General features: G+C 64.1%; 214 protein-coding genes, 5 tRNA genes, 1 other RNA gene and 3 pseudogenes (2 of these 223 cut by a window edge). 128 read left to right on the forward strand and 95 right to left on the reverse strand.

Annotated features, from left to right (window positions below):
- Together PGC08_RS03935 and PGC08_RS03940 are read left to right on the forward strand one after the other, a co-directional pair.
- Positions 1-337, forward strand: the final stretch of a protein-coding gene (locus PGC08_RS03935) for an APC family permease (protein ID WP_271709570.1). The gene continues 1,160 nt to the left of window position 1, outside the view; the window shows 337 of its 1,497 coding nt (coding positions 1,161-1,497); its start codon lies beyond the left edge, outside the window; its stop codon occupies positions 335-337.
- Between the two features lie 55 nt (positions 338-392).
- The gene (locus PGC08_RS03940; RefSeq protein WP_069599528.1) at positions 393-1,808 is read left to right on the forward strand and encodes an aldehyde dehydrogenase family protein; all 1,416 of its coding nucleotides are present in this window, start codon (positions 393-395) and stop codon (positions 1,806-1,808) included.
- A gap of 115 nt (positions 1,809-1,923) precedes the next feature.
- Here the strand turns inward: PGC08_RS03940 and PGC08_RS03945 are convergent, their stop codons facing one another.
- On the reverse strand, positions 1,924-2,820 hold the full coding sequence (locus PGC08_RS03945) for a LysR family transcriptional regulator (protein WP_125187763.1): 897 nt from the start codon (positions 2,818-2,820) through the stop codon (positions 1,924-1,926).
- A 125-nt stretch (positions 2,821-2,945) separates the two neighbouring features.
- Here PGC08_RS03945 and PGC08_RS03950 point away from each other — a divergent pair, with 125 nt between their 5' ends.
- From PGC08_RS03950 to PGC08_RS03980, 7 genes are all read left to right on the forward strand, one after another.
- Complete coding sequence (locus PGC08_RS03950; protein WP_271709571.1) at positions 2,946-4,658, forward strand: acyl-CoA dehydrogenase family protein; 1,713 nt, start codon at positions 2,946-2,948, stop codon at positions 4,656-4,658.
- 24 nt (positions 4,659-4,682) lie between these two features.
- Entirely contained in the window at positions 4,683-5,909 is a 1,227-nt protein-coding gene (locus tag PGC08_RS03955; RefSeq protein WP_271709572.1) for a CaiB/BaiF CoA transferase family protein, read from the forward strand.
- Position 5,910: 1 nt separating this feature from the next.
- Complete coding sequence (locus PGC08_RS03960; protein ID WP_271709573.1) at positions 5,911-7,107, forward strand: acyl-CoA dehydrogenase family protein; 1,197 nt, start codon at positions 5,911-5,913, stop codon at positions 7,105-7,107.
- 455 nt (positions 7,108-7,562) lie between these two features.
- Positions 7,563-8,594: a 2-keto-3-deoxygluconate permease gene (locus PGC08_RS03965; protein ID WP_009881585.1), complete on the forward strand. Its 1,032-nt coding sequence runs from the start codon at positions 7,563-7,565 to the stop codon at positions 8,592-8,594.
- The gene (locus tag PGC08_RS03970; protein ID WP_271709574.1) at positions 8,591-9,883 is read left to right on the forward strand and encodes a four-carbon acid sugar kinase family protein; all 1,293 of its coding nucleotides are present in this window, start codon (positions 8,591-8,593) and stop codon (positions 9,881-9,883) included. The genes PGC08_RS03965 and PGC08_RS03970 overlap by 4 nt, the downstream gene beginning before the upstream one ends.
- Positions 9,880-10,905, forward strand: a complete 1,026-nt coding sequence (pdxA, locus tag PGC08_RS03975; protein WP_271709575.1) for a 4-hydroxythreonine-4-phosphate dehydrogenase PdxA — start codon at positions 9,880-9,882, stop codon at positions 10,903-10,905. The genes PGC08_RS03970 and pdxA overlap by 4 nt, the downstream gene beginning before the upstream one ends.
- 43 nt (positions 10,906-10,948) lie before the next feature.
- Positions 10,949-11,839 carry a GntR family transcriptional regulator gene (locus PGC08_RS03980; RefSeq protein ID WP_271709576.1) on the forward strand — a complete coding sequence of 297 codons (891 nt, stop codon included), beginning with the start codon at positions 10,949-10,951 and terminating at the stop codon, positions 11,837-11,839.
- A gap of 34 nt (positions 11,840-11,873) precedes the next feature.
- On the opposite strand, the gene PGC08_RS03985 is transcribed toward PGC08_RS03980, so the two are convergent.
- Positions 11,874-12,755 (reverse strand): oxidoreductase, encoded by an 882-nt coding sequence (locus PGC08_RS03985; RefSeq protein WP_271709577.1) that lies wholly within the window; start codon positions 12,753-12,755, stop codon positions 11,874-11,876.
- Positions 12,756-12,817: 62 nt separating this feature from the next.
- Between PGC08_RS03985 and PGC08_RS03990 the strand changes: the two genes are divergently transcribed.
- The 3 genes from PGC08_RS03990 to PGC08_RS04000 are packed head-to-tail and all read left to right on the forward strand — an operon-like array spanning position 12,818 to position 16,283.
- On the forward strand, positions 12,818-13,258 hold the full coding sequence (locus PGC08_RS03990) for a hypothetical protein (RefSeq protein WP_271709578.1): 441 nt from the start codon (positions 12,818-12,820) through the stop codon (positions 13,256-13,258).
- Positions 13,255-14,484: an ABC transporter transmembrane domain-containing protein gene (locus PGC08_RS03995; RefSeq protein ID WP_271709579.1), complete on the forward strand. Its 1,230-nt coding sequence runs from the start codon at positions 13,255-13,257 to the stop codon at positions 14,482-14,484. The genes PGC08_RS03990 and PGC08_RS03995 overlap by 4 nt, the downstream gene beginning before the upstream one ends.
- Positions 14,481-16,283 (forward strand): ABC transporter ATP-binding protein, encoded by a 1,803-nt coding sequence (locus PGC08_RS04000; protein ID WP_193078381.1) that lies wholly within the window; start codon positions 14,481-14,483, stop codon positions 16,281-16,283. The genes PGC08_RS03995 and PGC08_RS04000 overlap by 4 nt, the downstream gene beginning before the upstream one ends.
- Before the next feature lie 25 nt (positions 16,284-16,308).
- Here PGC08_RS04000 and PGC08_RS04005 read toward each other — a convergent pair whose 3' ends face one another.
- Both PGC08_RS04005 and mgtE read right to left on the reverse strand, forming a co-directional pair.
- Positions 16,309-17,574, reverse strand: a complete 1,266-nt coding sequence (locus tag PGC08_RS04005; protein ID WP_271709580.1) for a C45 family autoproteolytic acyltransferase/hydolase — start codon at positions 17,572-17,574, stop codon at positions 16,309-16,311.
- Between the two features lie 91 nt (positions 17,575-17,665).
- Positions 17,666-19,033 (reverse strand): magnesium transporter, encoded by a 1,368-nt coding sequence (gene mgtE / locus PGC08_RS04010; RefSeq protein WP_271709581.1) that lies wholly within the window; start codon positions 19,031-19,033, stop codon positions 17,666-17,668.
- Between the two features lie 103 nt (positions 19,034-19,136).
- Between mgtE and PGC08_RS04015 the strand changes: the two genes are divergently transcribed.
- Entirely contained in the window at positions 19,137-19,619 is a 483-nt protein-coding gene (locus tag PGC08_RS04015) for a DUF1648 domain-containing protein (protein ID WP_125177960.1), read from the forward strand.
- A 9-nt stretch (positions 19,620-19,628) separates the two neighbouring features.
- Here PGC08_RS04015 and PGC08_RS04020 read toward each other — a convergent pair whose 3' ends face one another.
- Together PGC08_RS04020 and PGC08_RS04025 are read right to left on the reverse strand one after the other, a co-directional pair.
- Positions 19,629-20,000, reverse strand: a complete 372-nt coding sequence (locus PGC08_RS04020) for a universal stress protein (RefSeq protein WP_009881595.1) — start codon at positions 19,998-20,000, stop codon at positions 19,629-19,631.
- 9 nt (positions 20,001-20,009) lie between these two features.
- Positions 20,010-21,437, reverse strand: a complete 1,428-nt coding sequence (locus PGC08_RS04025) for a sugar porter family MFS transporter (protein WP_271709582.1) — start codon at positions 21,435-21,437, stop codon at positions 20,010-20,012.
- 73 nt (positions 21,438-21,510) lie between these two features.
- Between PGC08_RS04025 and PGC08_RS04030 the strand changes: the two genes are divergently transcribed.
- The gene (locus PGC08_RS04030; protein WP_069599542.1) at positions 21,511-22,221 is read left to right on the forward strand and encodes an ArsR/SmtB family transcription factor; all 711 of its coding nucleotides are present in this window, start codon (positions 21,511-21,513) and stop codon (positions 22,219-22,221) included.
- Entirely contained in the window at positions 22,218-23,027 is an 810-nt protein-coding gene (locus PGC08_RS04035; protein ID WP_271709583.1) for an isocitrate lyase/PEP mutase family protein, read from the forward strand. Before PGC08_RS04030 ends, PGC08_RS04035 begins: the two co-directional genes overlap by 4 nt.
- A gap of 19 nt (positions 23,028-23,046) precedes the next feature.
- Here PGC08_RS04035 and PGC08_RS04040 read toward each other — a convergent pair whose 3' ends face one another.
- The 3 genes from PGC08_RS04040 to PGC08_RS04050 all read right to left on the reverse strand — a co-directional run bounded on the left by PGC08_RS04040 (position 23,047) and on the right by PGC08_RS04050 (position 25,498).
- Entirely contained in the window at positions 23,047-23,430 is a 384-nt protein-coding gene (locus PGC08_RS04040; protein WP_193078385.1) for a hypothetical protein, read from the reverse strand.
- A 79-nt stretch (positions 23,431-23,509) separates the two neighbouring features.
- Positions 23,510-24,493, reverse strand: a complete 984-nt coding sequence (locus PGC08_RS04045; RefSeq protein ID WP_069599545.1) for a patatin-like phospholipase family protein — start codon at positions 24,491-24,493, stop codon at positions 23,510-23,512.
- 114 nt (positions 24,494-24,607) lie between these two features.
- Positions 24,608-25,498 carry an SDR family oxidoreductase gene (locus tag PGC08_RS04050; RefSeq protein ID WP_101583933.1) on the reverse strand — a complete coding sequence of 297 codons (891 nt, stop codon included), beginning with the start codon at positions 25,496-25,498 and terminating at the stop codon, positions 24,608-24,610.
- 195 nt (positions 25,499-25,693) lie between these two features.
- Between PGC08_RS04050 and PGC08_RS04055 the strand changes: the two genes are divergently transcribed.
- A complete protein-coding gene (locus PGC08_RS04055) occupies positions 25,694-26,554 on the forward strand; it encodes a CPBP family intramembrane glutamic endopeptidase (RefSeq protein WP_226823743.1) in 861 nt (286 codons plus the stop codon).
- A 71-nt stretch (positions 26,555-26,625) separates the two neighbouring features.
- Here PGC08_RS04055 and PGC08_RS04060 read toward each other — a convergent pair.
- The 3 genes from PGC08_RS04060 to PGC08_RS04070 all read right to left on the reverse strand — a co-directional run bounded on the left by PGC08_RS04060 (position 26,626) and on the right by PGC08_RS04070 (position 26,971).
- A tRNA-Phe gene (locus PGC08_RS04060) sits at positions 26,626-26,701 on the reverse strand.
- A 68-nt stretch (positions 26,702-26,769) separates the two neighbouring features.
- Positions 26,770-26,843 (reverse strand) — tRNA-Asp (locus PGC08_RS04065).
- A gap of 55 nt (positions 26,844-26,898) precedes the next feature.
- A tRNA-Glu gene (locus PGC08_RS04070) sits at positions 26,899-26,971 on the reverse strand.
- Between the two features lie 173 nt (positions 26,972-27,144).
- Between PGC08_RS04070 and PGC08_RS04075 the strand changes: the two genes are divergently transcribed.
- Both PGC08_RS04075 and ybaK read left to right on the forward strand, forming a co-directional pair.
- Complete coding sequence (locus PGC08_RS04075; RefSeq protein WP_009881606.1) at positions 27,145-27,492, forward strand: metallopeptidase family protein; 348 nt, start codon at positions 27,145-27,147, stop codon at positions 27,490-27,492.
- 256 nt (positions 27,493-27,748) lie between these two features.
- The gene (gene ybaK / locus PGC08_RS04080; protein WP_009881607.1) at positions 27,749-28,249 is read left to right on the forward strand and encodes a Cys-tRNA(Pro) deacylase; all 501 of its coding nucleotides are present in this window, start codon (positions 27,749-27,751) and stop codon (positions 28,247-28,249) included.
- Between the two features lie 32 nt (positions 28,250-28,281).
- On the opposite strand, the gene PGC08_RS04085 is transcribed toward ybaK, so the two are convergent.
- Positions 28,282-28,893, reverse strand: coding sequence for a YigZ family protein (locus PGC08_RS04085; RefSeq protein ID WP_271709584.1), 612 nt, complete (start codon positions 28,891-28,893; stop codon positions 28,282-28,284).
- 121 nt (positions 28,894-29,014) lie between these two features.
- Here PGC08_RS04085 and PGC08_RS04090 point away from each other — a divergent pair, with 121 nt between their 5' ends.
- Positions 29,015-30,376, forward strand: a complete 1,362-nt coding sequence (locus tag PGC08_RS04090) for an aspartate aminotransferase family protein (RefSeq protein ID WP_271709585.1) — start codon at positions 29,015-29,017, stop codon at positions 30,374-30,376.
- A gap of 3 nt (positions 30,377-30,379) precedes the next feature.
- On the opposite strand, the gene PGC08_RS04095 is transcribed toward PGC08_RS04090, so the two are convergent.
- Positions 30,380-32,011, reverse strand: a complete 1,632-nt coding sequence (locus PGC08_RS04095) for an amidohydrolase (protein ID WP_271709586.1) — start codon at positions 32,009-32,011, stop codon at positions 30,380-30,382.
- A 61-nt stretch (positions 32,012-32,072) separates the two neighbouring features.
- Entirely contained in the window at positions 32,073-33,824 is a 1,752-nt protein-coding gene (locus tag PGC08_RS04100; protein WP_271709587.1) for a thiamine pyrophosphate-dependent enzyme, read from the reverse strand.
- A gap of 110 nt (positions 33,825-33,934) precedes the next feature.
- Between PGC08_RS04100 and PGC08_RS04105 the strand changes: the two genes are divergently transcribed.
- Positions 33,935-36,805: an aminotransferase class I/II-fold pyridoxal phosphate-dependent enzyme gene (locus PGC08_RS04105; protein WP_271709588.1), complete on the forward strand. Its 2,871-nt coding sequence runs from the start codon at positions 33,935-33,937 to the stop codon at positions 36,803-36,805.
- 6 nt (positions 36,806-36,811) lie between these two features.
- Positions 36,812-37,828 carry a proline racemase family protein gene (locus PGC08_RS04110; protein ID WP_271709589.1) on the forward strand — a complete coding sequence of 339 codons (1,017 nt, stop codon included), beginning with the start codon at positions 36,812-36,814 and terminating at the stop codon, positions 37,826-37,828.
- A gap of 100 nt (positions 37,829-37,928) precedes the next feature.
- Here PGC08_RS04110 and PGC08_RS04115 read toward each other — a convergent pair whose 3' ends face one another.
- The 6 genes from PGC08_RS04115 to PGC08_RS04140 are packed head-to-tail and all read right to left on the reverse strand — an operon-like array spanning position 37,929 to position 43,746.
- The gene (locus PGC08_RS04115) at positions 37,929-39,155 is read right to left on the reverse strand and encodes an acetyl-CoA C-acetyltransferase (RefSeq protein ID WP_271709590.1); all 1,227 of its coding nucleotides are present in this window, start codon (positions 39,153-39,155) and stop codon (positions 37,929-37,931) included.
- A gap of 28 nt (positions 39,156-39,183) precedes the next feature.
- A complete protein-coding gene (locus PGC08_RS04120) occupies positions 39,184-39,576 on the reverse strand; it encodes an acyl-CoA dehydrogenase family protein (RefSeq protein WP_333937921.1) in 393 nt (130 codons plus the stop codon).
- Entirely contained in the window at positions 39,531-40,361 is an 831-nt protein-coding gene (locus PGC08_RS04125) for an acyl-CoA dehydrogenase family protein (RefSeq protein ID WP_271709591.1), read from the reverse strand. The genes PGC08_RS04120 and PGC08_RS04125 overlap by 46 nt, the downstream gene beginning before the upstream one ends.
- A 40-nt stretch (positions 40,362-40,401) precedes the next feature.
- Entirely contained in the window at positions 40,402-42,084 is a 1,683-nt protein-coding gene (locus tag PGC08_RS04130; RefSeq protein ID WP_193078391.1) for an AMP-binding protein, read from the reverse strand.
- Positions 42,081-42,971: an alpha/beta fold hydrolase gene (locus PGC08_RS04135; RefSeq protein WP_271709592.1), complete on the reverse strand. Its 891-nt coding sequence runs from the start codon at positions 42,969-42,971 to the stop codon at positions 42,081-42,083. The genes PGC08_RS04130 and PGC08_RS04135 overlap by 4 nt, the downstream gene beginning before the upstream one ends.
- A gap of 1 nt (position 42,972) precedes the next feature.
- The gene (locus tag PGC08_RS04140; protein ID WP_271709593.1) at positions 42,973-43,746 is read right to left on the reverse strand and encodes a hypothetical protein; all 774 of its coding nucleotides are present in this window, start codon (positions 43,744-43,746) and stop codon (positions 42,973-42,975) included.
- A gap of 41 nt (positions 43,747-43,787) precedes the next feature.
- On the opposite strand from PGC08_RS04140, the gene PGC08_RS04145 reads away from it, so the two are divergent.
- The gene (locus PGC08_RS04145) at positions 43,788-44,429 is read left to right on the forward strand and encodes a TetR family transcriptional regulator (RefSeq protein ID WP_271709594.1); all 642 of its coding nucleotides are present in this window, start codon (positions 43,788-43,790) and stop codon (positions 44,427-44,429) included.
- Between the two features lie 13 nt (positions 44,430-44,442).
- On the opposite strand, the gene PGC08_RS04150 is transcribed toward PGC08_RS04145, so the two are convergent.
- Positions 44,443-44,967, reverse strand: coding sequence for a nuclear transport factor 2 family protein (locus PGC08_RS04150; RefSeq protein ID WP_271709595.1), 525 nt, complete (start codon positions 44,965-44,967; stop codon positions 44,443-44,445).
- The gene (locus tag PGC08_RS04155) at positions 44,960-46,372 is read right to left on the reverse strand and encodes an MFS transporter (protein WP_271709596.1); all 1,413 of its coding nucleotides are present in this window, start codon (positions 46,370-46,372) and stop codon (positions 44,960-44,962) included. The genes PGC08_RS04150 and PGC08_RS04155 overlap by 8 nt, the downstream gene beginning before the upstream one ends.
- A gap of 126 nt (positions 46,373-46,498) precedes the next feature.
- On the opposite strand from PGC08_RS04155, the gene PGC08_RS04160 reads away from it, so the two are divergent.
- Positions 46,499-47,023: a MaoC/PaaZ C-terminal domain-containing protein gene (locus tag PGC08_RS04160; protein ID WP_193084117.1), complete on the forward strand. Its 525-nt coding sequence runs from the start codon at positions 46,499-46,501 to the stop codon at positions 47,021-47,023.
- A gap of 7 nt (positions 47,024-47,030) precedes the next feature.
- Here the strand turns inward: PGC08_RS04160 and PGC08_RS04165 are convergent, their stop codons facing one another.
- The 11 genes from PGC08_RS04165 to PGC08_RS04220 all read right to left on the reverse strand — a co-directional run bounded on the left by PGC08_RS04165 (position 47,031) and on the right by PGC08_RS04220 (position 58,752).
- The gene (locus tag PGC08_RS04165; RefSeq protein WP_226829589.1) at positions 47,031-47,798 is read right to left on the reverse strand and encodes an amino acid ABC transporter ATP-binding protein; all 768 of its coding nucleotides are present in this window, start codon (positions 47,796-47,798) and stop codon (positions 47,031-47,033) included.
- A complete protein-coding gene (locus PGC08_RS04170) occupies positions 47,798-48,592 on the reverse strand; it encodes an amino acid ABC transporter permease (RefSeq protein WP_193084151.1) in 795 nt (264 codons plus the stop codon). Before PGC08_RS04170 ends, PGC08_RS04165 begins: the two co-directional genes overlap by 1 nt.
- 207 nt (positions 48,593-48,799) lie before the next feature.
- Positions 48,800-49,603, reverse strand: coding sequence for a basic amino acid ABC transporter substrate-binding protein (locus tag PGC08_RS04175; RefSeq protein ID WP_271709597.1), 804 nt, complete (start codon positions 49,601-49,603; stop codon positions 48,800-48,802).
- Positions 49,604-49,799: 196 nt separating this feature from the next.
- Entirely contained in the window at positions 49,800-50,270 is a 471-nt protein-coding gene (locus PGC08_RS04180; RefSeq protein WP_096160330.1) for an FABP family protein, read from the reverse strand.
- Positions 50,271-50,364: 94 nt separating this feature from the next.
- Entirely contained in the window at positions 50,365-51,774 is a 1,410-nt protein-coding gene (locus PGC08_RS04185) for an MFS transporter (protein WP_164743221.1), read from the reverse strand.
- A gap of 244 nt (positions 51,775-52,018) precedes the next feature.
- Complete coding sequence (locus PGC08_RS04190; RefSeq protein ID WP_069599550.1) at positions 52,019-53,221, reverse strand: MFS transporter; 1,203 nt, start codon at positions 53,219-53,221, stop codon at positions 52,019-52,021.
- 170 nt (positions 53,222-53,391) lie between these two features.
- The gene (pcaDC, locus tag PGC08_RS19530) at positions 53,392-54,672 is read right to left on the reverse strand and encodes a bifunctional 3-oxoadipate enol-lactonase/4-carboxymuconolactone decarboxylase PcaDC (protein ID WP_442868153.1); all 1,281 of its coding nucleotides are present in this window, start codon (positions 54,670-54,672) and stop codon (positions 53,392-53,394) included.
- 6 nt (positions 54,673-54,678) lie between these two features.
- A complete protein-coding gene (locus tag PGC08_RS04205) occupies positions 54,679-56,082 on the reverse strand; it encodes a lyase family protein (protein ID WP_271709598.1) in 1,404 nt (467 codons plus the stop codon).
- Positions 56,083-56,136: 54 nt separating this feature from the next.
- Complete coding sequence (pcaG, locus tag PGC08_RS04210) at positions 56,137-56,709, reverse strand: protocatechuate 3,4-dioxygenase subunit alpha (RefSeq protein WP_009881622.1); 573 nt, start codon at positions 56,707-56,709, stop codon at positions 56,137-56,139.
- The gene (gene pcaH, locus PGC08_RS04215; protein ID WP_271709599.1) at positions 56,702-57,502 is read right to left on the reverse strand and encodes a protocatechuate 3,4-dioxygenase subunit beta; all 801 of its coding nucleotides are present in this window, start codon (positions 57,500-57,502) and stop codon (positions 56,702-56,704) included. The genes pcaG and pcaH overlap by 8 nt, the downstream gene beginning before the upstream one ends.
- Positions 57,503-57,567: 65 nt before the next feature.
- Positions 57,568-58,752: a 4-hydroxybenzoate 3-monooxygenase gene (locus PGC08_RS04220; protein ID WP_009881624.1), complete on the reverse strand. Its 1,185-nt coding sequence runs from the start codon at positions 58,750-58,752 to the stop codon at positions 57,568-57,570.
- 280 nt (positions 58,753-59,032) lie between these two features.
- On the opposite strand from PGC08_RS04220, the gene PGC08_RS04225 reads away from it, so the two are divergent.
- The 6 genes from PGC08_RS04225 (at position 59,033) to PGC08_RS04250 (ending at position 63,815) form a co-directional block, all read left to right on the forward strand.
- A complete protein-coding gene (locus PGC08_RS04225; protein WP_009881626.1) occupies positions 59,033-60,088 on the forward strand; it encodes a YeeE/YedE family protein in 1,056 nt (351 codons plus the stop codon).
- Positions 60,085-60,309, forward strand: coding sequence for a sulfurtransferase TusA family protein (locus tag PGC08_RS04230; RefSeq protein WP_009881627.1), 225 nt, complete (start codon positions 60,085-60,087; stop codon positions 60,307-60,309). Before PGC08_RS04225 ends, PGC08_RS04230 begins: the two co-directional genes overlap by 4 nt.
- Positions 60,310-60,560: 251 nt before the next feature.
- On the forward strand, positions 60,561-61,172 hold the full coding sequence (locus tag PGC08_RS04235; protein WP_009881628.1) for a SipW-dependent-type signal peptide-containing protein: 612 nt from the start codon (positions 60,561-60,563) through the stop codon (positions 61,170-61,172).
- Between the two features lie 35 nt (positions 61,173-61,207).
- Entirely contained in the window at positions 61,208-61,921 is a 714-nt protein-coding gene (locus PGC08_RS04240) for a SipW-dependent-type signal peptide-containing protein (protein WP_164514367.1), read from the forward strand.
- Positions 61,918-63,309, forward strand: a complete 1,392-nt coding sequence (locus tag PGC08_RS04245) for a signal peptidase I (protein WP_271709600.1) — start codon at positions 61,918-61,920, stop codon at positions 63,307-63,309. The genes PGC08_RS04240 and PGC08_RS04245 overlap by 4 nt, the downstream gene beginning before the upstream one ends.
- 71 nt (positions 63,310-63,380) lie before the next feature.
- Positions 63,381-63,815, forward strand: a complete 435-nt coding sequence (locus tag PGC08_RS04250; protein WP_131259973.1) for a SipW-dependent-type signal peptide-containing protein — start codon at positions 63,381-63,383, stop codon at positions 63,813-63,815.
- A gap of 48 nt (positions 63,816-63,863) precedes the next feature.
- On the opposite strand, the gene PGC08_RS04255 is transcribed toward PGC08_RS04250, so the two are convergent.
- A complete protein-coding gene (locus PGC08_RS04255) occupies positions 63,864-64,664 on the reverse strand; it encodes a class II glutamine amidotransferase (RefSeq protein ID WP_009883923.1) in 801 nt (266 codons plus the stop codon).
- Between the two features lie 101 nt (positions 64,665-64,765).
- On the opposite strand from PGC08_RS04255, the gene PGC08_RS04260 reads away from it, so the two are divergent.
- The 7 genes from PGC08_RS04260 to PGC08_RS04290 all read left to right on the forward strand — a co-directional run bounded on the left by PGC08_RS04260 (position 64,766) and on the right by PGC08_RS04290 (position 69,075).
- The gene (locus PGC08_RS04260) at positions 64,766-65,989 is read left to right on the forward strand and encodes a Fic family protein (RefSeq protein ID WP_096146533.1); all 1,224 of its coding nucleotides are present in this window, start codon (positions 64,766-64,768) and stop codon (positions 65,987-65,989) included.
- A gap of 13 nt (positions 65,990-66,002) precedes the next feature.
- Positions 66,003-66,536, forward strand: coding sequence for an O-acetyl-ADP-ribose deacetylase (locus PGC08_RS04265; protein WP_096168465.1), 534 nt, complete (start codon positions 66,003-66,005; stop codon positions 66,534-66,536).
- A gap of 22 nt (positions 66,537-66,558) precedes the next feature.
- Positions 66,559-66,897, forward strand: a complete 339-nt coding sequence (locus tag PGC08_RS04270; RefSeq protein ID WP_035279066.1) for a DUF1499 domain-containing protein — start codon at positions 66,559-66,561, stop codon at positions 66,895-66,897.
- A complete protein-coding gene (locus PGC08_RS04275; RefSeq protein ID WP_271709601.1) occupies positions 66,894-67,250 on the forward strand; it encodes a VOC family protein in 357 nt (118 codons plus the stop codon). Before PGC08_RS04270 ends, PGC08_RS04275 begins: the two co-directional genes overlap by 4 nt.
- Positions 67,251-67,261: 11 nt before the next feature.
- The gene (locus PGC08_RS04280; protein ID WP_096162232.1) at positions 67,262-67,804 is read left to right on the forward strand and encodes a thiamine pyrophosphate-binding protein; all 543 of its coding nucleotides are present in this window, start codon (positions 67,262-67,264) and stop codon (positions 67,802-67,804) included.
- A gap of 1 nt (position 67,805) precedes the next feature.
- On the forward strand, positions 67,806-68,396 hold the full coding sequence (locus PGC08_RS04285; RefSeq protein ID WP_069599558.1) for a thiamine pyrophosphate-dependent enzyme: 591 nt from the start codon (positions 67,806-67,808) through the stop codon (positions 68,394-68,396).
- A 100-nt stretch (positions 68,397-68,496) separates the two neighbouring features.
- Positions 68,497-69,075, forward strand: a complete 579-nt coding sequence (locus tag PGC08_RS04290) for a dihydrofolate reductase family protein (RefSeq protein ID WP_096160323.1) — start codon at positions 68,497-68,499, stop codon at positions 69,073-69,075.
- A 3-nt stretch (positions 69,076-69,078) separates the two neighbouring features.
- Here the strand turns inward: PGC08_RS04290 and PGC08_RS04295 are convergent, their stop codons facing one another.
- Entirely contained in the window at positions 69,079-69,819 is a 741-nt protein-coding gene (locus PGC08_RS04295) for a GTP pyrophosphokinase (RefSeq protein ID WP_069599560.1), read from the reverse strand.
- A 103-nt stretch (positions 69,820-69,922) separates the two neighbouring features.
- Between PGC08_RS04295 and PGC08_RS04300 the strand changes: the two genes are divergently transcribed.
- A complete protein-coding gene (locus PGC08_RS04300) occupies positions 69,923-70,186 on the forward strand; it encodes a DUF2277 domain-containing protein (RefSeq protein WP_096160322.1) in 264 nt (87 codons plus the stop codon).
- Complete coding sequence (locus tag PGC08_RS04305; RefSeq protein ID WP_069599562.1) at positions 70,183-70,569, forward strand: DUF1304 domain-containing protein; 387 nt, start codon at positions 70,183-70,185, stop codon at positions 70,567-70,569. Before PGC08_RS04300 ends, PGC08_RS04305 begins: the two co-directional genes overlap by 4 nt.
- 37 nt (positions 70,570-70,606) lie before the next feature.
- Here PGC08_RS04305 and PGC08_RS04310 read toward each other — a convergent pair whose 3' ends face one another.
- Complete coding sequence (locus tag PGC08_RS04310; protein ID WP_096162230.1) at positions 70,607-71,380, reverse strand: IclR family transcriptional regulator; 774 nt, start codon at positions 71,378-71,380, stop codon at positions 70,607-70,609.
- Positions 71,381-71,601: 221 nt separating this feature from the next.
- Between PGC08_RS04310 and PGC08_RS04315 the strand changes: the two genes are divergently transcribed.
- Genes PGC08_RS04315 through PGC08_RS04325 form a run of 3 tightly spaced genes read left to right on the forward strand, consistent with a single transcriptional unit; the run spans position 71,602 to position 75,521 of the window.
- Positions 71,602-73,065, forward strand: coding sequence for a benzaldehyde dehydrogenase (locus tag PGC08_RS04315; protein ID WP_096162229.1), 1,464 nt, complete (start codon positions 71,602-71,604; stop codon positions 73,063-73,065).
- 48 nt (positions 73,066-73,113) lie between these two features.
- Positions 73,114-74,352, forward strand: a complete 1,239-nt coding sequence (locus PGC08_RS04320; RefSeq protein WP_009883941.1) for an MFS transporter — start codon at positions 73,114-73,116, stop codon at positions 74,350-74,352.
- Entirely contained in the window at positions 74,349-75,521 is a 1,173-nt protein-coding gene (locus PGC08_RS04325) for a PrpF domain-containing protein (RefSeq protein ID WP_009883942.1), read from the forward strand. Before PGC08_RS04320 ends, PGC08_RS04325 begins: the two co-directional genes overlap by 4 nt.
- Before the next feature lie 92 nt (positions 75,522-75,613).
- Here the strand turns inward: PGC08_RS04325 and PGC08_RS04330 are convergent, their stop codons facing one another.
- A complete protein-coding gene (locus PGC08_RS04330; protein WP_271709602.1) occupies positions 75,614-78,511 on the reverse strand; it encodes an ExeM/NucH family extracellular endonuclease in 2,898 nt (965 codons plus the stop codon).
- Positions 78,512-78,710: 199 nt separating this feature from the next.
- Here PGC08_RS04330 and PGC08_RS04335 point away from each other — a divergent pair, with 199 nt between their 5' ends.
- Positions 78,711-79,892 (forward strand): FAD-binding domain, encoded by a 1,182-nt coding sequence (locus tag PGC08_RS04335; RefSeq protein ID WP_271709603.1) that lies wholly within the window; start codon positions 78,711-78,713, stop codon positions 79,890-79,892.
- 2 nt (positions 79,893-79,894) lie between these two features.
- On the opposite strand, the gene PGC08_RS04340 is transcribed toward PGC08_RS04335, so the two are convergent.
- A complete protein-coding gene (locus PGC08_RS04340; protein ID WP_271709604.1) occupies positions 79,895-83,476 on the reverse strand; it encodes a bifunctional proline dehydrogenase/L-glutamate gamma-semialdehyde dehydrogenase in 3,582 nt (1,193 codons plus the stop codon).
- Between the two features lie 38 nt (positions 83,477-83,514).
- Between PGC08_RS04340 and PGC08_RS04345 the strand changes: the two genes are divergently transcribed.
- The 5 genes from PGC08_RS04345 (at position 83,515) to PGC08_RS04365 (ending at position 89,212) form a co-directional block, all read left to right on the forward strand.
- Positions 83,515-85,095, forward strand: coding sequence for an FCD domain-containing protein (locus tag PGC08_RS04345; RefSeq protein ID WP_009883946.1), 1,581 nt, complete (start codon positions 83,515-83,517; stop codon positions 85,093-85,095).
- Between the two features lie 94 nt (positions 85,096-85,189).
- Complete coding sequence (udk, locus tag PGC08_RS04350; RefSeq protein WP_101583234.1) at positions 85,190-85,801, forward strand: uridine kinase; 612 nt, start codon at positions 85,190-85,192, stop codon at positions 85,799-85,801.
- A 53-nt stretch (positions 85,802-85,854) separates the two neighbouring features.
- Positions 85,855-87,582 carry an HNH endonuclease gene (locus tag PGC08_RS04355; RefSeq protein WP_271709605.1) on the forward strand — a complete coding sequence of 576 codons (1,728 nt, stop codon included), beginning with the start codon at positions 85,855-85,857 and terminating at the stop codon, positions 87,580-87,582.
- Between the two features lie 62 nt (positions 87,583-87,644).
- Positions 87,645-88,163 carry a hypothetical protein gene (locus PGC08_RS04360; protein ID WP_114384538.1) on the forward strand — a complete coding sequence of 173 codons (519 nt, stop codon included), beginning with the start codon at positions 87,645-87,647 and terminating at the stop codon, positions 88,161-88,163.
- A 101-nt stretch (positions 88,164-88,264) separates the two neighbouring features.
- A complete protein-coding gene (locus PGC08_RS04365) occupies positions 88,265-89,212 on the forward strand; it encodes a hypothetical protein (protein ID WP_101557036.1) in 948 nt (315 codons plus the stop codon).
- Positions 89,213-89,292: 80 nt separating this feature from the next.
- Here PGC08_RS04365 and PGC08_RS04370 read toward each other — a convergent pair whose 3' ends face one another.
- The gene (locus PGC08_RS04370; protein WP_271709606.1) at positions 89,293-91,194 is read right to left on the reverse strand and encodes an FAD-binding monooxygenase; all 1,902 of its coding nucleotides are present in this window, start codon (positions 91,192-91,194) and stop codon (positions 89,293-89,295) included.
- Positions 91,195-91,273: 79 nt separating this feature from the next.
- Positions 91,274-92,611, reverse strand: coding sequence for an MFS transporter (locus PGC08_RS04375; protein ID WP_240513760.1), 1,338 nt, complete (start codon positions 92,609-92,611; stop codon positions 91,274-91,276).
- 174 nt (positions 92,612-92,785) lie between these two features.
- On the opposite strand from PGC08_RS04375, the gene PGC08_RS04380 reads away from it, so the two are divergent.
- The 6 genes from PGC08_RS04380 to PGC08_RS04405 are packed head-to-tail and all read left to right on the forward strand — an operon-like array spanning position 92,786 to position 99,198.
- Positions 92,786-94,267, forward strand: coding sequence for a fumarylacetoacetate hydrolase family protein (locus tag PGC08_RS04380; protein ID WP_135446810.1), 1,482 nt, complete (start codon positions 92,786-92,788; stop codon positions 94,265-94,267).
- Positions 94,264-95,001: a GntR family transcriptional regulator gene (locus tag PGC08_RS04385; RefSeq protein WP_271709607.1), complete on the forward strand. Its 738-nt coding sequence runs from the start codon at positions 94,264-94,266 to the stop codon at positions 94,999-95,001. Before PGC08_RS04380 ends, PGC08_RS04385 begins: the two co-directional genes overlap by 4 nt.
- Entirely contained in the window at positions 94,998-96,503 is a 1,506-nt protein-coding gene (gene hpaE / locus PGC08_RS04390; protein WP_271709608.1) for a 5-carboxymethyl-2-hydroxymuconate semialdehyde dehydrogenase, read from the forward strand. The genes PGC08_RS04385 and hpaE overlap by 4 nt, the downstream gene beginning before the upstream one ends.
- A gap of 11 nt (positions 96,504-96,514) precedes the next feature.
- Positions 96,515-97,627, forward strand: a complete 1,113-nt coding sequence (hpaD, locus tag PGC08_RS04395; RefSeq protein WP_096158303.1) for a 3,4-dihydroxyphenylacetate 2,3-dioxygenase — start codon at positions 96,515-96,517, stop codon at positions 97,625-97,627.
- Between the two features lie 12 nt (positions 97,628-97,639).
- Positions 97,640-98,425 (forward strand): fumarylacetoacetate hydrolase family protein, encoded by a 786-nt coding sequence (locus tag PGC08_RS04400; RefSeq protein WP_009883957.1) that lies wholly within the window; start codon positions 97,640-97,642, stop codon positions 98,423-98,425.
- Complete coding sequence (locus PGC08_RS04405) at positions 98,410-99,198, forward strand: HpcH/HpaI aldolase family protein (protein ID WP_271709609.1); 789 nt, start codon at positions 98,410-98,412, stop codon at positions 99,196-99,198. The genes PGC08_RS04400 and PGC08_RS04405 overlap by 16 nt, the downstream gene beginning before the upstream one ends.
- A gap of 40 nt (positions 99,199-99,238) precedes the next feature.
- Here the strand turns inward: PGC08_RS04405 and PGC08_RS04410 are convergent, their stop codons facing one another.
- The gene (locus PGC08_RS04410) at positions 99,239-99,709 is read right to left on the reverse strand and encodes a DUF6194 family protein (RefSeq protein WP_271709610.1); all 471 of its coding nucleotides are present in this window, start codon (positions 99,707-99,709) and stop codon (positions 99,239-99,241) included.
- A 73-nt stretch (positions 99,710-99,782) separates the two neighbouring features.
- On the opposite strand from PGC08_RS04410, the gene PGC08_RS04415 reads away from it, so the two are divergent.
- Positions 99,783-100,505 (forward strand): TioE family transcriptional regulator, encoded by a 723-nt coding sequence (locus PGC08_RS04415; protein ID WP_271709611.1) that lies wholly within the window; start codon positions 99,783-99,785, stop codon positions 100,503-100,505.
- A gap of 23 nt (positions 100,506-100,528) precedes the next feature.
- On the opposite strand, the gene PGC08_RS04420 is transcribed toward PGC08_RS04415, so the two are convergent.
- Complete coding sequence (locus tag PGC08_RS04420) at positions 100,529-101,410, reverse strand: LPXTG cell wall anchor domain-containing protein (protein ID WP_271709612.1); 882 nt, start codon at positions 101,408-101,410, stop codon at positions 100,529-100,531.
- Positions 101,356-102,486, reverse strand: a complete 1,131-nt coding sequence (locus PGC08_RS04425; RefSeq protein WP_271709613.1) for an Ig-like domain-containing protein — start codon at positions 102,484-102,486, stop codon at positions 101,356-101,358. The genes PGC08_RS04420 and PGC08_RS04425 overlap by 55 nt, the downstream gene beginning before the upstream one ends.
- Before the next feature lie 876 nt (positions 102,487-103,362).
- On the opposite strand from PGC08_RS04425, the gene PGC08_RS04430 reads away from it, so the two are divergent.
- Positions 103,363-104,664 carry a PrsW family intramembrane metalloprotease gene (locus PGC08_RS04430; RefSeq protein ID WP_271709614.1) on the forward strand — a complete coding sequence of 434 codons (1,302 nt, stop codon included), beginning with the start codon at positions 103,363-103,365 and terminating at the stop codon, positions 104,662-104,664.
- Between the two features lie 5 nt (positions 104,665-104,669).
- Positions 104,670-105,860: a MarP family serine protease gene (locus tag PGC08_RS04435; protein ID WP_101557029.1), complete on the forward strand. Its 1,191-nt coding sequence runs from the start codon at positions 104,670-104,672 to the stop codon at positions 105,858-105,860.
- 22 nt (positions 105,861-105,882) lie between these two features.
- Here PGC08_RS04435 and PGC08_RS04440 read toward each other — a convergent pair whose 3' ends face one another.
- The 3 genes from PGC08_RS04440 to upp all read right to left on the reverse strand — a co-directional run bounded on the left by PGC08_RS04440 (position 105,883) and on the right by upp (position 108,623).
- Positions 105,883-106,824 (reverse strand): endonuclease/exonuclease/phosphatase family protein, encoded by a 942-nt coding sequence (locus PGC08_RS04440; protein WP_009883964.1) that lies wholly within the window; start codon positions 106,822-106,824, stop codon positions 105,883-105,885.
- A gap of 82 nt (positions 106,825-106,906) precedes the next feature.
- Positions 106,907-107,734 (reverse strand): winged helix-turn-helix transcriptional regulator, encoded by an 828-nt coding sequence (locus PGC08_RS04445; RefSeq protein WP_271709615.1) that lies wholly within the window; start codon positions 107,732-107,734, stop codon positions 106,907-106,909.
- Between the two features lie 250 nt (positions 107,735-107,984).
- Entirely contained in the window at positions 107,985-108,623 is a 639-nt protein-coding gene (upp, locus tag PGC08_RS04450; RefSeq protein WP_069599581.1) for a uracil phosphoribosyltransferase, read from the reverse strand.
- Positions 108,624-108,701: 78 nt separating this feature from the next.
- Here upp and PGC08_RS04455 point away from each other — a divergent pair, with 78 nt between their 5' ends.
- The 3 genes from PGC08_RS04455 to PGC08_RS04465 all read left to right on the forward strand — a co-directional run bounded on the left by PGC08_RS04455 (position 108,702) and on the right by PGC08_RS04465 (position 109,954).
- Positions 108,702-109,250 (forward strand): tRNA adenosine deaminase-associated protein, encoded by a 549-nt coding sequence (locus PGC08_RS04455; RefSeq protein WP_069599582.1) that lies wholly within the window; start codon positions 108,702-108,704, stop codon positions 109,248-109,250.
- A 74-nt stretch (positions 109,251-109,324) separates the two neighbouring features.
- Positions 109,325-109,771, forward strand: a complete 447-nt coding sequence (gene tadA, locus PGC08_RS04460) for a tRNA adenosine(34) deaminase TadA (protein WP_271709616.1) — start codon at positions 109,325-109,327, stop codon at positions 109,769-109,771.
- Positions 109,772-109,863: 92 nt separating this feature from the next.
- A tRNA-Ser gene (locus tag PGC08_RS04465) sits at positions 109,864-109,954 on the forward strand.
- Between the two features lie 58 nt (positions 109,955-110,012).
- Here PGC08_RS04465 and PGC08_RS04470 read toward each other — a convergent pair.
- The 4 genes from PGC08_RS04470 to PGC08_RS04485 form a co-directional block, all read right to left on the reverse strand.
- Positions 110,013-110,249: a lipoyl domain-containing protein gene (locus PGC08_RS04470; RefSeq protein WP_271709617.1), complete on the reverse strand. Its 237-nt coding sequence runs from the start codon at positions 110,247-110,249 to the stop codon at positions 110,013-110,015.
- Positions 110,246-111,274 carry an alpha-ketoacid dehydrogenase subunit beta gene (locus PGC08_RS04475; protein ID WP_271709618.1) on the reverse strand — a complete coding sequence of 343 codons (1,029 nt, stop codon included), beginning with the start codon at positions 111,272-111,274 and terminating at the stop codon, positions 110,246-110,248. The genes PGC08_RS04470 and PGC08_RS04475 overlap by 4 nt, the downstream gene beginning before the upstream one ends.
- Positions 111,275-111,326: 52 nt before the next feature.
- Positions 111,327-112,301, reverse strand: a complete 975-nt coding sequence (locus PGC08_RS04480) for a thiamine pyrophosphate-dependent dehydrogenase E1 component subunit alpha (protein WP_271709619.1) — start codon at positions 112,299-112,301, stop codon at positions 111,327-111,329.
- 68 nt (positions 112,302-112,369) lie between these two features.
- Positions 112,370-113,113 (reverse strand): IclR family transcriptional regulator, encoded by a 744-nt coding sequence (locus PGC08_RS04485; protein WP_271709620.1) that lies wholly within the window; start codon positions 113,111-113,113, stop codon positions 112,370-112,372.
- A 404-nt stretch (positions 113,114-113,517) separates the two neighbouring features.
- On the opposite strand from PGC08_RS04485, the pseudogene PGC08_RS04490 reads away from it, so the two are divergent.
- From PGC08_RS04490 to guaD, 5 genes and pseudogenes are all read left to right on the forward strand, one after another.
- A pseudogene (locus PGC08_RS04490) lies at positions 113,518-114,992 on the forward strand (NCS2 family permease).
- 229 nt (positions 114,993-115,221) lie between these two features.
- Positions 115,222-116,700 (forward strand): xanthine dehydrogenase small subunit, encoded by a 1,479-nt coding sequence (locus PGC08_RS04495; protein WP_271709621.1) that lies wholly within the window; start codon positions 115,222-115,224, stop codon positions 116,698-116,700.
- Positions 116,697-119,096: a xanthine dehydrogenase molybdopterin binding subunit gene (gene xdhB, locus PGC08_RS04500; protein WP_271709622.1), complete on the forward strand. Its 2,400-nt coding sequence runs from the start codon at positions 116,697-116,699 to the stop codon at positions 119,094-119,096. The genes PGC08_RS04495 and xdhB overlap by 4 nt, the downstream gene beginning before the upstream one ends.
- Entirely contained in the window at positions 119,093-119,881 is a 789-nt protein-coding gene (gene xdhC / locus PGC08_RS04505; RefSeq protein WP_164513944.1) for a xanthine dehydrogenase accessory protein XdhC, read from the forward strand. Before xdhB ends, xdhC begins: the two co-directional genes overlap by 4 nt.
- A 44-nt stretch (positions 119,882-119,925) precedes the next feature.
- Positions 119,926-121,212 (forward strand): guanine deaminase, encoded by a 1,287-nt coding sequence (gene guaD / locus PGC08_RS04510; protein WP_271709623.1) that lies wholly within the window; start codon positions 119,926-119,928, stop codon positions 121,210-121,212.
- Between the two features lie 3 nt (positions 121,213-121,215).
- On the opposite strand, the gene PGC08_RS04515 is transcribed toward guaD, so the two are convergent.
- The gene (locus tag PGC08_RS04515; protein WP_271709624.1) at positions 121,216-122,790 is read right to left on the reverse strand and encodes a nucleobase:cation symporter-2 family protein; all 1,575 of its coding nucleotides are present in this window, start codon (positions 122,788-122,790) and stop codon (positions 121,216-121,218) included.
- Positions 122,791-123,096: 306 nt separating this feature from the next.
- Between PGC08_RS04515 and PGC08_RS04520 the strand changes: the two genes are divergently transcribed.
- The 5 genes from PGC08_RS04520 (at position 123,097) to PGC08_RS04540 (ending at position 129,567) form a co-directional block, all read left to right on the forward strand.
- On the forward strand, positions 123,097-123,909 hold the full coding sequence (locus PGC08_RS04520; RefSeq protein WP_271709625.1) for a hydroxypyruvate isomerase family protein: 813 nt from the start codon (positions 123,097-123,099) through the stop codon (positions 123,907-123,909).
- A 44-nt stretch (positions 123,910-123,953) separates the two neighbouring features.
- A complete protein-coding gene (locus PGC08_RS04525) occupies positions 123,954-124,835 on the forward strand; it encodes a 2-hydroxy-3-oxopropionate reductase (RefSeq protein WP_096146568.1) in 882 nt (293 codons plus the stop codon).
- Between the two features lie 89 nt (positions 124,836-124,924).
- Positions 124,925-126,721: a glyoxylate carboligase gene (gene gcl / locus PGC08_RS04530; RefSeq protein WP_096146569.1), complete on the forward strand. Its 1,797-nt coding sequence runs from the start codon at positions 124,925-124,927 to the stop codon at positions 126,719-126,721.
- Positions 126,722-126,957: 236 nt separating this feature from the next.
- Positions 126,958-128,337, forward strand: a complete 1,380-nt coding sequence (allB, locus tag PGC08_RS04535) for an allantoinase AllB (RefSeq protein WP_009883245.1) — start codon at positions 126,958-126,960, stop codon at positions 128,335-128,337.
- 696 nt (positions 128,338-129,033) lie between these two features.
- Positions 129,034-129,567 (forward strand): DUF559 domain-containing protein, encoded by a 534-nt coding sequence (locus PGC08_RS04540; RefSeq protein ID WP_271709626.1) that lies wholly within the window; start codon positions 129,034-129,036, stop codon positions 129,565-129,567.
- Positions 129,568-129,649: 82 nt separating this feature from the next.
- Here the strand turns inward: PGC08_RS04540 and bcp are convergent, their stop codons facing one another.
- Both bcp and PGC08_RS04550 read right to left on the reverse strand, forming a co-directional pair.
- Positions 129,650-130,117, reverse strand: coding sequence for a thioredoxin-dependent thiol peroxidase (gene bcp / locus PGC08_RS04545; RefSeq protein WP_096168444.1), 468 nt, complete (start codon positions 130,115-130,117; stop codon positions 129,650-129,652).
- Positions 130,118-130,160: 43 nt separating this feature from the next.
- Positions 130,161-131,336 carry a glycerate kinase gene (locus PGC08_RS04550; protein WP_271710039.1) on the reverse strand — a complete coding sequence of 392 codons (1,176 nt, stop codon included), beginning with the start codon at positions 131,334-131,336 and terminating at the stop codon, positions 130,161-130,163.
- 264 nt (positions 131,337-131,600) lie between these two features.
- Here PGC08_RS04550 and uraD point away from each other — a divergent pair, with 264 nt between their 5' ends.
- The 4 genes from uraD (at position 131,601) to aceE (ending at position 136,307) form a co-directional block, all read left to right on the forward strand.
- Positions 131,601-132,095, forward strand: coding sequence for a 2-oxo-4-hydroxy-4-carboxy-5-ureidoimidazoline decarboxylase (uraD, locus tag PGC08_RS04555; RefSeq protein WP_009883240.1), 495 nt, complete (start codon positions 131,601-131,603; stop codon positions 132,093-132,095).
- Positions 132,092-132,415, forward strand: a complete 324-nt coding sequence (uraH, locus tag PGC08_RS04560; protein ID WP_009883239.1) for a hydroxyisourate hydrolase — start codon at positions 132,092-132,094, stop codon at positions 132,413-132,415. Before uraD ends, uraH begins: the two co-directional genes overlap by 4 nt.
- A 186-nt stretch (positions 132,416-132,601) precedes the next feature.
- Positions 132,602-133,486: a factor-independent urate hydroxylase gene (gene pucL, locus PGC08_RS04565; protein WP_009883238.1), complete on the forward strand. Its 885-nt coding sequence runs from the start codon at positions 132,602-132,604 to the stop codon at positions 133,484-133,486.
- 67 nt (positions 133,487-133,553) lie between these two features.
- The gene (gene aceE / locus PGC08_RS04570; RefSeq protein WP_096160291.1) at positions 133,554-136,307 is read left to right on the forward strand and encodes a pyruvate dehydrogenase (acetyl-transferring), homodimeric type; all 2,754 of its coding nucleotides are present in this window, start codon (positions 133,554-133,556) and stop codon (positions 136,305-136,307) included.
- 168 nt (positions 136,308-136,475) lie between these two features.
- Here aceE and PGC08_RS04575 read toward each other — a convergent pair whose 3' ends face one another.
- Complete coding sequence (locus PGC08_RS04575) at positions 136,476-137,261, reverse strand: IclR family transcriptional regulator (protein ID WP_009883236.1); 786 nt, start codon at positions 137,259-137,261, stop codon at positions 136,476-136,478.
- Between the two features lie 242 nt (positions 137,262-137,503).
- Between PGC08_RS04575 and PGC08_RS04580 the strand changes: the two genes are divergently transcribed.
- From PGC08_RS04580 to PGC08_RS04590, 3 genes are all read left to right on the forward strand, one after another.
- Complete coding sequence (locus tag PGC08_RS04580; protein WP_096146570.1) at positions 137,504-138,883, forward strand: NAD-dependent malic enzyme; 1,380 nt, start codon at positions 137,504-137,506, stop codon at positions 138,881-138,883.
- 105 nt (positions 138,884-138,988) lie between these two features.
- Positions 138,989-140,296, forward strand: a complete 1,308-nt coding sequence (locus PGC08_RS04585; RefSeq protein ID WP_009883234.1) for a DUF6986 family protein — start codon at positions 138,989-138,991, stop codon at positions 140,294-140,296.
- Between the two features lie 36 nt (positions 140,297-140,332).
- Positions 140,333-141,157 carry a bifunctional allantoicase/(S)-ureidoglycine aminohydrolase gene (locus PGC08_RS04590; RefSeq protein ID WP_009883233.1) on the forward strand — a complete coding sequence of 275 codons (825 nt, stop codon included), beginning with the start codon at positions 140,333-140,335 and terminating at the stop codon, positions 141,155-141,157.
- A 103-nt stretch (positions 141,158-141,260) separates the two neighbouring features.
- On the opposite strand, the gene mqo is transcribed toward PGC08_RS04590, so the two are convergent.
- Positions 141,261-142,736, reverse strand: coding sequence for a malate dehydrogenase (quinone) (mqo, locus tag PGC08_RS04595; RefSeq protein ID WP_009883232.1), 1,476 nt, complete (start codon positions 142,734-142,736; stop codon positions 141,261-141,263).
- Between the two features lie 216 nt (positions 142,737-142,952).
- On the opposite strand from mqo, the gene PGC08_RS04600 reads away from it, so the two are divergent.
- From PGC08_RS04600 to PGC08_RS04610, 3 genes are all read left to right on the forward strand, one after another.
- Positions 142,953-144,038: an aminotransferase class I/II-fold pyridoxal phosphate-dependent enzyme gene (locus tag PGC08_RS04600; protein WP_271709627.1), complete on the forward strand. Its 1,086-nt coding sequence runs from the start codon at positions 142,953-142,955 to the stop codon at positions 144,036-144,038.
- Entirely contained in the window at positions 144,035-145,438 is a 1,404-nt protein-coding gene (locus PGC08_RS04605) for an FAD-binding oxidoreductase (protein ID WP_069599595.1), read from the forward strand. Before PGC08_RS04600 ends, PGC08_RS04605 begins: the two co-directional genes overlap by 4 nt.
- A gap of 85 nt (positions 145,439-145,523) precedes the next feature.
- Complete coding sequence (locus PGC08_RS04610; protein WP_009883229.1) at positions 145,524-146,525, forward strand: isopenicillin N synthase family dioxygenase; 1,002 nt, start codon at positions 145,524-145,526, stop codon at positions 146,523-146,525.
- A gap of 5 nt (positions 146,526-146,530) precedes the next feature.
- On the opposite strand, the gene mmuM is transcribed toward PGC08_RS04610, so the two are convergent.
- Positions 146,531-147,457: a homocysteine S-methyltransferase gene (gene mmuM, locus PGC08_RS04615; protein ID WP_271709628.1), complete on the reverse strand. Its 927-nt coding sequence runs from the start codon at positions 147,455-147,457 to the stop codon at positions 146,531-146,533.
- Positions 147,458-147,478: 21 nt separating this feature from the next.
- On the opposite strand from mmuM, the gene tgt reads away from it, so the two are divergent.
- A complete protein-coding gene (gene tgt / locus PGC08_RS04620; protein WP_333937618.1) occupies positions 147,479-148,738 on the forward strand; it encodes a tRNA guanosine(34) transglycosylase Tgt in 1,260 nt (419 codons plus the stop codon).
- A gap of 6 nt (positions 148,739-148,744) precedes the next feature.
- Here tgt and PGC08_RS04625 read toward each other — a convergent pair whose 3' ends face one another.
- Both PGC08_RS04625 and PGC08_RS04630 read right to left on the reverse strand, forming a co-directional pair.
- Entirely contained in the window at positions 148,745-149,494 is a 750-nt protein-coding gene (locus tag PGC08_RS04625; RefSeq protein ID WP_009883226.1) for a queuosine precursor transporter, read from the reverse strand.
- Positions 149,469-152,054, reverse strand: a complete 2,586-nt coding sequence (locus tag PGC08_RS04630) for a M3 family metallopeptidase (protein WP_271709629.1) — start codon at positions 152,052-152,054, stop codon at positions 149,469-149,471. Before PGC08_RS04630 ends, PGC08_RS04625 begins: the two co-directional genes overlap by 26 nt.
- A gap of 107 nt (positions 152,055-152,161) precedes the next feature.
- On the opposite strand from PGC08_RS04630, the gene PGC08_RS04635 reads away from it, so the two are divergent.
- Positions 152,162-153,232 carry an AI-2E family transporter gene (locus tag PGC08_RS04635; RefSeq protein ID WP_096160287.1) on the forward strand — a complete coding sequence of 357 codons (1,071 nt, stop codon included), beginning with the start codon at positions 152,162-152,164 and terminating at the stop codon, positions 153,230-153,232.
- Between the two features lie 2 nt (positions 153,233-153,234).
- On the opposite strand, the gene PGC08_RS04640 is transcribed toward PGC08_RS04635, so the two are convergent.
- Positions 153,235-153,459: a hypothetical protein gene (locus PGC08_RS04640; RefSeq protein WP_009883223.1), complete on the reverse strand. Its 225-nt coding sequence runs from the start codon at positions 153,457-153,459 to the stop codon at positions 153,235-153,237.
- A 77-nt stretch (positions 153,460-153,536) separates the two neighbouring features.
- Here PGC08_RS04640 and PGC08_RS04645 point away from each other — a divergent pair, with 77 nt between their 5' ends.
- From PGC08_RS04645 to PGC08_RS04675, 7 genes are all read left to right on the forward strand, one after another.
- Positions 153,537-154,007, forward strand: coding sequence for a GNAT family N-acetyltransferase (locus PGC08_RS04645; RefSeq protein ID WP_271709630.1), 471 nt, complete (start codon positions 153,537-153,539; stop codon positions 154,005-154,007).
- Positions 154,008-154,127: 120 nt separating this feature from the next.
- On the forward strand, positions 154,128-154,886 hold the full coding sequence (gene aqpZ / locus PGC08_RS04650) for an aquaporin Z (RefSeq protein ID WP_271709631.1): 759 nt from the start codon (positions 154,128-154,130) through the stop codon (positions 154,884-154,886).
- Entirely contained in the window at positions 154,883-155,446 is a 564-nt protein-coding gene (locus tag PGC08_RS04655; RefSeq protein ID WP_271709632.1) for a GNAT family N-acetyltransferase, read from the forward strand. Before aqpZ ends, PGC08_RS04655 begins: the two co-directional genes overlap by 4 nt.
- 6 nt (positions 155,447-155,452) lie before the next feature.
- Positions 155,453-156,064, forward strand: coding sequence for a M23 family metallopeptidase (locus PGC08_RS04660; protein ID WP_271709633.1), 612 nt, complete (start codon positions 155,453-155,455; stop codon positions 156,062-156,064).
- Complete coding sequence (locus PGC08_RS04665; RefSeq protein WP_096160286.1) at positions 156,061-156,519, forward strand: SRPBCC family protein; 459 nt, start codon at positions 156,061-156,063, stop codon at positions 156,517-156,519. The genes PGC08_RS04660 and PGC08_RS04665 overlap by 4 nt, the downstream gene beginning before the upstream one ends.
- A 171-nt stretch (positions 156,520-156,690) precedes the next feature.
- Entirely contained in the window at positions 156,691-158,214 is a 1,524-nt protein-coding gene (exaC, locus tag PGC08_RS04670) for an acetaldehyde dehydrogenase ExaC (protein WP_271709634.1), read from the forward strand.
- A complete protein-coding gene (locus PGC08_RS04675) occupies positions 158,214-158,633 on the forward strand; it encodes a DUF779 domain-containing protein (RefSeq protein ID WP_009883215.1) in 420 nt (139 codons plus the stop codon). The genes exaC and PGC08_RS04675 overlap by 1 nt, the downstream gene beginning before the upstream one ends.
- 7 nt (positions 158,634-158,640) lie before the next feature.
- On the opposite strand, the gene PGC08_RS04680 is transcribed toward PGC08_RS04675, so the two are convergent.
- Positions 158,641-159,240 carry a helix-turn-helix domain-containing protein gene (locus PGC08_RS04680; RefSeq protein ID WP_092103472.1) on the reverse strand — a complete coding sequence of 200 codons (600 nt, stop codon included), beginning with the start codon at positions 159,238-159,240 and terminating at the stop codon, positions 158,641-158,643.
- 113 nt (positions 159,241-159,353) lie between these two features.
- Here PGC08_RS04680 and PGC08_RS04685 point away from each other — a divergent pair, with 113 nt between their 5' ends.
- Together PGC08_RS04685 and PGC08_RS04690 are read left to right on the forward strand one after the other, a co-directional pair.
- The gene (locus PGC08_RS04685; protein ID WP_096158330.1) at positions 159,354-160,319 is read left to right on the forward strand and encodes an NAD(P)/FAD-dependent oxidoreductase; all 966 of its coding nucleotides are present in this window, start codon (positions 159,354-159,356) and stop codon (positions 160,317-160,319) included.
- Positions 160,319-160,948, forward strand: a complete 630-nt coding sequence (locus tag PGC08_RS04690; protein WP_271709635.1) for an SAM-dependent methyltransferase — start codon at positions 160,319-160,321, stop codon at positions 160,946-160,948. Before PGC08_RS04685 ends, PGC08_RS04690 begins: the two co-directional genes overlap by 1 nt.
- 6 nt (positions 160,949-160,954) lie before the next feature.
- On the opposite strand, the gene PGC08_RS04695 is transcribed toward PGC08_RS04690, so the two are convergent.
- From PGC08_RS04695 to PGC08_RS19535, 7 genes are all read right to left on the reverse strand, one after another.
- Positions 160,955-162,298 carry an alkylhydroperoxidase domain protein gene (locus PGC08_RS04695; protein WP_271709636.1) on the reverse strand — a complete coding sequence of 448 codons (1,344 nt, stop codon included), beginning with the start codon at positions 162,296-162,298 and terminating at the stop codon, positions 160,955-160,957.
- 1 nt (position 162,299) lies between these two features.
- Positions 162,300-163,325 (reverse strand): putative FMN-dependent luciferase-like monooxygenase, encoded by a 1,026-nt coding sequence (locus PGC08_RS04700; protein ID WP_271709637.1) that lies wholly within the window; start codon positions 163,323-163,325, stop codon positions 162,300-162,302.
- A 10-nt stretch (positions 163,326-163,335) separates the two neighbouring features.
- Positions 163,336-165,018: a dipeptide ABC transporter ATP-binding protein gene (locus tag PGC08_RS04705; protein WP_009883209.1), complete on the reverse strand. Its 1,683-nt coding sequence runs from the start codon at positions 165,016-165,018 to the stop codon at positions 163,336-163,338.
- The gene (locus PGC08_RS04710; RefSeq protein ID WP_009883208.1) at positions 165,015-165,890 is read right to left on the reverse strand and encodes an ABC transporter permease; all 876 of its coding nucleotides are present in this window, start codon (positions 165,888-165,890) and stop codon (positions 165,015-165,017) included. Before PGC08_RS04710 ends, PGC08_RS04705 begins: the two co-directional genes overlap by 4 nt.
- Complete coding sequence (locus PGC08_RS04715) at positions 165,887-166,960, reverse strand: ABC transporter permease (protein ID WP_226825666.1); 1,074 nt, start codon at positions 166,958-166,960, stop codon at positions 165,887-165,889. Before PGC08_RS04715 ends, PGC08_RS04710 begins: the two co-directional genes overlap by 4 nt.
- Complete coding sequence (locus PGC08_RS04720) at positions 166,939-168,648, reverse strand: TIGR04028 family ABC transporter substrate-binding protein (protein ID WP_009883206.1); 1,710 nt, start codon at positions 168,646-168,648, stop codon at positions 166,939-166,941. Before PGC08_RS04720 ends, PGC08_RS04715 begins: the two co-directional genes overlap by 22 nt.
- Before the next feature lie 73 nt (positions 168,649-168,721).
- The gene (locus tag PGC08_RS19535; protein WP_350270659.1) at positions 168,722-168,826 is read right to left on the reverse strand and encodes a putative leader peptide; all 105 of its coding nucleotides are present in this window, start codon (positions 168,824-168,826) and stop codon (positions 168,722-168,724) included.
- Between the two features lie 34 nt (positions 168,827-168,860).
- On the opposite strand from PGC08_RS19535, the gene PGC08_RS04725 reads away from it, so the two are divergent.
- The 4 genes from PGC08_RS04725 (at position 168,861) to PGC08_RS04740 (ending at position 173,701) form a co-directional block, all read left to right on the forward strand.
- Positions 168,861-169,520: a VOC family protein gene (locus PGC08_RS04725; RefSeq protein WP_096146587.1), complete on the forward strand. Its 660-nt coding sequence runs from the start codon at positions 168,861-168,863 to the stop codon at positions 169,518-169,520.
- Complete coding sequence (locus PGC08_RS04730) at positions 169,508-170,176, forward strand: VOC family protein (protein ID WP_096158338.1); 669 nt, start codon at positions 169,508-169,510, stop codon at positions 170,174-170,176. Before PGC08_RS04725 ends, PGC08_RS04730 begins: the two co-directional genes overlap by 13 nt.
- A gap of 136 nt (positions 170,177-170,312) precedes the next feature.
- Positions 170,313-171,059, forward strand: coding sequence for a DUF3152 domain-containing protein (locus PGC08_RS04735; protein ID WP_271709638.1), 747 nt, complete (start codon positions 170,313-170,315; stop codon positions 171,057-171,059).
- Between the two features lie 89 nt (positions 171,060-171,148).
- A complete protein-coding gene (locus PGC08_RS04740; protein ID WP_271709639.1) occupies positions 171,149-173,701 on the forward strand; it encodes an ATP-dependent Clp protease ATP-binding subunit in 2,553 nt (850 codons plus the stop codon).
- A gap of 84 nt (positions 173,702-173,785) precedes the next feature.
- On the opposite strand, the gene PGC08_RS04745 is transcribed toward PGC08_RS04740, so the two are convergent.
- Positions 173,786-174,598 (reverse strand): YidC/Oxa1 family membrane protein insertase, encoded by an 813-nt coding sequence (locus tag PGC08_RS04745; RefSeq protein ID WP_009883201.1) that lies wholly within the window; start codon positions 174,596-174,598, stop codon positions 173,786-173,788.
- Between the two features lie 191 nt (positions 174,599-174,789).
- Positions 174,790-175,077 (reverse strand): hypothetical protein, encoded by a 288-nt coding sequence (locus PGC08_RS04750; RefSeq protein ID WP_226823736.1) that lies wholly within the window; start codon positions 175,075-175,077, stop codon positions 174,790-174,792.
- A gap of 182 nt (positions 175,078-175,259) precedes the next feature.
- Between PGC08_RS04750 and PGC08_RS04755 the strand changes: the two genes are divergently transcribed.
- From PGC08_RS04755 to PGC08_RS04775, 5 genes are all read left to right on the forward strand, one after another.
- The gene (locus tag PGC08_RS04755) at positions 175,260-175,919 is read left to right on the forward strand and encodes a ClpP family protease (RefSeq protein WP_009883199.1); all 660 of its coding nucleotides are present in this window, start codon (positions 175,260-175,262) and stop codon (positions 175,917-175,919) included.
- Entirely contained in the window at positions 175,916-176,497 is a 582-nt protein-coding gene (locus tag PGC08_RS04760) for a ClpP family protease (protein WP_069599611.1), read from the forward strand. The genes PGC08_RS04755 and PGC08_RS04760 overlap by 4 nt, the downstream gene beginning before the upstream one ends.
- A gap of 92 nt (positions 176,498-176,589) precedes the next feature.
- A complete protein-coding gene (locus PGC08_RS04765) occupies positions 176,590-177,990 on the forward strand; it encodes a sensor histidine kinase (protein WP_009883197.1) in 1,401 nt (466 codons plus the stop codon).
- Positions 177,987-178,661, forward strand: coding sequence for a response regulator transcription factor (locus PGC08_RS04770; RefSeq protein ID WP_009883196.1), 675 nt, complete (start codon positions 177,987-177,989; stop codon positions 178,659-178,661). The genes PGC08_RS04765 and PGC08_RS04770 overlap by 4 nt, the downstream gene beginning before the upstream one ends.
- A 118-nt stretch (positions 178,662-178,779) precedes the next feature.
- Positions 178,780-179,067, forward strand: a complete 288-nt coding sequence (locus tag PGC08_RS04775) for an SHOCT domain-containing protein (protein ID WP_271709640.1) — start codon at positions 178,780-178,782, stop codon at positions 179,065-179,067.
- An 18-nt stretch (positions 179,068-179,085) separates the two neighbouring features.
- Here PGC08_RS04775 and PGC08_RS04780 read toward each other — a convergent pair whose 3' ends face one another.
- A complete protein-coding gene (locus tag PGC08_RS04780) occupies positions 179,086-179,424 on the reverse strand; it encodes a helix-turn-helix domain-containing protein (RefSeq protein ID WP_009883194.1) in 339 nt (112 codons plus the stop codon).
- A gap of 193 nt (positions 179,425-179,617) precedes the next feature.
- Here PGC08_RS04780 and PGC08_RS04785 point away from each other — a divergent pair, with 193 nt between their 5' ends.
- Positions 179,618-180,646, forward strand: coding sequence for an iron-siderophore ABC transporter substrate-binding protein (locus PGC08_RS04785; RefSeq protein ID WP_271709641.1), 1,029 nt, complete (start codon positions 179,618-179,620; stop codon positions 180,644-180,646).
- On the opposite strand, the gene PGC08_RS04790 is transcribed toward PGC08_RS04785, so the two are convergent.
- A complete protein-coding gene (locus PGC08_RS04790; protein WP_271709642.1) occupies positions 180,636-182,099 on the reverse strand; it encodes a L,D-transpeptidase in 1,464 nt (487 codons plus the stop codon). The genes PGC08_RS04785 and PGC08_RS04790 overlap by 11 nt on opposite strands.
- A 181-nt stretch (positions 182,100-182,280) precedes the next feature.
- An RNA gene (gene ffs, locus PGC08_RS04795) (signal recognition particle sRNA small type) lies at positions 182,281-182,376 on the reverse strand.
- A 161-nt stretch (positions 182,377-182,537) separates the two neighbouring features.
- Between ffs and PGC08_RS04800 the strand changes: the two genes are divergently transcribed.
- Together PGC08_RS04800 and PGC08_RS04805 are read left to right on the forward strand one after the other, a co-directional pair.
- A tRNA-Ser gene (locus PGC08_RS04800) sits at positions 182,538-182,625 on the forward strand.
- Between the two features lie 391 nt (positions 182,626-183,016).
- A pseudogene (locus tag PGC08_RS04805) lies at positions 183,017-183,445 on the forward strand (LLM class flavin-dependent oxidoreductase); the annotation flags it as partial.
- A 19-nt stretch (positions 183,446-183,464) separates the two neighbouring features.
- Here PGC08_RS04805 and PGC08_RS04810 read toward each other — a convergent pair.
- From PGC08_RS04810 to PGC08_RS04820, 3 genes are all read right to left on the reverse strand, one after another.
- On the reverse strand, positions 183,465-185,039 hold the full coding sequence (locus tag PGC08_RS04810) for a SpoIID/LytB domain-containing protein (protein WP_271709643.1): 1,575 nt from the start codon (positions 185,037-185,039) through the stop codon (positions 183,465-183,467).
- Positions 185,040-185,163: 124 nt separating this feature from the next.
- Positions 185,164-185,697: a type 1 glutamine amidotransferase domain-containing protein gene (locus PGC08_RS04815; protein ID WP_009883189.1), complete on the reverse strand. Its 534-nt coding sequence runs from the start codon at positions 185,695-185,697 to the stop codon at positions 185,164-185,166.
- 238 nt (positions 185,698-185,935) lie between these two features.
- The gene (locus PGC08_RS04820; RefSeq protein ID WP_096146596.1) at positions 185,936-186,637 is read right to left on the reverse strand and encodes a hypothetical protein; all 702 of its coding nucleotides are present in this window, start codon (positions 186,635-186,637) and stop codon (positions 185,936-185,938) included.
- A 275-nt stretch (positions 186,638-186,912) separates the two neighbouring features.
- On the opposite strand from PGC08_RS04820, the gene PGC08_RS04825 reads away from it, so the two are divergent.
- The 3 genes from PGC08_RS04825 to PGC08_RS04835 are packed head-to-tail and all read left to right on the forward strand — an operon-like array spanning position 186,913 to position 189,210.
- Positions 186,913-187,320 carry a YciI family protein gene (locus PGC08_RS04825; RefSeq protein ID WP_009883187.1) on the forward strand — a complete coding sequence of 136 codons (408 nt, stop codon included), beginning with the start codon at positions 186,913-186,915 and terminating at the stop codon, positions 187,318-187,320.
- 24 nt (positions 187,321-187,344) lie between these two features.
- Positions 187,345-188,529 carry an RNA polymerase sigma factor gene (locus tag PGC08_RS04830; RefSeq protein WP_271709644.1) on the forward strand — a complete coding sequence of 395 codons (1,185 nt, stop codon included), beginning with the start codon at positions 187,345-187,347 and terminating at the stop codon, positions 188,527-188,529.
- Positions 188,530-188,538: 9 nt separating this feature from the next.
- Positions 188,539-189,210 (forward strand): DNA alkylation repair protein, encoded by a 672-nt coding sequence (locus PGC08_RS04835; RefSeq protein WP_009883185.1) that lies wholly within the window; start codon positions 188,539-188,541, stop codon positions 189,208-189,210.
- A gap of 28 nt (positions 189,211-189,238) precedes the next feature.
- On the opposite strand, the gene PGC08_RS04840 is transcribed toward PGC08_RS04835, so the two are convergent.
- The 9 genes from PGC08_RS04840 to PGC08_RS04880 all read right to left on the reverse strand — a co-directional run bounded on the left by PGC08_RS04840 (position 189,239) and on the right by PGC08_RS04880 (position 197,104).
- Entirely contained in the window at positions 189,239-190,042 is an 804-nt protein-coding gene (locus tag PGC08_RS04840; protein WP_009883184.1) for an ABC transporter ATP-binding protein, read from the reverse strand.
- The gene (locus PGC08_RS04845; protein ID WP_069599617.1) at positions 190,039-191,124 is read right to left on the reverse strand and encodes a FecCD family ABC transporter permease; all 1,086 of its coding nucleotides are present in this window, start codon (positions 191,122-191,124) and stop codon (positions 190,039-190,041) included. Before PGC08_RS04845 ends, PGC08_RS04840 begins: the two co-directional genes overlap by 4 nt.
- Complete coding sequence (locus tag PGC08_RS04850) at positions 191,121-192,161, reverse strand: FecCD family ABC transporter permease (RefSeq protein WP_009883182.1); 1,041 nt, start codon at positions 192,159-192,161, stop codon at positions 191,121-191,123. The genes PGC08_RS04845 and PGC08_RS04850 overlap by 4 nt, the downstream gene beginning before the upstream one ends.
- Before the next feature lie 18 nt (positions 192,162-192,179).
- Positions 192,180-193,187 carry an iron-siderophore ABC transporter substrate-binding protein gene (locus PGC08_RS04855; RefSeq protein ID WP_236850655.1) on the reverse strand — a complete coding sequence of 336 codons (1,008 nt, stop codon included), beginning with the start codon at positions 193,185-193,187 and terminating at the stop codon, positions 192,180-192,182.
- Between the two features lie 178 nt (positions 193,188-193,365).
- Entirely contained in the window at positions 193,366-194,184 is an 819-nt protein-coding gene (locus PGC08_RS04860) for a helix-turn-helix domain-containing protein (RefSeq protein WP_009883180.1), read from the reverse strand.
- Positions 194,185-194,251: 67 nt separating this feature from the next.
- Positions 194,252-195,679 (reverse strand): amidase, encoded by a 1,428-nt coding sequence (locus PGC08_RS04865; protein ID WP_009883179.1) that lies wholly within the window; start codon positions 195,677-195,679, stop codon positions 194,252-194,254.
- A gap of 52 nt (positions 195,680-195,731) precedes the next feature.
- Entirely contained in the window at positions 195,732-196,091 is a 360-nt protein-coding gene (locus tag PGC08_RS04870; protein WP_009883178.1) for a winged helix-turn-helix domain-containing protein, read from the reverse strand.
- A 19-nt stretch (positions 196,092-196,110) separates the two neighbouring features.
- Positions 196,111-196,530, reverse strand: a complete 420-nt coding sequence (locus PGC08_RS04875; RefSeq protein WP_271709645.1) for a hypothetical protein — start codon at positions 196,528-196,530, stop codon at positions 196,111-196,113.
- 121 nt (positions 196,531-196,651) lie between these two features.
- Positions 196,652-197,104: a flavodoxin family protein gene (locus tag PGC08_RS04880; RefSeq protein WP_009883176.1), complete on the reverse strand. Its 453-nt coding sequence runs from the start codon at positions 197,102-197,104 to the stop codon at positions 196,652-196,654.
- Positions 197,105-197,146: 42 nt separating this feature from the next.
- Here PGC08_RS04880 and PGC08_RS04885 point away from each other — a divergent pair, with 42 nt between their 5' ends.
- From PGC08_RS04885 to PGC08_RS04895, 3 genes are all read left to right on the forward strand, one after another.
- Entirely contained in the window at positions 197,147-198,076 is a 930-nt protein-coding gene (locus tag PGC08_RS04885; protein WP_271709646.1) for a Sir2 family NAD-dependent protein deacetylase, read from the forward strand.
- The gene (locus tag PGC08_RS04890; protein ID WP_009883174.1) at positions 198,073-198,675 is read left to right on the forward strand and encodes a TIGR03085 family metal-binding protein; all 603 of its coding nucleotides are present in this window, start codon (positions 198,073-198,075) and stop codon (positions 198,673-198,675) included. The genes PGC08_RS04885 and PGC08_RS04890 overlap by 4 nt, the downstream gene beginning before the upstream one ends.
- A 125-nt stretch (positions 198,676-198,800) precedes the next feature.
- Positions 198,801-199,229, forward strand: coding sequence for a DUF4190 domain-containing protein (locus tag PGC08_RS04895; protein WP_101638780.1), 429 nt, complete (start codon positions 198,801-198,803; stop codon positions 199,227-199,229).
- Here the strand turns inward: PGC08_RS04895 and PGC08_RS04900 are convergent.
- From PGC08_RS04900 to PGC08_RS04935, 8 genes are read right to left on the reverse strand one after another with little or no spacing between them, the layout of a single operon-like run.
- Positions 199,226-200,854: a polyamine aminopropyltransferase gene (locus tag PGC08_RS04900; RefSeq protein WP_009883172.1), complete on the reverse strand. Its 1,629-nt coding sequence runs from the start codon at positions 200,852-200,854 to the stop codon at positions 199,226-199,228. The genes PGC08_RS04895 and PGC08_RS04900 overlap by 4 nt on opposite strands.
- Positions 200,851-201,276, reverse strand: coding sequence for a DUF350 domain-containing protein (locus PGC08_RS04905; RefSeq protein ID WP_271709647.1), 426 nt, complete (start codon positions 201,274-201,276; stop codon positions 200,851-200,853). The genes PGC08_RS04900 and PGC08_RS04905 overlap by 4 nt, the downstream gene beginning before the upstream one ends.
- 48 nt (positions 201,277-201,324) lie before the next feature.
- Positions 201,325-201,666 carry a hypothetical protein gene (locus PGC08_RS04910; protein ID WP_009883168.1) on the reverse strand — a complete coding sequence of 114 codons (342 nt, stop codon included), beginning with the start codon at positions 201,664-201,666 and terminating at the stop codon, positions 201,325-201,327.
- Positions 201,663-202,241, reverse strand: a complete 579-nt coding sequence (locus tag PGC08_RS04915; RefSeq protein WP_081448553.1) for a DUF2617 family protein — start codon at positions 202,239-202,241, stop codon at positions 201,663-201,665. The genes PGC08_RS04910 and PGC08_RS04915 overlap by 4 nt, the downstream gene beginning before the upstream one ends.
- Complete coding sequence (locus PGC08_RS04920; protein ID WP_009883165.1) at positions 202,241-202,858, reverse strand: DUF4178 domain-containing protein; 618 nt, start codon at positions 202,856-202,858, stop codon at positions 202,241-202,243. Before PGC08_RS04920 ends, PGC08_RS04915 begins: the two co-directional genes overlap by 1 nt.
- 38 nt (positions 202,859-202,896) lie before the next feature.
- Complete coding sequence (locus tag PGC08_RS04925) at positions 202,897-203,946, reverse strand: GNAT family N-acetyltransferase (RefSeq protein WP_271709648.1); 1,050 nt, start codon at positions 203,944-203,946, stop codon at positions 202,897-202,899.
- Positions 203,947-203,977: 31 nt separating this feature from the next.
- Complete coding sequence (locus PGC08_RS04930; protein ID WP_131259948.1) at positions 203,978-204,169, reverse strand: hypothetical protein; 192 nt, start codon at positions 204,167-204,169, stop codon at positions 203,978-203,980.
- Positions 204,166-204,834 carry a DUF1707 SHOCT-like domain-containing protein gene (locus tag PGC08_RS04935; RefSeq protein WP_009883160.1) on the reverse strand — a complete coding sequence of 223 codons (669 nt, stop codon included), beginning with the start codon at positions 204,832-204,834 and terminating at the stop codon, positions 204,166-204,168. The genes PGC08_RS04930 and PGC08_RS04935 overlap by 4 nt, the downstream gene beginning before the upstream one ends.
- A gap of 116 nt (positions 204,835-204,950) precedes the next feature.
- Between PGC08_RS04935 and PGC08_RS04940 the strand changes: the two genes are divergently transcribed.
- The 17 genes and pseudogenes from PGC08_RS04940 to PGC08_RS05020 all read left to right on the forward strand — a co-directional run bounded on the left by PGC08_RS04940 (position 204,951) and on the right by PGC08_RS05020 (position 222,320).
- The gene (locus PGC08_RS04940; RefSeq protein ID WP_271709649.1) at positions 204,951-208,397 is read left to right on the forward strand and encodes a DNA polymerase III subunit gamma and tau; all 3,447 of its coding nucleotides are present in this window, start codon (positions 204,951-204,953) and stop codon (positions 208,395-208,397) included.
- Positions 208,394-208,999 (forward strand): recombination mediator RecR, encoded by a 606-nt coding sequence (gene recR / locus PGC08_RS04945; protein WP_009883158.1) that lies wholly within the window; start codon positions 208,394-208,396, stop codon positions 208,997-208,999. The genes PGC08_RS04940 and recR overlap by 4 nt, the downstream gene beginning before the upstream one ends.
- A 191-nt stretch (positions 209,000-209,190) precedes the next feature.
- On the forward strand, positions 209,191-209,877 hold the full coding sequence (locus tag PGC08_RS04950; RefSeq protein WP_271709650.1) for a DUF2975 domain-containing protein: 687 nt from the start codon (positions 209,191-209,193) through the stop codon (positions 209,875-209,877).
- Complete coding sequence (locus PGC08_RS04955; RefSeq protein ID WP_009883155.1) at positions 209,877-210,110, forward strand: helix-turn-helix domain-containing protein; 234 nt, start codon at positions 209,877-209,879, stop codon at positions 210,108-210,110. The genes PGC08_RS04950 and PGC08_RS04955 overlap by 1 nt, the downstream gene beginning before the upstream one ends.
- Before the next feature lie 292 nt (positions 210,111-210,402).
- The gene (locus PGC08_RS04960) at positions 210,403-211,731 is read left to right on the forward strand and encodes an aspartate kinase (protein ID WP_271709651.1); all 1,329 of its coding nucleotides are present in this window, start codon (positions 210,403-210,405) and stop codon (positions 211,729-211,731) included.
- Positions 211,728-212,780 (forward strand): aspartate-semialdehyde dehydrogenase, encoded by a 1,053-nt coding sequence (locus PGC08_RS04965; protein ID WP_009883331.1) that lies wholly within the window; start codon positions 211,728-211,730, stop codon positions 212,778-212,780. Before PGC08_RS04960 ends, PGC08_RS04965 begins: the two co-directional genes overlap by 4 nt.
- 194 nt (positions 212,781-212,974) lie before the next feature.
- Complete coding sequence (locus PGC08_RS04970) at positions 212,975-214,006, forward strand: metal ABC transporter solute-binding protein, Zn/Mn family (RefSeq protein WP_271709652.1); 1,032 nt, start codon at positions 212,975-212,977, stop codon at positions 214,004-214,006.
- A gap of 2 nt (positions 214,007-214,008) precedes the next feature.
- Positions 214,009-214,878, forward strand: a complete 870-nt coding sequence (locus PGC08_RS04975) for a metal ABC transporter ATP-binding protein (protein ID WP_271709653.1) — start codon at positions 214,009-214,011, stop codon at positions 214,876-214,878.
- Complete coding sequence (locus tag PGC08_RS04980; RefSeq protein WP_271709654.1) at positions 214,878-215,789, forward strand: metal ABC transporter permease; 912 nt, start codon at positions 214,878-214,880, stop codon at positions 215,787-215,789. Before PGC08_RS04975 ends, PGC08_RS04980 begins: the two co-directional genes overlap by 1 nt.
- Before the next feature lie 67 nt (positions 215,790-215,856).
- A complete protein-coding gene (locus tag PGC08_RS04985) occupies positions 215,857-216,825 on the forward strand; it encodes a metallophosphoesterase (protein ID WP_271709655.1) in 969 nt (322 codons plus the stop codon).
- A gap of 262 nt (positions 216,826-217,087) precedes the next feature.
- Positions 217,088-217,624: pseudogene (locus PGC08_RS04990) on the forward strand (transglycosylase domain-containing protein); the annotation flags it as partial.
- A 407-nt stretch (positions 217,625-218,031) separates the two neighbouring features.
- Positions 218,032-219,234, forward strand: coding sequence for a penicillin-binding transpeptidase domain-containing protein (locus tag PGC08_RS04995; protein ID WP_271709656.1), 1,203 nt, complete (start codon positions 218,032-218,034; stop codon positions 219,232-219,234).
- Between the two features lie 254 nt (positions 219,235-219,488).
- Positions 219,489-219,644 (forward strand): hypothetical protein, encoded by a 156-nt coding sequence (locus PGC08_RS05000; protein WP_096158366.1) that lies wholly within the window; start codon positions 219,489-219,491, stop codon positions 219,642-219,644.
- An 85-nt stretch (positions 219,645-219,729) separates the two neighbouring features.
- Positions 219,730-220,203, forward strand: coding sequence for a RidA family protein (locus PGC08_RS05005; RefSeq protein ID WP_096158367.1), 474 nt, complete (start codon positions 219,730-219,732; stop codon positions 220,201-220,203).
- Positions 220,193-221,170, forward strand: coding sequence for a hypothetical protein (locus PGC08_RS05010; protein ID WP_271709657.1), 978 nt, complete (start codon positions 220,193-220,195; stop codon positions 221,168-221,170). Before PGC08_RS05005 ends, PGC08_RS05010 begins: the two co-directional genes overlap by 11 nt.
- Positions 221,167-221,931, forward strand: a complete 765-nt coding sequence (locus PGC08_RS05015) for an MBL fold metallo-hydrolase (RefSeq protein ID WP_271709658.1) — start codon at positions 221,167-221,169, stop codon at positions 221,929-221,931. The genes PGC08_RS05010 and PGC08_RS05015 overlap by 4 nt, the downstream gene beginning before the upstream one ends.
- The gene (locus PGC08_RS05020) at positions 221,928-222,320 is read left to right on the forward strand and encodes a hypothetical protein (RefSeq protein WP_096158369.1); all 393 of its coding nucleotides are present in this window, start codon (positions 221,928-221,930) and stop codon (positions 222,318-222,320) included. Before PGC08_RS05015 ends, PGC08_RS05020 begins: the two co-directional genes overlap by 4 nt.
- Positions 222,321-222,465: 145 nt before the next feature.
- Here the strand turns inward: PGC08_RS05020 and PGC08_RS05025 are convergent, their stop codons facing one another.
- Entirely contained in the window at positions 222,466-223,143 is a 678-nt protein-coding gene (locus PGC08_RS05025) for a Crp/Fnr family transcriptional regulator (protein WP_069599638.1), read from the reverse strand.
- A gap of 245 nt (positions 223,144-223,388) precedes the next feature.
- Between PGC08_RS05025 and nth the strand changes: the two genes are divergently transcribed.
- The 3 genes from nth to PGC08_RS05040 are packed head-to-tail and all read left to right on the forward strand — an operon-like array spanning position 223,389 to position 226,429.
- Positions 223,389-224,129 (forward strand): endonuclease III, encoded by a 741-nt coding sequence (gene nth, locus PGC08_RS05030; protein ID WP_083248666.1) that lies wholly within the window; start codon positions 223,389-223,391, stop codon positions 224,127-224,129.
- Complete coding sequence (locus tag PGC08_RS05035; protein ID WP_271709659.1) at positions 224,126-224,902, forward strand: NUDIX hydrolase; 777 nt, start codon at positions 224,126-224,128, stop codon at positions 224,900-224,902. Before nth ends, PGC08_RS05035 begins: the two co-directional genes overlap by 4 nt.
- A 57-nt stretch (positions 224,903-224,959) precedes the next feature.
- Complete coding sequence (locus tag PGC08_RS05040) at positions 224,960-226,429, forward strand: HNH endonuclease (protein WP_271709660.1); 1,470 nt, start codon at positions 224,960-224,962, stop codon at positions 226,427-226,429.
- Positions 226,430-226,482: 53 nt separating this feature from the next.
- On the opposite strand, the gene PGC08_RS05045 is transcribed toward PGC08_RS05040, so the two are convergent.
- Positions 226,483-226,973 carry the 3' portion of an ABC transporter permease gene (locus PGC08_RS05045; protein WP_271709661.1) on the reverse strand. 364 nt of this gene lie beyond the right edge of the window, so the window shows 491 of its 855 coding nt (coding positions 365-855); its start codon lies off the right edge, out of view; its stop codon occupies positions 226,483-226,485.

A 226,973-nucleotide genomic window follows, 5' to 3' on the forward strand; every position in this document is an offset into this window, starting at 1 on the left:
CTGGCTGACGAATATGGGTGCCTTCGGGCTCGTGTTGCTCATGGCTCTGACTGCGCTGGCCGTCGTCGGATTCCTGCGCTCTCACTCACACGAATATTCGCTGTGGACCAGAGCAATCGCACCTGGTCTCTCAGCGATCGGACTGCTCATCCTCTTCATCTCCATCGTCGTGAACTTCAACGTCCTCATCGGACTTGAAGGTACCTCGGTGCTGTCCTGGCTGCTGCCCGCCATCGTGCTCGTGCCCGGCATCATCGGGACCATCTGGGCACTCGTCCTCCGGTCGAGTCGCCCACAGGTCTATGCAGGCATCGGCACAGGTGGAAGCCTGGGATGAGGCCCCGACTCAACCGACCCGCAATCACTCGATCCACCCTCGAAAAAGGAGAATCATGAGCACCGACCTCACCACCTTCGCCGGACTGCTGTCATCCGTCGATGATCCCAATGGCCGCGAACTGCTCGACCCCGCCACCGGCGAGGTTGTCGGTCGTACCCGTGAAGGCAGCCCCGCCGACATCGACACCGCTGTCGCTGCCGCCCGCAAGGTCCAGTCCGACTGGGCAGCGCGGACCTCTGCCGAACGCAGCGACCTGCTGAACAAGGCCGCCGACGCAATCGAAGCTTCCGCCGAAGCGCTGGCCGAGCTGCTCTCACGCGAACAGGGCAAGCCGCTCAACGGACCCAACGCCCGCTTTGAGGTCGGAGCATGCGCCGCTTGGCTGCGCGCCAACGCCGCCTTCGAACTCGAGCCAGAGGTCCTCGTCGACGATGAGGAGACCCACGCCGAACTCCACTACGCGCCCGTCGGAGTCGTCGGTGCCGTCGGTCCCTGGAACTGGCCGATGATGATCTCGGTCTGGCAGTTCGCGCCCTCGCTGAAGATGGGCAACACCGTCGTCCTCAAGCCCTCCGAGTACACGCCTCTGTCCGTGCAGGCGCTCGTCGCAGTTATCAACCAGGTCCTGCCTGCAGACGTTCTCACGGTCGTTCCCGGCAGCGGCGAGGTCGGTGCGGCCCTGACCTCCCACGCCGACATCGACAAGATCATGTTTACTGGATCGACAAAGACCGGCCAGGCCATCATGCGCTCGGCCGCGGACACCCTGGCCAGGCTGACGCTGGAGCTGGGAGGCAACGACGCAGGAATCGTGCTCGAGAACGCCGATCCTGCCGCCATTGCCGGCGACCTGTTCTGGGGTGCGTTCATCAACACCGGTCAGACCTGTGCGGCGATGAAGCGCCTCTACGTTCCCGAATCCCTCTACGACCAGGTCTGCGAAGCCCTCGTCGAGGTGGCCAAGCAGTCACCGATGGGTGTGGGCCTGGAAGAGGAGAACGTACTCGGACCGCTGCAGAACAAGCAGCAATACGACATCGTCGCCAAACTCGTGCAGGCCGCCAAAGACTCCGGCGCCCGTGTCCTCACCGGCGGTGACCCCGCTGCAGACCAGCCGGGCTACTTCTACCCGACCACGCTGGTGGCCGACATCGACAACGACAACCCGTTGGTCGCCGAGGAGCAGTTCGGCCCGGCCCTGCCGATCATCAAGTACACCGACCTCGAACAGGCCATCGGCTGGGCCAACGAGCTCGAGGTCGGCCTGGGCTCATCGGTCTGGGGCAGCGATCTCGAGGAGTGCAAAAAGGTCGCGGCTCGTCTCCAGGCAGGATCGACGTGGATCAACAAGCATGGCGCCGTGGACCCACGCATCCCCTTCGGCGGCGTGAAGAAATCCGGATTTGGACTCGAGTTCGGCATCGAAGGCCTCAAGCACGTCAGCGTTCCCCACGTGATCAGCTGGTAACAGCTGCTCTCCCGGCACGGCCGCTCGCAGGCCGGCAGCTGGTCCATTTCCCTGAAACTCCTCGACGTCACTATTTTCACGTGGCGCCGGGGAGTTTTAGTGACGTCGGCGCAAATCAGCTCTCACTCGCCTCGGGCAGGATCTCCTGCACGATCTCGACGACCCGGGCCAGGGCCTTAGAGGGATTGTTGCGGCGCCAACCGAGCGCCAATGTGAACGCATCCCCACCCTCGGCGAGGCGAACATAGGTGACCCCGTCGATGCGGATGTGATTCGAGGACTCGACGACGATCGCGATTCCGACCTGCGCGCCCACGAGCGCGAGCAGGCTGTATGGATCCGGCGCCTCCTGCGCGATATGAGGAAGATAGCCCGCCTGATCGGCCAGGCGCATCATCGCCTCCCGCACCTGCGAACCGTGTGACGGCGCATATGTGATGAACGGCTGCTCCTTCAGGTCCGCCATCGACACGCTCTCTGCCTCGGCGAGCTCATGGCTGGTGGGGACCGCGACCATGACGCGCTCCTGCCGGATGACGTGGACGGCAATGCCTGCCGGTGCCGGTGGGGAGATGATTCCCATGTCCATCGTCCCGTCGCGAACGGCCAGGGCCGATTCCCCGGAGTAGGTTTGCGGGTGCAACTCCAGGCTGATGCCAGGTTGTCGGTGGGCGACCTCCCTGGCGAGCAGGGACAGGATCGAGTAGCCGCTCGTGCCGCCGAACCCGATCCGCACCCGGCCGACCACACCCTCCTTCGCAGCACGAGCGATGCGACGTGCACCCTCGACCTGCGCTTGGATCGACCGAGCGGGCTCGATCAGCGCCTCACCCGAGGATGTCAGTCGCACCCGACGCGTGGTCCGTTCGAACAGCTGCACGTCGAGGTCCTTCTCAAGCGAGCGGATCATCTGGCTCAATGCCGGTTGGGCGATGTGCAGGGTCTCCGCGGCCCGCCCGAAATGCAGCTCCTGCGCGACGGCGAGGAACGCCGAGAAGTGCCGCAGCTCCATGGTGCTCGCTTTCGTCGTTGACCGGCTCTATCCACTGTCAGCCAAGCATTGATAATGAATTGCAAATAATAACCATGATATTACGTCTTGGACACCGCGTAATACAAGTGGAACAGTAAGGAACCATGAACTACGTCGACCTCGACCCCGCCCTGCAGCCCCTCATCGAGTCCTACCTTGAATCGGCAGATCGAGAGCTGCTCGCCCCGGTGCTCACTGCGCTCGGCGCCGACGCCGCGCAGCGCCTCGCCCCTTTGGCCGACGTCGCGGACAAAAACCCGCCGAGGCTCGAGCAGTTCAACCGCGAAGGCGACCGGGTCGACACCATCGACTACCACCACAGCTACCAGGAGCTGCAGAAGGCCGCCTACGAGGAATACGGCCTCTCCGCACTCTCGCACCGCGGACTCCACGGCTGGGACGACGTGCCACCGCACCTGGTGAAGTACATCCTCTCCTACGTCTTCGTCCAAGCCGAGTTCGGTCTGGCCTGCCCGGTGTCGATGACCGATGCTGCTGCGAGGACCCTGCGGAAGTTCGGCGACGGCGAGCAGATCGCCGAGGCGATCGACCGATTGATCTCGACCGATTCCGACCATCGGTTCACCGGAGCGATGTTCATGACCGAGATCCACGCCGGCACCGACATCGCCCAGACCTCGACGGTGGCCGAACGCGACGGTGAGAACTGGGCACTGTCCGGGCGCAAATGGTTCGCCTCGAACCCGGACGCCGACATCATCCTCACCCTCGCCAGATTCCCCGGCGGCGATGACACCACACGCGGAGTCGGACTGTTCATGCTGCCCAAACACCGCCCGGACGGGACGAAGAACTCCTATGTCATCGACCGGCTCAAGGACAAGCTCGGCACCCGGTCCATGCCCAGCGGCGAAGTCACCCTCAACGGTGCCTATGCCGTCCAGGTAGGGGCGCTCGAGCGCGGATTCCGGCAGATGGCGGAGATGGTCAACACCTCCCGACTGTCCAACGCGATGCGCGCCACCGCCCTCATGCGCCGCTCGATCAACGAGGCGCTCGCCCACGCCCGCCAGCGCGTCGTCTTCGGCAAGGCCCTCATCGAGGCACCCCTGATGCGCATGACTCTGCTGCCGCTGCAGGCCGAAGCCGAGGCAGCGCTCGGGCTCGTCTTCTACGCCGGTGACATGCTCCAGAAGGCCGATGCCGGTGATGCTTCCGCTGCCGCGCAGATCCGCGTCCTCACCCCGCTGGCCAAGCATTACATCTGCAAACGCGCTCGCTTCGTCACCGGTGAGGCGATGGAGGTCCGTGGCGGTCGCGGCTACATCGAAGAATTCCCCGACGCCCGCCTCGTCCGCGACTCCCACCTCGGCTCGATCTGGGAGGGCTCAAGCAACGTCATCGCCCTCGACGTCCTGCGCTGCATGCGCAAACAGAACACGCACCAGCTCCTGGCCGAGACGATGACGCAGAAACTGAACACCATCACCCTCGCCGAGGCGGGCCCTGAGACCCGTGAGCTTCTGACCAGATGGACGGCGATCGTCGACCGCGGTGACGTGATCCTGAGCGCCGAGCCGGATGCTGCTGAGGCGCTCATCGGCGGCTATGCCGATGATCTGGCGCAGCTGATCATGGCTACCCTGCTGCTCGAGCAGGCTGACGCCGAGGTCAGCCGTGACGACAACTTCCGCAAGCTGCTCGTCGCCAGGACCTTCATCGGCAGCAACATCACCGCCGATGAGAATGCCGTGGTCGACACACTCAGTCATTTCGAGAACATCGTTGATGGGCAGGCGGTGCCCCGCAATGCTGTATCAACCGGGGTCGTCCCCACACCCGCACCCGTGGCCTGAAGTCACAGAACACCGGAGTAAGTCGTGAGAACCACAGAAACAGAATCCACACCCGATACGAGCACCGCGGCAGGTGGGTCCTTCGCAGGCCCTCTCGCCGGCGTGCGCGTCATCGACCTCTCGAAGATCCTCGCCGGACCTTATGCCACGATGTCACTGGCCGACCTCGGCGCCGAGGTCATCAAGGTCGAACACCCCGACGGGGGAGACCCGACTCGTGCCTGGGGTCCACCCATGGTCGGTGCCGATGCCACGTACTTCCACGCAGCGAACCACAGCAAGAAGTCCGTGACGATCGACCTCAAATCCGAACGAGGACAGGCCCAGGTCCACGAACTGTTGGCCGACGCCGATGTTCTCGTCGAGAATTTCCGGCCCGGCAGCTCACTGCAGACGATCTTCGACTACAAGGAACTGGCAGCGAAGTTCCCGCACCTCGTCATCCTCCACATCTCCGCCTACGGAGACCACGGGCCGATGCGCGACGAACCCGGTTATGACATGGTCGCCCAGGCTCGCGGTGGGCTCATGTCTCTGACCGGTGAGGCAGGGGGACCGCCGATGAAGGCCGGGTTCGCCATGGGCGACCTGGGTGCAGGACTGTTCGGAATCATCGGAATCGTCTCCGCACTCTTCGAACGCAGCCGGACCGGCAAGGGCCAATACCTGACGACCTCGCTCTACGAAGGACAGCTGGCCCTGCACGTGAACTGGGCGACGAACTACTTCGCCGACGGCAATCGCCCACATGCGCTGGGATCCGGGCACCCCAACCTCGTGCCCTACCAGGCGTATCCGGCCGCCGATGACTACTTCGTCATCGCCATTGGCAACGACTCCCTGTGGCAGCGCCTGTGCACCGCCATCGAGCGACCCGACCTCGGCGATGACGAACGCCTGTCGGCCAACCGCGGTCGAGTCGAGCACCGCGAATACCTCAACGAGGAGCTCTCCCGCACCCTGCGCACGAACACCGTCGAGCACTGGTGCGAGAAGTTCTCAACCGCTGGCGTTCCCGCCGCACCGATCAAACACCTCGACGAGGTCTATGCCGATCCGCAGACCGAAGCCCTCGGGATGGTCCAGACGGTCGACCATCCCTCCGCCGGACCAATACGGCAGGTGGCATTCCCCGTCAACTTCAACGGAGTCCGCCCACCCGTGCGCTCCGCGCCACCGGAGCTCGGAGCCGATACTCACGACATCCTCGGCGCCACCGACCACCCACACCCAGCCACCACAGGAGCCTGAAATGACTACGACCGCCACTGCGCAGGACGCCGCCGACCTCGACAAGTCCGACCTCCTCAACCTCGAAGGCCTCCTCAGCGAGGTCGAGATCCAACTTCGCGACAAGGTGCGAGCCTTCGTCGATGAGCGTTTCCGTCCGAACATCGCCGACTGGTATGAAAACGCGCACTTCCCCGTCGAGATCGTGCGCGAAATGGGTGACCTCGGGCTGTTAGGCATGCACCTGCACGGCTACGGCTGCCCGGGACGATCCGCCGTCGAATACGGCCTCGCAGCCATGGAGCTCGAAGCCGGTGACTCAGGCCTACGCACCTTCGTCTCCGTCCAGGGATCGCTGGCGATGTCCGCGATCCACAAGTTCGGTTCCGAAGAGCAGAAGAACCGGTACCTGCCGGGCATGGCCAAGGGCGAGATCATCGGCTGCTTCGGCCTGACCGAGCCCACCGCCGGATCCGACCCGGGATCGATGGCGACCACAGCAACACGCAATGACGACGGTTCGTGGACCCTCAACGGAGCCAAGCGCTGGATCGGCCTGGCTTCCATCGCCGATATCGCCGTCATCTGGGCCGCGACCGACGAAGGCATCCGCGGGTTCCTCGTCCCCACCGACACCGCAGGCTTCACCGCGACCCCGATCGAACAGAAGCTGTCGATGCGCGCCTCCATCCAGTGCGATATCGACATCGCCGATGTCCAACTGCCCGCCGAGGCTGTCCTGCCCGATGTGCGTGGACTCAAGGGGCCGTTCTCCTGCCTCAATGAGGCCCGCTACGGAATCATGTGGGGCGCAATGGGCGCCGCTCGCGACTCCTACGAGGTGGCCCTGAAGTATGCGCAGGAGAGAATGCAGTTCGACAAGCCGCTCTCCGGCTATCAGATCACCCAGCAGAAGCTGGTGAACATGGTCCTCGAGATCCAGAAGGGAATTCTTGTGGCACTGCAGACCGGCCGCCTCAAGGATGCCGGGACGCTCGACCCTGTCCAGATCTCGGTCGGCAAACTCAACAACTGCAGAGAGGCCATCGCCATCTGCCGGGAAGCCCGGACGATGCTCGGCGGCAACGGCATCACCCTCGAATACTCACCGCTGCGGCATGCAAACAACCTCGAATCGGTGCGCACCTACGAGGGAACCGATGAGGTGCACACTCTGATTCTGGGTCGTCACATCACGGGTGAGCAGGCGTTCCGGTAGGGCGAGCTTTCCACGCGCGGCAGAGTCGCATCAGGCGGATCTGCAGATGAGGCTTCGGAAACGCGACCACCAATAGTCGAAAGCCTTACGCCGGCGCTGTGCTCGCTCGTCACGCAGCTCCGTCTGCATACGAGCCTCGTCCACGAACAGCTGTGCGCTCTCCATGCTGCGGATCGAACTCCATTGGCACCCGCTGACCATGATCATCGCCCCCTCGCGCTTACTTCCAGTGTACTGCGCGAGGTGGCGCGGGTGATCAGCGATCGCACCCACTGATCGACAGCAGTTCTGATAGCAATCGCAGTTGCGTAGGGGCACAGACGAGATGACGCAACTCGCCTCGTGCACCTCATGCCACGGCAGGAGACTCTTGCCGCTTCGTAAATATGTACGTACACTAAGTACCTACATAGACGACTATGTGCTCACAACTGCTCACACAAAGGGGATTCGTCATGGCTGCCGAATCACAGATCACCAGTCGCGTTCCGCTTTTCGACGGGATGAACAGAATTCCTGGCGGCATCATGCTGATTCCGCTCATCCTGGGATCCATCGTCGGAACATTCTTCCCTGGCTTCCTCGAACTGGGAAACTTCACCTCGGCGCTGTTCCGCGACAGTGCATTGCCTCTCATCGGCATACTCATCTTCGCAACGGGCATGCAGATCACCCTGAAAACCTCGGGCCCCGTGCTTGCGACCACCGGCACGATCCTGTTGACGAAGTCGATCATCCCAGCTGGCCTCGTCGTGTTGTTGGGCCAGTTCGTCGGCATCGAGGGAATTCTGGGCGTCTCAATCTTGGCGCTCATCGTCATGATGGACAACAGCAATGGTGGACTATGGCTTGCCTTCACCGGTCGCTATGGAGACGCACGCGACCGCGGCGCTTACATGGCGTCGGCGATCAATGACGGACCGTTCTTCTCGATGCTCTTCCTGGGAGCAGCCGGTCTGGCCGACATTCCCTACACCCTTCTGCTCGCGGCTGTCATCCCTCTGATCATCGGCATCATCGTCGGAAACCTTGACGCGAAGTGGACCGAGATCATGCGACCGATCCCGAACATGGTCATTCCGTTCTTCGCCTTCGCGCTCGGCACCGGAATCGACCTCGGCAATGTCGTCACCGGTGGACTCTCCGGTCTCGTCGTCGGCGCGATCGCCACGGTCATCACCGGTACCCTTGCCTACTTCGGATACCGCTGGATTCTTCGCCGTGGCAACCAGTCGGGCATCGGCATCGCCTCGGCAACGACCGCAGGCAACGCGATCGCAACGCCAGCCATTATTGCCGGGGCCGATCCGGCCTTCGAGCCCTACATGGAAGTTGCCACTGCTCAGGTCGCCTCCGCCGTTCTCGTCTCAGCAATCCTGGCTCCACTGCTGGCAGCCTGGGTGCTCAAGCGCCAGGGAGGAATCAAGAAACAAGACACCGAATCGGGAGCCGAGGACACGTCACCCCTGAGGTCTGAAGGACTGTGACCCAAGAACTTAAGCCTCAGTCGCCCGATGCGCCTTCTGTGGTGGTTGTGGCCGATGACCTCACCGGAGCCACGGACTCTTCCGTCCAGTTCGCTTACGCTGGGTGGAAGACACAGCTCCTGCTGTCTGAGGACAGCGTGACGCACCGGGAACCTGGCGCCGTCAGCGCACTGGTGACCGATGCGCGAGCTCTCACCCGAGCCGACGCGCAGAATCGCACACGTGCCGCCGTGTTGTCAGGACACGATGCTGCGACTCGCCTCTACCTGAAGATCGACTCAACCATGAGAGGCACGATCTCATCGCAAATAGATGGCGCTCTCGAAGCCTGGCAACAAGATCATCCAGGAGCATTTGCCCTCGTTTGTCCGGCCTACCCTGCCATGGGGCGCACCGTCAGCGACGGACAGCTGCTGGTCAACGGGACGCCGGTGCAGGACACTGTGATTGGCCGTGATCCCGTCACGCCAGTGTCGACGAGTTCTCTTTCCGAGCTTCTCCCCGGTTCTGCCACCGTGACAAAGCCGCACGGTGAAACGTTCACGGTTGCGGCTTTGGTGGCATCGATCCGAACTGCACGGGCATCCTCGCCGATCATCATCATCGATGCCGGTGAATCGGCAGATCTTGATGTCATCGCCGAGGCGGCTGTCGAATTCGGTGACGACGTCGTCCCCGTCGGGTCGGCAGGTCTCGCGGCCGCGTTGGCTGTCAAATGGGGGACAGGCCTCGTTGCCCCGGCCGAATCAGACCGCACATGCGAGCGAGTCATCATCGTCGCCAGTTCACTCCATACTGTCACTCGAGAACAGGTGCAGGCCCTCGTCCACGTCGAGCCCCCTGAAGTTCAGGCCACCGAGGTTACAGTCCTGACTCCCGATCTGACCGCACTCTCTGACGAGGCGGCTCGGTCTGCTTGGCTGGAGACCGTGTCATCCACAGCATCGACCCCTATCGTCATCGTCGATGCCCCGGAGGAGAGGACGAGTTCCACGGACCTCGTCGCCGACCTGCTTGCCGGAGCGGCCGCAACGCTGATGCGCGATTCCGTTCCCACAAGTCTTATGCTGCTGGGCGGGGAAGGAGCACGCGCCGTGCTCAACCGCCTCGGCGCCGTGAGCCTGCACATCCACTCAACGGTGCGCGAAGGTATGCCAATCGGGGCCATTGAGGGCGGCAGGGCCCATGGCGCAACTGTCATCACAAAAGCCGGAGGCTTTGGCCGCCGATCAGACGTCTTAGAAATCGCAGCAGAGCTTCTGCACAACAACGAAGGATCAACGCAATGACTCTCCCCGTATTGGCAATCACACTCGGCGATGTCGCAGGCATCGGACCGGAGATCACCGCGAAGTCACTTCTGGGCCATGATGATCTGCGCACAAAGTGCACTCCGGTTGTCATCGGTGACATCGCCTCGGTCAAGCGCGGTGTCGCATTCGTCGGCGGTGACGTTGAAGCAGTGCGTGAGATCAGCGCCCCGGGGGAGGCGAAGAACATTCCCGGGACCATCGAGGTTATCCAGGTGGGCCCTTCTCTCGCGGAGGTTGGTGTCGGTGAACTCAGTGCAGCAGCAGGAGACGGTTCCTACCGTTTCGTCGTTGAGGCCTGCCGCCTCGCCAGAGAAGGTGAAGTCGATGGAATCGTCACCGCACCGCTGAATAAGGCAGCCATGCACGCAGGAGGCCATAACTTCCCCGGTCACACTGAACTTCTTGCACATGAGTTCGGCGTCAAAGACTATTCGCTCGTACTTTCAGCCGGCGATCTCTATTTCTTCCACCTCACTACTCACGTTTCAATGAAGCAGGCGATTGAGAACATCACCTTCGACCGCACCTTGAGCGTCCTCAAGCTGGCCGGTGCCTTCGCAGAGTCAATGGGCACACCCGAAGAGCGCATCGGGCTCGCGGGCCTCAACCCGCATGCAGGTGAGAACCGCCTGTTCGGTGATGAGGACGCTGATGTGCTGACTCCCTCAGTCGAGGCCGCACAGGAACACGGACTCAATGTCGTCGGCCCGCTGCCAGGAGACGCACTCATCCCGGCCGCTGTGCGTGGCAACTACAATCTCGTGGTCGTTTGCTATCACGATCAGGGACACGCCCCCTTCAAAGCCGTCTATGGTGATGACGGAGTCAACATCACCGTCGGTCTGCCGGTTGTGCGAGTCTCAGTCGACCACGGCACCGCATTCGACATTGCCGGAGAGGGCATCGCCCGCGAGGCCAGTCTCGTTCTGTCGATCGAGCGTGCTGCGACTCTGGCACCTGAATGGGGCGTCGTCTGGGACGCGGCTCAAGCAATGTGAGACTGTTGTTACGCTGAGTCTGCGCGCATGGAGAGGAACGACAATGTGGATCGATGGCCTACCTTCGGGCGTGCTCGATTCTTCGCAGGACGAGCCTCTTCACCGGCAGCTGAGCGAAGTGATTCGGCAAGGCATAGCGGAAGGTGCGCTTCCTCCGGGCACGCGGCTGCCGACGGAAGCAGACTTCCAGGGTAAGTTCGGAATCTCACGATCCGTCGTTCGACAAGCGATGGCGGCATTGACCAATGACAACCTCATCCAGCGCGGACGTGGTCGTGGCAGCGTCGTTGCTCCGCAGCATGAACACCACCGGGCCGTGCAGAAGATGTCTGGCCTCTCCGCTCAATTCTCGAACTCTGGCGATTCCGTCACGACGGAGATCATCTCGCTCGAACGTGCAGCTGATCCACGTGCCCAAAAGGCGCTGGGCACTTCAGAACTGCTCGCGCTCAACCGCCGCCGCAGTGTCGATGGCGAGTCGATTGCCATTATTCATACTTGGCTTCCGCTCAGCCTTGTGCCAGGACTCGAAGCGAAAGATCTGGTGGACTCGTCTCTGCATGAGACCCTGCGCGCGCGATTCGGAATCCCTGTGACAGCAGGCCATCGTCAAGTCCGGGCTGTATCGGCGTCGGCAGAATTGTCCGCGTCGCTCGCGGTGCCGCTGGCCGCGCCGCTCCTGGTGCTCGAAGGCACCAGTTGTGACGACCAAGGCAATGCCATCGAGTACTTCTGCACCTGGCATCGCGCTGATCGTGTGGTCTTCGACGTTGAGGCGATTTCAGATCCCCCCGGAAGCCGACTTTTATCGACGCCGAAGCAGACTTCACTTCCGCAAAACGGTGCGGCTGATGCGACCGATCTGAGTGAAACAGCACGATCCATCGCTACTCAGATGAATGATCTTGCGAAGCGCATGGGCCGGCTGGGCTGAGCGCGACAAGTTCATCATCAGGGTGTGGCCCGCTTCAGAGCTCGGGGAACTCCACCCCAGTCAGCTCCTCCGACACGGTCCACAGGCGCCGTGCCACCTCGGCGTCTTGCGCCTCGCGAGAGCGGCCGACGAGCTTCGGTTGTCCGAAGGTCTCCTTGAAACGGCGCGGCCCGACATAGCTGTTGCCCGGGATGTCTGCTGTCGCTGCGCACAGTGTCGGCACCGCACCCTGCTGCTCGTCCTGCGAGATCAGACCGATCACAGCCTCGGTGACGGACGCAAGCAGGCGGTTGCCCTGCAGTCGGTAGAGGTTCGTCGCCGCCAGACCCGGATGGGCAGCGGTCGCGATGACGGACGAGCCCACCTCGGTGAGCCGGCGCTGGAGTTCGGAGGTGAAGAGGAGGTTCGCCAGCTTTGACTGCCCGTAGGCCGGCATCGGCTTATACGGTCTGCGTTCCCAACTGAGGTCATCGAAGTCGATGGTCCCCATTCGATGTCCGATCGAGGACACGGTGACCACCCGATCTCGGATCTGGGGAAGAAGCAGGTTTGTCAGGGCGAAATGGCCCAGATGGTTCGTGCCGAACTGGGATTCGAACCCGTCAGCAGTGCGCCCCAGGGGCGGGGCCATGATCCCCGCATTGTTGATGAGGATGTCGATCGGGTCGGAAAATTCCTCGGCGAAGGCACGCACCGAGGCGAGATCGGCGAGGTCGAGTTCTCGCACATCGACAGGTCCGCGCATCGACTTCGCCGCGGCCAGTCCCTTGTCCAGGTTGCGCACCGCCAGCACGACATATGCATCCATGCCCGCAAGCATGGACGCTGTGCCTCGGCCGATTCCGCTGTTGCCACCGGTGATGACGATGGTGCGGTCAGCCGCTGATGCGATGTTGCCATCGAGCCTATTGCCCATAAGGCCATCGTAAGCCCAAGTGAGACGTTCATGACTCCTCGCAAAATGTTAGGGTAGCCTTCGTGCCGCAGACTCCCTCATCAGGTTCGATGCTTCTCCGCAGAGCCGTCCGCCGGCGGCTCGGTTTCCTGCTTCCCGGCGTCATCACTATGTCGCTGTGGCAGGTCTGTGAGGCACTCGTCCCCGTGGCCATCGGCATCGTCGTCGACGTCGCGATCATCCCGCTCTCCCTCCCGATGCTCCTCGTCTCCATCCTCGGCATCGCCCTGCTCTTCACCGTGCTCAGCCTCGGCTACAGATTCGGTGCACGATTGTGCAACTCTGCCCGCGAACATGAGGCGCACGCCCTGCGCGTGGAAATCACCCACGCAGCTCTCACCTCGGCGAACCTTCCACCCGACCGCGCCTCCGGTGAGGTCCTCTCGATCGCCTCGGCAGACGCGGACACGGCAGCCCAGTCCTTCGCCCAGCTGGACGAGGAATCGCCTCGGTGCTGGGCATGATCACGGCCGCCGTCTTCCTCCTCATCGCTGACCCCGTGACCGGACTCGTCGTCCTCATTGCAGTGCCCATCGGGCTGCTCATCGTTGCCCTGCCCGGACGATCCGTGTCCACCAAGGCCAACGCACAGCTCGAGGCCGTGGCGCGAGCCGGCCGGTCGGCCTCCGACCTCATGCACGGGCTGCGCGTGATCAAGGCCATGGGCGGAGAAACCTGGGCCGTGGACCGCTACCGTCACACCTCGGACGAGGCCGCGACCGCCGGCATCGCCACCGGTGAGAGGACCGGCCGCCTCGCCGGCCTCGGAGCACTCGTCATGTCGGTCGTGCTCGCCATCGTCCTCATCGTCGCCGGCCTGCGCCTCATCGACGGACAGATGAGCGTGGGCGCACTCATCGGCATCCTCGGTATGACCGCATTCCTCACCGAACCGATGCGCGCGCTGGCCGAGATCGTCGGCCTCTTCGCCCAATCCCACGGAGCAGCCCAACGGATCACCCAACTGCTGAACGACATAGACGATGCCGAGCCGACGACAGCACCGTCGGACGCACCAGCACCGACCGTCGATATCGACGACGAGGCGATCAGCATCCGCGATTGGTCCGTGGGGGAGGAGCGCACGGTCGACGTCACCACCAACTTCGGCACCCTGACCTGCATCGTCACAGAGGACCCCGCACCGGAGTCGGCGCTTCTCGCCGCCCTGAGCACCCACGCCCGCGGTACCACGGTGGGGCAGATGCTCGTCTCACCGCACACGGTCGACCTGTTCGAGGGCACCATCCGCTCCAATATCACCATGATCCTCAGTGCTGGCGAGGCCCCTGTGAGCGCCGAGGTGCTGGCCGCCTCGGGTGCCGACGAACTCCTTGGTCTCGTCGAGAATGGACTCGACCACCGCATCCAGGAACTCGGCGGCAACCTCTCCGGGGGGCAGCGCCAAAGGGTGGCCCTGGCCAGAGCCCTGCACGCCGACCCGCAGGTCCTTATCCTCCACGAACCCACGACCGCGGTCGACGCCGTCACTGAGGCACGCATAGCCTCCGGGCTTCAGAAGCTGCGCAGCTCACGCGGTGGTGGTGCCACGCTCATCTTCACCAGCTCACCGGCCTTCCTTGCCGCCGCCGATTCGGTCGTGTTCGTGCCCACTACCGGCCCCAGCCTCGTGGGTAAGCACGCCGAACTCCTCGCCGCCGCAGCCTACCGAAACGCGGTGACCCGATGAGTGAACAGTCTCCTCAGACCACACTGGCGATCGCCTCTCGGCGTCGCTCATTCGCCCATCTGGCTCCGCTGCTGCGCGCCCGCTGGAACTGGCTCATCGTCCTCATCCTCGCCGGAATCGCCAACGCCGGTGCCGGACTCGTGGGACCGTGGGCGATCGGCCGCCTCGTCGACGAACTCCCTGCCGGAGCCGGCTCAGATGTCGTCATCACGTGCGCGATCGCCGTGGCCATCGCGGGTGTGGTCATGGCCTTGGGCACCTGGATCGGCGCGTGGGCGCTGGCCCATATCGCGATGCCCGTCGTCGCAGACCTGCGCACACAGGTCGTCGACTCCGCGCTCACCCTCGAAGCACAGCGCATCGAATCGACGGGAACGGGTGACCTGGTCTCGAGGGTCGCCGACGATTCCCGCAAGATCAGTGAGGCCGCAGCGCAGGTGCTGCCACTCGTCGTCGAATCACTCCTCATCGTCATCGTCTCCGCTGTCGGTCTGGCCGCGATCGATTGGCGCCTGGGCATCGTCGGCCTCGTCGCCCTGCCGATGTACTGGCTCACCCTGCGCTGGTATCTGCCCAGGTCGGAACCGCTCTACAAGGAGGAGCGCGCTGCCTTCGGGCGTCGCGCCGGACGTCTCCTCGGTGGACTCACCGGTGCCCGAACCCTGCGTGCCTACCGTGCGGAGTCCGGGGAGCTCTCCCGCATCGACGCCGCCTCAGGGCAGGCCCGGGACCTCTCGATCGGCGTATTCAGCTTCCTCACCCGCGCCTTCTCACGCAATAACCGCGCCGAGGCTGTTGTGCTCTCTCTGCTCCTCATCGCCGGATTCGCCCTCGTCTACTTCGGGGAGACGACCGCTGGTGCCGTGACCACCGCGGCCCTGGTCTTCCACCGCCTGTTCAACCCGATCGGCGCCCTAGTCGGCCTCTTCGACCAGGTCCAATCCGCAGGTGCCTCACTGACCCGCATGGTCGGCGTCATCGATGAAGCAGCAAGTTCGCCGAGGCGGACGAACGACATCAGCATCGACCGTCCGTCCCTGGTGCTGGAGGACCTATGGTTTTCCTACGACGAGGATCCCGAATCGAGCAACCATGTCCTCAAGGGTGTGAGTCTGCGCCTGAACCCCGGCGAGGTCGTCGCCGTCGTCGGCACCACCGGGGCCGGAAAATCGACGCTGGCACGGATCGCGGCGGGACTCTCCGCACCCACCCGAGGCCGAGCCGCACTCGCCAGGGCCACAACCCCCTCGGCGGGGGAGACGGGACGGTCAGTGTCGCTGACCGAGCTGCCCGACGACAGACTGCGCGGGCACATCACGATGGTCGCCCAAGAGGTGCACACGTTCACCGGGACCCTGCGTGAGAACGTGGCGCTGCCGGTCCCGGAGGCCTCGGACGAGCAGATCATCGCGGCATTGGATACGGTTGGCGCCAGCTGGGCCACCGCACTGCCACACGGGTTGGACACCGAGGTCGGTGACGGCGGTACGCGACTGAGCGCCGTCGAGGACCAGTCGATCGCCCTGGCCCGGTTGGTGCTCGCCGATCCGGACTTCGCGATCCTCGACGAGGCGACCGCCGAGGCCGGATCCGCCGGCGCCCACGTGCTCGAAGCATCTGCCCGTTCCGCCCTCGCCGGACGTGGTGCCCTCGTCGTCGCCCACCGCCTCAGCCAAGCCGAGACCGCTGATCGGGTTCTGGTCATGGAGCATGGACGGGTCGTCGAAGAGGGCCCGCACGAGGACTTGGTCGCGGCAGGGGGCCGTTACGCCCAACTGTGGTCGGCGTGGTCGGCGTGATGTTACGGCCGGGGCGCGTGGACGCTCAGCGCCAGCGCTGCCAGGCTGCCTGACGGCTGACGTCGGCCATCTCGGCCACCCGGGCCCAGGAATTGTGCTCGGCCATCGTGCGAGCACTGGTCCCCAGGGCCTCACCGACCTCGGCGGAGAGGCTGAGCAGCGCCGAAAACGCCTCGGGGGCCGGCGAATGGGACAGATCGTGGACGGCCTGCCGTGCTGTGTCGAGCAGATCGGCCACAGCGGAGCCCGCGAATTCCCTGACCGGATCCGTGATCGGCTGGTTCTCGGGCTGTCCGTCGACGTGCATCGGTTCGGGACTGTCTTCATCGAGGGTCACGATGATCATCTCCTCGGTAGAGTTCAGGCTGCGGGTCCAGGTGCGGTCGTGCCAATGATATTCGACCTCGCCTCGCAGCGGCAGATAGACGGCAGTGTACAGGGTGCCGAAGGCGTTGTCGTAGTCGTCGCTGAAGACTCCGGGGCTGAGCATTCTCTCGGCCAGCTCCTGCACATCGCACCCCTGTTCCACTGCCTCGGTGAGCAAGTCCTGTCGCTCGAGGCTGCGGAATCGTCGTGCATGTTCGGGGAACTCCGGGTGGCGACCGCGATGGTTCGTCGCCACCGGATCATCGATGACCTCCGGGGCCATCCCGGGACCGACGTAGGCCGTCACTGCTGTGCCGTCGGCATCGATCATGGTCAGGTTGTAGAACATGGACACCGGTATCGTCTCGAGCCGGCGCAGGGCCTCCGGCACCGAGCCGGCGACCTCCAGTAGGAAGCGCACGACCAGCGGAGCGGCGAAGCCGTCACCGTCGCCGGGACGCCCGCCGAAGGCCAGGGAGACGGCGAGCCCGTCCTCGTTCATCCCATCGAGGAGACCCCACAGGCAGTCCGAGGTCCCGATCACTCGGCGTGAGCCGAAGCGAGTCGAGGCATGGACCTGTTCGAACAGTTCCAACCCGTAGTCGTAGTTGCGCACCAGCGCCGGTTCAGGAGACTGCAGGGCAACCTGTGAACACCCGGGGAGGAAACGCGGCGGGTTCCAGAGTGTGAGCATGCGTGCTGCGGTCTCGTCCCCGCGTGCGAGTTCGACCAGGCGCTGCCAGGTGGGGACGAGTTCGGGCATGTGTTCGCGCAGTTTGGCCTCGGCCGTGGCCAGACTGGGCCGAGCGACATCCCCGTCGCGGAGATACCAGGCGCGGTAGCCGGGCCACACGGCATCGAACAGTGACTGCCAGCGGGTCGAGGGGCGGTCTTCGGTGATTGCAAAGAAATTGAATGAAGTCATGCGTCAAGGTTAAGTTGACACTCCTGGTGTGTCAACAAAACCTTGACAAGACTTGGTGATTGGATCTTTCACCGGCCGAGACGAACTGCGATCAGCTGAGCCCCAGAATCGTCGTGGCAATGGTGAAGTAGATGATCAGGCCGGTGGCGTCGCAGAACGTGGAGATGAACGGATTGGAGAACACCGCCGGATCCGCCCCGACGCGCTTCGCGATGATCGGCATCAGCCCGCCCACGGTCGCAGCCATCATGCACACCGACAGCAGAGTCAGTCCGATGACCAGACCGATCGCCCACCCATAGACCAAGCCCGCAACGATGAAGCCCAAGGCGCCGAGCACAGCTCCCAGCAGTGCACCGACCCGCAGCTCGCGCCAGATGACCTTCCCGAGGTCGCGGATTCTCACTTCGCCCACGGCCAGCGCCCTGGTCACGGTCGTTGCAGCCTGGTTGCCGGTGTTGCCGCCCGTGCCGGTGAGCAGCGGGATGAAGAGGGCGAGGATGACGACCTGGTCGAGCCGATCCTCATAGACCTCGAGGACCTGCACGGTGAGGATTGCGGAGACGGCGAGGACCAGCAGCCACACGATGCGGCTCTTGACCAGCCGAAAGATTGTGCTCGAGAGGTAGGAGCGGTCGAGGGGTTCGGAGCCGCTGGAGCGGGCGATGTCCTCGGCATCCTCCTCGTCGACGATGTCGAGGACATCGTCCATGGTCAGGATCCCGACGAGGCGGTCCTCCTGGTCCACGACCGGCATCGCAATGAGCCGGTGGGAGAGGAACTGGCGGGAGGCGACCTCACGGTCGGTCAGCGCCTGCGTGCTGATGGATTCGCGCACCAGGTCCCCGACGGGAGCCTCGGCCTCGGCGGCGATGAGGTTACGCAGTGACACCACGCCCAAGAGGACACGACCGACCCCGACGACGGGCAGGAGGTAGACGGTCTCAGGACCGTCGATGCGGGCACGGACGACCTCCATCGCCTCGGCGGCGGTCCAGTCCTCGTGGAGGCTGAGCACCTCGGGTGACATGTACCGGCCGATCGCCTTCTTCGGGTAGCCGAGGACCGCGGTGGTCATCTCGCGTTCTTCGGCATCGAGTCCGCTCATCAGCCTGCGGGCGACGTTGGCGGGAAGTTCGCCGAAGAGTTCGGCACGGTCGTCGGGGTCGAGGCCCTCGACGATGTGGGCGACCTCCGGTTCCCGCAGGCTCTGGATCAGTTCCGCCTGGTAACCCGGAGGAAGGTTCTCGAAGACGGCAAGAGCTTCATCCTTATCCAGGATGCGGAAAAGGACCGCCGACTGCAGGGGTGTGCTCGTGTGGACGAGGCGGGTCAGCTCGGGGAGGGGAACCTGGTGGGCAAGTTCGGCGATCTCGTCCATCGCGGCCCGGTCGATGCGTCCCGACAGCGCGGATTCGAGGCGGTCGGCCGCCGAGTTCTCCACCGTCATATCAGTCATGACTGCTCCTTAGCGTCCGGGGCCCGGGTGATCGCTGTCCAGCCTATGTCACCGTGAGACGCCGGGCCCAAAGCGGCCCGCTGGTGACGGGTACGATCGTTATATGGTGGGGCACGACAACTACGCGACGAACTATGTGACCGGGACTCTCACCAAGTGGGTGCGACGCTCGACGCTGCTTGCCACTGTCGTGCTCTCCGCGGTTCTGCTGGCCGGCTACCCGTTTCTGCCCGATCTGATTCCCACTCACTTCGACCTTGCGGGCAGGGCCGACAGCTACGGTCCGAGCTGGACTCTGTTCGTCCTCGTCGGTCTGCTCTGTGTGCTCATCGCCGCTACCTCGTGGCTGTCCACTCGGCCGCAGATGCTCAACTTCCCGGTCGTCGTGACCGCAGAGAACGCGCAGTCCGTCTTTCGGGAGTCTGAACGGATGATGGTGTGGGTCTCGGCGGCCCTGTTCATCGTCTACGTCGGCACCGCCATCTCTGTCTGGGGCGGCTACGGCGCCCCATTCTTCCTCGCCGGCATCCTCGGCCTGGCGACCGCGACGATCGTCGGGGTCAAACGAACACTCTCGGCCGGTTGAGCTTCCGCTTCAACGCCGGGCAGCCTCCGGCACCCGGACGGTGAGCACGGGCACGGGGGAGCGGAGGATGAGGCGCTGGGCGACGGAACCCAGCAGAACCTTGCCCACCCGGGACCGACTGCGCACACCGAGGACGAGTCGATCCACCTCGGCGTGGTCGGACAGCTCATCGAGGACGGCCGTGACCGGATCACGGTCACCGCGTCCGGAGCGGTTGATGAGCGTGACATCGAGATCGGCAGGGATCTCGTCGTCGGTGAAATCGTGGAGGGTGAGGTTGATGAGCAGCAGACCGGTATCCAGGGCTCGGGCCTCGGCGACGGCACTGTCCAAGGCCGTGCGGCCTTCGGGGCTGTCGGTGACTGCAACCGCAACTGACATGGTGACTCCTTACTTTCTGCCGTACTTCGCCTTGAACTCGCGCTCGAACTCGGCGAGGTCCTTGTCCTTCGTCTCGGGCAGGAGCGTGTAGAGGAAGATGAAGGCGATGACGGCGCAGCCGGCGAACATGCTGAAGGTCGCGGTCATGCCCATCGCCTCGATGAGCGGTGGGAAGAATTGGGCGACGACGGCGTTCATGATCCACAGCACGAAAACGCAGATGCCCATGGCGAAGCTGCGGATCTTCATGGGGAAGATCTCTGAGAGCATCAGCCAGGTCAGCGGTCCCACCGTGCCCTGCATGGAGAAGACGAAGAGGACGAGGAAGACGAGGACTGTCCAGGCTTGGGCCGGTCCCGGTGGAATGACGACCGCGGTGAGCGCGATGAGGATGTGGAAGAACGCGATGAGCGCGTAGCCGGTGAGGAACATGACTCGACGCGGCAGCCTGTTGAGCAGGAACATGCCCACCGAGATGCCGGCCAGGGAGAAGACGCCGTTGGCGATGTTGCCGATGATGGCGACCCCGGAGTCGAGTCCGGCATTGGTGAGCAGCTGCGTGCCGTAGTACATGACCGAGTTGATGCCGGTGAGCTGCTGGAAGAAACCGAGGCCCGCACCGATGATGACCAGGCGCAGGACCCAACGGGTGCCGAGGTCGGAGAGCCCACCGGTGGCCTGCTTGGCGTCCTCGGAGGCGAGGTGGGTGACCTCGGCGAGCTCCGCCTCGGCGCGTTCTGGGGAGCGGACCTGTTTGAGGACCGCGAGAGCCTCCTCGGTGCGGCCCTTCGAGATCAGCCAGCGCGGACTCTCGGGTTGGAAGATCATGCCCACGAGCAGGGCGATCGCGGGCAGGAGGGCGACGAGGAGCATCCAGCGCCAGATGGAGTCGACGTGGCCCCAGACGTTGAAGATCACGGCGTTGATGATGAACGCCGCCAACTGCCCGGCGACGATCATCAGCTCATTGCGGGTCACGAACGATCCGCGTTTCTCTGAGGGGGCGATCTCGCCCAGATAGACGGGGACGGTGGCGGAGGCTCCGCCGACTGCGATGCCCAGGACGAAGCGAGCACCGATGAGGAACTCCGCGCCCGGGGCCAGCACACAGCCCAGCGTGCCGATGATGAAGACACCTGCCAGCAGGAGGATCGTGTGACGCCTGCCGTAGGCGTCGGCGACGCGACCGCCGAAGACCGCGCCGAATGCGGCACCGACCATGAGGCTGGCGACGACGAGCCCCTCGGACAGCGGCGTGAGACCGAAATCTTGGCTCAGCGGTTCGAGCGCACCGTTGACGACGCCCGTGTCATAGCCGAAGAGGAGCCCGCCGAAGGTGGCCACGGTGGCGATGATGCCGAGGCGGTGAACAGGACGACCAGAACCGGCATGCGGCAAGTCGAACTGCTGTCGATGGGGATAGGGCGATGACGACAAGAGCGCCTCCTTTCCTCTCTCGTTCTAACACAGTTCGGCCGAGCCCGAACATTCAGGGGCATACCATCGAGCTATGACCAGGAGCCACCCGGAATCGGCACCGGACATCGCCGCGTTGGCCTCGGCGCTCGCCGACCCCACCCGCGTCATGATCTGCACGAGCCTCCTCGACGGTAGAGCATGGACGCTCACGGAGCTCTCACGTGCCCTGCAGGTGCCGATGTCATCGACGTCCGAACACGTCAGCATCCTCATCGCTCGCGGCGTACTGGCCGAACGTCGGCAGGGTCGGCACCGCTATGTGCAGCTGGCCTCGAGAGACATCGCCGACTGGCTCGAACACACGGGTGCGCTGGCGGGGGAGCGGATCGAATCGGCCCCGAGCCTGGCGGCCAAGACCCGCGACCGGCACCTCCTTGAGGCACGAACCTGCTACCGGCACATCGCCGGACATCTGGGAGTCCAGATCTGGGCGGCAGTCACCGCGAGAGGATGGGCCGATGACACCGCGACCGTGACCGAGCCGGGAATTTCTGGCCTGGCAGAAGAATGGGGAATCGATGTCCCCACCGCGGCCTCAATCTCTCGCCCGCTGACACGTGCCTGCCTCGATTGGACGGAACGACGCACCCACCTCGGCGGGTGGCTGGGAGATGCCATCTGCGCACAATTCCTCGACCGGGAATGGATCGTCCGCCGTCGCAGCTCTCGCGCACTCACACTCACACCGACCGGTCGGGACGAACTCGACTGGATTCTCACCACCGAGGTGACACAGCTATGACCAGCACAACTACCGCCCCGCACCGGACCTTCCACAGCCTTCACATACCCGGAAACCCGTTCATCCTGCCCTGTGCCTGGGATGTGGCAAGTGCGCGATTGTTCGCCGAGGCGGGTCACCCTGCCGTAGGCACCACCAGTCTGGGTGTGGCCGCCGGAATCGGCGCCGCCGATGAGGATCGTGAAACGCTCAGGGCGATGGCGGACCTGCTGGAAAACATCAGACGGTCACTGCCCGATGCCCTGCTCACCTGCGATTTCGAAGACGGCTACGGTGACGACCCGGCCACAGTCGTTGAAACTCTGCGAGGTGCCTTCGCAGGAGAGGGCGCCGACCTGAGGATCGACGGAATCAACATCGAGGATTCCGCTCGCGGGCGCCTCGTCGAACCTTTGGCCCTGGTGGGCAAGGTCTCCGCGATCAAGGAGGGATTCCCGGATCTCTTCGTCAACGCGCGGATCGACACGTACTGGACCGGTCAGGACAGCCTCGGCGATACCCTCGAGCGGATGCGCCGCTATGTCGATGCCGGGGCAGATGGGATCTTCGTTCCCGGTGACCTAGATCTGGCAGTCGTTAAGCCGATCGTGGACGCGAGTCCGCTGCCGGTCAACGTTCTCGCCAGTCCGCGGTACTCACGTGGGCAGTTCGCCGAGGTGGGGGTGGCCAGGATCAGCACCGGTTCGCTGCTCTACCGGGCCGCGATCTCGGCGGCAGCGCAGTCACTGAGTGGGCTGAGAGAAGACCGCCCGGCGCAGACAGCGAATGTGCTGACCTACCGGACGGTCTCGCAGCTGGGCGACTAACCACAGGTCAGTTCTCGGTTCAGTCCTCGTCTTCGGTCAGCATCTCATCACCGGGACGATTCCCCAGATCGGCCGCGGTGGCTGAATCCGTGGAGAACTCACCGGAGATGTCCGGGGCATCGAGTTCGTCGCCCTCACCCGAGTCCTCGAGCAGGGCATCATCGGCACCTTCGATGCCTGTGCCCTCGGGGCCATCGGCACCGGGTTCGGCGTCGATGGGTTCGACATCGAGGTCCGGGTCGAGTTCCGGATCGACGTCATCGGCTTCCGCCTCGGCGGCATTGAGCTCCGGATCATCGAGCTCATCGGCCGTGGGTTCGTCGAGGGTGGGGTCATCCATCAGCGGTGCACCCATCTCGGGTTCGTCCTGCCACTGTGTCGGATCGTTGGGATTGTCGCTCATGATCGCTCCTTCGGTGGTGGTCGTGTCTGTCGACGCTCACATTGTTGCACGAGCAGCGGGCGGTGCGCAGGTGGTGCGATCACCTGCGGTCGTAGCGTTCCTTCCATGCCTGCCAGTCCCAGGCGCTGAGGAACTCTTCGGCCGCGGCCTCACCTGACCCGATGAGCTCCATCTTGTCCGCCATCGTCAGATCGAAGTCGGTGCTGCTCTGTGCACCGGTGTCGACGAAGATCGTGCGATCGGTGACCGAGGGCTCATCGATATGGCGCCGGTCGTGGGCATTGATCATCGTCGACAGCAGCGAGAGCGCATATTGGTAGGTGTTCGCATTGGGCCGCCATTCGGCTTCGGCCGTGGTCTTGGCCGAGAGCATCACCCCCAGGGTGGGCCAGCGTGCAGGCTGGCTGTCTCTGCGATCGAAGATGTCGACGGGGAAGTTCGAGAGCAGGCCACCATCGGCCGCGAGCACCGAGGCACCGCCGGCGGTATGCGGGTCTGCCTGCAGGGAGCGGGGCCGGAAGAAGAACGGAGTTGCCGCGGAAGCACAGACCGCCTCGGCGACCGATTGCGAATCCGGGTCGACGCCCAGTGCCTCGCGGTAGTCCCAGGGCAGACGGAGCATGCGACCACGTGAGACATCGGAGACGATGACGACGAGGCGGTACTGGCGTTCCGGCGGAAGTGCACTGTTGGCATCGTGCAGGCGCAGGTCGCCCCAGGTTCGGATGCCCTGCGCGGCGAGGAGCTCGTCAAGGAAGTCATAGAGGGCCGAGCCGAGATACATCCCCTTATGGAACACGAGCCCCTGAATCTTCCCCAGCCACGGCGCGAGACGGAAGGCCGGGCTGAGGTCTTCGAAGTCGGTGAAGTCCTTGCCTAGAATCGTTTCGATGAGTCGTTCCGGAGGGAATCCTGCGGCAGTCAGAGCGCCCACGATCGCGCCGGCCGAGGTTCCCGCGATGCGGTTGAAGGAATAGTTCGCCGAGCTCAGCGCATTGACCGCGCCGACGAGTCCCGGGAGTTTGGCGCCCCCGCCTTCGAGGACCAGATCGGTGACGGCCATGACGCACTCCTCCTCAGAGACCTCGGTATCCCGGCGACCCTCGTGCCGACGGGACTCCTCTCATTGTCTACCCGCAGGGGCGGGGACAATGAGAGGAGTGGGCCGTGTTGTTTCTCAGCGCGGTGCGGGTGCCGAGACAGGGTCGGCATCGTTGAGCTCGGCGGCCGGTGATGCAGTGTTCTGTTCTGCGATCACGGGGCGGCGGCCGGTGAAGTGATCCATGGTCTTGTTGACGCCGAGGAAGTCCATCACCTTGTCGAAGACCCGTGTTGGCAGCAGTCGCGCCCCGGGCAGGATGCGGACCAACGACGGCATGACCAGCTGCTCACGACCCGATTCGACGGAGTCCAGGACGTCGTTGGCGACGTTGGTCTCTTCGAGGATGGGCAGGAGACGTGGGAACTTGGTTTTGACGCCTTCGAACATGCCGGTGTTGATGTAGAACGGGCAGACGACGAGGGTGTTGACGTTGTGACCATCGGCGCGCAGTTCGGCACGCAGCGATTCGGTGAAGCCCACCGCGGCGTACTTGCTCGCCGAGTAGTCGGTCTGCCTGGCTACGCCGACCATTCCTGCAGCACTTGAGATGGTGACCACCGTGCCCCGGTCGCGCTCGAGCATTCCGGGCAGGAAGGCACGGGTGACCCAGTACAGGGCGAGGGTGTTGACATCGTAGACTCGGCGGATCGCGGCCTCATCGGCCTCGAGCAGCTTCGTGCCGGTGACGATTCCGGCGCAGTTGATGAGGACGTCCACGGGGCCGGTGTCTTCGGCGATTGCTGTGACCTGTTTGGAGTTGCCCACGTTGACGGTGAAGGACCGGGCGTTGGTGCCGGTTGCCGCGATCTCGTCGGCAACGCGCTGTCCGCTCTCAGTTGAGAGATCCCAGATGAGAACTTCCGCTGCTCCACGCGCTGCGGCGTCGAGTGCCATCAGACGGCCGATGCCGCTGCCGGCGCCGGTGATCAGTACTCGTGCACCTTCGATTGGGGTACCGCGGGTCATATGTTTGCTCCTTTGCAGCTCGAGTTTCAGCGCATGGTTCGATTGGGGGCGCTGTTACTGACATCACAATACATGCCATAGTTACCGATTCGTAACCAGTTGGTCTCTTCTCTTTTCACTCTCCAGAGTGATGTCGGCCCAGACACGTGCCCCCTATCGTCGCGGATGGACGGGGCGAACGCTTCCGGTCATCCTATGAATGGAGTCAATGTCGTGCGTCTCATCAAACAGCTTGTCGCCGTTGTGGCAGTCACCGCGCTCGGAGGAGTCGCGGCAAATATCGTCGGAGGAAACGGGGTGTTTGCTCTCCTGGCAGGGCTGATCACTGCCACCCTCACGCTCATCGTCTACCGCGCTGTCGTGCGGCGCACTGAACATCGCCCGGTCGTCGAGGTGTCGTCGGCAGGTGCTCTCCGGGCGCTCAGCCTCGGAGCGCTTATCGGCATCGGCCTGTTCTGTCTTTCGATCGCTGCCATTGCGCTCCTCGGCGGGTACACGGTTGATGGACTCGGATCTCCGGGAGCACTGTTGGGGCTGCTCGGTCTCATGGCAGCAGCCGCGGTCACCGAGGAAGTGATCTTCCGGGGTGTCCTGTTCCGAGTCGTCGAAGAGCGGACCGGGTCATGGATCGCCATGGTGGTCACCGGACTGGCGTTCGGCCTCATGCACCTGCTGAACCCCAACGCTTCACTCTTCGGTGCGATCGCCATCGCGGTCGAGGCCGGCTTTATGCTCACCGCTGCCTATATGGCGACAAGACGACTGTGGGTTCCGATCGGTCTGCATTTCGGATGGAACATCGCTGCTGGCGGAGTCTTCAGCACCGAAGTCTCCGGGGCCGATACTCCGCAGGGGCTGCTGGATGCGACGATGTCGGGCCCGGTGCTTCTGACCGGCGGAGACTTCGGCCCCGAGGGCAGTGTGCTCTCCATTGCAATCTGCATTCTCGCAGGGGCCGTCTTCGTCTGGATGGCTCATCGACGCGGCACGATCCTCCCACCGCGCAATCGGCGGCAGGTTCCCGAAGCATCCCTGCCCGCGCTCAGCGAGGGCTGACTGAGCTTGGGCGGCTGTGGGCCGGCTGCGGATACACGAAAACCCTCGCCGAAGCGAGGGTTTTCATTGTGTGGTGGCTCCGACCGGCGTCGATCCGGTGACCTTTCGATTTTCAGTCGAACGCTCTACCAACTGAGCTACAGAGCCAGGCCGTCAACATACCGAAGTATGCTGAGAGAAACAAAGGCCCTTCCGAAGAAGAGCCTTGTGCTCCGCGACCCTGACCGGACTCGAACCGGCGACCTCCGCCGTGACAGGGCGGCGCGCTAACCAACTGCGCTACAGGGCCTAACTGGTGTAACTAGTGTATCCGTTGTGGTGGCGGACTTTCCAATCCTACACCGTACCCCCAACGGGATTCGAACCCGTGTCGCCGCCGTGAAAGGGCGGTGTCCTAGGCCTCTAGACGATGGGGGCCCAGGTTGTCCTCGGATTCCCCCGGGGCAACGACGTTAAGCTTATCCCAACCTTTTTGCTGAGCGCAAACCGGCAACCCGTGTCCTCGGTCACACTGTTTCGAAGGCCAGCGAACCGGTGATCGAGAGGGCAGTCCACAGCCGCTTCGGAGACCCTCCCATTAGGCTGGGGACATGGAAGACCTCAGTGATGAAGAGTTCGAAACGATCCTTGATGAGGCAATCGACCAGCTTCCCGCGGGCGTGACCGACGAACTCGACAATGTCGCCCTCTTCGTCGAGGACCGACCCGAGGATGGGAACACGCACCTGCTGGGCCTCTATGACGGAACGCCGGTGGGGGAGCGGGGAATCTCCGGCCTCGAACTGCCGGACAACATCTTCCTCTACCGCGACAACCTCATCTCCTTTGCCGAGGACCGCGATCACCTGCGCAGCGAGATCGTCATCACCATCGTCCACGAGATCGCCCACTTCTACGGAATCGACGACGAACGCCTCCACGAGATCGGCTGGGGCTGAACCCAGACGCCCCTCCGCAGTCCCCGCAAGCGACGGTGAAGTCCAGCGTCACCCCAGGTCGTAGGCGGTGGCAGGTGCTTCATCACCCGTCATTGATTGGCGCTTGAGCCTGGACTTCGCTTATTGTGGGCGGGTACCCATCAGCATTCGATACAACATTCCGTCCGTATCGACGCGGGAACACAGGGGCGAAAGCCCCGGGCAGAAATGCTCCGCGTGTCCCCGCAGATTTACGGGCAGGAGGCACGACCCCTTTATGACAGTGGCATCCAAACCGACAAGCGCGGCTACCCCGGCCGTCCGTGTACTCAACCTGGCAGGCATCGAATACACCCTGCACAGCTTCGATCACGACCCCAGCACCCGCCGTTACGGGTCCGAAGCAGCCGATAAGCTCGGCGTCGGCTCCGACCAGGTGTTCAAGACCCTGATGATCCAGGTCGACGGCGCACCCGTCACCGCCCTGGTCCCCGTGTCCGGGCAGCTCGACCTCAAGGGTCTCGCGTCGGCACGCGGAGCGAAGAAGGCTCAGCTGGCAGGCGTGGCCGAGACCGAGCGCCGCACCGGCTACCCGGTCGGCGGAGTCTCTCCGTTCGGGCAGCGTCATGCTGTGCCGGTCGTCATCGACCGCACCGCACTCGAGCACTCCTCGGTCTTCGTCTCCGCAGGCCGCCGTGGCCTCGAGATCGAGATCCGTCCCGAGGACCTCGTCATGCTCACCAACGCACAGGTCGGGAAGATCGCAGCTCTGGACTGATCAGTTCAGCACTGATCGACACCCAGACCTGATCACACCCATTCGACGTCACCGACGGCGGGCTCTGCCTGACCGGCGGTGACGTCTGCGTACATTGCCAGGGCCGCGTCCACCTCGGCGACGGGGACCATCATGTCCAGATGCACGGCGGCACCGTACTGTGACCGTGTCGTCCAGCCCCGGTTCCCGGCCGCCCGATCCAGGGCATTGGCCTGGGCGTAGTCCACCTCGGCTCGCACCGGCACCAGCTCATGCTTCGTCACGATGCGTGCCGTCTCCAAGGCCGCCGAGGTGGCCTGGCCGTAAGCGCGGACGAGTCCTCCCGCACCCAGCAGAGTACCCCCGAAGTACCTGGTCACGACCGCAACGACGAAGGTCAGACCGTGGCCGGAGACGACGTCGAGGATCGGCGCCCCGGCCGTTCCTGCTGGTTCCCCGTCATCGCTGAAGCGCTGTGTGCGCGAATCGGGATCGAGGACGAACGCGGTGCAATGATGGCGCGCCTTCGGGTGGGCGCTGCGGCGCTCGGCGATGACCTCCCGAGCCTCTGCCTCGTCGGCGACCGGCGCGAGGAAGCCGATGAAGCGTGACTTCTTGATCTCGATCTCGGTCTCAACGGGGGCGGCGATCGTGCGGTAGGGCATGCCGATCACTCTACCGAAGACCACTGACGCGGATCCCGGCAGCACGGGCCGGGACCGTTTCGCCGGAATCTGATCTACGATGAGCGGACGAACCTGAACAATGGTGAAAGGGTGATGCGTTGTGCAGCAGCTCAGCGAAGCTGAAATCTCGGCGATCAAGGACGAATCCGCCAGAGCCTACGAACTCGATCGAGCGCATGTCTTCCACTCCTGGTCAGCCCAGGAGCTCATCGACCCGATGACCGTCTCCCGCGCGCAGGGGTCGACCATCGTCGACGGTCAGGGACAGTCGTTCCTCGACTTCTCCTCACAGCTCGTCAACACCAACATCGGCCACCAGCATCCGAAGGTCGTCCAGGCCATCAAGGACCAGGCGGACCTGCTGTGCACGATCAGTCCCGCCCACGTCAACGCCGCCCGGTCCGAAGCCGCCCGCCTCATCACCGAACGCACCCCGGCCGGTCTGGACCACGTGTTCTTCACCAACGGCGGCGCGGACGCGAACGAGCATGCGATCCGCATGGCCCGGCTGCACACCGGCAAACACAAGATCCTCTCCCGATACCGCTCGTATCACGGGGGCACGGAGACGGCCGTCAACGTCACCGGTGACCCGCGCCGCTGGTCCAATGACCGTGGCGACTCCGGTGTCGTCCATTTCTTCGGGCCCTTCCTCTACCGGTCCGAATTCTCGGCCACCACCGAGGCGGAGGAGACCGAGAGGACTCTGCGCCACCTCGAGCGCACCATCGAACTCGAGGGTCCGTCGACGATCGCCGCGATCATCCTCGAGTCCATCCCCGGCACGGCCGGCATCATGCTGCCTGGCAGCGAGTACATGCAGGGCGTGAGAGCCCTGTGCGACAAACACGACATCATCTATATCGCCGACGAGGTGATGGCCGGATTCGGGCGGGCCGGCAAATGGTTCGCCTTCGAACACTTCAATGTGGTGCCCGACATCATCACCTTCGCCAAGGGCGTGAACTCAGGCTACGTTCCCCTGGGCGGAGTGATCATGGATGAGGAGATCTACGGTTCGTTCGCACAGAAGGCCTACCCCGGCGGGCTCACCTACTCCGGCCACCCGCTGGCCTGTGCCGCGGCCGTCGCGACGCTCAAGGCGATGGACGAGGAAGGCATGATCGAACATGCCGAACGCATCGGTGAGGAGATCATCGGGCCCAGGCTGCGCCAGATCGCGGAGAACTCGAAGCACGTCGGCGAAGTCCGCGGCGTCGGCGCGTTCTGGGCGATCGAACTGGTCTGGGACAAGGAATCGAGGGAACCGCTGGCACCCTACGGTGGCGGCTCACCCGAGGTCGCCTCGGTGGTGGCTGCGCTCAAAGAACACGGGGTGGTGCCCTTCAACAACTATCACCGTCTCCACGTGGTCCCGCCGATCAACATCAGCGAAGAGGACCTCGAAACGGGCCTGGGCGTCTTCGAGAAGGTGCTCACCGACCTCGACTTCTCCCGCTGAGCTCTAGCGGGCGTCGTGGGTGAAGTCGCCGCCGAGGACGGTGGCGCGGACGGGGATCTGTGAGATCTGCTCAGGAGCCACGTCTGCGGGGTGGGCGTCGAGGGCCACGAAGTCCGCGAGCTTCCCGCGTGACAGTGTTCCCTTGTCCGCGCCGTGCCCGGAGGCCTCGGCGGCGACCGAGGTGTAGGCGGCGATCGCCTCATCGGTGCTCAGGCATTCCTCGGCCGAGCCCATGATGTCGCCGTCGCGGGTCTTCCTGGTCACAAAGGCTTCGATGCCGCGCAGCGCATTGCCGTCGGCGCAGGGGCGATCCGAGCTGCCGGCCAGCAGCACACCGGCGTCGATGAAGGACTTCGCGCGGTAGATTAGTGAGCGGCGCGCGGGCCCCAGCGAGGCGTTCATTCCATCGCCGATGCCTTCGGCGAACGCGGACTGCGGGGTCACGACGATGCCGTTGTCGGCCAAGGTGGCCAGGTGCTCATCATGGACGAGGGCAGCGTGTTCGATCCGGTTGGGAACGGCTCGACGACCGTACTTGGCCTGGGCGTCGACGATGTTGGCCACCGCAGCATCCACGGCCGCATCGCCGATCGCATGGACCGCGACGGACCACCCGGAGGCGTAGGTGTCCAGGATCTGCTTGCGCAGCACCTCGGCGTCGGCCTGCAGGTAGCCGGGATGGTCCTTGCCCTCGTAGTTCTCCCGCAGAGCAGCGGTCTCCCCGCTCAGCGCCCCGTCCATGAAGAACTTGACCGGTCCCAGGGAAACGAGGTCATCGCCGAGGCCGGTGCGCACCCCTGCATCGAGGCCGATGCCGAAGCCGTCGGCGGAGTTCGCTGCGATCTCATGGAGACCGTCGGCCTGCGGCAGGAGCTGGGCGCGGGCGCGCAGCTTGCTCTCTTCGCGCGCGCGCAGGTAGGCGCTGACTTCGATGGGGGAGTGCCCGATCCAGCCGTAGGCGACGCCGCAGTCGCCGAAGGAGGTGATGCCTTCCTTCGCGTAGTACGCGGTCGCAAGGTCGATGGCCTCGACGATCGTGTCGAGTGAATAGGGACGGATGAGGTCCTGGACGAGGCCCTGTGCGGTCTCTTCGACCAGGCCTGTGGGGTGGCCCGCCGCATCGGTGACGACCTTGCCGCCGACTGGGTCGCTGAAGCCGGGGTCGAGGATCCCTGCTCGCTTCATCGCCTCGGTGTTGACGATGGCGGCATGCCCGGAGGTCTGTCGCATGAATAGAGGTCGGTCGCCGGTGATCTCGTCGAGGCGGGAGAGCTCCGGGTACTGCCCGTCATAGTCGCGGTGGGCGTAGCCGGTAGCGTTGATCCATTCTCCGGCAGGTGTTGTTGCGGCTGCCTTCTCGAGGGCGGCGTAGACATCGGGCAGACCGCCGGGCAGGGCTGTGACGTCGATGGATGCCAGGGTGAGTCCGAACCATGCGGTGTGGCAGTGGACGTCGTTGAAGCCCGGCAGCACGGTGGCCCCGCCCAGCGATTCGACCCGATCCGCAGTGACGCCGTCGAGCTCCTCATCGAAGCCGATGATGCGCCCGGCGAAGACGCCGATCTTCTTCGCCCGCGGACGTGCCGGGTCGAGCGTGTGGGCATCGAGATCGGTGAAGATCGCGTCGATGTTCATGTCAGTCACCTTTGCAGCGTCAGAATCAGTTACAGCGTGGGGGTCGGGGACAGCGTGGCACTCACACCCGGGCTCCGCGGATCGCGGGGTCGGTGAGACAGCGGACGAGCGCAGGACCCTTGTGAGCCAGTGCCTTCTCGAAGGCATCCCGGAAGTCCTCCGTGCGTTCGACTGTCAACCCCATACCGCCGAAGGCCGTGGCCAGGGCCGCGAAATCGGGACTGGACAGGGACGTGCCTGTTGCGCGGCCCGGATACTCGCGATCCTGGTGGCCGCGAATCGTGCCGTAGACAGAGTTGTCGTTGACGACCACGGTGAGGTTGACACCGTACTGTGCGGCGGTGGCGAGCTCCTGGCCGTTCATCAGGAAGTCCCCGTCGCCGGCGATGCAGAACACGGGACGCTCGGGATGAACGAGCCCGGCGGCAACGGCGGCGGGGAGCCCGAAGCCCATCGATCCGTTGCGCGGTCCCAGCGCCGAGGGGAATCCGTGGGTGGGCAGGAACCTGGTGGCCCAGCCGGAGAAGTTCCCGGCCCCGTAGGTGATGATCGCGTTGTCCGGCAACAGCTCCCGGACATGGACGAAGGCCTCATCCATGTCGACGAAGTCCTCGCCGGCAGAAGCAGAGCTCGCCGAGATGGCTACCGGCACCCGCCATTCCTCGAGTTCTGCCCGAGCCTGGCGGATCCATTCGGGCAGCGGCACCGGTTCGTCGTTGCCGCTCAGGTGCTCATCTCCGACAGCAGGCTCATCGATTGACCCGTCGGAGGACACCGAGTAGGCGCGGGCACCGTCTTCGGTGAACAGGGCCTGGGCGAAGCGGTTGACCGGGGTGACGATGTGCTGGTCGAGGCTGCCGAAGTGCCCGTGCGCATCGGGGTCGGGGCCGATGACGACGGTCTTGGCGTCGGTGCCGATGGTGAAGGAATCGGTGGCCACATCGGTGCGGACACAACCGAGGAAGATGTGCAGGTCAGCCTCGGCGAAGGTTCTCTTGGCCACCGCGGAAGCGCCGAAGCCGAGCATGCCGAGGAAATTGGGGGAGTCGTGGTCGATGCCGTCGTAGGCACGGAAGGTGCCGATGACGCCGAGGCCGCGGTCGCGTGACCACTGCGCGATCCTGCGCGAGGTCGCCGGGGACCAGTCCTCGCCGCCGATGATGAGGACGGGACGATCGGCCTGGAGAATGCGGGCCCGCAGCTCGGTGACATCGCCTGAATACGGAGCAGCAGAACCATGCGTGCGCGGCGGTAGCACCGTCCCCACGCTGGCCTTGACCAGGATCTCCTCAGGCAGGCCCACGATCACGGGACCCGGCCGGCCGGTCACTGCGGTGTGCATGGCGTCGGTGACCACCTCGGCGGCCTTGTCCGGGTCACCGAGGGTGAGGACCTTCTTCGTCGTGGTGGAGAACCAGCCGTTCAGGTCGAATTCCTGGAAGGACTCGCGGCCACGCTGTGCGGTGGGGATGAGGCCGACGAACACGACGAACGGTGTCGCGTCCTGGTAGGCAGTGTGGACGGATACCATGACGTTCGAGGCACCAGGTCCACGGGTGACCATGGCGATTCCGGGGATGCCGGTCATGCGGCCCTCGGCTACGGCCATGTAGCCGGCTCCGCCCTCCTGGCGGCAGACGATGGGGGCGATAGTCGAATCGTGGAGGCCATCGAGCACGTCGAGATAGGACTCGCCGGGGACCAGGTAGGCACGCTGGACGCCGTGGGCTTCGAGCTCCTTGACGAGGAGATGACCGGCGGAAAGAGGCGCGGAGTTGTCCATGGCTTCATGCTTATCATTCTTTTGTCTCATGTGGGCAGACTCTTGAACATTCGGTCGCACAACGCCGTATGATCTTGGCACAACGGATTCCGCAGGGAATCGCTCGACATCGAGATACTTCATCGCCAGGAGGCTCAAGTATGACCGGCATCGACTCCGACGAACACTCGGGACAGGCATCATTCGTGCCTGGACCGGCAGCGGCCGGAGGGACGCCCCGGAAGCGGTTGGACTCCGACTCGTCTGGGGGATCCGCGGAGACGGGATTCCGGTCTCGGCCGAAGAAGTCGCAGCTCGAACGCGACCCGGGCATGCCTGCAAGCACCTGGCGTCTGCGCTCGGACGCGTGGGAGTACCTGAAGTTCGCGATCAAGCGTCTGGCCATCAGCGGCGGGGACTTCTCGATGATCGCCGCCGACGGTGAGGTCTGGCGGTCGCTGCGGTCGCTGAAGACGATCGAACTGTACTGGGGCGGCTTCGGGCAGCGCTATGTCGAGGACATCGCCGAGCTGCTCTCCAACGGTGAGTTCGACAAGGCCCACGACATGATCACACGCGCCGTCAACCGCCTGCGCGGAACCACGGTCCCCGACGTCGTCGACGATGACCTCACCGAGGATGAGCGCGCCGAGCACAAGGACCGCCAGGATTCGCGCCCTCGCTTCGAGGTCCTCATCGTCGATGAGACCACGGAGGGCGGCCGCGATGAGCTGCACACCGACCTGCTCAAGCTCCGCCACGCCTCCGACCAGTTCATCTACGACTACGTCATCGTCCCCACCGCCGACGATGCCGTGGCTGCGGCGCTGACGAACCCGAACCTGCTCGCCTGCGTCATCCGCCCCGGCTTCACCGACCGAACCCGACAGGTGCTCAGCCGCGATCTGCGCAGCGCCGTCGAACTCGCCCACCAGGGCACGACCGACTCACCGACGATGCCGATGAGTCCGCTCAACTCGGTCCGTCGAGTGCTGCGTCTGGCCGACACTCTGGCCGGTCTGCGCCCCGAGCTCGACCTCTATCTCATGGCCGGTGCCCACATCGAGAGCCTGGCCGGAGCCCTGACACACAGGTTCCGCCGCGTCTTCCGTCGTGAGGACCAGTTCGAGCTCCACCTGTCACTGCTGCGCCGTGTCCAGCACCTCTATGACACGCCGTTCTTCACCGCGATCCGGGAGCACGCACGCCGCCCGGCCGGTGTCTTCCACGCCTTGCCTGTCTCTCGCGGCGGCTCGGTTGTGGGCTCGAAGTGGATCAGTGACTTCGTCGACTTCTACGGCCTCAACCTGCTGCTGGCAGAGACCAGCGCCACCTCGGGTGAGCTGGACTCCCTGCTCGCTCCGGTCGGCACGATCAAGAAGGCGCAGTCCCTGGCGGCCAGGGCCTTCGGTGCGAAGCGGACCTACTTCGTGACGAACGGGACCTCGACGGCGAACAAGATCGTCCACCAGGCCATCGTCTCACCCGACGAGGTCGTCATGGTCGACCGCAACTGCCACAAATCGCACCATCATGCGCTCATGCTCACGGGTGCCAGGACCGCCTACCTCGAGGCCTACCCGCTCAATGATGTCGCCTTCTACGGCGCGGTGCCGCTGAACCGGATCAAGCAGCTCCTGCTCGACTACCGGGCCGCTGGACGCCTCGACGAGGTCCGGATGATCACCCTGACCAACTGCACCTTCGACGGGATCGTCTACGACCCGGAGAAGGTCATGGCCGAGTGCCTGGCGATCAAGCCCGACCTCGTCTTCCTGTGGGACGAGGCGTGGTTCGCCTTCGCCCGGTTCCACCCGGTCACCCGCAAACGCACCGCCATGGTCGCAGCCGAGCGGCTCGAAGCCCTCCTCGACACCGACGCACACGCCAGGGCATATCGGGAGCAGCGCGAGCGTCTCTTCGATGCCCAGACCGGTGAACCAGCCCCCGACGAGGTGTGGCTGAACGAGTCGCTGCTCCCGCCGCCGGACGCGGTCCTGCGCGTGTACGCGACCCAGTCGACGCACAAGACGCTGACCTCGCTGCGTCAGGGTTCGATGATCCACGTCTATGACCAGGAGTTCTCCCACGGAGCGGAGGAGTCGTTCCACGAGGCGTATATGACGCACACCTCGACCTCACCGAACTACCAGATCCTCGCGTCCTTGGATCTCGGTCGCCGGCAGGTCGAGATGGAGGGCTTCGCCCTCGTACAGAAGCAGCTGGACCTGGCGATGAGCCTGGCCTCCGCCGTTTCGCGCCACCCGCTGCTGAAGAAGACCTTCCGTGTGCTCACCGCGGCCGACCTCATCCCCGCGGAGCACCGGCAGACAGAGCGCACGATGCCTCTGCGCGATGGTCTGGCGACGTTCTGGCATGCGTGGACGACCGACGAGTTCGTCGTCGATCCCAGCCGCATCACCATTGAGATCAGCGGCACCGGAGTCGACGGGGACACCTTCAAACACGACTTCCTCATGGACCGCTACGGCATCCAGGTCAACAAGACGAGCCGCAACACAGTGCTGTTCATGACGAACATCGGCACGTCACGCTCGGCCGTGGCCTACCTCATCGAGGTCCTCGTGAAGATGGCCGAGAAGTTCAACGACCCGCACGAACTCCAGGCCGAATACTCCCTCGACGAGCCGGCCGAGATCATGCCTCCGCTGCCGGACTTCAGCGCCTTCGCCCCGGCCTACGCCGCCGAGGTGCCGGCTGAGGATCCGTCGAAGCAGCTGCCCGACGGGGACCTGCGCACCGCCTACTACGCGGGACTGCGCCGCTGGAACATCGAACACGTCCTCCCGGAGGAGCTGGGCCGTCGGGTCGAGTCCGGGGACCAGCCGGTCTCTGCCGGGTTCGTCACGCCCTACCCGCCGGGATTCCCCGTGCTCGTGCCCGGTCAGATCATCACCGCCGAGGTGCTCGACTTCATGGCTGCCCTCGACACCAGGGAGATCCACGGCTACGACGCTCGGCTGGGCTACCGTGTCATCCTCCCGAAGGATCGGCTCGAGGCGAAGAAGTAGGCGAACATGCGCACGAATCGACTCATCCAGACCGTCGAATCCCACACCGAGGGTCTGCCGGTGCGGGTCGTCACCGGGGGAGTCGGTGCCTTCCCCGGGGCCACGATGGCCGAGCGCCGGGACTGGTTCATCGCCAACTCCGATGACCTGCGCACCTTCCTCATGTGCGAACCCCGCGGCAACGGCTGGCTCTCCGGGGCGATCCTGCAGCCGCCGACGCGCTCCGATGCCGATTGGGGCGTGCTGTTCATCGAGGTCACCGGTGTGCTCCCGATGTGCGGCGCCGGCACCATCGCCGTGGCCACCGTGCTTGTGGAGACCGGCATGGTGAGAGTGGAAGAGCCGGTGACGCGCATCCGTTTGGACACGCCCATCGGGCTCATCGTCGCCGAGGTGGCTGTCCGTGATGGTCGAGCCGAATCGGTGACCATCGTCAACGTCCCCTCCTACGCTCATGCCTTGGACCAGAGCGTCGACGTTCCTGGGTATGGCTCAATCGGCTGCGACATCGCCTTCGGCGGGAACTACTATGCGTTCGTTGAGGCTGGGGGCGAGCCGGGGTCGGGCGGGATCGGCATCCCCTTCGACCGCGACCGCGGCGAGGATTTCACCAGGGCCGGCCGAGCGATCATGGCCGCGGTAAACGAGCAGATCGAACCGGTGCACCCGGTCTCAGGTTTCCGCGGCTGCGAGCACGTTGTGTTCCTGGCACCCGGCTCAACCGAGTCCCATGCCCGACACATCCTGATCAACCATCCCGGGTGGGTGGACCGCTCGCCCGGAGGAACCGGGACGAGCGCCCTCATGGCCGTCCATCACGCCCGCGGCGACCTGGGGCTGAATATGGATTTCGTCAACGAGTCCTTCATCGGCACTTCGTTCACCGGCCGCCTCGTCGAGGAGACGAGCGTCGGCGAACACACGGCCGTGGTCCCCACGATCACCGGCCGCTCCTGGCTGACCGGCACCGCGCAGTACACGCTCGACCCCACCGACCCGTTCCCCGCCGGCTTCACGATCTGAGGCGCCGAAAGCATAGCCGGGCGCCGAGAACCGACTTCACGAAGTCTGCTCTCGGCGCTCAGGTCTGCTCTCGACGAGGCCGGCCTCCGCCGGCCGGCTCTCAGCTCGCGAGGTTCTCGAATACTGCTGCCATGCCCTGACCGCCGCCGATGCACATGGTCTCCACGCCATAGCGCGAGTCGCGGCGTTTGAGCTCGTGCAGCATGGTGGCCAGAATACGCCCGCCGGTCGCACCGGCCGGATGGCCGAGGGAGATCCCGGAACCGTTGACATTGAATCGTTCGTCGAAATCTCCTGCCGTCAGCTTCCATTCCCGCGTGCAAGCGAGAGCTTGAGCGGCGAACGCTTCGTTGAGCTCGATGAGATCCATGTCGCTCAGCTGCAATTCAGTCTGGGCCAGAGCCTTGGCTACCGCCGGCACAGGACCGATGCCCATTGTCTTGGGCGGTACGCCTGCAACAGCCCAACTCACCATCCGGGCAAAGATGCGCAGGCCGAGTTCACGGGCCTTCTCTTCAGTAGTGATGATGCACAGTGCGGCTCCGTCGTTCTGGCCGGAGGCGTTGCCAGCCGTCACTGTCGCCTCGGCGTCGGAGGATCCGAGGATCGGACGCAGCTTGGCCAGAGATTCGACGTTCGCATTCGGGCGGATATGCTCATCGGTCGTGATGACCTGCTCCGGGGTCTTCCGGGTCGCAGGGACCGTGATCGGGACGATCTGATCGTCGAAGAGACCGGTCTCGGCGGCTCGAGCGGCTTTCCGGTGCGACGCGACGGCGAGTTCGTCCTGCTCCTGCCTGCTGATGTTGTATTCGGCGCGCAGATTCTCTGCTGTCTCGATCATGCCGCCGGGGACAGGATAGTTCGTGCCGCCTGCGGTGACGCGTCCACGGGCGAGGCTGTCCTTGAGGTCGATGCCGGAACCTTTGACGCCCCAACGGATATTTTCGTTGAAGAAGGCGCCGCGGCTCATGGATTCCACGCCGCCGGCGATGACGACGTCGGCGAACCCGGCGTTGATCATTGCATGCGCGTCAGCGACTGCCTGCAATCCCGAACCACAGCGACGATCAATCTGTCGGCCAGGAGTAGTCACGGGAAGGCCGGCATTGAGTGCGACGACTCGACCGATAGCAGGAGCTTCCATTGTGGGATAGCAATTGCCCAGGATGACGTCTTCCACGAGGTCAGTGTTCAGACCGGACTTCGTGATCAGTGCCTGGAGCACCTGGCTTCCCAGTTCTTCGGGCGGGAGGTCTTTGTATTGACCGCCGAATGCTCCGACGGCCGAGCGGACCGGTTCGCAGATGACTATGTTCTTCGACATTCTTCCTCCTCGGAAGGGTTGGTTTGTGTCAGCGTCCGAGCAGTTCGTCGGAGATGATGCGCATCTGGATCTCGGAGGAGCCTTCGAAGATCTTCGTCAGCCGGGCATCTCGCCAGTGGCGTTCGACGGCGAAGTCCTTCGTGTATCCGGCACCACCGTGGATCTGCACGGCCTCCGAGGTGACCTTCTCCGCCATCTCGGCAGCCAGATACTTCACCATCGCCGCTTCCTTGTCGCAGCGTGCACCAGAATCGATCTGCGTGCACACGTGATACATCAACGCCCGGCTGGCTTCGATCTGCGCGGCCATGTCGGCAACCTTGAACCGCAGATGCTGGAAGTCAGCCAAGGGGTGACCGAACTGGACCCGCTGCTTCAGATACGCAATCGAATCCTCCAACGCTGCCTGTGCCAGACCGATCGACCGCGCCGCGGTATGCGCACGCCCAACCTCGAGTCCGGAGACTGTTGGTAGAAGCCACGATCTTCCTCACCCAGCAGTGCGTCTGCGGGGAGGTGGAAGTCGTCGAAGTTCAGGTCCCAGGTCTTCCAGCCGAAGTACCCGATCTTCTTCACAGCAGTACCGGACATGCCTTCGGGGAACTCGCCGCGTTCCTTCTCGACCAAGAACGCCGAAATCCCACGGTGCCGCTTCTCTTCATCGGTCGAGGTCCGTGCAAAGAGAATGATGTAGTCAGCCTGATCGGCAAACGTGCACCACATCTTCGTGCCATTGATGACCCAGCCACCATCATCGGCTCGGGCGGCTTTGCAGCGAATGTTGGCCACATCGGAACCAGCCTCGGCCTCGGACAGTGCAAACGCACCGAGGTATTCACCAGTGGCGACCTTCGGCAGCATTCTGGCTTCCTGCTCGGGAGAGAAGTTGCCGCCCATCCCATTGCCACGCGCCAGCAGTCCACCGACACTCATCCACGCTCTGGAGAGTTCTTCGGCGACGAGGCAGTACTCGAAGACGCCGAGTCCCAGCCCGCCGTATTCTTCGGGGATGAGGATGCCGAAGAATCCCATATCGGCCATCTGCTTGATAAACCACTCCGGGAACTGACCCTCCACGGGGTCGAGCTCATTCGCCAGCGGCAGGACGACGTCGCGGGCGAACTCTCGAGCCAGCTGCTGGATCTCCAGCCGCTCCTCGGTCATGAAGTGCGGAGTATTCGGGCGTGGCCTGGGCTTATGCGTCATGGTGTGTCTCCTTGGCTAGTCGGGGATGGCAGCGAGAACGTCACTTCTGCGTCTCGAGCGGCTTGGCCGCCCATTCGCGCAGGACAGCTGCTTTGATCTTCGACCCGTTCGTTCCGGCGGTGACGGGCATGGTCTCGACGAGGCGGACCTCGGTGGGAACCTTGAAGCTGGCCAGGCGCTCCTTGCAATACGCTCTGATCTCCGCCGGATCCGGATTCGTGTCTGGCACGGGCTGGACGAAGGCGACCACCTCGGGAGCTCCCGCTTCACTGTTGCGGCCGACGACCTTGACGATCTCGACCTCGGGGTGGGTGATGAGATGGAGTTCGATCTCTGCCGGGTCGACGAGGAATCCGCGAAGTCTGATGACGTCGCCCATGCGGCACACGTATTCGAAGGAGTCGGGGCCCTGGGCTCGGCCGAGGTCACCGGTGCAGAACCAGTCGTCGGTCGTGAAGTTCTTCGCGCCTTCGCCTTTGTCCCCGAGGTATCTGTCGACGACGTTCGTTCCGCGCAGCTGAACTTCGCCTTCAGATCCTTCCGGGACCTCGATGTTCGAGAGCGGATCGACGATTCGGTACTCGTATGCGGGATCGGTCAGGCGCCCGCCTCCGGACACGCGAAGCTTCGCGGGAGCGTCAACGGGCCAGAATGAGGTGAGGGCGAAGACTTCGGAAGACCCGTAGACGCCGACAGTCTGGGTGCCGAACTCTTTTGACGACCATGTTGCAATATCCGCAGACATCCCCTGGAAGTCGCCCACGCCAGCCCATCTCCAGGAATCAAGACGAACACCGGTTGCGTCACAGGCTGTGCGAACCCGAGAAAGCATGTCGTCGGCACCGACGAAGTGAGTTCCCTTGAACGTGCTCCATGCATGCACAAGCTCGGTTTCATCGAATACAGGCTGAAGGAGAACCGCCGCACCGCCGAAGAGCGCACCCATGCCCGCCGAGTATCCGAAGACACCGGAGTAGGGCAGCGGCTCAACGAGGACATCGCCGGGCTCGAATCCCACGCGGGAGGCCACGTGCTGCGAGTGGGAGACGACAGCGGTCTCCTTGTGGGCAGCCAGTTTCGGCATGCCCGTCGACCCCGAGGTCGTGAACGCGACCGACAACCGGTCCGCGCTGGGTTCGACAGCAGCCGGCTCGACAGCCGACAAATCCGTCGCCGAGGTGGTGGCACCGTCCGCAGGCACGATCACAGCCCCGGAACCGAGGTCATAATCGGCGGCAACAGGTTCCTCCGATGCTCCCGGCACGGCCCAGACAGCGACCGTGGGTGCGTCCTCCTGGGACTCGGCGACGGCCTTCGTCGCGGTAGCGAGGAAGTCGATGCCGCGGAATCCGTGAGCCATCACGAGGACTTTGGGCCGTGCCTTCGCCAGGACATGGCCGACCTCGGCGACGTTGTAGCGAGTGTTGACTCCGATGACGTGGGCACCGCGGGCCGAAGCCGCGAACTGCCAGGCATAGGTGTCTGCCCAACTGGGCAGCCAGACGGCCACGCAGTCGCCTTCGCCGATTTCTTGCTCCGCGAGCAATGCGGCGAGCTGATTCGCACGGTTGAGAAGATCAGCCACGGTGACTCGAATATGTCCGTGGTCGAGGTCGCCGGTCTGCGCGTCTGCAGGCACGGGGTCGATGAGGGCCAGTCGCTGTGGGTCGGTCTCGACCCACGATTTCAGGTGGCCGTGGAGAGTGCTGGGCTGTGCGGTCATGATCGAGTAGTCTCCGTTTCTACGTCGCTGGCTTCCAGGGTGCGCACCCATGCGTCGACCTGGCTGGCGAAATCGGTCATCTCCTCCATCGGATAATGCCCGATCCTGGGAAGGAAGGTGAACGATCCTCGAGGGATGGACTCAGCGTCCCGGCGAATAGCCTCGGCGTCGATCCAGAGGTCATCCTCACCGGCGACGAGGATCGTCGGGCAGGCGATGTTTGGCAGGTTCGCGCTGACATCGTGCCGACCCCAACCGATGAGGTCCGAGTTCGAGATGATCGGATCCTCGCGGCAGTGCATGCGGGCGATGACGGAACGGCGCTCCTCGCTGACGGCGGACCCGACGACGGCGCGAGTGCCCCAGTAGGTACGGTCGCTGCGTGAGGGCGTCGAGATGTCGTTGAGCTCGCGGGTCAGACCTCGAACGGAAACATGGCCAGCCTCAGCACCAGCAGCCATCGCGACCGCGGCCCGGATGCGGGATCCGGCCCGCACCGCGAGGTCGATCGTGATCTTTCCGCCGATCGAGCAGCCGACGACGACAAAGCGGTCGATGCCGAGCTGATCGAGGACGGTGAGTGCGAATTGGGCATATTCGCCGAGGTCGGTCACCGGTCCGTGGGCAGAGGGTTCGCTGCGTCCATGGCCGGGAAAGTCCGGAACGATGACTCGGTAGCCAAGTGCCGCGAGGTCGGCGGCCACATGGGCGTACTGGACGCCGCTCTGTCCTGCTGTGTGCAGGGCCAGCAGCGGGGTCGCGTCGATGTCGCCCCAGTCCTCGACGAAGGCGAGGCGATCGCCGATGACGAGCTGGTGCGCACGCAGCGTGGTCACTGCTGAGGTGGTCGTGCCGGTCGTCTGTGTGGTTTCGGTCAGTGTCGTCATGTCAGGCCACCTGCAGGGTCTCGATGGAAGTCGTGGTCGCACCGACGTAGCCGGCGGTGCCGGCGAGGACGCGGGCGTTGTCGATGATGCGGATGAGGGCGCTGGTCATGCGCAGATATTCGTAGCCGGATCCCGAGGAGCGCATCTTTCCCAACATCGCGGTCTCCATGAAGGAGTTGTCATTCGAGGACATGAGATCGATGAAGACCTCGCCGGGGATGTCGAGGACGAAGTCGGCGCCCTTGATCGCGCGGGCGACGACTTCGAGGACCTGGCCGCGGTAGCAGCGGATATGCACGGGACGACCGCCGATCGAGATCCCGATCGTTCCGTCGTAGGTCTCGATGAGGCGGGCGAACGATTCGTCGTTGCTCAGCCGGCGATCGAGCTCAGCATTCCATTCCCTGCTGCCGGGGCACAGCAGGCCCGACAGGCTCGCGGAACGATCGACAGCCTCGGCGCCGGTGAAGGCCAACTTCAGCACTGCCGTGACTCCGCGCTCATCGTTGAGGAAGACGGTGACCTCGGTGCGCACACGTGCGTCCCGTTCGTCCAGGACCGCTGTGACGACCGCAGCAGGGGTGACGGCCCCGGTGAGTTGCCCTTTCAGCTCGAGGTCCGCGGACACCAAGTCCGCCGAGACCAGGTCGGAGGAGTCGACGATCTCAGAGCTGAGCGCAGTCGCCACACCGTCGGCCAGGACCAATGCGGACCCCGGGTCGAGGGCGGGTGCGGCAGCGAGCAGTCGCTGTCCGGGGGCGAGGGGCGGTGTCATGGAGATTCCTTCCGAAGGGGCTTATGAGAAGATTGGTGGCAATGGACGAGCAAGTGGACAAGTCAGGCAGGCGGCGGGCTGCGCCACGATTCATCGACCGCGAAACGGTCATCGACGCGGCGCTCGAAGTGCTCGCAGCGAAGGGATTCCACGGGGCGTCGACGCGTGAGATCGCGAAGGCCGCCGGAACGTCGCTGTCGAATCTCTACAACTACTTCGGGTCGAAGAGCGAGATCCTCGAATTTGTATTGGTGGACACCGGCCGGACTCTTGCTGACATGCTCGAAGAAGCTGTGCGCGCGGTCGGAGAGTCTCCAGCGGGTCGACTTGAAGCAGCAGTTCGCGCGTACGTCGGTTTCATCATCGCTCGGCCTCATGCCTCGGTGGTGGGAATTACTGAGTTCCGTTACCTCGAGGGAGAGAACCGCGCTGACGTGGTGGCTCAGCGTGATCGTACTGAAGCCGTGTTTCGTGATGCCATCGCGGATGGTGCTGATGCCGGACTGTTCGACGTGCGAAATATCGGATCGGCGATGCGTGGTGCCGTCACACTCTGCAACTCGATGTCGACCTGGTACCGGCCCGACGGTGAACTTTCGCCCGCTGAACTGGCCGATATACAAGTCGATCTCGTGTTCGGCCTTGTGCGTGCCGCGCCCCGACCGGAGAGCACCGGTCGGTAGCGCAGAACGGACATCAGACTGACTGGCCACGATCGACTCTTTCCATAGTGCGCGCATCGGCGGCCCCAGTTGCAGGAGGGAACGAGAACCGGGCCGCATCCCAACCGGCCTCGAGTGAGGACCAGAAGAAGAACGAGACCTTGCGCTCGGTGAAGCGCCAGCCGGCTGCAGTGCGGACCATCGTGTCGTCATAGCGGCCGGCAGCCAGCTGCGATTCGCCCTCGACGACACAGGGCTGGAGCAGCCAGGTGGTGCCGGTGGCCGAGTCGCCGTTAAGGTCGACGGTCTCATTCGAGCTGAAGTGCCACCACGAGGTCACGGTCGTCGAGTTGAGCTTGGGGAAGAACTCGAGCATCTCCTCGCGACCGCGGGCTGTGGAGAGCCCGACGAACGCGCCGTCGGCGGTGAACGTGTCAGCCAGAGCGTCCCAGTGACCGTCATCGAGAGCCTGACAGTAGCGGGCGCGCAGCTGGCCGATCGCCTGGATGTCCTCAAGGCGGGCGATGCGTTCCTCGAGAGGAAGACTGAGCTCAGGCAACGGTGTTCTCCTTCTCGAGTGTTTCTCTCTTGGCGATATCACGAGTGGTCTCGTGCAGGTTGGCCTGGAAGCGCTCCTTGATCGAATAGACGGCGACGAAGGTGACAATTGCCATTGCGATGATGTAGACGGACACGCTTGCAGACGTTCCAGTCGCCTCGATGAGCGAGACCATGATCATGGGAGCGAGTCCTCCGGCGAAAACGCTGGCGATCTGATATCCGAGTGAGGCTCCGAAATAGCGGACGTCGGCGGGGAACATCTCGGCGAAGAGTGCTGCCTGCGGCCCGAACATCATTGCGTGAATAGTGAGACCAACGATGATCGCGACAGTGACAAGGAATGGGTTGCCGGTGTCGACCAGCCAGAAGAAGGGGAATGCCCAGAAAGCCATGAGCACTGTGCCGACGAGGAAGATCTTGCGCCTGCCATGGTTATCGGACCATTTTCCGAAGAATGGAATCGTGAAGATCTGAGTGGCCACGCCTAGGCAGACGACGAGGATCATTGTCTTCTGAGATAGTCCGACATTGGCGGTTCCGTAGGAGAGCATGCCGGAGATCATGATGTAGAAGGTGCCGTTGACTACGAAGAATGCGCCTGCTGCTTGGAGGATCTGAAGCCAGTATTTGCGCACCGCGTTCAGCAGGGAGACTTTGGGGAGGTCGGTGTTGGCGGTCTCGATTTCGGCCTTGGCCTGCATCGACTTGAAAACGGGAGTTTCTTCGATCTTTGTCTGAACGTAGATTCCGACTGCGACGAGGAGGATTCCTGAAAGGAAGGGGACGCGCCATCCCCATTCGATGAAGGCATTCTCGTCGACGAACAGGAGGATGCAGAGGAAGAACGCGTTGCCGATGATAATACCGGCGACGGCGCCGAGCTGGACTAGCGAGCCGTAGAATCCACGACGCTTGATGGGGGAGTGCTCGGTCAGCAGCAGAGTGGCTCCACCCCATTGGGCTCCGACGCCAAGGCCCTGGATGAGGCGGGCGGTGATGAGGAGCGCCGGGGCCCAGATGCCGATAGTGTCATAGCCTGGCAGTACGCCGATTGCTGCAGTGGCGATGCCCATAATGACCATAGAGGCAACGAGAGGGCCTTTGCGTCCGAACTTATCGCCAAGTGCTCCGGCGATGATGCCGCCGAGAGGGCGGGCAATGAAGCCGACGGCGAGGGTGCCGAACGAAGCGATCGTTCCCAATGCACCCTCGAGCGTGGGGAAGAAGATATGACCGAACACCAGTGCAGAAGCCGTCGAATAGATGAGGAAGTCAAACCATTCGAGGGCCGTCGCTATGACTGAGGCGCTCGCTAGCTTCGTCATCTTCTTGTCGTCGGGAATGTCGGTCTGACCGAGGCCCGCATTTGCATCATTCGCCGGAATTCCTGCGACTGAGTCCATGTCACTCTCCTTTGAGTAAGGAAGAACGTTCGTTCTTGTATAGTGAGTATGACAGATCACATTGAGGGCTGGCAATAGGTGATCCGAAAAGGATCGTTCCGGCCCGGAAGGACGAAGGAGTTGGCAATGACGCAAGATTCCGCGCAGTCCGGAGCTTCCCCGGACAGGTTCATCTCCACCGACCACAGTCTCTACTTCGAGGACATGGAGGTCGGCCAGATCTATCGGTCCTCGTCACGGACTCTCTCGGAGGCCGACCTGACGATGTTCTCGATGTTCTCCGGCGACTGGAATCAGGTGCACTCCGACGCCGAGTACATGGAAGCGAACGGCGGGAAGCGTCTCCTTCACGGAGTGCTGGGGATCGCGGTGATCACAGGGCTCATGGACAAGGCCGGCTGGTTCACCAGTTCCGCGATCGCGATGACAGGAATCGACGACTGGAAGTTCAGGTTGCCCCTCTGCATCGGCGACACCGTGACCATGGAGATGGAGATCCTCGGCAAGCGCTTGGTCTCGGCCGGGGACAAGGGGCACCTCGACCGGCAGTTCACCCTGTACAACCAGCACGGGGAGATCGCCCAGCAGGGACGCTGCGGCTTCCTCCTCAAACTTCGAGACGAAGCCGCAGCCACCACGCTGGACAGGTGAAGCGTGACTACCCCAGCTGCCCGGGGTTGAGGACGCGGGCGAGGAAGTCCTTCGTCCGCTGCTGCTGTGGATTGCCGATGACCTCTTTGGCCGGGCCTGCCTCGACGACGTATCCACCGTCCATGAAGATCACACGGTCGGCGACCTGCCTGGCGAACTCCATCTCGTGGGTGACGACGACCATCGTCATGCCCGCCTCGGCGAGGTTGCGCATGACCTGGAGGACATCGCCCACGGTCTCTGGGTCCAGTGCCGAGGTCGGCTCGTCGAAGAGCATGACGTCGGGATCCATGCTCAGGGCCCTCGCGATAGCCACACGCTGCTGCTGGCCGCCGGATAAGGACGAGGGCTTGGCATCGATCTTCTCCGACAGGCCCACCTTCGCCAGGTTCGCCTCGGCGACCTTGTCGGCCTCCGCCTTCGAGCGCCCCAGCACCTTGATCTGAGCGACAGTGAGATTCTCACGCACGGTGAGATGGCCGAAGAGATTGAACGACTGGAAGACCATGCCGATGCGGGTGCGGGCGGCATCGATGTCGAGATCGAGGTCCGTCATGTCCATGCCGTCGACGACAATGGACCCACCGGTGGGTGTCTCGAGTGTGTTGATGCAGCGCAGCATCGTCGACTTGCCGGAGCCCGAGGGCCCGACGACGCAGACGACCTCGCCCTTGTCGACCTCCAGATTGATGTCGGTGAGCACCTGGTTCGAGCCGAAGCTCTTCTTCAGGTTCTTGATCGAGATGATCGAAGTTGTGGCAGCTGTTGTGGTCATTACTTCACTCCTGGCTCGGCAGAACCGTATTTGCGTTCGAGGACCCGTGAGAGATAGGACAGCGGAATCGTGATGATGAGGTAGCAGACCGCGATGACGATGAAGGGGGTGAGGTTCGCAGAGTTGACGATCTCGGCGCGGCCCAGTGCGGCGAGCTCGCGCCCGTCGACCGAGGACCCGAGGATGTAGGCCAGCGAGGAGTCCTTGGTGAGCAGGATGAGCTCATTGGTCAGCGGCGGCAGGATGATGCGCATCGCCTGGGGCAGCACGATGGTGAACATTGCCCGCGATGAGGACATGCCCAAAGAACGTGCGGCCTCGACCTGTCCTTTCGGCACAGCCTGGATGCCCGCACGGATCGTCTCAGCCATATATGCAGAGGACACGAGGGCCAGCGCGATCATGATGATGACCAGCTGCGGAAGATTGAATCCCTGGAAGGCAACGGGGAGTCCGAATCCCATCACGAGGAAGACGACGAGGGCAGGCAGACCACGGAAGAACTCGATGTAGGCGAATGAGATCCACCTGTAGATGCCGACCGAGGACAGGCGCATGAGCGCGAGCACGATCGCGACGATCAGCCCGAGCACGAAGCCGAGGGCTGTGAAGATCACGGTGTTCTTCAGGGCCTTGGTGATGACTTCGGGGAACATGCTGACTGCGATGTCCACGCGACCGAAGGTGTCGATGAGAGTGGGCCAGTCGGCCACGGCGATGATGACGATGACGATGACGAGCAGAATCGCGTATTGGATTCCGCGGGAGATCTTGGCCTTCTTGCGCTTGCTCATCTTGGCTTTGGGGGCGGGGTGGCCCGGGCCGGTCGGGCCGCGGCTCCCCGTCGTTGGTGAAGTCGACATGGGTGAGGTCCTTCAACGGTGTCGGCGGAATCGTGTTCGCCTGTGTGCAGATGGGGCTGGTGAATGCGATTGGACGCACTCAGGTCAACGGGCGGCCGGCCGGAGCCCGAAGGCTGCGGCCGACCGCCCGGTCACCGATCATTCCTTGGGTGGCTCCTGGTTGAACCACTTCTTGTAGATCTTGTCGTACTCGCCGTTGTCCTTGAGTTCCTTGATGGTCTCGTCGACGGCCTTCTTCATCTCGGCATTGTCCTGCTTCATGCCGATGCCGTAGCTCTCACCTGTGTCGATGTCGAAGCCGACAGCGAAGCCGTCGTTGTTCGCGGCATAGTCGTAGAGAACTCCATTGTCATTGATGACCGCGTCGGCCTGGCCGTTCTTCAGTGCTTCGAGGGAGAGGGGGAGGTCCTCGTAGGTGATGACTTCGGCATCTTTGAAGTTCTCTGTCGCATAGTCGAGCCCGGTGGTCCCGGCCTGCGCACCGACCTTGAAGTCCTTGAGTGCGTCGGCATCCTTCGCGGTCTTGTCATCCTTGGTCAGGACAGCCTGGTTGGCGGCGAAGTACGGTTCTGAGAAGCCGATAGCTTCCTCACGTTCGGGCGTGATGGTCATCGCTGCGGCGGCAACGTCGCACTGATCCTGGTTGAAGGCTGCGCCGGTGGTGATGGTTTCGAACGGGGTGTTGACGATCTCCTGCTCGACTCCGAGCTTCTTCGCCACGGCATCGACGATGTCGACGTCGAAGCCGACGACCTCGCCGTCTTTCTCGAACTGGAACGGCTGGTAGGACAGGTGGGTGCAGGTTGTCAGCTTGCCCTCTTTGACGAGGGGGACGCCACCTTCGCCGGTCGCCGCTGGTTCCGATTCGCCTCCGCCGCCGCACGCGGACAGGGCGAGCATGGCGCCGACGGCCACTGTGGCCAGAGTCAAGCGTCGTTTCATGGTTCCTCCAGAGTGTCGGTGGCATCGATGCCACAAAGCAGGTGCTGCTCACACGGAAAGGCTGAGCAACGTCTGAAAGGAATCGTACAGTGTCATGAGTCACACTCATGACCAACCCACCATCGCCGAGGTGGTCGTTGCCAAATCGTAGTGTTGAAGTTCCGTTGGGGCCGGGAGATCGTGTCCCGAGCCTGGATCAGTCTTCGGCTCTGGCCAGGTCCGAATGGAGGTGGTGAGTCATGGCCTCGCCAACGGCGGTCATGGAGAAGTCGACCGCCAGCTGATTCTTCGTCAGCCGGTAGGTACGGGCAGTTGCCTGAACTGGCTTCGCCGAGGCGGTCACGAGGACCTGTGGTGACTGCAGTTCGAGGACGAGTCCGTCTTCGGCCGCAGTCAGAGTGCCCTCGGCCAGTTCGGTGTGCCCGGTCGGTTGGGCCAGGACGAATTCCACGCTCGAGGGAGTGGGGCTGCGCAGGAACCCGGTTTCCACGTGCATGGGTTGTCCCTCGGGTGACCAGGTGCGCTGCTGATAGACCAGGAAGGGTTTGCCGACGTCGCGGAAGACCAGTTCCTCGGTATAGCTGAAGGGGTCGATCGTGGGGTAGTGGCCCGATCCGGTGCCCCGCCAAGTGCCGATCAAGGGTTGCAGGTGCGGCGGAAGTGCCATGGTCGTCCTCCTGGGTGAGCCGGCTGTCCTCGTCTCGATCCTAGGGCATGTACCGGCGCTGGGGCCGGGCCCGAGGATCGAGACGCCGGACGTCTCAGCTCAGCTGAGCCTCCATGTCGAGGTCAGAGGTGTCCTTGGCCAGGAACAGGGCGATGAGCGTGAGGATCGCAGCCCCGATGATGTAGAGGCCGCAGTAGAAGATCGTTCCACCTTCGGCCTGCCACAGGGCCACCATGACGAACGGCGCCGGACCTGCACCGATGACGCTGGACATGTTGTAGGAGATCGCCGAGCCCGTATAGCGGACATTGGCTGGGAACAGCTCCGGCAGGTACGCGGCCATCGGCCCGAAGGTCAGCCCCATGAGGATGAAGCCGACGATCAGGGCGATGATGACGCCTGGGGTTCCGGCATTGAACAGCACATTGACGACGAGACCATAGGCGGCGATGAGAACCGTAACTCCCATGAGCATCTTTCGACGGCCCAGCTTCTCGGCCAGTGGTCCGGAGACCACGGTGAAGATGCCGAAGAACACGACGCCGATGATGAGGTAGGTGAGGAACTCACTCTTCGTGTACCCCAGCCCTGCGACGAACCCGGCGGGATCGAAGCTCGTGCCGGCCGCCTCGGCGGCGGTCTTCGCCTGATCCGTGGTCGCCGGTGAGGTGCCGTAGGTGAGGGTGAACGCGGTCATGAAGTAGAAGATCACGTAGGTCGCGAACATGATGAAGGTGCCGAGGATCAGCGGCTTCCAGCTCGTCTTGAAGACAGTGGCGAGCGGGGCCTTGGAGATCTGCTGCTTCTGGGAAACCAGCTGGAAGGCGGGAGTCTCCATCAGGGACATGCGAACGTAGAGGCCGACGGCGACGAGGAGCGCCGAGAGCAGGAACGGAATGCGCCAGCCCCAGGCGAGGAACGCCTCGGGGGAGGTCCACTTGTTGAGTCCGACGAAGAGCAGGTTGGCGATGATGAAGCCGACCGGGGCGCCCAGCTGTGGGAAGGTTCCCCAGATGGCGCGTTTGCCCTTCGGGGCGTTCTCGGTGGCCAGCAGTGCCGCACCTGACCATTCGCCGCCGAGGCCGACGCCTTGGCAGAAGCGCAGGAGGACGAGGAGCAGCGGGGCGAGTACGACCCAGCCCGGAGTGCTCGCAGTCGGGAGGAGGCCGATGAGGAAGGTGCCGATGCCCATGATGAGCAGGGAGGCGATGAGTGTCTTCTTGCGTCCGATGCGGTCGCCGAAGTGGCCGAAGATGATGGAGCCCAGGGGGCGGGCGACGAAGGCGACGCCGAAGATCGCGAACGAGCTCAGCAGCTGGGTCGTCGATGTCTGGTTGGGGAAGAAGAGGGCCGGGAACACCAGTGACGAGGCTGTCGCATAGGCGTAGAAGTCGAAGAATTCGATCGTGGTGCCGACCATCGAGGCGGTGAGAACCTTGCCTCGGGTGTTGTTCTTCCGAGTCGCCGCGATGACATCGGACTCGGACTCGGGTCCGGGCTGCATGTTCGGGGAGCCCGGCTGGGTATCGGTGGACATTTCTTTTGTGCTCCGCTGTTGTCGAGATACGAAGGCACGGGCGGATGGTGCTCGTGTCAGATGAAGGTCGCCGGACACGGGGGTGAACGACGACTGCTCGACACTACTCCTGTCTCATCAGGTGCGACCCGCAGGTTTCAGAAGCTGAGATTACTTGTATGTCCGAGTGATCTGCACAACTCGTTTGCCCGACCTGGGCAGGCCTCAGACCTCAGACCTCGACGGTCGAGCGGTTGGAGGCGTCACCTCGGCGCAGGGCGATGGCGATGATGAGGACGATGAGTCCGAGCAGGCACAGGCCCACGCCCACCCATGCCGGGGCGCGGTAGCCCAGGCCCGCGGTGATGACGATGCCGCCGAGCCAGGCGCCGAGGGCGTTGGCGAGGTTGAACGCGGCGTGGTTCATGGCCGCGGACAGGCTCGGGGCGTCGTGGGAGTCGCGCAGCAGGCGCATCTGCAGGGCCGTGGTGATCATGGAGCCGGCGATGCCGATGAGGAAGAGCGCGATGATCGCGATCGCGGCGATGTGGGTGAAGGCGCCGAAGGCGGCGAGCACGATCGCGGAGAGGATCATGCCGCCGATGCCCGAGCGTTCGATGGACTTGTCGACGAGGGGGCCGGCGATGAGGGAGCCGGCGGTCATACCCAGGCCGTAGACGGCCAGGACCCAGGGGATCGCGACCTGGGGAACCCCGGCGACATCGGTCATGGTCGGAGTGACGTAGGTGTAGACGGCGAACATGCCGCCGAAGCCGACAGACCCGGCGACGAGGGTGAGGATGATCTGCTGGCGGCCCAGGGCCTTCATCTCACCGCGAGCCGAGGGCACCCCGGCAAGCTTCACCTTCGGCACAGCGACGGCGACCATGATGACGGTGAGGACGCCGAGCGCTGCGACGAGTGCGTAGGCGCTGCGCCAGCCGAACATGTTGCCCAGTGCCGTGGCGATCGGCACGCCGACGATATTCGCGATCGTCAGGCCCAGCATGACGCGGGCCATGGCTCGGCCGCGACGGTGGGGTGCCACGAGCGAGGACGCGACGATGGCGCCGACGCCCAGGTAGGCGCCGTGGGGGAGACCGCTGAAGAAGCGGGCGATGTTGAACAGGGTCGCGTCGGGGGCGAGCATCGAGGCGAGATTGCCGAGGGCGAAGAGTCCCATGAGGCACAGCAGCAGGAGCTTGCGGTCCATGTGCGCGGCGATCGTGGTGATCAGCGGTGCGCCCACGACGACGCCGATGGCATAGAACGACACGGCATGGCCCGCCTGGGGCACGGTGATGCCGAGTTCGCGGGCGATGTGGGGCAGCAGACCCATCGTGGCGAACTCGGTCACACCGATGGCAAAAGCGCCGATCGCAAGCGCGAAGACGGCGAATTTGTAGACTCGGCGGGACACTGGGGCGTCGCTCATGAAGTCCCTTCGGGCGAAGTGAGTGGTGTGATCAGCTGCGGCTCGCGCGGTCGCAGACGCAACCGAGCGAATCACCGCAACCGAACAAGCCTATTGCCCAGCGCTGACCACCGATAGCCCCACGGACATAATGTGACCATCCGAACAGCGTCAGCTCACACGCTGAAGTTTCAGCCCTCGTCGTCCATCTCAGCCAGCGCCTGCGAAGCCACGGAGAACGCGGTGTTCGCACTCGGCACCGAGCAGTAGATGGCCGACTGGAGGAGGACTTCCTTGATCTCGTCACGGCTGAGACCGTTGCGCACCGCAGCCTTGACGTGCATCGCGAGCTCGGCCTCGTGGCCGCCGGCGATCATGGCCGTGAGCGTGATGGCTGATCGCATGCGCTTGTCCAGGCCTGGACGGGTCCAGATCTCACCCCACGCGTAGCGGGTGATGAGGTCCTGGAAGTCGGCGGTGAAGTCATCGACCTTCGCATTCGCGCGATCGACGTGGGCATCGGAGAGGACCTGACGGCGCACGGTCATTCCCGCCTCACGAACCTCGTCCCGGCTGGCTTCGCGGGGACCGGAGGCCGTCGGCAGTGTTGCCGAGGTGGCCCCTGCAGCGTCGGGATTCAGGAATTCGTGGAGCAGTCCCGCGGCGACGGCCGGTGCTTCGGCAGGCACGAGGTGGGCCGCACCCTCGATGACCTCGAGGAGGGCACCGGAGACGCCGTTGGCGATCTCTGCGAGCTTGGTCGGCGGAGTCGGCTGATCCTCGGACCCGGCCACAGCGAGCACCGGCAGGGTGATCTCGGCCAGGCGAGAGCGGACGTCGTAGGAGGCCAGAGCGTGGCAGAGCGCGGCGTAGGAGAAGCGGTCCGCGTCCTGCAGGGAATGCAGCAGAGCGGCCGAGGCCTCTGGTTCGCGATCCATGAAGCCCTCACCGAACCAGCGCTGGGCCGAACCGGTGACCTGCGTGGGCGTGCCCGAGGTGGCGACGACCTCAGCGCGTTCGAGCCAGCCGCGGGGTTCTCCGATCTTCGCGCCGGTGCAGAACACGGCGGCGCGGTCGAAGCGATCACCGTGGTCAAGGGCCAGCTGCAGTGCGATCGCACCACCGATCGAGTCACCGGCCACGCTGATGCTGGCGGCGCTCGCGTCAGCGGAACCGGCCACGTCGGGCAGGACCCGGTCGATGGTGGCCAGGACCGCCTCGGCGAGGTCGCTCATCGTCAGCTGCGGATACTCCGACGTCCCCGCAGAGACGTCGACCGGTGCCGAACGGCCGTGGCCCGGCAGGTCGATGCCGATGATCGTCGTCGCCGGGTCCACCTCGCCGAGGTGGGTGGCAGCGGACTGCCACAGTGCACCCACCGAGGTGCCCAGCGAGGGCAGGACGATGAGGACGCGCGGGTTCGCGGCGGCAGGTGCAGTTGGTGCTGCAAGGATTGTTGCGGTGAGTTCCACGTCAGGTCACTTTCTCGAGGCGAAGGGGAGGAGGCCCGGGGAGACGGGCTCGGGTCCGTTGATGGTGGCGATGATGGACTGTCGAATGTCCTCGGCGTCGCCGAGGTAGTTCTCGGGAGAGAAGAAGCCAGCCAGGTCAGGTGTCTCCTCGCCCTCGACCGGGTGCTTCTCCAGCGCTGCAGTGAGTGCCGCAACAGGGTCACCACCGGCAGTGATGATCTCCTGAACCTCGGCCTTCGACAGTCGGTCGCCGAAGGCGATGTTGAGGCGTTCGGCAAAGATGCCTGGGCTGGCTGCGTCCACGTTCTTCCGCATCGCCTCGGGGTTGACGCTCAGGCCCTCGACCATCGTCTGCAGCATGATGAGAGACGAGACCGCCAGGCCCATGAGCTCGGACAAGGCAGGCCATTCGGCGTGCCAGGCTCCGTCGGAGCGCTCCTCGATCGCCTCCGCGGCGGTCGAGGTCAATGTGGCCATGAGCCCGGGAGCGCGCATGCCGTTGCGGTGGAGCAGCACCGCCGAAGTGGGGTTGAGCTTCTGCGGCATCGCCGAGGACCCGCCGGTTGCGGCCAGGGCCAGTTCGCCGACCTCAGGGCGGGTGCCGATGAGCACATCGCGGGCGATCGAGGCCCCGACCGTCACGCATTGGGTGAGGTGGGAGGCCCAGTTGAGGACCCGGACGCGGTCGGTGTGCCAGGGCACGGGAATGCTGGTCAGCGCGGCATCGGGCCCGCGCAGCTGCACATGGAACTCACGGAGCAGCGTCTCGGTCTGAGTCCCGGCGAACTCGCGGATTGCGGCCCTGGTCCCGGCAGCTCCACCGACCTGAACGTAGTCTATGCGCGGGGTCAGGCTCTGGACCTCGTGAACTTCGGCGGCCCAGGACGCGATTTTGAGCCCGAAAGTCGTCGGCAGCGCGGGCTGAGTCAGGGTGCGGGCCAGGCACACAGTGTCGGCATGGGCCTCGGAGAGGCCGACGAGCAGCTCGGCGATGACGTCGAGGCGTGCATGAGTCTGACGGGCGACGCGGGCCATGAGCAGCCCGAGGGCCGAGTCCATGACGTCCTGACTGGTCAGGCCCTTGTGCAGGGCACGGGATGCATCCTCACCGAGTGGTGAACGCACGGCTTTGAGGAAGGGAATGACCGGGTTGCCGCCGGATTCGGCGTCAGCGGCCAACGTCTCCAGTTCGGCAGAGTCAGCCAAGAGCGACCTGGTGGTGGCTGCGATTGCCTCCACCGCCTCGGCGCGGGCGTCGGCGGAGATCAGCCCGGCATGAGCCTGAGCGTTGATCCATGCCGTCTCCACATCGCCGAGTGCGGACACGAGGGCGACATCGTCGATGGCCTCGGCGCCTCGCAGATCGCCCGGGGCGAACAGGAGGCGCGTATGGGCAACGGTGTCAGTCATTGTGTGTCCTCTCCAGCCGCAGCGGTCGCGGTTGAGTAGCCAGTGCGACCCTCCTCAGTCTTCGTGACTGGGGAACCGCAGGAACGGGGTCTCGTCCTCACCCTGCAACCGTATGTCGAAACGCAGCGATCCGTCAGCCTCACGGGTGGCGATGAGACGATTCCTGTCGGCTTCATCGAGGGAAGACAGCAGCGGATCGGCCGTCAGCGCTGCGGTGTCCTCGGGGAGATAGATCCTGGTGAAGAGCCTGTTGAGCAGCCCGCGGGCGAAGACGACAACACTGATGAACGGAGCCTTGCCGGCCTCCGTGGGGCCAGGATTGAGCGTGGAGAAGACGAAGCGTCCCTCTGGATCCACGGCGTTACGGCCGAAGCCGGTGAAGGTGAAGCCGTCGCGGCGCAGCGATCCCGAATTGCGGGAGACGTCGCCGTTGCCATCGGGCTGCCAGATCTCGAGGATCGCATCGGGTACGGGAGCGCCTGCCCCGTCGTAGACGTAGCCGTGGAGCTGGACTGCTCCGTCCTTGGCTGGGGGAACGAGTTCGTTGTCGCCGGGCCACGGCATGGCATAGCCGTAGAAGGGTCCGACGGTCTGGCCGGGTGTTGCGGTGAGCTTCTGGTCAGTCATCGTCCTCTTCTTCCATCCAGGTGCGGTTGGCTCCGGTGAGCACGATGTCCCAGTTGTAGCCCATGAGGAATTCGTGCTCGGTGACGTTGTGATCGTAGGTGGCGACGAGGCGGTCGCGGGCCTTCTGGTCCGTGATCGACTGGTAGATCGGGTCGAGGGCGAACAGCGGATCACTGGGGAAGTACATCTGGGTGATCATGCGCTGGGTGAACTCGGTGCCGAAGAGCGAGAAGTGGATGTGGGCCGGCCGCCACGCGTTGTGGTGGTTCTTCCATGGGTAGGGGCCCGGCTTGATCGTGGTGAACGAGTAGGAGCCGTCGTCGCCGGTCAGGGTGCGGCCGACGCCGGTGAAGTTCGGGTCGATCGGGGCCGGGTGCTGATCGCGCTTGTGGATGTAGCGTCCGGCGGAGTTGGCCTGCCAGATCTCGACGAGCTGATTGCGCACCGGACGTCCGTCGCCGTCGAGGACGCGGCCGGTGACCTTGATGCGTTCGCCGATCGGTTCCCCGCCGGCCTGGATGGTGAGGTCGGATTCGAGGTTCGCCAGATCGCGGTGGCCGAATGCGGGGGAGAAGAGTTCGATCGTCTCCGGGTCCGTGTGGCGGGGGTCCTTCGTCGGGTGCCGCAGGATCGATGACCGGTACGGGCGGTAGTCCAGGCGCGGCTGCGTCTCGGACGGTGTCCCGGCCGCGACTGCTTCCTTGTGTTCGTTTTCGATCGTCTCGATCTCGGCAGACAGGGCCTGCTGTGACTCGGCCGCATCATCAGGGCCGGAGAGTTTCTGTGCACCCATGGTCGAACCTTTCTTCTCGGTGCTGCAATGTCGTTGTGGTGCTTCTGATTCGTTCAGTGAGCGGATCAGCCCTTGGGCCAACCCGTGTAGCACTCGGCGAGGTAGCGCCTGCCGTGCTCGGATTCGAGGACCGAATTGAGCTCGCCGAGGCTGCGCTTCGTTTCGAACGCATCCTGGCTGGGGTCGGAGTGGAGCATCCGGGTCATCTGGTAGGAGAAGTTCTGCGCCTTCCACACACGTTTGGTTGCGGTGCGCGAATACCCGGCCAGCGCCTCGGCGTCGGAGTCCTTGAGTGCCGAGATCAGCGCCGGGGCCAGCACGGACACGTCGGCGAACGCGAGGTTGAGGCCCTTCGCCCCGGTCGGGGGGACGGTGTGGGCGCTGTCGCCGGCGAGGAACAGGGAGCCGTGCTGCATCGGCTCGGTCACGGCCGAGCGGAAGGGCAGGATGTTCTTGTCGATGATCGCACCGGTCTTGAGCGCGAAACCGTCGGGTCCATCGACCCGAGCCTGCAGCTCTGACCAGATGCGGTCATCGGACCAATCGGCCACCTCGGTGTCGGGGGAGGTTTGGAAGTACATGCGCTGGACGTTCTCGCTGCGCTGGGAGATCAGTGCGAAGCCGCGTTCGGAGCGGGAGTAGATGAGGACCTCGTGGCTGGGTGGGGCCTCGCAGAGGATGCCGAACCAGGCGAAGGGATATTCTTGGAAGAAGCGCTGCTTCGTGTCTGCGGGAATCATTGACCGGCAGGGGCCACGGGAGCCGTCGGAGCCGACGACGTAGCGGGCGCTGATTGTCAGTTCTTCACCGTCTTCGGTCGTCGCACTCACCCACGGGCGTTCGGTTTCGATATCGCCGAGCGCGGTGTCGGTGACCGAGTAGAAGGTGGGGCGTCCGGTGCGTTCGCGGGCCGCTGAGAGATCGACGAAGATCTCGTTCTGCGGGTAGAGCCACACGGATTCGCCGATGAGGCTCGGGAAGTCGAAGGAGTGGCTGACGCCGTCGACGCGGATGTCGATACCGTCGTGGCGGTGGCCGGCAGTATGCACGCGGGACTCGATGCCCTCGGCCTCGAGCATGCGCACGGAACCGGCTTCGAGGATGCCTGCCCGATGAGTGTGGGCGATGTCGTCGCGGCTGCGATTGTCGATGACGACGGAATCGATTCCTGCGTTGTGCAGGGTGTGGGCGAGCAGCAGCCCGGCCGGACCTGCTCCGACGATCGCGACGTCGGTCTGAAATTCTGGCACCTGGGCCTCCTTGCCTTATTCGTCCTCTCAGTGTGCGCCCAGTCACTGACACAAGGCGAGGATGTTATCAATGAATGAGATTGATCGGCGGGCGGACCGCGGATTGACGGGGATTGCGGCGGAGATGTTGACGGTGAGTCGGATTGTTGAGCACAATATGGGATGTTGTGTTCGTGATGTGCGGGTAGGGCGTTCTTTTCGGCCCACCCGTGTGAGTTTTAGCTCAACACATACGCGAATCGTGACGGCAGTCAGCTGCCTACAAACAGAAAGCTCATGAATGATCATCACCGGCCTGATCGTCGGCCTGGCACTCGGATTCGTCCTCCAGCGAGGACGCTTCTGCGTGACCGGAGCCTTCCGCGATCTCACTCTGACCGGGAACACGCGATGGTTCTCGGCGCTCATCCTTCTTATCGCCGTGCACTCGATCGGGCTGTTCCTGCTCAATGGGCTCGGCGTCATCACCTTGGAGGCCTCGCCGTTCCCGTGGCTGGCCTCGATCATCGGCGGCCTCATCTTCGGCTTTGCCATGGTGCTCGCCGGCGGATGTGCCACCGGCACCTACTACCGAGCCGGTGAGGGCCTGGTCGGCAGCTGGTTCGCTCTGATCTTCTATGCGCTGACATCTGCGGTGATGAAGAACGGTCCGCTCACCTCGGTGACGGAGGGGCTGCGCTCGATCACGATCGAGAGCGGCACACTCCAGGCGTCGACAGGGCTGAACCCGTGGGTCTTCGTCGCGATTATCTCGGCTGTGGCCATCGCGGTCACCGTGCATCACAACAAGAAGACCGCCACCCCCGTCGCGACCCTGCCGCCGTTGAAGAAGGGCCTGGCCCACATCCTCACGGAGAAGCGCTGGAACCCGTTCGTCACTGCCGTGGTCATCGGCATCATCGCGACGATCGCGTGGCCGCTCTCGGCTGCGACCGGACGCAACTCCGGCCTGGGCATCACGACGCCCTCGGCGAATCTCACCACATTCTTGGGCACCGGCGATGCTTCGCTCGTTGACTGGGGCGTCATGCTTGTCATCGGCATTCTCATCGGCTCGTTCATCGCGGCCAAGGCCTCCGGCGAGTTCCGGATCCGGGTCCCCGATCAGGCGACCGTGGTCAAGTCCATCTTCGGCGGAGTCGGCATGGGCGTCGGTGCTGCAATCGCCGGCGGCTGCACGGTCGGCAACGCCATGGTCTCGACTGCACAGTTCGAGTACCAGGGCTGGGTCGCAACCTTCTTCATGATCGTCGGCGCAGGAGTCGCCGCGAAGTTCACCATCAAGTCAGGAGCGCGGACAGGTGCCGCGCAGCCCGCAGAAAGCAGGAGTGTATGAAACAGGTATTGGAAACAAACGGTCTTGTCTGCCCCTTCCCCTTGGTCGAGGCCAAGGACGCGATCGGCGGAATGGACAACGGCGATGAGCTCGTCATCAACTTCGATTGCACTCAAGCCACCGAGGCGATTCCTCAGTGGGCAGCGGAGAACGGCTATCCCGTGACCCACTTCGATCGCACCGGCGATGCCAGCTGGACGATCACCGTGCGGAAGGCCTGAACGGCCGCAGTCCTCCCCTCGGCTACCCGAGCATCCCCGCTGGAAAGGCGGCTCTGCGAATACGCAGGGCCGCCTTTGTTGCTGCGTAGTTGAGTTTTCGCGTAATTCCCGGAATGTTATTTAAAAGTATTCTTCTGTGGCTAAAAGCACAACTGTGATTAATGGCTTTAATCGAAAAGTAATTATATGATCATGATCAAGTCACCAAAGCGGGTGATCTGTGCACTTACGTGCCTTTTCAAGGAGTCAGAATGACGCAGTCGACGACGCGCTCACGCAAGTTCAAGGCCATCCTCGCCGGTGGTATCGTCCTCGGAGTCGGAGCTGCCGTGACGCTGGCCGCCTGGACGGACAACGAATGGGCCGAGGGAACCTTCGGCGCCGGTTCCTTCAACGTGCAGGGAAGCACCACGGGCGCCGAAGACAGCTTCACTGATCATGAGAGCTCCGACGGCGCTGCATCATTGAACTTCGACCTCGCCGGTGGCGATAACATGTCTCCCGGTGACACCGTGGCAGCTCCCTTCGTTCTTCGCCTCGATGGCGAAACCTCCTACGACGCGAGCGTGGTGCTCGAAAACGCTACGGGAGGCGGCGACAACCCGACGGCGCTGACCTACGAGATCGTCAGCGTGGCCAATGCTGGCGCCTGCAGCGCAGACGCAACCGGCACCTCGATCGTCCCCGCTGACACAGCACTGGGATCCACCGCCCGCGCTGAGGGCTTCGACCTCATCGCAGGTGCTGATGCGACCGCGGGGGCACCTATCACGCTGTGCTTCAAAGTCACTGCCGATGACAGTCTGACGCAGGGCCAGAACACGAACGCCCAGTGGCAGTTCACCGCCACCTCGGCTGAGTAATCACACCAACCTTCGTGCGACTTCCGATGGGTCCATTGCGCGGCCCCGATCCGTCTGAGCGGGTCTCTGCCGAGGCCCGCTCAGACGGTCGACGGCAGATTCGCGAATTTGAGCAGAAGCGCAGGCGTCTGCGCAGCCGCCGCATCAAAGCGGTCCTCGCAGGCGGTCTGGTCTTCGGCATCGGTTCAGCGGCAACGTTGGCGGCCTGGACCGACACCGAGGAAGCTTCGGGGTCATTCGAAGCTGGCAGGTTCAACATCGAGATGGCTGTCGACGGCTCGGCTTGGAGCAACAATTCGGAGGCAACCTTTGACGCCAGCGGGATGTACCCGGGCTCGAAGGTCTACGCACCGGTGCTCGTGCGGACGACGTCGAACACCACGATGGATGGTGAGCTGAGCGTGGCTAGCAAAAATGGTAATGGCCAATCTGGCGGAATAGTCGATTCGCTTGTGTATCGCGCAGTTACTGAATCGCTCGCTGCAAATGGTGAAACTTCGTTCAAATGCGGTGAGAATTCATTTTCCGGTTCGCCAACCTACGTCTACGGCAGTGCTTCGTCGACCATTCCTTTCAAAACCGAGGTTGGCGGCGCAAAAAGTCAATCCGTCAGTAGAGCGTCTGAGTCAGTGACAGCGTACTGCTTTGAGGTCACCCTTCCGTCGAGCACACCGACCACCGCGCAGGGCACCGAAGCCTCGAAGACCTGGAAGTTCTTCGCCGAGTCCGTTCCGACTGAGAAATCATGATGGCCCAGAAGCGATCGCACAGTTCGCGCACATCAGGCAAGAAAGGCCTGGCCTCGTGGCTTGGCGCCGCGTTGCTCAACATCCTCGCCGCCCTGGGGGGCGTGTGTATCGTCCTCGTTATCCTCAGCTTCGTCTTCAACGTGTCGATCATGATGTTCCGCACCGGATCTATGAGCCCGACGATCACCGCCGGCTCGATCGCCTTCGTACACGAGATCCCCGCCGAGAAGATGGAAGTCGGAGACATCATCACCGCCGACCGTGGTGAGAAGGTTCTGCCCGTGACGCACCGCGTGACATCGATCCTGGATACCGATGCTCAGTCCGGTGAGGTCATCTTCGAGATGAAGGGCGATGCGAACGAGGCGAAGGACCCCGAGCCCTACACAGCGGACACCGTTCGAAGAGTTATGTTCTCGATTCCGGGAGTGGCGCCGACCATTCAGCAGTTCCGCGACCCCTTCGTGCTTGGCGGCATCACAATTGCTGCCTCACTGCTTGTGGTCTGGGCATTCTGGCCCAGGCGTGAGGAAGATGCAGATGGTGATGAAGTCGCCGAGGTGGCTGAGGGTACGCCCGACAATGCCGCGGCCGCGCTGCACCAAGAATCCCGATCAGCTGTAACTCGCTCACCGAAGCATGCCATCGCGCTTCCCATTGCCGCACTCTTGTTGGCAACGAGCAGTGGTCCGTTCCCAGCACTCGAGCCAACGTCCTCGATGATCGCGGCTGCTTCAACCACCGCAAGCGACACCGCCACAACCAACACCGCCGCCGAAGCCCGCGGCCAGTACCTGCGCATGCGTGCTGTCGGTGACGAGTCGAGAATGCTCAATCTCAGCCCCGGTGCCTCAGCGTACTGGACAGTCGACGTCTGGGCAGATGCCCCGGAGCCAGGGACAGTGGAATTGGAGATCGGCTCTGGGCAGCTGACAAAAGCAATCGCCGACGAACTGCTCGTCGACGTCCGGGCTTGTACAGAGATCGTGTCGATGAACAAGTGCGCCGGCGGCGGCGAAGAGCTGATCCACCAAACCACACTCAGTGCACTCGGCGCAGCTCCCGATAATAATCGGCCACTTCTCGACATGCCCAGTGACGAGAAGCGTCGAGTGCAAGTGACTGTCACCCTGGCGCAAAGCGCCCACGCCGAGGCGGTCGCCGGACAGCGAAGCAGCGTGCGACTCACTGCGATCGGCCAAGGGGAAGAAGTCTCGCTGGGCCCCGGTGATCCAGACGTTCCAGGCGGTCCTGATGCCCCCGATGCACCAGGCGATCTCCCGCGAACCGGAATCGAAGGATGGCTGTGGATCCTATTGCTTGCCTGCGCGCTCATCGCGACAGGATCTATTGTCATCGCCAGAACCAGAAGCCGGAGGAAGCTATGAGTCGCGCTAGTAGGCAGAGGCCGAAGCAGAAACGCCGAATTCAGGCTTTCTTCGCAGGGCTCTTACTCGTCATGATCGTGCTTGGACTATCCGGCGTGCACTCGACTTTGGCTGCGTGGACCGACGAGGATGAGGCGACAGGGGCGTTTACGGCTGGGAAAATTCAGCCTGTTCAGAATCTCAAATGTATAGATAGCGACGATGGTCTGTTGCCTTTGTTGCTGAAAACTGAAGTACAGCTTGATTGGGATCGGCCAGATGTTCCTGACGATGTTGCGATCGAGTATGTCGTGTCTTGGCAGCCGTCGCTGATCGGAGACAGTGGAAGTCGTACGATCACTGAGAATAGCTATGTCTACAAGTCGCGAGCTCTTTTGAGCTTGGGCAATGTGAATTTCACCGTTAGAGCAAAGATCGTTGGAGGAACTTGGGTATCAACTCCGATGCACAGCAGTGCGTCAGTGGTGAACCTCGCGGTGGTCCCGCTCCTTCTAGGGTGCAATTGACCAAGACTTTGAACAATCGTCGAGGTCTCGTCATGCAGATCGGCCCCCTCAAACCCCCACCACAGTCTCCGCCCCATCCGCCACAGTCAGCCGCATCGCCGTATTCTGCTCGATGAGGTTCCATCCCTTATGGTCCAGTCCTGAGGACGACACGATCATCGCGCCGTCAGCTAAGCGCTGCCAGCTCATCCGGTAGTAGTGGTCCTTATGGTCCAACGGCAGCTCACCGCCCGTGCCCGAGGTGTCGAAGCTCTGATACGGAATCGCCGTTCCCGCGGTCGCGTGGACGACGATCATCTCCTCGGCGCTGAGCACGAGCAGGTTGATCCCCGGATGGTCGAAGTCTGCGCGCAGCATCCGCACGGTCGCGACCGTCGCATCGAACAATGTCTCGCCCTCATCCACGCGTCGAAGTATGAGTGCAAAGATGATGGCACTGTCTGTGGTCCCGCCGATGCGCTCCACCTCGGCGGACGTGACATATTCGCGCAGTCGGTCGATCGGATGAACGGAGCCGTTGTGAGCAAGAGCAATGTCTGAAGTCAGGAACGGGTGAGTGTTCTCCTCGTGCACGTCCATGCCCGCCGTCGCCATCCGCAGGTGGAAGATTCGACCGATGCTCGTCTCCGCATCAAGTGCATCCGTCAGCTGCGGATCATCGGCACCTTCACGGGGCCTACGGAAGCGCTTGACCACCTCGGCGTCGGTGGGATCAGTACTGATCCACGCTGTGCCCCACCCGTCGTCGTGCAATCTGCCCAAATCCTGCCACTGCCGGCACTCGTCGGTGCCGATGAGGTCCGCTGCGCTCGCCGGAGTGGGGGAGATGTAGCCGAGAAGTCTGCACATGTCTCCAGGCTACGTCCGGTAGATACATCGACTGCGAAGTGTGAATTGGTTAGACTATAACTAACAGATAGTTTATTAAGTGTTAATAAGGAGCTCGCGCAATGACGGTTATCGAGGTCCCGGTACCCTCGCTGGATAGTGAGGAACTGAGTTGGTCACCAGTCAATCCGGACATGCTCAGCCGTCGGGAGGTTCAGCGCCAGACTGGTATCTATCGTGCAGCCTTAGTGCCGGAGATCGCTGGGTGGGAGGTGCATCTTCCGGCTGAAATGCATGCTGACGTCGACGATGCCACCGGAGCTTTGGCGCGGGTCGACGGATTCGCAGCAGGAAAACTGGGTGCAGGTGATCGCATCGGCAGCCCTATGCCGGCAATTCTGCTGCGGACCGAGAGCGCATCCAGCTCTCAAATCGAGCAGCTGACAACATCGGCTCTTCAGCTTGCACTTGCCGCCATCGACGAGACGACGAAGGCTAATGCCACAACCGTTCTGGGCAACGTGCATGCCATGGAGACTGCGATCGGAGTGTCGGGTGAGATTTCGCTCCAGTCGATTCTCGACATGCACCGGGCTCTGCTGAAGAGTGATCGGATGATGGCTTCCGAAGCAGGACGGTTCCGTGAACAGCAAGTGTGGATCGGGCCGGGGGGAAGCGGGCCGTTGCTCGCCGATTTTGTACCGCCGGCGCACCGTCGGATTCCACCTGCCATGGAAGATCTCGTCGAATTCATCGCGCGAGAAGATCTTCCCGTGCTGGTACAGGCTGCCGTCGCTCATGCGCAGTTCGAGACCATTCACCCGTTTGCAGACGGCAATGGCAGAACCGGGCGAGCTCTGGTGCACGCAATTCTCAAGGAGAAGGGGCTCGTCACCACTTCGGTGATACCGATCTCGGCGGGACTGCTCACAGACATCGGTGCGTACTTCGCCGCGCTCGGCGCATTTCGCTCCGGTGATGCAGGGCCGATCATTGCTCAGTTCACGCGTGCTGCACGGTTTGCCAGCCATGCTGGCAGACAGCTCATGGACGAGTTGCTCACCGTGCTGCAGGAGATGAAGCAGGCGCTGGCAGGGGTCAGGCGCGACTCGGCGTCATGGACATTGCTGCCCACACTGATTGCACAGCCAGTGGTCAATCTCAGCTTCGTCGCTGCCGCACTGGGGACAAGCCAGGTGACTGCGTTGCGTGCGATCGACACGTTGGTCGATCGCGGCATTCTTATCGAGGAAACAGGACGCAGAAGGAACCGTGTCTGGCGCCAGCCAGGTGTGCTCAGCGTTCTCGACGACTTCGCGGACAGTGCGCGACGAAGCGGGCGGTGATTAGACTCGGACCATGAAGATCACGGTACTCGAGGGAGACATCACCGAGGCCTCCGTGGACGCGATCGTCAACGCCGCCAACTCAAGTCTGCTCGGCGGAGGCGGCGTCGACGGAGCCATCCACAAAGCGGCCGGGCCCGAGCTGCTCGAAGCCTGCCGGGAGATACGCCAAACCAGCCACCCGCGCGGACTTCCCGCAGGTCAGGCCGTTGCAACATCGGCCGGTGCTCTCAAGGCCACGTGGGTCATCCACACGGTCGGCCCGAACCGAACTCAGGGCGAAGCCGACCCTGAGGTGCTCGAATCCTGCTTCGAAGCCAGCCTCAACGTGGCTGCGGAACTCGGCGCCACCTCGGTGGCCTTCCCGGCTATCGGCGGGGGAGTCTACGGCTGGTCGGCCAGGGACGTCGCCGAGGCGGCCCACTCCGTCATCGTCGACGGCCGTGAGCGCGGGCGCTGGGAGCAGGTCGCCGAGGTGGTCTTCGTCCTCTTCAGCGACTCGATGACGAGCGTGTTCTGCCAGGTCTTCGACCACGACCAGTGGTGAGAACTGGGGTTACGCTCTAACCATGGGTGCAAAGTACGAAGAGTGCATGACCGTCCCCTTCGCCGCCGCTGACGTCTGGCAGAGGGCTTTCGAAGTGCTGAGGAACCTGCAGGGGGCCGCCGGGTCGATTGCGACCACGCAGCCCGGGGTGCTCAGTGCCTCGTTCAGGGCGACGTGGAGAAGCTGGGGCGAGAAGATCACTGTCCACATCGGTCAGGCGTCGGATGGCACCGTCGTGCGCATTCGCAGCGCCTGTGCCTTTCCCTTTCAGTTCTTCGACTGGGGAGTGAACAGGGGAAATGTGCAGCAGATCAGGGCCGGCCTCGAGCCTCCCCACGCACCGGAGGCAGGAAGACCATGAAGATCCGCGACGTCATCTCGGACATTCCGGTATCCGACATCGAGGCATCCCGAGGATTCTACGAAGACTTCCTCGGCCTGGGCACCGAAGAGTTCAACTTGGGCTGGGTGGCCCGCTTCACCTCGGCGGAGACCGGAGCCCACGTCCAACTCGTCACGAAGGACGCTACCGCTCCCATCACGCCTGTCCTCTCGCTCAAGGTCGACGACATCGATGCCGCCTACGCCGAGGCTGTCGATCGTGGCCTCGACATCGTCCATCCGCTGACCACCGAGGAATGGGGTGTGACGCGCTTCTTCGTCCGCGACCCCGACGGCAACGCCATCAACATCACCCAACACCGAGTCACCTAATGAGGAATTCCGTGACAACGAAGTCATATACGCAGGCCGTCGCCGATGGGATCTGGGACGCCGGTGCTGACCTCATCGGCTACGTTCCCTCGGTCACCATCGCTCCTGTCATCGACCATCTGGTCTCCGCCGACGGTGGCAGTGCCGGAATCTCAGAGCGAGTGAAGCCGCTCTCCCGCGAGGAGGAAGCGATCGGAGTCCTCGGTGCCCTGCCCTTGGCCGGAAAGTTCGGGGCGATCGTCATGCAGGACAACGGCTTCGGCAACAGTCTCACGGCTCTGACGACGTTCTCGCTGTCCTATCATCTGCCGCTGCTCATCTTCGCCAATACCCGTGGCGGCCCGGGGGAGTACAACTCGATGATTCATTCGATCAGCCAGCCGATGCCTGCGATTCTGCGCACTGCGGGACTTCAGGTTCTCGAGCTCGATCGTCGTTCATCGTCCGAGGATTGGGAGCAGACCGTCGCCGAGGCGGGTGTTCACGCTCGTATGACCTATCGTCCCGTCGTTGTCCTCGGCTCCTTCTGGAACACCGATGGGAAGGTGGCCTGAGATGAAGCGCATCGAAGCACTCGAGGTCCTCAACGGCCTGACCGCCGAATTGGCGGTCGTCGTGACGTGCGCGGCGACGAGCCGTGAACTGGCCTCCGTGGAGAACCGGGACAACCACTTCTACGTCCTCGACTCGATGGGCCTCGTCGGTTCCATCACCACCGGTCTCGCCCTGGCAGCCAAGGACTCGGACCTGCCCAAGGTCATCGGGCTCGAAGGCGACGGATCCCTGCTGATGAACCCGAATGTGCTGCCCACCGGAGGATTCCTCGGAGCCGAGAAGCTGTTCCTCGTCCTCCTCGACAACCAGGTGTACGGATCGACTGCAGGCCTGCCGACCTATTCCTCACGCGTCGATCTGGGCAAACTCGCCGAAGCCGCGGGCTGGACGGTCGGCCGAGCCGAAGACACAGCTCAGCTGCGCGACGAATTCGATCGCCTGTTGACGACGACCGGGCCGACGCTGCTGCATGTAAGCATCGAGGCAGGCAATGCCGCCGATATCCCCAAGCTCCTCGTCGACCCGGTCGTCCTCGCCCACCGCTTCCAATCGTGGCTGACGGCGAGGTTAGAACCTCACACCGCCGTGTAGCTACCGTCGCCTGCTCCGTCCCTTGTCACTGCCGTCCTCCGGTGGTTGAATGGGTAGAAAGTGATTGCCAAACGCAATCACTTGTGCTCAAGGAGGAGCGATGGCAAGAGTCACATGGGGTTTCACAGCGTCACTCGACGGGTTCATCACCGGCCCGAATCACGATATGTCCTGGATGTCCGGTCTCGGGTCACTCGCCGATGGGACCGTGGAGGATCTCGCCTCCCAGGTCGCCGTCATCATCTCCGGGCGTCGCGGCTATGACGCAGCGAAGGCACAGGCAGCCGAGCGCGACGAACTGACCTCCGAGGCCTACGGCGGGGCGTGGGAAGGCACCGAGTTCATCCTCACCCACCGCCCCGAGGAGCTCGCCGAGGACACGACGATCACTGCCGTGAACTGCTCCATCGCCGAGGTGGTCGATCGGGCCCGGGCCATCGCCGGTGATCGTGACATCCAGATCATCAGCGCCGACATCGGTCGGCAGGCGCTCGAGGTCGATCTCATCGACGAGATGCAGGTCTTCGTCGCACCCATCTTCCTCGGTGACGGCACGAGGGTCTTCGACGTGCCCGGTGGCAGGCGCGTCTATTGGGAGCTGGCTGAGGCTGACGAGGCGAACATGGGTGCCTGGTTCCGCAGGTTTCGTCCGCGCCGCCAGCAGGATCTCACGCCATAAGGCTCACTCGGACTGGTTGCTCAGCTCCCAGAGGATGCGCAGCGCCTCGTCATCGAAGTCTTCGCTGGCGGTGTTGGGCTCGCTGTCGTGGACCTCGGCGTGCAGCTGCTCCATCTTGCGATCGAGCTGGCCGGCCACCTCGGCGGCCTGAGTGAGTTCATCAACCAGCCGATCGGGAACTTCACCTGCGAACTTGTAGTGGATCTTGTGTTCCAGGCTGGCCCAGAAGTCCATGGCGATGGTGCGGATCTGAACCTCACAGATGACCGGGGTCCGTCCCTGGCTGAGGAAGACGGGCACCTCGAGGATCGCGTGCAGGCTCTTGTATCCGTTGGGCTTCGGATCGGCGATGTAGTCCTTGATCTCCACGACCCGAACATCGTCCTGCGCAGTCAGCATCTCCAGGACCTGGTAGGTGTCTGCGATGAAGCTGCAGGTGATGCGGATGCCCGCGATGTCGGTGATGTTCGCGCGGATGACCTCGATGTCGAGCGGGAGCCCTCGCCGATTGACCTTCTCGAGCAGACTCCGCGGCGACTTCACCCGTGAGGTGATGTGCTCGATCGGGTTGTAACTGTGAGCGTGCTCGGACTCCTCACGCAGAATGGAGATCTTGGTCAGCAGCTCGTTGATGACGAAGCGGTGCTCCATGATCAGCTGAGAGAAATCCTGCCGCAGGGCGCGCACGCTTGCCACCTGGCCAGGGGACAGCGCCAAGCTCGAGGGGTGCTGGTGTCGGCTCATGATCCTCCGTGAGTGGCGTGGGCGGTGCCCTGCAAGTTTATCCCCGCCCGTCCCCGCGGCGCTCGCCCTACCGTGTGTCAGTGCCTCGGCGTACCGTAAGACCATGTGCAGGAACATCAGAACCCTTCATAACTTCGAACCCCTCGCGACCTCGGACGAAGTGCACGCCGCAGCGCTGCAGTACGTGCGCAAGATCGCGGGCACAACGAAGCCCTCCCAAGCCAATGCCGCCGCATTCGAGGCAGCCGTTGAGGAGATCGCCCACACGACTCAGCATCTCCTCGACGCCTTGGTGACCACGGCACCACCGAAGAACCGTGAGGTCGAGGCTGAGAAGCGACGAGCCAGATATGAGGCCCGTGCATGACGATCCTCGGGCTCATCCTCGCCGGGCTGGCAGCGGCCCTGCACGTCTTCATCTTCTATCTGGAGTCGATTGCCTGGACGGGCCCGCGTGCTCGTGCGACATTCGGAACCAGTGAAGAGGATGCTGCTGCCACGAAGTCCATGGCTTTCAATCAGGGCTTCTACAATCTCTTCCTCGCCCTCGCGGTCTTCATCGGCATCATCGTCTGCCTCGCCGGTGCACCGACGGTCGGCCTCACGCTCGTCTTCACCGGAGTCGGATCGATGCTCGCAGCGGCACTCGTGCTCGTGGCTTCGTCACCCGACCTTGCCTCCTCGGCGATCAAGCAGGGCCTGCTGCCTCTGCTGGCGGTCGTGTCTCTGCTCATCGGCATCGCCGTCTGACGAACGGGGAGCCTGACACGTGAGGAGCCCGGCCCGATCAATCCATCACTGATTTCCCCTGCGCCTCGAGGTCCTTCGTGATCCCCGCCGAGGCGGTGCGCAGGGCCTGCATGATCGCCGGCCCACCCACATGGTGTTCGGAGTCGACGACGACTCCGAGGCCCGCGATCGTCAGTCCGGTGCCGTCGAAGACGGGCACCGCGATTCCCGTGGTGCCGTCATCGATATGGCCGACGAGCTCCGCGTAGTGGTAGGTCCGGATCGTGGCGAGCATCTTGCGCAGCACGGCCGGATCGGTCGTCGTCTTCTCGGTGATCGCGGCCAGCGGGCCGCGCAGATAGGCCTCGCGCACATGTTTCGGAGCGTGAGCGAGGAGCACCAGCCCACATGAGGAGGCATGGGCGGGAAGTCTCCCGGCCGTCTTCGAACGGTGGACGACGGCGGTCGGCTTCGACATCCTCTCGATGATGAGGACCTCGCGTTCGCGCAGGATCCCCAGCTGGGTGTTCTCGCCGACGAAATCGTGGACGGCCATCATATGAGGTCGGGCGAGGGTGGCCAGGTCGACGGCGTCGGAGGCGCGATTCGACAGCTCCCACATTCCTACGCCGATGCGCAGCCGCCCATTGGGGTCACGCTGCAGCAGATTGTGCCGCATCATGTCGTTGATCAGCCGGTAGGCCGTGGACTTCGGCAAGGCTGCTCGCTCGGAGAGCTCCTCGGTGCTCAGGCTCTGATGATCGGGGTCGAAGGAGCCGAGGACCCGGACCAGCCGATCGATCATGGAATCGCCCGATTGAGAGTTCGCCATAACCGCAATCGTAGCCCCGGGCGACTCGAATTCTCAATGAATGGACCCGCGATGGCTCCTCGTGGTCCGCATCACTATTGTGGCCGATAGGCGTGACATCGCCGTGCATCAGCTGTGCCCGAATCGGTCGACCTCAAGGGAGCGGCAGCCAGCGGCCGGTGAGCGCGGGACGAGACGACCACAGTCACAACCCGACCAGCGAAGGAACAGGGACGAACGACATGAGCGAGAACAGTTTCCTCGGCACCCAGTGGCACGAGAAGATCTTCACCGGCACCTGGACGAACGGCGCCGACGAGTCCTATGACGTCATCGAACCGGCAACGGGGGAGACCCTGGGCCGCATGGGCGCTGCGAACGCCGAAGATGTGAATACGGCCGCCACTCGTGCTGCCGCCGCGCAGAAGGAATGGGCGAAGACGCCACCTGCCGAACGCGCCGCCGTCCTCCGCCGGGCCGGTGCGCTGTGGGCCGAGCACGCCGAGGAGCTCTCCGACTGGATCGTTCGCGAATCCGGTGGCATCCCCGCCAAGGCAGGTCTCGAAGTCAGCTCCGCAGAGCAGATCTGCTACGAATCCTCCGCCCTGCCCAGCCACCCCAAGGGGCAGGTCCTGACCTCGAACGAGCCTCGCTGGTCGTTCGCCCGCCGAGTGCCAGCCGGAGTCGTCTCCGTCATCGCACCGTTCAACTTCCCCCTCATCCTCTCCATCCGTTCGGTCGCCCCGGCGCTGGCCCTGGGCAATGCGGTCCTGCTCAAGCCGGACCCACGCACCGCGGTCTGCGGCGGTGTGAGCCTGGCCCGCATCTTCGCCGAGGCTGGCCTGCCCGAGGGACTCCTGCAGGTGCTGCCCGGTGGCCGGGAAGCCGGCGAAGCAGTCGTCGCAGCGCCCGAGGTCTCCGTCATCTCCTTCACCGGATCAACTGCCGCCGGGCGCAAGGTCGGCGAAGCCGCCGGACGCCTCCTCAAGCGCTGCCACCTGGAACTGGGTGGAAACAATGCACTCGTCGTCCTTCCGGGGGCAGAGGTCGGCCCGGCCACCTCGGCGGGGGCATTCGGTTCCTTCATGCACCAGGGACAGATCTGCATGACCACCGGCCGCCACCTCGTCCACGATTCCATCTACGACGAGTACGTCGAACAGCTGGCCGAACGTGCCCGGAACCTGCCTGTGGGCAATCCCGCCACCGAGGAGGTCGCGCTGGGGCCGATCATCGACGACAAACAGCGGACGAACATCCGCGACATCATCGACAAGTCCCAAGCCGATGGGGCACGACTCGTTGCCGGGGGCACCGGCGAGGGCGCCTTCGTGCCGCCGACGGTGCTCGCGGATCTGAGCCCGTCGAACCCGGCCTGGACGCAGGAGATCTTCGGACCGGTGGCGCCCGTGAGCCGCTTCTCGACTCTCGAGGAGGCCGCGGAACTGGTCAACGCCAGCGAATACGGGCTGTCCGTGGGCATCCTCGGCGATGTGGGCATGGCCATCGAATTGGCCGATCTCGTCGATTCCGGCAAGGTCCACATCAATGAGCAGACCGTCTCCGATGAGGCGAACGTGCCCTTCGGCGGCACGAAGGACTCCGGCAACGGATCCCGCTTCGGTGGGGCAGAGGCCAATATCGAGGCCTTCACCGAAACCCAGTGGGTCACGATGCGCTCGCAGATCGCCCCATACCCCTTCTGATTCCTCTACCTACCGACTACTCGAACACCTGAACGACCGGAGACACCGATGTCCACACCTGCCGCATCCACTGGGGCTGCCACCACAGCTCGCGCGACCGATACTCGTTGGCCCGCGATCCTGTGCTGGCTGGCCGTCGCCCTCGAGGGCTTCGACCTCGTCGTGCTCGGGGCCGTGATCCCCGAGCTCCTGGCGACCAACGCCATCGGCTTCACCCCCGAGGCCGCGACCCTTGTCGCGACTCTGAGCCTGGTGGGTGTGGGCCTCGGTGCTGCGGCAGTGGGGCCGATCGCCGATCGCTTCGGTCGCCGCTACACGATCATCTTCTGCGTGCTCTTCTTCTCCATCTTCACGATTCTCGTTGCGTTCTCTCCCAACGTCGCCCTGTTCACCACCTTCCGGTTCATCGCCGGATTGGCTCTGGGCGCCGTGATGCCCGGCTGCCTGGCCTACATCAGCGAGCACAACAAGTCAGGCAAGACCGGCAAGGCGACGACACTGACGATGACCGGCTACCACGCCGGTGCCGTGGCGATCTCCCTGCTCGCCGTCTTCTACTCCCACAACTGGCACCTGCTCTTCATCGCCGGCGGCGTCGCCGGACTCGTGCTCGTCCCACTGCTGTGGTGGAAGCTGCCGGAATCCCAGGAATTCGTCGAAGCCCAAAGCTCGACGACCGCGGCCCCGAAGACCGGCATGGCAGGACTGTTCGTCGGCCGGTTCAAACTGGTCACGATCGGCGTCTGGGCCGCCAGCTTCATGGGTCTGCTGCTCGTCTACGGACTCAACACCTGGCTGCCGAAGATCATGGCTGACGCAGGCTACGAAGTCTCCGACTCCCTCGTCATGCTCTTCGTGCTCAACCTCGGCGCCGTCGTCGGGCTCGTCATCGCCGGCTGGCTGGCGGACAAGCACGGCACCAAGCCGATCGTGCTCATGTGGTTCCTACTAGCGGCCGTGTTCCTCGCGGCGCTGAGCATCCCGATGACCAGCCAGATACTGCTCAACATCGCCGTCTTCATCACCGGTGTCTTCGTCTTCTCCGCCCAGGTCCTCGTCTACGCGTTCGTCTCAGCGATCTACCCGCCCACCGCACGCGGAACGGCACTGGGCATGGCCTCGGCCGTCGGTCGCCTCGGCGCCATCGTCGGTCCGTTCATCACCGGCACCCTGGTCACCGCGGGCATCGCCTACCCGTGGGGCTTCTACCTCTTCGCCGTCGTCGCCGTCCTCGGCTTCGCCGCGATGGTCATCGTTCCGAAGGCCGTGGACCACGCCGGCCGATGACTCACTGGATCGATGCCGCATTCGTTCGCGGAGGCACGAGCAAGGGACTCTACTTCCGTGCCGATGCCCTGCCCGAGCTGGACACTGCGCCGGCCCCGGGAACCGACGGGGACACCTCGGCGTGGGATGCGATCTTCTGTTCCGCGCTCGGCTCCCCGGATGCCTTCGGCCGTCAGCTTGATGGCATGGGCGGAGGGATCTCCTCGCTGTCGAAGGTGATGGTGGTGTCCGCATCAACGCGGGCAGGCGTCGACCTCGACTACACCTTCGGTCAGGTCTCCGTCGCCGAGGCGGTCGTGGACTACTCCGGCAACTGCGGAAATCTGTCCTCGGGTGTCGTGCCCTTCGCACTGCTGACCGAGATCATCTCCGCAGCCGACGGGTGGCACGTCTTCCGCCTCTACAACACGAACACCGGCAAGCTCGTCGACGTCGGCCTCACCGTCGTCGACGGTCAGGCTGCGGTCGCAGGAGACTTCGAACTCACCGGTGTCAGCGGGACTGGGGCACCGATCGAACTCATCTACCCCGATCCGGCAGGCAGCCGCACCTCGGGGGTTCTGCCCTCGGGAGTGGCGTCGGAATCGATCGATGTCGATGGACGCATGTTCAACGTCTCCATGGTCGATGCGGCGCTGCCCGTTGTCATCGTTCCCTCTTCGGCGATCAGTCTCAACGGTGATGAGTCTCCGGAGTCCATCGACGCCAATCGTCCCTCGATGCTGATGATCGAGGAGCTGCGGCGCAAAGCAGCGGTGCGGATGGGGTTGTGCGAGACGCCCGAGGCCGCTCCGCAGGTCGTGCCCAAGGTTGCGGTCGTGACCTCACAGAAGCCGACGACCTTGCTCGACGGCACCAGCTTGGGTGCGAGCGATTCCGATATCGTCGTCCGAATGATCTCGATGGGCCAGACACACAAAGCGGTACCGGGTACTGGAGCCATGTGCCTGGCCGCGGCCGCGCAGATCCCCGGCACCATCGTCCACGGCATCATCGCCCGTTCCGAACATTCGGTGCCCGGCCCCGAGGTCCGCCTCGGCACACCTTCGGGAGTCGTCACCGCCTCCGCGGTTTGGGATGAGAAGGCGAAGACCGTCACGGCGACCTCCCTGTTCCGCACCGCACGGGTGCTCATGGTCGGGAAGGTCGCCGTGGAGATCCGAAACTGAGGGAGGAGAATGTCGATTCTGATCGCAGAAACGACGTTCTCCTCCCTCACAATTGGTGACCCCGCTGGCAAACGGCCCGCTGACTCCGCAGACTAGCTGCGTTCTCCCAGCTTGCGTCGCCGCACGATGACTACGATGCTCGCGCCGATGACGAGCAGTCCGGCCGCAATCGACATCATCAGCGTCGGATCGACACCCGTACGAGGCAAGTCACCGCCAGCATTGCTGTCCGAGCCGGCGTCATCCTCAGAACCACCGGAACCTGCAGCCGAGTCCGAGGAACCGCCGGCGTCTGCGCCCGCAGTCGAGGAGCTGTTCGAACCGCTCGACGAGTCACTCGAAGCGCTGTCAGAAGCGGCATCCGCATTCACTGCGTCGGCATTGCTCGACGAGTCAGCGGTGTCCGACGAGTCGGAATCCGCGCTCACAGAAGCATCCGAGTTAGCACCTGCGCCGGCCTCAGCGTCAGCCTCGGTTCCATCAGCCTCAGCCTCTCCACCATCAACCCCGGCCTCCTCGGTTCCATCCGTGTCTTCTGGTTCGAAGAGTCCAACGACCACAGGGTCGTGATCGGAGGCGCGGAACTGATCCGGGGCGTAGAAGTCGCCTGCGTTGTAGTTGAAGCGGCTGTATTCGAGTGCCAGTGCTTCGACCGAATTGATGTTCCAGACATCTGCGCCGGTGATAGCGTCGAAGGAGCTCGACGGCAGCTCGGCCTGAGCACCCGAACCGCCCGAGGAGTCCAGCGCCAGCACATGGTCGAGGCTGCCGGTGCGGGATTTGAACACGTAGGTCGACTTGTCCGTCTTCTCGGATGCGACATCCTTGAACCCGGCTTCGTAGAAGACCTGCATCGGGTCCTCCTGCGTGTATGCGTTGAAGTCACCGAGCAGGTAGACGAAGTCGGAGTCCGCTGCCTCCTTCTGCTCCCCGGCGAAGTCCACGAGCGACGTCGCCTGCTTCACCCGGTCCGCATTCGAGGCACCCTGGCCGTCGCCGCTGTCCTCATTGCCCGGGCCTGAGCCCGAACCCTTGGACTTGAAGTGGTTCGAGATCGTCACGAAGGTCTTGTCCGTATCGGCCTCACCGAACTCGTCCTTCGGTGCGAAAGCCTGTGAAAGGGGTTCACGTGCGTTCGAGAACGCGGCCTCGTCGTCAAGGATCGTCGAATCCTTCTGCGGGGCCACCTCGGCGGGCTGATAGATCAAGGCCGTGCGGATGACGTCCTCATCCGCGGGAACATCGGCGGGGGAGGGAACGAAGTCCCACTTGTCGGTGCCGGCCGCCTCGTTGAGGCGCTCGACCAGAGTCTCAAGAGCGTCATCGCGGTCCTTGTCGAACGCGGCAGAGTTCTCGATCTCCATGAGGGAGACCACCGAGGTGTCGAGCTTGTTGATGGCCGAGACGATCTTCGTCTCCTGGCGCTTGAGGCTCTCTGCGTTGGCAGCTCCGCGGGCATCGCAGCCGCCGCGAACCGTGATCGGGTTGCCCCCGCGGTCCTCATAGTAGTCACAGCCGGAGAGCTGATCGCCGGTCGTCGTGAAGTAGTTGAGGACGTTGAAGCTGGCCATGCTGACCTGCCCGCCGACGGCCTCCGGAGCCTCTGTGCGGGTGTCGGAGAAACTCGCCGGCTGAATCGCGTCGGCGTTGTCCCCGGTCAGACGCGTCGTGGGCTGGAAGCGCCACTTCTCATGGTCGAAGCCCAACACCACGGGAGAGGTCATCGTGGCGCTCGCACCGACACGCACAGGGGCGTCGTTTGAGACGTAGGGCAGAGGAACGTCCTTGTCGTTCTGCAGGTAGTTCACCGTCGCACCGTCGTCGAGGACGACCTCGCGCTCGAGGTTCTCGGCCTCGACGGCTTTGGCCTCATCGCTGTCGGGGCGGGCGACGTCGGTGGGCTGGGGGAGGGTGCCCTCACCGGTGGCCAGGACGACCTCGCCGTAGGTGTTCGTGTTGTAGTTGTCGGTCACGGTCATCTCACCGCTGGGCTGCAGGAGCATGCCCTCGAGCGCCTCACGTGCGGCAGCCTCGGTGGGTAACGCGTCCTCGACGGGTTTGACCGCCTCGGCGGGCTCATCCAGGACTGTCATCCCTGTGCTGCTGACGGAGATCTGGGTCTGACCGTAGCGCTCTGAGACCGCGCCGGTGAGTTCGAGGTGATCGCCGATGCTGATGTCGTTGACCGAGTCGGGGGAGTAGACGAAGACACCGTCCGAGGCTCCGGGGGTCTCGTCCTCGGCTCCGCCGGTTCCCGGCGTCTGCACGTGGTAGCCGTTCAACCCGCCGGTCGGGTAAGCAGCGGTGACGACACCCTGTGTCTTGACGGTGGTGCCAGCCAGGGGGCTCTCCTCGCCGGTGCCCTGAATGTCGGCAATCGGGGTGACGTCCTCGGGGGCGGGATCATCGCCGCCGCCGTCACCGGGAAGCGCGTCGGGGGTCGGGGCTGCGGACGACCAGGTGCCGTTCACGAGCTGGATCGACTGCCCGCCTGCGGCAGTGGCACCCGTGGGTTCGGCATCCTCGCCGACAACAGCCTCGGGGGTGTTCGTGTTCGCCTTGCCGGTGACTCCCTTGCCTCCGACGACCCCGCCGATCTGGGCGAATGAGACGAGCGTGCCGTCATCGTCGATGGCATAGGCGCTCGAGCCGTAGTCGCCGTCAGCGGCGGACCCTGACTTCACGGAGTTCGTGATGGGAACCTCGACCGCCAGCGCGCCGGAGTCGCCGACGGTCGTGCCCACGGGAACAGTTGTCGTATTCTCTTCGGCCTGAACGCTGCCGCCGCGAGTCACAGATCCGAAGGTCCATCCCGAGACGTCGGTGCCCGGTTCGGCCGCGATCTCGATGAAGTCGGTGTCGAGCGTGTAGCCGATCTCGCTGATGTGGGGATCTTCGGCAGCGGCTGCCGGTGTTGCCGGAAGGGTGAGGCCGATCGCCGCGACGAGGCTGAGCGCCGCGCACGAGGAGGCCGTCTTGGAGACTGTCATGGGAGCCTTTCGGAGTTTGAGCACCGTGGGAGATGACGGCGCAGACGCATGCACACTATCCGTTGTCGGGGCGTCATCGGTGACGACCTTGTGAATACGATGTGAACTGACTGTACTATGCCTCACTGGCACTGAGGCCAGCACTGAGACTGAAAGATCTAGACTGATGGCGAACCATCAATCTGCAGGGAGGCAGAAGATGCGTGTGCTGATCGTCGGTGCCGGAATCGCCGGCTCCACGCTGGCTTACTGGCTGCAGCGAGCAGGACATGAGCTCACTCTTCTCGAGCGTTCACATGATCTGCGCCGAGGTGGGTACCTCATCGACTTCTGGGGCACTGGATTCGATGTGGCAGAGCGGATGGGCCTTGTGCCCAGGCTGCGCCGAGAGGGATACGACCTCACAGAGGTCCGCGACGTCGCATCAGACGGGCACTCGGTCGCGTCGCTTGATCCCCAGCGTATTGCCGCGGGAGCCAGCGGCCGATATGTCAGCATTCTTCGATCTGATCTCGCCGCCGCGATCTATGACAGCCTCGACGGCGGAGCCGAGACGATCTTCGGAGACACCGTCACCCGGCTGATGGAGGGCGAACGGAGCGTCAGCGTCGAGTTCGACCACGCCGCCCCACGCGAATTCGACCTCGTCGTCGGTGCCGACGGGCTGCACTCACAGGTTCGGAAGCTGGCCTTCGGTGCAGAGTCCAACTTCGAGCGCGACCTTGGGATCGCGGTCGCCGCATTCGACGTCACGGGCTACCGTCCACGAGACGAACTCGTCGCCGTCATGCATGCCGAGGTCGGATTTCAGGCGATCCGCGTCGCGCTGCGAGACGACATAACTATGTTCATGCTCACCTTCCGACATCACGGCCCGGTGCCCGTCGACGACGTCAGCGCCCAACAGGAGCTGCTGCGCACAAGTCTGGCCGACGCGGGGTGGGAGATCCCAGAGATCCTGCGCCAGTTGCCGCGGGCACGGACGCTCTACCTCGACCGGGCGAGCCAGATCAGGATGCCCACGTGGACCAGCGGCAGAGTCGCACTGATCGGCGATGCCGCAGCGAGCCCGTCATTGCTGGCGGGTCAGGGTTCGGCATTGGCGATGGTCGAAGCGTATGTGCTGGCGACCGAACTGTCTGCCACGCCTCAGGACCACGGCCGAGCCTTTGCCGCATACGAACACCGACTGATGCCGATGCTGCGCAGCAAACAGGACGCGGCCAAGGGACTCGGCACAGCCTTCGCCCCGCCCAGCCGCCCACGCCTGATCCTGCGCAGCACTGTGATGCGCCTGATGGGACTCCCACCCGTCGCGAACCTCGCCATGGGCCGCAGCCTGCGAGATCCGATCGAGCTTCCAGCCTGGCCGGGTGACTGAGCTCAGGCCTTGAGCTCAGCCGCCAGCTCGTGGAAGTCGCGGCTGGGGTTGCCGAAGCGGTGCAGAGTCATCGACACGGCCTGCTCCTGCACGTAATAGCGCATCTCCACCTTCGCCGAGGAGGTCACCGGCTCGTCGATGACGGCAACCTCGGGACGTGGTGCCGTTGCAGCCAGCAGCTCGGGCTCCTGCGGTCCGAGCACGCGGATGCGGGCACCGACGGAATCGTCGTAGCGGCCTTGGGCGACCATGTCGGCAAAGACCGTGGCGGACTCGGTGCGAGCCGCAACCCCGGCGTTCGTCGCCGCAATCTTCACCTCGGAGGCGACGTCCTCGGCGATGGACAGCTGCACCGTTGATCCGACGGATTTCGCCGCATGCAGCGAGCGCTCCAGGTCGAACACCGTAGTCGTCGAGATCACCCGCAGTGTGACCGGACGGGGCCGGTAGCGGAAGATGTTGGCCTCCGAGTGAAGTCCCGTGTGGTCCTTCGCCGCGCCGAACTCACGTGCCAGCCACCGCTCATCATCGGCCTTCGCCAGTTCGAGGCTCTGCCTCGAGTCAGTGGCCCCTGGCAAAGTGGAGGGATCGTCGGTGTAATGGCCGAAGAGCATGAGGTAGTTCGGGCCACCGGCCTTCGAGCCGAGCCCGACGGAGGACTGCTTCCAGCCGCCGAAGGACTGACGCCGCACGATCGCGCCGGTGATGCCGCGGTTGACGTAGGCGTTGCCGACCTGGACTTCGTCGAGCCAGGTGCGCACCTCTTCGGGATCGAGGGAGTGGATGCCGCCGGTGAGACCGAAGTCCACCGCGTTCTGGAACTCGATGGCTTCGTCGAGGTCACGGGCGTGCATGAGTCCGAGCACGGGTCCGAACACCTCGGTGAGGTGGAAGAAGGACCCCGGCTTGACGCCGTCCTTGATTCCCGGACTCCACAGGCGACCCGTGTCATCGAGCTGCTGAGGCTCGAGCAGCCAGGACTCACCGGGCTCCAGCGAGGTCAGGGCCCGTTCGAGCTTGTCGGCGGGATCCTCGGTCAGCGGTCCCATGGTTGCCGACATGTTCGCAGGCCAGTCGACGACCATCGACGAGGCGGCATCGATGAGCTGGCGCCGGTAGCGCTCCGAATCATAGGTTGAGCCCACCATGATGCCCAGCGAGGCGGCCGAGCACTTCTGACCGGCATGGCCGAAAGCGGAGTACACGAGGTCGGCAACAGCCAGGTCCCGGTCCGCCGCAGGAGTGATGAGCAGGGCGTTCTTGCCGGAGGTCTCGGCATTGACGTGCAGGTCAGGACGGAAGGACTTGAACAGAGCGGCCGTCTCGGAGGCACCCGTGAGGATGACACGGTCGACATCCGGATGGGCGACGAGGTGACGGCTGAGGTCACGGTCGGACGGGGTGCACAGCTGCAGCACGTCCTTCGGAACGCCGGCTTGCCACAGGCAGTCGATGATGAGTGCCGAGCAGTGCTGGGTGGGTTTCGAGGGCTTGTGGATCACGGCCGAACCTGCGGCCAAAGCTGCCACGGTGCCACCGGTGGGGATGGCGATGGGGAAGTTCCACGGCGGGGTGACGACGACCATCTCATCGGGGACGAAGCTCGCCCCCTCGAGGGTCTCCAGCTCCGCGGCGTTGAGAGCGTAGTAGCGGATGAAGTCGATGGCTTCGGAGATCTCCGGATCGGACTGCGAGGGCATCTTGCCCACCTCGGCGGCCTCGACGGCGATGAACTCACCGCGGCGTGCGGCGAAGATCTCGGCCGCACGGTGGAGGATCTCGCCACGTCCGGCAGCACCGAGCTCGCGCCAGGCCTTCGCCGCCTTACGACCGCTGGCAATCATCTCATCGAGCTGCGCTGCCGAATCGACCTTCGGCGTCTTCGGGCGGTCGTCGAGGTATCCGGGAGCGGTCGCCTCGGCGATGATGGCCTTGACCCACTTCTGGTTCGCGGGCAGCGAGGGATCGGTGTCGGGCTCATTGAAGAATTCGGTCGGTGCCGTGCCCGGGACATCGCGTTCGGCCGCACGGTTCTGCCCACGGTTGGGCATGGGAGCGGAATCGCCGTCTGTCGCGAGAATGTCTTCGAGCTGCCGGACGGAGTCCTCGAAGCGGTTGGCCTCGCGGACGAAGACGTCGTTGCCGTTGGCCAGGTCGAAGATGCCCGACATGAAGTTCTCGGACGAGGAATTCTCCTCGAGCCTGCGCACGAGGTAGGAGATGGCGACGTCGAATTCCTTCGGGTGCACGGCCGGGACATAGAGGAGAAGGTCTCCGACGTCCTCCGTCACTGCGGCGGCCTGTTCCGAGGCCATGCCCTGCAGCATCTCGAACTCCACCCGGTTCGTGACCTCACGGTCGACGGACAGGTGGTGGGCGAAGGCGATGTCGAAGAGGTTGTGGCCGGCCACGCCGATGCGCAGCCCCTTCATCCGCTCGGGCGTGAAGAGCCAATGGAGGACGCGCTTGTAGTTCGCGTCGGTGGACTGCTTCGAGTCGCACGTGGTGGCGGGCCAGCCGGCGATCTCCGCGTGGACGGTCTCCATCGCCAGGTTCGCGCCCTTGACGAGGCGAACCTTGATTCCGACCCCGCCATCGGCGACGCGTTCGTTGGCGAATTCGCTCAGGCGCTGCACGGCCCCCAGGGCATCGGGCTGGTAGCCCTGGATCACGATTCCGGCCTCGAGGTTCTTGAACTCGGGTTCGGCGAGCAGGCGAGTGAAGACCGCGATCGTGAGCTCGAGGTCCCGGTACTCCTCCATGTCGAGGTTGACGAACTTGGACCCGGTCGGTGCCTTCGCCGCCTGCTGGTAGAGCGGGCGCAGGCGTTCGACGACGTAGTCGACGGTGTCGTCGAAGGCCCACATCGAGATCTGAGAAGCGACGGAGGAGACCTTGACGGAGACGTAGTCGACGTCCTCGCGCGCCAGCAGGCGGTGGGTCTCTTCGAGGTGATGATCGGCTTCGCCATCACCGAGGACAGCCTCGCCGAGGAGATTGATGTTGAGCCGGTGCCCGTCGGCGGTCAACGTGGAGACGGCCTTGCCGAACTGCTTGTCGCGGGCATCGACGACCATGTGCCCGACCATCTGGCGCAGGCGGGTGCGAGCAGCGGGGACGACGACCTGCGGCGCGATCTTGGCCAATGCCGCACCGGCCTTGATCTGGGCACGGTCGAGTGCGGACATCGTCTCGGGAGCGAGTTTGCCGACCTCGGCCAGGGCATCGGCGGCGGCGTGCACGTCATCGGTGCGCACGACCCGATCGACGAATCCGACGGTGAAGTCGAGTCCGTTGGGGTCCGAGAGCACCGCCGAGAGGCGTTCGGCAGCAGGGTTCTTCGCAGTGGTCTTGCTCGTTGCCACGCGCAGCCATTTGCGGACGGTGTCGATGGAGCGACTGGTGAGCTGATCGAGATCAGAATCTGTGTGCAACAACTGCTCGTTCCTTTTCTGTTGGACGAACTCTGGGTGAGTCTGGCTGGGCTCTGTGCCGAGTGTTCCCGCGTCGTCGTTGACCTTTGACGGGATCGTTGAGATCAGTATGCGCCGGAGCAAATGCGGAGTGAAGGGTTCGCGACTCATCGCAGACATTGTTGAGTCAGAAGTAATAGAATAGAGTGATGTATTCCTCAGAGATGCGCCGTGCCGCTGTCGCCGGGACGGCCTCATCCTCCATCGCCGAGGTGGCTGCGCAGTTCGGCGTCTCACCGTCGAGTCTGCGTCGGTGGATGTTGCGATCCGATCTCGAGGATCGCCCGCGCAGCGGCCGCCCGCAGATCCAGAGCACGGCAGATCAGGTCGTCGAGGCCTTGGTGAGCACGGCAGGGGCGAGGATCTCGGGGAAGGACTATTCGACCCGGGCGCTGGCCGAGGCCACCGGTCTGAGCCAGAGCATCGTATCTCGCGCGATGAGGGGAATGACGGTGCCGCGGGATCAGGTGCGCGGCGGCGACGAGATCACCGTTGTGGCAGGAGGATTCCCCCTGGTCATCATCGGCATTCGCGCTGCCGATCAGCGAGGCGGCGATGATAGCGCTGGCAGTGGTGGCGACGGGGGTGGAGGCTCGAGCGCAGTCTCAGCACGACGAGTTCAGCGCCGCATCGCCGGCATCGTGGCCGCCCTGCGTTCGGCCGGGGTTCAACACTGGCCGCAGCGCTTCGACAGTGAGCACCGCCAGACCGATGCCTCGGCGATGCTCGAGCTGCTTCAGGCTGGAGGTCAGCGGGAGCGCTTCCTCGTCTTTGATCCTCACAAGGAGACAAGCGGAGGGGTGGCTGAGAGTCAAGACACGGCAGAGAGCGCGGCCATCGCAGTCCATCGCGACTTCGCGGAATTCCTCGACGCCGCCAAATCTGCTCTTGCCACGTGCCGCGACGTACCCGGTTCCCTGCTCGACATGCTCGCCGCCCGAGTGCGCCACGGTTTCGAGGGGGTCATGTGGAAGGAGGCGAGCCACAACGATGCTCAGAGAAGTTCCATTAGTTCTGACTCAATGGAGATCTCTTCGTGGTTGCCGAAGGAGACGCGATCCATCACCGAGCACCTGGCGATCGCCCTGCGTGAGGAGATCATCGACTCCGGATACGAGCCTGGAGACCGAATCAATCCGCGTCTCCTGTCACGACGGATGCAGGTGCCTCGGTCGTCGGTGGATGCCGCACTGCGGCGCATGGTCGATGACAAACTCCTCGACGGTTCCCGTGGCGGAACGCGGATTCCGCTGATCACCACCCTCGACGTCCTCGACCTCTACGCCGGACGCATGGCAGTGGGCGAGGTGCTCCTGCGGTCCCTGGCACTGCGGCCCAAGCGCTACTTCGTGCCCGTGCAGCTGGCGCTGCGGCAGGTGGAGGCATCGGCGGCCACGAAGAGCGGAATCGACGTCGAAGACGCGGACCTCCACTTCCAGCAGGAACTGGCCCGAGCCTCCGGACTGCGGCAGAGCACCCGCGCCTTCGAAGCCCTGACTCTGCGTCTGCGCCTGTTCATCTCGGTCCTGCAGCTCGACTACTCACCAGCCAGCGATCGTATTCTCATCGATGACCGTGCGATCTTCAAGGCGCTGTCGCTGGGGGACGCCGACACCGCTGTGAGCGCCTGGCGGGGCAAAGTCGACAACGCGGTCAGGCACATGGCCGGACTCTTTGCTCGCCGCCGGTTCGACCAGGACCTCTGGGCACAGCTGACACGGAGCGGATGAACACACCCGCCGGACAACCTCGGCGAGGGTGACTGGTATAAATTTGGGGAAAGTCAGTGCTGGAGTTCGCAGAGTCGAAAGGGATAGTTGAACCGTGGAGACCTTGATTGTAGGCGTGGCCGGGGGCACCGGCAGCGGAAAGACGACCCTGACGCAGGCGCTGCTGGACAAGTGCGCGGGCCCGCCATCAGTACTGTTCCACGACAACTACTATCGGCGCCGGGACGAGCTGACGTACGAGGAGCGGGAGAAGGTCAACTACGACGACCTCGATGCCTTCGACAACGACCTCTTCGTCGAACACCTGCGCGCTCTGCGGTCTTCGCAGTCGGTGGAGAGTCCCGTCTACGACTTCTCGATCCACAACCGCAGCGATCGCACGACCCTCGTCGAGCCTTCACCGGTGATCATCGTCGAGGGTATCCTCATCTTCGCAGAACCCAGGATCTGCGAGCTGCTCGACATCAAGCTCTTCGTCGACACGGACGCCGACGTTCGTCTGCTGCGACGGATCAAGCGTGACGTGGTCGAGCGGGGACGCACGCTGCAGTCGGTCGAGGACCAGTACATCGGCACCGTCAAGCCGATGCATGAACTCTATGTCGAGCCCTCGAAGCGCAACGCAGACATCATCATCCCTGATGGCGGGCACAATATCGTGGCCATGGACATGGTCCTCAACCGGATTCAGAGGGACGTCGGCTAGTATCCCGCGTGGTCGGGAAATCTCGTGTCAGTGGCGACTCGTAGTGTGTTGGTATGGACGCGATACCCGTTCCGGAGACTCCACCGGCGGATCATGATCTCATCGCCGAGATCGACCGCTTCGCTTCCATGCTGCGCGGCACCGCTACTGCGGTGACCGAGTCCGCTGCGCTCGCTCGCATCGGCGCCCTCGAGTCCCTTAAAGCAACGATCGCCTCCGTGCAGTCGACCGAGGCTGTGGCCTTCGAGGCGGCGCGCCGGCGTCGCGATGCGCTCAACCAGGTCCCGGACCGCGACTGCGGCACTCACGCCGCCGAGGAGATCGCCTTGGCGAAGAAAGTCTCACCGGGAACCGGCCGGAAGTTCCTCTCCACTTCGCGAGCAATCGTCGGCGAACTGCCCAACACCTTCAAGGCTCTGTCCTCGGGAGACATCTCCGAAGACAAAGCCCGCATCATGGTCGACGAGACCGCATGCCTGCCGACCGCCGACCGCCGCAAGGTCGACTCTCGAATGAAATCGAGCCTGGAGCCGTCCGGTCTGCGGAGTCTGCGGACCGAAGCGCGAGCCCTGGCAGAAGAGATGAACGACGAAGCAGCTGCCGAACGAGTGAAGAAGGCAACGGCCAATCGGCGTGTGACGATGACCCCGCTCGACGACGGGGTGGGACGCGTGTCTGCGATTCTGCCCATCCAGCAGGCAGTCGCGGTCTACGAAGGACTGCGAGAGGCAGCGGATTCCGTGCTGGCGGCCGGGACGGCGAAGGGGCGCAGGCACAGTCAGCTCATGGCCGACACCCTGGTCGAGCGACTCACCGGTCAGGCAGACGCCGAGGCGGTTCCGACCGAAGTCCACCTGGTCATCGAGGCGGAATCCCTGTTCTCCGATGGCATGGTTCCCGCATGGCTGCCCGGATTCGGCCCCCTGCCTGCCAAGACAGCCCGCAGCTTCATCGCCGCAAACGAGGCGGAGATCTTCATCCGCCGCATGTTCACCCAGGTCACCGACGGTCAGCTGGTGGGCATGGAATCACGCTCCCGGACCTTCACCGGACGGCTCAGGCAGATGGTCGTCTACCGTGATGACGTGTGCCGGACGCCGTGGTGCGATGCCAGGATCAAGCACGCCGACCACGCCGAGGGATATGCATCCGGGGGCGCGACCTCGTGGGAGAACGGCTCGGGACTGTGCGCAGCCTGCAACTATGCCAAGGAACACCCGGGGTGGACGCACGAAGCCACGGCCCAGGGCCTGAAGGTCACCACGCCGAGCGACCTCGACTACGAAACGGCAACACCTCCGTTCGTCAGACGAATGAAATACCCGCGACCCGGTACTGCACCACCGGATGCGAACGCCGCCGACGATTGGCGGCTGCAGCTCGCCGGGCTCCTCGAACCGCAGAGAGACCCACCTGATTCTGATTCTGATTCTGATTCCGATTCGGAATCGGGCGACGTCGACGGCCGTGAGATAGAGCTGCCGTACCTTCCGATCTCGGCATCGGAGGCCAGGAAGTTCGTGGACGCGAAGCCGGAAGAAGATCCTGTAGCGGAGCCGGCGGCCGAGCCCGAGTCGGCGCCTGCAGGGGAGAGCCTCGAGTGCGAGATCGCCGAGGTGGTCGACCCTCTGCTCATTCCGCCGACGGTAAGTCTTCGCTACCGTCCCCGGTCGCGTAGACCTGGCCGATCTCTGTCCTCCGGCCGACGGCGTGTGCCAGCGGCTTCGACGGGCAGCGCAGTCGAGGAAGGTCTGCGCGAGGGAATGCTCGACCCCGGGTGACGTGCTGAGACTGCAACAAATCCGACACGGCTGACACCACGATCTGCCTCAAGATTCTGAGTATGAACGTTGACGATGGCAGCTCTCATGGACCTTCCGACCGAACAAGGCACCTGCGCCGGATCGCGAGTCTCCTGCCGCTGGCCACTGTCGCCGCGTGGGTGATCACGATCTTCGTGCCCATCCTCGACAGCGGCAACAATGACGGGCCGAGGATCAGGATCACGTCGCTGGGGGAGGACCCGTTCGAACCGGCGACCGCTGTTCCAGGATTCTTCGCAGTCTGGCTGTTAGTGGTCGTCTTCTCGATCCTGCCTCTGCTCTTCGGGATCTCGCGTTGGTGGTCCGGTGCGGCGATGGTCATCGCCGCACTCCTCATCATCGTTCTCGTCTTCGCCGCGCTCAACCCGCCGTCTCTGTTGTGGGACGGTCAGACTCCTGATGGGATGCCGACGGGTGGCATGGAAGTCGCGCTCCCTGACTTCGGCTTCTTCATAAGTTTGGTGGGAGCTTTGGCGCTTGGCGCAGCGGGGAGCGCCGGATGGTCTGCTGACAGATCTCGTCCGAGGCGACAGCCGTGAGTGCGCGCAAGACTGCAAAGAGTCGCCCACGCCAACGACCAGATGGGCGGAAGGCCCGAATCGTTGCGAGGCTGTTGCCGATTCTGGCGTTGTGCGCGTGGGTGGTCACGCTTTGGGTACCGGTCCTCGACAGCTCGCTCAACAGTCTGCACACCAAAGAGTCCACGAGGATCGTCGTCACCTCGTTGGGTGATGTTCCCCGCGACCTCAGCGACCTCGATCCCAAATTCGTCATCATCTGGAGCTGCCTGCTCGCCTGTGTGATCTCGGCATGGCTCGTCGACCGTCTGCGGATCTGGGCGTGGGCCACGGTCTGTCTCGGCGTCGCAGTCCTGGCCTTGCTGATCAACTTGATGGCCGAGCCTCCGACGCTGATGTGGGATGGCCAGGACAGCAGCGGACGGTGGATCGGCGGGATGGAAGTCGCTTCTCCTGTCTGGGGAGCCGCATTATGGGCGGTCGGGGGCTTGGCCCTGATCGCCGCGGGGATCTGCGGCCTCATCGGAGAACGTCAGCGGTCGTCTGAACGTATCCGCCAAGACGCCCACAGCCGGCTCGTCGCTCGCCAGCACCGAACTCTGGCCGACGGCGCTGCGCGGCTGCTGCCGCTGATGAGTTTGGCTTCGTGGATCGTGATGATCTGGGTGCCCATCATGGACAACCAGGCGACGGATGAAGAGGGTGTCACACTCACATCCTTGGGACTCAACACAACCGGCCTGGTCGATATGAGCCCCGGTGTCCTGTTTGCGTGGACTTTTGTCATCCTCAGCGCGGCAGTCGGGCTGAGCATGGATCCACCAACGTGGTGGTCAGCAATCGTCGTAGCGTTCGGCGTGAGCCTGTACTTTATGCTGTACGGAATCCTGGCGTATCCGCCGACCGTCCGGTGGAGAGGCGAAACGGCGTCCGGAGAATCGATCAGCGCCAACATCGTCGGCTTTCCGGCGGCGGGAGTGAGCTTTTGGGCGTTGGGGAGCATCACACTGATCGTCGCCGGCATCAGTGGACTCATCGCCCAACGACAACGCCGACGTCTCTTCAGGTGAGGCATTCACACACTGCTGAGACGTCGGCGTCAACGGAACCGACTCGTGACTAGAGCAGACCAGTGACTAGAACCTATGAGTCACTGCTCGGAGACGAACACTCCGTCAAAGAAGCTGCCGATCTCGTCATGGGCATCCAAGGGGAAGATACCCGAGACGTACTGATCGGGACGGACCACGACCACGGCGCCGTCACGGCTGATCCCGCGCTCCTCGAAGATGTCCTCACCGTCGAGAGTTGCGTAGATCTTCTCCACATATTCAAGGTCGAACTCGCCCACGTGCGGACGGAAGACTGTCGGCACATCGGGGAAGGAGAACTCAGTGTGACCCTGCTGGTAGATGACGCTGAGCTCGAGGAGACTGTCAAGGTCCTCGCCTGCACGACGGTACTTGACCAACGGCGAGGCCGGATCGGCATTGAGCCAGTCGGCCAGTTCGGCGACCTTTGACGAGGTGGCATCGGTTGGTGTCGGAGCATCGGCGAAGACATAGACGCGCCAGCGGCCGTCCGCTCGCGCCCGATGGCCGAGGTGGATGTAGTTGGCGTCGCAGTTGCGCTGAACCCTGGCCGACTTGAACCGTTTGCCCACGGGGAAGCCGGTGGCCAGCTCCTGGTGTGCGGTGGACGCGGTGATCATCGACTCGGTGTACTCGGTCATGAACCCTGCGGGGAACTCAGCTGTCTTGACGTAGAAGTCCTGCAGGTAGGTCTCGTCGGGCAGCTCCTCCTGCGGAGTGGCCATCAGTGTCGACCATTCCTTGTCGAAGTCGATGAGGTTCTTCGCCGTGACCTGACGCTCTGCGGAGTAGGTCCGCAGCAGCTCCTGCGAGGAACGTCCGGACAGCACCTGGCCGAGCTTCCACGAGATGTTGAACCCGTCCTGCATCGACACGTTCATGCCCTGACCGGCCTTCGCCGAGTGCGTGTGGCAGGCGTCGCCGGTGATGAACACGCGTGGGCAGGGTGATCCGGGAGTGGTGTCATCGGTGTCGTCGAAGGCGTCGGTGAGTCGGTGCCCGACCTCGTAGACGCTGTGCCAGGCGACGTTCTTCACGTCGATGCTGTAGGGCTTGATGATGGCGTTTGCGCGATCGATGATCTCGTCGACGCTGGTCTGCCGCACCTTGCGTGCGTCATCCTCGGGGACTTCGCCGAGGTCGACGTACATGCGGAACAGGTGCCCGCCCTCGCGGGGGATGTGAAGGATGTTGCCGTGTTTGGAGGAGATGGCACACTTGTTGCGGATATCGGGGAAGTCGGAGTTTGCGAGCACGTCCATGACGCCCCAGGCGTGATTGGCCTGGTCACCGGTCATCGTGCGACCGATCGACTTGCGCACGCCCGAACGGGCACCGTCGCAGCCGACGACATAACCGGCGCGAATGGTGCGTTCCTCACCCGCGCGCTCGCCGGTGGTATAGCGGACGGTGACGCTGACTGGATGCTTCGACGCAGAGTCCTCGTCGATCGTGAGATCGACGAACTCGATGCCGTAGTCGGGCTCGATGCGCCCGGGGGACTGCTTGGCGAACTGAGCGAAGTAGTCGAGGACACGAGCCTGGTTGACGATGAGGTGTGGGAACTCGCTGATTCCGGTCTCGTCATCCTTCGGCCGTCCCGTGCGGATGATGTGCTCGGGGTTCTCCGGGTCCGGGTTCCAGAAGGACATGTCGATGATGTGATAACCCTCGCGGATGATCTCCTCGGCGAATCCGAACGCCTGGAACGTCTCGACCGAGCGTGCCTGAATGCCATCGGCCTGTCCGATGACCAGGCGCGAGTCCCGCTTCTCGATGAGTCGGGTGTTCACCCCTGGGTACTGTGACAGCTGAGCTGCGGCGACCATCCCTGCCGGTCCGCTGCCGACGATGAGGACATCGACCTCATCGGGCAGATCAGCGGGACGATCGATTCCATAACCTGCTGCAGCTTCGATCCGCGGGTCTGCGGACACATAGCCGTGCTGGTGAAAATGCATGTCAACCTCCGGTTCATCACACGTCTTCGTGACTTCTCAATATTAGCAGTTCATATACGATTTAGTGTTACTCAGGTCATCATGACCGCACGCCTATGATCGGGCTCACAGACTGTTCTTCCTCGTGAGCGGGTCCGAGAGGGATGCCTGAACGGTCGCGCAGGGCCAGTGTGGCGGCCAACGAGACGAGGGTGACGAGCGCCAGGTAGATGGCCACCGAGGTGGTCGTGCCGGTGGCCGACACCAGGGCCTTCGCGATCGTCGGTGCGAAGGCACCGCCGAGGATCGACCCGATCGCGTAGGACACCGAAACCCCCGAGAAGCGCACGCTGGAGGGGAAGATCTCGGCATACATCGACGGCTGCTGCCCGTAGGTGAACCCGAGCCCGACAGTCAGAATGACGAGGCCGAGGAAGAGCATCCAGATGCTGCCGGTGTTGACCAGGGGGAAGAGGGAGAAGATGCCGATGAGTAGCAGCATCCAGCCCAGCAGGTAAGTATTCTTCCGCCCGATCTTGTCCGACACCGCACCGGCGACGATCGTGAAGATCAGCCATGACACCGCGGAGGCGGAGACCGCCCAGAGCACCGGACCGCGCTCGAGTCCGATCGGGCCGGCAGGGTCCGTGGCGTAGTTCTGGATGTAGCCGCCGGTGGTCATGTAGCCGGCGGCGTTGTTGCCCACGAAGACCAGCGAGGCCAGGATGACGAGGAGCCAGTGGCTCTTGAAGAGCTTGCCCAGCGGGTTGGCAACCTGCTCCTTGCGCTCGGCGATCTCGTGGAAGACGGGGGACTCCTCGACTCCGCGGCGAATCCAGTATCCGACCGCGACGAGCAGGATCGAGAGGAAGAACGGCACTCGCCAGCCCCACTCGAGGAAGGCGTCGCCGGGAGCGATCGCCGTCATCAGGGCGAGCACGCCGGAGGAGAGGATGAGGCCGATGGAGACGCCGATCTGCGGGAAGGATCCACGCAGTCCGCGGTGCTTGACCTCCGCGTGTTCGACGGCTAAGAGGACGGCTCCGCCCCATTCGCCGCCGGCCGAGATGCCCTGGATGATGCGCAGGAGGATGAGGAGGAGAGGTGCTGCGATTCCGATCGACTCGTAGGTCGGCAGGAAGCCGATCAGGGCTGTGGCTGCGCCCATTGCGATGAGGGTGATGATGAGGACGACTCGGCGCCCCAGCTTGTCGCCGTAGTGGCCGGCGAGGAAAGCGCCCAGGGGGCGAAACAGGAAGCTGATGCCCACGGTGGCGAAGGCGACCATGGTCGACAGCGTCGAACCCAGGGGGCCGAAGAAGAGCTGGTTGAAGATCAGCCCCGAGGCCGCCGCATAGAGGAAGTAGTCATACCACTCGATGCTGGTGCCGACGACGGTCGCGAATGCCACCCTGCCTTGGGTGTGCTGTTTACTCACTATGACTCCTGTGTCGCATTGAGACTGCTGCGTTAGTGCTGTCGTCACATGGGTCAGAGATCGCAGTGCAGGAACGCTGACGTGACCTCAATCATGTGACGCGGACTACTTGTTCTCCGGAACCGTATCATATACGATCTGGGTGAAAGCTAATCGAAATGAGGTGTGAGATCGATGTCGACTCCAGCTGGTCTTCCAGCCCGTCCGGGCAAGATCATTGCCGTCCATGTGGCCTACGAGTCGCGTTCTGCTCAGCGCGGCAAACGGCCGGCCCAGCCGTCCTACTTCCTCAAGGCCACCAGTTCCCTGGCCGCATCGGGAGATGCGATCGAGCGTCCGGCCGGAACCTCGCTGCTCGCCTTCGAAGGTGAGATCGCCATCGTCATCGGCACCGCGGCCCGCTGGGTCAGCGCCGACGAGGCCTGGTCCTATGTCGAAGGCGTGACCGCATCCAACGACTTCGGCCTCTACGACATCAAGGCCCCCGACAAGGGGTCGAATCTGCGATCGAAGAGCCGCGACGGCTACACGCCGATGGGCCCCAACATCATCCCCGCCGCCGAGGCGGACCCCCAGTCACTGCGCATCCGCACCTGGGTCAACGGCGAGGTCAAGCAGGACGACGGCACGAGTGCCGCGCAGCTGATCTTCCCCCTGACCCAGATCGTCGCCGATCTCAGCCAGCACATGACCCTAGAACCCGGTGATGTCATCCTCACCGGCACCCCCGCGGGATCGAGCGTCGTCGCTCCCGGGGACACGGTCGAGGTCGAGGTCAGCGCCACCTCGGCGAGCACCGGAGCAGAACTGAGCTCGGGTCGCCTCGTCACGAACGTCGTCGAGGGCGCGGGCGAATTCGATCCGAAGCTGGGCAGCACACCGGCCGTGACCGAAGCACTGCAGGCCGATGCCTGGGGATCGCGGGAGGAAGCCGGTCTGGCACCGGAGGAATCGGCCGCCAACCCGTTGAGCGAAGACCTCCGGGCCAAGCTCACCGAGGCTCCGACTGCTGGTCTCTCCGCGCAGCTGCGCGGGCGCGGACTCAACAATGTCGTCATCGAAGGCGTCTCACCCCTCGTGCCCGGCTCGAAGGTCGTCGGCACGGCGAAGACACTGCGCTTCGTGCCCAACCGTGAGGACCTGTTCAAGTCCCACGGCGGCGGGTACAACGCCCAGAAGCGGGCATTCGACACCCTGCGCTCCGGTGAGGTCGTCGTCATCGAAGCACGCGGCGAAGCCGGTTCGGGAACGCTGGGCGACGTGCTCGCACTGCGGGCCAAGTCCCAGGGCGCGACCGGCGTCATCACCGATGGGGGAGTCCGCGACTCCGCCGAGGTGGCCGGCATCCTTCCCGTGTTCGCGACGGCGAAGAACCCTGCCGTGCTCGGCCGCAAGCATGTCCCATGGGAATCAGACGTGGCCGTGGCCTGTGGGAACGCCACAGTGCTGCCCGGTGACGTGATCGTCGGAGACGACGACGGAGTCATCGTCATCCCACGTGACCTCGTCGAGGAAGTCGTCGATGCGGCGCTGGCCAAGGAGATCGAGGACGGATGGGTGGCCGAGCAGGTTGCTGCCGGCAACCCGATCGAGTCGCTGTTCCCACCCAAGGGCGAATGGAAAGAGAAGTTCGAAGCCTGGAAAGCCGCGCGATGACCTCGGCTGGAACAGTCGACGCGGCGCTGGGATCGAGTTCGCTGAGCAAGGCCGAGACGGCCTACCGCTGGATCCGAAAGTGCATCGCAGATCAGACCTTCGAACCCGGGCACAAGCTGGTTCTGGCTCAGATCGCGCTCGAGCTCGACACCTCCGTCGTCCCGGTCAGGGAGGCTATCCGCCGGCTCGAAGCAGACGGGCTCGTGACCTTCGAACGCAATGTCGGGGCCCGCGTGGCCATGGTCGACCAGAGCTCCTACGCGCAGTCGATGGAGGCCGTGGCGATCCTCGAGGGAGCCGCGACCGCGCAGGCGCTGGAGTTCCTGGACGAGCATGACCTGGCCGAGGCGGATGAGATCAATGAGCGCATGCGTGATCTGCTCACCGACTTCGACCCCACCGAGTTCACCCGGCTCAACCACGAATTCCACGCGGCACTGTTCCGCCGGTGCCCGAACGAACGGCTGCACAGCTTGGTGGCCGTCGAATGGGACCGACTGGCTCACCTGCGCAACTCGACCTTCTCCTTCGTGCCCGAACGGGCACGCGGATCGGTCGACGAGCACGCCAGGATCGTCGCACTCATCCGAGCCCGCGCCTCGGCGGAGGAGATCGAACGGGTCGTGAGAAATCACCGCTCGACGACCCTCGCCAGCTACCAAGAAGCCCAAGCCAAAACCACCGATACCCCTGCAAGCACAGGAATCATCGACAGAGAAGAGGACAAGTCATGACCGCGTCCACGCCAGCTCCAGCGAACCTGCCGGAGAAGATCCGTCACTACATCAACGGCGAATTCGTCGATTCGATCGACGGTGAGGAGTTCGACGTCATCAACCCGGTGACCAACGAGCCCTACATCAAGGCCGCATCGGGTAAGAAGGCCGACATCGACGCCGCCGTCGCCTCGGCGAAGCAGGCCTTCGACGAAGGCCCATGGTCGACGATGCTCCCACGTGAGCGTGCCCGCGTGCTCAACAAGATCGCCGATATCGCCGAGACCCGCAGCCAGGAACTGGCCGAGATGGAGTCCTTCGACTCCGGTCTGCCGATCACCCAGGCGAAGGGCCAGGCCAATCGTGCCGCGGAGAACTTCCGCTTCTTCGCCGACCTCATCGTCGCCCAGGTCGACGACGCGTTCAAGGTTCCCGGCCGCCAGGCCAACTACGTCAACCGCAAGCCCATCGGTGTCGCCGGACTCATCACCCCGTGGAACACGCCGTTCATGCTCGAGTCGTGGAAGCTGGCTCCGGCGATCGCGACCGGCAACGCCGTCGTGCTCAAGCCTGCCGAGTTCACCCCGCTCTCAGCGTCGCTGTGGCCGGGCATCTTCGAAGAGGCCGGACTGCCCAAGGGCGTGTTCAACATGGTCAACGGCTACGGCGAGGAGGGCTTCGCCGGAGATTCCCTGGTCAAGCACCCCGACGTCCCGCTCATCTCCTTCACCGGTGAGTCGACGACCGGTCAGACGATCTTCGCCAACGCCGCTCCCTGGCTCAAGGGCCTGTCGATGGAGCTCGGCGGCAAGTCACCTGCTGTCGTCTTCGCCGATGCCGACCTCGACGCGGCGATCAACGCCACGGTCTTCGGCGTCTTCTCCCTCAACGGCGAACGCTGCACCGCCGGTTCGCGCATCCTCGTCGAAGAGTCCGTCTACGACGAGTTCGTAGAACGCTACGCCGCTCAGGCCAAGCGCGTGAAGGTGGGTCTGCCTTCGGATCCCAGCACCGAGGTGGCCGCACTGGTTCACCCCGAGCACTACGAGAAGGTCATGTCCTACGTCGAAATCGGCAAGGAAGAGGCTCGCCTCGTCGCTGGCGGCGGCCGCCCCGAAGGCTTCGACACCGGCAACTTCGTGGAACCGACCGTCTTCGCCGACGTCGCACCGGATGCGCGGATCTTCCAGGAGGAGATCTTCGGCCCCGTCGTCGCGATCACACCCTTCAAATCAGACGAAGAGGCGCTGCAGCTGGCCAACAACACGAAGTACGGTCTGGCCGCCTACATCTGGACCTCAGACCTCAAGCGGGCGCACAACTTCTCGCAGGCCGTCGAATCCGGAATGGTGTGGCTGAACTCGAACAACGTCCGTGACCTGCGCACTCCCTTCGGCGGTGTCAAGGCATCGGGCCTCGGTCACGAGGGCGGCTACCGGTCGATCGACTTTTACACGGAGCAGCAGTCCGTGCACATCAACCTCGGCGAGGTCCACAACCCAGTCTTCGGGAAGCAGTGAGAGGAAAACACATGTCCCAAACAATCCCAGTCCCATCAGTTCCAGCCCCGGACATTCTGCGGTGCGCCTACATGGAGCTCGTCGTCACCGATCTGAAGAAGTCGCGCGACTTCTACGTTGATGTGCTCGACCTCCAGGTCACGGAGGAAGACGAGAACACCGTCTACCTGCGGTCGATGGAGGAGTTCATCCACCACAACCTGATCCTCCGCCAGGGCCCGGTTGCCGCGGTGGCCGCATTCTCCTACCGCGTGCGCAGCCCCGAAGACGTCGACGCCGCCGAGGCGTACTACCGTGAGCTCGGCTGCCCGGTCGTGCGGAAGAAGGAGGGATTCGTCGCCGGCATCGGTGATTCGGTGCGCGTCCAGGATCCCCTCGGCTTCCCCTACGAATTCTTCTACGAGGTCGACCACGTCGAACGTCTGGCCTGGCGCTACGACCTCTATTCCCCGGGCGCGCTCGTGCGCATCGACCACTTCAACCAGGTCACCCCGGACGTGCCGAAGGCCGTGAACTACATGGAGAACCTGGGCTTCCGCGTCACCGAGGACATCCAGGACGACGAAGGCACCGTCTACGCGGCGTGGATGCGCCGCAAGCCCACCGTGCACGACACGGCGATGACCGGTGGCGACGGACCACGCATGCACCACGTCGCCTTCGCCACGCACGAGAAGCACAACATCCTCGCCATCTGCGACAAGCTCGGTGCGCTGCGCCTCTCCGACGCGATCGAACGCGGACCGGGCCGCCACGGCGTCTCGAACGCCTTCTACCTCTATCTGCGCGACCCCGACGGTCACCGCATCGAGATCTACACGCAGGACTACTACACCGGCGACCCCGACAACCCGCGCGTGACCTGGGACGTCCACGACAACCAGCGCCGTGACTGGTGGGGCAACCCGGTCGTTCCGTCCTGGTACACCGACGCCTCCACGGTCCTCGACCTCGACGGCAACCCGGTGTCGCTGACGCAGCGCACCGACGACTCCGAAATGGACGTCACGATCGGCGCCGACGGGTTCTCCTACACCCGCCGTGAGAACGCCGAAAGCGACTTCGGGGCACATTCCGGTGCTGACGACGGAGAAGACGAGTTCAAATTGGGCCACCAGCTCTGAGGAGACGCGCACATGCTCGATGAGACAACGATCGCGGCCATCGCCGACGATCTGGCGAATGCGGAGAAGAACCGGTCGAAGATCGGTCTGCTCACGGCCAAATACCCCGACATGACCGTCGAGGACTCCTACGCCGTGCAGAACGAATGGCGTCGCCGAGGTGAGGCATCAGGTCGCAGGCTGATCGGTCATAAGATCGGTCTGACCTCGAAGCCGATGCAGCAGGCGACGGGGATCAGCGAGCCCGACTACGGTGCGATCTTCGCCGACCAGGTCTATGACACCGGTTCGGTCATCGACCACTCGCAGTATTCGGGCGTGCGCGTCGAGGTCGAACTCGCCTTCGTGCTCAAGGACGAGCTGCGCGGGCCCGACATCAGCCTCATCGATGTCCTGCGCGCCACCGAGTACGTGGTGCCGGCGCTCGAGGTGCTGTCCTCACGGATTGAGATGGAGGGCCGCACCATCGTCGATACGATCTCGGACAACGCTGCGCTGGGGGCCATGGTCCTCGGCGGACGTCCGGTGGCAGTCGACGCGGTTGATCTGCGCCGCGTCGGTGCGCTGCTCTATCGCAATGAGTCGATCGAGGATTCCGGCCTCGCCGCCGCAGTCCTCGACCACCCGGCCCGCGGAATCGTGTGGTTGGCGAACAAGCTCGCCGAGCACGGCGATGTCCTGCAGGCCGGGGAGACCGTTCTCGCCGGGTCCTTCACCCGCCCCATGTGGGTCAGCCCGGGCGATACCGTCCATGCCGACTACGGAGACTTGGGAGTCATCACATGCCGTTTCAAGTAGAGCTGCCGCGGACCTTCACCCAGCGTGTGGCGAAGCTGGGTGCGGGGGAGCATCTGGCCGGAATGTGGGTCTGCTCCGGCTCGCCGGTGGCCGCGGAGATCGCCGCGGCCTCGGGGATGCAGTGGGTGCTCATCGACGCCGAGCATTCGCCCATCGACCTTCAGATCACGACCAGCCTGCTCCAGGCGATGAACGGATACCCCGCGACCCCTGTCGTGCGAGTGCCCGTCAACGATCAGGTGCTCATCAAGCAGTACCTCGACCTCGGCGCGCAGAACCTGCTCGTGCCGATGATCGATACCCCTGCCGACGCCGAGGCGGCCGTGCGTTCCGTCTACTACCCACCGCGCGGTGTGCGCGGGGTGGGATCGGCCCTGGCACGGGCCTCCCGGTGGAACGCAGTGCCGAACTACCTGGCTCGGGCCGAAGAATTTGTGTCTCTGACCGTGCAGATCGAGTCGGCCACCGCAGTCGACAATGCAGCGGAGATCGCTGCGGTCGACGGTGTCGACGCGGTCTTCGTCGGGCCCTCGGACCTGGCGGCATCGATGGGTCTCCTCGGGCAGCAGACGCACCCGGATGTCACCGATGCGGTGCTGCGGACCTTCGACGCAGTCAAGGCCGCCGGCAAGCTTGTCGGCGTCAATGCCTTCGACCCCGATCAGGCTCGGAAGTATCTCGACGCAGGTGCTTCGTTCGTCCTCGTCGGTGCCGATGTCGGCCTGATGATGAACGGTGCCCGTGCCTGGGCGAAGACGTGGGTTCAGGACTGATCGACAGCTGAGCTTCTGCTTAACAGCACGGCGCTGGCACCTACTTAATACGGTGCCAGCGCCGTTTTGCATCTGCATGAGCTTGCTCGAGCAGGCTGACGATAACTGCCAGTGAGTCCCGACTCGGGGTGACGACGGCGATCCACCCCTGTGCCCGATACACCGGATGCGGAATCACCGTATCGGTGGCAGCGAAGTCCCAGACGGTACCCGCATTGTCACTGCTCAGGCGCGGCTCCTCACCGGTGAGTGAGACGAATCGGTGCCGGCCGACATGGATGTTCAGACGCCAGCGACCCGCCCGATCCAGTTCGGAGAGCGCATCGTCCGGGTAGTCCTTCGTAACAAAGGTGGCGAAGGGCTGGCCTTGTTGGGGAGTCTGGCCATCTGGAGCGTAGTAGAAGAAATGGTCACCCCAAGCGATCTCTGGAAACGGACCACCCTCCTCTGGAGCCAACTCCAACACACCTTCGAATTCTCGGGCTCTCTCAAGGTAGTCATGCATACTCATGCTTGAAGTATGAACCTGAAGTGCTTATGTCGGGTTAGTGGGTCTTCGGGCAGGTGATTGAGAGCGAGAGACGATGAGAACCTTGAAGTTGGCGGAGGTCAGCGGGTATTCCGTGCAGCAGATCCGTCAGTTGGAAAGCCTCAGAGTGATTCCCGCCGCCACACGGCTGCCCAACGGATATCGGTGCTTCTCGTCACTTCACCTCAGTGCGCTTCTCGCCTACCGTGAGCTTGCCAGTGCAGTGGGACCGGTGCTTGCTCGAGATGTGATGTCCAAGGTCCAGCATCTGCCTCTCATCGAGTCAGCGGCACTCATCAGCGGACTCGGGTATTCCCTCGAAGAAGAACGCAGACAGGTAGTCGCAGCTAAGACGGTATTGACCTCGATTCGCAAAGAGACTGAGACCGAGATCGCCGTTGCGGAACGAGGATCGTCTGCACGCGAGTCGATGACCATCACCGAGCTCTCGCAGGCCCTCGGCGTGCCGCCTTCGACCCTGCGGTTCTGGGAGAAGGAGGGGCTGGTGAGTCCCGATCGAGTGGAAGCTCGATCTCAGACTGCCCGGGTCTATCGGGCAACGGCCATACGGGACGCCAGGATCACAGCGGCACTGCGGGCAGGCGGTTATCGGATACCCGAGGTCGTGGAAGCGATCGGGGCACTGCACGACCTCGGTGATGCGAGCCGATCTCTGGCGGCTCTTGACGAACGGCTGGAAGCGGTGGCCCGGCGGACGCTGGCCCTGTTCCGGGCCGGAAGCGTCCTGGCCGACTTGGTCGACCCGGGCCACCGCTGATCCTTTTCAGTTGCTGACTCTCCTCACTCTCTGTTTCGACGGCTGCCGGTGATGATCAGAGCCGTGGCTCCGAGGCCGATGAGGAAGATTCCGGCACCGATGAGCATTCCGTTGCCCGTGGTTCCTGTCCGCGGCAGCTGGGCCGGTGGAGCAGGGGCCGCAGGTGTGTCCGCGACCGGTTCGACCGGGGGCTCTGGTTCGGCTGGAGGCGCCGGGGGTTCTGGTGCCTCCGGTGGTGCTGGCGGCGCTGGCGGCGTGGTGGGCTCTTCAGGTGGGGTCGAGGGCTGCTCCGGTGGCGTCGGTTCTGGCGGTGCCGGGGGAGTGGAAGGTTCCTCGGGTGGCCTGTGCACGGTTTCGGCGGGAATACCCCATTCGCTCGTCCACGTCAGGTGATCGTCATTGCCCTGGATCGTGGTCACATAGGTGACCCAGCCGACGGGCATGTCGATGGTCTCTGAAGTCACTGTCGCGGTGCCGTTCTCGTCCCCGATGACGGTGATGTCCTGGGAGTGGATCTCTTCTCCGCTGATGTCCTTCGACTGTTCGGGTTCGGACTCCGTGTGATAGGCCGTCATCGTGATCACTGCCTCACCACCCGGGCGCAGACCGTTGACCGTGACTTCGTCGTGGACGGAGGTGACATCGAGGACCGCCTCCGTCTCGGCACTGGGGGCCCACGGAACAAAGCCGGTCTCTCGAGGTTGACCGTGGCTGCCCTTCCATTCCTTCGTGGACTTGTCACCGGCAATCGTTTCGGTGAAGTACATCCACCCGTGAAAGTCCTCAGGGACTGTGATCGCTTCTGATCGGTGCGTACCGTTACCGACGTTCTCCGAGGTCACCTCGGCGATCACCTCGGCGTCGTCGTTCTTCTTCCCGAGCTCGGTGTCGAGCCCGTCTGCCACAGCTCGTGCTCGACGGTGACCGTGTGGTCACCGACTAAGCCGGAGACCGTGAACGTGTCCGTGATGGAATCGCCGGGCTCGGGAGTCTGATCGGAGATTTCGGTGGACACACGAGGCTGGGAGACCAGATCGATCTTCGCCTTGGCAGAGACCTCGACTGGTTCGTCCGGAGTGATCACTCGCTGCACCCGCTTGGTCTTCTGGGGCTCATAGAGCAGGACGGTCTCTGGTGCGAGGCTGGCCGAAGCCTTGGCTGTGACAGTGCCGGGTGCCTCAGGCTTGAGAACGGTGACGACAGGTTCGGCCTCGCTGGTCAGGCTTGTCGGTGCGTCCGTGGATCCGCTGACGTCGAGCTTGATGGGAACGCCGGGCACCGCGTTGCCGGAGGCGCTGGTCAGGGACACCGAGAGCGAGAGGTCACCAGTTGTGGGGAGCTGAGCCTTCTTATTCTCATCCTTGTCGTCGTCGACTCGTGCGAAATCACCGTCGCCGGGGGCATCCTTGCCGTACGGCTCGAGTACCGGCATGTCCAGGACTGGGGTCAGGGTGACGTCGAGGGTATACGGGCCCGCGAGCTTCTTCGCCTCGGCGCTGATCTTCGAGAACTGCTTCGCTGCCCCCTTGAACTTCTTCCCCAGATCGCCTGGCTTCTGCGGCGGTACCTTGTGATCGTGTGGGATCGTCTCATCCAGTCGCGCCAGCGCACTCAAGGCGGCTTGCACATCGGCCGATTTGGACCCGGAGTACTCGTGCAGCGCCCATGCCGTCTGCGCCGTGGTGATCTTCTCCGGTTTTGCATCCGTGAAGTATTTGGGCAGGGGCGACTGTTTGCCGGCATCGATGCAGTACGCCTGCGTGCTCTTGAACGTTCGGTAGGAGCCGTACCAGGTCTTGCCCTGCGGCGCGTGATGCCAGATGCCGGGACCATAGGCCTCGCTGGCCTTGAGTATCGGCACTTCGCCGAGCGAGGCGGGCGGCCCCTGAGCCATGGCCGGCCCGAGTCCGATGAGTGAGGCCAGAGCCAGGACCATGAAGAGGAGAGCTGAGCGGAGTGTGAAGCGTCTGCGAGTAGTCATACCCTGATTCCACGGCGAGGGGGTCGAGCCTGACCAGGGCAGAAAATCTGCCTGTGAATTCACCCCGGCCCGTCCACAGGGAAACGAACATCAGTCGATGTCGACTGCAGCACGACTGTGGACAGACAGTCGAGTCAGCTGGTTTGCATCGTCCCAGTTCACGGCAGGTATCGTTGTGATCGATCGGGTGCCGACCGATGTTCTCGCGGCTGTCCCTCGCCGAGGTGGCCCTGCGAGTGGTGATTCGTCCACAGGGTGGCGAACGTGAGTCGGCCGTCGAAAGTCAGAGACTGTTGCGGTACGGCAACACCATTCTGGGTCTGGCGTCAGCATTGGACCGTAAACTTGGCACAGCGGTGTACTCCACACAAAGAAGGACGATATATGTCGGATCAGGCGGGCCCCGGAAACGGCCCCGACTCGCAGCAGAACGCGCACCCGGGCAATCCCATGCCTCCGCGCGCGCAACCGCCTCGGGTCGCCGACCCCCGGAACCCTGCTGTTTCGCCCCAGCAGGGAATGCCGCCCCAAGGGCCCCCGACGCAGCAGGGGCAGATGCCGCCACAGGGGCAGGGGCAGATGCCGCAGCAGCGTCCTCCTATGCAACAGGGGCCTCCCATGCAACAGAGGCCGCCGCAACAGGGACCACCAATGCAGGGGCCCCCGATGCAACAGGGACCTCCGCCACAGCGCCCGAACAACGACCGATTTCGGCCTCGTCCGCAGCAGCCTGGCCCCGGGACACAGAGGCCCGGACCCGGAACACAGGGACCCGGACCGCAGCAGCCGCCTCGGCAGATTCCTCAGCCGGGGATGAACCCTGCCTCCCGAGGCCAGGGCAACCCCCACCTCGGCGGCCCAGTGAATCAGCCACCGATGAGCCAGCCACCGATGCACGGCCAGCCGCCGATGCAGCGACGCGTCTACGAGCAGGCGCGGTTCGCGCCGACCGTGACTCAGGAGATGCGCGTCCGGGCACATATGCAGGCGCCTCAGCAGGTGGTCTCGGAGACTCCGTGGACCGGGGCTGTGCGCCAATCTCAGCCGGAGGAAGAGCCCGGGTCGACCGCCAACATCATCCGTCTGGTCATCGCCATCCTCGCGGTGGTCGGCCTGTTCATCGGTCTCTTGATCCTTGCCCTCATCGGGGGACTGAGCTTCGGCGTCAGGCTCTTCGCCTTGGTCGCGCTCTCGGCGCTTCCACTGATCGGAATCATCGCCTACGTGCTCTGGCTCGATCGCTGGAAGCCCCAGCCGAAGATCATCCTCGGCCTGTGCCTCCTCTGGGGTGCCGTCGCTGCCGTCATCCTCACACTCGTGTTCTCCATCGTCGGCCAGGTCGCACTCTTCTTCGCGGGTGTCGGTGCTCTGCCCGATGCCTACGGTGCCGTCGTCGAGGCTCCGGTCGTCGAGGAGACGACGAAGACTGTGCTGCTCGTCGTCATCGTTCTCGCCGCTCGCCGCCACTTCGAAGGCCCTCTCGACGGACTCGTCTACGGTGCCCTCATCGGCGCGGGCTTCGCCTTCACCGAAAACGTCCTCTACCTCGGCGGAGCCTGGGAACAGAGCGGCGAGAATCTTCTGCAGACATTCGTCTTGCGTTGCGTACTCTCACCACTGCTGCACACGACGTTCTCCACCTGTGCTGGCGTGACGATCGGCTTCGCCGCCCGCAAGTGGCAGTGGTGGGCGATCATCCTGATGTGGCTTCCCGGTCTGTTGGTCGGAATGCTTCTGCACGCGTTGTGGAACGGCACCATGACCGCGCTCAGCCATTTCCCTGCGATCGTGTCGATCGTCGGTCTCATCATCCTCAGCACCATCCTCACGACCTTGTGGATTGTCCTCGGGCTGCTCCTGCGCAGCAGCGAACGCCTGCATACGCAGAACATGCTCGGTGACTACGCGAACACAGGATGGCTCACCCATTCCGAGGTCGACATGCTGGCCACATGGAAGGGTCGTAAGTTCGGCAAGCGCTGGGCCGACAGCTTCCCCGGCGGCAAGGAGGAGATGCGCACCATGATCCGTACGTCTGGAGATCTCTCGACGACTCGGATGCGACTCCTGGCCGGAGTCGGCGGCCAGAAGGAACGCGATATCGAGAGCTTTCAGCTGAAGAAGTTCTCCTCCGCCCGCGATCGTCTTCTCGCCGCCTCGAGAAGCGTGGTCCGCTGACTCCCGTGGCACTCGTCGACGTCATCATCATCGTCCTGGGGATCGCTGCGCTCTTCTCCGGGTTCCGCCAGGGGTTCATCATCGGCCTCGGCACAGCCGCCGGCTTCGTGGTCGGCTGGATCGTCGGTCGGCTGCTCTCGCCGCTGGTCGAGAGCCTGAGCGAAGGCACCCAGGCCATGGAGAACCCGGGCGTCGTCATCCTTTTAGCATCGATGCCGCTCGTTCTCAGCGTCCTGTTCGCCTTCTCCGGCAACGGGGTCGGCGCGTGGATCAAACGATCCATGGACTCAGAACTCGGGCAGGGCATCGACTCGATCGGCGGCACGGTCACCGCCGGCGTTGTCTATGTCCTCGTCATCTGGCTGGCGGCAGGTTTCATCCGCACCACTCCGTGGGTCGAACCGAACCGGTGGGTTGCCGACTCATCGGTCATCGCAGCCTTCGACCAGACGATCCCGTACTCTTCACAGAACGCGCTGGGCGATATCTCCAAGGGTCTCAAAGCCACAGGGTTCCCGCAGGTCTTCGCCGGTCAGGCGGAACAGATCCGTGGAGTCGGCGAACCCGACTCCGCGATGGTCGACGTCGGCCGCGGCGTCGAGGAATCGGTCGTCAAGATCACGACCGCCGCGACTACCTGCCCGGCAGGATCCGAAGGTTCAGGATTCGTCTACAGCGACGGGCTCATCGCCACCAATGCTCACGTCGTGGCCGGTTCGACTGAGCTCGCCGTCCAAGTCGGCGGCAAGGGCCGGCCCTACTCCGCCGAGGTGGTGGAATTCGATCCCGAGGCCGACGTGGCCGTCCTGCGGGTTCCAGACCTCGACGCTCCGGCTCTGGACTTCGGCAATGCGCTGGGGCCAGGAGATGACTCCGTGGTCGCCGGCTTCCCGCAGAATGGGCCCTACACGATTTCTCCCTCGCGAGTGCGTGAGAAGATCGACGCCCGCGGCCTCGACATCTACGATTCGAATTCCGTGGTGCGCGAGGTGTATTCGGTCCGCGGCATCGTGCGCGAAGGAAATTCGGGCGGTCCGCTGCTTGACGACAGCGGAGACGTCGTCGGGATGGTCTTCGCCCGGTCCGCCACCGATGACGAGACCGGATATGCCCTCACCCGCGCGGAGATCAGCGATGAACTGCAGGCGGGTGCCCAGAGCCGAGCCCCGCAGCCGACGGGCCAATGCACCGGCTGAGACCGTGTATCGGCTGAGCCGGCTACTTCAGGTCGAGCCCGGCCACGACTGCACGGTGGTCGCTTGAGCCGCGATCGAGAACCTCATCTGAGGTGGCGTCGAACCCGCGGTAGAGGACATGGTCGAGCCGGGTGACGGGGAAACGAGCAGGCCAGGTGAAGCCGAATCCACCGCCGGCTTCGACCCGAGTGTCCTCCAGTGGGGGAGAGAGGGTCGAGAAGTTGGTGTCCGTCGTGGCGGTGTTGAAGTCACCGGCGACGATGACGTGCTCGGCCTCATCGGTTTCGACTTCTGTGGCCAATCGGCGGATCGCCGCATTGCGCATGGCCTCATGGCCGGGGCGCACCGAAGGCATGTGCACGGAGTAGAACCTGATGTCGCCATGGTCTGTGGACACTGTGGTGGCGAAGGCGCGCGGCCACTGCAGTCCCAGGTCCACCTCTTCGGGCTCGGACATCGGCCATTTCGACCACACCCCGATCGTGTCGACGACCCGCGAATGCTCGAACGAGGAATCGAGTTCCTTGTGGATGATCTTGCCCGACAGTGACTCCAGCTCCTGGATCGTGACGATGTCCGGGTCGGCATCGACGAGGCTCTGCGCCGCCGCTGTGGGTTCAGGCAGTCTGGCACCCACATTGTGTGTGGCGACAGTGAGATCAGCTCCGCCGCTGTCTCCGGCAGGAATCACCGCGGATCCGAACATCGAGGCCCAGACCACTGTCGGCACCAGGAAGCCGATCGCTGAGAGCACCGAGAAGCGGATGAGGAACATGAGCAGGACGAGGGCCAGGAAGACTCCCGTCCACGGCAGGATGCTCTCGATGAGCAGCGCAATACCCATCCTGGCGGGCAACAGGTGGTGGAGCAGGAGAAACGCCGCATAGGCTACGCCGAAGATCAGCGCAGTGATCCCCTTGGCCGGGCTATGCGTTTTTCTGGGGTGAGGATATTCCTGGTTCATCGATTAAGAATCTTAACCGCTGAGTCTGTCCTCATGCTGGGTACATCATGCGACGTGTCTCACTTGCACCCGAAAACGACGTTCACCGGTGGGCCGTGGCCGACCACACGGTGACATCTGGGTGTGTGTCGTAGCGGTAGCCGGAGCCCCGCATCGTGCGAATCACCGAGGAGTACTCACCCAAACGCCTGCGCAGGCGTCGGATATGCACATCGACAGTCCTCTCATCAGGAACTTCGCCGCCCGACCAGACGGCTGTGATGAGTTCCTCGCGAGGCAGCGTGGAGTCGGCATGGGAGACGAGAGTCGCCAGGAGGTCGAACTCCTTGGTGGTGACATCGATGAGATCGCCGTCGATGCGAACCTCGCGTCGAGGGATGTCGATGCGCAGGCGCTCGGCAGTCCTGTTCTGGAAGTTCCCATCGAATCGGGAGCCGAATCCACCGGTGGGTGCGGCCTCGCCGACACCCAACTCAGCCTCGCGGCGCAGGGCCGGAGGGTGGACGCGGTTGGGGATGCGCGAGCGCACAGGACCGTGAGTTCCCGCCGGGGTGCCTGTGGCTGCGGGGGAGCCGTTGGCTACGGCACGAACGGCGTCGATGTCGTTGCCGCGGCCTTCAGGAGCCAGCGCGATGACCGCCTGGGTCTCAGCCTGGGAGGCCAATTCCTTGGCGTAGGCCTGCAGCTCACCGGCGATGGCGGAGAGATTCGTGCCATCGGCGGCTGCCTTGGATTCATCGAGACCGATGTAGACGATGATTCCGCGCGCTGCCTTCGGTGAGGGCACGACACCGGCGGGACCGAAGGTGTGGGGCGGGTTCTGCGGATCTACTGCACTCAACCGGGCTCCTGCGCGACGGATGGCAGCTGCGCTGCGTGGATGTGCGTACGCTGGTTCTGGATTCGACATGGCTGTCCTTTGCTTCGACCCGAAGGGCCGTTGTGACTGAATGAGTCCGCTGCGGAGTCTGCGTGTACTCGTTCGAGGCCGGACAGCGGAGAGACGGTCACCGACAACGAACGCAGGGCATACACATGCTTGCGGGGCACATTCGCGTCGAGTGAGTCGTAGAAGTCATAGCTTCATTATTTGTCACAAAACTCGTCGGTTGCAAAGGATCGCCACTAAATGAGACGAGTGTGACGAAATATGACGAGACTCAGTCGACGATTCCGTACATCCGGTCACCGGCGTCGCCGAGTCCCGGGACGATGTAGCCCTTCTCGTTGAGCTTCTCATCCAGCGCGGCCGTGTAGATCTCGACGTTCGCGGACTGTGCGTAGTCCTTCTCGATTCGCTCCACACCTTCCGGTGCACTGACGAGGCAGACCGCGGTGACGTCCCGGGCACCTCGGGCGAGGAGGAAGTCGATGGCCATGGCCAGGGTTCCGCCCGTGGCCAGCATCGGATCGACGACGAAGATCTGCCGACCGCTGAGGTCATCGGGCAGTCGATCTGCGTAGGCGCTGGGCTCAAAGGTCTCCTCATCGCGGACCATTCCCAGGAAGCCCACCTCGGCGGTGGGAAGGATGCGCAGCATTCCATCGAGCATGCCCAGACCTGCGCGCAGAATCGGGACGACGACCGGGCGCGGTTCGGCTAGGCGCGTGCCGGTGAATGTTGTGACCGGCGTCGTGATCTCCTTCTCCTCGATCGCCACCGAACGGGTGGCCTCGTAGGCGAGGAGCATCACGAGCTCTTCGGTGAGCTGGCGGAAGCGGGCGGAGTCGGTGTTCTGGTCACGCAGGACGCTGAGTTTGTGGGCGATGAGCGGGTGATCGGCTACATGAAGGCGCATATGTGAAATGGTACGGAACTTTTCATCTTCGCGCGTGGAACTGTGGTGAAAGGTCGCCCGAAGCGTCACAATGGAGGCATGTCCTACTTCACTGAGATCCTTGCCGAAACCAGCGATGGTTTTCGTGCGCTCGATGTCGATGTTCGGGATGCGTCTGACCTCGACAGCCTTGTCGAGATGATGCAGGCTGCCGGGTCCGAAGACGGCGAATCGGTCGCGGTCATCGAACACGAGGACGAATGGTTCGGCCTCGTGCGAGTCTGCACGAACAACGAGATCCGCGTCTTCCTCTCCGACCTGCGAGCCGTCGAGCTCAGCCCATTCGCGGAGATCTTCGCCGATTTCCTCGACTCTCAGCCCGATGCCTATGAAGCCGAACCCGAAGAGGAATTCGGTCTCGAAGAGGAACCTGCTGGCGACGACGAAGACGAGGACGAAGAAGTCGAGATGCTCGAGTTCGACGCCGATGCCGAATGGGGCGGCGACGCCGAAATCTACGCCGACCGCGGGGTCCTTGCCGCCGACCTCATCGAACAGGTGGAGAAGTACCGTTCGGATCCTGCCCGCGTCGTCGCCCACGTCGGTGAGACCGTCGGGTTCGCCGACCAGCTTCAGGCCGCCCGCTGAGTTCACCGGAGGAAGCTTCGTCTGAGCAGGGCGCGGAGCTCGGCTTCGGCGGGCACCTGCAATTTCAGGAGTGGATGGCACTCGCCCTCGCCGAGGCGGCCCTGGCCAGCGAGCATGACGACGTTCCCGTCGGTGCCGTTGTCATCGACGGCAACGGAGCGGTGATCGGGCGCGGTCACAATCGTCGCGAAGTCGATCAGGATCCACTCGGGCACGCCGAGCTCATGGCCATGCGCAATGGCGCCGAGGTGACCGGACGGTGGCGCCTCGACGATGCCACCCTTGTCGTCACCCTCGAGCCCTGTGCAATGTGTGCAGGGGCTGTGGTCGGGTCGCGGATTGCGCGAGTCGTCTATGGGGCCTTCGACGAGAAGGCCGGAGCCGCCGGTTCGGTCTGGGATCTGCTGCGAGATCGCGCCGCCCTGCACCACCCAGAGGTCTATTCCGGAGTTGCGGCGAGCAGGTGCCGGGAGCTGCTCAGTGAGTTCTTCGCCGCGAAGCGGGAGCGCCCTGCCGGCTGAGGAAGGGGCGCGGCGGCACGAACCAGCGGGGTGGCTTAAGTCACTGCCGCTCGATTTGGACGCGACGCAGGGCCGACTGTAATGTTGTCTGCGGTGGCGTGTCCGAGCGGCCGAAGGTGCAACACTCGAAATGTTGTGTAGGGTAACCCCCTACCGTGGGTTCAAATCCCACCGCCACCGCCACAGTGCAAGGCCCCGAAAGCCCTGGTCAGACAGGGTATTCGGGGCCTTTGCGTTGCTGCTACGTCGCGATAGTGCCGATCACAGATCCCTGGGCTGTTACCCCGCCTTCAGCGACCACGTGACTGAGTGTTCCCGACTCAGGCGCGGTCACTTCGGCATCCACCTTGTCCACGGCCACCTCGGCGACCAGATCGCCTTCGGTCACCGTGCTGCCGTCTTCGGCGAACCAGGTGGAGACGACGCCCTCTGCGTCCGGACTGTTCTCCGACAGCGCAGGAAAGATGATCTCCGTCATCGGTTCACCTGCTTGAGAATCGCTTCCCTGATCCGCGCGTGCGTCGGCAGCGCGGCATATTCCAAGGGGCGAGCGTAGGGGATCGGGACATCCGGGTTGGCGACACGTTCGATGGGGCTCGTGAGCAGGCTCGGGTCATGCTCGACGATCCTCGCAGCGATCTCCCCAGACAAGCCGAATGATCGGTAGTCCTCATCGACGATGACCAGCCGTCCAGTCTTGGACACCGATTGGAGAATAGTTTCTGTATCCAGGGGCACGAGGCTGCGCAGGTCGATCACTTCCGTGTCCACACCTTCATCGGCGAGATCATCGGCGACGTCGAGGGCATGGTGGACCGACAGTGACAAGGTGACGACGGTGACGTCGGTGCCTTCTCTGGCCACAGCGGCCTTGCCGATCTCGACAGTGTGTTCGCCTATTGGCACGGGGCCGATCGAACGGCGGTTCTTCGCCATCCACGGCAGCCCCTGGATGCCCTTGTGGAACATGAAGACGACTGGATTGTCATCCCTGATCGCCGCTGTCATCAGACCGGCGGCATCGGCGGGATTGCTCGGGACGACGACCTTCATGCCCGGCAGGTGCGCGAAGGTTCCCCATAGGCACTGGGAATGCTGCGCGCCATCGGAATAACCCCCGCCGACTGCGGTCGTCAGGACCAGCGGAACCTTGACGTTGCCTCCCGACTCGTAGTGGATTTTGGCCATGTGGTTGTAGATCTGATCCATGCACACGCCGAAGAAATCGACGAACATGAGCTCGACGATCGGGCGCATCCCTTCCGTTGCCGCGCCGATGGCGGCACCGATGAAGCCGGTCTCCGAAATCGGTGTGTCGACGACGCGCTGTGGTCCGAATCGCTCGAGTAGGCCAGTGGTTGAGGAGAAGATGCCGCCATAGGCACCGACGTCCTCGCCCATGACGAACACGTTCTCGTCGCGTTCCATCTCCATGCCGATCGCCTCGACTGTCGCTTTCGCAGTGTTGAGCCGACGAGTCGATTGCTGTGCTGTCGTTGTCATTGCTTTCCTCCTGGATTTGGGGTGGCAGTCACAGACTGCCGGGTGCTGTCATTCAGGCGAAGACGAAGTCGCTGACGTCTGCGGGGTCCGGTTCTGGGCTGGCCTTGGCGTAGGAGATGGCATCTTCGACCCGGGTTTCCGCTCTTTCCTTAGTCCGTTGGATCTCGGAATCGTCCAGGACCCCGCTGTCGCGAAGCTCAGCTTCGTAGGTGGGAATCGGGTCGAGGCCGGGGACGCCTTCGAGCTCGGGGCGATACCCCTGGGCGTCGCCTTCGAAGTGTCCCCACAGGCGCAAGGTGTGGACCTCGATCAGGCTCGGTCCGCCTCCGCTGCGGGCGCGTTCGATCGCTTCGGCTGCGGATGCGTGGACGGCTTCGACGGAGTTGTCTTCGACGCGAACTCCCGGAATGCCGTAGGAAGCCGCCCGCTCGGCGTTGGATGTCACCGAGGTGGATGTGGCGCGCGCAACCGAGATCCCCCAGTCGTTGTCCTCGATGACGAAGATGACCGGCAGGTTCCATAGTGCTGCCAGATTGAGAGACTCGTGGAATGCGCCTTGGTTGGCCGCCCCTTCACCAGCCACAGCGACGGCGATGCTGTCGAGTCCCCTACGCGAGAACGCGAGCGCCTGGCCCACCGCCACAGGAAGCCCTTCTCCGACAATTCCTGAGCAGGAGAACTTCACTGCCGGATCGAACAGATGCATATGTCCTCCACGACCGCGGCTGAGTCCGTCGACGCGGCCGAAGATCTCTGCCGTCATCGCTTTGATGTCGACGCCGTGAGCCAGTGCGAAATGGTGAGGTCGATGGCTGGCGGTGATGGAGTCTCCTGGTTTCATGTGCGCGCAGACTCCGGCAGCGACCGGCTCCTGACCGGCAGAAAGGTGCATCTCTCCAGGAATCTGACCGGCGCCGATGTCGAAGACCGGGGTCTTGTCGGCGTGGTACTCACGCAGGATGGCTTCTTCGTAGGTGCGGATCTCTACCATCTGGCGGTAGAGGCTGAGCTGCGTTGCGGGCTCCATGTGAATCCTCCTCATCGTTGAGGACTTCAGTATGTGAGCAGGGTCACGCCGCCACAATGCGAATGATTTCAAATGGTGATAATCGAGGCGTTCATGATTCTGCTCAGGCGCCGTGTTGCTCGTTGCAGTATGACGGCCTGGGCATGTGTGACCGGCCGATGTGATGGTAGGGAAACTGCAATGGCCCCGACCGTCTCGCCTGCGCTGATCGTCGTCGCCAGGCATGAGGTGCCAAGCAGGTATTCTTCGGAGTCGGACCAGACGGTGGGCGTTGTCTTCAGGCTTCTCTCGAGGGCCCCGCGGTTCGTGATCGTGTTCGGGGTGAGGTCGAAGAGATCGTGCCGGTCTATGTAGTCGGCGCGCTGGTCCTGGGTGAGGCCGGCGAGGATGGCCTTTCCGAATGCTGTTGCATGTCCAGACTCGTGAACGCCCACCCAGAGATCGACCGCGGGTGCGCTGGGACCGTCGGCGATATCGACGAGTCGGATCTCTCCGTGGTCGTAGATCGAGAGGTATGTGGCACCGCCGAGCTCATCGCGCAGGGAGCGCAGTACGGGGCGGACCCGTGGGAGCATCTGCTGAAGAGACGAACGCTGCCGCTGAGAGGCCGCGGGCCCCAGCAGGTATCCGTCTCCGGTCTTGCTCAGATAGCCTTCGAAGACGAGGGTGCGCAGGAGGTGGTACGCCGTGGGCAGGGGCAAGCCTACGATGCGGGCCAGGTGCTTGGCGGTGACGGCCTCCTCGCTTGCGGCGACGGCTTCGAGTAGGCGGAGAGCTCTCTGGACGGATCCGATCAGTGTGGGTTCAGGCATGCAGGTCCTCCTCGGGAATCGGCGACGGTGCCGCTCTCGAACGTGGCGCCCATTCTAGCCTGTCCGGCAGCGGATACCCACTCTTTCGCGGCGACGGCTCGCCCCGATGACGGCGATGTCTCACACCCCGCTGATGGATCCAGCCACGACGTTTGCGATGATTGCGTGTGGTTGAAACGCGTGAGCTGTCCCCGGTCAGGTGCCGCAATCGGATTGTGATCGTTGACACATTATGCAAAACAGACTTAACTGGTCAGTCGGAACGGAAGTGTCTTTCCATGATGCGAAAAGAAATTTCTGTTGTGGAGGCTGTGTCCGTTTCTCTGCGCATGTTCAAGGCGCATGGTTGCCAACGATGATGTTGCCGACTGATCAAATCGAACAACTTGAGGTGGTCCATGAAAATGGCTGACAACGACCAACAGCGGGACACGAAGACCGCTGACAACAGCAGCGGGAGTCCCGGTCTGCTCGACAGATTCTTCGAAATCACATCACGTGGGTCCTCGATCAGACAAGAGATCCGCGGAGGCATCGTTGCCTTCGTGGCGATGGCCTACATCGTCGTCCTCAACCCGCTCATCTTGGGCGGATCACAGGATGTCGCCGGCAATTCACTCGACTTCGCCCAACTGACCGCTGTCACCGGCCTCGTCGCCGGCGTCATCACGATCCTCTTCGGTGTCGTCGCGAAGCTCCCCTTCGCGCTCGCCGCGGGCCTGGGCATGAACAGCTTCCTGGCAGTCTCCGTGGTCCAGGAAGTCACCTGGGTCGAGGCCATGGGGCTCGTCATCATCAACGGCATCATCATCGTCGTCCTCGGGGCCACCGGCATCCGGACCGCGATCTTCAATGCTGTGCCGCACGCGCTGAAGGTGGCGATCACGGTCGGCATCGGCCTATTCATCGCGTTCATCGGCTTCGTCAACTCCGGCTTCGTCACCCGCACCCCGGCAGGGCCCCCCGTCCAGCTGGGACAGGACGGGTCGATCGCATCGTTGCCGACTCTGGTGTTCGTCGTGGCGCTGATCCTCATCGGCATCCTCGTCGCACGCAACATTCCGGGCGGAATCCTCATCGGCATCATCGTGGCTACGATCCTGGCCATGATCATCCAAGCATTTGCGAAGCTGGGCACCGTGGGTGACCCGGTCAGTCCGGATCCGAAGGGCTGGAACCTCGCCGCGCCTGAGATTCCCGCCCAGGTCGTCGCATTGCCCGACTTCTCCCTCGTCGGAGCCTTCGACCTGTTCGGAGCCTTCGAGCGCATCGGTGTCCTCGCGGCCACAATGCTCGTCTTCACCCTGGTGTTCACGAACTTCTTCGACGCCATGGGCACGATGACCGGTCTGGCCCGCAGCGCCGGTCTGCAGACGAAGGACGGAATGTTCCCCCGCATCCGCGGTGCATTCATCGTCGAAGGCATCGGTGCCGTCGCCGGTGGTGGAGCCTCCGCCTCGTCGAACACTGTGTTCGTCGACGCGGCAGCCGGCATCGCCGAAGGTGCCCGAACGGGACTCGCCGCCTGCATCACGGGCGTGCTGTTCCTGGTGTCGATGTTCTTCGCACCGCTCATCGGCGTCATTCCGATGGAGGCCGGCGCCGCGGCGCTCGTCGTCGTCGGCGCATGATGGTCACACAGATCCGCGAGATCGACATGAGTGACTTCAGGACCTCGCTGCCGGTGTTCCTGACCATGGTCACCATGCCGCTGACCTATTCGATCGCCAACGGAATCGGCGTCGGATTCATCTCCTGGGCACTCATCCACGCGATGAGCAAGCGCGGCCGGGACGTGCACTGGCTTCTCTGGGTCGTCTCCGCCGGATTCGTGCTGTACTTCGTTCGCGGACCGATTTCGGCTATCTTGGGAGGATGAACGAAATGTTGGGACATCTTGCGTGGGGAAAGGGCCAGATCGCACACGGCGACTGAAGCCCCGTCAGTCGCTGCACTGACGGGCCACCCAGTCAACCGGGTCACCTCGTCAACTCGACACCACGTTCTTCGCTGCTGTTCGCATGGATAACCAGAAGTTTCGAAGAACGAAGCAAATGTTCTAACCATGCACTGTGCGCCGCATAGACGAGGCGCAGGAGGTAAGTGCGATGTCTGCTCCGGCAACTCAACGTTCCACCGCCCAGGTTTCAGTGAACTCAGACGTTCACGAATTCGACGGGCCACCACATACAAATGCTCTCGACTTCCTCCGCGGAGTCGGCCTCACCGCAGCCAAAGAAGGCTGCGCCGAAGGCGAATGCGGGGCCTGCGCGATCATGGTCGCCCGCCCCGATGCCGATGGCTCAACCCGCTGGACATCGATCAACTCGTGCCTGCTGCCTGCCGCCGCACTCGACGGCCAGGAAGTCATCACGGCAGAAGGCCTCGCCGACGGTGAGTCCGTCCACCCCGTCCAGGAAGAGATGGCCGTGCGCGGCGGATCCCAATGCGGATACTGCACCCCCGGCTTCATCTGCTCGATGGCCGCCGAATACTACCGCCCCGAACGCGCCGACGACGCCGCAGAGGCCACCGCTGACGCAGATCATCACTGCGGTCCCAACGGCTTCGACATCCACTCCCTGTCCGGCAACCTCTGCCGCTGCACCGGCTACCGCCCCATCCGCGACGCCGCCTACGCACTCGGCCAGCCCGAACCCGGGGACACGATCGCCCAGCGTCGGCAGAATCCGGCACCCGCCTCGGCGAGCACCGACATCTACCGCCCGGACACAGCCACCGGTGAGACCGGACGTTTCCGTCGCCCCTCCACCCTCGCCGAGGCGCTGGATATCTTGGCGAGCGAACCCGAGGTTCTCGTGGTCGCCGGCGCCACCGACTGGGGTGTGGAGGTCAACATCAAGGGGGCACGGGCGAAGTCGATGCTGGCCATCGACCGTCTGCCCGAGCTGCGCGGCATCCGCCGCACTCCCGAGTACATCGAACTCGGTGCCGCTCATACCCTGAGCGAACTCGAACGCGAGCTCGCCGGTTCGATCCCGCTGTTGGGCAAGCTGATCCCGCAGTTCGCCTCCCGCCTCATCCGCAACGCCGCCACCATCGGCGGCAACCTCGGCACAGGCTCACCCATCGGCGACACCCCGCCGGCACTCCTGGCCCTGGACGCGCAGCTCGTGCTCACCTCGGCGATGGGATCTCGGGTCGTGGAGCTGGCTGAGTACTTCACCGGCTACCGGCAGACCGTGCGCGAGGCCGGTGAACTCATCACCGCCATCCGCATTCCGCTGCCGCTGGCACCCATGACCTCATTCCAGAAGATCGCGAAGCGCCGCTTCGACGACATCTCCTCGGTCGCCATCGGCTACGCGGTCACCGTCGACGGCGGGATCGTGACCAAGGCCAGACTGGGACTCGGGGGAGTCGCAGCCACCCCGCTGCGCGCCACTGCCACCGAAGCCCAGCTCGAAGGCTCACCCTGGAGCCTCGAAACCGTCCATGCAGCGGCAGAGACACTGGCCGCAGAAGGCACCCCGATGGATGATCACCGGGCAAGTGCGAAATATCGGACCGCGATGCTGCGGTCCTCATTGGAACGCTTCTATGCCGAACAGGAGGCAGCACGATGAGCCACCTCTCACAGCGACCCACCGACCCCATCGTCGGCGAGTCCCATCACCACGAAAGCGCCTTCGGTCACGTCACCGGAGCGGCCCTCTACACCGATGACCTCGTGGGACGCCTCGCAGGAGTCCTCCACGCCTATCCCGTACAGTCCACCCAGGCGCACGCGAAACTGGGCAAGGTCGACATCGAGCCCGCCTATCAGGTGCCCGGAGTCGTCCGCGTCATCACCGCGGCAGACGTCCCCGGAGTCAACGACCAGGGCGTCAAACACGATGAGCCGATGCTGCCCGTCGACGAAGTGATGTTCTTCGGCCAGCCCATCGCCTGGGTCCTCGGCACCGACTTGGAGGCGGCGAAGGCCGGAGCCGCGACAGTGGTCGTGGACTACGAGCCACTGCCCTCGCTGGTCACTGTGCGTGAGGCGATCGATGCGCAGAGCTTCCACGGTGTCCAGCCCGTCATCGACAAGGGTGACGCGGACGGCGCCTTCGCCGATGCCGCGCACGTCTTCGAAGGCGAGTTCGAGTTCGCCGGACAGGAGCACTTCTACCTCGAGACCCAGGCCTCACTGGCCCACGTCGACGAGAGCGGACAGGTCTTCGTCCAGTGCTCGACGCAGCACCCCACCGAGACCCAGGACATCGTCTCCCACGTCCTCGGAGTTCCCGCCCACGAAGTGACCGTGCAGTGCCTGCGCATGGGCGGCGGCTTCGGCGGCAAGGAAATGCAGCCCCACGGCTACGCCGCACTCGCGGCCCTCGGCGCGAAGCTCACCGGTCGCCCGGTGCGCCTGCGACTCAACCGCACGCTCGACATCACCATGACCGGCAAGCGCCACGGCTTCCACTCCTCGTGGAAGATCGGCTTCACCGACGAGGGCAAGATCCTCGCCCTCGACGCGACGCTGACCGCCGACGGCGGGTGGAGCCTCGACCTGTCCGAGCCCGTGCTCACCCGCGCCATGTGCCATATCGACAACGCCTACTGGGTGCCCAACATCCGGGTGGCCGGACGCATCGCGAAGTGCAACAAGACTTCACAGACGGCCTTCCGCGGATTCGGCGGACCCCAGGGCATGCTCGTGATGGAGGACATCCTCGGCCGAGTCGCCCCGAAACTGGGACTCAGTGTCCGCGAACTGCGCCGCCGCAACTTCTACTCCGCCGGCCAGGACACCCCCTACTACCAGCCCGTGCGCCATCCCGAACGGATGGAAGCCGCCTGGGACCAGCTCCTGACCTCCGCCGAGGTGGAGGCTCGGGAAGCTGAGATCGCAGAATTCAATGCCCGGAACGAGAACGTCAAACGCGGGCTCGCTCTGACCCCGGTGAAGTTCGGGATCTCGTTCAACCTCACCGCCTTCAACCAGGGTGGGGCCCTCGTGCTCGTGTACAAGGACGGTTCCGTCCTCGTCACCCACGGCGGCACCGAAATGGGGCAGGGCCTGCACATGAAGATGCTGCAGGTCGCGGCCACCACCCTCGGTGTGCCCCTGTCCACGGTGCGGCTTGCGCCCACGCGCACGGACAAGGTTCCCAACACCTCGGCGACGGCGGCGAGCTCCGGCACCGACCTCAACGGCGGTGCGGTCAAGGACGCCTGCGAGCAGATTCTGGGCCGTCTGACTCAGGTCGCCGCCGGGATCCTCGGGGCTCCGGCACACGAGGTCAGCGTCAGCCGCGGCATCGTCAGCGCCCTGTCATCGAAGAAGACGGTGACCTGGGAAGAGCTCATCAACGCCGCCTACTTCCAGCGGATCCAGCTCTCGGCCTCCGGGTTCTACCGGACCGAGGGACTGCACTGGGACCTGTCGCTGATGACCGGTGAGCCCTTCAAGTACTTCGCCTACGGCGCTGCCGCGAGCGAGGTCGAGGTCAACCGCTTCGACGGCTCCTACCGGCTGCGCCGCGTCGACATCGTCCATGATGTCGGCGACTCGCTCTCGCCGCTCATCGACTTGGGCCAGATCGAGGGCGGCTTCGTTCAGGGCGCCGGGTGGCTGACCTTGGAGGACCTGCGCTGGGACGAATCTGACAAGCCCAGCCGGGGACGCCTGGCGACCCAGGCCGCGAGCACGTACAAGATCCCGAGCTTCTCCGAGGCACCCGAGGTCTTTAACGTCTCGCTGCTGGACAAGGCCCACGAAGAGGGCGCGGTCTACGGTTCGAAAGCCGTGGGCGAACCCCCGCTCATGCTCGCCTTCTCCGTCCGCGAGGCACTGCGCGATGCCGTGGCCGCCTTCGGCGAGCCAGGCCGATCCGTGGAGCTGAACTCGCCGGCCACACCCGAATCCGTGTTCTGGGCCATCGAATCGGTGCGCTCGCCAGTCGCCAGCGATGCTTCCGTGCCTGGTGATGCTGCGCAGGGGAGCCCAGAAGGCATCAGTGTCCCGTCATGACCTGGATGGACACAGCAGCCGAGCTTCGCAGGGCTCGAGTGCCGGCCGTCCTCGTCACTCTCGCCTCGGTCCGCGGGCATGCCCCGCGTGAGGCCGGCGCGAAGCTGATCGTCACCGCCGATGACCTGCATGGGACCATCGGCGGCGGCAATCTCGAGATGACGGCCGTTACTCGAGCCCGCGAGATCCTCACGGCCGAGTCGGACTCCGAACCGGAGATGCTCACGCTGCGGCTCAACGACAAGGCACCGGCCAAGTACGGACGTCAGTGTTGCGGGGGAGAGGTCAGCGTTCTGCTCGAACCGCTGCCCGTTCCCGCCTCGGTGGCGATCTTCGGTGCCGGCAACATCGGACTCGAACTCACCCGGATCCTGGCCCGCCACGACATCGACGTCCACGTCAGCGACTCCCGTCCCGAGCACCTTGAGGAGCTCGACCGACTGGAGCCGTCAGTGGCGCAGATCCACCGCGAGTTCGCCGTCGTCGGCGAGGAGGTGCTCGTCGGGCTGCCCGCGGGCACCCACGTGCTCATCATGACCCACGACCACGCCGAGGATCTCCACCTCTGCGATGCCGCACTGACCCGCGGCGACCTCGGCTCCATCGGCCTCATCGGGTCGAGCGCCAAATGGCAGCGCTTTCGGAAGAATCTCGTTGCCGAGGGCCACACACCCGAGACCGTCGACACCATCGACTGCCCCATCGGCCTCCCAGACCTGCCCGGCAAGCAGCCAGCGACGATCGCGCTCAGCGTCGCCGCCGACCTCCTGCGCCGCATGGGCTGAGCCTCTCGACAGACCGACTTTTTCACCTTTCAAGGAGTACCCCTATGTTCATCTACCGCGCCCGTGTCTTCGACACACCGACCGACCCCTTCAGCGGGGGAAGCCTGCGCTCTGAGTCAGACGTCGCACTCGTCGTCGATGACGGACTGATCATCGCCCGCACCGATTTCGCGAGTGCGACCGCGGACCATCCCGACGCCGAGGTGGTCGACCTCCGTGCTGGTGTCCTCATCCCCGGACTCATCGACACCCACGTCCACTACCCGCAGATCCGTGCCATCGGCTACCTCGGCAAACCCCTGCTCGACTGGCTCGACCACTGCGCCCTGCCCGAAGAGGCGAAGCTGGGCGATCACGACTATGCCTCGGCCCTGGCCGGCGAGTTCCTCACCGGACTGACCTCGGCGGGGACCACCTCGGCGATGGTCTTCGGTTCGCACTTCGCCACCGCGATGGACACCTTCTTCACCCAGGCCGCCGAGGTGGGTCTGCGGATCACATCGGGACTGGTCACCAGCGACACGATCCTCCCGGAACCGCTGCTGACGAGCGTGGAGAGATCCGTGTCCGAGAGCCAGGACCTCATCGATCGTTGGCATGGGAAGGGCCACCTTCGGTACGCGGTGACTCCGCGCTTCTCGTTCTCCGCCGGTCAGGAGCTGCTGGCGGCCGGCGGGCAGCTGGTGGCCGACAACCCGGGCATCTGGGTGACCTCGCACCTCAACGAGAACCGCGACGAGATCGCCGGTGTCGCCGAGAAGTTCCCCGAGGCACTCGACTACCTCGACACCTACGATCGGGCCGGCCTGCTCAATCGGCAAACGATCCTGGCCCACAACGTCCACCCGAGCGACCGCGAACTGGCACGGATGGCTGAAGTGGGGGCCGCCTCGGCGCACTGCCCGACCTCGAACTCGAACCTGGCCAGCGGTTTCTTCCCGCTGCGCCGACACATCGAGGCCGGGGTCCGTGTGGCACTGGGCTCCGACGTGGGCGCGGGAACCGGATTCTCACTGTTCAAGGAGGGTGTCCAGGCCTACTTCATGCAGCAGCTCGATCCCTCCGGCGGTCTGCCGCTGAGTTCGGCACATCTGCTGCACCTGGCCACTGCGGCCGGCGCCGAGGCACTGGAACTGAGCGACCAGGTCGGGGACCTGTCCGAGGGCAAGCGCTTCGATGCCGCCTACATCCAGCCGACCGCTGGCCAGCCGCTGGCCGTGGGGCTTGAGCACGCCAGCAGCGATGACGATGCCCTGGCGAAGATCTTCGCCATGGGAACCCCGGCCGACATCGCCCAGGTGTGGGTCGACGGTCGGCTCGTCAAGGGCTGAGGATCAGCGGTGGTTGTCTGAATCGCTGGTGACCACCTGCTTGACGCTGGCGGTGTCGACGATGTCTCCGCAGTCGATCGCGGCTTGGATCTCCTCGGCCTGCTCATCGGGTACGAGCGGGATCTCCTCGCCGTCGCAGTCGACGAACTTCCCATCGATGAACTGATCGCCCTCGCGCAGATCCTTGAGGTTCAAGGGCGTGAGGAAGCGTGCCGGCTTCGCGGCGTAGACGGAAGCGTTGGTCGAGTTGCCGAAGCGCAGCTCGTTGAACAGGAGGTTGAGCAGCACCGCCATGATCGCGGCCGAGGAGATTCCCGAGTGGAAGATCGTCTGCACCCAGGACGGGAAGTGCTCGTAGAAGTCGGGCTTGACCACGGGGACGAGGGCGAAGGCGAGGGACGCGGAGACGATGATGAGGTTCATATTGCCCTCGAACTTCACCTCCTTGAGGTTGCGGATGCCTGATCCCGACACGGTTCCGAAGAGGATGAAGCCGGCGCCGCCGAGGACGGGCATCGGCACCGCAGCGACGACCTGACCGAGCACGGGCATGAGCCCCAGGAGGATGAGGATGACGCCGCCCGCGGAGACGACGAAGCGGGAGCGGACTCCTGTCAGCGCCACGAGGCCCACGTTCTGCGCGAAGGCCGATTGGGTGAAGGAGCCGAAGAAGGGTGCGATGACCGAGGAGGCCATGTCGGCGCGCAGGCCGGCCGCGACCCGCTTCTTGTCGACCGGGGTGCCGATGATCTCGCCGACGGCCAGCACATCGGCCGCGGTCTCGGTCTTGATGACGAGGATGACGATGAGCATCGACCCGATCGCTGCGAGGTCGAAGGTCGGTGCGCCGAAGGGCAGCAGACCCGGGATCGCCACGGGGGCACCCTGCCCGACCTCGGAGAAGTCGGTCATGCCCATGGCGGCACCGATGCCCGTGCCGATGATGAGACCGAGCAGAATCGACAGCCGCGAGATGGCGGCCGAGCCGACCTTGCTCAGCAGCAGGATGACGGCGAAGGTGATGAAGGCCAGAGCGATGTTCTGCACTGAGCCGTAGTCGGCAGCGGCCTCATCGCCGCCCATGGCCCAATTGGCCGCCGTCGGGATGAGCGTGAGTCCGATGGCAGTGATGACGACCCCGGTGACCACGGGTGGGAAGAAGCGGATGATCCGCGCGAAGAACGGGGCGACGACGAAGCCGATGACGCTGGCGACGATGACCGCGCCGAAGATGTCGCTGAGACTGCCGCCGCCGGTGAGAATGGCGAGCATCGTCGCGACTCCGGCAAAGGAGACGCCCTGGATGAGCGGCAGCTTCGATCCGACGAGGGGGAAGCCGATGCTCTGGATGAGTGTGGCGATGCCGCCGACGAAGAGGCTGGCGGTGACCAGCGCGACGAGCTGATCGCCATCGACTCCGGCTGCCTTGCCGATGATGAGGGGCACCGCGATGATGCCGCCGTACATCGTGAGGACATGCTGGAGCCCGTATGCGAAGAGCTTGGGCACAGGGAGCCACGCGTCTTCGGGTCGCTTGGACCCGGGCGGGAGGGACTTCGTCGTCGATTTCTCGGTCATATCTCAGCCTTCCGGAGTAAGCCTCATTACTCTTCCGTATCGTGGATTCGATCTTCCACAAAGTGTGATCTCCACTACGTTCTGCCTCTTTTTCTGCGAAGTCAAATAGGGGATTCGGGTAGCTGGTTTCGGCGCTCGAGGCAAGTCTTCAGTGGTGTTCTGATTTCGAGGATCTCTGGCTTACCTGCCTCGGTGGGTTGACTCCGTCTCAGTTGCCTGCCTATGCTTGATTTCATCAAACGGAAATGAGTTTCCACAATACGGAAAACATGAATCCACACTCGCAGCGACGCGAAGGAGAATCCCATGACGACATTCGATTTCACCAATGCCGACAGCTACATCCTCAACTGCTCCACCCTGCTCACCGAGCTGCCCGTGATGGAGCGGGCGCAGGCGGCCAAGGATGCCGGCTTCAGCCAGGTCGAGTTCTGGTGGCCCTTCGACGGCAACCCCAGGCCCACCTCGGCGGAGGTCGATGAGTTCATCGCCTCGCTTGACAACGCGGGCGTCGAACTCAAAGGCCTGAACTTCTGGGCCGGGAACATGGCTGGCGGCGACCGCGGCATGGTCTCGATCAAGGGCGCCGAGGCCGACTTCGCGGCCAACGTCGACATCGTCGTCGAGATCGGCCGTCGCACCGGCTGCCGCGCCTTCAACGCCCTCTACGGTCTGCGCACCGAAGGCCAGACGCCCGAAGAGCAGGACGAGGTGGCCGTGGCCAACCTCAAGCTCGCCGCCGACGCCGTGGCCGCCATCGACGGCACCGTGCTCGTCGAACCCGTCTCCGGAGCCGAGGACTACCCGCTCAAGCGCGCCTCCGACGCCGCCGAGGTGGTCGATCGGGTCCGTGCTCAGGGCGTTGCCAACATCGCCGTCCTCGCCGACTTCTTCCACATGTCGATCAACGGCGACGACGTGGCCGCGGTCATCGAGGCCGACGCCGCGAAGTTCGGACACATCCAGATCGCCGACGCCGCCGGCCGCGGAGCACCCGGAACGGGCGAACTGCCCCTGCAGGACTGGATCAACCGCTCCTACGAACTCGGCTACACCGGCTCCATCGCCCTCGAATACAAGCAGGATCGCGCCACCGCATTCGAATGGCTCGCGAACTGAAACCGTCTCCACCTCCGACATTCCTCACCAGATAGGACACGAACATGAGCAAGACAATCGCATTCATCGGACTCGGAATCATGGGTCTGCCGATGGCCAAGAACCTCGTCAGCGCCGGCTTCACCGTCCGCGGCTACAATCGCTCGCCCGAGAAGGCCGCCGAGCTCGCGAAGGCAGGCGGTCAGGCCGCAGGCACCATCGCCGAGGCGGTCGACGGTGCCGATGTCATCATCACCATGGTCCCGGACTCGCCCGACGTCGAAGACGTCCTCACCCGTGAGGACGGCATCCTCGCCCACGCCAAGTCCGGCGCGTACTGGATCGACAACTCGACCATCCGCCCCGACGTCGCCAAGAACCTCTCCGCTCAGGCAGCTGAGAAGGGGCTCAAGCCTCTCGACGCACCGGTCTCCGGTGGCGAAGCTGGCGCGGTCAGCGGTGCGCTGTCGATCATGGTCGGCGGAGACCAAGCCGACTTCGACGCCGTGGTCGATGTCTTCGATGCCGTCGGCAAGACCATCGTCCTCGTCGGACCCTCGGGCTCGGGGCAGACCGTGAAGGCCGCGAACCAGCTCATCGTCGCCGGCAACATCGAACTCCTTGCCGAAGCAGTCGTCTTCCTCGAGGCCTACGGAGTCGAGACCACCTCGGCGCTGCAGGTCCTCGGCGGGGGACTGGCCGGATCGAAGGTTCTTGAGCAGAAGGGCCAGAAGATGCTCGACCGCTCCTTCGATCCCGGGTTCCGCCTGGCACTGCACCACAAGGACATGGGCATCGTCACCGCAGCTGCCCGCGAAGCCGGCGTCGCGATCCCACTCGGATCGGCCGTCGCCCAGCTTGTGGCCTCGACCGTCCAGCAGGGCAACGGGGGACTCGACCACTCGGGTCTGTTCACCGTCGTCGAGCAGCTCTCGGGCAAGAAATAATCCCCACCACTATCCGGACCGGCGACAGCGTCGTCGCCGGTCCACTGAACTTCGGTCCTTGACTGGGCCACTGAAACGAAGGAAGAACAATGACACGTATGCGCGCAGTTGACGCAGTGGTGCTCATCCTCGAAAAGGAAGGCGCCACGGAAACATTCGGCCTGCCGGGCGCGGCCATCAACCCGCTGTACTCGGCGATGAAGGCCCACGGCGGAATCCGCCACACACTGGCCCGCCACGTCGAAGGGGCCTCCCACATGGCCGACGGGTACACACGGGCAGCGGCCGGGAACATCGGCATCTGTCTCGGCACCTCGGGACCGGCCGGCACCGACATGATCACCGGACTCTACGCCGCAGCCGCGGACTCGCAGCCCATCCTGTGCATCACCGGACAGGCTCCCGTCGCGGTCCTCGACAAGGAGGACTTCCAGGCCGTGGACATCGCCTCCATCGCGAAGCCCGTGACCAAGATGGCCAAGACCGTGCTCGAGGCCGGTCAGGTCCCCGGGGTCTTCCAGTCGGCCTTCCAGCTGATGCGCTCGGCCCGTCCCGGACCGGTGCTCATCGACCTGCCGATCGATGTCCAGCAGACCGAGATCGATTTCGACATCGACACCTACGAACCGTTGGTGCCATCGAAGCCGGCGGCAACCTCGGCGCAGGCGGAGAAGGTCCTCGACCTCATCGCAGCGGCGAAGCACCCGCTCATTATCGCCGGCGGCGGCATCTTCAACGCCGATGCCGCGGACAAGCTCGTCGAATTCGCCGAGGCGACCTCGATCCCGGTCTCGCCGACCCTGATGGGCTGGGGCGCGATTCCGGACGACCACCCGCTGCAGGCAGGCATGGTCGGCATCCAGACCCACGTGCGCTACGGCAATGCCTCGTTCCTGGAATCCGACCTGGTCATCGGCATCGGCAACCGCTGGGCCAACCGTCACACCGGTGACCTGGGGGTCTATCGCAAGGGCCGGAAGTTCGTCCATATCGACATCGAGCCGACCCAGATCGGGCGCGTGTTCTCACCCGACTACGGTGTCGTCTCCGATGCCGGAGCCGCCCTCGATGCTCTGCTCACGGCCGCACGCGGTCGCAGCGGCGGCGCGAGCCTGCCGGACTTCACCGGCTGGGCCGGCGAGTGCACGGATCGGAAGTCCACCGAGCACCGCAAGACCAACTACACGGACATGCCGATCAAGCCGCAGCGCGTCTACCAGGAGATGAACGCTGCCTTCGATGAGGACGTGACCTATGTGTCGACGATCGGTCTGAGCCAGATCGCCGGGGCGCAGATGCTCCACGTGTACAAGCCGCGCCACTGGATCAACGCGGGTCAGGCCGGACCCTTGGGCTGGACCGGACCGGCCGCGCTGGGTGTGGCGAAGGCCAAGCCGGATGAGACCGTGGTCGCGCTCTCCGGTGACTACGACTTCCAGTTCATGATCGAGGAGCTCGCCGTCGGTGCGCAGCACAAGATCCCGTACCTGCATGTCGTCGTCAACAACTCCTACCTAGGCCTGATCCGTCAGTCACAGCGCGGCTTCGACATGGACTACGAGGTGTCGTTGGCCTTCGAGAACATCAACTCCTCGGGTGAGGCCGCGAGCTACGGCGTCGACCATGTGGCCGTCGCACAAGGCTTGGGCTGCAAGGCGCTGCGCGTCGAAGACCCCGAGCTCATCGGCGAGGGGCTGCGGGTGGCGAAAGAGCTCATGAGTGAGCACCAGGTGCCAGTGGTACTCGAGGTCATCCTCGAGCGCGTCACGAACATCTCGATGGGGGCCGCCCTCGACGCGATCAACGAGTTCGACGTCCTCGCCCAGACTCCGGCAGATGCGCCCACCGCGCTGACGCCGATGGGTGAACTGGCCGCGGCGAAGTAGTTGGGGCGCGGCCGGCGCGGCGCGGTTCAGTAGCCGCGCCAGATGTCGGCTGCACCACAATTGGTATACCATAGTCCCGGGAGCGTCGGAGGGTTGGTTCCGACACTCCCGGGACTTGTCTGACATGCTTGGCGAGACACGTCGCAGCAGACATCGGGCATCGATGCCGTGGAAACGACCGGGATCGATGCCGAGCAGAGAACTTGGCCTGCGGGCCGATGAAACGAGGAGGATGCATGAACGTCGATGACGCCGGTACACAGGGTCCTGACCAGGACTTCGACCTGATCATTCGGGCACAGCGGGCAGTTCTGCCCGAGGGCGTGAGCGCGGCCGAGATCGGCGTTCGTGCGGGCAAGATCGTCGAGGTCGCCACCGGGGGAGCGGTGCTCAGCGGTGCCGCCTCGGCGGATGCGAAGGTTGTCGACGTCGATGAGTCGCAGGTTCTCCTGCCCGGGCTCGTCGATTCGCACGTGCATGTCAATGACCCGGGCCGCAGCGAATGGGAAGGCTTCGCCAGCGCCACCCGCGCCGCAGCCGCCGGCGGGGTGACGACGATCGTCGACATGCCGCTGAACTCCCTGCCGCCGACCGTCAACGTCGAATCCCTCGACATCAAGCGCGAAGTAGCCGCATCCAAGGCATTCATCGATGTCGGCTTCTGGGGCGGGGCGATCCCCGGCAATACCGGTGACCTCAAGCCCCTCTTCGACGCGGGCGTCTACGGTTTCAAGTGCTTCCTCGAAGACTCGGGAGTCGATGAGTTCCCACCGCTGGAGCCAGATGAGCTGCGCGCCGATCTGGCCGAGCTCGCGAAGTACGACGGCCTGCTCATCGTCCACGCCGAGGACCACTCGGTCATGGCCGAGGCCCCGAAGAACTCGGGCCGCAAGTTCAGCGACTTCCTCGCCTCCCGCCCGCGCGAGGCCGAGAACGTCGCGATCGCACGGGTCATCGAGGCCGCCCGCGAGACCGGTGCCCGCGCCCACATCCTGCACCTGTCATCGGCAGATGCGCTGCCGCAGATCGCCGCGGCCAAGGCCGAGGGCGTGAAGCTCACCGTTGAGACCTGCCCCCACTACCTCGTGTTCACCGCCGAGGAGATCCCGGACGGAGCGACGACGCACAAGTGCTGCCCGCCGATCCGTGAGGAATCCAACCGCGAGGCCCTGTGGCAGGGCCTGGTCGACGGCACGATCGACTGCATCGTCTCCGACCATTCGCCCTCGACGGCCGAACTCAAACTGCTCGACACCGGCGACTTCGGGGCAGCCTGGGGCGGAATCTCCTCGCTGCAGCTGGGTCTCTCCCTTGTATGGACCGAGGCTGCCAAGCGCGGCATCGACCTCGCCGAGGTGGTGGCCTGGATGTCCAGTGCCCCCGCCTCCGTCGCCGGAGTGGAGAACAAGGGCGCGATCGCGCTCGGCAACGACGCGGACTTCGCAGTCTTCGCTCCCGACGAGGAGTGGACGGTCGCAGCAGCTGAGCTCTACCACCGCAACCAGATCAGCGCCTACGACGCCCGCACCGTCCGCGGCGCCGTCAAGCAGACGATCCTCCGCGGCGCCCCCGTGAACTTCGACGAGCCCCAGGGCCACCTCCTCCGCGCCCGCTGAGGCGCGCCTCGCAAGGGGCTTCATCGTTACAGCAACCTTCCGGGCGCTGAGCAACCTTTAGCGGGGTTGCTCAGCGCCCGGAAGGTTGCTCAGTTTGATGACGCGAAGCATTCGGGTTGCTGAGGTACGAAGTTGTTGCTGACGATACGACCACCTCTGTGCACAGGTTTATCCACAGAATCGCGGAATATGTTGCTGTTTGCTGTTGAATGATGCAATTTAGTTGTTATGTATGCGCACATCACCGCCGCACGTCTGGTTCGCTTGGGATTCTCTCGAGAGGAAATCCGGCGAGCGCTGCGCTGCTGCCTGCGCAGGGTGGCGCGAGGCCGATATGTCACCGAGTTCGTCTGCGCTGATGCAGCTCATAGCGAGCTTTGGGAATCGATCAAGAGCGGTTCCAGCAGTGAGTTCGTCCAATTCGGGGATATCCGGGACCAGGTCGAGAGACTCAAGGTACTCATCCGGGCTCGAGCAGAGCATCTTCAGGAGGGTCTGCTCAGTCGGCGTACTCCACGTGGAGGAGAAATCTTCAGCCACCTGTCCGCAGCGCTCATCCATGAACTGCCCGTGAGCTCCCTCAGCGAGCATCGGGTGGAAGTTGTACGGCCAAAGGTCAGCCGCACTTATACCAATCTGCGGGTCCGGCGTCGTTTGATACCTCAAACCCAGATGGTCAAGATCGGCATATATGCAGTGACCTCACTGGAGCGGTCGCTCATCGACGTAGCGCGTGACTATCCGCTGAGCGTCTCAGTGCCGATGCTCGACCATGCTTTGCGCTGTGGCTCTGCAGATCTCGACGATGTGAGCACGGTTGTCTCTGCCTGCGTTGAGATAGAGGGTTCGCGAAATGTGGAGAACGCTCTTGAGCTAGCCGACGGTCGTCGGGAATCCGTCGCCGAATCGGTCTGTGCTGTGCGATTCTACGAGTTCGGAATTGTCGGATTCCTCCCACAGGTGAACATCTTCGACACTGCCCGGAACTGGTTGGGACGAGTCGACTTCTGCCATGAGAAGGCCAAGATCATCGTCGAGGTCGACGGAATGGGTAAGTACGGACTCGGCTCCGGGGATCCGAAGAAGGAGATCGAGAAGGAGAAGCTGCGGGAGTCGGCCCTCAGCGCCGCGGGCTATCTGGTGATCCGGTTGACCTGGAGGCAGCTCTACCGATCAGAGCTCTTCCATCACATCCTCAATGCAACTGCCACGCGGCTCTCGTCGAACTGAGCAACCTTTCGGGCGCGTAGCAACCTCGCTAAAGGTTGCCAAGCGCCGGGAAGGTTGCTCAGTTGTGTAACGAGGCTGTGGCTCAGGCGCCGAGCTTCTCGCGGAGGCGGGCGACGTGGCCGTCGGCGTCGACGTTGTATTCGACGTCGGAGAGGGTGCCGTCTTCGGCGATGACGAAAGTAGAGCGCAGCGTGCCTTCGAAGGTGTTGCCGTTGATCGTCTTCTCACCAAACGATCCGTAGGTCTGCGCGAGTTCTGCACCCGGGTCAGAGAGCAGTGGGAAGGTCAGCTGCTGGTCGTCCGTGAACGCCTGCAGTGCCTCAGCGTCGTCGGGGGAGACCCCGAGCACCTGGAATCCTGCAGCGGCCAGGGACGAGAGGTTGTCGCGGAAGTCGCAGGCCTCTGTCGTGCAGCCGGGTGTTGCGGCCTTCGGGTAGAAGTAGAGGATGACCTTCTGCCCGGCGAAGTCCGCCTTCGAGTAGGTCTTTCCGCTGGCATCGGCCAGGGAGAAATCCGGTGCGGTCTGTCCGACTTCGAGCTGTGTCGCCATGATGATGCGTCCTTTCGTAGATGACTGCTTGTGATGGTGATGGTCAGTTCTGTTGCGCGCCCGCGACGCCTGCGCGCGTACCTGCGCCCACGAGCGCGCACGCGTGAGCCGCCGTGGCTTCGATGAGCTCCTCGGCGCGGCCGGAGAGCTCGGCAAGGTCGGCCGGGCCCTGCGCGATCGACAAGGCCGCGGTGATGCCGGCCTCGCGGCATTCGGCGGGGCTGAGGGCGACGCGGCCTGCGACGACGATGATCCTCGCCGAGGCGGGGGCATAGTCGCGTACGGCCGCGACGACCTTCCCACCCAGGGACTGGGAGTCGAAGGATCCTTCGCCCGTGAGCACGATATCGGCGGCGGCCAGGGCCTCGGTCAGCCCCACAGCCTCGGCGACCATCGTCGACCCGGGCACCACCTCGGCGCCTACTAGGCTCGTCAGAGCCAGCGGGATGCCACCGGCGGCACCGAAGCCCGGTGTCGCCGCAAGCGACGACGCTTCCGCTGGCGAGTCGGCGAGCACCTCGGCGAGGTGGGCCAGACCGGAGTCGAGGACGGCAACGGACGCGGCATCGGCGCCCTTCTGCGGACCGAAGACCGCGGCAGCTCCACGGGTGCCGGTGAGCGGATTGTCGACGTCGACGGCGATGCGCCAGCGGACCTGAAGGGCACGCGGATCCAGCGCTGAGGCATCGACGGCGGCCAGGGCCGACAGCCCACCGCCACCGGGAGCGATGGGGGCACCGGAGGAGTCAGTGAAGGCTGCGCCCAGGGCCATGGCGATGCCGACGCCGCCATCGGTGCTCGCCGAGCCCCCGATGCACAGCAGGATCTCTTCGACCCCCTGGTCCAGGACGTGGCGGGCGATGAGGCCCACGCCGTAGGTGTCGGCGCGCTCGGGTGCGAGGGCGACGTCGGAGACCTGGGGGAGGCCGTTGGCCTGAGCGGCCTCGATGACCGCGGTCTTTCCATCGGCGGAGATGCCGAACAGGGCGGTCGTCGGCCGACCGAGGGCATCGACGACGTCGACCGATCGGGCCGGGGTGCCCCACACGGCGAGCAGTGCGTCGAGGGTTCCCTCGCCGCCGTCGGCGAAGGGCAGGTCGGTGATCTGCGAGTCGGGGAACACCTGGCGGGCACCGCGGGCGAGGGCGGCGGCGGCAGCGGGGGCGCCGGCCGAACCCTTGAAGGAATCGGGCGCGCAGACGATCGTGGGTGCTTCCATGCTCATGACGTCATTCAACCTCATTGTCGAGAAAACGATGGCCAAGTGCCCAGAACGCGGACTGCGCGAGGGACTCTGCCACCATTATCCGCTTTGTGGAATAACTTTTCCAAATCCAGCCGGAAGGAGCCGCCGGAGTCGACTCTGAAATTTGACTTAGCGCGAACCTGGGGTCAAACTCGAAGCAGTTAAATGGAAATAATCTTCCGTGATGTGAAACACATTCTCAGTGCTTGAGCATCTCGATTTTCTCAGGAGGTCAATGTGGACCTAAGCGAGTTCAATCAGCTGTCGACCGACGATGCCCGCGCGAGTCTGCGCCCGTGCCTGGACGTCGACCGGTGGATCGACGGGGTCGTCGCCGCACGTCCGTTCTCCACTGTGGAAGCCGCCCTCGAGGCCGCCCGCACCAGCGCCGCTCCGCTGACCGATGACGAGATCAATCAGGCCATGTCCCACCATCCCCGGATCGGTGAGAAGGCTGAAGGCTCGTCCGCCGAGGCGGCCCATTCCTCCCGTGAGCAGGCGGGCCTGGGAGCCCTTGACGGTGACGTCCAGGAACGACTCGCTGCAGGCAACGCCGCCTACGAAGAGCGCTTCGACCGCGTTTTCCTCATCCGCGCAGCCGGTCGCAGCCCCGAGGAGATCCTCGCCGAGCTGCAGCGCCGCATGGCCAACACCGACACCGACGAACTCGCCGAGGTCGGCGAGCAGCTGATCCAGATCGCCGCACTCAGACTCGAAGGAATCCTCGCATGAGCTTCATCTCCGCCCACGCCCTCGACTCCACACTCGGCACCCCTGCCGCCGACCTCGAGGTCACGCTCTACTCCGGCACCGAGGTGCTCGCCAATGCCCGCACCGACGGAAACGGTCGTGTCTCGGAATTCGGACCGGACCACCTCGGCGCCGGTGATTATCGGATCGTATTCGGTACCGGTGCCTACTTCGAGGCTCAGAGGCAGGATCATTTCCACCCCCAGGTCACGATCGACTTCACGGTCAAGGCGGGCGAGGCGCACTATCACATACCATTGTTGCTGAGTCCGTTCGCGTACAGCACCTACCGCGGCAGCTGAGCGGGCAGCACCACCCATAAGACATCAGGGGAAGCAGGCCCCCTGCAGGATCATGATCCTCAACAAACCGCCGAAGTTCGCTGGGTTCGACGCCCGGCAACCTCGCAAATCAATTGGTCACAGCGGCCATGTCGGACTCGGTGACGAGGCCGGCGCGGTTGCTGGCATAGCAACAGGAGCAAGAAGATGAGCAAGGTGAAACTGACAACGAATCAGTACGGCAAGGCGGAGAACCGTTTGATGAGGGTCTACCGTGACTCCGAACGTCACGAGATCCGCGACCTCAACGTCACCTCCCAGTTGTGGGGCGACTTCGAGACCGCACACACCGAGGGCAACAACGAACACGTCGTCGCCACCGACACCCAGAAGAACACGGTCTTCGCCAAGGCCAAGGAACTCGGAGTGACCTCACCCGAACAGTTCCTCCTCGGCCTCGGTGAGCACTTCACCTCCAGCTTCGACTGGGTCACCGGCGGACGCTGGGCAGCAGAAGAGTACGGCTGGTCGCGCATCAACGACCACAACCACTCGTTCTACAAGTCCGCGCCGGAGACCCGCACCGCGGTCCTGACCCGCGACGGCGACGCCAGCACCCTGATCTCCGGCTTCTACGGACTCACTGTGCTCAAGACCACCGAATCAGGCTTCGTCGGCTACCCGAAGGACAAGTACACGACCCTGCCGGAGACCGACGACCGCATCCTCGCCACCGACATCGCGACCCGCTGGATCTACAACACCACGGATCTCGACTTCGAGGGCGTGTACACGAAGGTCAAGGAGATCATCCTCGACTCGTTCACCGACCACTACTCGCATGCCCTGCAGCACACCCTGTACCAGATGGGTGAGAAGGTCATCGAGGCTGTGCCGGAGATCGACGAGATCCGCTTCTCCTGCCCGAACAAGCACCATTTCCTCTACGACATCGAACGCTTCGGACTGGAGAACCCGAACGAAGTGCTCATCGTCGCTGATCGCCCCTACGGGTTGATCGAGGCCACCTTCACCCGTGACGGTGTGGAGGAGAACAAGGACGCCTGGGCGCAGATCGCCGGCTTCTGCTGATAATTTCCATAGTCGGGTCCACGGGAAACACCTTCCCGTGGGCCTGACGTGTTTGAGAGGGAGAACTATGACCCAGGACACAACCTCGGCGATCCCGAGGGGAACCGGTGACGAAGAGATCGACGAGTGGCTCGAGTCCTGGGAGGGGCTTGTCAACCAGCGTGGAACCCTGCGCGCGGCCGAGATCATGGAGGCCCTGCGCCGCCGTGCCGCATCGAACTCGGTGGCCCAGCCGAAGGTCACGACCACGGACTATGTGAACACGATCCCGGCCGATCAGGAACCTGCCTACCCGGGCGATGAGCGCCTTGAGCGCAAGTACCGCAAATGGCTGCGCTGGAACGCCGCGATGCTCGTCCACCGGGCCCAGCGTCCCGAGATCTCCGTCGGCGGACACATCTCGACCTACGCCGGTGCCGCGACCCTCTACGAGATCGGGTTCAATAACTTCTTCCGCGGGCAGAACCACCCCGGCGGCGGCGACCAGGTCTTCTTCCAGGGCCACGCCTCACCCGGCATGTACGCCCGGGCCTACCTCGAGAACCGTCTCAGTGACAAGCAGCTCGACGGCTTCCGACAGGAGGCCTCGAAGGCACCTGACGGCCTGAGCTCCTACCCGCACCCACGCCTGATGCCCGACTTCTGGCAGTTCCCGACTGTGTCGATGGGCCTGGGACCGATCAACTCGATCTACCAGGCACAGATGAACCGCTATCTGCACAATCGCGGCATCAAGGACACCTCCGACCAGCGCGTCTGGGCCTTCCTCGGCGACGGCGAGATGGACGAACCGGAATCACGCGGTGCACTCCAGCTGGCCGCGAACGAGGGCCTGGACAACCTCACCTACGTCATCAACTGCAACCTGCAGCGACTCGACGGACCCGTGCGCGGCAACGGCAAGATCGTGCAGGAACTCGAAGCGGTCTTCACCGGCGCCGGCTGGAACGTCATCAAGGTGCTGTGGGGTCGCGAATGGGACGCCCTGCTCGACGCCGACCACACCGGCTCGCTGGTGCGGATCATGAACGAGACGCTCGACGGTGACTACCAGACCTTCAAGGCCGAGTCCGGCGGGTTCATCCGCGACAACTTCTTCGGTCGTTCACCGGAGACGAAGGGCCTCGTCGAGCACCTGAGCGACGACGACATCTGGAACCTCAAGCGCGGCGGCCACGACTACCACAAGGTCTTCGCCGCCTACCAGCAGGCAGTGAACACGACCGGCAAGCCGACCGTCATCCTTGTCCAGACGGTCAAGGGCTATGGCCTGGGCACGACCTTCGAGTCGCGCAACGCCACCCACCAGATGAAGAAGTTCACCGCCGCCGACGTCAAGGCCTTCCGCGACCGGATGGACATCCCGATCACCGACAAGGTCATCGACGAAGACCCCTACGCGGTGCCCTACTACCACCCGGGCAACGACGCTGAAGAGATTCAGTACATGCTCGAAAAGCGGAAGTCACTGGGCGGGTTCCTGCCCAACCGGAAGCCCGAGAACAGCAAGAAGACCCTGCCCGCGGTCTCCGACAAGGCCTTCTCGCAGACGAAGAAGGGCTCGGGCCACCAGCAGGCCGCGACCACGATGGCCTTCGTCCGCCTGCTCAAGGACCTCATGCGGGAGAAGGGGATCGGCAATCGGATCGTGCCCATCATCCCTGATGAGGCGCGCACCTTCGGTATCGACGCGTTCTTCCCGACCGCGAAGATCTACAACCCGAACGGGCAGAACTACCTCGCCGTCGACCGCGAGCTGTTCCTGTCCTACAAGGAAGCGACCTCGGGTCAGCTGCTCCACGTCGGCATCAACGAGGCCGGTGCCGCGGCAGGCTTCACGGCCGCCGGCACCGCGTACTCGACGCACGGCGAGCCGATGATCCCGATCTACGTCTTCTACTCGATGTTCGGCTTCCAGCGCACCGGCGATGCCTTCTGGGCCGCCGGTGACCAGATGACCCGCGGGTTCATCATCGGCGCCACCGCCGGACGCACCACGCTGACCGGTGAGGGACTCCAGCACGCCGACGGCCACTCGCCGGTGCTGGCCGCGACCAACCCGGCTGTGCGGATCTACGACCCGGCCTTCGGCTACGAAATCGGGCACATCATGCGCGATGGCCTGCACCGTATGTACGGCGAGCACGACCTCGGCGACGACGCCCGCAACGTCATGTACTACCTGACCGTGTACAACGAGCCGATGCTCCAGCCGGCCGAGCCGGAGGATGTCGACGTCGATGGGATCCTGCGCGGGATCCATCGCGTGGCAGAAGCCGGCACCGGCGCCGAGGCTGGGGCAGGGGATCGCCCGCAAGCTCAGCTGCTCGCGTCCGGAGTCGCAGTCCCGTGGGCCCTTGAGGCCCGTGGTCTGCTGGCCCAGGAATGGGGAGTGGACGCGGCTGTCTGGTCGGTCACCTCATGGGCCGAGCTGCGCCGCGACGCTCTGAAGTGCGAGGCCGAGAAGCTCGAGAACTTCGAGGCCGAGCCGCGTACGCCCTATGTGCGTGAGCGCCTGGGCTCCGAGGCCGGGCCGATTGTGGCAACGAGTGACTTCGACTCCACGCAGCCGGACCTCATCCGGCCGTTCCTCAAGCAGGACTTCGCAACCCTGGGTGCTGACGGATTCGGGTTCTCCGACACGCGTGCAGCAGCGAGGCGCCACTTCAAGATCGACGCCCACTCGATGGTCGTGCGCACCCTGCAGCTGCTGGCCGACCGCGGCGAGATCGCCCGCACGGTGCCAGTTGAGGCGGCGAAGAAGTACCGCCTGAACGAGGTCAACGCAGGAACCTCAGGAACCGCCGGAGGCGATTCCTGAGAAAGCAGCTCACTTGTTGGCTGATCAGCCTGGGCTGCTCAGCCTGAATGAGGCGAGACAACGCCGGAGCTCCGAGCCGACTGTGTGTGCACAGGGGGCTCGGAGCTCCGGCGTTGTCGCGAGGGCGGAAGGGGTGGCCCAGTGCATTCCGCGGCTGGAGAGTCTGGCTCAGGCGCCACGGCGCATGTCGTCCGAGATCGCCTCGGCGGCTGAGCGCAGCAGCGGGATGGCGCGATCTGAGAAGGCCTTGTCGACGCGGCTGATGGGTCCGGACACGGAGATGGCCAGGGGAGCGGGCGCCTCGGGGATCGACATTGCGAAGCAGCGCACACCCAGCTCCTGTTCCTGTTCATCGATGGAGTAGCCGCGGTCGCGGATGCGCTCGAGCTCGGTTTCGAGGTCGTCGACGGTGCCGATGCTGTACTGCGTGGGGGTGGGCATGCCCGCGGTCGTCACGATGTGACGCACCTGCTCGGAATCGAGGCCTGCGAGCATCGCCTTGCCCACTCCGGTGTCGTGCATATGGGCACGGCGGCCCACCTCGGTGAACATGCGCATCTGGTGCTGCGAGGCCACCTGGTCGACGTAGACGACCATGTCGCCGTCGATGGTCGCGACGTTCGCGGACTCGCCGAGTTCGTCCACGAGGGTCCGCAGGTAGGGACGGGCGATGGCACCCAGCTGGGCGCCGGCGAGGTTGCCGAGGCGAATGAGGCCCGGTCCCAGCGCATAGCCGCGGTTGGGCAGCTGACGCACCACGCCGAGGTTGACCAGAGTGTTGAGCAGGCGGTGGATCGTCGGCAGGGGGAGGCTGACCTCGGCGGCGATGTGGCTCAGGGTTGCCGACCCCGAGGAATTCGCGATGCATTCGAGGAGTCCGAAGGCGCGCTCGACGGATTGGACGCCGCCCTTCGTCTGGCGGATCGCAGGGGCCTTCGTGTCATTGCTGGTCATCCCAGTTCCTCTTCCTCGTCCATAGAAATTCGTGTTCGCGGATATGCCGGACAGGCTCGACGCTGAGTGCCGCCGGCTGAAAGCGCTGATCGCTGAGCAAGGGATCACTCAGCGAAACTGTCACTCAGTCTAGACCTGAAATGGAAGAAAGTTTCCGCTACAGAGCATTCTGGCTAGATTTTCCACTATACAGAAGATATTATCCGTAATACGGAAAAGACTTATCAGAGAGGATAACTCCCATGGCTGTTCCAAGCCCCGGATACTCAATCACTCTTCGCGTGGAGACCGCAGTCGGTCGGACATCGACGTCCGATCTCGTGGCCTCCGCCGCTGCAACCGGTGCCGCGATCACCGCCCTCGACGTCGTCGAGTCCACCCCGCATACGGTGATGATCGACGTCAGCGCCGATACCCGCGATGTCGCCCACGCCGACGAGGTGGCGGCCGCGCTCGGCGCGCTCGACGGCGTCGAGGTCCACAAGGTCTCCGACCGCACCTTCCTGCTCCACCTCGGCGGCAAGCTCGAATCCACCCCCAAGGTGCCGCTGCGCAACCGTGACGACCTCTCCCGCGCCTACACCCCGGGTGTGGCGCGTGTGTGCATGGCCATCGCGGAGAACAAGGCCGATGCCCGCAGGCTCACGATCAAGCGCAACACCGTCGCCGTCGTCACCGACGGCACCGCGGTCCTCGGCCTCGGCGACATCGGCCCCGAAGCCGCGATGCCCGTGATGGAAGGCAAGGCCGTCCTGTTCAAGCAGTTCGCCGGTGTCGACGCCTGGCCCGTGGCCCTGGATACGAAGGACACCGAGGAGATCATCTCGATCTGCAAGGCCATCGCCCCGGCCTACGGCGGCATCAACCTCGAGGACATCTCGGCACCGCGCTGCTTCGAGATCGAGGCCAGGCTCCGTGAAGAGCTCGACATTCCCGTCTTCCACGACGATCAGCACGGCACCGGCATCGTCACGCTGGCCGCGCTGAAGAACGCTCTCAAGGTCGTGGGCCGCAAGCTCGAGGATCAGCGCATCGTCGTCTCCGGCGTCGGTGCCGCCGGCAACGCGATCATCCGCCTGCTCCAGGTCGCCGGTGCCAAGAACATCATCGCCTGCGGACGCAACGGTGCGATCGGACCGAACTCGACCGTCGACACCGAGCACAAGGTGTGGCTGCAGGCCAACACGAACCCTGAGGGCTTCGAGGGCACGCTCAAGGAGGCCGTCGCGGGCTCTGACGTGTTCATCGGCGTCTCGGCCCCGAACGTGCTCGACGGCGCCGACATCCAGGCGATGAACAAGGACGCCCTCGTCTTCGCCATGGCCAACCCGGATCCCGAGGTCGACCCCGCCGAGGCGCTCAAGTACGCGGCCGTCGTGGCCACGGGACGCAGCGACTACCCGAACCAGATCAACAATGTGCTGGCCTTCCCCGGCATCTTCCGCGGACTCCTCGACGCCGAGGCCACCGACATCGACGAGAACATCATGGTCGCCGCAGCCGACGCGATCGCCTCGTGCATCCCGGAGGAGGAACTCCACCCCGGCTATGTGGTGCCCTCGGTCTTCGACCCAGAGGTGGCGACGAAGGTGGCGGCAGCGGTTGCGGCAGTCTCCTCCTGAACATGGACCGGTCTCCTGAAACGGGAGGCCGGTCGACGTTTTATGAGAGACAATGTGGAGAGACCAGTCCTCCCGCGCAACGATGCTACGAAAGAGAATGTGAAATTGGATCAATCAACGTTGACCGACATCGATTCACTCCTGGCGGACACTGACGAGCTGCTGAGCACTCGCTATCCCGGCGACCGTGACGTCCGGCAGCCCGTGCACACCGTCTACGTCCCCGGGCATCTGTCGAGCCCGTCGCTGCCCCGTGAGTGGGGTGCGCAGGCGCTCGACTGCGTCGAAGCCAACGGCGGGATGGTCCAGCTGGCCGAACGCGTCATCATCGCCTCCCGTAAGGAGACGGTGGCACCCGACAGCCAGACAATGCCCAATCTGCACCAGGTCGCCCGGGAAGCAGAGATGCTCGCCGAGGCGGTCACCACAAAGCTGGCCACCGAACCGATCGAAGACCTGCGGCTGGACTTCGAAGACGGGTTCGGCAACCGGGGCGACGCGACCGAGGACGACTGCGTCCGCCAGGCCGCACGCAATGTGATCGCGGGCCTGGACGAGACGGGTGCACCGGCGTTCTTCGGCATCCGGTTCAAATGCATGGAGGCCGAGACCCGGGCGCGCGGTCTGCGCACCCTTGACCTCTTCCTCGCCGAGGTGATCGCCGCCCACGGATCCCTGCCGACGCAGTTGGTGCTCACGCTGCCGAAGGTGAGCACTGTCGCTCAGGTGTCCGCCATGGTCCTCGCCTGCCGAGCGCTTGAGGCCCAGCACGGTCTCGCCGAGGGCTCGATCACCTTCGAGGTGCAGGTCGAGACCCCACAGCTCATCCTCGGCGCCGACGGCACCGTGCCGCTGGCTCCGGTCCTCGACGCGGGAGCCGGGCGCATCACCTCCCTGCACTACGGCACCTACGACTACTCGGCTTCGATGGGCGTCGCCGCCGCCTACCAGGCGATGGATCACCCCGTGGCCGATTTCGCGAAGAACCAGATGATGCTCGCGGTCGCCGGCACCGGCGTCCACCTCTCCGACGGGTCCACGAACATCATGCCCCTCGGCGAGCCCGAGGAGATTCATCGCGCCTGGAGCCTGCACGCCGGACTGGTCCGCAGGCACCTCAAGCGCGGCATCTACCAGGGTTGGGACATGCACCCGCATCAGCTGCCCACCCGCTTCCTCGCCACCTTCCGCTTCTACCGCGAAGGCGCGGAGCGGGCGGCGACCAGGCTGCGCAACTACGTGTTCCAGGAGGACTCGGCCGTCCTCGACGAGCCGGCGACGGCACGGGCACTGGCCCGCTACCTGGGCCGCGGGCTCTCGTGCGGCGCCCACACCGAGGAATTCGTGACCGGCCGGACGAAGATGTCGATCGAAACACTCAACCACATCGCCGCCACCGGCGCGGCCGAGTGACCTGACCAGCCCCGATCTCAAGGAGACACCACACCCATGACGACGACCGACCCATACACCTACTTCGCGCCCACCGGCGGGCACCCGCCGCAGACGGACCTTCTGACTGACCGCGCGATCGTCACCGAGGCGTACACCGTGATCCCGCGCGGCGTCATGCGCGACATCGTGACCTCGAATCTGCCCGAATGGACGGGGACCAGGTCGTGGGTGCTGAGCAAGCCGGTGGCCGGGGGAGCGGTGACGTTCTCCCAGACCATCCTCGAGGTCGCTCCCGGCGGCGGCTCGGAGAAGCCAGAACCGCAGGCCGAGGTCGAGGGGTTCATCTTCCTCATGGCGGGAACGCTCGAGATCACCCACGAGGGCCAGGCCCACACCCTGACCGCCGGCGGCTACGGATTCCTGCCTGCCGGTTCGACGTGGAGCGTGAAGTCCACCGGCGCCGAGGCGGCACGTTTCCATTGGGTGCGCAAGCGCTACCAGCCCGTGGCCGGGCTGACCCCGGAGGCCAAGTTCGGTCAGGAAGCTGACGTCGAGCCCGCCTCGATGCCGGGCACCGACAACCGGTGGCGCACGACGCGTCCCCTGGATCCGGACAACCTGGCCTACGACATGCACGTGAACATCGTGACCTTCGAACCCGGTGCCGTGATCCCCTTCGCCGAGACCCATGAGATGGAGCATGGTCTCTACGTGCTCGAAGGCAAGGCCGTCTACCGTCTCAACGGCGACTGGGTGGAGGTGCAGGAAGGTGACTTCATCTCGATGCGCGCCTTCTGCCCGCAGGCCTGCTACGCCGGCGGACCGGGCCGCTTCCGCTACCTGCTCTACAAGGACGTCAACCGCCAGGTCGAGCTGTGAGGCACTGACTCACTCATAGACGCTGACACACGAAGAACGGCGGCCCACAGGGTCCGCCGTTCTTTCTGTATTCAGCTGTTGTCAGCTACCAGTCGTCAGCCGATCAGATCAGCTTGAGGGTGCGAGCCGTGTACTCGGAGAGCTCCTTGAGCAGGGTCTCGTCATCGGCGAGGCTGCGGCCCAGCGAGGGAACCATGTCCTTGATCGCAGGCTCCCAGGCGCTGTACTGGCGGGGGAAGCAGGTCTTGAGCAGGTTGAGCATGATCGACACTGCCGTCGATGCACCAGGTGAGGCGCCGAGGAGAGTAGCGATCGAGCCGTCGGCCGAGGAGATGAGCTCGGTGCCGAAGCTCAGAACTCCGCCCTTCTTGGGATCCTTCTTCATCACCTGCACGCGCTGACCGGCCTGGATGAACTCCCAGTCGCTGGGGTCGATGTTCGGGATGAACTCGTGCATCGACTCGAAGCGGGCCTTCTTCGACGAGGCCAGCTCGGAGACGAGGTAGGTGACGAGGTCGGTGTTGTCCTTGGCCACATTGAGCATCGTGGGCAGGTTGTTTCCGCGCACCGAGAAGGGCAGATCGGTGAAGCGTCCGCCCTTGAGGAACTTCGGGGAGAAGCCGGCGTAGGGACCGAAGAGCAGGTAGTCCTTGCCGTCGACGACACGGGTGTCGAGGTGAGGCACCGACATGGCGGGTGCGCCGAAGGATGCCTGGCCGTAGACCTTGGCCTGGTGGCGGGCGACGAGGTCTGGGTTCGAGGTCCGCAGGAAGATGCCGGAGACGGGGAACCCGCCGTAGCCGCGGCCCTCGGGGATGCCCGACTTCTGCAGCAGCGGCAGGGCACCGCCGCCGGCGCCGTTGAAGACGAACTTCGCGTTGACCTTGTGGGTCTCGTGGGAGAGCAGGTCCTTGACGGTGACGACCCAGCCGTCGGAGGAGCGCTCAAGGTCGGTGACCTGGTGGCTGGTGCGGATCGTGGCACCCTTGTCGCCGACGTAGTTGAGCAGCTGGTGCGAGAGCGAACCGAAGTCGACGTCAGTGCCGATCTTCGTGCGCGAGATGCCGTTGACCTGACCGGGTCCGCGGCCTTCGAACATCAGCGGCAGCCACTCGGCCTGGGTGGCCGGGTCGTCGGTGTACTCCATCTCGGAGAAGAGCGGATTGCGCACCATCTGCTCGTAGCGGTTCTTGATGTAGTCGCGTCCCTTCTCACCACGGCCGTAGCTGATGTGAGGGACCTGGTTGATGAAGGACTTCGGCTCTGCCAGGACGCCGTTGTCGACGAGGTGCGACCAGTACTGGCGGGAGTGATGGAACTGCTCGTTGATCTGCGAGGCCTTCGCGAGATCGACGTGGCCGTTCTCGTCCTCAGGAGTGTAGTTGAGTTCGCACAGGGCGGCGTGGCCGGTGCCTGCGTTGTTCCAGGGATCGGAGCTCTCCTCGGCGACATAGTCGAGCTTCTCGTAGACCCGGATATCCCATTCGGGCTGAAGTTCGGTCAGCATGGCACCAAGAGTGGAGCTCATGATGCCGCCGCCGATCAAGACAACGTCAACCTTTTCCTGCGTTGAGGGCATTTCGACTCTCATCCTTCGTCACTGACTACATGTATTCGACTCACAGACTACTCTTCGCCACACGCGAACCAGTAACCCGCCCCTGCGTACAGGAGTCCCGTGCGAGCAACCTCACAGCCGGTGATCGTCCGCAGTCACACGCATTTTCCGACCATTCGGACGTTTAGCGCGTGGACGCCTTGTGTCGCCCGCCACAGGATGTGCAAATATGGGCACATGTCGAATCGCTTCCTGCTTCGTGATGCCCTGGCCGAATTCCCGCCCTATGTGCCGGGCAAACCCCCGACCACCACACCGGGTCTGAAACCGTACAAACTGTCCTCGAACGAGAACCACCTGGCACCGCTGCCGGTCGTCCTCAAGTCGATCACCGACCCCGGGCAGGTGCCCGCGAACTATCCCGATCCGAAGTCGACGAAGCTGGTCGCCGATATCGCGGCCCATCTCGACGTCGATGCCTCCGAGATCGTGCCCGGTGCCGGGGCCTCGGAGATTCTCTCCGCGCTGACGAACATCACCCTCGAAGCAGGCACCTCGGTGGTCTACCCCTGGCCCTCCTTCGAGATGTACCCGATCCTCGCCTCGGCGCGTGGTGCCGAGAAGCGCCCCGTGCCCCTGCTCGAAGACGGTCGGCACGACTTCCAGGGCCTGGTTGCTGCCATCGACGACACGACCCGCCTCATCCTGCTCTGCTCGCCCAACAATCCGACCGGCCTGTCGATTTCGACGGCCGAGCTCGACGGCTTCATGGCCGAGGTCCCGGCCGAGGTCATCGTCGTCCTCGACGAGGCGTACTTCGAGTTCGCCACCGACGCCGAGGTGGTCGATGGGATGGCCGCCTACCGGAAGTTCCCGAATCTGGTGTTGGCACGCACCTTCTCCAAGGCCCATGGCCTGGCTGGCCTGCGGGTGGGCTTCGGCGTCGCCGATCCGACGATCGCGACCGCACTGCGCCAGGTCATCGCACCCTTCAGCGTCACCTCGACGGCTCAGGTCGCGGCCGTAGAATCACTGTCGCGCAACGACGAGGTCCTCGTCCGGGCCAAGGACGTCGCGGCCACTCGTGACCAGTTCGCACAGGATCTGCGGAATGCGGGACTCACCGTCACCGACTCGCAGGGCAACTATGTGTGGGTCAGCCTGCCCGACGATGACGCACAAGACTTCGAAGCTGCCTGCGCAGCCCAGGCCGTGGCCGTGCGGAAGCTCAGCGGCGGGGTGCGCATCAGCATCGGACCCGATGAAGCTCTCGACCGGGTGCGCGAAGTGGCCACGAAGTTCGCAGCCTCGCGGACCGCATGAGTGTGACAGCCGAGATTCCGACCCAGGACCTGGAGGCTCGGCTGAGCCCCGGCGCGCTGGTCACCGACAGGGACGTCATCGACAGCTACGCCTCCGACAAGGCCCTGTTCTGCCCGGCGGGCCAGGCCCTGGCCCTGGTGCGGGCACGCACGGTCGATGACGTCGTGGCAGTGATGTCCTTCGCCACGCAGCACCACATCCCCGTCGTCACCCAGGGCGCACGGACCGGCCTGTCCGGTGCCGCGAACGCCGTCGACGGCGGCCTCCTGCTCAATGTCGCAGCGATGGATCAGGTCCTCGAGATCGACGAGGTGAATCAGACCTGCCGCGTCCAGCCCGGCGTCATCAACCAAGACCTGAAGACGGCGCTGGCCGAACACGGACTGGCCTACCCGCCCGATCCAGGGTCGGTGGCGATCTCGACGATCGGCGGCAATGTCGCCACGAACGCCGGTGGCATGTGCTGCGTGAAGTACGGCGTGACCAAGGACTATGTGCGGGCCATGACCGTGGTGCTCGCCGACGGAACCGTGACGAAGCTGGGCCGTCCGACTGCCAAGGGTGTCGCCGGTCTCGACCTGGCGGCCCTGTTCGTCGGGTCCGAAGGCACCTTGGGCACCATCGTCGAGGTGACTCTGGCCCTGAAACCGGCACTGACGCAGCCGATCACCGCAGTGGGAATCTTCCCCGACACCGCATCGGCCGGACGCACCGTCACCGAGTACATGGGGTCGGGGGCGAATCCGTCGATGCTGGAGTTCATCGACGGTCCCAGCGTGGCGATGATCAATGCCTACGGCGACTTCGGTCTGCCGGACGATGTCGGTGCACTGCTGCTCGTGCAGTCCGATGCCAAGGGCGCCGGGGCGATGGAGGAGCTCGAAGCCTTCCGCCGGGTCGCGGAGTCCAACGGCGGCTCCGAGGTCTTCGTCTCCGACGATCCTGCCGATTCGCAGATGCTCGTCGCAGCCCGCCGAGCGGTGGCCCCGGCGATGGAGAAGTACGCCCACACTCGTGGTGGGGGAGAGCTCGTCGATGATGTGTGCGTGCCGCGCTCCGCTCTCGGGGAGTTCTTCGAACGCCTGGCGCTCATCGATGCCCGCTTCGACGTCGAGGTCGCCACGGCCGGTCACGCCGGTGACGGAAACATGCATCCTTCGGTGGTCTTCGACGCCGGGGACGAGGCTCAGGTCAGCCAAGCGCAGGAGGCGTTCGCTGCGATCATGCAGCTGGGCCTCGATCTGGGTGGGACGATCACGGGGGAACACGGTGTCGGATTCCTCAAGCGCGAGTGGCTCGGACGCGAACTCGATGCCGGAGCCAGGCTGATGCACACCCAGATCAAGAACGCCCTTGACCCGCTGGGGATCCTCAATCCGGGGAAGATGTTCGGCGTGTGACGCTTCGTGACCGCTGATGACTTCGTCACGGTGTGGCGGCAGGAGTTCGCACTAGGGTTCTGAGCACCTAGGAAAGGACTCAGCAATGACGCTTCGCCAACTCCCCATCCTCGACCTCAGCCTGTCTGAGGATCCCGCGACCGCCGAGACGTTTCGAGCAGACCTGCGCAGAATCACGCATGAGATCGGATTCTTCTACCTCGTCGGCCACGGTGTCCCCAACGAGGACTTCAGCGCAATCATCGAAACAGCACAGAAGTTCTTCGCTCTCCCCGAGGATGAGAAGCTGGCGATAGAGAACATCAACTCCCCGCATTTCCGCGGTTATACGCGCACGGGTGGCGAACGCACACGCGGCCGCGTCGACTGGCGTGAGCAGATCGACATCGGGCCCGAACGCGAACCGGTGACGGAACCTGAACACGACTATGACAATCTCACCGGCCCCAATCAGTATCCGCAGTCATTGCCGCAGCTGCGGGAGGTCACTGACGCCTGGCACGCCCAGCTCACGGAGGTCGGCAATAGGCTGCTGGCTCAATGGGCGCTGAGCCTGGGCCAGGAGGCCGATCACTTCTTCGCTGCCTTCGACCGCGACCCGGAATCATTCATCAAGATCGTCCGCTATCCGGCAGCCGAGAACGAGGACGTGACCCAAGGGGTGGGCGAACATCGTGACGGCGGTACTCTCACTCTGCTCTACCCGCAGCCGGGCACCACTGGCCTGCAGGTGCTGACAGATGACGGCTATATCGATGCGGATCCGATCGACAATGCCTTCATCGTCAATATCGGCAAGCTCCTCGAGGTCGCGACGAACGGGTATCTTAAGGCGACGGTCCATCGGGTGCTGCCGACCAAACCAGGCGAAGACCGGATCTCGATACCCTTCTTCTACAACCCTGCTCTGAGCAGTCATCTGCCGCCGGTTGAACTCCCGCCGGAGCTTGCCGCCGAGGCGCGTGGAGTTTCTGTCGATGAACTCGACGCGCTGCACGCGGTCTATGGGCAGAATGCGTTCATGTCGCGTCTGCGCTCACACCCGAACGTCGCTGAGAAATACTACGCGCAGCACATCGCGAACTGAGATGCTCAGAGCTGCGGCACCGAGTCGGCGAGACCGGCGATGTCGGCCGGTGTCGTCCGGCAGCAGCCGCCGATGATGCGAACACCGGCCGACACCCACGGTGCCAGGGTCGACGGGCTCGTGTCGAAGGCAGAGTCCTCGCGCCATTCCATCGTGGCCGCATCGTAGGTCTCACCCGAATTCGGGTAAGCGATGAGCGGGAGGTCCGTGGCGCTCGCCAAGGCCGCCAGCGCGGGGGCCACGAGTGACGGCCGGACGCAGTTGACGCCGACGGCGCGGATCATTCTCGAGTCAGCAACCGCCTCGGCGAGGTTGCTCAAGGGTGTCCGGTCGGCCATGTGAGAACCATCGGCGAGGTCCCCCTGGTCAGCCAGGGTCACGCTCAGCCACGCGGGAATCCCGTACTCATCGGCCAGGCCTGCGAGCACTGTGATCTCCGGCAACGAAGGCTGTGTCTCGATGGCCAGCAGGTCGGCACCGGCGTTGACCAGAGCCTCGATTCGGGGACGGTGGAAGGCGGCGAACTCCTCGTCGCTGAGGTGATAGTCGCCGGTGTACTCGGCGCCGTTGCCCAATGCCGCGCCGTAGGGTCCGACGGACCCGGCGACGAGGGCATCACCGGCCCCAGCCGCGATCTCGACGCTACGTGCGATGAGACGCAGACCCTCCTCGGCGGGGATCGATGCCCGCTCGAACCCCAAGGGGGTCGCCTGGTAGCTGGCGGTCGTGACGATCTGGGCACCGGCGCGGATGAAGTCGGCGTGCACCTCGGCGAGGGTGTCGGGGGAGTCCCGGAGCAGAGCCGCCGACCACAGCTCGTGGCTCAGATCGATGCCGCGGGACTCGAGCGCGGTACCCAGGCCGCCGTCGATGACGAGAGGGTCGCCCGAGCGCACAGCAGCCTGGAGCAGGTGGATGAAGGTCTGACTCATGCTCCCAGTTAAACTGGTCGCGTGACCCGAATCGAATCCTCCGCAGAATCTGAGACAGCGCCCATCAACGACCGCTCCCGATTCGGGTTCGAGGTCGGCACCCGCCTCGACGAAGGTGGTCGCACCGGCGTCATCCACACCCCGCACGGGGACATCGCAACGCCCGCGTTCATCCCGGTCGGCACGAAGGCCACGGTCAAGGCCGTACGCCCCGACGAGGTGGCCGAACTCGGCGGCCAGGCGGTGCTCGCCAACGCCTACCACCTCTACCTGCAGCCCGGCTCTGACCTCATCGACGAGGCCGGAGGACTGGGGAAGTTCATGAACTGGCCCGGCCCGACGTTCACGGACTCGGGCGGATTCCAGGTGATGAGCTTGGGCTCGGGGTTAAAAAAGGTCATCTCGATGGAATCGACCGGCGAACAGAACGATGATCTCGTTGCCGTCGGCAAGGAACGCATGTCGAACGTCGACGACGACGGGGTGACCTTCAAATCCCACCTCGACGGCACCATGCACCGCTTCACCCCCGAGGTCTCCATGCGGGTCCAGCACGAACTCGGAGCGGACATCATGTTCGCCTTCGACGAGCTGACGACGCTGGTCAACACCCGCGGCTACCAGGTCGAGTCGCTCGAGCGCACACGGCAGTGGGCCCTGCGCTGCATCGAGGAGCACCAGCGCCAGACCGCTGCCCGCACGCACCGGCCCTACCAGGCACTCTTCGGTGTGCTCCAGGGTGCGCAGTACGAGGACCTGCGGCGCAAAGCCGCACGCGATCTGGGCGGGATGGACTTCGACGGCTTCGGCATCGGGGGAGCCCTGGAGAAGGAGAACCTCGGCACCATCATCCGCTGGGTGTGCGAGGAGCTGCCGGAGAACAAGCCCCGCCATCTGCTGGGCATCTCGGAACCCGATGACCTGTTCGAGGCGATCAAGACCGGTGCGGACACCTTCGACTGCGTCTCGCCCTCACGAGTGGCCCGCAACGCCGCGATCTACACCCGCGACGGCCGCTACAACCTGACCGGGGCGAAGTACCGCAGGGACTTCGGGCCGCTGGATCCCGACTGTGCCTGCTACACGTGCCAGAACTACTCGCGGGCCTACCTGCGGCACCTGTACAAGGCCAAGGAGATGCTCTTCTCCACCCTGTGCACCGTCCACAACGAGTACTTCGTCGTCAACCTCGTCGCCGAGATCCGACAGTCGATGATCGACGGTCGCTTCGCCGAACTCGAAGCCGAGGTGCTGGGCCGCTACTACGCCAAGAAGGCCTGAGCGCGGCTAGGCGGTCGTGCTGCCGTCGGGCAGCTCGTAGCTGGGTTCGTGCTTCTTCACGAGCTTGATCACCCGATAGGTCACGGGCATGAGGATGACTTCGACGGCGACCTTGTAGACGAAGCCGAAGACGATGTAGTTGATGAAATCGAGTCCGGGGATGACCCCGGCGAAGGCGATGACGCAGAACAGCAGAGTGTCGACGAACTCTCCGACCCCGGTAGAGGTGAGCAGGCGGACCCACAGCTTCTGTTCGCCCATGCGCTTCTTCACAGCCACGAGCACATACGAGTTCAGCAGCTGGCCGAAGAAGTAGCCGACTAAGGACGCGGCGACGATGCGCGGGTAGAAGCCGAGGACGGCGGCGAAGGCGTCCTGGTTCTCATAGCCGGGTCCCGGGGGTGAGATGAGGACGAGCCAGAACACGAGAGTCGCCAGGATCTGGAGTCCGAAACCGGTGATGACGGCCTTGCGGGCGGCTTTGAAACCGTAGACCTCGCTGATCACATCGCCGAGGATGTAGGCGATGGGAAACAGGAATGCACCGCCGTCGGTGACGATGGGTCCGAAGCCGATGACCTTCGTCGCGGAGATGTTGGAGATGATGAGCACCGCAGAGAACACGGCCAGAATCACCGCATAGTAGCGTCCTCGGGAGGAGGCGAAGGCCGCCAATCTGCCCGCAGCGCTCAGCGCCTCCGGGCCTCCAGTGCTCGGCTCGTCCGAGCCCTCAGGCTTCGGCACCTTCTTCGACAACAGTGATTTCCTTCCCTCCGGTGATCGCCAGCAGCTGCTCATACGTCAGCGGCATCATCGAGTTCGGTGTGCCGGCCGCAGCCCAGAGAACAGGATAGTCCTTCAGCGCCACGTCGACATACGTGGGGATCGGCTGCGGATGCCCGCATGGGGCGACCCCGCCGATGACCTGCCCCGTCGCGGTGCGCACCAGATCCTTATCGGCCCGATCGAGGGAGCTCAGCCCGATGAGTCCGGCCACGAAGTCCGTGTCCACGCGGTGGCGACCGGAGGTCATGATGAGCACCGGTTCGCCCTCAGCGGAGAAGATCAGGCTGTTCGCAATCGCTCCGACCTCCACGCCGACCTTCTCCGCCGCCGAGGCTGCGGTAGGGGTGGCATCGGTGAAGAGTCTGATCTGTGGTTCGATTCCATTGGCTTCGAGGACCTGGGAGACCGCCGCATGGTTGCGGTGCCCCTTCGGCTCGGCGGCATCGACCTCGGTGGGCTCTTCGGCCGGTTCCTCGGCGGGCGCCGATTCTTCCACCGGCTCGGCCAGTCCGCGCCTGCGCAGCAGGGGTGCGACATCGGGGCGGGTGCCGAAGAAGCGTTCGATCGCACTCATCGGGTCGATCGAGTAGCCGGGGGCCAGGATGGCCTCACGGAAGGCATCGCCGGCTTCCCGGTTGAGTCCGCCCTGGGCCTCGAACCATTCGCTGACCCAGGCTGCGATGACCTCCGAGTAGAGGTAGGAGTAGTAACCGGCGGCATAGCCGGAGGCGAAGATGTGGCCGAAGTACGTGGTGCGGTAGCGGGGCGGAACCAGGTCGGTGAACCCGGCTGCGGCGAGTACCTCGGATTCGAAGGACAGGACGTCGGTGATGTGCTCACCGGCCTCCAGCGAATGCCAGGAGAGGTCGAGCATGGCCGCGGCCAGATACTCGGTCGTGTCGAAGCCTTGGCCGAACTTCTCACTGTCGATGAGAGCGGTGACGAGGGATTCGGGCATCGGCTCGCCCGTCTCCACGTGCTTGGCGTAGTGGGGGAGGACCTGCGGGTGGAAGCGCCACATCTCATTGAGCTGGGACGGGAATTCCACGTAGTCGCGAGGCACAGCTGTCCCGGCTGTCGACGGGTAGGTCGAGTTCGCGAACAGGCCGTGAAGGACGTGGCCGAATTCGTGGAAGAGGGTGTTGAGCTCGGTGGGGTTGAGCAGCGTCGGTCGACCTTCGCCCGGCTTGGCCAGATTGAGCGAGAGTGTGACCACGGGCAGGTGCCCGGTCAGCCGTGAACTTGTCACCAGCTCACCCATCCATGCGCCGCCGCGCTTCGTGTCCCGGGAGTAGGGGTCGAGGAGGATGAGTCCCAGGGTGCGTTCATTGGCGTCGGCGACCTCGAAGGTCCGCACATCCTCGTGCCAGGCGGAGACAGTCTCGCGTGGGGCGAAGGTGACTCCGTAGAGACCCGTGGCCGCGCGGAAGACGCCTTCATTGAGGACGGTGTCGAACTCGAAGTACTTGGCGACCTCATCGGCGTCGATGTCGAATTTCTCGGCCCGGTACTGCGCCAGACGATGCTTGACGTCCTCGGGTGCGACATCAGTGAGGCCGTAATGGTCCTTGACCTGTGCCAGCTCCTCGGCCAACTGTGCATTGGCCGGCGCGATGAGCGAGGACACGATGTCTGCGGCCGCATCCGGGCCACCGGCGGTCTGATTGTCGATGGCAAACGACGAATAGGACGGGTATCCCAGCAGCTTCGCCTGCAGTGCTCGCAGCGCCGTGGTGTCGGCGACCTGAGTCCGGGTGTCGCCCTCACCGCCGCGGGCACCGCGGGAGGTCGAATTGTCCAAGACTTGTTTGCGGGTCGCAGCCGATTCCAGGGATTCGAGGACAAGCTGCTGGGTGAAGTTGTTCAGCGGCAGCAGGTACCCGTCGGTGCCTCGCTCGGCGGCCCGATTGGCCGCGGCCGCGACCTGGTCCTCGCTGAGTCCGGCCAGCTGCGCCTTATCGTCGAGATGGACGGCAAGCTCCCTGGTGTCCTTCTGCAGGGCACGGGAGAAGGAGGTTCCTAGGGTCGTGAGCTCGGCCGCGATGGTGGACATCTGGTCGCGCTCTTCCGCACCGAGGCGGGCTCCGGCACGCACGAACTCCTCGACGGTGAGCTCCTGCTGACGCTTGTCCTCGGGGTTGAGATCGGTCGATGGTACCTGTTCGATGCGGTGGAAGAGATCGACGTCGAGGAAGATGCGGGTCCGGGCAGCGGACAGACGATCCCACACCTCGGCGACGGAATCTGCCAGTTCGGGACGGAAGTGATTGGACTCCACGGAGGACACGACCGCGGCGATCCGGGCCATGGGGATGGTCGCGGACTCGAAGCGGACGGTGGTCGACACGAACGTGGGGTCGTTCTCATCAGCGATGATGTCCTCAACCTCTGAGCGTGCGAAGTCCGTGGCTGCTCGAACGGCGGCGATCAGCGATGCGGGAGTGACGGCGGAGAAGTCGGGCAGTGAGAATTCGCCCTGTGGGTCGAGGAAGGCCTCCCAGACATCGATGCTGTTCGGTTCGGAGCTCATCGTCGACGTACCACTTTCTACACGGTTGGAGGTTTGTGCCAGGTCTCGACCTCGATCCTAACGCGTGCGCGCTCTGAAGTGCATGGTCGCTGGTTACACTGGGGATCATGGGCAAAGGGCAGGGGAAGACCCTCACTCTCAACAGCGCATTCCGGGTGGGCTTCACCGGAACACTGGGAGTGGGACTCGCAATCGGGCTGATCGCGGCCCTGCAGTCCGTGGCGACAGTCTTCATCTACATCGGTCTGGCTCTGTTCCTCGCACTCGGTCTCGAACCGATCGTGCTGTGGCTGGTGGAGCGCAAGCTGCCCAGGTCTCTGGCCGTCGTCCTCGTGGTCCTGGCCTTCATCGGCATCGTCGCCGGAGCCGTGCTGCTCATCGCCCCTGCCGTCATCAGCCAGATCCAGCAGTTCATCGGCGATCTCCCGGAGATCGTCGCGGACCTGGCGGCCACGGGCTGGGTGGCGGACCTCGAACAGAGATTCACCGGAGCCGTCGACCTCGACAGAATCTTCAACAACATCGGCGATTGGGTCGCCGACCCGAAGAACGTGGTCTCGCTCGGCGGCGGCGTGGTGTCCATCGGGGCCGGAATCCTCAGTTTCCTCGCCGGCGTCGTCATCGTCGTCATCCTCACCATCTACTTCGCGGTGACGATGCCGACGATCAAGGCGGCCATGCTCTCGCTCGTCGCGGCGAGCTCGCGAGAGACCGTCGAATCCGTCACCGAGGAGGTCACCCGTTCCATCGGACGCTACGTTCTCGGGCAGGTGTCCTTGGGCATCGTCAACGGCGTGTGCTCGGCGATCTTCCTCACCATCATCGGGGCCCCGCTGCCGGCGCTGCTGGCATTCATCGCCTTCCTCGCCTCGCTCATTCCGCTGGTGGGCCCGATCACCGGTTCCATCATCATCACCGGCTCATGCCTCATGGTCTCGCCCGGTCTGGGAATCGCGGCGGCCATCTACTACCTCGTGTACATGCAGGTGGAGGCCTACCTCCTCAGCCCCCGCATCATGAAGGCCGCTGTGGATGTGCCCGGTGCGCTCGTCATCATCGCCGCCATCGCCGGCGGCACCCTGGGTGGGGTGCTCGGCGCCGTGGTCGCGGTGCCCGTGGCCGCCTCGGGAATGATCATCATCCGCAAGGTCGTCGTGCCCGCCCAGGACAAGAGATAGGGCTAGTCCTGGTCGTCGTGGCCCTCGCTCCGAGTGACCCGGACGATGAGGCCGATGAGCAGCCGGGCGATGTAGTAGGTGCCGAAATAGGAGATTGCCGCCGTGACCAGTGTGATGAGCAGGTTGCTCTCATCGCCGCTGGTGACAGCCAAAGTGGCGAAGATCGTCACCGTGATGGCCGCGAGAAACGGGATCAGGCGCAGGACCGGGCTGTCGACTTCACTCATGTTCGTCAGCGTACCAAGACCGTCGACCAGCGCCGAGGTGGCTGTGACCGTTCCGGACGGTCGTTAGGATGGGTGGGATGACACAGACACGATGGAGTGCAGTCCGAGATGACCAGGTGCCCGAGGATGTGGACCGTCTTCTGCTGACCGTCCCCGAGTGGTTCGGCAGACTGGAATCCAACGCTGAGTACGTCGATGATGCACGGACCATGGAGACGTGGACGGTGCGAGACGATGCTGGAGAGGTCGTCGGCGTCACCTTGGTGTCGTGGCATTTCGACCACTCCGCCGAGGTGCATTTCACGGTCGTCGACAGATCCGTGCATGGAACGGGAGTCGGCACGGCGATGATGCGTGCGGTCGCAAGTGATGTGAGGGCACGGGGAGCGGCACTGTTGCAGGTCAAGACCCTGGGAGCCTCGAGCCCCGATCCCAACTACGACCGGTCTCGACACTTCTATCAGAAGATGGGATTTCTCCCGCTCGAGGAGACCGACCTCTGGGATGAGCAGACGCCCTGCCTGATCATGGTCATGCCGCTGGTCTGAAGCCTCGTCGTACCCACTGGGAGGAAACGACAGCACAGCTTGGGTTCATCTGCTGAGACGTGACTGTAGTATGGGAATCGACATGGTATGTGACACACATCACAGATCGGATGATTCGTCATGGCTCTCCAGCAGAAACCCACACTAGTCTCAAAGATCTTCGCCGAATTCCTCGGCACCTTCGTCCTCGTCTTCGGCGGTTGCGGCGCGGCCGTATTCGCCGCGAAGGTCGTCGGTGATGACGGCCTCAACATGGGCATCGGATTCCTCGGTGTCGCACTGGCCTTCGGCCTCACCGTCGTCGTCATGGCCTACGCCGTCGGACATGTCTCCGGCGGACACTTCAATCCAGCAGTGACACTGGGCTGCGTGCTTGCGGGCAGGACCCCAGTGAAAGACGCCGTGCCCTACTGGATCACGCAGTTGGTCGCCGGCATCGTCGCCGGTGGAGTCGTGCTCCTCATCGCCTCGGGCAACCCGGACTATTCGCTAGCGAAGGATGGGCTGGCGACGAACGGCTATGGAGAATTCTCCCCGAACGGATTCTCCTTGCTCAGCGTGCTCATCGCCGAGTTCGTCCTCACCGCCATCTTCCTCTACGTCATCCTCGGGACGACCGACGACAGGTCCCCGGTCGGAATGGCACCTCTGGCGATCGGCCTCTCACTCACACTCATCCACCTCGTCGCCATTCCGGTGTCGAACACTTCGGTCAATCCGGCGCGTTCCTTCGGTGTCGCGGTATTCGCCGGTGGAGACGCGCTCGGTCAGGTGTGGGTGTTCTTCCTCGCACCGCTCGCCGGTGCCGCCGTCGCCGGACTCACCTATAACCTTCTGTTCCCGAAGGCTGTCGAAGTTCCCATCACCGAGGGCGGATGACACTGCCACCCTGGCCCGCGGAGCCACCGGCTTGTGGGCAGGTTCTGCTGCGAGCAGTGGAGGCGCGGGACGCAGCAATGGCTCAGCAGCTGTCGACCGATCCCTATGTGCCGCAGGCGGGTTCACTGCCAGGAAACGCCACCATGCAGGAGGCCAGCGACTGGGTCGAACGCCAGCAGGGTCGTCATGCAGAGGGAACCGGCTTCTCGTTCAAGATTGCGCGGCGAACCGAAGAGTTCGCGATCGGTCACTGCGGTCTCTGGCTGAAGGATCTCGACGAGGGGCGAGCGAGTGCTGGTTATGCGGTTGCACCCTCCGAGCGTGGGCGCGGCTATGCAGCCGAGGCGCTCGCGGCCCTGACGGAGTTCGCATGGACGGTACCCGACCTGCGCCGCGTTGAACTCTTCATCGAACCCTGGAATGACGGATCGATTCGCACCGCCGAACGCGCCGGTTATGTTCGTGAAGAGAGCCTCCAGGACAGACATCGCAAGGTCGGCGGTGAGCGGCGGGACATGGTCCTGTTTGCTTCGGTGCGGCCTGGGCACTTCACGGGGTGACGAACGATGGCCGACGTGCTCGATATGGACTACCCCTTCACCGGCAGATGGCTGGTCCAGAACAGTCCTGCCAATCGGGTGCCGAGCCACGGCACGAGACTCTTCGCGACCTCATATGCAATCGACTTCGTGCCGGTCGATGATTCGGGACGCTCGGCTCCATTCACGTTCGGTTCTTTGCTGCGCCCGGAACCTCCGGAGAATTTCGTCGGCTTCGGCCGTTCGGTGCGCTCTCCGGTCGCTGGAACTGTCGTGGCGTCTCATGACACCGAGCGTGACCATCTCTCGTACCGCGGGATGTCGTCGATCGGATACGCGCTGACTCAGAGACGTCGTGCCGAGGCAGGTTGGCTTGCGCTCGCCGGCAACCACGTCATGATCAGGTGCGATGGTGGAGTGGTCGTGTTGTGCCACCTTCAACGCCGCAGCACTCGAGTGCGCATCGGGCAGCATGTCGAGATCGGCGAAGAAATCGGGCTGTGCGGAAACTCCGGCAACAGCACCGAACCGCATGTGCATGTCCAAGCGATCGACAGTGTCGACATTGAGCACGCTGCTGCTGTACCCATAACCTTCAACGGCACGATGCCTTCCAACGGGGGAATCGTTACGGTATGAGTACTGAGCGAGCGGAACCAGTATGGGGCTTCGCTAGATCGCTGGTGATCAAAGCGGCGATCGCCGAGGTGTGGGAGCACCTGGCTGACCCGGCTCGCCTGAGCCGATGGTGGTGTCCACCTCCGACGGTGCAGATCGATTTCGAACCACGAGCCGGCAGCCACTACGAAGAGCGCTACAACGATGACTCCTATGATTACGTGCTCACCGGTGAGATCACTGCCGTCGACGAGCTGCGCCACCTCGTGATCCGACGGCGGACGAACGGACGCTTCGGCCCAACCGACCGAATTGAAATCGTTCTGGAGCCTCATGGCAGGGACACGAAGGTGAGTATCACGCACACCTTCGCCGACATTCCCGTCGACCGCCGAGGCGAGGCACGCGACTTCTTCTCTGACGGCTGGGACTTCAGCCTGGAACTCCTTCGGCGAAACGTTCTCAACAGCCGCTGAACTTTCGGTCGAGCACTGTGGTGAACCCATGACACCTATTGTCCCCTCGCACTCTGAGACCTATGGTGAGAGGACACGGACACATCCGCTCCGCGCAGTCGACCACGAACATGCGCAGCACGCGAAACAGTGCGTGCGAGGCGAGCGGATGGACTCACACGAAGGAGTGTCATGGCAGTCTACTCAGCACCCGGTACCGAAGGTTCCCTCGTCACGTTCAAGCCACGCTACGAGAACTACATCGGAGGAGAGTGGGTGCCGCCGAAGAACGGCAACTACTTCGACAACATCACTCCCGTCACAGGTCAGGCCTTCACCGAGATTCCCAGCTCCACCGCCGAAGATATCGAAACCGCCCTCGACGCGGCCTGGGCAGCAGCACCGGCCTGGGGAAAGACCTCGGTGACCGAGCGCTCGAACATCCTGCTCAAGATCGCTGATCGCATGGAGGCCAATCTTGAGATGATCGCGGTCGCCGAGACCTGGGACAACGGCAAGGGCATCCGCGAACCACTGGCCGCCGACATTCCACTGGCCATCGACCACTTCCGCTATTTCGCCTCGGCGATACGGGCTCAGGAAGGCGGACTCTCCCAGATCGACGACGATACGGTCGCCTATCACTTCCACGAGCCGCTCGGCGTCGTCGGACAGATCATTCCGTGGAACTTCCCCATTCTCATGGCCACGTGGAAGCTGGCACCGGCACTGGCGGCAGGCAACTGCGTCGTCCTCAAACCCGCCGAGCAGACCCCGGCATCGATCCTCATCCTCGCCGAACTCGTCGGCGATCTGCTGCCAGCCGGTGTGCTCAACATCGTCAACGGCTTCGGAGTCGAAGCGGGCAAGCCCCTGGCCTCGAACAAGCGGATCAAGAAGATCGCCTTCACCGGCGAGACGACGACCGGCCGACTCATCATGCAGTACGCCTCGCAGAACATCATCCCGGTGACTCTGGAACTCGGCGGCAAGTCGCCGAACATCTTCTTCGAAGACGTGCTCGCCGCTGATGACAGCTACCGCGACAAGGCACTCGAGGGCTTCGCAATGTTCGCTCTCAATCAGGGCGAGGTCTGCACCTGCCCATCGCGTGCACTCGTCCAGGAGTCGATCTTCGATGACTTCGTCGCTGCCGGAGTCGAACGTGTCCGCTCGATCAAGCAGGGCAACCCGCTCGACACCGACACCCAGGTCGGCGCGCAGGCCTCGAACGATCAGTACGAGAAGATCATGTCCTACCTGAAGATCGGCAAGGACGAAGGCGCCGAGGTGCTCATCGGCGGTGACAAGGCCGAACTCGAGGGCGACCTCTCCGGAGGCTTCTACGTCCAGCCCACCATCTTCAAGGGCTCGAACAATATGCGGATCTTCCAGGAGGAGATCTTCGGCCCCGTCGTCGCCCTGACCTCGTTCAAGGACTACGACGACGCCATCACCACGGCCAATGACACGCTCTACGGACTCGGCGCCGGCGTCTGGGCCCGGACCGGCAACACCGCCTACCGGGCAGGCCGAGACATCCAGGCCGGTCGCGTCTGGGTCAACAATTACCACGCCTATCCGGCACACGCTGCCTTCGGCGGATACAAGTCATCGGGAATCGGCCGAGAGAACCACCTGATGATGCTCGACCACTACCAGCAGACGAAGAACCTGCTGGTCAGCTACTCGGAGAACGCGAAAGGATTTTTCTGATGAGTGAATCTACACAGACCGCGGCGCTGGAATCAGCGCCGACCATCGACGGGGAGGAGAAGTCGAGGGTGGCCATGACACAGGCCGCTGTCGACCTCCTCGGCGATCTGGTCGCCAAGCACGGCCAACTGATGTTCCACCAGTCGGGTGGCTGCTGCGACGGGTCCTCGCCGATGTGCTTCCCCGAAGGCGACTTCCTGACCTCGGAGGCCGACGTTCTCCTCGGCCACTTCGAACTGCCCGTCGATGACGCAGAGAAGGCGGGCCTCGACTTCTGGATGTCGGTCGAGCAGTTCGAGTACTGGAAGCACACCCATCTCACGATCGATGTGGTTCCTGGACGTGGCAGCGGCTTCAGCGTCGAGTCCCCGACAGGCAACCGCTTCATCATCCGGTCCACCCTCATGGACGTCGGCTGAGATACCGCTAACCCTCGCCGAGGTGGCGCTTCGGTGCCGCACGGACGTGGGCTCTCTCGCCCTGCTTGCCGACGAGGCTGAGGAACTCGACGGGCCCTGCACTGGTGGCGCCGAACCAGTGCGGGGTGCGGGTGTCGAACTCGGCTGCCTCGCCGGGTTCCATGATGAGATCGTGCTCGCCGAGGACGAGGCGAAGGTTGCCGTTGAGGACGAAGACCCAGTCGTAGCCCTCGTGGCTGCGCAGCTCTGGCGTGGCCTCATCCGAGCCTGTCGGCAGCACGAATTTATAGGCCTGGATGCCCCCTGCCCGACGCGTCAGCGGCAGGATCGTCCGGCCGTCGCGAGTGGGCAGGGGCCGCAGATTGATGCGCGGATCCCCGGTCGGGGGCGCGTCGACGAGTTCGTCGAGAGTGGCCCCGAACGCTCGCGCCAAGGGCAGGAGCTGTTCGAGACTGGGACGGCGGTGCCCGGCCTCAAGGCGCGAGAGCGTGCTGATCGAGATGCCGGTCTCTTCGGACAGATCGGTGAGAGTGATGTCGCGGCGCTGCCGTAGCTGCTTCAGCCGTGGCCCAACAGCATCGAGAGTGCGGTCCATGAGTTCATCCATGCCCCTTATTTTGCCATTCGGCAAAACTGTTTGCAATACTGCGAATAGGTTGTCACCATCGAAGTATCGGAGCGCCGCAGCGGCGACTCCACATACTTTGAGAGGACCAGGACATGGCAGAGAAGCAGAGCGCGATTCGAGACGTCGTGATCGTCGGAGCCGGTGCGGCCGGACTCAGCGCTGGCCTGACCCTGGCCCGCGCACGCCGGAGGGTGACAGTCATCGATGCCGGCCACCCGCGCAATGCTCCGGCCGACGGGGTCCATGGGCTCCTCGGACTCGAAGGCATCAGCCCCGCAGAGCTGTTGACCCGAGGCCGAGACGAAGTGCAGAGCTACGGCGGCGAGATCATCGACGGCCAGGTCACCGAAATCAGCGGCGAAGTCGACAGGTTCACAATCACCGTGGACAACGGCGAAGAGATCGTCGGCAGACGGCTGCTCATGGCGACCGGCCTCGTCGACGAACTGCCCGAGATCCCGGGCGTGCGCGAACAGTGGGGTCGTGGCGTCCTTCACTGCCCCTACTGCCACGGATGGGAGGTCCGCGACAGTCGCATCGGCATCCTCGCCACCAGTCCGATGGCCATCCACAAGGCCTTTCTGTTCAAGCAGTGGAGCCCTCATGTGATGCTCTTCTCCGGAGACCAACAGCTGAGCGAGGAAGATCAGGTCAAACTTCGCGCGCTCGACATCCCAGTCATCGACGGGGACATCGACAGCCTGGAGATCACCGATGACACGCTCACGGGTGTGCGTCTGGGTGATGGACAGGTCATTGCCGTGGATGCTGCAGTCGTCGCTACGCCGATGGTTGCCCGCACCGAACTCTTCGCAGGGATCGGGCTCGAGCCCACGGCCCGTCCTGCTGGGGCTTTCATCGAAACCGAAGCCTTCGGGCAGACAGCGGTCCCCGGCGTCTGGGTGGCCGGCAATGCTACCGACATCGGAGCGCAGGTCAGTGGTGCGGCAGCGGCCGGTGCGCTCGCCGCACAGCACATCAACACCGACCTCATCTTCACCGACCTCGATCGCGCAGTGGCGCAGCACGAGACCGAGCAGGCACAGGAGGCAAGCTGATGACACACTCATTCGACAAGACCTACTGGGATCAGACCTGGACCGGTGAACGCGCCCCAGCGATGAGCTCAGGCGATCCGAACCCCCACCTGATCAAGGAGGTCAGCGGACTCGAATCCGGAACCGCACTCGACGCCGGCTGCGGTGCCGGAGCAGAGGCCATCTGGCTGGCAGCTCAGGGCTGGGATGTCACCGGAGCCGACGTTGCGAATGCAGCACTTGACCACGCGAAGGACCGCGCTGCGGTCGCCGGAGTCAGTGACCGGGTGCGCTGGATCCAGGCCGATCTCTCCAGCTGGGCGCCGGAGACGCAGTACGACCTGGTCACCACCCACTACGCGCATTCGGCAATGCCTCAGCTGGACTTCTACGGGCGCATCGCGGATTGGGTGGCACCCGGGGGAACACTCCTCATCGTCGGCCACCTCCACCACGGCCATGGCGACTCTCACGGCGATTCTCACCCGCCGGCAGTAGCCTCAGCGACTGCCGACTCGATCACTGAGCGTCTCGATCGAGTCGTCTGGACCGTCGTCACCGCCGAGGAATCCCAGCGCACCATGGCAGGACCCGGTGGCCGCACAATCACCATCGACGACGTCGTGGTGAGGGCAGTGCGCAGCCGCTGAGCCGCGTCACTTTCCGGGTGCGAGCACCTCGGGTTCGCCGAGGGAGAGCATGAGGCGGTTGGCCCAGTTGAAGAAGGCTGCGCAGTTGAGTACGTCGATGATGTCGCCATCGTCGAGGCCGGCCTCGCGCAGTGCATTGACATGCGCAGGACCGAACGCCTGCGGGGTCAGCGTGAGAGCCGCGGAAGCGTCGACGACAGCGTCCCAGACAGCATCGCCGAGGTTCGACGGCGTTTCCACACCCGTGTCGAGCAGCGTCTGCACCAGGTCCCGGCGACCCGACTCCTCCGTGGCCCGGTCCGAGTGGATCGAGGCGCAGAACAGGCACCCGTTGAGACGTGAGGCCACGGTCGCGGCCAGCTCACGTTCGGCCCGGCCGAGCCCGTCGGTGGTGTTGAAGAAGATGTCGAGGTCGGTCAGTGTTCGTGCCCGCAGGGCCGCCGGATCCCTGGCCAGGAGCCGGAAGTAGGGGTTCTTCGCCCGCCCCGCCTCGATGAGTGCCTCGCGCTGGACATCGGTCAGGTCCGCCTCGGCGACAGGGGAGATCCAGGGCACCCAGCCCAGCCCGGACTGCTGGAACAGTTCCGGACGTGTGAGTCCGGGATAGGTGCTGACGCGCTTGCCGACTCGGGCCAGAGCCTCGCTGCCTTTCGACGAGGCAGCAGATTCCCTCGCCGAGGTGGCCTCGCCGTCACCGTCGCCCGCTTCGGGCGGTTCGTCCGAGACCGGGGGCAGGGTCGTCGCCGGTGCGTGGACCAGGGCAGTGAGTCCGGTGCTGATGCGGATCTGGAAGTTGAGGAATGACACGAGCTGCGCGAGCGTGACGATCGAGTCTTCGTCCCAGCCGGCGTCGAGGAGCAGCGCCATGTGTTCGGGACGTGAGTCGCGGGGATGCAGAACTAGGAGATGGGCGAATTCGAGGCCGGCGGCCAGCTGTGCGCCCAGCACCTCGCTCGACTTCTTCTCCACACTCAGCCAGGGTCCCGGGACGTTCTCGGCCGCCAGGGCAGCCGATTCGAAGGTTCCGTAGGGGCCGCGCACGGTCGAACGGGAGTCGAGTTCGAGCAGCACCTCATCGAGGAGTTCGGCGATCTCCCAGGAGGCGACCTCGTCTTCGTCACGGAGGAGGTCACGGTAGAACTCCTCGGCCGCGGGCGCGCCGAGGAGGCCGGCCGTGAATGCGGCGACGGCATAGCGGTCACGGTGGGAGAACCCACCGGTCTCAACTGGTTCGAGCAGCGCTTCGAAGCTGAGCTGGGCGTTGTCCTTGGCCTGTGCACGGTGATCGCGCAGCTTGTCGAGGGGGTCCTGTGCGGCGATTCCGGCGAGGGTGTTGATGATGTCGGTCATGTCAGGCCGCCTGTTCCGTCGTGAGCGTCAGTCCCAGGGCCGGGGCCACCTCGGTGGCCAGGAGTTCGATGGACCGCAGCGTCGTCTCATTCGTCGCCGGCACCGAGTGTACCTGGAAGCTGACGTCGGTGGCCCGGTTCAGCACACGGTCTGTCGCCAGGCGTTCGATGACCTGCTCGGGGGTGCCGAGGTAGGTGTCGGTGGCGATGAGCAGCTCGTCCAGGCTCAGCCCCGAGGTGTCATAGCCGACGAGGCGATCTGCCTCGGCCCGCAGCGCCGGTTCGGTCCGGGCGCGGAGTTCGGGCAGCGCTGCGGCATCGGCGACGACGGCCGTGCGCGATGCCAGGATTCGGGGCTCCACACCGGAGGGAAGGTTCGCCAGGTAGGTGTCGATGACCGGCAGCTGCACCTCGTCGAGGGTTGCTTCGGGCTTGTCCTGGGAGCGGGGTTGGGTGCGCGAGAGCATGAGGCCATTACCGGCGGCACCGGCAGCTCCGGATCCGCCGGAGGAGAAGGTGGCCTGCCAGAGGCGCTCGGAGAGCCGGGTCGGTTCCGGATAGAGCGCATGCCCGGTCTCCAGGGACTGACCTGCCAGCAGAGTCTTCAGTGCCGCGAGGTTGTCGGCGAAGACCTCACGTCGTTGATCGAAGCTGGTGCCGAAGGCGGGGAAGGACTTCGGGTTTCCGCCCGAACCGAGCCCGATCTCCAGGCGTCCCCCGGAGAGCACGTCGGTGACCGCAGCGTCTTCGGCCACACGCACGCCGTTCTCCATGGGCAGGGTGATGATCGCCGTGCCCAAGCGGATCCGCGAGGTCTGGGCTGCCGCATGGGCGAGGAACACGAGTGGGGAGGGCAGGCCGCCCTCGGTCGCAGAGAAGTGGTGCTGGGCCACCCACGCGGAGTCGAAGCCGTGGGCCTCGGCCGCCTGGATCTGTTCGAGTGCGAACCGGTAGCGCTGAGCTGCCGGGGCGTCCTCGAGCAGGCGGGTGAAGAATCCGAGCCGGGGACCGGTGGAACTGTTCGTCATCGTGTCAGTCTCAACTTTCTGCTGCGGTGAGCAATGTGGGTGTCGAAGCGGCGCTGTCTCCGTTGCCGTGGAGCATCACGGGGCGGGGGATCGCATCGAGGAGGGTGCGCGTGTACTGAGTCTGCGGGCGAGCGAAGAGGTCCTCCGTCGGTCCGTTCTCCACCAGTCGTCCCTGCGACATCACCGACACGGTATCAGCGATCTGTCGCACGACAGCGAGATCGTGGGAGATGAAGACATAGGTCAGTCCCAGGTCAGATTGGAGATCGTCGAGGAGGGTCAGAATCTGGGCCTGCACGGTCACGTCGAGGGCCGAGACGGCCTCATCGAAGACGACGAGCTCGGGGCCGGCGATGAGGGCCCGCGCGATCGCCACCCGCTGCAGCTGACCGCCGGAGAGCTCGGCCGGTCGGCGCTCGCCGAACTCGGTAGGCAGGGCAACCCTCTCCAGGGCCTCGGCGACGAGGGTCGGTCGCGAATTCCGGGAACCGATGCGGAAGTTGCGCAGCGGTTCGGTGAGTATCTGGCCGATGGTGTGCTTGGGATCCAGTGCCGAGTACGGGTTCTGGTGCACGAGCTGGACCGTGCGGCGGAAGTCGCGCAGGCGGGCCCGCTCCGCACGACCGCGCAAAGAGTCATCGGTGTCGAAATTGCCGACGCGGATGCGACCGGACTGTGGGGTGAGGAACCCGGCCAGGGCCTTGCCCGTCGTCGTCTTCCCTGAACCGGATTCGCCCACGATGCCGTGGGTGGTGCCGCGTTCGACGTGCAGTGACACGTCGTCGATGCCGATGACCTGATCATCGTTGCGGGCATAGACCTGAGTCAGGCCCTCGACCGAGACGAAGGGGGCCTGCGCCTCGGCGAGTGCGGCGGTGGTTGTGGCCTGTCGGTGGGTCTTCGTCTTCAGCGCCGGGGCGTCGGCAAGCAGCCGCGAGGTGTAGTCGGTGGCAGGCCGGGAGAAGATCTGAGCCGCCGGTCCGGCCTCGACGACGCGTCCGGACTGCATGACGACGACCTCATCGGCGCGTTCACCGGCGACGGCGAGGTCGTGGGTGATGAAGAGGACGCCCATCTCGGTCTCTGCGCGCAGCTCATCGAGGAGATCGAGGACCTGCTTCTGCACGGTCACGTCGAGGGCCGAGGTCGGCTCGTCGGCGATGAGCAGTCGTGGGCGCAGTGCGATCGCGGAGGCGATGAGGACTCGCTGGCGCATTCCCCCGGAGAGCTCATGCGGGAACTGATCGGCGCGCATCTGTGGCCGATCGATGCCGACTCTGGTCAGCAGTTCGATGACCTGGGCACGGGCAGACTTCCGATCGGCGCGCTTGTGGATCCGCAGCGCCTCGGCGACGGATTTGCCGATGGTCTGCAGCGGATTGAGTGAACTGCCGGGGTCCTGGGGGACGTAGCCGATCTGACTGCCGCGGATCCCACGCCAGCCGCTGGTTCCCAAGCCACCGAGATCGACTTCACCTAAGTGGATGTGCCCGGTCGTGATCTGCGCGGACTCCGGGAGGAGGCCGATGGCGGCATTCGCGGTCGTGGACTTGCCGGACCCGGACTCGCCGACGACCGCGGTCATCGACCCGGCGCGCACGGCGAAGGTCACGCCGTCGACGGCCGGGGCCGAGGACTGGGAGTAGGCGACACTGAGATCCTGCACGGACAGCAGGGGTGCGGACTCGGTCATGATGTCACCTTTCTCAGGGTGTTGCCGATTTGGTGGGTGGCCAGGACGATGGCCATGACGACGAAGCCGGGCAGCACGGTCAGCCACCATGCGGTGGCGACGAAGTTGCGGCCCTCGGCGATGATGAGGCCCCATTCCGGTGTCGGCGGGGGAGTCCCGTAGCCCAGGAAGCCCAGCGTCGAGATCTGGAGGATCGCGGATCCGATCTGGAGGACGGCCAGGGACAGCACGGGCGAGATCGAGTTGGGCAGGATATGGCGGACGAGGACGGAGAAGAAGGTGCCGCCCGAACCGTAGGCCGCGGCCACGAAGTCGCTGGTGTTGATGCGCACCGCCTCTGACCTCGACAGTCGTGCGAACTGGGCGATGGCCGTGACGCCGACGGCGATGGCCGCGTTGATGGTGCCGAAGCCCAAGACGACGACGATCGAGAGGCTGAGCAGGATCGCCGGGATCGAGAGCAGCACGTCGATCAAGCGCATGAGCACATCGTCGACCCAGCCGCGGCGGGTGCCGGCGATGAGCCCGATGGCCGTGCCCACGATGAGTCCGACACCGACAGCCACGAGTGCTGCGAGCAATGACTGTGACGCGCCGTAGACGACGCGGGCGTAGGCATCACGTCCGGTCTGGTCGGTGCCGAACCAGTGGTCGAGGCTGGGGCCAAGCAGCGCCGGAGTGGTGCCGCCGTCGTTGGGGTCATGCTGGGTGAAGAGTCCGGGGAAGAGCGCCCACATGATGGCGATGAGCAGGACCAGGGCCGAGACGATGGTGGCGGGGCCGATGTTCGCGCGGGTGCGGGTGCGTCGCTTCGCCGGAGAGCCCGGCTTACCGGTGCCCGAGGTGGGGGCAAGACTGCTGATGAGGCTCATGAGTGGGTGTCCTTGTCGTCCCAGTCGAGATCGACCCCGACGCTGGCCGCGGTCGTCGACAGTGCCCGGCGAGTGGGTTCATCGGCAGGCTTCTTCCCCGCCGAGGCGGCCCCGGGCTGTGTGCGCAGCCGGACGTCGATGACGGGGTAGAGGAGGTCGACGATGAGGTTGATGGTCACGTAGGCCAGGGTCGCGATGACGACGACGGCCAGGAGGATCGGGTTGTCGCGGTGGGTCACGGCCTGGGCGGTGATCTGGCCGATTCCGTTGCGCCCGAATACGGTCTCGGTGACCACGGCGCCGGCGACCAGTTCACCGAAGACGAGGCCGATGATCGTCAGGCCCGGCAGGACGGCGTTGCGGGCGACGGTGTGGACGAGGATCCACAGCTCACCGGCACCCTTCGCCGAGGTGACCTTGACGAATCCGGAGGCCTTGACGTCGGTGATGGAGCGGATGAGGACCTGCGCGATGGGGGCCGAGAGCGGCACCGCCACGGTCAGGGTTGGGAGGACGAGCGCCTCGGCGGGGCCGGGTGAGACCACGGAGACGAACCCGAGCTGGAAGGAGAAGATCTGGATGAGCAGGATCCCCAACCAGAAGACGGGAATCGAGATGAAGAGGCTGGGCACCGAGTCGAGCAGCTTCCGCAGCCAGGCGAAGGGCCCGTAGGTTGCCAGCACCGCGATGACAACGGCCAGGACCAGGGCGGAGACGAACCCGGACAGGGCGAGCACCGCGGTCGAGGGCAGGGCCGCGGCGATGATCGTCGACACCGCGGCACCGGTCTGGACGGAGAAGCCGAAGTTGCCGGTGAGGAACCCTCCGAGGCTGAGGAAGTAGCGGCTGATCCACGACTCATCGGCCCCGGTCTCGGTGCGGATCTGCGCGATCTGGTCGGGAGAGAGACCCAGTGCAGGGTCGGCGAATCTGGCGGTGACACCGTCGCCGGGAATGAGGCTGAGCAGGATGAAGGCCGCGGTGAACGCGAGCAGCAGCACGAGCAGTGCCTGGCCCAGGCGCAGGAAGAGGTAGCGGATGTCGAGGATCATTTCTGCCCTGCCAACCATGTGCTGTAGAAGTCGGGACGGCCCACCGGTTCGGTCGTGAAGCCGTTGACGCGGCGGCGGAAGGCGAAGACCTGCGGCTCTTCGAAGAACGGCAGCACATAGGCGTTCTCGACGAGGTAGTCCTGAACTTTCTCGGCGGCCTTCTGCCGGTTCTTCGTCTCGGGCTCCGAGGCGAGTTCATCCAGCAGGCGGTCGATCTCGGGGTCGATGCTTCCGTCCTTCGCATCGTCGCGGTCCTTGCCGTTGAGGAAGACGTCGCGGTTGACCGAGGAGTAGTTGGAACGCAGATTGTCGAAGTCCGCGCGCGCGACCATCGAATGGTAGATCTGGACCGTGTCGAGTTCGAGGGCATCGAGGGTCTGCTTGGACTGGTCACCGGGGTTGATGGACAGACGCACGCCCACGTGACGCAGCTGCTGCTGGATGAGGGTCTGCACCTCGTTCGAGCGTGGCTGCGGCAAGGCGATGTTGACGCTCAGTGCCAGGACCTGGCCGTCCTTGGTGCGGAACCCGGCGGAGTTGCGCTCGGACCAGCCCGCCTCGTCGAGGAGTCGGTTGGCTTCCTCGGGATCGTGGACCCAGGACCCGGACTGGTCCTTGTAGCCCATGGCGCCCTTGGCCAGCAGGCCGGTGGCCAGCGGGTAGTTGGGGGTGAAGAGCTTGTCGACGATCTCCTGCCGGTCAACGGCGGCGATGATGGCCTGCCTGACCTTGAGATCTTCCAGTAGTTCGTGCCGGAACCGGAAGTTGACGCTGTTGTTGATGCCGTTCGTGGCCTTCGCATAGAGGCGCAGACCCTGCTCGCTCACGCGCGATTCGTCGGGAGCCTGGACGTCGCGGACGCCATCGGCCTGCCCGGAGAGCACGGCGCCGATGCGCACCGAATACTCGTTGTTGGCCAGGTAGTCGATGCCGTCGAGGTGGGCCCGGCCCTGGTGCTTCAGGTGTGGTGGGGCCCAGTCGTAGTCCTCACGGACCCGGACGGAGAGTTTCGTCCCGATCGTCTCGTCGGTGATGTGGAAGGGACCGCAGGTGTGGATGCCGGTGGCACCGCCGGGGCCGAAGCCCTCGGCGTCCAGAGCCAATGTCGAATCGGCGAGGAGACCCGCGTTCATCGTCGACGTCGCCTGCGCGAAGCCGGGGGAGGGGGCGCTGAAGTGGAAGCGGACGCGTTTGTCGTCGAGGACTTCGCTGCGCTCGTAGTTCGAGATCTGCTCGGAGACCGGCAGGGTGCGAGCCTCATCGCCTCGTCCGAAGAGATCGAAGTTCGCCGCTACGTTCTTCGCCGTCAGCGGTGAACCGTCGGAGTAGGTGACACCGTCGCGGATCGTGAAGGTGAACTTGGTGGCATCGGCGTTGATCTCAGGCAGTTCGGTGGCCAGCCAGGGGTAGAGGTCGAGGGTCTTCGGATCCTGCCACAGCAGGCGGGCGGAGATGTTGTTCATGATGCCGCCGTTGGGATAGAACCCGACCGAGGGCGGGTAGAGCAGCGTCCACGTCTGAGGCTCGAAGTACGTGAGCACCCCGCCCTGGACCGGGTCGCCGCCCTCGGGCAGCGGAGCATCATCACTCGGCGTGCAGGCGCTGAGCGTGATGAGAGTGCCCAGTCCCAGCCCGAGGCTGAGGAAATTGCGTCGGCCGTAGGTCCGGCCGGGGCTCGCCGAGGTGGAGGGACGGAGGTCCGTCATGGAATGTGGTCCTTTGTGCAGATGAAACCGAGATCGGGGGTGGGTCGGGTGCTCAACCAATTGTTGATATAGCTCAACAATTGGAGCTGGTGAGCCTCTTGAGATCGATGTGGAGCCGACGCCACAGCATTCGGCCCTCTGGTTGTGTCTGCATGCTTTGAGTTAAGCGCATCGGCATGCAGAGCGTCAACTCGATCGCTTAACATTGAGTCATGTTGCTGCCTTGGAATTTCGATCATCTCGTCATTGCCGTGCCGAATCTCGCCGAAAGTGTTGAGCAATATCACAACATTCTCGGCGTGGAGCCTATTCCCGGTGGTGCCCATCCGGGGCTGGGGACGGCCAATGCGCTGCTGGGCCTTGAGTTCGGCGACGAGTCTGGCGATGAGCACCGCGACATCTATTTGGAGATCCTCGGACCCGACCCGGAGCAGGATCCCGAGCTGGCAGTCGCGCGCCTGGCCGGTATCACCCGGCCCACGGTGCAGCGCTGGGCCATCCACCCGGACGACTTCGACGGTCTCGTCACCTCAGCCGCACGAGCGAGCGAACCGCCCGTCGACCTCGGCGAGGTTCATGACATGACCCGCCGCACCCCTGCGGGCACTCTTCTGGAGTGGAGGCTGACGAGGCGGACACCGCTGGCGCTGGGCGGAATCCAACCCTTCCTCATCGATTGGCAGGACTCTCCGCATCCTGCGCGCCAGGCGATGCCCTCGGTTCACCTCGAACGGTTCTGGGCGTTGAGCCCAGATGTAGACACAACATCCAGAGTTCTGCGATCCTTGGGGGCTACCATCGAGGTTGAGGCAGGAGTCACAGAAACCCTGCACGCCACACTGAAAGGTCCTGGTGGATCATGGACGATCTGAGTACGATTCCCGCCAATCTTGACCACCTCATCATCACGGTGCCCGAGCTCGAAGCCGGGGTCGCCGAATTCGAGCGCCTCACCGGAGTCAAAGCAGTGGCCGGGGGACGACACCCGGGCCGAGGAACCGCGAACTACCTGATAGGTCTCACCCCTGCTGGCTGGCCCGAAGGTGCTCACACTTACCTCGAGATCCTGGGTCCCGACCCGCAGCAGGAAGCGCCAGCCGATGGCACCCTGCCGTTGGATGCCCATCTGGCGCAGGGCCTGACCCTCCAGACCTGGGCCATCCACCCGCACGCCTTCCTCGCGAAGGTCGCCGGAGCGAACACCGAAGGAATCGACTTCGGCGAGGTCCGCGACATGTCCCGCGAAACTGCCGAGGGGGAGCTGCTCGAATGGCGTCTGACCTCGCGGTCTCCGCTGCCGAGCAAGGGAACGCAGCCCTTCCTCATCGACTGGGGCGAGTCGACCCACCCCGCCGAGGCTGCCCTGCCGTCGGTCGAACTCCTCGAATTCTCCATCGAATCCCCGGACGCCGAGGAGAGCCGCCGTGCCCTCGATGTGCTCGGTGCCGGTGATACCCAGGTCGTCGAAGGCACGGAGCATCGGCTGCATGCACGCCTGCGTGGTCCCGGCGGTGTCCTCGAGTTCTGAGCGAAAGTTCTCAGTGGAGCGGTTGTGAAACGCTAGACTCGACAGAGTGTCGCCAACTCCTCGCATTTCACAAGGTCCACTGCACTCAAGTCGATCGTTGCTGGGCTCCTCGCAGCGGCTGAGGTCAGCCTCGGCGGTGGTTGCTGCATCCCTGCTCATCGGACTCAGCGCCTGCGCAACCGACTCGGATCAGGAGACCAGGCCGGCACCGTCCTCGAACGAGACGGTCGCGTCCGGCGACGGTTCCGCCTCTGCCCAGCCGAGTGAGTCGGCGTCGCCGACGAAGTCCCCGGCACCCAGCAAGTCTGCTGAGCCGGACGTGGAATCCGCCGGTGCCGCCGGTGTCAGTGAAGACGACATCGATATGCAGGGCAGTGGCGAGTGGGACCGACCGAAGAAGGAGACCGGACCGAACCGGGACGAGGGCTCAACGTTCAAGGTCGCACTGCGAGTCGAGGACAATCTGCCGATCGACGTCGATGAGGCGGGCGCCTTCATCATCAAGACGCTGCAGGACAAGCGCGGCTGGCAGGACTTGGACGATGTGTCGATCGAAATGGTCGACGAGGGTGAGGATGCGATGATCTCCATCGCCAGCCCCGACACCGTGGACTCGATGTGCCTGCCGCTGCGCACCCTGGGCAAACTCTCGTGCCGCAACGGCAACAACGTCATCCTCAATGCCAAGCGCTGGGTGTCTGCCACCGATGAGTTCGACGACATCACCCAATACCGTCAGTACCTCATCAACCACGAGGTCGGTCACGCACTTGGCCACAGCCATGAATCGTGCCCGGGGCCCGGCGAGACGGCCCCGCTCATGCAGCAGCAGACCAAAGGCCTGCAGGGCTGCGAGCCCAACGGCTGGCCTTCGAAGGGCTAGTCGGGAAATCGGGACGGCACTCGGGAATAAGACCACCTCCTTCGTCGTTGATTGAGTCGTATAGGCTCAACTTTCGACAGGAGATCAGATTGGCTACGTTCTTCGGATCCGCCGGTTCTGGCGGAGATTCATTCGACGAGTTCCTTGCCCGTTTTCTGCAGGGACAGCAGGGCGCGCGCCAGGGGCGCAGCGTCGACATCAACAAGCTGCTGAGCAAGCGCAGCCACGAGGTCATCGACAACGCCGCTGACTATGCCAGAGAGCACGGTCAGGCGGAGGTCGATGCCCTGCACATTCTGCGCACCATGGCAGAGACCGAGCCCGGAGTCTCGGCGATCCGTCAGGCCGGAGCTGACCCGGAGCAGGTCGCCCGCGCCGTCGAAGACCGTCTGCCCGCATCCTCAGACACCAAGCCCGAAGGGGCACTGACCCTTACCGGTTCCGGTCAGCGCGCGCTCCTCGACGCCTACCAGGTGGCACGGGCGTTCGGTTCGACCTACGTCGACCCGGAGCACCTGTTCTTCGCCTTCGTGCTCAACCACGAGATGCCTGCCGGTCGCATCCTCGCCCAGGCGGGCGTGACACAGGAACGGCTGCAGGCCGGAGCCGAAGCCGCCGAGGCAGGCGACCCGCAGGGCGGTCCCGGAGCGGGCCAGCCGGAGGAGACCATGCTCGAGCGTTTCGGCACGGACCTCACGGCACTGGCAGCCGACGGTGAACTCGACCCGGTGATCGGACGCGCCGAGGAGATCCAGGAGACGATCGAGATCCTGGCTCGCCGCACCAAGAACAACCCGGTGCTGCTCGGTGAGGCCGGCGTCGGCAAGACCGCGATCGCCGAGGGACTGGCTCAGGCCATCCACAGCGGCGAGATCCCAGCACAGCTCTCGGGTAAGCGAGTCGTCGCACTCGACCTGCCGGGCATGCTGGCAGGCACACGCTACCGCGGTGACTTCGAGGAACGCCTGACCGGGACCCTCGACGAAGTCGCCGAGGACGGCGAGATGATCGTCTTCATCGATGAGCTCCACACCCTCGTCGGTGCCGGCGGCAACGGCGAATCCAACTCGATGGACGCCGGCAACATCCTCAAGCCCCGGCTGGCCCGTGGTGATCTGCACCTGTTGGGTGCAACCACGCTCAAGGAATACCGCACGATCGAGAAGGACTCGGCCCTCGAACGTCGGTTCCAGCCGGTGCGCGTGGGGGAGCCGAACATCGAAGATGCCGTGGCAATCCTCGACGGACTCAAGGACCGCTACGCCGAGCACCACAATGTGACCTACACGCCCGAGGCGATTCGCGCGTCGGTCGAGCTCTCCGATCGCTACATCAACGATCGGTTCCTGCCGGACAAGGCGATCGACCTCATCGACCAGGCCGGTGCTCGACTGTCTCTGCGTCGTGGGCCCAAGGTCGACACCCAGGCCCTGCGCACGGAGATCGAACGACTCGAGACCGAGAAGAACACCGCGATCAGCGAAGAGAACTATGAGCGTGCCGGGGAACTTCGCGACGAGGTCATGAGTCTCGGGGAGAAGCTGCATGCAGCCGAGAACCCGGACGACGGCGCGCAGCGGGCTGAGGCTGACGCCAAGCCGAGCATCGTCGATGCTGACCAGATCGCACAGGTCGTCTCCCGTGCCACCGGAATCCCGGCGGCGAGCATGACCCAGGGTCAGAAGGCCAAGCTGGCCAAGCTCGAAGAGATCCTCCACGGTCGCGTCATCGGTCAGGACAACGCGGTGACGGCAGTGTCGAAGGCCGTGCGCCGGTCCCAGATGGGAATGGGAGATCCGAACCGTCCCATCGGCAGCTTCCTCTTCCTCGGACCCACCGGCGTGGGCAAAACCGAGCTGGCGAAATCTCTGGCCGCGACCCTGTTCGATGACGAGTCGGCGATGATCCGATTCGACATGAGCGAGTTCGGGGAACGCCACACCGTCTCACGCCTGGTGGGTTCGCCTCCCGGCTACGTCGGCTACGACGAAGCGGGACAGCTGACCGAACAGGTTCGGCGCAAGCCGTACTCGGTGATCCTCCTCGACGAGGTCGAGAAGGCTCACCCGGACGCCTTCAACCTGCTGCTCCAGGTCCTCGACGACGGTCGTCTCACCGACGGTCAGGGCCGGACCGTGGACTTCCGGAACACCGTCATCATCATGACGAGCAACCTGGGCTCCGAGTTCATGTCCGGCAGCACCCCGCTGGGCTTCAGCTCCACCGATGCGAAGGTCACCGAGAAGGACCTGAGTGCAAAGGTGATGGGCAAGCTCAAGGAGTTCATGCGTCCCGAGTTCCTCAACCGGATCGACGAGACCGTGATGTTCTCGCGGCTCGATCGTGAGCAGCTGCGCGTCATCGTCCGTCTTCAGCTGGAGCGTTCGGTCGAGCGTCTGGCGCACCAGGGCATCGGCCTGACCGTGTCCGAGGATGCTGTGGAGTGGCTTTCCGATACCGGGTACGAACCCGAGTTCGGTGCCCGTCCGCTGCGCCGCGTGATCCAGCGTGAGCTCGATGACCGCATTGCGGACCTCCTCGTCAACGAGACAGTGTCCGAAGGCGGAAGGGTCAGCGCCACGGTTGACAACGGAACACTGCGAGTGGTCGCGGAATCACCCGAGGTTCCTGTGGCAGTCTGAGGCAGAGCCGCCTGTGCAGGGTGATCACCTGCACGGCACGGGGCCGGATCGGAAGCGATGTCTTCCGGTCCGGCCCCGCTTCATTCATGCGGCAGGAACTGCCTCTTCCTGCTCGTGAACCTTGAGGACACGGTTGAGCACGAGGCGCTCTGTCAGGGTCCAGGCTGTCGTCGTCATCAGGTAGAGCGTGGCAGCTAGAGGCACAAACAGTGCGATGACCGCGGTCATGAAGGGCATGAAGCTCAGCACCCTGGTCACGCCTGAGAGGTCCGGCATGGCGGGTCCCTCGGTGGTGGAGTTCTGGCTGCCAGACGCCCGGACGGGCGGGGTCTGCGGCATATCGGGGGTGAGCAGATGCCGCGAGAGGGCAGCGACGACGGCGATGATGATCACGATGACGCCGAAGACTGCGGCCGAGACCACGCTCAGGTTCCCTCCGGTCAGGAGACCCACGAAGCCGGCGTTGAGGGGGACGCCCAGCAGGGAATGGTTGAGAAGGTCATTGGCGTGCCCGCCGATCGTGGATTGGATGAAGATTCCATAGACGGCCATGAGCACCGGCATCTGGGCCAGCACGGGCAGGCAGCCGGCCATCGGGGAGGCCTTTTCCTCCTTGTAGAGCTCCATCATCTTCTGCTGCATAAGCTCGGGGGTCTTCTTGTACCGGGTCTGCAGCTCGGTGATCTTCGGTGCGAGGCGTTTGCGAGTGATGCCGGCTCTGACCTGTGAGAGCCCGACGGGGATGAGCACGGCGCGGACGATGATCGTGAGCACCACGATCGCCAGCGCAGCACTTGCGGTGCCAGCCAATGGTTCGAGCAGAGTCGTCAGCCAGGTGACGACCCAATAGGCGGCGTTGACGAGCAGTTCGATGGGTGGAAATTCGTAGATGTTCATGGTGATGGCCCTCCTGGGCGCTGCCGATGCAGGCAATTCGGCCGTGCAGCGTTGAGCAGCAGTGGTGATGTCGTCATGGACGTTCAACGACCGAACGACGCAGGGCGATACCACAGGCGGGATCCGTTAGGGAAACAGGCAGGAGTGGCGTCGGCGACCGTGCTTGAGGAGCACGGAGATCACGTCGTCGGTCAGGCGAAGGAGCGGACGACGAAGGAGGGGGCTCTGGCTTGAGCGGTGCCCGGAGTGCCGGGTTCCTCGGGCATGCGGAATTCGCGAACCTCGGTTCGCTCTCCCCGTCCCCAAAGACCGCGAGGAGACTGAGGAAGGAACCTGAAGAGAGCCCTTGCCAACCACGGTGCGACCGGCGACAGCAGTGCCGCACCGAGCAGCACGAGGACGATCAGATGCATCGACGACTGAGGAATGACCGTATCGGCATCGGCGCTGAGAAGCACCACGATGAACTGAACTGTCATCCACAGATTCAGCATCATTCCGTCTCGGCCTTCCCTTGACACAGTCGGGGTTTCTCGCCCGATTTTATCACGGCAGCACCATCACACCGGGCGCACAGGCACGCCGTCCGCTCACAGCGGCACCCTCCTGCTCAAGGCGGAAAAGACTTCCGACTCGGCACAGCCAGCTCCAGTGTGGAGGCATGAACACACGAATCGCACATCAGAATGCTCACAACCGACCCACCTCACCATCGCCGAGGTTCGCCGACGGTGACGAGTCCACGACGACGACCCGCATCCCCGAGTCCCAGAGAATGCTCTACGCCTACCGTTCGGTGGTCTTCAACGGGGAGCTGCGCGATGAGAACGGCATGGAGATCATCTCGCGACTCATCCTCCTCTCCGCCGAAGACTCCCACAGTGACATCCACCTGTGGATCAACTCACCGGGCGGATCGGTGCCGATGATGCACGCGATCGCCGATGTGATCGAGACTCTGCCCAACGATGTGGTCACGGTGGCGTTCGGGTGGGCCGCCTCGGCGGGGCAGTTCGTGCTCATGATGGGCACCCCCGGCAAACGACTCGCCCTGCCCCACGCCCGGATCCTGCTGCACCAGGGATCATCGGGCATCGGGGGAGCGGCCGCTGACATCGAGCTGCAGTCCGGGGACCTGCGCACCGTCCGGGACACGGTCCTGCATCGCATCGCCGAGGCGACGGGAAAGACCTATGAGCGCGTCTTCGAGGACTCCCTGCGCGATCGGTGGTTCACGGTCGAACAGGCACTGGACTACGGGCTCATCGACCGCATCGTCGAGTCCCCGGCCGATCTGCGCGGCGGGATCGGTGCGCCATGAGCCAGTACACGATTCCGAATGTCGTTGACCGCTCGGGTGGCGGGGAGAAGATCGTCGACGTGTATTCCCACCTGCTGGGCAACCGCATCATCTACCTCGGAGTGCCGATCGATGACGGGGTGGCGAATACGATCATCGCCCAGCTGCTCCACCTCGAGGCGAGCAGCCGAGAACTCCCGATCCAGCTGTACATCAACTCACCGGGCGGATCGCTGACGGCCATGACCGCCATCTACGACGCGATGCACCACATCGGTGCGCCCGTGGCGACCATCTGCGTGGGGCAGGCGGCCGCTGATGCCGCGGTGCTCCTGGCAGCTGGCGAACCCGGTCAGCGTTCGATGCTCGAACACGCTCGAGCGGTGCTGCGCCAACCCCATGCCGAGGGTGCTCGCGGGGCAATCCCCGATCTCATCGTCGCCGCCGACGAGATCGCCCGGCAGCGCCGAGATGTTGAGGCGATGCTGGCGAAGGGCACCGGGCGCAGTGTGGACCAGATCCATGCCGACCTCGACCGGGATCTCGTGCTCAATGCGCAGGCGGCCCGGGACTTCGGCCTCGTCGATCAGATCCTCTGAGTTGCTCCCGGGCCGCGGTACTCCGCGGGAAGTCCGGTCGGATACTCCCGTGGTACGACGTTGAATCCGGTGTCAGTGACTACGATCGGAGGATGAGCCGATCCTGGCGTGCCGCCGCCGAGGCGAGCGATCCCGATGCTGATCGTCGCGTCCGTCGTCGACCTCGGCTGCTCCTGGTTGCCCTGAGCGTCCTGGCCCTGCTCGTGCAGCTGCCCTTCGCCGTGTTCATAGCCACCCACGATGGTGTCGATGCCCTGGCCGGGGGCGTGCGCATCGCCGTGGCCCTGCTGTCCCCGATGATCTTCTTACTCTGTGCACGATGGCCGGGCCCGAGAGTCGCGATCATCGCCGGGCTGACGCTGGTTGACTTCGTCGTCTGGGCCGCACTGGCGGGATCCAGCCTGTCCGGTGCGTGGAGCCACGGTCCAAGTAATCGTCCCTGGTCTGGGGAGGGTCCGGGCGGAATGTGGGCGCAGGGGCTCACCGGACCTGAGATGACACCGTTCTATGCGGCGTTCCTCTTCGCTCTCGTCGTGGCCATGGTCCGCGGTCATCAGATCTGGGCCATCGCCTCGGCGGCCGGTGTCTGGTTGGGTGCCCTGCTGCTCGGTCCCTTCCTCGGTGTCGACTGGTCGGTGGGGCGTGTGGCCTCTGCGACGATCGGTCTGCTGATGACCCTGAGCATCGGAGCCTTCGCTCGGCGCAGGCGCGAAGGCAGGAGGCTCGCGGCCGAGGAGGCGCAGGCCCGGCACCAGGAGGTGATTGCGGCCGAAAGGCTGCGCATCGCCAGGGACCTCCACGATGTGCTGGGCCATTCCCTGTCCCAGATCAACGTGCAGGCCGGTGTGGGCGAACACCTCATCGACCGGGACCCCGAGCAGGCCAGACGGGCGCTCGCCGCCATCAAGGAGCTGAGTCGAACGGGACTCAACGAGGTCCGTTCAGTGCTCCACACGATGCGCTCGGATGCTGCCGGCCCAAGCGATCTCGACTCCGACGCGGCCGGCACTGACGCGGCCAGTGCCGACGCAGGCGCAGCCGAGCCGCTGGCCCCAGTGCCGGGCCTCGACGAGCTGCCGGCACTCATCGCCGCAATGACCGGGCGACCAGCCATCCACCTCGATGACCGGCGCGAGCTCCGAGCCGACGGTACTCGAGAGAATCCCGGCAGTGCCGCGGATGCGGCCGCCTACCGGATCGTGCAGGAGGCGCTGACGAATATGGTCCGCCACGCTGCCGCCAGCCAGGCGAACGTCAGAGTCTTCCGTGAAGGCGAGTTCCTGCACCTCGAGATCAGTGACGATGGCCAGGGAACAGAGAACGCGATGCACGGGCGAGACGAAGGCACCGGAATCATCGGGATGCGGGAGCGGACGAAACTTCTCCACGGAACCTTCGCGATCACCTCGGCGAGCGGGGACGGCACGCACATCAGCGTCCGGCTGCCCTGGACCAGCGGACACGGACGAACAGATCGGCAGGCTCCGGCATGAACGATATCTCGGTGGCGATTGCCGATGATCACCAGCTGGTTCGCGCCGGCTTCGCTTCGCTGTTGGATGCGGAACCGGGCATCAGCGTGAGTGTGCAGGCCTCCGGCGGGGAAGAGCTGTTGGAGAAACTGGCAGCGACGCCGGTCGACGTCGTGCTCATGGACATTCGGATGCCCGACGGTGACGGACTGTGGGCCACCGAGGCGATCGCAGCCGATCCCGACCTCGGGCACGTTCGGGTGGTGCTGGTGACGACCTTCGGCCTCGACGAGTACATCGTGCGCGCGGTCAGGGCGGGTGCCAGCGGATTCCTGCTCAAGGACACCGAACCGGTCGACCTGATCCGAGCGGTGCGCGTCGTCGCCGAGGGGGAGGCGCTGCTCTCACCGGAGGTGACCCGATACCTCCTGTCGAGGATGTCCCTGGGACTGCGGGCGGAGCCGGCGAAGCATCTCGACGTGCTGACACAACGTGAACGAGAGGTGCTCGCCCTCGTCGGGCAGGGACTGTCGAACGACGAGATCGCGGCGCAGCTGGTGCTCTCACCGCTGACGGCGAAGACCCATGTCTCGCGCATCATGAGCAAGGTCGCCGCACGCGACAGGGTCCACCTCGTCGTGCTCGCCTATGAGTCCGGGCTGGTCTCCCCGGGCTGGCTGCGCGAACAGTAGGAGCTCATCCTCAGCGAGTACCCGAAGTGACTCCCAGCGGGGGATTCGCCGAGGCGGCTGCAGGAGTTGGATTGATGTCATATCCACGAGCGACGTGGATTCCTGACAAGGAGGCATTATGAACATGGAACACGGACCCGCGGCCTGGCCGTTCTTCTTCCTCATCCCGATCTTCTGGGTGCTCATCATCGGACTGGTCATCACTCTCATCATCACGCTCAATCGGCGTCGTTGGCGCCAAGCCGGGGGACCGCCCTGGGCAGATGGTCAGGGCCGATTCGGGTCGACGAAGAACGCGGAGGCGACACTGTCCGAGCGTTTCGCCCAAGGTGACATCGACGAGGCCGAGTACCGAGGCAGACTCGAGGTTCTCAGGGCCAATCGCCTCGATTCGGGTACAAGCTGAGGCACCCGGCCGGTGTGACTAGGCCACGAGGGACAGCTGCGCCCGTCCGGTGAGCCCGAATGCGGGCACCGTCGCGGGCGCGGCTGTCGGCGTTGAGCCGGCGGCGAGGACGAGCACCTGGGGGAGTGCGAGGCCGAGGACTATGGCGATTGCCTCGATGACCTCCGAAGAGGGATCCTTGAGGCCGCGTTCGACCTCGGACAGGTATTGGGTCGAGACTCCCGAGCGGCGTGAGACCTGAGCCAGGGTCAGGCCCAGCTCGGTGCGGCGCAGCCGCAGCACCCTCCCGAGCATCTCGCGCCACAGCAGCGCCGGAGTCCGGTCGGCGTACGCATCTGTGACGTGAAGTGCATCCATGATGCGATCCTAGGAGGAATCGCCGTCGCTCACGCGGATTTCTGCTCTGAGCAGACGAATACCGGCTGCCCCGTCATGCGCTCGAGGGGGATCAGGGCGCGGTCGAGTTGCACCCAGGCCGCGAAGTTAAGTTAGGCTGTCCTTTGTTAAAGTGGAGAGGTCGACCACGACCCTCACAGACGAAAGGGCAGGAATGTCAGCTCATCTCACTCGCCGGGCCATGGCCATAGGCACCATCGTCACACTCGCCTTCAGCGCGAGCGCCTGCAGCCAGGACTCGGCGGATTCTGCGAAGTCAGCCTCCGACGACTTCCAGACCGTCACGATCGAACACGCACTGGGCAAGGCCGTCATCGAGGCAGAACCCAAGCGCGTCGTGACCCTCGGGCAGGGGTCGACCGAGACCGCCATCGCACTGGGCAAGACACCCGTCGGCATGGAGGAGTACGCCTGGGGCAGCGATGACACCGGCTATATGCCGTGGATCCATGAAGCGGTGACCGAGAAGGGCGAGGAGCTGCCGAAGCAGTTCCAGGGAGATACCGAGCTCGATGTCGAAGCCATCGCCGAACTCGAACCAGATGTCATCCTCGCACCATGGTCCGGCGTCACCGCCGATCAGTACAAGCAGCTCGACGCCATCGCCCCTACGGTCGCCTACCCCAAGCAGCCGTGGACGATCGAATGGGATGAGCAGATCACGACCATCGGCAAGGCTCTGGGACAGGAGAAGGAGTCCGAGGGGCTCGTCGATGACATCAAGACGCAGCTCTCCGAGGCCAAGCGGCCCGAATACGAGGGACTGACGTTCTCTTACATCTACAACGACGGACCGGGCACCCTCGGCGTCTTCTACCCCAGTGAGCAGCGAGTGGCGATGGTCTCGGCTCTGGGTCTGACTCCTGACCCCGTCGTCGACGAACTCAAGAAGAACTATGACGCCCCGGGTACGGATTCCGCGCTCATCGGGCTGGAGAACGCGGACAAACTCGACGACTCCGACCTCATCTTCACGTTCTACTCCGATGAGAAGAGCAAGAAGGAGATCAAGGCACAGAGCGTGTACGCGAACATTCCGGCGATCAAGTCCGGCGCGGTCGTCGCGCCCGAAGACCAGCCGTTCGTCACCGCCTCATCGATCATCAACCCGCTGACCGTCCCATGGACGCTCAAGCGCTATGTGCCGATGATCGACAAGGCCGCAGAGAACGTCAAGAAGTAGGCAGTGCGCTCATCTTCTTCCAGTCATCCCACTCGTAGACCCAGTCGGAGATGTCGCTGGCTGCGGTCGACAGGGTGGCATTCGAACCGGTGATCTCGACCGGGTCGCCGAAGATCGCCGAGTCGTAGTACTGCTTGGCACGTGCGGTCGAGAGGTTGATGCAGCCATGGGAGACATTCGCCGACCCCTGAACCCCGGTCGACCAGGGCGCGGCATGGATGAACTCTCCGTTGTTGTGGATGCGCACGGCCCAGCGCACATCGGTTTCGTAGTCCCACTGCTCGGAGGTCATCGTGTAGTCCGAGGCCTTGGACATCACCACGTGGGTTCCGTTGTAGGACGGGGACTTCGCGGCACCCAATGAGGCCGGGAAGTTCATGACCTCTTTGCCGTCGCGTGTGACGACCATGCGGTGGGTCTTGGCGTCGGCCTTGACGACCTGCTTGCGGCCGATGTCGAAATCGAGTGTGAGGTCGTTCTGGCCGACGGTGTCATCGGTGGTGGGAACGTTCTTCAGCGGCACGTCGACGGAGACCTTCGAGTGCGCGGGCCAGAATTCCTTGGGACGGAAGTGCAGTCGCGACTGCGGGTCATCAGGCAGCCAGGCCCAGGAGCCTTCGACTTTGCGCTTCTTCCCATCGTTGTCCGTGACCTTGACCGACAAGCGGTGCTCGACGTCGTCACGGTACTTCTTGGCCACCGTGGATCCGAAGGTGAGGATGATCGGAGCTCCGACGCCCACGGTCTGGTCATCGGAGAGGATCGTGCGCACCGCCATCGGCGAGGCGTCGCCGGCTGAGACTGTGACCGTGGACCTGAAATCGACTTCCTCTCCATCCGCCGAGGTGGCTGTGGCCGAGAGCTCGTATGTGCTGTCGGCGACGAGGTCGTAGGCAGACATCCAGGCCGCGGCGTCGTCGGGGGCGGTGATCGCGTCTGAGTCTTCTGAGGCTGATTCGCTTGGAGTCGAAGATCCCGCCTTCGCGTCTTCGGTGCTGTCGGCTGCTTCGAGTTCGCTCCCGGCGGTGTCGAAGAAGACTCCGGGATCGGTCTTGATGCGCGGGTGGTCGGATTCGGTGATGGAGATGTCGCTCAGCGCCGCGTTCTCGACGCTGAGGCTGATGCGCTCGCCGGGGGCAGCTGTTGTCTCTGCGCCGGATTCGGCCACCTCACCGGTCTGCTGGGGAGCAGAAGTCTGTGTGCTGGTGGGCGTGGCTGAGGCGGTGGAGTTCGAAGCCTTCGCCGACGAGCCCTGTTCCGTCGCCTGGGCTGCCTCGGCTTCGGAGACGCTCCCGATTCGGAACACCGGCTCGGCTGCTGCGGAGGCCTCGGCTTCGGCCGTCTTCGCACCATCGCGAGTCGCGTCGGGGTCAGAGCCTGCCGGGGTGCAGGCCGTGAGCAGAGCGAGTGCTGAAAGGGCAGCAACCGCCCCGTGAATCTTCTTGGGTGACAAAACAGGGATCCTCGTTCGAGCAAAGGGATGAGAGCTGCAGACCATGCTAGTGAAGCCAAATCACGAAAGTATTAAAGCAGTGGCTGAATTCCTCGGGAAAAGGCCATTTCTCGTCGTTGAGATGGGCCCTGACCTGGACTGACATAAGGGAGGGGGAGTTGTGGAATTGTAACCTTGAGAAACGAAGGACTCCCCGTGCACCCGCCAGAGCTCGCTTACCCTTGCTGCCTTCCGGCCCTGGGGGAGTTCACAAGATGACGCCGCACGGGGAGCCATCGATCAGTGTAGTCGAGAGCATCCTCGAGGCACAAAACGAGGTCCGAAGTCAGGCCCGGTGCGGCGGGGATTGGAGGGGATTCTATCTGTGATTAGTGTGATGGTTCACACTTGGCCATCTTGATTTCGCATTGTCGACACGACTCATATAGGCTGGCTCGCGGAGGATTCGCCTAGTGGCCTATGGCGCTCGCCTGGAACGCGGGTTGGGTTAACGCCCTCAGGGGTTCGAATCCCCTATCCTCCGCCACGGGAGTCCCGGTCTCGCAGTTTCTGCGGGCCGGGACTTCGTCGATTCGCCCGGTTTCGAGCCGAGCGCGGGCCTCGCAGTCGCCTTTCGGGCATCCCTCAGCGTTCGTGGCAATCCGGATTGGCCGTGGCATTTCCTACTGGTGCCTCCGCATCCCTCACCATTCGCAGCACTACGCACCGGTGCAACGGGGTGGTGCGCCGGTGAGGGTGAGGGATGCTGAGTGGGCCGCAGCGCAGGACCGCTGCCCGAGGCGCAAATCGCATGACGCCCCGTGGCGGAATGCCTCATTGTGACGGTGCGCGGCGGCCCGCGAAATCTGCTCGCCGTGTGTGGTCTGTGTCTCAGTAATCTGGCACAGCTCGCCCGCACACAGCACTCGGAGGTGGCCCGCGCCCACAATCGGAAAGTCCGTTTCGGACTCAACGGGTTCGTGATCGTCCGCGACACCGAAGCCGAAGCCCGCGACCAGCTGTGCGAGATCATCGCACACGCCGACGCCGAGGCGGTCGAAGGATTCCGCGAGTCCGTGCAGACCGCCGGAGCCGCGACCTCGGATAAGAAAGGCATGTGGGCGGATTCGAGCTTCGAAGACCTCGTGCAGTACAACGACGGCTTCCGTACCCAGCTCATCGGAACCCCCGAACAGGTCGCCGACCGCATCATCGAATACAAGAAGATCGGCGTCGACCTCATCCTCACCGGCTTCCTCCACTTCCAGGAGGAACTTGAAGCGTTCGGCAAGACCGTCATCCCGATCGTGCGCGAGAAGGAAGCCGAACTCGTCAACAGGGGACTGCTCACCCCTGCCGGAGTCTGAGTCAGCCAGTCGGTTTCCCTCAGGCCACGCTGAATGACGCGGACTTGAGCTTCAGCTTCGTTCGCAGCTGATCGCCGGTGAGGCTCGCGGTCTTTCCCTTCACCGAGGTGGCTTTCACCGTCTTCACCAGACCTGAGCCGGTCTTCGCCACCGCCACAGACCGGACGTCTGCCAGCCCGAAGGCCCGTGCCATGTCGGACTGCTTGGCCGTCACCGACCACGAGGCGTTCGGGTTCTGCGCAGAGGCATACTTCGACGGAGAGTCATCGACCGAGACCAGGTACGGCACGGCCGACCCCCACACCTCGGCAGCCGAATGCGTCTTCGACCCGGCCGACGACGAGTAGACAGCATCGATGAGCCCGCCCTTGTAGGTGATGAGGCGCGCCGACCTCACCGTCGACCCGCTCGTGGTCTGTGTCGCGGCCACGGCCTTGCGCCATGGACCGGAATCGCCTGCATTCTCATGAGTCCACCCGAGGAAACGCTGCGAGGCCACCTCGTCATAGACGTTGCACCCGCAGGCCGGCTTCACCGCACCGAGATTGCGGTAGGCGTAGGTGCGCGAAGCGATGGCCTGAGCGCGCAGGGCCTCGGACTGCCACGACGCCGGCATCTCGGCGATGCCCGGCAGATATTCCTTGTTGAGACCCACCACGTTGATGACGTTGAGCGAGCTCTTCAGCTGACCGATCTCGAGCCGTCCGTGTCGGTAGGTGCCGGTCGCCCCGTTCTGGGCACCGCTAACCGACACCGTCGTCGCCGACGAACTCTTCCAATATCGGGTGCTCTGCCATTCGAGGGTGAGCTTCGACCCCGAATAGCTCTTCGACCCGACGGTCGCCTTGACCGAACCGGATGACGTCCGTTCGATCGTGACCTTCGAGCCCGATTCGATGGTCTTCGACCCGACCTTGACCCGCAGACGGCCGGACCGCGGAGTGACCGTCACGGACTTCTTACCGGTCAGCAGCTGCACCTTGAGACTGGCGTCGGCGTTCTTCGACATCGTCGTGACCTTGGCACCCGTGTAGTAGTGTTGCAGGATCTGCGTCGACGACTTTCCGGCTGTCGCCATTCCGCGCGCTCCGTGCTGGCTCATCCCGACCCCATGGCCGAACCCCGACCCCTTGATCGTGAACGACGACGGCGCCTTCGTCAGCGTCACCTTCGCCCCGGATTTCGCCGTCCACACGATCATGCCGTTCTGGAACTTCTGCCGGGTCTCCGAACCTGAGCGGTATTCGTTGCTCGTCGGATAGCCGAGCGGACCGCGTTCCCACCCGGACTTCTTCCATGCTGTGCGGATCGCGCCCAGAGTCGCATGGGCGCCGGTGGCCTTCGTCCAATGGATGCTGCCGTGCTTGAACGACTGATAGCAGCCCTTCTGGATCAGCGTGCACCGCTGTGGGCCGACCGCTGGGCCGAGCTTGCCGGAATTCCCACCGAGCGATTTGTGCATCGTTCCGATCGCACCCGAAGTCGCATAGGCAGCATGTGCCGGAGGCTGTGTGGAGCAGAGAACGAGAAGGAACCCGATGAGCAGTGCCGCGAGGGTAGGAGTCGTCGCCTTGACAAACGGGGAAGCTGGCATGAGTAGATCATAAGCGCGGCTGTCAAGACCCCAGGTGACGAACAGACGAACTCCCCGGAACGATCGTTCCGGGGAGTTCTTCGCCGAGGTGGTTCCGCCTCGGCGAAAGAGGCATCGTTCCAGGTCAGCTGAACTTATCAGCGATTGCCTTGTTGAAGGCGTCGAGGTCGTCGGGGCTGCGGGAGGTAATGAGGTTGCCGTCGACGACCACCTCGGTGTCGGCCCAGTCGGCTCCGGCGTTGATGAGGTCGGTCTTCGTCGAGATGAAGGACGTCAGCTTCCGTCCCTTGGCCACTCCCGCCTCGGCGAGGATCCACGGAGCATGGCAGATGGCCGCGACCGGTTTGTCTGCGGCGAAGAACGCCTTGACGAGGTTGACGGCGTCCTCATTCAGACGCAGGGCATCGGAGTTGAGGGTGCCGCCGGGCAGGACGAGGGCGTCGAAGTCATCGACCGAGGCCTCGGCGACGGGAACGTCGACGTCGAAGGTCTTCGCGTGCTCCCAATCGCCTTCCATCGCCTGCAGAGTCCCCTCTGAGGGGGAGACGATGACGGTCGTCGCTCCGGCCTCGTCGAGGGCTGTGCGGGGGCTGGTCAGTTCGACCTGCTCGACGCCGCTGGTGAGGAGGAATGCGATCTTCTTGTCAGAGAGTGCCATGAAGGTGCTCCTTGTCGGTTGTGATTGGTGAGATTGTCGAATCTGACATGGGCTCGGCTGGCCGAAACCTCGAGGCCGACGTGCAGCTGGGCCGACGCCCACATTGGACACAACAACGGAAAGTGCAGAGTTGTTCCAGATCGCGACGAACGGATTCCCCTGGTCGGGATGACCAGGGGAATGCGATTCGGGGATGCGAGACGCTCGAGGGGTACGTTTCGCGGGCTCGGCGGACGGCTCAGATGTTCGGGAACTCGAGGCTGTAGCCGATGCCGGACTGCGACGCCGAGGTGATCTTCACAGTGCCGTAGTGATTCTTGCCGGCAGCGGTGACGGTGCAGTTCTGCGATCCGCTGTGGGAGAAGATCCGCAGGTCGGAATAGCAGTCGACGGTGTCGACCGTGGTGCCCTGCTTGGCGTAGGCGTTCTTGATGTCCGCCTCGAGAACGTCGGCGGGGATCTTGCCGTTGCCGTCGGCGTCGAGTTCGACTCCGTCTTCGCCGATCCGCGGGCCCTGGTAGCCGTTGTCGGTCGTGCCGCTCGACGACGATGATCCGCTCGAGGTGGAGTCGCTCGAGGACGACGATCCGGTCGACGACGAGCCGTTCGAGGTGGAGGAGCCACTCGCCGAGGAGGCGCTGGACGAATCGGTGGATCCGCCGCTGCCGGTGGTGCCGTTGTCCGTCGTGCCGCTATCGCTCGTGCCGGACGAACCCGAACCGGCGGAGTCCGAGGTGGAGCCCGAATCCGATGCCGGTTCTTCGGCGGTCGTCTCGGTGTCCTCGGTCTGCTGCGCCTGCTGGCCGTCCTGCTCCTGGCCCTGTTCCTGCCCCTGGCCTTCTGGGCCGAAGGTGATGTTCATATCGCAGGCCGAGAGTGTCAGGGTCGCGGCGAGAGCTCCGGCAACGGTGATGGTTTTGAGAAGTGTCTGTGCCTTCATGATCTGCTCCTGGTCTCGTGTGCAAAAAGCGGTCGGTGTTTCGTACAAGACAAGCCTCTCAGCGCGGAGCCGTGACCTGGGCCGATTCGTGTTCGGATCCGGTGACGCATGTTCCAGGACGGACACATCGGCCTATTCTGGGACTGTGTTCGATGACCGGAGCCGAAGAGAAACGAGAAAACTTCGCCGCCGATGTCGAGAACACGAGTCCGGCTGCGTCCCAGACATGTCAGCGAGCACATCCCGTGCGAGCGGCACGAGACAAGGAGACCATCATGGCCAAGTACCTCATGCTCAAGCACTATCGGATGCCGGAGCAGTATATGGATTACACCCCGATGGATCAGTGGAGTCCCGACGAGGTCGACGCGCATGTGGCGTACATGAACGCCTTCGCCGACAGACTCAAGGACTCCGGCGAATTCGTCGACTCCCAGGCACTCTCGCCCGAGGGCACCTTCGTCCGATCCGGCGGACCGGGCAAGCCTCCGGTCACCGACGGTCCCTTCCCCGAGACGAAGGACCTCATCGCCGGGTGGATGGTCATCGACGTCGAGAACTACGACCGCGCTCTCGAACTCGCCGGTGAGCTGTCCGCCGCACCGGGCAAGGGAGGAGAGCCGATCAACGAATGGCTCGAACTGCGCCCCTTCCTCGACCACGCACCCAGCGTGGACGAATGATCAGGGACGCGAACGGAGTTCGCGATGATCGATCGGGATCCCCTCGCCGATGCGGAGCTGCGTGAGCTCGTCCCCGCCGTGATCGGCATCCTCGTCAGTCGTGGAGCAGACTTCGCGACCGCCGAGGACGCCGTTCAGGACGCGCTCATCGAAGCCCTGCGATCATGGCCGTCCGACCCGCCCCGTGACCGGCGGGGCTGGCTCGTGACGGTGGCATGGCGGAAGTTCCTCGACATCGTGCGATCTGAAGGATCGCGGATGAAACGCGAGGAACGGGTCATGGCCGCCACTCTCGCCGAGCCCGAAACCTCGTCCGAACCCGGGACGGACGGCGTCCCGAACGCCGATGACACCCTCGACCTCTACTTCCTCTGCGCCCATCCCGACCTCAGCCCCGCCTCGGCGGTGGCCCTGACCCTGAGGGCGGTCGGCGGACTGACGACGAAGCAGATCGCCGCAGCCTATATGGTGCCCGAGTCGACGATGGCTCAACGCATCAGCCGAGCCAAATCCACGATCGCAGGGTCCCGGCTCAACCGACCCGGCGGCCTGTCCTCGGTGCTCACCACCCTCTACCTCGTGTTCAACGAAGGGCACTCGGGCGAGGTCGACCTCGTCGCCGAGGCGATCCGACTGACCCGCACGCTTGCGTCGATGATCGGCTCCGCCGAGGTGGACGGACTGCTCGCCCTCATGCTCCTCCACCACGCCCGCCGCGATGCCCGCTTCGGCGCCGACGGTCGCCTCATCTCGCTGGCCGATCAGGACCGCACCCTGTGGGATCAACGGCTCATCGTCGAGGGCATCGAGATCCTGCAGGCAGCCCTTGGTCGGGACGAACTCGGCCAGTATCAGGCACAGGCCGCCATCGCGGCACTCCACGCCGATGCGCAGACGGTCGAGGACACCGACTGGGTGCAGGTCGTGGAGTGGTACGACGAACTCCTCAAGCTGAACGAGAGCCCGATCGCGTCCCTCAACCGTGCCGTTGCGATCGGTGAAGCCGACGGACCGGTGGCCGGACTGGCCGAACTGGGCAGACTCGATGAGACGCTGCCGCGCTACTTCGCCGTCGAGGCCCACCTGCGAGAACGGGCAGGAGAAGACGAGGCGGCGGCGAAGCTCTACGTCGAAGCCGCGGCCAAGGCGAGCAACCTCGCCGAACGCGACCACCTCATGCGTCAGGCAGCTCGCCTGAACTCGCGGTAATCTGAGCGCATGGTCGAAGCGAACGTGGACAGCGTCATGGAGACATTGGCGGCGATGGAGGATCCCAAGGCTCGTGCCGTCAACGAGAAGCACGGTGATGATCACGGTGTGAATCTGAGCAAGCTGCGGGCCGTGGCCAAGGAGCTGAAGAAGAACGACGAGCTCGCCGTCGAACTGTGGAACACCGGCGATACCGCGGCGCGCCTCGTCGCGATCCTCATCATGCGTCCCCGCAGCTATGACGCACAGCATCTCGATGCCATGCTGCGCGAGGCGCGTGTGCCGAAGGTCCACGGCTGGCTGGTCAACTACATCGTCAAGAAGTCGAAGCATGCCGAATCGCTGCGCCTGGACTGGATGGACGACCCTGATCCGATCGTGGCGTCGGCAGGCTGGGCACTGACCAGCGAGCGTGTGAACAAGTCACCCGAGGGCCTTGACCTGTCCGGTCTCCTCGACACCATCGAGGCGCAGATGCTCGGCGCCGATGAGCGCCTGCAGTGGGCGATGAACGAAACCCTGTCCTACATCGGCATCGAGAACGAGGACCTGCGGCCACGGGCCATCGACATCGGCAACCGCCTCGGCGTCCTCAAGGACTATCCGACCCCGCCGAACTGCACGTCGCCCTTCGCCCCGACCTGGATCACGGAGATCGTGGCCCGCAGAGCAGGGGCCTGAGTCAGATCAGAAGTCTGACGCACAGGAATCAGCTCAGAGTGCGGTGACGGCCGATCGGGAGCATCAGCGGCTGACCGGAGACAGGATCCTCGATGACCCTGTTCTCGAGACCGAACACGTTGCGGACATTGTCTTCGGTGAGCACCTCGGCGGGAGCCCCGGAGGCATGGATCCCGCCGTCGGCGATCATGACGAGCCGATCACAGTACCGTGCGGCCAGATTGAGATCATGCAGGACCATCACGATAGTCACGCCTGAACCCTGGTTGAGTTCGGTGAGCAGATCGAGGACCTCCACCTGATGGTTGACGTCGAGGAAGGTGGTCGGTTCATCGAGCAGGAGGATGTCGGTCTGCTGGGCGAGGGCCATTGCGATCCACACTCGTTGCCGTTGGCCGCCGGAGAGTTCGTCGACGGGACGGTCGGCCAGGTCCGCGGTTCCGGTGGTATCCAGAGCCTGGGCGACAGCGAGATCGTCCTGGGCATTCCATCGTGAGAAGGCCCCCTGGTGGGGATGGCGACCGCGTCCGACGAGATCGGCGACCGTGATGCCCTCGGGAGCGATCGGTGTCTGTGGGAGGAGTCCCAGGGCCCGCGCGAGCTGCTTCGCCGGCATCGTGTGTACCTGTCTGCCGTCGAGGATGACAGTGCCGGATCTGGGCGTCAGCAGTCGGGACATCGATTTGAGCAGCGTGGACTTGCCGCAGGCGTTGGCCCCGACGATGCCCGTGATCTGGCCGGGCGGCAGGGTCAGATCAAGTCCCTTGATGATCTCTGTGTCACCGTAGGCCAGATGCAGGTCCTGGGCGGCAAGCGAATGGTCCTTGGTCACAGGGAACCTCCCGAACGATTGATCCTGATGATGAGATAGATGAGGTAGGGGGCACCGAGGATGCCCGTGACGACTCCGACCGGGTAACGGGTGCCGAGGCCGAACTGTCCGACGAGGTCGGCGACGAGCACGAGCAGGGCTCCGACGAGTGCGGCGGGGATGAGCGGCGAGGGTCCCGGCCCGATGAGTCGAGAGGCGATCGGGCCCGAGAGGAAGGCGACGAAGGCGACCGGTCCGGCAGCGGCGGTGGCGAAGGAGATGAGGCCGACAGCGGCGACGATGACGAGAAGCCTGGTCCTCGACACACGCACTCCCAACGCTTCCGCGGTCTCGTCCCCGAGCTGCGTGATGGAGAGGTTCCTCGACTGCCCCAAGAGAATGGGAACCAGCACGATGAGCGCGCACAGCAGCGGCACGACCTTGTCCCAGCTCGCCCCGTTGAGGCTTCCGGCCAGCCACCGCAGCGCCTCCTGCAGATCCCACTGCGCGGCCCGGGTCAGCTCCCAGTTGATGAGCGCATTGAGCATTGAGGAGACGCCGATGCCCACCAGAATCAACCGGATACCGGCCGCGCCATTCCGGTAGGACAACATGTAGATGACCAACGCCACCGCAAGACCGGCGACGATGGCCATGACCGAGACTCCCGTGCTGCCCAGGCCCAGAGTCACGATCGCGAACACAGCCGCGGCCGAAGCTCCGGAGCTGATCCCGATGATGTCGGGGCTGGCCAGGGGATTGCGCAGCATGGTCTGGAACGTCACCCCGCCGAGGCCGAAGCTCAGACCCACGAGGAGCGCGAGAACGGCTCGGGGGAGTCTCAGGCGCCCGACCGTGAAGGTGGCGCCGGGGACCTGATCGCCGCCGATGACGCGAAGGACCTTGTCGAAGGAATAGAAGGTCTGACCGACCATGAGGCTGAGCAGGAAAGTAAGCAGCACCAGCCCGCTGAAGATGAGGACGAAGCCGGTCCAACGGGCGGAGCGTCGTCTCCGCAGCTGTGCCACGGCAGCGATCGTCGATGTCGATTCTGCCGTGCTGGTCGGCGCGAGGAGTGGGTTCGCGGGGTTCGGTGGGGTCACAGCGAACGGACCTTCTGTCTGCGGACGATGGCGATGAAGAACGGGGCGCCGATCAGCGCGGTGAGGATGCCCACGTCGAGTTCGGCCGGTCGAGCGATGATGCGACCGAGGATGTCCGAGGCTGTGAGCAGTGCGGCTCCGGTGACTGCCGAGAACGGGATCAGCCAGCGGTGATCGATGCCGATGAGCAGACGGCAGGCATGGGGGATGACGAGCCCGACGAAGCCGATCGGTCCAGCGACGGCGGTGGCTGCCCCGCAGAGGAGGACCGCACCTGCAGCGGAGACCATTCTGGTGGTGCCGACGTGCTGTCCCAGCCCGGCGGCGAGCTCATCGCCGAGGGCCAGGGCATTGAGGCCAGGCGCCGAATAGACGCTGATGAGCAAGCCGACGATGAGGAAGGGAAGGATGAGTGTGACCGAATCGAACGTCACACCCCCGACCCCGCCGATCTGCCAATCGCGTGCCAGATCCGCGATGTCTCCGCGGGGGAGGACCACGGCGCTGATGAACGACGACAGTGCAGCGGCGGTGGCCGCCCCGGCCAGGGCCAGCTTGAGCGGGGTCGCACCCTGCCTCCCGAGTGACCCGACCGCATAGACGAACACCGCGGTGAGAGTGGCGCCGACGATGGCGAACCAGATGTAGCCGTCGGCCGTTGACAGTCCGAAGAAGGCGATGCCGATGACCACGGCCAGGGACGCGCCGGTGTTGACACCGAGGATGCCTGGGTCGGCCAGAGGATTCCTCGTCACGCCCTGCATCACAGCCCCGGAGATGCCCAGAGCCGCTCCCACGCACACGGCGAGCAGGGTCCGCGGAATGCGTTTGGCGACCGCGGCCTGATCGAATCCCGCGGCCGACCCGCCGTAGGCGGCAAGAACGTCGTCGAGGCCGACGTTGCGGGAGCCGATCATCGTGGACAGGATCATGAGGACGGCAACCACTGCAAGAGCGGCCAGCATCCATGCGAGGCGGACATGAGTCGACCGCCGCAGCTTGGCGGCGGTCGACTCGACTGTCGATTGTGACGTCATCGTGTGAAGTGTCCGCTTCTACTTCGCTGCCGTGGCGGCCTTGTCGAGTTCGTCGAGGTAGTCATCGAGAACGAAGGAGATGGACAGCGGTGTGGGGTTCGCAGCAGTGCCGAGCGGGGCATCACCGGGCAGGTTGACGATCGACTTGTTCTTGACCGCGGGCATCTGAGACAGCAGCTCGTCGTCTTCGAGCGTCGTGACCAGGTCGTCGCCGCCGTAGGTGACGATGATGTCGACATCGTCGAAGACGTCGGCCTGTTCGGCGCTGACGGTCGAGGAGAATTGATCGGTCTCGTCGGAGGCCTTCTGGATGCTGGCGGGTGCCTGCATGCCCAGGTCCTCGAAGAACATGGCGCGGGTGTCATGCGTGGTGTAGAAGTTCACCTCGGACAGGTCCGAGGGATCCACGTGGGTCAGGAACATCGTCGACATGTCCTTGATCGCAGGGTGGTCGGCGACCGCCGAGTCGATCTCGGTCTCGAGGTCCTTGACGAGCTCCTCGCCTTCCTCTGCCAGACCGATCGCCTTGCTGTTGATCTCGATCATCTCTCGCCAGGGAGTTCCCCAAGCGGTCTCCGGGTAGGCGACGACGGGCGCGATCTCGCTGAGGGTGTCGTAGTCCTCCTGGGTGAGACCGGAATACCCGGCGAGGATGACGTCGGGCTGGGTATCGGCGACAGCCTCGAAGTCGATGCCGTCGGTCTCGTCGAAGAGAGCCGGAGTCTCTGCATCCAGCTCCTCGAGCTTGTCTTCGACCCAGGGGAGGACGCCGTTGCCGTCATCGTCGCCGAAGTCGGCACTGGCCATGCCCACCGGGACGACGCCCAGTGCCAACGGCACCTCGTGGTTGGCCCAGTTGACGGTGGCCACCCTTTCGGGCTTCTCCTCGATCGTGGTGGTGCCGAGTGCGTGCTCGATAGTCACCGGTGTCCAGGACTCGTCGCCGCCCTTCGCATCTGCGGGGGTCTCGGTAGATGAGCAGGCGGTGAGCACGAGTGCGGTGGACATGGCTGCTGCAACGGTCATTGCGCGAAGCGGACGGGACATCTCTTCCTTTCGGAGGTGCTTCTCAGCACACCCCCGAAGCGAGATTGAGTTAGGTGTGCCTAAACAAACTATCGGAGGAATCGCCTGCGCGCAATGGAGTATTTACGACAGATGATTTCGCGAAACGGACACGAGTGATCTTCAGCTCGCGTGCTCCTCAGTTCGCGCTGGGGCGGAACTGTCCCGGTGTGGTGCCCGTGATGCGCTTGAATGCAGTCGTGAATGCACTGACCGAGCGATAGCCGACGCCGGCGGCCGCTTCGTCGACCTCTCCGCCGAGGCTGATCATGCTCACCGCGTGCTGGACCCGTGCCGTCGTCGCCCAGCGCCCGAAGCCGAGACCCGTCTCTGCCTCGAAGGCGCGGGTGATGGTGCGGCCGCTGATCCCCAGTTTCCTCGCCCAGTCCTGGAGACTCGAGGCATCCGCCGGGCCCTCGATGATCGCGTTGGCGATCGGAGCGATGAGCGGATTGCTCGGCATGTGAAGCAGAAGCTCGTTGTCCGCTGGCGTCATGACGTCGAGGATCATCGCCTCGGTGAGTGAGTAGGAGGAAGTCCCCGGATCGGTGTGCTGAAGTCGATCGAGAAGGAGCCGGAGCAGAGGGGTGATGGCGATGGCAGTGGGCCGATCGCTGACAAGCGGGTTGTCGAGGCTGAACTGCGCGGCGTAGACGACGACGCCGGCGGGCGTCCATCCGGAGTGCCGTACTCCTGCGGGAATCCACATCCCTAAGGGCGGGGTGATCGTCCACGTGCGCTGATCGATCGTGACCGTGCCGACCCCGGCCTCGCGCCAGAGCAGCTCATGTGTCGGATGCGAATGTTCGGACCAGTAGGTCTCGTGCTCCATCGCCTCCTGGGAGCCGATGATCCGCAGCGGCATCTCCACCTGACCTGCGGTGTAGCTCGGCAGCGTCCGTTCGGAGGCCGTCGCCACGCGTGCGGTCTTGGAGCGGAAGGGTCTGATCGTGGGCACCTCACCAGGATAGGCGCAGCCGACCGCGATCTGCGCCCCCGACCTGGGCAGGCGCAGTGAGCCTCGACTAGACGGCCACGATGTGAGGGTGCTGTCGGTGGAAATCGGTGGCCTGCTGGAAGGTATGCCCAGCGGCCAGGAGCAGGCCCTCCTTGAAGTCACCGGCGACGAACTGAGCAGCCAGCGGGGTGCCGCGCTCGGTGAAGCCGGCGGGCAGAGTGATCGAGGGCATGCCACAGTTGTCGATCGGTGCCGTCGGAATCGTGACTCCGGCGAACAGCTCGGCGTCGGAGCCGAGATTCTCCATCTGTGAAATCGTCGGTGAGGCGGCTCCGATGCCTGGAAGCAGCAGCAGGTCGATGTCGGACATGAGAGCGCGCATGCGACCGGTGAATGCTCGCCGGGATTCGAGCAGCTCGTGGTAGTCGATGGCGCTGAGGCCGCGCCCGATCTCGATGAGGCCGGCGAGGTCGGGACCGTACTCGGCCGACCTCGACGGGTAGTTCTCTGCGTGAACGCCCGCGGTCTCGATTCCGCACAGGGCAGTCCATTCCTGTGCCGCTTCGGCGAATCCGGGGGTGCGCACGTCGAGGACGCGCCAACCGAGGTCGAGGAGCACCTCGATGGTGGATTCGAGCATCTCGTTGGTGACGTCATCGAAATGTTCGGCTGCCAGTTCGCGGTCGAATCCGACGACCGGGGTGGTCTCGAGCCTGAGCTGCCGGCTGTAGCGGGGCACCGGTTCAAGCGCCGACGTCGGGTCGTTCGGGTCATGGCCGGCGATGGCCTCGAGGATGATGGCGGCATCGCGTGCGCTGCGCGTCATCGGTCCGATGTGGTCAAGGCTCGGCGCCAAGGGAAAGATGCCGTTGCGTGAGACCCGGCCCCAGGTGGATTTGAGTCCGGTGACCCCATTGGCCGAGGACGGCAGTCGGATCGAACCTCCGGTGTCCGAGCCCAACGAGCCGTAGCAGAGGCCGGCTGCGGTCGCGACGCCCGAACCGCTCGAGGAGACCCCTGACCAGGTGTTGGGCTCCCAAGGGTTGACCGGGGTCGGCAGGTCGGGATGATGTCCGGTGAACGCACCCTCGGTGAGCCGCAGCTTTCCCAGGATCACCGCCCCGGCCGCCCGCAGGCGAGCCACGACGGTGGCGTCGAAGTCGGGCTGGAAGTCGGCGTGGATCGTGGTGCCCGCACCTGTCGGCGCGTCATGGGTGTAGGCCAGGTCTTTGATCGCCAGCGGCACACCGTGCAGCGGACCCAGCCAGTCCCCGCGCGCCAGACGTTCATCGAGGTCGTCGGCGGCGGCCAAGGCCGATTCGCGCATCAGGGTGACGAAGGACAGGAGGTGAGGGTCGAGTTCGTCGATCCGGTCGAACATGGCCTCGGTGGCTGCCCTGGAGCTCAGCCGCCCGGATCTGATGAGTTCCGAGACCTCGTGCAGCTCACGGAACTCGAGTCCGCTGTTCGCCGAGGTGGTTGTGCTGCTGGCCATGGACGCCTCCTTGCATCGGTTGTCCCCATGCTAACCGGGAAATCTCAGAACGTCACTGCTGGTCAGCGCCGCCCCCGGCGAGCTCCCGCAGGGCCTGGACATGAGCGTCGAGTCGGGCGCTCCCGTCTGTGCTGATGGCGACCCATGTGCGGGGGCGTTTGCCGACATAGCCCTTTCGGACCTCGACCAGCCCCGCCTTCTCGAGGGCGGAGATGTGGCGGGAGAGCACGGAGTCGGAAACGCCGAGGGAGTCGCGCAGGAGTTTGAATTCCGCGCGGTCCCGATTCTTCAGACTCGCCACGATGCCGAGTCGAGTGGGATTGTTCAGATCTGATTCGATCCGAGTCAAGGACTCGCCGAGGTTGTCCATCGTGTCATCGGATTCGTCGTCGGTGCTGATGTAGGGATTCATGATCGTGCCTCGTCCTTTCTCAGCGGCGCAGTCCGACAAGGGCCATGATGGGGGAGAGGACCCAGATGAAGCCGGCAGCGGCGAACGGCACCCACAACGTGGGAGTGAACGAGTCGACGATGATCGCTGTGAACAGGGCGACGAAGGTCAGCGGCAGCCAGGTGCAGAGCAGGACGGTTGACCGGCGACTCCAGCTCAGGGCCTTCACGGAATAGACGATGAGGGCCGGCACCAGCCAGGCGCCGCCGGCGCCGAGGATGATCAGCTGGGTCGTGTTGTCCTCGATGAGTCCGACGGCGAGGATCCCCACGGAGATGGCCGCACTGTAGACGAAGAGCATCGTGACCAGCGGCCAGGCATCGCTGGATCGGGCGTGGGCCTGATTCGACTCGACCTGCGAGAGAAGGTCCTTGGCCTGCTGCGGGGTGGGCGTGGTCATGACAACTCCTTCGTTGCTGTCTTCACCGAGAAACGGTGACTTCCTGATGGAAGTAATTACAGCTTAGCAAGTACTTTCCATAATGGAAAGTACTTTCGCGAAGTTGTTCTCGCAGCAGGGCTCAGGCAGAAGCCGCAGCAGCCACTGTGGCTGCAAGCTCGGTGGTCGCGCCGAGGTGGTCGGCGGTGACCTCGCCGGTGACGATGAGCGGGTCGAAGGCGAGCCTCCAGCCCAGACCCGTCGTGATCTGCTTCATCGCGGTCTCCGCTCCGGTCGTGTCGTAGCCGCCGTGGATCCAATAGGAGAACGGGCGACCGGCGGTCGGCTCCCTGACCGCGTCGTACGTGGTGTCGAAGAAGTGCTTGAGGGCTCCGGAGATGTAGCCGAAGTTCGCCGTCGTGCCGAGGACGAACCCATCGGCGGCGAGCACGTCCTCGGCCGTCGCCTCCAAGGCGGGACGGACTATGACGTCGACGTCACCCAGCTCCGGCATGCGCAGTCCGGACAGGGCCGCCTCGGCGATTTCAGTCGTTGCCTGTGACGGGGAATGATGAACGAGCAATATGCTGACCATGGGACCAGACTAACCCTGCAGCATTTCGACGAGGGAGGATTCGTGGCAGTCATCTTTGATCCGCTCCGCGGGCGGACACGACCCGAGCCCAGCCACAGCGATGATGAGATCATCGACGTGCTCACCGGCACTGCCGGGGCCGTGGGAATCGACACCTCCGGGTGGGCGGTGCTGACCGGGGCCGGCATGAGCACGGATTCGGGAGTCCCCGACTATCGGGGACCCGACGCCGTTCCCCGCCAGCCGATGACGATCCAGACCTTCCTATCCCATCCCGACCAGCGAGCCCGCTACTGGGCGCGTTCCTGGGTGGGCTGGCCGCGGATGCGCTCTGCCCGGCCTAATGCGGCACATCTGGGGCTCGCTCAGCTGCCCGTCGCCGGCATCGTCACGCAGAATGTCGACGGACTCCACCAGGCCGCGGCACGGGAGGAGGGCAGTCGCAGTCCGGTCATCGATCTGCATGGCAGCCTGGATCGTGTCATCTGCCTCAAGGAAGGGCACATGTTCGACCGAGACTGGGTCCAGATCCAGTTGAGCGAGCTCAACCCCGAGTTCGCGAAACTCGTGGGAATCGATCCGATCGATGTCGAGACGGCCCCCGACGGTGACGTGGATCTGGAGGAGACGGCGGATTTCATTGTCACCGACTCGCCCCGCTGCGGTGGAATCCTCAAACCCGATGTCGTGTACTTCGGTGACTCCGTGCCTCCGGCGAGGCTGCAGGAGGCGAATCGCATCTGCGCTGAGGCGAGTGGAATCGTCGTGCTCGGATCCTCGCTCGCGGTGCTCTCGGGGCTGCGTTTCGTGCGGGCGGCGGCGAAGGCCGGGAAGCCGGTGGTCATCGTCACAGACGGTCCCACCAGGGGAGATGAGCTTGCTGACTACCGCTCGATCTCCCGCGTCGGCGACTTCGTCAAGGGGTGGGCACTCAGAGGAATCCAAGGCGATGATGACAAGCTTCAGGCATGAGCAATCTTGCCCGAACCGAACGCCTCCGCCTCGTCGATACAGCCAACAGGGCCGGTGAAGACGCCCCGACGCTGTGCGAGGGCTGGACGACACGTGACCTTGCCACCCACCTCGTCATCCGCGAACGCCACCCCGTGGCCGCCCTCGGCATCTTCATGCCGAAGCTCGAAGGCAAGCGCGAGGAGCAGGAACGTGTGTATGCCGCGATGCCGTATTCGAGTCTGCTGGGTCTCGTGGCATCCCCGCCGAGGTGGACCCCGGGTCGGTGGCCCGGCGTCGAATCCGTGATGAACACCGCCGAATACATCGTCCACCACGAGGACATCCGACGCGCGGAGATCGAATGGATCCCACGCAGGCTGTCCCTGCCGGAGAACCGTGCCGTGTGGACAGCGTGCCGAACCGCGCTCCTACCCTTCGCTGCCAAAGCCGAGGGCCGCGTCACGATCGTCAGCCCCGGATTCGGCCAGCACAGCACGGGCAGAAAATCCGGCGGGAGTAAGGGCGGTGCCCAGGGGCTCACCATCACCGGTGAACCCGTGGAGATCCTGCTCTACCTCATGGGCCGAGAGGACCATGCCCTCGTCGATGTGAAGTGAGGGACCGCATCGTTGGGCGAGGCGGGGGAAAACCCCCGAACAGCTGAACGGTTTGTATCATTCCCCTGCCAAGTGCAAGTTCCTAAGCTGATTACAACAGCAGCCGCACAAGCAGAGGCAGAAAGATGAACCCCACCCCCACCCCCAACTCCGACTACACAGCAGAGACCAACTACCCCTCGAACACCGGATACTCCTCGACCACTGGTGGCCAGGGCTACCTGGAAGCGAATCAGGGCTACACCACCGGCGCACAGCCACCGCAGTCCTACCGCGCCCGGGCAGAGGAAGATCCGGGCAAGGTCCTGGGAATCATCTCCCTCGTCGCGACCCTCTCGACCTTCCTGGGCTTCAACTTCCTCGGCCCCATCGTCGGCATCATCACCGGCCATATGGCGCGCAAGAACTCACGAAGCGCGGGTTTCGGCGACAACGAGATGGGCAAATGGGGCTTCATCCTCGGCATCGTCTTCATCTCAGTGGCGGTGCTGGGCGGACTGCTCGGCCTGTCCATCGCAGGATTCGCCGGACTGGCAGGACTCCTCGGGGCCTAGTACCCGACCCAGGCTCCGCGCTCCTGGTCGAGCACGCGAGGGTGGAGCAGGGTCGAGGCCTCAACATCACCGACGGAAGCCCGATCACGGTCGGGCGCGAACGTGGTGGAGGACGCGAGCACTTCAGCCGTCGCGAATTTCAATCCCTCGGGAGCATCCCGGGGGATTGTCACGTTCGGACCCTGCTCCTCGGCTCCACTGCCTTCGGAGGCATCGGCCAGGAAATAGCCCCAGTCACCGAAGCTGGGGACATCGACGTGATAGGGCGTGGTGGCCAGGCCCGCCTCGGCGACGGCCTCCCCGATGCCCCAATAGGCCTCCGGAGCGAAGTACGGGGAGCCAGCCTGGACGACGAGCCTGGCCTCGGGGGACATGACCTGTTTGATCAGTCCGTAGAACTCGATGCTGTAGAGCTTCGAGGTGGCGACATCGTCCGGATCCGGCAGATCGGCGATGACCGCATCGTAGGCGGTGTGCTCGGCTTCGCGCAGCCAGGTGAACGCATCGGCGGCGATGGTCTTCACTCGGGGATCATCGAGGGAGTCTTCGTTGAAGTCAGTGAAGTGGTCCGATGTCTTGGCGAGTTCGAGGACGCGGGGGTCGAGGTCGACGAGTGTCACCGATTCGACATCGGGATATTTGAGGATCTCCCGCACAGCCAGACCGTCCCCGCCGCCGAGGACGAGGACATTGCGCTTGGGCCCATCCATGAGCGGATGGACCAGGGACTCGTGATAGCGATATTCGTCGGCCGAAGCGAACTGCAGATCTCCATTGAGGTAGAGCCGCGTGTCCCCGGTCTTCTGTGACTCGGTGAGCACGATCTCCTGGTAGTCCGTGCGCTGGGAATAGACGATCGGATCCCGGTAGAGGCGCTGCCGGGTCGTCATCTCGATGTCGTCGGTGAACACCCAGACCACGGTGAGTCCGCCGACGATGAGGACGAGCAGGCCAGCCAGGATCACCTGTGTGCGGGTGCGGATCTCGGTGCGGAAGAGCCAGAGCACGATGAGGATGCCGACAACGGCATTCGTGATCCCCACCGCCAGAGCGCCTCTGGGCAGACCGAAGATCGGGAGCAGGATGAAGGGGAAGGCGAGCCCGCCGACCAGCCCGCCGACGTAGTCCGCGGCGAAGAGATCGGCGACGGCGCTGGAGGCCTTCTGCGCCCGGATGCGTTGGACGAGCTCCATGAGCAGGGGGATCTCCGCGCCGATGAGCGCGCCGATGACGAAGGCGAGGGCGACCATCGCGACTGTGTAGATGTCGGCGAAGGCGAAGGCGAGGTAGAGCAGGATGACCGAGAGGCCGCCGATGATGCCCAGCGCGGCCTCGATGAGGGCGAAGGCGACTGCGGCGAACTCGGTCAGGCGCTTCGTGGCCAGGGACCCGATGCCCATCGCGAATACCATGACCGAAAGGACGATCGAGGCCTGAACGATGGTGTCGCCGAGGAGGTAGGAGCCGAGTGCGACGAGCGCGAGCTCGTAGACCATGCCGCAGCTGGCGCAGATGAAGACGGCCAGGAGCACGAAGAAGCGGGCGGGTCCTGGCTTCAGCGGCAGCGTGATCGGTTTGCTGCCGCCGATGCTATCGGCGTCAGCGGATTCTGTCGGTGAACTCAAAGGAGCGCTGCGGCCATGATGCCCGCGATGCCCACATGAGCGGAGGCATTGACCCACACTTCAGGGTGAAACGCATCGGGTTTGATCATGTCGCCGAGCTTGCCGGGGGTGAAGGCGTCGACGAGCAGGAAGCTCAGGGCCATGAGGATGATGCCGACGATGCCGAAGACCAGGGTGGAGATGATGCCGAAGACGAAGTCATCCGCGCTGGCACGGATCGCGGCGATGACGATGATCGCCACACAGAGGAGGTCGGACGCGACGAGGATCACGGCATTCTTCGACTTCTGCTGCCAGAGGATGACGTGCAGCTTTCCCGGGGTGAGGAGGTCGACGACGAAGTAGCCGATGAGCATGAGCGCGAGGCCGCTCACGGCGTAGGAGAGGACGATCCCGATCTCAAGGAAGAGTTCTGCCAACATGATTGCCTTTCAGAGTGCTGTCGGTGCTGTCATTTGCCGCGAACGCTGTCATTTGCCGGTGCCGGGTCCGCCGCCGCGGAATCCCGAGCCGTCGCCGTAGTTCGATCCGACGCTGCTGGAGCCGCCGCCGAAGAAGGGCAGGAAGAAGAATCCGCCGCCACCGCCACCCGAGCCGTCCGAGTCATCCGTGCAGCCATTCATGATGTTGCCGAGGATCAGGACGATGACTACCAGTGCGATGACGGTGCCGCAGCCGGAGCGTTTCTTCGGGCCGCCGGAATTGTTGTTCGAGGGTCCGGAGCCGCGGTCTCCGCCGCCGGAGCCGCGCCCGTTCTCGGCGTCGAAGTTGAAGGAGCCTCCGCCCATGGAGACATTGGGATCGCGGCTCATGATCTCCTCCTCAGTTCGCTGTGGCTGTGCACGATCTGTCGGTGCTGTGGATAGCAGTGCCAGCTCCGCCAGGAGAGTTGCTCGGAACTGCAGTCGGTCAGGGCCAGCGCCGTCAGCGCACCTGGTTCACCGGGGAAGTCAACGACGAGGTGACGGTCGTGGGCACTCGAACGGGCCACCACCTCGGCGGCGGCATCACTGAAGCTGCCGGGAACATCTGTGAGCTCGCAGCGGAACTGATGTCGGGTGAATCCCGACCAGGTTCCAGCGGTGGTGCGGGTCGTGTCCCAGCCGGGACGCTCATCCTCGCCGAGGCAGGCGAAGGTTTCGATGAACGCGTCAGTGTTGTTGTCGCTCAGGATCACTTGGTGGGAGGAGCCGATGACGTGGAGCTCGAGCTGCAAACGATCCTGCCCATTCGACGACGGCAGGTCGATGAAGTCGGAGGCCAGAGGGGTGATGCGGCCGTGGTCGAGGCTGAAGGTCAGCGCCTGGGCAGACGTATCGGCGAAGGCCACGTCGACGCTCAGGTGCTGGGCCGGCACCGGGTGTGCCAATGGGGGAGTGAGTGTCATCAGCTGCCCGAATAGATGGTGAAGGAACCGACCGGGATCGATTCGCCGGTGCTCACTTCCCAACGACCGTGGTCGAAGCGTTCGAAGGCGAGCAGCTTGTGGTCATCGGACTCGTAGTCGACGTAGTCGACGCCGCCCTTCTCATTGAGGCCGGTGGTGCCCTCGGAGCGATAGGAGGCGGTGCCGTGCTCGACGAGTTTGTACTCGGTGCCCTCGATCGTGATGGTCTTGGCCTTGGGCTCGATGTCGAGCTCGGGGCGATCACTCCACCGGGAGACCTGCAGATCGGGATCATTCTCGACGGTCAGCCACAGGCGGGTAGCGGACTGGTCGGCCTGGAAGAAGTGCTCGGCCCAGTCGTAGCCGCCCTCTGAGATGCGCAGGGTGCCGCGGACGAAGAACTTCTCATTGCCGAATTCGAGCAGGTCACCGGCCTTGATCGTCTCCGGATCCCCGCCTGCGTTCTGCTCCGGCGCGAACGGATCCTGTGGTCGGCGGGGTGCGGCCGCATTCTCTTCGAACTTGCGGCGGCTGGCAGCACGCCTGCGGATGACGATCACCGTGATGAGAACGACGATGATGAACACCAAGACGGTGATGAGGATATTCGATGACACGGGTGCCTGCTTCGATCAGATAGCCGGAACTTTCACACTCAACTGTAGTCGAAACGTCCCTCGAGCGCGGTCATGGAATCCGCAGGGAAGAAGCCGAGATCCCGGTTGAGCGCGTGCATCGGCCCATTGCCCGTGGCTGTGTAGGTCTGGATCCAGTCGGCCTGGGCGACTTCCGGGATCTCGTGGAGCTGGCGCATGTTCGCGACCTTGAGCCCGCGTCCGATGCCACGACCGCGATACGCTCCCTCGACGAAGGTGTCCTCCTGGACGACGATGTCCGTCTCGTGGCGGGAGACCATGATCTCCGTGTACCCGACAGCAACCGGCCCGTCAGCGGCATTGTCGTCGACCTCGGCAGTGTGGTCGTCGACGTGGGCGATCGAGCTGACCAGAATCCAGCCCTGGTCGGCCATCCGCTCCTCATGGGTGCGGATCGCGTCGGCACCGGCATGCTTGAGCGTGCGCGTGAGGTCACCGACCGGGACGTCCTCGTCCATCTGCTGACGCAGCCGTGCCCAGTCCTCGACTGCTTCGTCCGGGCAGCCACCGATCCACGAGGTGATGGACACATTCGGATCGGGGTCTATCGCCAGCCGTGACTTCACAGCCGGGTCCCTGTAGCGGTTGGCATCATCACGCAGGTAGGCCGGCAGGTCCAGCAGCAGCCGCTGTTCCTCATTGCCGATGATCAGTCCCTGTGCCTGTGCGAAGGCCACCCCCTCCGGGCAGTAGGTTTCGGTCTGGACGAGCTCCGTGCGTCCACGCAGCAGATCCGCGACGGCTCCGGCGATCGACGTGCCGTGTCCCTGTCGTCGGTGCGCGGGCAGGATCCCGACTTCGACGTCGGCAGGGGCATCGGAGACGATGTTGATCTCGGCGCCGCCGACGGGTACTTCGCCGAGGTGGGCCACGAGTGCGATGTCGGCCTTGTCGGAGCGCGGCTGTGCGAATTGGGTGAGGGTCGACTCGAGGCTCTGCCACCAGGCGGCGGTGCGGCCGACGGTGTAGGCCTCACACATGAGCGCACGCCATTGCGTGAGCCCGTCGACGTCGTCGGGCTCGATGCGGGTGATCTGGACATCGACCATGACTTGAGTCGACCACGCTTCGACCCGGATTTCAAGGATTCGAGGGAGGGTCCGATCCGTCCTCAGGTCCCACCCCGGCGTTGGGATCCTCTGTGGGCAGGCGGGAGCCGATGTGTGCGTTGGGACGATTCATCACCCGGTAGACGAGGAAGGCACCCACGCTGAAGACCACGATGATGGTCAGGATGAGGAAGATGACGGCGCCGAGACCCGGCTCCATCACTTGGCCATCCGACGACGGTCGAGGAAGTTGGCGAAGCGGGCCCGGAAGGAGCCCATGCCGATCGACCCGGTGACTACGATGGTCGGTCTGCGGCCCTCGGGAATTGCGTTGACCACGGACTTCACCGAGCCCCAGGACTTGGACAGGTCGTCGACGTTGACGGCCCAGTCATCGGGAACGACGACGACGACCGACCCCATTCCGGCGACGACTTCGACATGGATGACCTCAAGGTCGGTCTCGACCTCGAGGAAGTTCAGTTCGACGTTCGACATCGACGGCTCGCACCTGATGTAGGGCGGGACCTGCCACCGCCCGCGGCGGAGGTCGCTCTCCCAGCCGGCCTTGATGACCAATGGCTTGCCTGACTCGATGGCCCGGCCAGCGGGAGCCGATCGGCTGACAGCGGTACCGGGGCGGAATCGATCAGAGGGCAGTTGGATGGTGAGGTCGGAGAGGACTTCGTCGAGGTCAACCGGGAAGCGGGCAGCGTGGACCTTCTCCATGCGTTCGTCGAGCTCCTCCACCGTGATGCGACCGTCGCCGGCGGCTTCGCGCAGGACTTCGATCGCTTCGTCACGCTCTTTGTGCCCGATGCGGTAGGTCTTCGCCGGATCGTTTTCGGCATGATCGTCGTCAGGGAAATGGGAGGAGGAGTTGCTCATGATCTCTATCGTGCCCGATTCACGCGCTTGTCCACAACGACAGTGGGCGCAAGCTCACGATGGCGACGAGGAACGGGTGCGTGTGTCGTGTCAGCCGTTGGCATTAGGCTAAGCATGTGTCCACCGCACTGTACAGAAGATACCGCCCAGAGACCTTCGATGAGGTCATCGGTCAAGAGCATGTGACCGATCCGCTCAAGGCCGCGATCGAACGTGGCCGCATCAACCATGCCTACCTGTTCTCCGGCCCCCGAGGGTGTGGCAAGACCACCTCGGCACGGATCCTGGCGAGGTGTCTCAACTGTGCCAAGGGGCCGACTCCGGTGCCCTGTGGTGAGTGCCCGAGCTGTGAGGACCTGGCCAACGGCGGCCCGGGTTCGCTCGACGTCGTGGAGATCGACGCAGCCAGCCACAACGGCGTCGACGATGCCCGCGACCTGCGTGAGCGCGCGATCTATGCCCCGGCCCGTGATCGGTACAAGGTCTTCATCCTCGATGAGGCCCATATGGTGACCTCGCAGGGCTTCAACGCGCTGCTCAAGATCGTCGAGGAGCCGCCGCCTCACATCAAGTTCATCTTCGCGACGACCGAGCCTGAGAAGGTCATCGGCACAATCCGCTCGCGAACCCATCACTACCCGTTCCGCCTGGTCCCGCCCGAGGCTTTGGGCAACTACATGGAAGACCTGTGCAACCGCGAAGGTGTGCAGGTTGCCAAGGGTGTGCTGCCGCTCGTCGTGCGCGCCGGCGGCGGATCCGTGCGTGACACCCTGTCCGTGCTCGACCAGCTCATCGCCGGTTCGGGTCCCGACGGCGTCGACTACGCCGGAGCCATCGCGCTCCTGGGGTACACACCTGACTCCCTGCTCAGTGACATCGTCGATGCCTTCTCCGCCGGCGACGGCGGCGGTGTCTACCGTGCCGTCGAGCGGGTCATCGAATCGGGACAGGACCCGCGTCGCTTCGTCGAGGATCTGCTCGAACGCATGCGCGACCTCATCGTCATCAATGCTGCCCCCGAGGCGGCTCATGCCTTCTTGCCGGAGGTCCCTCCGGACCGCCTCGAGCGACTGACCCTGCAGGCCAGAGGTTTCGGCCAGGGAGAGCTCTCTCGAGCGGCGGACCTGCTCAACCAGGGCCTGACCGAAATGTCAGGAGCAACCTCGCCGAGGCTGCAGCTCGAGCTGATCTGTGCGCGCATCCTTCTGCCCGGCTCGGGTCGCAGTCGCGACGCCGTGCTCAGCCGTGTCGAACGGATGGAACGCCGCATCGGCATGTCCGCCTCGGGCACAGCCGCGAACATTCCCCCTGCCCAGTCGGAGGCGGCTGCCCCGTCCGGAGACGGCGGACAAACGAGTTCCACACCGCCGGTGCAGGGACAGCCACAAGGCGCTCCGGGACAGCCGCAGGCCGCTCAGGCTCCCGCAGTGCAGTCCTCGAACCAGGCACCGCCACCGAACCAGGCACCACGAGATGATTTCGACGAGCTCGCCGAGATGGCCGCGGCCGCCGAGTCCATGCTCAACGAGCCACCAGCCTCGACTCCAGCCGATAGTCCACAGGAAGATCGGTCGTCACTGCCCGAAGACTCCGCGCAGGCTGCGGAGGCCGTCGCGGATGATCGGCCATCCGGTCGCGATGCTCAGCACGGTGATTCACCGTCGAGCTCAGATGCCTCACGTGCTCAGCAGCCTGGCGCCATGCCTTCGTCCCAGGAGCAGCCTGACCGGGCTTCGCAGGCTCAGGCCTCGCAGGGCCAGGTCTCGCAGGCTCAGGCGCCGGCTGACTCAGATGCGGCTGGCCCAGGTCATTATGACCACGCTCCGGCTGACTCAGCCCAGTCCGACTCAGCCCAGTCCGACCCAGTTCCCCAGGTCCGTAGCGAGCAGAAGGCCGGTGCGCAGCCTCGGGGCTCAGCCTCGGCGGATAACTCTGCGCCGGAGGGCGATGCCGTGGCCGGCGCCGGTCACATCGGCGGTGAAATCGAAGCGATTCGACGGGCCTGGCCGAGCATCCTTGCCGCAGTCGAAAAACGCAGTCGCCTGACCAGAGCGATCATTGCGGCGAATGCGATCCCGCAGTCATATTCCGCTGGAGTCGTCTACCTCGGATTCAACAATGCCGGTTCCGTTCAGGGCTTCCAGCAGAGAGACCATGCGGCCAAGCTGGCGATGGCGATCAATGATGTCCTCGGCATTCAGGCACGTATCGACATCGGTGATGTCGGTCGTATCGGCGGGAACTCGGGCCAGGCAGATGCCGGACGCGGGACAGGCGGCAAGGGAGCCTCGGCGCCGGCGCCGAGCGAGGCTCCAGGAAATCGGGGTCCGGCACCCGCCCAAAGACGACCCAGTCCGCAGGAAGTGGCCGCGGTCGTCGGCACACGCGAGGTCGACAAACCGCAGGTCGATCATGAGAAGTTCTGGGAGACCAGCGGCTCTCCGCAGGGCCCATGGTCCGATGACGACGAGGAGGGGGAACAGCCGGCGTCACACGAAGCACCTCAGCCACCGACTGATTCTCAATCCGGCTCAGACTCTGGCCCAGATTCCGATGCCACCTCCGACTCACCATCTGCAGACGCTTCCAACGATGCCGGAGACGGACCAAGCGCCCACTCTGGCCCCACCGACGAACCTGCTTCGCGGGAAGAGAACGTTCCGACCGACCAGAACACGGCGGACGACGCGCAGGATTCAGGCGGTCAGTCGGCACCTGTCGAGGAGCAGGCACCTGCCGAAATGGCGGCGTCGGCAGGTCAGAGCCCCGAACAGCAGGCCTCTGAGCAGTCGACGTTCGAACAGCCTGCCTCGGACGAGTCCCTGGCGGACTCGGACATTGTCGTACCTGACCTCTCCGATGAGGACTTCTTCAGCGATCCCTCGGACAACACTGCCCCTGAGCAGCCGGAGGTGGATCACCGGGCGGATCCCGCGCCACATGCCGCAGCACCGGAGGCGCAGTCGGCACCGGAGGATGCACCGATAGAGTATGTGCAGCCACGGTGGGAGGAGCCGACCTGGCACGACGGACCCGACGAAGAGGCCCCGAACCTCGGCGACTCCTCAGACGGAGAGACCCAGCCTGCAGCTGCGGGCGAGGAGTTCACGAGTGCAGGCTCGGGCGCTGTGGAAGTCGGAGCACTTGTCGTCCCTCCGCCGGAAGACGACGACCTTGATTTCCTCGGTGACTACGCCGATGGTGGTACTGGACTGCCGGAGACTACCTCTCAGCCACCTGCCCAGTCCTCACGACCACAGGGGCATGGAGCGGCGAAGCCGTTCAAGTCCCGTTTCGCCGCTCTTGCTGAAAAGCATGGTGGCAGCACCCCGCAGCCACCGGCCCAGAGCGGAGAGAACGGGTACTCGCAGAACGGGAACTCCACGATGCCTGGATCTTCAGCGAATGATGCCCACGCTGATGCTCGGCCTCAGAGCTCCGGGGCTGATGAGGACGAGTATGATCCGGAGACGGACCTCGACATCTCGGACGCCCCGCAGATCGGGGTGGCCGTGATCGCACGGGTCCTCGGCGGCGAGATCATTGATGAAAGAGAAGTATGAGCGCGGTTTACGAAGGTGCCCTGCAGGACCTGGTCGAGGAATTCGGCAAGCTTCCGGGCATCGGCCCGAAGTCCGCGCAGCGGTTGGCGTTCCATATTCTCCAATCTGAATCCGCCGACGTCAGCTCACTGGCTCAGGCCCTGACAGAGGTGAAGAAGCGTGTGCGCTTCTGCGACATCTGCGGCAACGTCTCTGAAGAGGCAGAGTGCACAGTGTGCCAGGACCCGCGTCGCGATCGCTCGATGATCTGCGTCGTCGAGGAACCCAAGGACGTCGTGGCCATCGAGCGGACTCGCGAGTACCGGGGCCTCTATCACGTGCTCGGCGGTGCGATCGATCCGATGGCCGGAGTCGGGCCGGACAATCTGCGCATCAAGGAACTGATGCCGCGCCTGCAGAACGGCGAAGTCAAGGAATGCGTCATCGCCACCGACCCCAACCTCGAGGGTGAAGCCACCGCCACCTACCTCGTGCGTCTGCTCAACTCCCTGGGAGTGACTGTGACGAGGCTGGCTTCGGGACTGCCTGTCGGCGGAGACCTCGAATACGCCGATGAAGTCACCCTTGGTCGGGCCTTTTCCGGCCGTCGCGAAATGGACTGATCCACCTCTGCTCAGTGTTCGCGGATGTCCGTGAACTTTCGCTCCGCCCTCTTGACTCCATATCGATTATCGTGAAGTATGTTGATTATCGATATATCGACTAACGATATGAAGTGGTGAATCTAGGCGATGAATTCGGGGTCGACGCTTTGACGACCCAGGAGGACTCGCCGAAGCAGGAAGGCAGGATCATGGCACAGGAGAATGGGCAGAGCGAACTGCCCGAAGAGCCAGACGACGCCGTCATCGGGAAGCCCAAGGGTGGGGTGAAGCGCGGTGACGGTGCGGCCAAGCGGAAGGCGTTCGCCACGGGGTACGAACTCTGGGTGGGACTGGCACTTGGGTTCTACGTGATCTATGCCGTGACCGAGCTGGTCACTGACCTGGTGCATGCAGAGATCAGGCTGCCGCTCGAATTCGAGTCCGATGCTGTGGCGTCACTTGGCTTTCCCGGAGGAGAGGCGACTCTGAGCGGCCTGACTCAGATCACGGTGTCCACCACCGACCTGGCCACCGCGACGATGGTGCTGCTCCTCATTGCGAAGATCGCGCTGATTCTCACCTTCATAGTCGCCGCCGTCGCGATCGTTCCCGTCATCAGGGATATTGCCAAAGGCGACCCGTTCACCAGCCGTTCGATCATGGCGCTCGGAGTGCTCGAGAGCTTCATCGCCGTGGGATGGCTGGTCTATTTCGCCGCGATGGTGCTGGGCAGCAACATGGTCTCGCGTGATCTCGACATCGCCGATGAGGTAGGTCCGGGCGTGACGACGGTCCAGGCGTTCGTCTTGCTGGGTGTCGTCGGTGGAATCGAGCTGCTGCGGCGCTGCTTCATTTCGGGGCAGAGGGCTTCGGAAGAACTCGAGGGCCTCGTCTGATGGTTGAGGAATTCGAATCACTCCACGTCGTCTGCCATCTGGACTCTCTGCTGACCCAGCGAGGTCTGAGCCTGACTGAACTCTCGAAACTCGTCGATGTGTCCCTGGCCAACCTCTCGGTGCTGAAGAACAACCGCGCCAAAGCCATCAGATACTCAACACTCATCGCACTGTGCCAGGTTCTGGACTGCCAGCCCGGGGACCTGTTCACCGTCAATGTCCGCCCCGACTGAGATGAGCACAGAGCGCCGTCTGAGACGAGCAGATCACGTCGTCGCTCGAGCGCCCGAGATCGTGAACAGCGCGGGGATCTCGGCGGACTGTCGCCGCGAAAACGGCGTCCCTGAGCAGTGTCTGAATGACGGGCGAAGGTGAAGTGAAATGGCTGACCTCATATAATGGTCGAGGTGCCGGAGAGCCGACACGGCTGAAATCCTGATCGAAGCAAGCACGAGACCACCATGTTTGGAACCATGGAATCGATCGCCCGGCACGGAACTTATCAGCGATAAGGAAGAGACTGCAGTGAGCATAGTCGTCCAGAAGTTTGGCGGGTCCTCGGTAGCCGATGCGGAATCGGTGAAGCGGGTGGCCAAGCGAATTGTCGAAAACCGTCAGGCCGGTCACGAAGTAGTTGTCGTGGTGTCGGCCATGGGAGACAGCACCGACGATCTCATCGACTTGGCCCAACAGGTTTCTCCGATGCCCCCAGCCCGTGAACTCGACATGCTCCTGACTGCAGGTGAGCGCATCTCCATGGCAGTTCTTGCCATGGCGATTGCCAACCTCGGCGAGGAAGCACAGTCGTTCACCGGCTCACAGGCCGGTGTGATCACCGACGAGCAGTTCGGCAAGGCGCGCATCATCGACGTCACGCCAGGCCGCATCCGCTCGGCACTTGACCAGGGATACGTGGCCATTGTGGCCGGATTCCAGGGAGTCAGCCAGACAGCGAAGAACATCACCACACTGGGGCGCGGCGGATCAGATACGACCGCGGTTGCCCTCGCAGCGGCATTGGATGCCGATGTCTGCGAGATCTACACCGACGTCGATGGTGTCTTCACCGCCGACCCCCGCATCGTGCCCACGGCACACAAGATCGATGAGATCGGCTACGAGGAGATGATGGAGATGGCGGCCTCGGGCGCCAAGGTCCTCATGCTCCGGTGCGTCGAATACGCCCGCCGCTACAACGTGCCGGTGCACGTGCGGTCCTCATTCTCACGAAATCAAGGCACCTGGGTGACTGACTCACCCATTCCTGAAGCCTTCCGGCCGACACAGAAATCGAAGGCCCCGGCAATAGCGGAATCAGAAACGGAGTCCAACATGGAACAGGCAATCATTTCCGGAGTCGCCCATGATCGCTCGGAGGCCAAGGTCACGATCGTCGGCGTTCCCGACGTTCCCGGCAAGGCTGCCGAGATCTTCAACACCATGGCCGCGACGGAGATCAACATCGACATGATCGTCCAGAACATCTCCACCCGCGAACCCGGCAAGACCGACATCTCCTTCACCCTGCCGATGGACGACGGCGCCAAGGCGCTCGAAGCCCTCGACGCGGTGAAGGCCTCGATCGGCTTTGACCAGGTCCGCTACGACGACCAGATCGGCAAGCTCTCGGTTGTGGGTGCAGGGATGCGCTCTCACCCAGGCGTGACCGCCATCCTGTTCGAGGCCCTGAGCAACGCCCAGGTCAACATCGACATGATCTCCACCTCGGAGATCCGCATCAGCGTCGTCACACGAGCAGACATCCTCGACGACGCCGTCCGCGCCGCGCATGCCGCGTACGGACTCGACAGTGAAGACGACGAAGCAGTGGTTTACGGAGGTACCGGACGATGAGCGTCAATATCGGAGTAGTCGGAGCAACCGGTCAGGTGGGCGGCGTCATGCTCGACCTGCTGGCAGACAATCCCGGATTCGAGATCAACAGCCTGCGGCTCTTCGCCTCGGCGAGGTCGGCTGGCAAGGTCGTCGAGTTCAACGGTGAGTCCATCACCGTCGAAGATGCCGCCGAGGCGGACCCCAGCGGGCTCGATATCGCATTGTTCTCCGCCGGTGGGGCCACTTCCCGTGCCCAGGCAGAACGTTTCGCCGCGGCCGGAGCCATCGTGGTCGACAATTCCTCGGCGTGGCGCTCGGATCCTGACGTCCCCCTGGTCGTCAGCGAGGTCAACCCAGAGGCTCTGGACACACTGCCCAAGGGCATCATCGCCAACCCGAACTGCACCACGATGGCCGCGATGCCGGTCCTCAAAGCGCTCGATTCCGCCGCTGGCCTCCAGCGACTCATCGTCAGCACCTACCAGGCAGTGTCCGGTTCCGGCGTGAGCGGAGTTGAGGAACTCGCCAGCCAGCTCGAAGCCGGTGTCGCCGACTCACGCAAGCTGGCCCGCGATGGCAGCGCGGTCAGCCTGCCCGCCCCGGACAACTACGTCGAGCCCATTGCGTTCAACGTCCTGCCCATGGCCGGATCCATCGTCGACGACGGTGAACTCGAGACCGACGAAGAGAAGAAGCTGCGCAACGAGAGCCGCAAGATTCTCGGTAAGCCCGATCTCCTCGTGGCAGGAACCTGCGTTCGCGTTCCCGTGTTCACGGGACACAGCCTGAGCATCCACGCGGAGTTCGGCTCCGAGATCACCCCAGCCAAGGCCACCGAGGTGCTCGCCGAAGCACCGGGTGTCGAACTGGAGGACGTCCCGACACCGTTGAAGGCAGCGGGCAAGGACGCGAGCTTCGTCGGCCGCATCCGTGCCGACCAGTCTGCCCCTGCGGGCAAGGGTCTCGTCCTGTTCGTGGCCAACGACAACCTGCGCAAGGGTGCTGCCCTGAACACAGTGCAGATCGCGGCACTGCTGGCGAAGAAGGTCGAGTCACAGGCCGCCTGAGCACAGAGCCCAAACACGCTCGAGCTGAGCTGAATGGGAGCCGTCCGAAGACCGTTGGTCTCGGGCGGCTCTCCTGTTTCCACACATAAACAGGTTGCTATATATAAATATTTATATTAGTGGTGAGTCTTCAAGCTGAGTAGGGTGAACGTCGTTGACACACCGGTCCTCTCTTACGCTCTGAAAGGCACACCATGCGCTCTTCCCGACTCGGCATCATGTCCGGGGCAATCGCTGTGACCACTGTTGCGGCCCTGAGCGGGTGCGGGGGACAGGCCTCTGGATCCACCGAGCTCTCGGTCGTCGCCTCGACCAATGTGTACGCCGACATCGTGTCCCAGGTGGCAGGAGACTTCGCGAAGGTCAGCGCGGTCATCGATGACCCCAACCAGGACCCTCACTCCTATGAGGCCACGACACAGGACCGCCTGAAGCTGTCGAAGGCCGACCTGGTCATCCAGAACGGCGGCGGCTACGACTCGTTCATGACCACGATGCTCGAGGCCTCCGACGTGGACGTCGACACCATCGACACGGTCTCCATCTCGGGCCTGCCCGGCTCCGAAGGAGTCGGCAATGAGGGCCACGACCATGGCGAAGAGGAAGCCGAGGCCGGTGGCCACGTCCATGATCACGGCGAAGAAGAAGGCCACGACCACGGCGAAGAAGACGGTCACGAGCACGCCCACGGGGAGTTCAACGAGCATCTCTGGTACTCGGTGCCCACGATGACGAAGCTCGTCGACGAAGTTGCGACCCACCTCGGCGAGGCCGAACCCGAACACAAGGATGACTTCACGGCCAATGCCGATGAGTACAAGAAGACGCTGGAGAAGCTGCAGTCACAGATCGATGATGCCAAGACCAAGCACGAGGGTGACGAGGTCGCGGCCACTGAGCCCGTGCCGCTGTGGCTGTTTGCAGACATGGGTCTGAAGAACATCACCTCTGGTGAGTTCCTCGAAGCGGTGGAAGAGGGCAATGACGTGCCGCCTCTGGTGCTGAAGAAGGCCGAGGAACAGATTTCTTCGGGTGAGGCGGTGCTGCTTGGGTACAATACTCAAGCGGCAGGTCCACAGGCAGAGCAGCTGAAATCCACGGCTGAGAAATCCGACGTTCCGGTCGTCGACCTCGGCGAGACGATGCCGGCCGATGCGCACTACGCGGATTGGATGGGCGACTACATCACCGAAATCTCCACTGCGCTCGAAGGACATGAACACTGAGAATGGCCACTGATTCCGACGTTGCTTCCGAGCAGACCGCATCCGCCGATCACCCTCCGGTGATCCGACTGCGCGATGCCGAACTGCGATTCGGAGAGCGTGTGCTCTGGCACGATCTCGATCTCGACGTCGCGCCGGGGGAGTTCGTAGCGGTGCTGGGCCCGAACGGGACGGGAAAGACTTCGCTGCTCAAGGTGCTGTTGGGCCAGCATGCGCTGTCCACCGGCTCGGCGGAGATCAATGGCCGGAATGTCCACTCGGGGAACTCGGCCATCGGCTACATCCCCCAGCAGCGCGGAATCGACCAACACACCCCGATGCGGGGTCGCGATCTGGTTCGGATGGGCATCGACGGACACCGTTGGGGACCCGGCCGGTTCCTGAAGCGCCGCCGTCAGCAGGTCGATGAACTCCTGGAGTCAGTCGGTGCCCGAGATTACGCGGACGCCCCAGCCGGGACCCTGTCCGGCGGTGAGCTGCAGCGTCTGCGCGTGGCTCAGGCCCTGGCCAATGACCCCTCGGTGCTTCTCTGTGATGAGCCGCTGCTGTCCTTGGACATCCACCATCAGAAGGTCGTGGCCAACCTGCTCCATGAGCAGCGAGTCAAACGCAACACCTCAGTCGTCTTCGTCACCCACGAGATCAACCCGATCCTGCCCTACGTCGACCGCGTCCTCTACATCGTCGGCGGCCACTTCCTCGTCGGCACCACCGCCGAGGTCATGACCACCCAATCGCTGACCCGACTCTATGGTTCCCCTGTCGAAGTGGTCCGGGTAGGCGGTCGACTCATCGTGGTCGGCGGCGAAGCCGAATGCGTGGACCACCACGTCCACGAGGACGAGATGAGCATGGAACGAGGTGCGATCTGATGTCGGCTCAGGAGATCTTCGGCAGCCTGTTCACCTTCGAGGACTACGGCGAACTGGTGGCGCTGCTGACCAACTCGCTCATCGCCGCCGGACTGCTCGGCGTCGTCGGCGGCCTCATCAGCGTCTTCGTCATGGCCCGCGACATCCCCTTCGCCGTCCACGGTGTCTCCGAGCTCTCGTTCGCCGGTGCCGCCTTTGCCCTGCTCATCGGCTTCGACGTGGTTGGCGGGTCCATCATCGGCTCAATCATCGCCGCACTCATCATCGGCATCGGTGGGGCCAAAGCCTCGGAGAAGAACGCCATCATCGGTGTGCTCATGCCCTTCGGGCTGGGCCTCGCGATTCTGTTCCTCGCCCTCTACGACGGACGTGCCGCCAGCAAATTCGGCCTGTTGACCGGGCAGATCGTGGCCATCACCCCGGGCCAGATCATGACCCTCGTCGTGTGCTCGCTGATCGTCCTCCTCGTGCTCGCCGTCATCTGGCGACCGCTCATGTTCGCCAGCCTCGACCCCGAGGTGGCACGTGCCAAAGGGGTGCCGGTGTCCGGTCTGACGATCGTATTCATGCTCGTCCTCGGCCTGGCCGTGGCATTGAGCGTGCAGGTCGTGGGCGTCCTCCTGGTGCTGGCCCTGCTCATCACTCCAGCCGCGGCGGCCACCCAGCTCTCGGCCTCCCCGGTGTGGGTGCCGGTGTTCAGCGTCATCTTCGCGGTCACCGCCTCCGTCGGCGGCATCCTCATCGCACTGGGCTCGCCGGTGGTGCCGATCAGCCCCTTCGTCACTACGATCTCCTTCCTCATCTACCTCGTCTGCCGGCTAGTGGGGCGGCGCCGGATGAAGCATCTGCATCACCGCCGCACGGCCCGTGCCGCCGATGAACACGACAAGCCGGTCGCGTTCCCGGCCTGAGGTGCTTTGACGGCCCTGCGGGGGCCGGGTCCAGGGCGGGACTCCGAGGCCGACTAGAGTTGGACGAATGAAGAAGCGTGCACTATTCGCCGGCGCCCTTGCCGTCCCCGCGGCGGCTGGAATCTGGGGCGCGGTCATCGAACCGCACCTCTTCACCGTCCGCCGCCACACTCTGCCGATCCTGCCGGCCGGTGCACAGAGCATCAGGATGCTGCACGTCTCCGATCTGCACCTGGCGCCCTGGCAGAAGCACCGGGCCGCCTGGGTCAAGGCGCTGACACGACTGGAACCGGACGTCGTCGTCAACACCGGGGACAACCTCTCTGCAGACATCGTGCCCACTGTCCTCGACGTCTTCGACGGACTTCTCGATGTACCCGGCGTATTCGTCCTCGGATCCAACGACTTCTTCTCACCCAAGGCGAAGAACCCAGCCACCTACCTGCGGTCTCCCTCCGAGGTGAAGCACCGCACACAGCCCGACCTCGACGTGAAGGCCCTGATCCGCGGGTTCGAGGCCAGAGACGGAGCAGTCAGCAACGCGTCGACTGATGACACGCCCAGCAGCACCCGCGGATGGCATTTCCTCGACAACGCCGAGGCGACTCTGACGATCCGTGGGACCCGCATCGACTTCTGCGGCCTGGGGGACTCCCACATCGACCGTGACCGGATCCAGCCCAGCGACGGTCAGGGCCGCGGCCCCGACGCGTTCGACTACCCTCGATTCGATTCTGATGCTGGGGTGAAAGTCGGGGTCACGCATGCGCCCTATTCGCGGACGTTGGAGGCGTTCACCTCGGCGGGGGCTGACCTCATCATGACCGGGCACACTCACGGGGGACAGATCCGGGTGCCCTTCTGGGGCGCGCCGGTGACGAACTGCGACCTCGATCGGACACGCGCGAGAGGCCTGTTTCCCTATCGAAAATCTCTCGTCGAAATCTCCGCCGGATTGGGTTTCTCGCCCTTCTCACCGGTGCGTTTCGCCTGCCGTCCCGAGGTCAGCCTGTTGACTCTCGTCCCTGGAGTCTGACGTTTTCAACGATTTTTGAGAACTTGCACAAGTCGGATTAGCTAAACTTGATTTCATGGTGTCTCCTGAGTCAAATCCGAATCCGACCAAGACAGGCGCGTTTCTCCAGTTCGTCGCCGTGAGCGCGGTGGCGGGAATCGTTGCCGCCGGTCTTGCCATCCCCGGGGTCGGTGTAGCTACTGCCAGTGCAAACAGTGCCGTCGAGATCTTCAATTCACTCCCCGCGACCCTGGAGATCCAGGACCTGGGAGAGAAGTCGACGATGCTCGCCTCCGATGGTTCGGAGATCGCGGAGTTCTACTGGCAGAACCGAGTCGAGGTGCCTCTCGACGAGATCTCAGATCGTATGCAGGACGCGACGATCGCAGTCGAGGACTACAGGTACTTCGAACACGGCGGCGTCGATATCGCGGGCATCGCGCGTGCAGCGGTGCACAACATGGTGTCCTCGACAACGCAGGGCGGATCAACGCTGACTCAGCAGTACGTGAAGAACGTGCTGGCGGAGAACGCCCATGCCGAAGCGGACAAAGAGGGTGTGTCAGCGGCTAAGGAGTCGGAAGGCACAGCTGGCTATGCGCGTAAGCTCCGCGAAGCCAAACTCGCGGTGGCAGTTGAGAAGAAGTACGACAAAAAGGACATTCTCAACCGCTACATGAACATCAACAACTACTCCGGTTCACCCAACGCCTACGGAGTGCAGGCCGCCGCCCAAAAGTATTGGGGCATCGACGCGAAGGACCTGAATATTGAGCAGTCGGCGATGCTCGCCGGCATAGTGCAGAACCCTTCGGCCTTCAACCCGCAGCGTTTCCCCGATCAGGTGAAGAAGCGTCGTAACACCGTGCTGGGGCAGATGCTCAAGTACAAGTACATCACTCAGAAGGAATACGACAAGGCGGTGAAGACCGACCTCGACCTCGATCTGCATGAGACACCGAACGGCTGTACCTCGGCCAAGAGCAACGCAGAGTTCTTCTGCGACTACGTCGAGAACGTCATCAAGAATGATGACACCTTCGGCGAGACCGTCGACGAGCGCCTCGCCTTCCTGCAGCGGGGCGGGCTGACGATCAAGACCAGCCTCAACCCAGACATTCAGAAGATCGCTGACAAGGAGGTCAAGAAGCGTGTTCCTGTGGGCGATCCGTCCGGCGCCGACACGCCCTGGTCACGATCGAACCGGGTACGGGCGAGGTCATCGCCATGGCCGAGAATCGTGAGTACACGGTCGGTGAGGTCAAGAAGAACGAAAAGAACAAGAAGACCAGCATCAACTACAACGTCGACAGGAAGCACAACGGCGGTGGCGGGTTCCAGGTCGGTTCGACATGGAAGCCCTTCGTGCTGGCCACGTGGCTGAAATCCGGTCGCGGTCTCAACACCACGGTCAACGCTACCAAGCGCAACTTCCCTGCAAGTTCTTGGAAATATGACGGCTGTCCGAACATGGGCGGTGACTGGGACCCGAACAACGCCGGTGACGGTGAGGGCAAGGGCTCGATGACCGCGCTGGAAGCCACGAAGAAGTCCGTGAACACCGGTTATGCGGCGATGGGCAACCAGCTCAACATGTGCAAGATCATGGACACCGCCATGGACCTGGGAATTCGCTACGGCAGCGGCGAGAAGCTCGACTTCAAGAACAAGGCGGGCTTCATCCAGGCCCTGTCACCATCCTCGATCCTGGGCACGACGGAGACAACTCCGATTGCAATGGCCGCGGCATTCGCGACCTTCGCAAACGAGGGCGAATTCTGCGGCCCGAAGCCGATCGTCTCCATCAAGGACCGCTCAGGCAAGAACATCGACGTGCCGGGTGAAGGCTGTAAGCAAGTCCTCGACAAAGAGGTGGCCAAGGGCGTCGCCTACGCTCTGACACAGACGTTCAACGGCGGTACCACCACCCAGCTGAAGATCGGAGCACCAGCAGGTGCAAAGACCGGTACGACGAACTTCGATGTCGGCCACACCTGGTTGCTCGGGTTCACCAAGACACTGTCGACTGCGGTCTGGACCGGTGACCCGGCAGGAACACGCGACTGGCGAAACAACAGCGAGGGCGTTGTTCGCGGACACGTCTACGGTGCCACGATCTCCGGTAAGACCTGGCAGGCCTATATGAATGACGCGGTCAAGGAGACGAAGGGCAACACCGGATTCCCCAAGCCGAGTTCCAAGTACATGGGCGGCGGCGGCAGCACCGGAGGCTCCGGCGGCGGAGGCACTGGCGGCGGCAACGGCGGCGGTGGAGGCACCGGCGGCGGTGGCGGCGGCAGTAACAACGGCGGCGGCAACGGCGGCGGCAACGGCGGCGGAGGCGGCAGCAACAACGGCGGCGGTGGAGGCACCGGCGGCGACGGTGGCGGCGGAGGCGGAGATGAAGCTCCTGGCCTCGGCGGCAACTGAGCGCCGGACATCCTGAGAGTCAGCGGGGTGGGATGATCATGACGATCGTCCCACCCCGCTCTCGTCGGTCAACGCCTTTCGCACTGTGGCTTGTGTGGCATGGGTGGCTGTGGGTGTGAGGGTTCTCGGCTAGTGTTGGGAACGACAATGATTGCCGGTCGCGCATCCAAAGAACCATCGGCATTCGGTCCATGCAGACGCTCGTTCCGATGACGCATCGGGAGACTCGGGCGGACACAGACTCAAGGAGAATCATGACCAAGTGGGAATACGTCACCGTGCCGCTCATCGTCCACGCGACGAAGCAGATCCTCGACCAGTGGGGCGAAGACGGCTACGAACTCGTCCAGGTTGTTCCGGGCCCCGACAACAACGGCCTCGTGGCCTACCTCAAGCGCCCCAAAGCCTGAAGCAGCACGGACTGAGCACCAGAGTCTGGTCACCAGAGTCTGGCCATCGGACTGACCTGAAAACACCCCCGTCGAAGGAACAAACATGTCGAAGACCCTAGACCGCATTGCTGAACTCGGTCTCACCCTGCCCGATGTCGCCGCTCCTGCTGGCGTCTACGTCCCAGCGCTGCGCACCGGCAACTATGTCTACACGTCCGGCCAGCTGCCCGTCGTCGACGGAAAGCTGCCGGCGACGGGCCACATCGGCTCGGATGTCGATCTCGAGACCGGCTACGACCTGGCACGAACAGCAGGGCTCAACGCTCTCGCCGCAATCGCCGGCGTCATCGGCGACCTCGACAAGATCGTGCGCGTCGTCAAGGTCACCGGATTCGTCAACTCCGCTGATGACTTCACCCAGCAGCCGGCCGTCATCAATGGCGTGTCCGAACTCTACGGTGAGATCTTCGGCGACCGCGGCCAGCACACGCGCAGCGCCGTGGGTGTGAACACTCTTCCTCTCGGCACCCCCGTCGAGGTCGAGGTCGTCGTCGAGGTTGAGGACGATGCCGCTTAGCGGACGCACCCTGCCCGTCTCGTCGGAGCTGCGTTGGCTTTTGGACCAATGGCAGTCCGACGGGCGGTTCCCGGTCCCCGAAGCTCCACGACCCGCCTCGGCGATCGTGTTGATCAGGGACTCACTGGAAGGTGTGGAAACCTTCATCACTCGGCAGCTTGACGCCAGGGGAATTGAGGATCGCAACCGGCTCGCCTACCCGGTCAGCAACCTGCGTCCCGGCGACCTGCGCAACCTGCCTCTGGCCGGATGGAGTTCGGCCCGCTGTGCGCGGACGCTGAGCATCGACAACAAGTCACGGGCGCTGCACCACTTCTCGGCCGCGGCCCGCATCTCATTCGCCGCTGCCGGCGTCCTGTTGGCCGAGGATGTCGATCGAGACATTGTGGCCACACCACAGACGGATTGGCGCGGAACACGGGCACGACTGTTCTCCAGCGAGATCTCCTGGTCCCAGATCCTGCGCGAACGTGATCTCAGGCTGCGACCGGACCTGTGCAAACCCTGGCTGCGGTGGATCAACACAGCGACCCAGCTGCACCGCTTCGACACCACATTCTTCCTGGCCACCGTGCCATTTGGGCAAGAGATCGACTTCCTGTCCCCGAACGAGACGTCCGGCGGTTGGAAACGACCACAGGAGATTCTCGCCGACTCCGGCGGGGACCCCGACAGGATCAGCGCAAGCACACGGCTGATCGCGGAGAGCCTGGTCGAGGTGCCCAGCGTCGGAGCGGCCATGGCCCAGGTGCGTGACCTGCACCCGCTGCGGCCCGAGGTGACCAACGACGACGGCGAATGGCGAGTCGTCATCCATCCCGGACGCGACCTCTACCGCAAAGGCACCCTGCGTGACCATGCGGTGGCCGTCGGTGACGACGAGAATGACCAGAGCCCAGGGTTCCTGTCCCTGAGCGACGATGACGACAACGCCGAAACCGGCGAGGAGGAGACCGAGGACTCATGAGGATCCGCGCGAACAATCCGTCCCCGATGACACTGACGGGCACCAACACTTACGTCATCAATTCGGCTGATGACACGTCATCGGTGCTCATCGATCCGGGCCCTGAATTGGCCGAGCATCGGGACAACTTCCTGGCCGAGATCGGTGATCGCAGGCTCACCGCAATCGTCCTCACCCATCAGCATGCCGATCACTCCGAGATGCTGGGCAGCGTGGAGCAGTGGGCCCCGGACGTGCCCGTGTACGCGGTGCTGGAGAAATTCAGCCGTCTGACACCTCCTGTGGCCGATGGTGACAGGATCGCATTCGGCACTGACACCACCGATGTCTTAGAAGTCGTAGCAACGCCGGGTCACACGATGGACAGCATCAGTCTCATCCACGATCACGTGCTCTACAGTGGCGACACGGTCCTGGGGGAAGGGACGACGATCGTCACCCACCCGGAAGGCTCTCTGCGCGACTATCTGGAGTCACTGGACCGGCTGCTGCGTCTGCTCGACGAGGGACGCTCTTCCAGCATCGAGCCGGCACACGGTCCCAGCATCGAATCCCCTGCCCAGGTGCTCGAGTACTACCGCAGCCATCGCCTCGAACGCATCGAGCAGGTCAGAGCTGCCCTGGCACAGGGAGCTGCGAGCGCCACCGATGTCTGCGACATCGTCTACCACGACGTCGACCCGAGTGTTCGCGGAGCCGCCGAGCAGATCGTGCGGGCCCAGCTGAACTACCTCGGCGCGCTCACGCCCGAGGATGAATGAGCCGCGGTCGGACGAAACACCGGCCAGGGCAGCGATTCTGGCTCAGCCCGTGGCTCTATTTAGCGATCAGCGTGCCTGCCATCATGGTCACGCTCTTCCACACGTGGGGTGTCGGATACTCGCTGCGCAACCGCGGCAACCCTGACCAGCCATGGTGTCCCGCCACTCCTGAGGGCATACCTCTAGAGCACGGTTTCGGCTATGAAACGAGTTTCTTCCCGCCTGGGATCAGGTGCAGCGTCGGTGCGAAGGAAACGGGATGGTCCGACGAACGATTCACTGTGCTGCCTGTCGACTTCACGATCCTGTCAGTCGCCGGGATCATCGCACTGATCAGTGTCATTGTCCTTTTCAGGCGGGCAACAACCTCTCGCCTTCTCTCCGACTGAAGCGAAATCCTCGCGTCCGGGCCGAGGGCTACGCCGGCCCACCTCGGCGAGGGTCCACTCATGAAACAAGGAACTCCCCAGCCATCAAGCTGGGGAGTTCCTTGTTGTGCGACCGCGGCAGATCTCAGCCGCGCTGCGCAGTGGATCAGCGGGCGCGGTTGCGCATGCGCTCCATGTCGAGGATGACGACGGAACGAGCTTCGAGACGGATGAAGCCACGAGCTGCGAAGTCGGCCAGAGCCTTGTTCACGGTCTCACGCGAGGCGCCGACGAGCTGCGCGAGCTCTTCCTGCGTCAGGTCGTGAGCAACGAGGACGCCGTCCGGTGCCGGCTTCGAGAAGCGAGAGGCAAGGTCCAACAACGCCTTGGCAACGCGACCGGGAACATCGGAGAACACGAGGTCACCAACGGTCTCATTGGTCCGACGCAGACGCTGAGCCAGAGCCTTGAGCAGGTTCATCGCCGCACGTGGGCGCTCATCGAGCCAGGTCGTGAGGTCCTCATGCTTGAGGCTGAGCAGCTCGGACTGAGAGACAGCGGTGACAGAGGTCGAACGTGGGCCCGGATCGAAGAGGCTGAGCTCACCGATGATCTCGCCCGGTCCGATGACCGAGAGCAGATTTTCGCGGCCGTCGGAGGACTCGCGGCCGATCTTGAGCTTGCCGCTGGAGACGATATAGAGTTCGTCACCGGCATCGCCCTCGTGGAAAAGCACGGTTCCCCGACGGAGACTCCGCGGGTTCATGAACTTCATCAATGCGCTTGTGGCCTCATCGTCCAAACCTGCGAAGAGCGTGGCGCCCCGCACAACTTCAATATCCACTGTGTCCTCCTTGTCGTGGTAATCACAGATAAATCTACCTGGTCAACGGTGCTGATACCAGCAAAGGCCCCGGAGTTTGCGGCATTAGTGTAAAACAAGGGGTTTTGTTTGCGTTTCCTCCACCCTCGCGAGGTGGGCCACGGTTGCGTATGGACGATCCCGTTCGCCGGGAAAGGGCAGCCCCACCCCGGCGATGTGAGGGACGCAACTGCGCAAAGCCGGGGCACAGATTAGGATGGTGAGTCGTGTTGACGGTGGCAGAGAAGAGCGCGCGGAAGTTCGCGAAGGAAACCTCATTGGGCAAGACCCGACGGGCGAGGAAGATTCATCGAATCCTCGCCGAGGTGTATCCGAACGCGAAGTGCGAGCTCGACTTCGAGACCCCGTTCCAGCTCCTCATCGCGACTGTCCTGTCGGCACAGACCACAGACATCCGGGTCAATGCGGTGACGCCGGGACTGTTCTCCGTCTTCCCCGACGCGCACAGCCTCGCGGTGGCCAACCTCATCGAGGTCGAGGAGCTCATCCACTCGACGGGCTTCTACCGGGCGAAGGCCCGCAACATCGTCAAACTCGCGAACGAACTCGTCGACACCTACGACGGCGAGGTCCCCAATTCCTTGGACAGGCTCGTCAAGCTCGCCGGAGTCGGCCGCAAGACAGCCAACGTGGTGCTCGGAAACGCCTTCGACACCCCAGGACTGACCGTGGACACGCACATGGGGCGCCTGGCACGCAGACTCGGATGGACCGAGGAGGACGACCCGGTCAAGGCCGAGCATGAGATCGCGGCCCTGTTCCCGAAGAAGGATCTCACTCTGCTCTCCCACAGGGTCATCTTCCACGGGCGACGCATCTGCCATTCGCGCAGGCCCGCCTGTGGAGCCTGCCCATTGATGGCTCTGTGCCCCTCGTTCGGGGTCGGAGAACTCGATCCGGACAAGGCACGGGCGATGTTCCGTTTCGAAATGGCGCCCCAGGTATGAGCGCCGACGCGAGTGAACATCGGCAGGTAGGTCCCAACCCGAGCGATCAGGACACAGTTCAGGCCGCAGACGTCCGTGACGTCGTCCATGATCAGACGTTGCGGACTCAGCTGGAGAACCTGGCGGCATCGAATGGTTCACCAGAGTGGCTGCGACGAACGCCGACACCGGACGATCATTCGGTGCGTGATGCTGCGGTTCTCATGCTCTTCGGCAGGGGAGGCCAACCGCGCACAGGCGCCGGTCGAGGCGAGTCATCACGCCTGGCAGACTTCGGTGTCGACGATGTTGACATCGTCTTGCTGCAGCGAGCGAGCACACTGCGCAATCACCCAGGTCAAGTGGCATTTCCCGGCGGCGGTCGGGACCCGGAAGACGACTCCCTGGTCGCTGCAGCCCTGCGTGAGGCGCAGGAAGAGGCCGGGATCGTGCCCACGACGGTCGACGTGCTCGGGCAGATGGATCCGCTCTACATCCCCGTCAGCAAGTTCCAGGTCACTCCGGTCATCGGCTATTGGGCCCAGCCCGGGGCAGTGCGGGTGATGGACAAATCGGAGTCGTACTCCGTCTACCGGGTTTCTGTCGCTGACCTGGTGGCACCAGCCAATCGGGGCACGTTCTCCCGACCGGACCTGAAGATCACCACACCGGCCTTCGACGTCGGCGTGCTCAAGGTATGGGGCTTCACCGCAGGCATCCTCGACTTTGCTCTCGACCATCTCGGCTGGGCCGGGGACTGGGACCGCGACGTACACATCGACATCGACTTCTGACCAGGAGCAACACCGGCGAAGATTGTCGTGTCAGTGGCGAAAGCTAGCCTGATGGGTATGGAAGCACAGTCGGTTCCCGAGGTGATCGCCGAGATACATCGGTGGCACGAGGCGCTGTCGAATCTGCCTCCGGCCCTCAGCGAGGTCGAAGCCATCGACAGGATAACTGCGCTCGAGGAACTGACTTCTGCCGCGGCTGCGGCCCAGGCCAGGGAAACCCTGACCTTCGATATGCGTCGACGCAATCGTGAAGCTGAAGAAGGCATGACGAGCAAAAAGCAGGGCAAGGGCGTCGGAGCGGAGATCGCACTTGCTCGCAAGGTTTCTCGGGCCCGGGGCAGCACGCTCCTGAAATTCTCGCGTTCCCTGCTCATCGATCTGCCCCACACCTATTCGGCATTGAGAACCGGCAGCATTTCCGAAGAGAAGGCTCGAGCCGTTGCGAAGGAAACCGACTGGCTCCCCAGGGACAAACGGCGACAGGTCGACGAACGCATGGCTGATCGCCTCGCCGAGGTGGGGGTCGGTCGGCTTGGGAACGAAGTTCGCGCCCTGGCACAGCGGGTCGATCAGCAGGCGGCCGTGGCACACCTTGAGAAATGCATCGAAGAACGGGCAGTCTCGGTTCGTCCGGCACCCGGCAACATGGCATACCTCAGCGCGTTGTTGCCCATGCCTCAGGCAGTGGCCGTCTACGCGAACCTGAAGAAGTCCGCGGCTTCGCTCATCGGGACTGGGGAATCGGGCAGTCGCAGTCAGTCTCAGGTCATGGCTGACCTGCTCGTCGAGCGGACCACAGGCCAGGAGTGCGCTGAGGCGGTGCCCACGGAGATCCATCTCGTGATGAACGATGACAGCCTGGTAGGGCCCGGAGACACTCCGGCGTGGCTTCCCGGCGTCGGACCACTCCCTGCTGGAGCGGCACGGAAGTTCGTTGTCGAGAATGAGGCGAGTGTATTCCTGCGCAGGCTCTACACCCGCCCGGACGACGGCCAGCTGGTGCGCATGGACTCCCGACGCAGGGACTTCTCGGGACTGCTGCGGCGCATGATCGTCATCCGTGACGACGTCTGCCGCTCACCATGGTGCGATGCGCAGATCAAACACGCTGACCATGCCACGGCCTTCGCCGCTGGTGGCGACACCGATTGGGACAATGCCTCGGGCCTGTGCGCCGCCTGCAATTTTGGCAAGGAGCTCAACGGCTGGAAGCACGTATCGTCTCCCGAGAAACTGATCGTGAAGACCCCGACGGGCCACCGCTACGAGACGAGGACCAAGCCGATCGACTCCCGGGCAGGTGTTGGCAAATTCGAAGATGCTGCCGCAACCCACACTGACGCCGACACCATAGACGAGAGTGCAGTGAAGCCGCGCCGGCGATTCCAAGGAATCGACAAAGCCCATGGTCCGCCGCAGCCGAGACGAAAGACCGGCAAGGTGATACCCGATCGCGGGGCAAGCACCGTCGAATATCTGTTCGGTGCGCGGTTCCGCACGTTCCTCTCCACGAATTCGGCTCAATGACTTCGCCTCGAAGAATCTATCGGGGCCATGGCGCGATGTGTCGTAGCGGGAGTTTAACGGCGACCGACCTTGGCGGTGAACAGCCGTGAGGCCCAGATAGCTGCGAGTCCCAGAATCACCGCGCACCACCCGACCGCGAGCACGCCGGAGTTGCCCATCTCGGTGCCGATGAGCAGGCTGCGCAATGCATCGATGATCGGCGTGATCGGCTGGTTGTCGGCAAAGACCGTCAGCCATCCCGGCATCGTCTCGACCGGCACAAAGGCGCTGGATACGTATGGCAGGAACAGCAGGATGAAGCCGTACCCATTGGCCGACTCGGCGGACTTCGACGCCAGTCCGATGGCAGCGAAGAGGTAGGTGATAGCCAGGATGTAGAGCGCAATGAGAGCTATCGTCGCCAGCCATTGACCCAGATCTGCCGTTGGTCGGAAGCCGATGAGCACCGCCACGGCGATGACGACTCCTGTGGCGAACAGATTCTTCAGTAGGCTCGCCACCACGTGTCCTGTGATGACCGCTGACGCCCTCATCGGCATCGCGC

It is taken from the genome of Brevibacterium sp. BDJS002, assembly GCF_028201555.1.
In the GTDB taxonomy this organism is placed as follows: Bacteria; Actinomycetota; Actinomycetes; order Actinomycetales; family Brevibacteriaceae; genus Brevibacterium; species Brevibacterium aurantiacum.

Coding starts and splice junctions, on each gene's coding strand:
- PGC08_RS04285 (WP_069599558.1), top strand. CDS start 67,806: ATGAAGCGCATCGAAGCACTCGAGGTCCTCAACGGCCTGACCGCCGAA.
- PGC08_RS04035 (WP_271709583.1), top strand. CDS start 22,218: ATGACCAGCACAACTACCGCCCCGCACCGGACCTTCCACAGCCTTCAC.
- PGC08_RS04275 (WP_271709601.1), top strand. CDS start 66,894: ATGAAGATCCGCGACGTCATCTCGGACATTCCGGTATCCGACATCGAG.
- PGC08_RS04980 (WP_271709654.1), top strand. CDS start 214,878: ATGTCGGCTCAGGAGATCTTCGGCAGCCTGTTCACCTTCGAGGACTAC.
- mgtE (WP_271709581.1), bottom strand. CDS start 19,033: ATGACTGATATGACGGTGGAGAACTCGGCGGCCGACCGCCTCGAATCC.
- guaD (WP_271709623.1), top strand. CDS start 119,926: ATGTTCATCTACCGCGCCCGTGTCTTCGACACACCGACCGACCCCTTC.
- PGC08_RS04410 (WP_271709610.1), bottom strand. CDS start 99,709: ATGAGTATGCATGACTACCTTGAGAGAGCCCGAGAATTCGAAGGTGTG.
- PGC08_RS04225 (WP_009881626.1), top strand. CDS start 59,033: ATGATCATCACCGGCCTGATCGTCGGCCTGGCACTCGGATTCGTCCTC.
- PGC08_RS05040 (WP_271709660.1), top strand. CDS start 224,960: ATGGAAGCACAGTCGGTTCCCGAGGTGATCGCCGAGATACATCGGTGG.
- PGC08_RS04125 (WP_271709591.1), bottom strand. CDS start 40,361: ATGACGCATAAGCCCAGGCCACGCCCGAATACTCCGCACTTCATGACC.
- PGC08_RS04730 (WP_096158338.1), top strand. CDS start 169,508: ATGGACGATCTGAGTACGATTCCCGCCAATCTTGACCACCTCATCATC.
- PGC08_RS04865 (WP_009883179.1), bottom strand. CDS start 195,679: ATGGCCAGCAGCACAACCACCTCGGCGAACAGCGGACTCGAGTTCCGT.
- PGC08_RS04645 (WP_271709630.1), top strand. CDS start 153,537: ATGACACAGACACGATGGAGTGCAGTCCGAGATGACCAGGTGCCCGAG.
- PGC08_RS04320 (WP_009883941.1), top strand. CDS start 73,114: ATGTCCACACCTGCCGCATCCACTGGGGCTGCCACCACAGCTCGCGCG.
- mqo (WP_009883232.1), bottom strand. CDS start 142,736: ATGCCCTCAACGCAGGAAAAGGTTGACGTTGTCTTGATCGGCGGCGGC.
- PGC08_RS04235 (WP_009881628.1), top strand. CDS start 60,561: ATGACGCAGTCGACGACGCGCTCACGCAAGTTCAAGGCCATCCTCGCC.
- PGC08_RS04115 (WP_271709590.1), bottom strand. CDS start 39,155: ATGTCGAAGAACATAGTCATCTGCGAACCGGTCCGCTCGGCCGTCGGA.
- PGC08_RS04880 (WP_009883176.1), bottom strand. CDS start 197,104: ATGGTCAGCATATTGCTCGTTCATCATTCCCCGTCACAGGCAACGACT.
- PGC08_RS04455 (WP_069599582.1), top strand. CDS start 108,702: ATGTCCTACTTCACTGAGATCCTTGCCGAAACCAGCGATGGTTTTCGT.
- PGC08_RS04400 (WP_009883957.1), top strand. CDS start 97,640: ATGCTCGATGAGACAACGATCGCGGCCATCGCCGACGATCTGGCGAAT.
- PGC08_RS04380 (WP_135446810.1), top strand. CDS start 92,786: ATGTCGACTCCAGCTGGTCTTCCAGCCCGTCCGGGCAAGATCATTGCC.
- PGC08_RS04855 (WP_236850655.1), bottom strand. CDS start 193,187: ATGACCGTTGCAGCAGCCATGTCCACCGCACTCGTGCTCACCGCCTGC.
- ybaK (WP_009881607.1), top strand. CDS start 27,749: ATGACAGTGGCATCCAAACCGACAAGCGCGGCTACCCCGGCCGTCCGT.
- PGC08_RS04725 (WP_096146587.1), top strand. CDS start 168,861: ATGTTGCTGCCTTGGAATTTCGATCATCTCGTCATTGCCGTGCCGAAT.
- PGC08_RS04890 (WP_009883174.1), top strand. CDS start 198,073: ATGAGCAATCTTGCCCGAACCGAACGCCTCCGCCTCGTCGATACAGCC.
- PGC08_RS04610 (WP_009883229.1), top strand. CDS start 145,524: ATGACGCTTCGCCAACTCCCCATCCTCGACCTCAGCCTGTCTGAGGAT.
- PGC08_RS04870 (WP_009883178.1), bottom strand. CDS start 196,091: ATGAATCCCTACATCAGCACCGACGACGAATCCGATGACACGATGGAC.
- PGC08_RS04965 (WP_009883331.1), top strand. CDS start 211,728: ATGAGCGTCAATATCGGAGTAGTCGGAGCAACCGGTCAGGTGGGCGGC.
- PGC08_RS03960 (WP_271709573.1), top strand. CDS start 5,911: ATGACTACGACCGCCACTGCGCAGGACGCCGCCGACCTCGACAAGTCC.
- PGC08_RS04185 (WP_164743221.1), bottom strand. CDS start 51,774: ATGCAGCCCGGACCCGAGTCCGAGTCCGATGTCATCGCGGCGACTCGG.
- PGC08_RS04705 (WP_009883209.1), bottom strand. CDS start 165,018: ATGACCGAGTCCGCACCCCTGCTGTCCGTGCAGGATCTCAGTGTCGCC.
- PGC08_RS03995 (WP_271709579.1), top strand. CDS start 13,255: ATGATCACGGCCGCCGTCTTCCTCCTCATCGCTGACCCCGTGACCGGA.
- PGC08_RS04335 (WP_271709603.1), top strand. CDS start 78,711: ATGCGTGTGCTGATCGTCGGTGCCGGAATCGCCGGCTCCACGCTGGCT.
- PGC08_RS03940 (WP_069599528.1), top strand. CDS start 393: ATGAGCACCGACCTCACCACCTTCGCCGGACTGCTGTCATCCGTCGAT.
- PGC08_RS03980 (WP_271709576.1), top strand. CDS start 10,949: ATGTGGATCGATGGCCTACCTTCGGGCGTGCTCGATTCTTCGCAGGAC.
- PGC08_RS04525 (WP_096146568.1), top strand. CDS start 123,954: ATGAGCAAGACAATCGCATTCATCGGACTCGGAATCATGGGTCTGCCG.
- PGC08_RS04385 (WP_271709607.1), top strand. CDS start 94,264: ATGACCTCGGCTGGAACAGTCGACGCGGCGCTGGGATCGAGTTCGCTG.
- PGC08_RS03985 (WP_271709577.1), bottom strand. CDS start 12,755: ATGGGCAATAGGCTCGATGGCAACATCGCATCAGCGGCTGACCGCACC.
- pdxA (WP_271709575.1), top strand. CDS start 9,880: ATGACTCTCCCCGTATTGGCAATCACACTCGGCGATGTCGCAGGCATC.
- PGC08_RS04600 (WP_271709627.1), top strand. CDS start 142,953: ATGTCGAATCGCTTCCTGCTTCGTGATGCCCTGGCCGAATTCCCGCCC.
- PGC08_RS04575 (WP_009883236.1), bottom strand. CDS start 137,261: ATGACCAGCAATGACACGAAGGCCCCTGCGATCCGCCAGACGAAGGGC.
- tadA (WP_271709616.1), top strand. CDS start 109,325: ATGGCACTCGCCCTCGCCGAGGCGGCCCTGGCCAGCGAGCATGACGAC.
- PGC08_RS04020 (WP_009881595.1), bottom strand. CDS start 20,000: ATGTCAGTTGCGGTTGCAGTCACCGACAGCCCCGAAGGCCGCACGGCC.
- PGC08_RS04905 (WP_271709647.1), bottom strand. CDS start 201,276: ATGTTGGCAGAACTCTTCCTTGAGATCGGGATCGTCCTCTCCTACGCC.
- PGC08_RS04155 (WP_271709596.1), bottom strand. CDS start 46,372: ATGGACTCAGTCGCAGGAATTCCGGCGAATGATGCAAATGCGGGCCTC.
- PGC08_RS04445 (WP_271709615.1), bottom strand. CDS start 107,734: ATGTCGAATCCAGAACCAGCGTACGCACATCCACGCAGCGCAGCTGCC.
- PGC08_RS04305 (WP_069599562.1), top strand. CDS start 70,183: ATGACGATCCTCGGGCTCATCCTCGCCGGGCTGGCAGCGGCCCTGCAC.
- PGC08_RS04230 (WP_009881627.1), top strand. CDS start 60,085: ATGAAACAGGTATTGGAAACAAACGGTCTTGTCTGCCCCTTCCCCTTG.
- PGC08_RS04835 (WP_009883185.1), top strand. CDS start 188,539: ATGGTCGAAGCGAACGTGGACAGCGTCATGGAGACATTGGCGGCGATG.
- PGC08_RS04295 (WP_069599560.1), bottom strand. CDS start 69,819: ATGAGCCGACACCAGCACCCCTCGAGCTTGGCGCTGTCCCCTGGCCAG.
- PGC08_RS04270 (WP_035279066.1), top strand. CDS start 66,559: ATGGGTGCAAAGTACGAAGAGTGCATGACCGTCCCCTTCGCCGCCGCT.
- PGC08_RS04775 (WP_271709640.1), top strand. CDS start 178,780: ATGAACATGGAACACGGACCCGCGGCCTGGCCGTTCTTCTTCCTCATC.
- PGC08_RS04690 (WP_271709635.1), top strand. CDS start 160,319: ATGACACACTCATTCGACAAGACCTACTGGGATCAGACCTGGACCGGT.
- PGC08_RS04425 (WP_271709613.1), bottom strand. CDS start 102,486: ATGACTACTCGCAGACGCTTCACACTCCGCTCAGCTCTCCTCTTCATG.
- PGC08_RS03950 (WP_271709571.1), top strand. CDS start 2,946: ATGAACTACGTCGACCTCGACCCCGCCCTGCAGCCCCTCATCGAGTCC.
- PGC08_RS04135 (WP_271709592.1), bottom strand. CDS start 42,971: ATGACGACACTGACCGAAACCACACAGACGACCGGCACGACCACCTCA.
- PGC08_RS04715 (WP_226825666.1), bottom strand. CDS start 166,960: ATGGTTGGCAGGGCAGAAATGATCCTCGACATCCGCTACCTCTTCCTG.
- PGC08_RS04760 (WP_069599611.1), top strand. CDS start 175,916: ATGAGCCAGTACACGATTCCGAATGTCGTTGACCGCTCGGGTGGCGGG.
- PGC08_RS04250 (WP_131259973.1), top strand. CDS start 63,381: ATGATCGTGCTTGGACTATCCGGCGTGCACTCGACTTTGGCTGCGTGG.
- PGC08_RS04310 (WP_096162230.1), bottom strand. CDS start 71,380: ATGGCGAACTCTCAATCGGGCGATTCCATGATCGATCGGCTGGTCCGG.
- PGC08_RS04300 (WP_096160322.1), top strand. CDS start 69,923: ATGTGCAGGAACATCAGAACCCTTCATAACTTCGAACCCCTCGCGACC.
- PGC08_RS05005 (WP_096158367.1), top strand. CDS start 219,730: ATGTCGAAGACCCTAGACCGCATTGCTGAACTCGGTCTCACCCTGCCC.
- PGC08_RS04495 (WP_271709621.1), top strand. CDS start 115,222: ATGTCTGCTCCGGCAACTCAACGTTCCACCGCCCAGGTTTCAGTGAAC.
- PGC08_RS04360 (WP_114384538.1), top strand. CDS start 87,645: ATGAACGTTGACGATGGCAGCTCTCATGGACCTTCCGACCGAACAAGG.
- PGC08_RS04245 (WP_271709600.1), top strand. CDS start 61,918: ATGATGGCCCAGAAGCGATCGCACAGTTCGCGCACATCAGGCAAGAAA.
- PGC08_RS04850 (WP_009883182.1), bottom strand. CDS start 192,161: ATGACGTCACAATCGACAGTCGAGTCGACCGCCGCCAAGCTGCGGCGG.
- PGC08_RS04680 (WP_092103472.1), bottom strand. CDS start 159,240: ATGGATGAACTCATGGACCGCACTCTCGATGCTGTTGGGCCACGGCTG.
- xdhC (WP_164513944.1), top strand. CDS start 119,093: ATGACCTGGATGGACACAGCAGCCGAGCTTCGCAGGGCTCGAGTGCCG.
- PGC08_RS04985 (WP_271709655.1), top strand. CDS start 215,857: ATGAAGAAGCGTGCACTATTCGCCGGCGCCCTTGCCGTCCCCGCGGCG.
- PGC08_RS04580 (WP_096146570.1), top strand. CDS start 137,504: ATGGCTGTTCCAAGCCCCGGATACTCAATCACTCTTCGCGTGGAGACC.
- PGC08_RS04700 (WP_271709637.1), bottom strand. CDS start 163,325: ATGACGAACAGTTCCACCGGTCCCCGGCTCGGATTCTTCACCCGCCTG.
- recR (WP_009883158.1), top strand. CDS start 208,394: ATGAGCGCGGTTTACGAAGGTGCCCTGCAGGACCTGGTCGAGGAATTC.
- PGC08_RS04755 (WP_009883199.1), top strand. CDS start 175,260: ATGAACACACGAATCGCACATCAGAATGCTCACAACCGACCCACCTCA.
- PGC08_RS04050 (WP_101583933.1), bottom strand. CDS start 25,498: ATGACCCGCGGTACCCCAATCGAAGGTGCACGAGTACTGATCACCGGC.
- PGC08_RS04605 (WP_069599595.1), top strand. CDS start 144,035: ATGAGTGTGACAGCCGAGATTCCGACCCAGGACCTGGAGGCTCGGCTG.
- PGC08_RS04160 (WP_193084117.1), top strand. CDS start 46,499: ATGACGCAAGATTCCGCGCAGTCCGGAGCTTCCCCGGACAGGTTCATC.
- PGC08_RS04820 (WP_096146596.1), bottom strand. CDS start 186,637: ATGAAGGCACAGACACTTCTCAAAACCATCACCGTTGCCGGAGCTCTC.
- PGC08_RS04105 (WP_271709588.1), top strand. CDS start 33,935: ATGACCGGCATCGACTCCGACGAACACTCGGGACAGGCATCATTCGTG.
- PGC08_RS04955 (WP_009883155.1), top strand. CDS start 209,877: ATGGTTGAGGAATTCGAATCACTCCACGTCGTCTGCCATCTGGACTCT.
- PGC08_RS04830 (WP_271709644.1), top strand. CDS start 187,345: ATGATCGATCGGGATCCCCTCGCCGATGCGGAGCTGCGTGAGCTCGTC.
- PGC08_RS04810 (WP_271709643.1), bottom strand. CDS start 185,039: ATGCCAGCTTCCCCGTTTGTCAAGGCGACGACTCCTACCCTCGCGGCA.
- aceE (WP_096160291.1), top strand. CDS start 133,554: ATGACCCAGGACACAACCTCGGCGATCCCGAGGGGAACCGGTGACGAA.
- PGC08_RS04170 (WP_193084151.1), bottom strand. CDS start 48,592: ATGAGCAAGCGCAAGAAGGCCAAGATCTCCCGCGGAATCCAATACGCG.
- PGC08_RS04190 (WP_069599550.1), bottom strand. CDS start 53,221: ATGAGCGACGCCCCAGTGTCCCGCCGAGTCTACAAATTCGCCGTCTTC.
- PGC08_RS04175 (WP_271709597.1), bottom strand. CDS start 49,603: ATGAAACGACGCTTGACTCTGGCCACAGTGGCCGTCGGCGCCATGCTC.
- PGC08_RS04675 (WP_009883215.1), top strand. CDS start 158,214: ATGAGTGAATCTACACAGACCGCGGCGCTGGAATCAGCGCCGACCATC.
- PGC08_RS04635 (WP_096160287.1), top strand. CDS start 152,162: ATGGGCAAAGGGCAGGGGAAGACCCTCACTCTCAACAGCGCATTCCGG.
- gcl (WP_096146569.1), top strand. CDS start 124,925: ATGACACGTATGCGCGCAGTTGACGCAGTGGTGCTCATCCTCGAAAAG.
- PGC08_RS05000 (WP_096158366.1), top strand. CDS start 219,489: ATGACCAAGTGGGAATACGTCACCGTGCCGCTCATCGTCCACGCGACG.
- PGC08_RS04630 (WP_271709629.1), bottom strand. CDS start 152,054: ATGAGCTCCGAACCGAACAGCATCGATGTCTGGGAGGCCTTCCTCGAC.
- PGC08_RS04370 (WP_271709606.1), bottom strand. CDS start 91,194: ATGCATTTTCACCAGCACGGCTATGTGTCCGCAGACCCGCGGATCGAA.
- PGC08_RS04005 (WP_271709580.1), bottom strand. CDS start 17,574: ATGACTTCATTCAATTTCTTTGCAATCACCGAAGACCGCCCCTCGACC.
- PGC08_RS04475 (WP_271709618.1), bottom strand. CDS start 111,274: ATGACAACGACAGCACAGCAATCGACTCGTCGGCTCAACACTGCGAAA.
- PGC08_RS05035 (WP_271709659.1), top strand. CDS start 224,126: ATGAGCGCCGACGCGAGTGAACATCGGCAGGTAGGTCCCAACCCGAGC.
- PGC08_RS04950 (WP_271709650.1), top strand. CDS start 209,191: ATGGCACAGGAGAATGGGCAGAGCGAACTGCCCGAAGAGCCAGACGAC.
- PGC08_RS04315 (WP_096162229.1), top strand. CDS start 71,602: ATGAGCGAGAACAGTTTCCTCGGCACCCAGTGGCACGAGAAGATCTTC.
- PGC08_RS04895 (WP_101638780.1), top strand. CDS start 198,801: ATGAACCCCACCCCCACCCCCAACTCCGACTACACAGCAGAGACCAAC.
- PGC08_RS04095 (WP_271709586.1), bottom strand. CDS start 32,011: ATGAACATCGACGCGATCTTCACCGATCTCGATGCCCACACGCTCGAC.
- PGC08_RS04260 (WP_096146533.1), top strand. CDS start 64,766: ATGACGGTTATCGAGGTCCCGGTACCCTCGCTGGATAGTGAGGAACTG.
- PGC08_RS04145 (WP_271709594.1), top strand. CDS start 43,788: ATGGACGAGCAAGTGGACAAGTCAGGCAGGCGGCGGGCTGCGCCACGA.
- PGC08_RS04040 (WP_193078385.1), bottom strand. CDS start 23,430: ATGAGCGACAATCCCAACGATCCGACACAGTGGCAGGACGAACCCGAG.
- PGC08_RS04660 (WP_271709633.1), top strand. CDS start 155,453: ATGGCCGACGTGCTCGATATGGACTACCCCTTCACCGGCAGATGGCTG.
- PGC08_RS04330 (WP_271709602.1), bottom strand. CDS start 78,511: ATGACAGTCTCCAAGACGGCCTCCTCGTGCGCGGCGCTCAGCCTCGTC.
- PGC08_RS04430 (WP_271709614.1), top strand. CDS start 103,363: ATGAGCCAGCCACCGATGCACGGCCAGCCGCCGATGCAGCGACGCGTC.
- PGC08_RS04925 (WP_271709648.1), bottom strand. CDS start 203,946: ATGGTCGATGTCCAGATCACCCGCATCGAGCCCGACGACGTCGACGGG.
- PGC08_RS03945 (WP_125187763.1), bottom strand. CDS start 2,820: ATGGAGCTGCGGCACTTCTCGGCGTTCCTCGCCGTCGCGCAGGAGCTG.
- PGC08_RS04290 (WP_096160323.1), top strand. CDS start 68,497: ATGGCAAGAGTCACATGGGGTTTCACAGCGTCACTCGACGGGTTCATC.
- pcaH (WP_271709599.1), bottom strand. CDS start 57,502: ATGGGTGCACAGAAACTCTCCGGCCCTGATGATGCGGCCGAGTCACAG.
- PGC08_RS04480 (WP_271709619.1), bottom strand. CDS start 112,301: ATGGAGCCCGCAACGCAGCTCAGCCTCTACCGCCAGATGGTAGAGATC.
- PGC08_RS05020 (WP_096158369.1), top strand. CDS start 221,928: ATGAGCCGCGGTCGGACGAAACACCGGCCAGGGCAGCGATTCTGGCTC.
- PGC08_RS04815 (WP_009883189.1), bottom strand. CDS start 185,697: ATGGCACTCTCTGACAAGAAGATCGCATTCCTCCTCACCAGCGGCGTC.
- PGC08_RS04265 (WP_096168465.1), top strand. CDS start 66,003: ATGAAGATCACGGTACTCGAGGGAGACATCACCGAGGCCTCCGTGGAC.
- PGC08_RS04655 (WP_271709632.1), top strand. CDS start 154,883: ATGACACTGCCACCCTGGCCCGCGGAGCCACCGGCTTGTGGGCAGGTT.
- PGC08_RS04075 (WP_009881606.1), top strand. CDS start 27,145: ATGGAAGACCTCAGTGATGAAGAGTTCGAAACGATCCTTGATGAGGCA.
- PGC08_RS04710 (WP_009883208.1), bottom strand. CDS start 165,890: ATGAGCCTCATCAGCAGTCTTGCCCCCACCTCGGGCACCGGTAAGCCG.
- allB (WP_009883245.1), top strand. CDS start 126,958: ATGAACGTCGATGACGCCGGTACACAGGGTCCTGACCAGGACTTCGAC.
- PGC08_RS04180 (WP_096160330.1), bottom strand. CDS start 50,270: ATGGCACTTCCGCCGCACCTGCAACCCTTGATCGGCACTTGGCGGGGC.
- PGC08_RS04770 (WP_009883196.1), top strand. CDS start 177,987: ATGAACGATATCTCGGTGGCGATTGCCGATGATCACCAGCTGGTTCGC.
- uraH (WP_009883239.1), top strand. CDS start 132,092: ATGAGCTTCATCTCCGCCCACGCCCTCGACTCCACACTCGGCACCCCT.
- PGC08_RS04695 (WP_271709636.1), bottom strand. CDS start 162,298: ATGACCGACATCATCAACACCCTCGCCGGAATCGCCGCACAGGACCCC.
- PGC08_RS04750 (WP_226823736.1), bottom strand. CDS start 175,077: ATGACAGTTCAGTTCATCGTGGTGCTTCTCAGCGCCGATGCCGATACG.
- PGC08_RS04590 (WP_009883233.1), top strand. CDS start 140,333: ATGACGACGACCGACCCATACACCTACTTCGCGCCCACCGGCGGGCAC.
- PGC08_RS04935 (WP_009883160.1), bottom strand. CDS start 204,834: ATGAGCAACTCCTCCTCCCATTTCCCTGACGACGATCATGCCGAAAAC.
- PGC08_RS04515 (WP_271709624.1), bottom strand. CDS start 122,790: ATGACCGAGAAATCGACGACGAAGTCCCTCCCGCCCGGGTCCAAGCGA.
- PGC08_RS04825 (WP_009883187.1), top strand. CDS start 186,913: ATGGCCAAGTACCTCATGCTCAAGCACTATCGGATGCCGGAGCAGTAT.
- PGC08_RS04765 (WP_009883197.1), top strand. CDS start 176,590: ATGAGCCGATCCTGGCGTGCCGCCGCCGAGGCGAGCGATCCCGATGCT.
- PGC08_RS04970 (WP_271709652.1), top strand. CDS start 212,975: ATGCGCTCTTCCCGACTCGGCATCATGTCCGGGGCAATCGCTGTGACC.
- PGC08_RS04165 (WP_226829589.1), bottom strand. CDS start 47,798: ATGACCACAACAGCTGCCACAACTTCGATCATCTCGATCAAGAACCTG.
- PGC08_RS04440 (WP_009883964.1), bottom strand. CDS start 106,824: ATGAACCAGGAATATCCTCACCCCAGAAAAACGCATAGCCCGGCCAAG.
- hpaD (WP_096158303.1), top strand. CDS start 96,515: ATGTCCCAAACAATCCCAGTCCCATCAGTTCCAGCCCCGGACATTCTG.
- PGC08_RS04975 (WP_271709653.1), top strand. CDS start 214,009: ATGGCCACTGATTCCGACGTTGCTTCCGAGCAGACCGCATCCGCCGAT.
- PGC08_RS04015 (WP_125177960.1), top strand. CDS start 19,137: ATGGTGGGGCACGACAACTACGCGACGAACTATGTGACCGGGACTCTC.
- PGC08_RS04415 (WP_271709611.1), top strand. CDS start 99,783: ATGAGAACCTTGAAGTTGGCGGAGGTCAGCGGGTATTCCGTGCAGCAG.
- PGC08_RS04915 (WP_081448553.1), bottom strand. CDS start 202,241: ATGACACTCACTCCCCCATTGGCACACCCGGTGCCGGCCCAGCACCTG.
- mmuM (WP_271709628.1), bottom strand. CDS start 147,457: ATGAGTCAGACCTTCATCCACCTGCTCCAGGCTGCTGTGCGCTCGGGC.
- pucL (WP_009883238.1), top strand. CDS start 132,602: ATGAGCAAGGTGAAACTGACAACGAATCAGTACGGCAAGGCGGAGAAC.
- aqpZ (WP_271709631.1), top strand. CDS start 154,128: ATGGCTCTCCAGCAGAAACCCACACTAGTCTCAAAGATCTTCGCCGAA.
- PGC08_RS04785 (WP_271709641.1), top strand. CDS start 179,618: ATGTCAGCTCATCTCACTCGCCGGGCCATGGCCATAGGCACCATCGTC.
- PGC08_RS03965 (WP_009881585.1), top strand. CDS start 7,563: ATGGCTGCCGAATCACAGATCACCAGTCGCGTTCCGCTTTTCGACGGG.
- PGC08_RS04685 (WP_096158330.1), top strand. CDS start 159,354: ATGGCAGAGAAGCAGAGCGCGATTCGAGACGTCGTGATCGTCGGAGCC.
- PGC08_RS04110 (WP_271709589.1), top strand. CDS start 36,812: ATGCGCACGAATCGACTCATCCAGACCGTCGAATCCCACACCGAGGGT.
- PGC08_RS04340 (WP_271709604.1), bottom strand. CDS start 83,476: ATGAGTCGCGAACCCTTCACTCCGCATTTGCTCCGGCGCATACTGATC.
- PGC08_RS04470 (WP_271709617.1), bottom strand. CDS start 110,249: ATGACGGAGATCATCTTTCCTGCGCTGTCGGAGAACAGTCCGGACGCA.
- PGC08_RS04055 (WP_226823743.1), top strand. CDS start 25,694: ATGAATGGAGTCAATGTCGTGCGTCTCATCAAACAGCTTGTCGCCGTT.
- PGC08_RS04745 (WP_009883201.1), bottom strand. CDS start 174,598: ATGAACATCTACGAATTTCCACCCATCGAACTGCTCGTCAACGCCGCC.
- PGC08_RS04355 (WP_271709605.1), top strand. CDS start 85,855: ATGGACGCGATACCCGTTCCGGAGACTCCACCGGCGGATCATGATCTC.
- exaC (WP_271709634.1), top strand. CDS start 156,691: ATGGCAGTCTACTCAGCACCCGGTACCGAAGGTTCCCTCGTCACGTTC.
- PGC08_RS04720 (WP_009883206.1), bottom strand. CDS start 168,648: ATGACGGACCTCCGTCCCTCCACCTCGGCGAGCCCCGGCCGGACCTAC.
- PGC08_RS04640 (WP_009883223.1), bottom strand. CDS start 153,459: ATGAGTGAAGTCGACAGCCCGGTCCTGCGCCTGATCCCGTTTCTCGCG.
- hpaE (WP_271709608.1), top strand. CDS start 94,998: ATGACCGCGTCCACGCCAGCTCCAGCGAACCTGCCGGAGAAGATCCGT.
- PGC08_RS04140 (WP_271709593.1), bottom strand. CDS start 43,746: ATGACACCGCCCCTCGCCCCCGGACAGCGACTGCTCGCTGCCGCACCC.
- bcp (WP_096168444.1), bottom strand. CDS start 130,117: ATGGCGACACAGCTCGAAGTCGGACAGACCGCACCGGATTTCTCCCTG.
- upp (WP_069599581.1), bottom strand. CDS start 108,623: ATGCGCCTTCATGTAGCCGATCACCCGCTCATCGCCCACAAACTCAGC.
- PGC08_RS04345 (WP_009883946.1), top strand. CDS start 83,515: ATGTATTCCTCAGAGATGCGCCGTGCCGCTGTCGCCGGGACGGCCTCA.
- PGC08_RS19535 (WP_350270659.1), bottom strand. CDS start 168,826: ATGCCGATGCGCTTAACTCAAAGCATGCAGACACAACCAGAGGGCCGA.
- PGC08_RS04995 (WP_271709656.1), top strand. CDS start 218,032: ATGGCCGAGAATCGTGAGTACACGGTCGGTGAGGTCAAGAAGAACGAA.
- PGC08_RS04325 (WP_009883942.1), top strand. CDS start 74,349: ATGACTCACTGGATCGATGCCGCATTCGTTCGCGGAGGCACGAGCAAG.
- PGC08_RS04030 (WP_069599542.1), top strand. CDS start 21,511: ATGACCAGGAGCCACCCGGAATCGGCACCGGACATCGCCGCGTTGGCC.
- PGC08_RS04780 (WP_009883194.1), bottom strand. CDS start 179,424: ATGGATGCACTTCACGTCACAGATGCGTACGCCGACCGGACTCCGGCG.
- PGC08_RS04100 (WP_271709587.1), bottom strand. CDS start 33,824: ATGAGACAAAAGAATGATAAGCATGAAGCCATGGACAACTCCGCGCCT.
- PGC08_RS04875 (WP_271709645.1), bottom strand. CDS start 196,530: ATGACCACGCCCACCCCGCAGCAGGCCAAGGACCTTCTCTCGCAGGTC.
- PGC08_RS04085 (WP_271709584.1), bottom strand. CDS start 28,893: ATGCCCTACCGCACGATCGCCGCCCCCGTTGAGACCGAGATCGAGATC.
- PGC08_RS04255 (WP_009883923.1), bottom strand. CDS start 64,664: ATGTGCAGACTTCTCGGCTACATCTCCCCCACTCCGGCGAGCGCAGCG.
- PGC08_RS04205 (WP_271709598.1), bottom strand. CDS start 56,082: ATGACTGACACCGTTGCCCATACGCGCCTCCTGTTCGCCCCGGGCGAT.
- pcaG (WP_009881622.1), bottom strand. CDS start 56,709: ATGACTGACCAGAAGCTCACCGCAACACCCGGCCAGACCGTCGGACCC.
- PGC08_RS04045 (WP_069599545.1), bottom strand. CDS start 24,493: ATGGCCGTCACCGATCTGGTCCTCGAAGGCGGGGGCGCCAAACTCCCG.
- PGC08_RS04520 (WP_271709625.1), top strand. CDS start 123,097: ATGACGACATTCGATTTCACCAATGCCGACAGCTACATCCTCAACTGC.
- PGC08_RS04485 (WP_271709620.1), bottom strand. CDS start 113,113: ATGCCTGAACCCACACTGATCGGATCCGTCCAGAGAGCTCTCCGCCTA.
- PGC08_RS04910 (WP_009883168.1), bottom strand. CDS start 201,666: ATGAGCCGCGATCCCAATGTCTCCATGGGCGGAGGCTCCTTCAACTTC.
- PGC08_RS04130 (WP_193078391.1), bottom strand. CDS start 42,084: ATGACCGCACAGCCCAGCACTCTCCACGGCCACCTGAAATCGTGGGTC.
- xdhB (WP_271709622.1), top strand. CDS start 116,697: ATGAGCCACCTCTCACAGCGACCCACCGACCCCATCGTCGGCGAGTCC.
- PGC08_RS04405 (WP_271709609.1), top strand. CDS start 98,410: ATGCCGTTTCAAGTAGAGCTGCCGCGGACCTTCACCCAGCGTGTGGCG.
- PGC08_RS04665 (WP_096160286.1), top strand. CDS start 156,061: ATGAGTACTGAGCGAGCGGAACCAGTATGGGGCTTCGCTAGATCGCTG.
- PGC08_RS04550 (WP_271710039.1), bottom strand. CDS start 131,336: ATGGAAGCACCCACGATCGTCTGCGCGCCCGATTCCTTCAAGGGTTCG.
- PGC08_RS05015 (WP_271709658.1), top strand. CDS start 221,167: ATGAGGATCCGCGCGAACAATCCGTCCCCGATGACACTGACGGGCACC.
- PGC08_RS05010 (WP_271709657.1), top strand. CDS start 220,193: ATGCCGCTTAGCGGACGCACCCTGCCCGTCTCGTCGGAGCTGCGTTGG.
- PGC08_RS04000 (WP_193078381.1), top strand. CDS start 14,481: ATGAGTGAACAGTCTCCTCAGACCACACTGGCGATCGCCTCTCGGCGT.